Below are 230,686 nucleotides of genomic sequence, written 5' to 3' on the forward strand. Positions count from 1 at the left end.
AATATTGGAAAGCTTAAGCATGTCGTGTCCTCCGTGCGCTTACGTGGAAGACGCCGAACGCGCCTTGCCGGCACGGAACCAACGGCGAAAACGCATCGGGTCCCAGATGCCCTTGGGCAGGAACAGCACGATCAGCACCAGGATCAGGCCGTTGACCACGAGACGGAAGTCGTTGAACGCGCGCAGCAGTTCCGGCAACAACGTCAGAATCGTACTGCCGAGCACCGGGCCCACGAGACCGTTGATACCGCCGAGAATCGCCATCGTCAGAATTTCGACGCCACGGTCGAAACCGAATTCGTTCGGTCCGATGAAGAACGTCAAATGTGCGTTGAGCGCACCGGCTAAACCGGCCAACACCGCGCCGAGCACGAACGCCAGCATCTTGTAGCCGGTGACGTTGATGCCCATGAGGCCGGCTGCCGTCTCATCTTCCTTGATGGCTTCGAATGCGCGTCCCACCTTCGAACGACGCAGACGCCACAGCACCGCCAGCACGATCACGACAGCCGCCGCGACATGCCACCACTGCGTGAGTTGCGGAATGCCGTTCAGACCGAGCGCGCCGCCCGTCAGATCCTCCGTGTTCAGGATGAGCACGCGCACGACTTCGCCGAAACCGAGCGTCGCCATGGCCAGATACACGCCGGACAGACGCAGCGTCGGCTTGCCGATGATGAACGCGATCAGCGCCGGCGCAGCCATGCCGCCAGCGAGCGACACGGCAAACGGCGCGTCGTAATTCATCGTCAGCAGTGCCGCGCTGTACGCGCCAATGCCCATGAACGCCGCGTTAGCCATTGCCAGCATGCCGCACGAGAGCGTGAGGTAAATCGACAGTGCCAGCAACGCATTGGTACCCAACGTCAGCACCAGATTGCTGTACACCGCCCAGAAATTATTGAACCAGTCCATTGCGCCCCCGTGATTACGCTTTGCGTTCGAGCACTTTGCCGAACAACCCCTGCGGACGCACCAACAGGATCAGGAACAGAAGGCCGAACGCCACGGCATCGCGCATGTTCGAGCCGATGTACGCCACCGACAGCACTTCGGCGAAGCCGAGGAACAAGCCGCCGATCATCGCGCCGCGAATATCACCCATGCCGCCGAGAATGATCACGGCGATGCCCTTGTGCAGCATCGGCTGCCCCATGAGCGGAAACACGGCGTTGGAGTAAAGGCCGATCAGCACGCCAGCCATACCGCCCAGACCTGCGGCAGCGAACGACGTCGCCAGAAACAACCCTTCGACGTTGATGCCCAGCAGATACGCCGCCTTCGGCGATTCGGCAATGGCACGTAGCGCACGTCCCAATTGCGTCTTCTTGATCGTGGTAATGAGCACGGCCATGAGCGCAAACGAGATGAAGATGATCGCCAGTTCAAGCACCGTCATATGAACGCCGGCCACCGTGAGCGTGTCCTGCGAGACGATGTCGTACGGAAAACGCAGGTTCTCCGCGCCGAAAATACCCTGAACGCCGTTGTTGAGCAGAATGCCCACGCCAATGGTCGCGATCATCGGAATCAGGTGAGGCGCACCGCGCTTGCGCAACGGTTTTAGCACCAGTACATCGATGATCAGGCCTAGCAGGCCAGCGACGACGACGGCCGTGAGAATAGCCGCCCATAGCGGTAGATGCAGGCGCACGACAGCTTGCAGTGCCGCATAGGCACCGACCATGAAAACCGCGCCGTGTGAAAGATTGATAACGCCGAGGATGCCGAACACGAGTGTGAACCCGAGCGCGAACAAGGCGTACACGCACCCGAGGGAGAGCGCGTTGACGAGTTGCTGTTCCAGCATGGTGTGTATTCCAGCCTAAGGGACGGGAGCGCGCGTCGTATGGGGGGCGACGTGCGCCAGAAACGCCGATGGGCGTAGCGCCTTTCGGCCCTACGCCCATGCGGACTTCTTCAAGTACTGCCGGGCTACTTACTTCTCGATGACGTACTTGCCACCCTTCGTCACACTGACGATCGGTGCTTGTTGTGCGTCATAGCCGGCCGGCTTGCCGTTCTTGCCCATGGCCTGACGGAAAGCGAACTTGCCCGTCGCGCCTTCATGCGTGACCTTCGGCAGCGCGTCGCGCAGTGCCTTGCGATCCGCTTCCAGATTGCCCGAGACCTTCACGTTCTTGAGCGCGTCTGCCGCGATGTACATGGCGTCATACGACTGCGCGGCGAACTGGTCCGGCGCCACGTTGTACTTCGCCTTGTAAGCGGCGATGAACTTCGTGTTGGCCGGCGTGTTGTTCTCGATCGACCACGGGCTACCCACCCACAGGCCGTCCGAGCTGCCCTTGGCCAGATCGAAGATCTTGACCGAGTTCATGCCGTTGCCGCCGATGAACGGCACGTTGATCCCCAGTTGACGCGCCTGCACCATGATCGGTGCGCCTTCGGCGATCAGCGCCGACAGCACGATGGCGTCCGGGTTGGTGGCCTTGATCTTCGTGAGCTGAGCCTTGAAGTCCACATCGCCCTTGGCGAACGTTTCGGTCGTCGTCGTCGGGATCTTCAGGTCTTCAAGCGCCTTCTTGAAGTTGTCGTAACCGCTCTTGGTGAACACATCGTCGTTACCGTACAGCACGGCAACCTTCTTGATGCCCGTGTGCTTGGCCGCAACCTTGATGGTCTCCGGCAGCACGTCGGCTTCCGTCACCGAGTTGCGGAAGATATAGTCGCCAATGGAGGTAATGCCGTCAGCCGTGTTCGACGTGCCGAAGGCCACCGTCTTGCCGGCTTGTGCGATCGGATCGGCAGCCTGTGCCGAATTCGACAGCGTCGGACCGAACACCATGAGCACCTTGTCCTGGAAGATCAGCTTCTTGAAAACGTTGATCGCCTCTTCCTTCTTGCCCTGTTCGTCTTCGATCTGAAGTACGAGCTTGTTGCCGTTGACGCCGCCGGCCTGGTTGATTTCGTCAGCCGCGAGCTGGAAACCGTTCTTGATGGCAGCGCCATACTGCGCCGCGCCGCCCGACAGCGCCTCGGCCACACCGATCTTCAGATCGGCTGCGTGGGCCGCAGCCACCATCCCCGTGGCAACAAGTGCGCTCAGCAACTTGGTCATGGTGCTTTTCATGAGTCCTCTTCCTCCAATACCTAGTCTCTAGTTATGAGAAGGCGCGCCTTGTGAGCGCGCCCGTTACCCTAACTACCGTGTCCGTTCTTAAGCCACGGCTTAAGAAAACTCCTAAGCATATCGCAAACCGCTTCAGACTGACACGATAATTGAGCATTTGCCCCGCGATGGCGCACAAACGCAACGTGTTTGTGGCGCCATCGCAGACTTTTGCAGCATCAATGACCAGCAATGGTCATTTGTTCAATCAGGATTGACCCGACCTCTTTCGTGCCACGCACCAGCGTGTCTGCTCCGATCGCAACGATCTGCCGGAACATGTCGTTCAGATTGCCCGCCAGCGTGATTTCTTCGACCGGGTACTGGATTTCGCCATTCTCGACCCAGAAACCGGACGCGCCGCGCGAGTAATCCCCCGTCACATAGTTCACGCCCTGCCCCATCAGCTCGGTCACGAGCAACCCGGTGCCGAGCTTGCGCAGCATGGCGCGGAAGTCATCGGTCGGCGCCGTCAGCTTGCTGTACATGCGCAGGTTGTGCGAACCGCCGGCATTGCCGGTCGTTTGCATGCCGAGCTTGCGGGCCGAATAGGTCGACAGGAAGTAGCCTTGCACCACGCCATCGCTAACGACATCGCGAGCACGCGTCTTCACGCCTTCCTCGTCATACGGCGCGCTGCCCATGGCACGCGGCACGTGCGGGTCTTCGTGAATGCCTACGTGATCGGCAAACACGGGCTTGCCCAGCGTGTCGACGAGGAACGTCGCCTTGCGGTACAACGCCCCACCGCTCACGCCCTGGACGAACGCCCCGAGCAGTCCGGCAGCAAGCGGCGCCTCGAAGAGGACCGCACACTTGCGCGTGGAAAGCTTGCGAGCGTGCAGTCGAGCCAGCGCCCGTTCGGCGGCATACCGGCCAACCGCTTCGGGCGAGGCCAGATCGCCCGCAGCACGCTTGGACGAATACCAGTCGTCACGCTGCATATGGCTGCCGGAACCGGCAATCGGCGACACCGACAGGTAATGACGGGAATACGGATAACCCGACAGGAAGCCACGCGTCGTGCCAAGCATGAACTGCGAATGCTGGGCCGAGACGCCTGCGCCTTCGGAATTCCGGATGACAGGGCTCACATCGAGCGCTGCTTTCTCGGCGCGCCGCGCCAGTTCGACGGCTTCGTCTGCCGTGATGTCCCACGGATGGAACAGCGACAGATCCTGCGGGCGCATTTCGAGCAGCTCGGACTCGGCAAGCCCTGCGCAATCGTCTTCTGCTGTGAAACGGGCAATGTTGTAGGCGGCGTCGACGGTGTCGTGCAGCGCCTTGCGGGAGAAATCGGACGTGCTGGCGTTACCGCGACGCTGGCCGATGAAAACGGTCACGCCGACCAGCTTGTCGCGGTTGCGCTCGATGGTCTCGACCTTCCCGCGCCGCACCGAAACCGACAGGCCGTCGCCCTCGGATATTTCGGCCGCGGCGTCGGTTGCGCCAAGCGAACGGGCGTACTGCAAGACGTCGCTGACGATTTCCTTGAGTTGATCCTGGGTATGCGTGAAGTGCTGGGTCGCTTGGGACATCGGCGCGATTCGGTCAGTGGCTGAATAGGAACCGCCATCTTAGCGCGACTTGCGCGCCGTCGTGCGTAGCCCAGGCAACTATTTGGACGCCGCGCGCCGCGTTACAATAGCGGCTATGACGCACATTCAACGCTTTAACCGTATCGCCCACAGCGAGCTTTCCGACGAAGGCCCGAGCAAATCCCAGCGCAAGCGCGAGTCGCATGCCCTTCAGGATCTGGGCGAAGAACTGGTCAACCTGGCCAAGGACGCGCTCGCCCGCGTGCCGATGCCCGAAAACCTCGAACGCGCCGTCCGGGATTGCCGCACGATCACCGCGCATGAAGGCCGCCGCCGCCAAATGCAGTACGTCGGCAAGCAAATGCGCACGCTGGACGAAAAGGAAATCGAGGCCATTCAACGTGCCCTGGACGTTATCAAGGGCGTCTCCAAGGCAGAAACCGCCAAGCTGCACGCGCTGGAACGCTGGCGCGAACGCTTGCTGGCCAAGGACGAGGCGCTGACCGAGCTGGTCACCCAGCACCCCACGGCAGATGCTCAGCAACTGCGCACGCTGATTCGTAACGCCCGCCGGGAGCAGGCAACGCAGAAGCCGCCCAAGGCTTTCCGCGAACTCTTCCAGGTACTCAAGGATTTGCTGGGCACCGGCTCGACAGAGACCGAAACTTCGGACGACGCCGATAACGATCTGCCGGAATTCCCAACGCGCGAGGATTACTGATGATCACGCGCTCACATCCGGACGAACTTCGCGTAGGGCTGGTGTCGATCAGCGACCGAGCCAGTCAGGGCACCTATGAAGATCAGGGCATTCCGGCGCTGCAAGCCTGGCTGGGCAGCGCCCTGACGTCGCCCTGGGTTGCCGAAACGCGCCTGATTCCCGACGTTGCCGACGGTATCACTGCGACGTTGATCGAGCTCGTCGATTCAATGCAATGCGATCTGGTCCTCACGACCGGCGGCACCGGCCCGGCCCGTCGCGATGTCACGCCCGAAGCCACGCTTCGCGCGGGCACCAAGGAAATGCCGGGCTTCGGCGAGCAGATGCGCCAGATCAGCCTGCGCTTCGTGCCCACGGCCATCCTTTCGCGTCAGGTTGCCGTGATTCGCGAGACGGCGGATCATGCCGCACTCATCATCAATCTGCCCGGCCAGCCGAAGTCCATCAAGGAAACTCTTGAAGGATTGCGCGACGCCGAGGGCAAATCGGTCGTGCCGGGCATCTTTGCCGCGGTTCCCTACTGCATCGATCTGATCGGTGGCCCGTATATCGAAACCGAGGAGACGGTCTGCAAGGCGTTCCGCCCCAAGAGCGCGATTCGGGCACCGAAACCCGCCTGATCGACCGGCCTCCCCCTCATTTCTCTCCTGAGTCCAGAAAACAAAACGCCAGCGAATCCGCTGGCGTTTGTCTATGTGCCGATGAAGTTCTCAGGCCGGAGCGCCCGGCACGGAAGTCTTCAAAAAATGCTCACGGTAGTACACCAGTTCGTCGATCGACTCATGGATATCGGCGAGCGCGGTGTGGGCGGCGCGCTTGGTGAAGCCCTTGTATACGGTGGGCTCCCAGCGGCGGCAAAGCTCCTTGAGGGTGCTGACGTCCAGATTCCGGTAGTGGAAGAACGCTTCGAGCTTCGGCATGTAACGCGCCATGAACCGACGATCCTGGCAAATCGAATTGCCACACATCGGCGACTTGTTGGGCGGCACGTACTGATTCAGGAATTCGATCAGTTGCGCCTCCGCCGACGCCTCGTCCACCGGCGACGCCTTGACGCGATCGATCAGCCCCGAGCGGCCGTGCGTCGACTTGTTCCAGTCGTCCATGCCGTCGAGCACGGCGTCGGACTGGTGGATGGCGAACACCGGGCCTTCGATGCGGCGCGTCAGAGCCGAGTCGGTCACGACGACCGCCACCTCGATGATCCGGTCGCTATCGGGCTGCAACCCGGTCATTTCCATGTCGAGCCAGACCAAATTGAATTCGGCGCGTGCAAGCGTCGTTTCGGCGTCGGCAGGCGTGGGATTTTGGGATGGAAGGGAGGACATGATCGGAAGACTCTGGAAAACGCATCGGTAGGCGACCGGCACGGCGCCTCACCGGTCGAAAGAACTTATAATTCTCGCATACTTCGGATTCTTCTAAAGCGCATGTTCACTTATCTCTTCGTGATCTTCCTGCTGGCGATGGTCATGACCAAGCTCTGGCTGGCCGCCCGTCAGGTTCGCCATGTGGTCGCTCATCGGGCGACGGTGCCCGAGCGATTCGCCGACACGATCACACTGACCGACCATCAGCGTGCCGCCGATTACACCGTGGCACGTACCCGCCTCGGCATGGCCGAAATCTTCGCGCAAGCCGTGTTGCTGGTCGCCTTTACGTTGCTTGGCGGGCTGAACCTGTTGCATATCGGCATCTCCGAATGGCTCGGTGAAGGCTACGTCGGCCAAATTGCGCTGATCGCGGCGGTCCTGTTGATTTCCGGCATCGTCGATCTGCCCTTCACCTATATCCGGCAGTTCGTTATCGAGCAGCGCTTCGGCTTCAACCGGATGTCGCTCGGCCTTTTTATTGCCGACATGGTGAAAGGCACGGCCGTGGGTGTCGTGCTCGGATTACCCCTGCTGTTCGTCGTGCTCTGGCTCATGGACCGCGCCGGCCCGCTCTGGTGGGTGTACACGTGGGTGGTCTGGGTGGCGTTCAACCTGTTCGTGCAGTTCATTTTTCCGCACGTCATCGCCCCGATGTTCAATAAATTCGAGCCACTCTCGGACGTATCGCTCGCACAACGCATCGAGGGACTCATGCAACGTTGTGGATTTGCCGCACGCGGCCTGTTCGTGATGGACGGCTCGAAGCGCTCAGCCCACGGTAACGCCTACTTCAGCGGCTTCGGACGCGCCAAGCGCATCGTGTTCTTCGACACGCTGATCGAGCGACTCTCGCCCGCCGAAATTGAGGCGGTGCTGGCGCATGAGCTGGGACACTTCAAGCGCCGCCACATCACCAAGCGACTGGTTGTCGCCTTCGCCTTGTCGCTGGCATTCCTCGCCCTGCTCGGCTGGCTCACCGGCCGGACCTGGTTTTACACGGAACTCGGTGTCATGCCGTCGATGACAGGCAGCAACAACGCGCTGGCACTCGTACTCTTCTTCCTCGTGCTGCCCGTGTTTGGATTTTTTGCCAGCCCGCTGAGTAGCCTCACGTCGCGCAAACATGAATTCGAGGCCGACGCCTTTGCCGCCAGCCAGACGCAAGCCAGCGATCTGGTGAATGCGCTGGTGAAGCTGTACCAGGACAATGCGTCGACGTTGACGCCCGACCCGGTCTACACCGCGTTCTATTACTCCCACCCTCCCGCGTCGCAACGCATCGATCGCTTGTTGGGGCACGCATGAAGCGCGGCGCCAAAGGTAGGGCATCGCTCACGGAGACGACAGCACAGGAACGACGTCATGGTCGCGTAGCAGCGGCCCACGGGCGTCATTACGTCGTCGAAGCCGACGACGGTGAGACGGTGCTTTGTTTCCCGCGCGGCAAGAAGAGCGAAATCGCCGTCGGTGACGAAGTCGCGTGGGCACGTACGGGGGATCAGGGTGTCATCGAAGAAATTCTGCCGCGCCGCAATCTCCTCTATCGCTCCGACCAGTTCAAGAGCAAGCTTTTTGCGTCCAACATCGATCAACTGGTGATCATGCTGGCGACGGAGCCGTACTTTAGCGAGGACTTGCTCGGCCGCGCACTCGTCGCTGCGGAAGCCAACGAGTTGCGCCCGCTGATCGTGCTCAACAAGACCGACGTGACGCAGGCGTTACCGGCGGCACGTGAGCGTCTGGCACCGTATCGTGCATTGGGCTACGAAGTCCTCGAAGTGTCGGTGCGCGCAGATCCGGAAGCGGCGAAGGCGCAGTTGCTGCCGCGTCTGGCGCATCAGGCGTCGTTGCTACTGGGGCAATCCGGCATGGGGAAATCGAGCCTGGTGAATCTGGTCGTACCTAACGCCGATGCCGCAACACGTGAAATCTCGACCGTACTGAACTCAGGCAAGCACACGACGACGTTCACGCGCATCTTTCATCTGCCGGAAGGCGGTTTGCTCATCGACTCTCCGGGGTTCCAGGAGTTTGGGCTGCATCACCTCAAGGAAGGCGCACTGGAGCGTGCATTTCCCGAGTTTCGTCCGCTACTCACGGGATGCCGGTTCTATAACTGCCATCACCTGAAAGAGCCGGGTTGCGCGATTCTGGAGGCCGTAGCCGACGGACGCGTCTCGCAACAACGCCACGCCCTGTACGCGCAACTCGTCCACGAATCCGAGCAACAGATTCCGTATTGATTGCGGACGTAAGCCTTCCCGAAAAACAAGAAACCCCGCATTTGCGGGGTTTCTCATTGGTGGTGTCGTATTACCAGGCGTCAGCCAAGCCAGACGGCCAACGTGAGCAGAAGCAATAGCAACATCCACAGCAGAACGGCTCGCCACACCAGCCCCACAGCGGCCTGCAACGTACGCGGCGTACACTCGCCACCGACCGGCAGCACGGCGTCGTCTCCCTGATTCAGCGCGTCGACACTCGACACTTCCGCCAGTGGCCCCGTGAGACGCGCCCCAAGTGCACCACTACCTGCGGCGAGCAAGATCCCTTCGTTTTCGTTCGGCCATTGCTTGGCGTAATGGCGCCATGCGTAGATCGCATCTTCAAAGTTGCCGACGATTGCAAAGCCAATCGCCGTCAGACGCGCAGGCACCCAATCGATCACGTAGAATGCCTTGCGCGCGAACGCACCGAATGCCGGGCTGCGATCAGGCGCAGGCTCGGTCCAGCGACGCGAAAGATACTCGGCGAGGCGGTATAGGACGGCGCCGGCCGGCCCCACGGGCATCAGGAACCAGAAGAACACGCCGAACACGTGACGGTGCGACGCAATCACGGCATGCAAAAGCGTGTGCCGCACAATCTCGTCCACCGGCATATCCACGGTATCGATACCGATCCATTGGCGCAGGATTTCACGGGCCTCATTCACGTTGTCGTTATTCAGCGCAACGTGGATGTCGGTGAAATAGTGACTGAATTGCCGAAACCCCATCGTCAGGTAGACGATGAGGACGTTCCAGGCAAACCCCAGGAAAATATTGACCCGCATCAGCAGGTAGTACACCACGCCGACAACCAGCACGAACGGCACCACGACGACCAGCCAGGCGAGCACGCCGTGACGCGGTTGACCGGCGTCGAACGATTGCGAGGTGTGAGCCGCGTGGGAACGAATCAGGTTGTAAATCGGGTTTTGCGTGGAGAGGGCACGCACCTGCTCGAGGATCAGCGCGAGGAGTACCGAGAAGAATGTCATGCGTGCGATCAGATCACCAGACGGAATGGTGTAACGATAGCACAGCTTCTCGCAAATGCCCGCCCCATGCGCCTTGGCGACGCACGCATATCCCGATTTCAGCGGAGCTTTCGCACCTCCGAATCGCGTTTCGCGTCAGGCCCGCAGGAGACGGTAGAAATTCCGCAGCATGCCCGCCGTCGCGCCCCAGATGAAATACTCGCCGCCAGCGGCCTTTGGATAAGGCATGGCGTAGAACCTGCGCTCACCGACCTGATAGTTGAAGACGCGAATCTGGTGATGCGCAGGATTCATCAGAAAATCCAGCGGGACCTCGAAGATTTCATCCACTTCCCCGGTGTCCGCCACGAGATCGAACGGCGGCGTGACCAGCCCTACGACCGGCGCAACGCGAAAACCCGTGCCCGTCACATAGTCGGGCAAGCTTCCGATCACCTCCACCGCACCGGCATCCAGGCCGATTTCCTCGTGCGATTCACGCAATGCGGTCGCGATAGGCGTGGGATCGTCCGGCTCTCGGCTTCCGCCCGGGAAACTCACCTGGCCGGCATGCGTGCTCAGGTGCTGCGTCCGCTTCGTAAGCAACACGGTCGTTCCGTGCGGGCGCATGACCAACGGCACCAGGACCGCAGCGGCACGCGGCGTGAACAACGTGGGGGACACAACTTCGACGACACCGGACTCGGGCGTCCAGATCGGGGGGCAGGCGAGACGGTCCCGCAACGCCGAAGGGGTCAACCGCTCCGCCGGCACCGCTGGCTCGCCCTCGCCCGTCGAGACGATGGGTAACGCTTCCGGATGCAGGATGAGAGGTGGCGCCACGTAGACCTTTGTTGATGATTAACTTCGCTATTTTAGCGAGGATGCTGAAAACGCGTGACCGCAAAGAAAATACGATTCACACGGCTATTCGCGGCATACCTGCGTTATGACGCACTGCCACAACCGCATAAATGCGACGCGGCGAAACGAAAAAAGCACCCCGAAGGGTGCTTTTTCCATGCGGCTTTTGCTGTGCCCGACCACGAGGTCGTCGGGCATAGCGGCGTCCGATTTACTCGGCAGCGACGGTCTTGCTCTTGAACGTGAGCTTTTCCTTGATACGTGCCGACTTGCCCGAACGCTCGCGCAGGTAGTACAGCTTGGCGCGACGAACGTCACCACGACGCTTGACTTCGATGCTGGCGATCAGCGGCGAGTACGTCTGAAACGTACGCTCAACGCCTTCACCCGACGAAATCTTGCGAACGATGAAGCCCGAGTTCAGGCCACGGTTACGCTTGGCGATCACCACGCCTTCGTATGCCTGAACGCGCTTGCGGTTACCTTCAACCACGTTCACGTTGACGATCACGGTGTCGCCCGGGGCGAAGTCGGGAATCGTCTTGTTCGCGGTCAGACGCGCGATTTCTTCTTGCTCGATCTTAGCGATCAGATTCATTTACCACTCCTAGTGCCATCGTGTCGGCGTTATATACCGGCGAACCGGCCCCGACAGAGGATGGGGTCAAACCGAATGCCGTCCCCATGACGACATCCGAACCTACCTGGCCGACGAATCGGCCTGTAGGCCTGCCAGCCATGCCTCGTCGGCACGACTGAGCAATCCGTTGGCACGCGCGCTTTCGATCAGATCGGGGCGCTTGTGCCAGGTATTGGCCAACGCCTCGCGACGCCGCCATTTTTCAATCTCTGCGTGATGCCCACCCAACAAGACATCGGGTACGCGCACGCCTTCGTACTCTTCGGGTCGCGTGTAATGCGGACAATCGAGCAACCCGTTGACGAAACTATCTTGCTCCGCCGACTGCTCGTCGTTCAGCGCCCCCGGCAACAGCCGGATCAGCGAATCCATCAGCGCCATGGCAGGCAACTCCCCACCCGACAGCACGAAATCGCCAACGCTGACCTCTTCGTCCACCACGCGATCGATCAAACGCTGATCGATGGCCTCGTAACGACCGCAGAGCAGGATCAACCCCTGCTCTTGCTCCCGCATTTCGACAACCCGACGATGCGTCAGCGGCTTGCCTTGCGGCGACATCAACAACACCCGGCCGCGCGGCACACCGACTTCCGCCTGTGCAGCCTTCGCAGCAGCAATCGCATCATCAAGCGGCTTGGCGAGCATGACCATACCCGGACCACCGCCATAAGGACGATCATCGATCGTGCGGTAATTGTTATGCGTGAAATCACGCGGATTCCAAAACCGCAGACCGTAGCGCGACTGCTTGAGCGCCCGGCTGGTGACGCCCCAGTCGGTCAGTGCCCGAAACATCTCGGGAAAGAGCGTGACGACGTCAAACTGCATCAGACCGGTTCCGTCCAGAGGTGCCCGGACGCCATAACGGCCGGGCGATCAATCGGTATCTCAATAATCGAGACCCCAGTCAGCCACGATATGCCCCGCCTCGACATCGACGGTCTGGACATATTGGCCAACGAAGGGGATCAACCGCTCAGCGGTCTTCGCCGGCTTGCCATCGACTGCCGGCACGTCGTACGCCACACGCAACACAGTGTGCACGCCGTTATCCAGCAGACCGACAACCTTGCCAAGCAACTCATCCTGCAAGTTCGTCACCTGGGCACCGATCAGATCGACCCAGTAGAACTCATCTTCACCTGCGGTCGGGAACGCGCTACGCGGCACCCAGACCTGAAGCCCTTTGAGCGCCTCGGCCGCCGTCCGGTTTTCGCTGCCGCGCAATTGCGCGACTACGGTTCCCGAATGCGCGCGACTATAAAGCACATTGGCTTTGGTGTACTCCGGTGCACCAGGGCGACGGAAATACCAGCACTCTGCGGACAAGAGGCTTTCGCCTTTCCCCGTGTGCGGCTGCACCTTGATCCAGCCACGAATCCCGTAGGCATCACCGATGTATCCCAGCTCGACGAGATCGTCGGGGACTTCGATCACCGGGGCAAGCACCTGCTCTGCGCGCATGCCTGAGGCGCGACGCGCTTCAGCACCGATCTTCAGCGGTACCCGCTCACGTGCGGAACGAACCATGCAATCCAACCTTGTGACGAACACACGGCGATGCCTGCTCTAGATTGCTCCGGAGCAGGCATCGCCGTTCAATTCTCATGCCGCCGGCAAACCGACAGCAATGCGTACAGCTCGACTATCTGAAAGCTTAGGCAGCAGCCTTGGCGCCTTGCTTGATCAGACGAGCCACGGTCGGCGACAGTTGTGCGCCAACGCCTTGCCAGTACGTCAGACGGTCTTGAGCAATGCGCAGACCTTCCGTGCCTTCGGCAGCGACCGGGTTGTAGAAGCCAATACGCTCGATGAAGCGGCCATCGCGGCGGTTACGCGAGTCGGTTGCAACGATGTTGTAGAACGGGCGCTTCTTCGCGCCGCCGCGAGCCAGGCGGATAACGACCATATTAAATCCTTGTGAATCCAGAAGTGTTCGGACAGAAAACGCGTGATTATAGCGCAAAACCCTCGTCAAAACAAACACTTCGCCAAATGCAGATGTGTGCCGTCGAGCGGCGCCCGAATTAGGCGGCTTGTGCGGCGTCGCCGCGCCCCGGCGAGCACTGGTCTACAATGCACGCATCCTTTGCGTGAAGCGAGTCCTGCATGCGACGATTTCCCGATGGATGGCAGTTCCTCCTAGGCGCGATATTGCTCTTCGCCGCCCAATTCGCTGCAGCGCGCGACGCGCTTCCGATTGAACGCCTGTCGCTGCCACCCGGCTTTTACGTCGAAGTTCTCTCGGATCAGGTGCCCGGCGCACGCGGTATGGTGCTGGGCCCGAAGGGCACCCTGTTCGTGGGAAGCCGTGGCCAAGGCAACGTCTACGCCATTACGCTGGATCCATCTCGCGCGTACGCCGCCAAAGTCCGCACGATCGCATCGGGACTGAACATGCCGGTAGGCGTGGCCATGCGTAACGGCACACTCTATATCTCTGCCGTCTCACGCATCCTCAAACTCGAAGATATCGAGAACCGGCTGGACAGCCCGGGCAAGCCGGTCACCCTCTACGACAAGCTGCCGACCGAAACCCACCACGGATGGCGATACATTGCCTTTGGCCCCGACCAACGCCTCTATGTCGGCGTCGGCGCACCGTGCAACGTCTGCAAGCGAGATGAAAATCGCTACGCCATGATCGGCAGCATGAAGCCCGACGGCACCGATTGGCGCGTCATCGCGCGCGGGGTGCGCAACTCGGTCGGATTCGACTGGCAGCCGGGCACCAATGCCCTCTGGTTCACCGACAACGGCCGCGACCTCCTCGGCGACGATGTGCCCGACGATGAACTGAACCGACTTTCCAGCGTCGGCGAGCATTTCGGATTCCCTTACTGCCATGCGGGCAACGTGTCGGACCCCGACTTCGGGCGCGAAAAGCCCTGCCGCAGCTTCACGCCGCCAAAAGCGAAACTCGGCGCACATGTCGCAGCGCTCGGCATGCGCTTCTATATAGGTAAACAATTCCCGGAGGAGTATCGCGGCAATATCTTCATCGCCGAGCACGGCTCCTGGAATCGCAGCAGCAAAGTGGGTTACCGAGTCGTGCGCATCGTTCTCGATGCGAAGGGTAACGTTGCAAAACAGGAGGTCTTTGCACAGGGCTGGCTGGACGATGGCGAGACCGTCTGGGGACGCCCCGTCGACCTGCTGACGTTGCCCGATGGCTCTCTGCTCATCAGCGACGACCACGCGGGTGCGATCTATCGCATCACATATCGAAAGCCATGACCTCGCTGCGCACGCCTTCGCACCGAAACCTCATGCCACATGGGGCGGCCGACCTCGATTGGGAAACATCCCCAACCCTACGCAAGGAACTGACCCTTTGTGCGCTAGGTCAACAACTCATGGTACTCACGGCACCGTTAGAACACACCATCCCCTGTTCAACGCGACATTCCGCCGTCCCTGCCCTCTCCGCAACTACCACCACATAACGATCATGACTCAACGCCTACTCTCGTTCCTGCCCTCCTCGCTCGCTACTTACCTGGCGACACTTATCGTTCCGGCGGCTCTGCTGGCCGGCTGCGCCGCACCGTCGGGCGGTGGCGCAAATCCGTCTTCGGGCACCGAAAACACCGCGGCTGCGACTGCCCCAACCGACATTCTGGGCACCTGGCAATTGGTGAAATGGGAAGGTGCAAGCGACGCCCCGAGTCTGCCGGAAGGCCGTGCAATCAACCTGACGTTCAACGATAAGGGAGCGTTTTCCGGCACCGGCGGCTGCAATCGCATTTTCGGTCAGTACACGATCGGGCCGGGCAAGGGTCAGGTTAGCCTTCAAGCCCCCGCAGCGACGCGAATGGCGTGCCCGGATTCGATGGCCTTCGAATCCCGCTATTTGAAGACGCTCGCGAGCGTCACCCGCTTCGAGCGCCGCGACACACAACTGACGCTGAGTACGTCGAATGGCGAAACGCTGACCTACGCATCGCAGACACTGCTCAATCGCCCCGTGGCTAACGCAGGAGCAGTGAAGACGGAAGACCGCATCCTCGATGTCGACTCGCAGATGGCCGATTGTGTAGGCGTCGCGCCGCGTAAGTGCCTGCGCGTGCGGACTGCCGACGATTCGGGCAAATCGCAGTGGGAGCTTTGGTACGCCCACATCGATGGCTTCGAGTGGAAGCCGGGCGTAGAATACCGCGTGAAAATTCATGGCGAGCCTGTCGCCAATCCGCCCGCCGATGCTTCGAGCATGCGTTGGACGCTGGTCGAAGTCATTCGCGAAACGCCTGCCCGATAACCATTCCCAATGAACGCAGTCGCCTATAAATCCAAAACCCTGACCGCCGGCCTTGCCATGCTGTTCGGCACGCTTGGCCTGCATCGCTTCTATCTTTATGGTGTTCGCGATCGCTTCGGCTGGGCCCATATCGTGGGCTCGGCCTGCGGCCTGGCGGGTTGGGGACTTCTGGTCACCAGCGAACTGCATTCGCTCGCGGGATGGGTACTGACGATTCTTGGCGCCATCTCGCTGTTTTCGGCCTTTCTCGCCGCCATCGTTTATGGCTTGCGTCCGGACGAGCGCTGGAACGCGCAATTCAACCCTCGTGCCGCAACCCAGTCCCGTTCGGGCTGGATTGCCGTCATCATCGTCAGCCTGTCGCTGTTTGTCGGCGCCATGCTGATGATGGTCGGCTTCGCTGTGGCGTTCCAGACTTACTTCGAAATTCACGACACGCCGAATCGCCTGTCGCAGTAACCCCAGATCGCGATGCCCAACGCCATATCCTCCAACGTCTTGCCAACGCTCGGTTTTGTCGGCGCCGGTCGTGTGGCGCGCGCGCTGGCGATCGCCGCAACTCGCGCCGGATACCACGTAACGGTCGTGGCAAGCCGGAATATCGCCAAAGCGCAACACATCGCGACGGCATTGCCGAAATGCAGCGCACTGTCCATTGATCAGCCCGACGCCATGAATGCCGTTTTCTCGCACGCGGATCTGGTGTTTCTCACGGTGCCGGACGACGCCATCGCCGACTGCGCGACGCATCTCGCGCCGCGTGCCGGACAAGCGCTTGTCCATTGCAGTGGCGCATCCGAAGTCGGGTTGCTTGAACCGTCGACGAAAAGCGGCGGGCATATCGGCGGTTTTCATCCGCTTTTTCTTTTCGCAGGACTTGAAGATGACGCGCCCCGCATGCGGGGCAGCGCCATCACCATTGAAGCCGAAGCGCCGCTGAACGAAGTCCTTCAGCGTTTCGCCAGCGATATCGGATGCCGCGCGCTGTCCATTGCGCCGGGCGAACGCATGCGTTATCACGCGGGCGCCAACTACGCGGCCAGTTTCCTGCTTTGCCTGCTCGACGAGGCAACGCACCTCTGGAAGGCCATTGGCATGAGCGAGACCGACGCGCGCGACGCCATCTGGCCGCTCGTCATGGGCACACTCGAAGCAGCTCGCGAGCGAGGGCTTTCCGGGGCGCTTGCCGGCCCCGTATCGCGCGGCGACGTCGGCATTGTTCAACGCCACACCGAGGCCCTGGCTGCCATGGGCGGCAACCATGCGACGCTCTATTCCTTGCTGACGCTTCGCGCCATTCACCTGGCCCGCCAGCGCCCGAACATGGACATAGCGGCGCTCGATACCATCGCCCGGACGATCGCCCCGTACGTGCCGCCGGTCATGCCCCCGCGCGACGCATGACGTCAACCACGACGTCCAGCCCGCCCAGCACATTGCCGCTACGCTGACGGACAAACTGGCAAGTTCGTCAAATACGTATCTCACTGCCGCTCTCCTTGGTCGAAATACTGTATAAAAACACAGTATAATGACGACAACTCCCTGCGCCTGCCCGGCGTTTCTTTCAGGGGGCGTTATTCAGGAGACGCGTCATGGCATCCTCGTTCGTGCCGCCCCCATCCCGTAAGGGCCGGGGCGCTATCGCCAACCTCGAATCCCGCTTCTCCGAGTACCGGCGAGAAAGCGACGAGAGCCGCCATGAATCGGACGTTGCCCAGGAATGCGAGGTCAAGTTCGTCACGCAGGTCGCGCTGGAAAACGCGCGAACGATCATCTCCCGCAATACTTCCGCGGATATCCCGTTCGATCGCTCGATCAACCCCTACCGCGGATGCGAGCACGGATGCACCTATTGCTTCGCGCGTCCGACGCATGCCTATTTGGGCCTCTCCCCCGGCCTCGACTTCGAAACCCGGCTCTACGCCAAGCACAATGCCGCAGAACGCCTGGACGCCGAGCTACGCAAGCGCGGCTATCAGCCTTCCCTGCTCGCACTGGGCGCAAACACCGATCCCTACCAGCCGATCGAGCGGGAATACGGCATCACACGCAGCGTGCTTGAGGTCCTGGAGCGCTTCGGCCATCCGGTGGGCATCACGACCAAATCGGCCCTCGTCACGCGAGACATCGACATCCTCTCGCGCATGGCGCAGCGGGGACTGGCGAGGGTGTTTATCTCAGTAGGAACGCTCGATGCGGAAATCGCCCGCAAGATGGAGCCACGCGCGAATACGCCACCCAAACGCATTGAAGCCATACGCAAGCTGACGGATGCCGGCATTCCCACGGGCGTTATCGTGGCGCCGATCGTGCCCGCGCTCACCGATTTCGATATCGAGCGGGTGCTGACGACGGCCGCCGAGGCGGGTGCAACGTATGCCGCCTACGTGATGCTGAGACTACCGAGAGAGGTTCACGACGTTTTCGTCGAATGGCTGGAAGCGAATTACCCGATGCGGGCACGTCATGTGATGAGCCTGATCGAGCAGGTTCGTGACGGGAAACATAACAGTTCGGAATTTGGCACCCGCATGCGTGGCACTGGATTGCATGCTGAACTGATTCGGCAGCGATTTCATCTGGCTGCCCGTAAGTTGGGGCTCAATCAGGCAAGACCGCCGCTAAGGAACGACCAGTTTCGCGTGCCCGCGCCGGATCCATCCGAGCAAGGGAGTCCTGCAAAACAACGTATGCGACAACGAGTCAGCACTCCAGCCGCGGAGCCTACGGGAAAGGTCGACCCGCAAATGCCGCTTTTCTGAGTCGCCGGATAACGTACCCGCACAACGCTTGTCGGGTAGTCAGCCCCCCCCTGCCGCCCTGCAAGACTTGCCGCGACAACGCCACAGGGCGGACGTCCGCCGGCCGCTCACTCCTCGACGTGGACCGTGAGCGTTTCCTTGATTTCCTCCATCACGACATAGCTCTTCGACTGCACGGCACCCGGCAGTTGCAGCAGGATATCGCCGAGCAATTTGCGGTACTCGGACATTTCCCGGATTCGCGCCTTGATGAGGTAGTCGAAGTCACCGGAAATCAGATGACACTCCATGACTTCGGGAATTCGCAGCACCTCCCGGCGGAACTGATCGAACATGTTGCCGGACTTGTGATCCAGCGTGATCTCGACGAACACCAGCAACGCCGCCCCCAGGGCTGCTGGATTCACCCGGGCGAAGTAGCCCATGATCACGCCGTCGCGCTCCATGCGCTTCACGCGTTCGATGCACGGCGTAATCGACAGGCCGACCTGCTCTGACAGGTCTTTCATCGACATCCGTCCGTCCTGCTGGAGCAACGTCAGGATGCGCCGGTCAAGCCGATCCAGCGTCCGGACCGATTGCTGCTGCACTCTCATGATTTATTCCTGAATTCAGCCCATATACATTAACTAAACCTACGATTCCGAGAATAGCATGCGAATTATTACTGCATAACTATGGTTTTACAGGAGTCAACGCAATGAAGGTCATCGTTCTCGGCAGCGGCGTCATCGGCGTTACCAGCGCCTACTACCTGGCAAAGGCCGGGCATGACGTCACGGTGCTCGATCGTCAGGCTGGCCCGGCGCTCGAAACCAGCTTCGGCAACGCCGGCCAGATTTCGCCCGGATACGCGTCGCCATGGGCGGCACCGGGGATTCCTGCGAAGGCCATCAAGTGGTTGTTCCAGAAGCACGCCCCGCTCGCGATCCGCCCGGACGGCACACTGACGCAGCTCAAATGGCTTTACCAGATGCTGCGCAACTGCACGCCCGAGCGTTACGCCGTCAATAAGGAACGCATGGTGCGGATCGCGGAATACAGCCGCGACTGCTTCCGTGAGCTGCGTGCAGAAACGGGCATCGCATACGAAGGCCGTCAAGCGGGCACGTTGCAACTGTTCCGCACGGAAGAGCAATTGGCGAACGCCGCTCGCGACATCGCCGTGCTCGAAGAAGCCGGCGTGCCGTTCGAACTGCTGGACAGCAAGGCACTCGCCAGTGCAGAGCCCGCGCTGGCCGCCGTCTCGCATAAGCTGACCGGCGGCCTGCGTCTGCCGAACGACGAAACGGGTGACTGCCAGATGTTCACGACCCGCTTGGCCGCCATGGCCGAGGCACTCGGTGTGAAATTCCGCTACGACATGCCGATCGAAGGTCTTCAAGTCGCGGGCGACAGGATCGAGGGCGTTGTTTGCGCGGGTACGCTGCAACGTGCGGACGCTTACGTCGTTGCACTCGGCTCTTACTCCACGCCGTTCCTGCGCGGCATCGTCGACATTCCGGTGTATCCGCTCAAGGGCTATTCGATCACGGTGCCGATCGTCGACGAATCGCGCGCGCCGGTATCGACGATTCTCGATGAAACTTACAAGATTGCCGTGACGCGATTCGAGGACCGCATCCGGGTTGGCGGGATGGCCGAAGTGGTCGGTTACAACAAGGCGCTCAATCCGGCGCGGCGCGCGACGCTGGAAATGGTGGTCAACGATCTGTATCCGGGCGCCGGCAACACGGCTGAAGCATCGTTCTGGACCGGTCTGCGTCCGATGACGCCGGACGGTACGCCGATCGTTGGCGCCACCGCCCTGCGCAATCTGTTCCTGAATACGGGGCATGGCACGCTGGGCTGGACGATGTCTTGCGGGTCCGGGCAATTGCTGGCCGACCTGATGTCCGGACGCCGTCCTGCCATTCTGGCCGACGACCTGTCGGTGGCGCGCTACAGCGGCGCGCCTCACGCACAGGCCGAACCGGCCTTCGCCTGATCTTCGAAACGGCACCTTCGGGTGCCGTTTTTGTTTGTGCTTTACCCAGTGTCGTCATCGCTGTTTGCCGTGCCATCACAACAAAGGAGACGCATCATGAAGATCGGTGTACCCAAGGAGATCAAGAACCACGAGTATCGCGTAGGCATGACGCCCGCAGCCGTACGCGAAGTGGTCGCACGCGGGCACGAGGTGTGGATCGAGACGCAAGCCGGGGAAGGTATCGGCATGGACGATACGATCTACGCGGCAACCGGTGCACGCATTGCGGCGAATGCCGTCGACGTCTTCGATCGAGCCGAGCTGATCGTCAAGGTCAAGGAACCTCAAGCGGTCGAGCGCGCCAGACTGCGACCTCATCACACCCTGTTCACTTACCTTCATCTGGCACCAGACGCCGATCAGACACGAGATCTGATCAAGAGCGGCGCCACGTGCATCGCGTACGAAACCGTGACGTCCGCGAATGGCGGCCTGCCGCTCCTCGCGCCCATGTCCGAAGTGGCTGGCCGTATGTCGATTCAGGCCGGCGCCACGGCGCTGGAGAAAACGCATGGCGGGCTGGGCTTGCTGCTCTCCGGCGTGCCCGGCGTGGAAGCAGGAAAGGTCGTGATTCTGGGCGGTGGTGTCGTTGGCACTAACGCTGCCACCGTGGCTGTCGGCATCGGTGCACAGGTGACGGTCATCGACAAATCGGTCGATGCCCTGCGTCGCATCAGCGCACAGTTCGGCGGACGTGTGCAGACCGTTTATTCGACGCAGCACGCCATCGAAACGCATTTAAGGGAAGCCGACCTGGTCATCGGCGGCGTATTGATCCCCGGCGCGGCAGCCCCGAAACTCATCACGCGGGCGATGCTCGGCCTGATGCGCAAGGGATCGGTGATCGTCGACGTGGCCATCGATCAGGGCGGATGCTGCGAAACGTCGCACCCAACGACACATGCCGATCCGGTGTACGTCGTCGACGGCGTCGTCCATTACTGCGTGGCCAACATGCCGGGGGGCGTGCCTCGCACCTCGACCTTCGCATTGAACAACGTGACGCTGCCGTTCATTCTCCAACTCGCCGATCACGGCGCCGTGGCTGCAATGCGCGCAGACTCGCACCTGCTTGCCGGCCTGAACGTCGCGCACGGCATGGTGACGAATCGCGGTGTGGCCGAGGCGCTGGGTCTCGCGTATCACGACCCACACGCCGTGCTGGCGAATTTGCCGGCGGCTGCCTGATCGCCTATCGGCGGCTATGGCACCGCACGCTCGGGGATGCGGCGCGCCTGTCGCGTACGCATCCCCTCGGCGTCATGCATGGACGACATGCGGGTGACGACGCCAGCACACTCTCCTCGCCCCGCCCGTCATGCTCATTGCGCCTCCGCCCCCCCCAACCTGACGACCCGAACGCCTCGCACGCCGACACAAGCACCCCGCCACGCCTCACGCTTTGGACATGGGCGCACTCACTTCGTTATACTTGCCCCATCTCGACGGCGCCCGCCGACCACCCGGTACACAGGGCACGCGCAGCCATGTTGCAAGCCCCCTGCGCCAAGCCGTCAATGTCCATGAGCAAGTGATGAACGCCGATCCGCAAGAACTCAATAAATTCAGTGAACTGGCCCACCGCTGGTGGGATCCGCACAGCGAATTCAAGCCGCTGCACGAGATCAATCCGTTGCGCCTCGACTGGATCGAACAGCATGTGCCGCTGCAAGGCAAGCGCGTGCTGGACATTGGCTGTGGCGGCGGCATTCTGTCGGAATCGATGGCACGCCAGGGCGCTCGCGTAAAGGGCATCGATCTGTCGAAGAAGGCCCTCGGCGTGGCCGATCTGCACAGTCTCGAAGCCGGACTGAACATCGAATACGAAGAAATCGCTGCCGAAGCGCTTGCCGCGCGCGAGGCCGGCACGTACGACGTCGTCACCTGCATGGAGATGCTCGAGCACGTGCCGTCCCCGGCATCGATCGTGGCCGCCTGCGCCACACTCGTGAAGCCGGGCGGTCATGTGTTCTTCTCCACGCTGAACCGCAATCCGAAAGCCTGGTTACTGGCCGTGGTCGGTGCGGAGTACGTGCTGCGTATGCTGCCGCGCGGTACGCACGATTACGCGAAGTTCATTCGCCCCTCGGAACTGGCGTCGTTCGCTCGGGCAAGTGGTCTGGCGGTACGTGACCTGCGCGGGATGACCTACAATCCGATCAGCAAGCGTTACTCGATCAATCGCGACACCGACGTCAATTACATGATCGCGTGCACACGCGATGCCTGATATGTTCGAGCCCCCCGTTCGAGTCTCCCCATCGTCTCCCGAGAGCACCGCGTCGACGCCGCTGCATGGCGACATTCGTGCTGTCCTGTTCGACCTCGACGGCACGCTCGCCGACACCGCGCCCGATCTGGTTGCTGCGGTCAACAAGGTGCGTACCGATCGCGGCTTGCCACCGGGGCCGTACGAAACCCTGCGTTTGCAGGCGTCGCACGGTGCCCGTGGATTGATTGGCAGTGCCTTTGGCGTCACGCCGGACGATGCCGCCTTTCCCGCATTGAGAGACGCATTCCTCGCCAATTACGAAGCCGCGTTGTGCGTCCATAGCCATTTGTTCGACGGCATCCCGGCGTTACTCGCTGCGTTGACCGAACGTGGCATGCCCTGGGGCATCGTGACCAACAAGGCAGCACGCCTGACCAATCCGCTCGTGAAGCTGCTCGGCCTCGACAACGGTGCCGCTTGCGTGGTTTCCGGCGACACCACGCCGCACAGCAAGCCGCACCCTGCGCCTCTGCTCTATGCCGCCGAATGCATCGGCATTGCGCCCGCAAACATCGTGTATGTCGGCGACGACCTTCGCGACGTGCAGGCGGGCAAGGCCGCAGGCATGGCCACGGTGGCTGCGGCCTACGGTTATTGCGGCGACTCGCTCGCGCCTGCCCAGTGGCACGCGGATGCCGTCGTCGAACACGCGGGTGCGATCGCCCCGCTGGTGATGTCGCCGGCATAAGCCGCCGGATCATCGCGCTCCAGAACCGGGGCATCACATACCCCGGCTCTGGGAATGTCCCGCCGCGCTCCAGGGGCGTGGCGTATGCTCCACGGGCTACTTTCGGGAGACCGCATGGCCGAGCAAGCGAACGATCGCAAACCAACAACGGAATCATCCGCAGACGGCAACCGTCTGCAACAGGGACTCGCCCGCGCACAGGCGCTCGGGCGCGATCCCGACGTGCGCCGCCGCGCGCGCAAAACCGGCCTGTGGGCCGCCGGCATCATCGCCGTCTTCGGCGTCGTCGGTTACTTCACCGTCCCGGCGGTGCTCAAGCATTACGCCGTCGACAAGCTCTCCGCTTATCTCGAACGACCGGTCAGTGTGGGCGACGTCAGCTTCAATCCCTATACGCTCCGCCTCGATTTGCACAAGGTGCATATCGGCGACAAGACACCCGACCAGCCCTTCGTGGATATCGGCGAACTGCGTGTCAATGCGTCGTGGAGCTCTCTATTTCGCTTCGCGCCGGTGATCGGTGAGTTGTATCTTGACACCCCCGTCGTCAACATCGTGCGAACCGCACCGCAGCGCTTCAATTTCTCGGACATCATCGATCGGGCAACGTCGGGGCCGCCCTCACCCGAACCGTCCAAGCCCGCGCGCTTCGCACTGAACAACGTCCAGATCAAGAACGGCACGATTCGCTTCGACGACAGCTTCCAGAACGAAAAGCATGTGATCGACAATTTGCAGGTCGGCGTGCCTTTCATCGCGAATCTGCCAGCGGACGTCGACATCTTCGTGCAACCCCTGCTACAGGCCTCCATCGACGGCTCGCCGCTGCACATCTCGGGTCAGACCAAACCGTTTGCCGATTCGCTGGAATCGACCGTCGACATCAAGCTCGACCGGCTCGATGTGCCGAAATATCTCGGCTACTCGCCCGTCACGGTCCCGGCACAGATCAAGAGCGGCGCCATCAGCACCGATCTGAAGTTGCGCTTCACGCGTGACAAGGACGGCAATCACGTACTGCTCACCGGCACGGCCGGATTAGCCGACGCCGTCGTCAACGAAGCTGACGGATCGCCGCTTGTCGCGGTCAAACAAGTCGACGTGACGCTTGGCAAGGTCGAACCGCTGAACAACGTCTATCACGTAGACAGTGTACGGATCGACGGTCTGGACCAGCACGTCACGATGGAGAAAGACGGCACGATCAATGTCGTGAAGGCGCTCCTTCCGCAACGTCCGGTGCTCAAGGCCGTTGGCAAGGCCGTCGATCGGGCGGCCGCATCGCCTCAGGCCAGCGAAGCCGCCAAGTCGGCACCGAAGGTTGCCGCGGAGCAAACCGCCCGCCCGGCCACGCCGGCATCGGCCGCTGAAGCGGCACAGGCGAAGGCCGACGCCGCCGCGCAGCCATTGCCACTCGACCTGTTGGTCGGTGAAGTCGCTCTGGTCAACAGCAAGTTGCGTTTCACCGACGAGCGTGGTGCGAAACCCGCAAGCGTTTCGCTCGAAAACATCCAGATCGGGGTGAAGCAGTTCTCGACGCTGGGTAAAGATCCGGCGACCTACGACGCCTCGCTCGGCATCCAGAGTGGCGGCTCGCTCAAGGCACACGGGCAGTTCAGCCTGCCGGCATACAACGCCAGCGGCGAACTCGACGCCCAATCGATTGCGCTCGCGCCCTTGCTGCCGTTCGCACAGGGCGCGCTGGCCGGTGATCTGAAAAGCGGCACGGTAGGCGCTCACGCCAAATTCAGTGCGGCCTTCGCGCCGGACAAGCAGCCGAACGTACAAATCGCACCGGCCACGGCGACGCTGGAAAAGATCGAATGGCTCACGGGCCAGAAGGGCGATGCACCGCTCAAGCTGGCGAAAGCGGAAGCCAAGCTCTCGCACTTCGATCTCGGCGCCCGTCAGGCTGTCGTCGACGAAGTGACCGTCAGCGGGCTCGACGTTGCGGCGCGTCGCGACAAGGACGGCAAGATCAACCTGCTCGCGCTGACGGGGGATGGCCAGCCGAAGGCGTCCGTTAGCAACGGCGGTGGTGCCAACGCACGTGTCGGCACGGAGCGCGGACGCCGCACCTCGGCCAGGGCCTCTTCGGCATCGGGTACGCAGGCCTCGGCCGGCGGATGGCAATGGAAGGTGGGCAAGGTTGCCGTCGAGAACGCAAGCATCGGGTTCGAGGACCGTGCCGTCAAAGGCCGGCCGATCAGCGCGAAGTTCGCGCCGCTCAACATCAAGGTGCAAGGCGCGTCGCAGGACATGACCAAGCCCTTGCAGCTCGAAGTCAACGGCACACTCAACAAGAAGGGGTCGCTCAACGCGACCGGGAATATCACGCCGCAGCCGCTGTCGGGCGACCTCCAGGTCAAGACCCAACAACTTGATCTGGCCGCCTTCGATTCGTACATGAGCGACGAACTGAACGCGAGCATTGCAAGCGCCTTGTTGTCCAGTAACGGCCGCGCGACGTTCGCGATGAAGGGCGACACGCCGCAGGCCACGTACCGCGGTGACGCCACGCTCGGTAACGTCCGTCTGCTCGACAAGGTGACGACGGACGACTTCGTGCGGTGGAATGCCCTGTCGGTGCAGCAGATCAATCTGGCTGTGGGCAGCGGCAAACCGAACGTTCAGTTGGGCAGCGTTGCCCTGTCGCGCTTTTACGCGCGCCTGATCATCAACGCCAACGGCCGTCTGAATCTGGCCGACGTGGTCGGCAACAAGGAAGCGCCCCGCTCGCTCACCCGGGCAAACGAAGGCATTCCGCTGGATGCGGCGTCCGCAGCCAAGCCACCGCTCGATGCGGCTGCATCGGCCGTAGAAGCCGGACAACCGACCGAGATCGAAAAAAAGGAGCAGACGCCGGGCAAAACGACGGCCGAGCGTGGGCCGGGCTACGGCACCGGCAAGGCGCTGCCTGCGGACGTCCACATTGGACGTATCACGCTGCAAGGCGGCAACGTCAACTTCACCGACAACTTCGTCAAACCGAATTACACGGCCAATCTGACGGACATCGGGGGACGCATCGGCGCCTTCGGTACGGCAACGACGGACCCTGCCGAGGTTGCGTTGCAAGGCAAGGTCAACCGCAACGCGCCGATCAACATCAACGGCAAGATCAATCCGCTCGCGCCGATGGCGTTCGTGGATCTCGGCGCGAAAGCCGATGGCATCGAACTCACCAATCTCACGCCGTATTCGACGAAGTATGCGGGCTACCCCATCGAAAAGGGCAAGCTCACGGTCGACGTGCACTACCTGCTCGATCAGGCAAAGCTCACGGCCAACAATCACATCTTCATCGATCAATTGACGTTCGGCGACCGCGTGGAGAGTCCGACGGCCACCAATCTTCCGGTGCGGCTGGCGGTATCGCTGCTAAAGAATTCGCGCGGCGAAATCGATGTGGACATTCCGATTTCCGGCTCGCTGGACGATCCACAGTTCAGTCTTGGCGGCGTGATCTTCCGCGCGTTCGTCAACCTGATCGTCAAGGCCGCCACAGCGCCGTTCAGCTTACTGGCCTCCGCCTTCGGCGGTGGCGATCAGGAACTGGGCTACGTTGAATTCGCCCCGGGCAGTGCGCGTCTGAGCGCAGAGGATGAGAAACGTCTGGAAACGCTGGTCAAGGCGCTGAACGATCGTGAGGCGCTCAAGCTGGACATCGTCGGTCGCGTGGATCCGGCCAAGGACACCGATGGGCTGCGCAGCGTGGCCGTCGAGCGCGCAATCAAGGCCCAGAAGGTCAAGGCGATGGTCGGCAAGGGAGAAAGCGTCGACGTGGACAGCATGCAGGTGAGTCCGGAAGAGCGTAGCAAGTACCTCGCGGCGGCCTACAAGGCAGCGGATTTTGCGAAGCCGCGCAACATGATCGGATTCGCGAAGTCGCTGCCGGACGACGAAATGGAAAAATTAATGGAGACGAACGTCAAGGTCGGCGACGACGATCTGCGTGCGCTGGCGGAGCGGCGCGCTCAGCGTGTCCGGTCATGGCTGGACGGCAAGATCGCATCCGACCGGCTGTTCGTGGTGGCGCCGAAGCTCAACGCCGACGGCATCAAAGACAAGGGGGCAACGACACGCGTGGACTTCGCACTTAAGTGATGCATTTGTGTCATAATCCCCAGTCCACAGGGGCCGACATGGTTTCGACGTGGGTAGCGAAGCGATTCAGGGCATACCGAGGACCCGTCACCTCGTTAATCAATGGGAAATCTAGTAACTGCAAACGACAAATCGTTCGCACTGGCAGCCTAAGGGCCGCCGTCCTCTGCCTAGTTCACTGACGGACTAGCGTCGCAAGACCGGTAGCAATACCGCCAGAGGTCATATACGTCAGTTAAGCTTTGGTGGCGCCGCGACGCCAGAGTCGAAAATTTAGTGGATCGCTGCTGCGTAGCGTGTTCGTCCGCGACAAAGCAGTTAAATCAAATGACTGAACTAAGTATGTAGAACTGATCGTAGAGTGCTTGCGGACGCGGGTTCGATCCCCGCCGGCTCCACCAATATGCTGACCGTCAACGACAACGAAAGACGGTCAAAACCCTAGTAAAGACGGGCCTTCGGGCCCGTTTTTCATTTCTGCGGCGTTGTCGCTGGTTGTCGTTGGTTGTCGTCGAAATGGCACGTAAACGGCACGCAATGAATCGAAACATCGGCAGCTAAACCGAGCGACTCCGTGAGCTCAGCTTGCGGATCGGCCTCTACCGAAATCAGCCTATTTCTCTGTCACCATCCCCTCTTCCGCACACACGTCCATCGCAGCCATGACAGTGTTGAAATCAGACTCTGATATCGACTCTGGATGCTCCGAGCGTGTGTCAGCCGCAAGTTCGAGAAATACGTCCTTCACCAAAACGATGTGGATCGCGTAAAGCCTGCGTGTCAGCTCAACATCACGCGCCATTGGGTAAAAGACCGTGCCATGCTCCTGTTCGTTGACGTCTGCGTTGTCGACACAGCGTGCCGAGAGACTTCGTGGAAGGTCGTGAGACACCAAATGTGCATGCTGCGAGAGTTCGCCGTACAGAATCCGCAAATCTTCCCGTAGCGGCGAAATCGGTGCCGATTTCTTTGCATGCCGCTGTCCGCGACCAATAGCCACAAGCTGGGCGTGTAGTTCAAGCTCCTGACGAACCAGCGCCATTGCCTGCGTAATACGTCCCTCAAAAATCGACCTCGTTACGAGTGATCGCCCCAATTTGAACATTGCATATAGAGCGTCGCGTTCGGCCCCCTTCTGGGTGTAGTTGCGCTTGACGCCATGTGTTCGCGACAAGACAGCAACCCACACTCCCCAAAGAAGATCTTCCGCTTCACGCAGCCTCGCACAAGCCAGTTCGCTTGCCACACGAATTTCGGCAAATCGTTCTTCCTCCACTCTGGCACTGACTTCCTGCAGCCTGCGCACGAAGTCGAGATCGCTTGTGTCCACTTCCATCGTTCCCCCGCGTATTTTTTCTGCATCTTGGAGTGTCGAGTATGCATGAGCTTGCCGCATGAAAGCGTACACTTTTTATGCCCCCCCACATGCTCACTCCCGCCAATGCTGACGGGCCTCGGCGGCCGGCGCCAAAGTGCATAAAAAGTGTTGTATCAAGCGGGCAGGCGTGGCGGGGTCATGACCGCGCGCGCAGGCGGTTGGGGATGGGGGTCGGCCAGCGGAAAAGGCAGGCGACAACGCGCCTTCCAGCCCGCCCAGCAGCCCCGGACCTAGCAGGCAGGGGCAAGCCTAGGCCGGAGCGGCAGCCCGTTGTAGAGGCTCTGGCGAGATCGGGGGAATCGGCTAAAATACTGGATATTCATACAGTGTTTTAAGCCATGCGAAGACGAAACCCTGTCGCGCCCGAGCGTCGGGCGTTGACCAGCACCGACCTGCGGGCGATCTGGGCACGTGCACCATCACCGGAGGTGCGCGAGCTGCTGTGGGAGATTCATCGGCTGCATACGACGCTAGTCGCGTGCAGCGCCGAGACGGAAGTCATCCGGGGTGAGTGGGGGCGGGAAGTGGGAGGATGGCTCGTGGCCATCGAGTCGCTGCGCTCGCGCCTTCGGGACGAGCCATGCGTAGCGTCTGCCCGAGTGGACAGGATGCGTCCAGCGCAGGAACACGCGGCGGATGCGGCCGAGGATACCCCAACCGCACCCGGCGGAAGTTAAACGGGTGATGTGCCGCTACGCTGCCACGTCCTCGGCGAGCGCGTACGGATTGAATCGCATCACATCTTCACCGAGCCAGTCGTTCACCTCTTTCATGCTCTCCTGCAACGGTGTGATCTCGTTGATCCCAAAGACCTTCGCCGCTTTCGCGACGTCACCAAAGCCGCCCGTGTTGTTCGGGATCACGCTCATGAGCTGCGGGGGCACGCGGTGCGCAGCGAGCAGATCGTCGCGCGTCACGTTCTTGATGTTGAAGAATTCGTCCTTTGCCGACACCTCGGACACCGGGATGATCTGCATGCCGTCCTTCTTCCCGTTCGGCGCGTACATGAACAGGTTGCGGAAGTTGCCCGGCCCTTTCGAATTCTTCAGCGCATCACGCAGTGCATCGACGTCCTGTTGGCTTTGGGCCGCGTCCGTCATGTACAGAATGAAGCCGGCGTGGCTCCCGTTCTTGTAGTAGCGCCGACGGAATAGCGTCGCCGACTCATTGAGCCAGGCGGCATTGAGCGCCGGCAGATACTCCGGCAACCCGTACACCTCCTGCTCGATATCGTTCTCCATCAAGTGGAACACATCGCCCTTAGCAAATTGCGATTCCAGCCCGATGTCCGGAACCCACCAGTAGGATTCGAGATCCAGACCTCGGCGGGTGTACTTGGTCGGCAAGGTCTTCAACACCATCGGATCGCCGAGCCGATTCCTTCTCAGCTCGAGATACGCGTTGCCAAACACCATGTAGTTGAGGGCGAATTCGCGAAATTCAGCGCGGGACAAACGCTTATGCGGGATGAACGTCGATGCCAGGATGTTGCGCTTCACGTAGATGGCTGAGCTGTGGTGCGGGGACGCTCGGAACGAACGCGCCAAGCCATCCCACGAGAGGGGCGGTTCGTACCACTTCGACATCTTCATGCACTCGATGTACGACAGGATCTCCCGCTTGTCGAGCACCGCCACGGGATCACCGAAGGCGAACGCCTCGACACCGGGTGCCGGTGGCACCGTGGATTCCGTTGCCGGCGCTTCCGCCTGGCGCGCGCGGTACCGCGCCTTTCGATTGTTGCTCACGAGTACATCTCCATAAAACCTTGGCTGGTGCCGGTCTGCCCATCGATGCCCTCGTTCGACATCGCATGCATCGTTGCCCATGCGATGTCAGCGTGGCTCGCCTGTGCAGATCGATCTGCCTTGTAAGTGGTCTGTCCGCCGCCGGCGGTGAGTGTTTTGCGGATCGCCATGAATGACTGCGCAATGTCCGTGTGGCCGGCGTCGAATTCGAGCCGCCCTTTGCTCATGACGTCGTGCGCCTTGAGCACGAGCTGCGTTTTGATGTGTGGCGAGTAGGTGAATCCGACCACGGCCGGGAAGAACTTCTTCACCAACTGGTACACCGCATCGCCGATGCCGGTGCGGTCGATGCCAATGAAAGTGACGGTGTAACGCTCGGTCGCCTTCTTGATCGCAGCGGCCTGCGCCTCATAGTCGAGGCCACGGAATGGGATGCGCTCGAGCACGCGGAATTTGCCACCAGGCACCGCCGGCGGCGCCAGCACGACCAGCGCTGCGGAATCCCCCATGCCGCTGCCGCCGTTCGGGTCATATCCCAGCCATACCTGGCGATATCCGAACGGGCGGGCCGCGAACGGCATGAAGTCCTCCCACACCTCCCAGCTGTCGACCATGCAGCCTTGCAGCAGCGAGAACTTGAAGACGGCCAGAACGTCGTCAACGAACTGGCACATGAGCAGGTTTGCGAACTCATCGGCACCGTATTCGAGGCGCAGTTGAGCGATATCGAAGAGATTGCATCCGCCGGCGAGCGCGTCCTCAACGGTGACGATCTGCCGCCACTGCCCGTCCGGACAAAGCACGCCGCGCGCGAGCGCCTTGTGCGATAGATCGAGCTGGATCCGCTCTTCCTTCTTGCGGCCACGGTTGAAAAGCGCACCGCTCCAGAACGGGTATGCCTCGTGCGCAAGCGTGGACGGTGTCGAGAAGTAGGTCTGGCGCCAATGCTTGTGGATCGCCATGCCCGACGCCACCTTGCGCAGCTCCTGAAATTTCGCTGTCCAGAAGTACTCATCGAAATACAGATTGCCGTGATAGCTCTGAGCCGTTCGCGCGTTGGTGCCGAGGAAGTACAGATTCGCGCCGCTGTGTGGCAAGTGCATCGGCGAGCCGGTCAGCTCGACGTCTGCGGCATCCTTCGCAAACTGCTTGATGTACTGCTGGAAGACGTGCGCCTGCGCCTTACTGGCGGACAGGAAGATCTGGTTGCGGCCTGTGTCCAGGGCGTCGACGAAGGCTTCGCGGGCGAAATACCACGTCGCCCCAATCTGACGACTCTTCAGAATGTCGCGGATGCGCTGCACCAGACCGGCTTCGTACCAGGTGCGCTGATATCCGAACATCGAGTCCATGAAAGCATCGCGGAGCTGTCCCAACTGCTTTTCGCTGATGCTGTTCTTCTCGGGCTTCTTGCGCGGCCCGCTGTTGCGGCTCGCGATATTCGGATTCAGGTCCGCTTCGTTGCCCGTCTCACGGTATTTCCTCACCCGATACAAGCGCTCGATCTGCCGTCCGAGCAGGTCGATGTCACGGACGTCCTTGCCGTCCTTCTCCGTCTTCGACACGAGGCGAATCATCTGCGCCTCGAGCGTCAGCTCCACGCGGTCGATGGGGTCCGTCTCGTCCCACTTGTCGCGCCGTTTCCAACTGTGGACGGTTGTCGCCTTCTCCCCGATCTTCTCGGCGATATTCGAGACGCGCCAGCCCTGCCAGTAGAGGTCTCGGGCGAGGCGTCGTGGGTCGGTATCGAAGGCGGGCTGTTGTGTCATGCCGACAAGGTTGCCCACGCGCGCGCGAACGGTCGACGCGACCGTGTTGTAAGGCTCTGAGGCACAACACCAACGCGTTGCTCCGCGCGTGGCCGACGTCGAATATGAGCCATGTTGAACGCTCACCCCGAGGAAAACCCAACATGGCAAAGAAGTCTAAGTTCTTCGTTGTCGCCACTGAAGGCGACACGACCGATGGTCGCAAGATCGACGCCGAACAGATCACGCAGATGGCCGGCAACTATGACCCCGTAAACACGTACGGCGCACGCGTGAACATGGAGCACATCAAGGGGCTTTACCCCGACAGCCCGTTCCGCGCCTACGGCGACGTCACCGCACTGAAAACGCAGAAGAATGCGAGCGGCAAGCTGCAACTGCTCGCGCAGATCGACCCGACCGACGACCTGGTCAAGATGACCAATCAGGACCGCCAGAAGGTCTACTCCTCCATCGAGATCGCTCCGAACTTCGCGAACTCGGGAGAGGCATATCTGTACGCACTCGCCGTTACCGACAATCCGGCAAGCCTGGGCACGGAGATGCTGAAGTTCAGTGCGGGTGCCGCGAGCAGCCCGCTGGCAGCTCGCAAGAGCGCTCCGGAGAACCTGTTCACCGCCGCCGTTCCGTTCACGCTCGAATTCGAAGACGAGACCGATGCGGACAACACCGGTGAAGTCACGATGACGGTCAAGGGTTCGAATGCGTCGCTCATCGAACGCTTCACCTCGGCACTGTTCGGCCAGAAGCCCACGCCCACCACGCCGCCGGTGAAGCCGGTCGACGCAACCGCGAAAACGCAGGAGTACACCGCAGAGATGGCGGCGAAGGCTGGCGCGGAATTGATCACCAAGGAGCTGGAGAAATTCAGCGCACACGTCACGGCAGCAATGAAGCCAGTGGCCGATGCCGTCGACAAGCTTCGCGCGGACCACGACGAGCTGGTCCAAAAGCTCTCCGACACCGACGGCAGCGCGCCGCGCACGGCGGCAACGGGCGGCGCCCAGTCCGCTGAGCTGACCGACTGCTGATCGCAGGCATCAACACCACGAAACGAAACCCACCGTACCGGAGAAGCACATATGCGTAAGGAAACCCGCGCCGCCTTTAATGGCTATCTGCGCCAGCTCGAAAAGCTGAATGGCGTCGGCTGCGTCACCGAGAAATTCTCGGTCGCTCCGTCCGTGCAACAGACGCTCGAAACGAAATTGCAGGAATCGACCGAATTCCTGAAGCGCATCAACATCATGGGCGTGACCGAACAGCAAGGCGAGAAGCTGGGCCTCGGCGTCGGCTCTCCGCTCGCGAGCACGACCAACACCGACGTAAAAGAACGCGAGACGATCGATCCGACGGATCTCGATCCGAACGGCTATTTCTGCACTCAAACGAACTTCGATTCGCACCTGAAGTACTCCAAGCTCGATGCCTGGGCGAAGTTTCCCGACTTCCAAGCACGTGTGCGCGACGCATTGCTGACCCGCCAGGCACTCGACCGCATGATGATCGGTTTCAACGGCGTGTCGCGCGCAGCTACGTCGGATCGCGTTGCGAATCCCCTGCTGCAAGACGTCAACAAGGGCTGGCTTCAGAAATACCGTGAGCAAGCACCCGCACGCGTCATGGATCACGGCAAGGTTGCAGGCAAGGTGACCATCGGCGCCGGCGGCGACTATGCCAACCTCGACGCAGCCGTCTTCGACGCTCTCGAGTCCTTGCTCGATCCGTGGCACCAGGAAGACACGGACATCATCGTGCTGTGCGGCCGCGCGCTGGCACACGAGAAGTACTTCCCGATGATCAACCGCGTCCAAGCACCCACCGAGCAGCTCGCGGGCCAAGTCATCATGAGCCAGAAGGCGATGGGTGGTCGGCCGGCAGCGATGGTGCCGTTCTTCCCGCCGAACGCCTTCATGCTCACGCGCCTGGACAACCTGTCCATCTACTTCCAGGACGGCGGCCGTCGTCGCTCGGTCATCGACAACCCGAAGCGTGACCGCATCGAGAACTTCGAATCGAGCAACGACGCGTTCGTGGTCGAAGACTACGGCCTCGGCTGCCTGGTCGAGCACATCGAGTTCCTTCCGGAGTAACCATGCCATCGCCCGCACAACAGCACTTCATGCGGGTCACCGCGGCGCGCGCCACCGCCGCCGCGGCGAACACCGATGAACCCATCGTCGCCACCGCCTACGAGCAGCAGCTTATGCAGCTCGCGCAGGACAAACGGCAACTGAGCGGCATCCAGTCAACGGAGAAGAAGGCCGAAGCCAAGCGCGAGATGCTCCCGAAGTACGCCGCCTGGGTCGATGGCGTGCTGTCGAGCGGGCGTGGCGTGCAAGACGACGTCGTCATGACCGTGCTCGTCTGGCGCATTGACGCGGGCGATTACCTCGGCGCGCTGCCCATCGCGACACATGCCATTCAGTACGGCTTGAAGATGCCCGAGCCGTACACGCGGACCACCGCGTGCGTTATCGCCGAGGAGTACGCCGAAATGGCGAAGAAAGCGCGCGCCAACAACGGCCCGGTCGACCTCATGAGCCTGGAAGCCATCGCACGCATCACGGACGACCAGGACATGCCCGACCAGGTGCGCGCGAAGCTCTACAAGGAGATTGGATTCGCGCAGATCGAGCGCGCCCCGGAAGCCGCGCTTGCTCGCATGAAACGCGCAATGGAGCTCGACAAGAACGTCGGCGTGAAAAAGGAAATCGAGCGCCTCGAAACCAAGATCAAGAACCAGACATCGACCGACGCCGGCAACGGCGACGGTTGAAACCGAGCGTACCCCGCGCCGGGCGGCAGGGGGGCGGACGCAGGCTTGATTGCCATCGCCGAAGCCCCCCTCCACCGCCCACTATCGACAGGAACTCTGCATGTCCTTTCTCGCAGCCGCACCGACCACCGACGCTGGTGAGACCGTCAAGAACGACGGATTCTTCCCGGATATCGATATCACGACGATGCGTGACACGCAGCGCCTTGACGGCACCGTCACGGAGCCGCGCCTAAAGGCGGAAGTCATCGAGGCGATGCTGTACGTCAACGGTGCGCTGTCGAACTGGCGCTCGCAGCGCGTAGCCGAAGGCTTCGAGACGCTCGCCGATGTGAAGACCGTCGGCGGGCGGGCTGTTCCCGAAGTCGCGGGCACAACGGCCTTCGTGATCCGTTATACGCGCGCTGTCTTCTGCTGGGCGCACGCAAGTCTGATCGAGCGGTACCGGAACTTCGACGCGACGGCCACCGCCCGTAAGGAGGACGACGTAACCCGCCCAGGTGCCGACGAGCTGCGCCGCGACGCCAATTGGGCCATCAACGACATTACCGGCGCGACGCGCTCGACCGTGGAGCTGATCTGATGCGCGTGCGAGCAATGCAGAACGAGACCGTCGATGCGATCTGCTGGCGCGTATTCGGCCGCACGCAGGGCGTGGTCGAAGCAACGCTCGCAGCAAACCCCGGCCTGGCCGACCTCGGCCCCATCCTGCCTCACGGCCACCCGATCGATCTACCCGACCAACCCGCACAGGCCGAGAAAAAGACCGTGCAATTGTGGGACTGACCATGACTGAACCTGTTACCACCAACGCCACGGTCGCCACGGCCGGTGTCGCCCTGATCTCGCTGTTTCCCGGCGTCGATGCCGCCGTGGTCATGGGGGCGTTTGCCGGCGCTGGTGTCTTCGTGCTGGCCTCCGATGACCTGGCGCCGTTCAAGCGCCTGGCGTTCTTCCTCATCTCCTTCGTGGCCGGCTGTCTTTCCGCCAGGCTGAGCGCCGACCTGCTCGGCTGGGGACTGCCCGAGCGCATTGCCGTCAACCCGGCGGTCGGTGCGCTTGTCGCCGCCGCCGTGGTCATCAAGCTTCTGCTTTGGCTCATCCGCCGAGCGGAGAACCCGGACAAGTTGCTCGACACGTTCAGGGGAGGCCCGAAATCGTGAACGCCCTCGAAATCATCAACGCCGCGCTCTGCGCCGCGATTGCCGTGCGCCTGATGCTGTTCCGGCGCGCGGCCGGCAGTCACCGGCCGGCCGCTGCCTGGCTCGCCTATGTGCTGACGCTCGCGACCGCGTCGGTGCCGATCCGGGTCATCTTCGGCGCTCACCCTGCGGCAGACGTCACCACCGTAGCGATCAACGCAGTGCTTTGTTTGGCGGTATTCGCTGTACGCGGCAACGTCGTGGACCTGTTCCGGTGCAGCGCCGATCAGGAGAACTCCATCACCCGCATCTTGAGGAAGGTCAATGACACCGCTCGATAACGTACTTCGCGAAGGTAGTCACGGCGCCCCCGTGCGCGCCTTGCAGACCTCGCTGAAGGCATTCGGCGCACCCATCAATGCCGACGGTTGGTTCGGCCCTGCGACTACGCGGGCTGTCATGGAAGTGCAGCAGCACTTCGGCCTCGTGGTCGATGGCATTGCCGGGACGAAGACGCAGCAAGCCCTCGCCGCCGGTGCTCGTGCGCCTGGACACCTGACGGCCGCAGACCTTGCCGAGGCTGCGCAGAAGCTCGGCGTCGAGCTGGCCATCGTGCGCGCCGTCAACGAGGTGGAGAGCCGGGGCTGCGGGTTCCTGCCGGACGGGCGCCCCGTCATTCTGTACGAGCGTCACATCATGTACCGGGAAGTCGTCGCGATCGGCCTCGATGCGCCGGCGCTCGCGCAGCGCTACCCGAACCTCGTCAATCAAGCACGTGGCGGTTACGTGGGCGGCGCCGGCGAGCATAAGCGGCTTGCCGACGCCAGCACGATCCACCGGCCGAGCGCGCTGTCGTCGGCGAGCTGGGGCGCGTTCCAGATCATGGCGTTTCACTGGAAGCGCCTGGGCTATGAGAGCGTTGAAGCCTTCGTCGACCTGATGCGCACCGGCGAGGCGGCGCAGCTCGACGCATTCGTTCGCTACGTTCTGGCAGATCCCACGTTGCTCAAGGCCATGAAGGGCAAGAAGTGGGCAACGGTTGCTGAGCTGTTCAACGGCAAGGACTTCGCCGCGAACCTCTACGACGTAAAGCTCGACCGGGCCTACGACAAATATGCCGCGCTGAAGGTGGCGGCATGACGCCGCTCACCAAAGCCCTCGGTGCGCTCCTGGCGCTGGTGTGCGCTGTGCTGCTCTTCGCCGCCCAACAATTCCGTCTTGACGCAGCCGAGCGTCGCGCCAGCGCGGCCGAAAGGGAAGCGACGCAACTGAAGGGGGATCTGAACGACGCACGCGAGAACCCCGTCGTCATCACGCAATACGTCGACCGCGTGCGGGAAGTCCGCGTCAAGGGCGACACGATCATTCAGAAGGTACCCGTCTATGTCACTGCTGAAGCTGATGCCGCTTGCACTGTTCCTGCCGGCTTTGTACGCCTGCACGACGCCGCCGCAGCCAACACCGCGCCTGACAATCCCAGCGATTCTGATGCGAGACCCTCCGGCGTTGCGCTCTCTGCCGTCGCCGCCACAGTTGCCGACAACTACACCGCCTATCACGAACTCGCTGCCCGCTTCGACGCCTTGCGCGACAAGCTGCGTCGCAGCCCCTACGTGAGCATCGAGCCCGACGGGAGTGCCGACCAATGATGAAGCCCGGCGCACTGCGCGCAGCCTTGGTCGAGAACAACGCGTATCTGCGGCAGAACCCCGACAGGCTGCACATCTTCGTGGACCACGGCCGCATCGAGGCCAGCAGCGAGAAAGGCCGGATCGGCTCCAAGGGAGGTTCGCTGCGTTATCGGTACACGCTCAATCTCATCGTCACGGACTACCCCGACGACTCACCCACGCTGATGCTCCCGATCGTTGCCTGGGCGCGAGACTGGCAACCGGAGCTGCTCGCCAATGACGAGCGGCAACGCGACGGCATCAAGTTCGACGTGGACATCCTGAAGAACGGCACGGCAGACGTCTCCATCGAGATCCAGCTCACCGAAGCCGTCGACGTTCAGTATGTCGAGGGCAAGCCGGTAGCGTCCTACCGTCCGGAGCCGATGCTCAGTGACGAGGTTCGTTCTTTTCTCGGAGTTGACTGATGGCAAGCGACATTCGCGATTTGGACGCTTGGGCGGCCGCGCTGCTGAACTCGCTGGAGCCGACCGGGCGCCGCATGCTCGCGCGTCAGATTGCTGGTGAGCTGCGGCGCCAGCAGCAAGCGCGCATTGCCGCGCAAACGAATCCGGACGGCACGCCGTATGAGCCACGAAAGCCGCAGATGCGGCGCAAAGCCGGGCGCGTGAAGCGAAAGATGTTCACCAAGATTCGCACGGCGCGTTACCTCAAGATTGAAGCCACATCCGACAGCGCTGTCGTGAAGTTCACCGGCGAAGTGCAACGCATCGCACGCGTGCATCACTTCGGGCTTCGTGATCGAGTCGAGCGAAATGGGCCGTCCGTTCAATACGCAGCGCGTGAGCTTCTTGGCATCACCGACAGCGACCAAGCGACCATTGCGGATCTCATCATCAAACACGTCGCACGCTAACGCTACTCAGCGTTATGACCGTCGTTCGCCTAGAATTCCACAGGTATTTCGACAACATAACTACTGAGAGACTTATGGATAACTCTAATAACTTCCAGTCGGTTTCGGATATCGGCCTGGATTTCGGTGACATGACGAGTCACATGGATTTGGTGCTGCACGCAGCTACTACCGAAGACGAGCTCGGTGGCGTACTCCGTCTTCATCTTCTGACTGAGCAGCTACTGTGGGCGTTCTACAGATTTGTCGTTAAGGCGCCACTCGCCGAATACATCAGAGAACCCCGCGAGTTCGGCCTGCTACTTTCATACTGCGTTGCCCTTGGTATGCCGACGAAATTCGCGGCCGTTGCAAAGCAATTAAATAACATGCGCAATGGCCTTGCTCATCTTAAACAGAAAAAACTAGACAAAGGCAACGTAGAGCAATTCGCGAGACTCGTCGCTGATTTAACAGGAACGTCGCCAACTTCAGACGAGTTCAAGAGTCATGGTGTGGAAGTTAGAGTGTCCGTGGAATCAGAAGAATTTCGCAAGTTGAAGTACAAGGAGGGATCATTGAAGGACGACGTCATTGTGTGCGTGGGCTACTTCATCTCGGTATACCTCCGTTGGCTTATCGACCACGCCGTAAGTTATAAGTACGGACGGCCGGTCGCGACCGAATCCTGACTATCCTCATGCACTCACTGAGCCTCCCGGCTGTTGTGGCTCCCGTCCCGACAACGCTAAGTGAGTGCAGCTCTTCCGCGCGCGCGGCATCCTGCTCTCATGGATGCCGAACACAACCGACTCATCGCCAATCTGATCGCCACGGGCACCGTGGCCGAGATCACTTATAAGCCGCTGCGTGCGCGCGTGCTTATCGGTCAACGCCTGACCGATTGGTTGCCGTGCATTCAGCCTGCCGCTGGAAAAGTGCGGATATGGTCGCCGCTTTCCGTCGGCGAGCAGGTGACGGTGTTCGCACCTAGCGGCGAGACCGGCAACGGCATCGTGCTTCGCGGCTTGCCGTCCGATGCCGTTCCTTCCCCGTCCGAAAACCCGAACGAGTTCCTCATCGACTTCCCTGACGGCGCACGCGTGGTCTACAACCATGCCACCGGTGCGCTCAGTGCAACGGGCCTCAAGACGGCCAACGTGCAGGGTAGCGAACTCGCAACGGTCGACTTCCCGAAGGCCAACTTCACCGGTGACGTCCACGTGCGCGGCACCCTCACTGTCGAGAAGCTCCTGACCTACAACGGCGGGATGTCCGGTCAGGGCGGCGACGGCGGCAAGACCGTCATTCGTGGTGACGTTTCGCATGCGGAAGGCGCGCTCTCTTCGAACGGCGTTGTGCTGGATACGCACGACCACGGCGGCGTCCAGCGTGGTGGCGGCAATACGGATGGCCCGAACAAATGACCTACCTCGGTGCGAACAAGGTTGACGGCTCGAATCTGACCGACCTGGAGCACATCAAGCAGTCCGTGCGGGACATTCTCACGACGCCCGTTGGCTCTCGCGTGATGCGGCGCGAGTACGGTTCCCTCGTGCCCGAGCTGATCGACCAGCCGAGCAACGACTACACCCGCATGCTGATTCAGGCCGCGTGCGTACTCGCCATTACGCGCTGGGAGCCGCGCCTGTCACTCACCCACCTGACGTTCAACGTCGGCACCGGCGATGACACTGGCACGGCCTCCGTGGACTTCGAGGCCGACAGAATCGACGGAGCGCGCGCCTCGTCGCCTATTTCCGCCACCGTCGCATTGGGCCGAGGTGCTGCATGAGTGCTCTTATCGACTTCTCGAAGCTGCCCGCACCGGACGTTGTCGAGCAACTCGACTTCGAGACCATCTTGGCCGCTCGGAAAGCCAGCCTGCTCCTCCTACTGCCCGAGGACATGCGGGCGGATGTGGCCGCGACGCTCGAGCTCGAGTCCGAAATGCTGACCAAGCTGTTTGAGGAAAACAGCTATCGGGAAACGGGCTGGCGCCAGCGCGTGAACGAAGCCGCCGTGGCCGTCATGCTGCCCTATGCGAAAGGCAACGACCTGGACAACCTCGTCGCCTTCTTCGAAGTTGAGCGACTGACCATCGTTCCTGCCGATCCCGACGCCAACCCGCCCGTCGATGCCGTCATGGAAGACGACGACGCGCTGCTCGAGCGCGCGCAAAACGCCTATGAGGGATTGTCGATCGCTGGACCGACGAAGGCGTATGAATTTCACTCGCGCTCGGCCGACGGCCGCGTGGCCGATGCATCCTGCGTCAGCCCGGAACCCTGCGACATCCTGATTACAGCGCTTGGCGCGGCCGCTGACGGCTCGGTGCCCGAGGAAGCGCTGAATGCTGTCCGAGCAAAACTCAGCGACGAGGATCTGCGCCCGGTTGCCGACCGCGTTACCGTGCAGGCCGCGAGGGTCGTTCTGTATGAGATCGACGCGGATTTGATCGTCGCGGACTCCAGCCCGGAGAAGTCACTGTTGCTTCCCGCTGCGATGGACAACGCCAAGGCGTATGCCAAGGCACGGCGCCGCCTGGGGCAAAGCATCTACCACGCGAAGATCGATGCGGCGCTGGGCGTCGAAGGCGTGGACAACGTCGAGATCGTTTCGCCGGCAGCCAACATTGCCCGCAACAAGGAAGAAGCCGCGATCTGCACGCGCATCACGCTGCGTCTGAAGCAAGAAGACGGCACGCTCCTCGGCTCGATCTCTGCGGAACTCGTGGCAGCGCAATGAAGCGATCGTTACTCCCTCCCAACGCTACTCCGCTTGAGCGAGCGGTGGCGATCGCACTCTCCGACATCGAGCGCGTGCCGGTGCCGCTGCGCGATCTGTGGAACGTACGCACGTGCCCTGTCGACCTGCTGCCGATCTTGGCGTGGACGGTGTCCGTCGACCGTTGGGATGACGCGTGGCCGGAAGCGACGAAGCGCGACGTCATCCGCAAGAGCTTCTGGCTGCACAAGCGCAAGGGCACGATCACGGCGTTGCGCAGAGCCGTCGAGCCGCTGGGCTATCTCATCGAAGTCATCGAATGGTGGCAGGAGAAGCCGGTCGGGCGGCGCGGCACGTTCCATCTGCGTATTGGCGTACTCGACACGGGCATTACCGACGAGATGTTCAACGAGCTGGTGCGCGTCATCGACGATGTGAAGCCAGCGAGTCGCCATCTGGTCGGCCTCGAAGTCAGCCTGGAGACTCGCGGCAAACACTACTTCGGCGCGGCCGTGCACCACGGGGAGGTGCTGACCGTCTACCCGTACACCCCTGAAACCGTCACCGTGAGCGGCCCCTTCTACATCGGCGCCGCCACGCACCTCATTGAAACTCTGACCGTCTATCCATGACTGCGACCTACTTCACCATCGCTACCGACATCGGGAACGCCAAAGAGGCGAACGCCATCGCGCTGGGCTTGCGCCGCAAGTTTGTGGCGCTCGCCGTTGGCGACGGTGGCGGCGACAACGCGCCGGTCCCCACGCCGAAGCCGAATCAGAAAGCGCTGCTCGGCGAATGGCGCCGTGCGCCGCTCAACTCACTCGAGCCCGACCCGAAGAACCCGGCCCAGCTCATCGCCGAGCAGATCATTCCGGAGAACGAAGGCGGCAAGTGGATTCGTGAGATGGCGCTCATCGATGAGGACGGCGACATCTGCTACGTGTCCAACGCGCCGCCGACGTACAAGCCGCTGCTGCCGGAAGGCTCTGAAAAGACGCAGGGTGTGCGCATGGTCATCATCGTGTCGAACGTCGCCAGCGTCGAACTGAAGGTCGACCCCAGTGTGGTCCTGGCGACGCGCGAGTACGCGGACAAGGCGGCAGACAAAGCCGCAGCCGGTGCCGCGAAGGCAATCACGGTCGCGATGTCTGATCACCTGAAAGACGAAGATCCGCATTCCCAGTACGCGAAAAAAACTGCGGTCTTAGAAGCGATCTCGGGCGCGGTCTCCGAGCACATTGACGATGAAGACCCGCACAAGCAGTACGCGAAAAAATCCTTCACACCGCTGGTCTATTCGATTACGGATCTCCCGAAAAAGAACGTCGGGCCGATCACGGTCGCCGAGTGTGGGGAAATCTGGATCTGGTCCCAGTCTGGCTTCTTCACCGGCTATCGCTCGCCCCTCTGCGGCCGTCCTGTTGACGGTCACACGCTGATTCCGTTGCCGAGCGAGATCGATGCAGTTGGAGGCACGCTAAGCAAATCCGCGTACGCGTCGCTCTGGGCTTACGCGCAGGAGAATGCGCTGGTCGTTCCTTCCGCATCGTGGGCGGCTGGCACGCACCGGTTCGTTGACCTCGGCGGGGACAATTTCCGCGCTCCTGATTTGCGCAACCAGTTTCGGCGTTACACCGGGACTGACGCGGACACTGCAAATGCAAGGACGCTCGGCAGCGGTCAGGTCGACCAACTTCGGTCGCATAGGCACGCAACGCTAGGCACCCCGCCGGGATCGATCAGTCAGTCAGGCTCGCGGGCCTACCTGCCTGCCACCGGCAGTTCTGGCGTAGGGCCATTTTCCGGCGGCGACACAACTGAATCCGGGGGGACGGAAACGCGCCCCATAAATACGGCTTACGCGCCTCGCATACACATCTAGTTAATCACGGTCGTAGAGCACGTGGGCGGCAATGGCCGGACGTGCCTCATCGACACCAATCGAGACGAAAGCACCTTTGCGAGAAGCGACATGGAACTCAAGACCGTTTATCAAACCGACGAGCGCGGACTCTTTTTGTATCCGACGACGGCCCACGAACTTTACCTATCCCCCGGCGAATACAACATCCCGTTCGGCGCAGTCGAAGCCGAACCACCGGTCACGGAGGACGGCACGGTGCAGAAGTGGATCGAAGGCGCGTGGACGGTCGTGGAAGACAATCGCCACAAGCGGCTCTATGTCGCGCGCAGCGCGGAGGAGTACCAGCTCGGGGCAACGATTGAAATCAATGGTGAAAGCGTCACCTACCACGGCGACGGCCCGATTCCTGAGTGGCTCACGGATACGCGCCCCGTGGTCGACGTGCCCTAGATTGCGGACGAGTAACGTCAGGCAACAACTAACAGGCCGATGGTCAGTAAAGGCGTTGTGTGTCCCAAGGGAACAACACCCGGCGCGTGCGCCTCGCGCGTGCATGAGAGATGCTGCTGGAAGGCTCCAACACCCGATGGCGAACGCGTCTGCGAATGCTCTCGGAGTAATGACCAGGCGACGACGTTCCGGGGGTTGGAAAAGACGCGGCGACGTGTCAGGTGCGCTAACACCTGGCACGCCCCGCCCTCGCAGAGCAGTCCTGCAAGTTTGGCAAGGCCGCGCCACCTGTCGACAGGCCGCGAAACCTTACCACAATTGTGCAAGGCTTTCACATGCAGGATATTCGCTGCGGTTCGTGCAACCGCAAGCTCGGGGAAGGCGACTACGTGCGCCTCTCCATCAAATGTGCCCGTTGCGGCACGCTCAATTTTCTGAGGGCCGAGAGCCCCATACCAGCACGCCACAGAGCGTCGGATATGAGGACACTCTCGCATGAGCAACACCGCCCCCCAACTGCTGGCTGATTTTCAGAACCGCATCTTCCGCGAGGACGCCATCAGCGTCCTGCGGCGCCTGCCCGACCAGTGCATCGACATGGTGTTCACCGATCCCCCGTACTCGTCGGGCGGCCTGCACAGCAGCTCGCGCGCCCGCCCGCCTGGCGAGAAGTACATCAACGACTCGAACGGCCTGTACCCCGACTTCTCGCACGACAATAAAGACCAGCGCTCGTGGACGTTCTGGTGCATGACCTGGCTTGCCGAGGCATACCGCGTCACCAAGCCCGGCGGCTATCTCGTGTGCTTCGTCGACTGGCGCCAGTTGCCGAGCCTTACTGACGCGGTGCAGGGTGCCGGCTTTATTTGGCACGGCGTGGCCGTCTGGGACAAGACTGCCGGTGGCGCGCGCCCTCGCCGCGGTGGTTTCTCGGCGCAGGCGGAATACATGGTCTGGGCGTCGCGCGGGAGCCTGCCCAAGGAGTCCACCACGTTCTTGCCTGGTGTTTTCAGTGAGCGATTGCCACGCCCCAAGCAGCACATGACGCAGAAGCCCGACGAACTAGCCCGGCAAGTCGTCCGGCTCGTTCCTCCAGGCTCCACTGTGCTTGATCCGTTCACTGGCAGTGCCACATTCCTGAAAGCAGCGAAGGATGCGGGGCATGCGTACATCGGCTGCGAGCTGGAACCCGCCTACCACGATATGGCAACCGCACGTCTGGAAGGCGGCGTGGCCTAATCTTCCTGCCGAGTGTTGTGCGCCAGTCCGGTACAACACCCGGCGCGTGCTTCTCGCGCGAGCGCGAGCGATCCTACCGGCAGGCTTTCCAACACCTCCGGAGGATCTGAATGCCCACCGATTATCACCACGGCGTACGCGTGCTCGAGCTGAACGACGGCACGCGTCCGATCCGTACCATCGAAACCGCTGTCATCGGCATGGTGTGTACCGCACAGGATGCCGATGCGGCCGAGTATCCGCTCAACACCCCCGTTCTGAAGACCAACGTGCAGGCCGCGCTCGCCAAGGCCGGCACGAAGGGCACTCTCGCGCCGGCGCTCGACGCTATTGCTGACCAGACCAACTGCGCGACCATCGTCGTGCGCGTGGCCGAAGGCGCAACCGAAGCGGAGACGACGTCGGCCATCATCGGTGGCACGAGTGCCGACGGCAAATACACCGGCATGAAAGCGCTGCTCTCGGCCAAGAACAAGGTCGGCGTGCAGCCGCGCATTCTCGGCGTGCCGGGTTTCGACAGCCTGGCTGTATCGACCGAACTGACCGGCCTGGCGCAAAAGCTTCGCGCGTTCCAGTACGCGTCGGCGTGGCAGTGCGCGACGAAGGAGGAAGTCGTCACCTATCGCGATAACTTCGGTGGGCGCGAGACGATGCTGCTCTGGCCCGACTTCGTGAGCTGGGACACCACGGCCAACGCCGAAGCGTCGGCCTATGCGGTCGCACGTGCGCTCGGCATGCGCGCCAAGATCGATAACGAGACGGGCTGGCACAAGACCATCTCCAACGTGCCGGTCAACGGCGTCACCGGCCTCTCGAAAGATGTCTTCTGGGACTTGCAAGACCCGTCGACTGACGCCGGCTTCCTGAACAGCCACGACGTGACGACGCTCATCAACCACCAGGGCTTCCGCTTCTGGGGCTCGCGCACCTGTTCGGCAGACCCGCTCTTCGCCTTCGAGAACTACACGCGCACCGCGCAAATCCTCGCGGACACGATGGCCGAAGCGCATTTCTGGGCGGTGGACGGCCCGCTTAACCCGTCGCTGGCTCGCGACATCATCGAAGGCGTCAACGCGAAGATGCGCTCGATGGTCACAGCCGGCTACCTGATCGGCGGCAGCGCCTGGTACGACGAAACGGCCAACACGAAGGAAACGCTCAAGAGCGGCCAGCTGTTCATCGACTACGACTACACGCCAGTCCCGCCGCTGGAGAACCTCCAGTTCCGTCAGCGCATCACCGATCGATACCTGGTCGACTTCGCGGCCAAGGTCGCGCAAGCCGCTTAATCGACGCCCTCCGAGGAAACGAACATGGCATTGCCGAAAATTCTCAAGAACTTCAACGTCTTCCACAACGGCCAGAACTGGATGGGCAAGTGTGCGGAATTCTCGATTCCGAAACTGGCCCGCAAGGTCGAGGCCATCCGCACTGGCGGCATGAACGGAGAGGTCGAGGTCGATCTCGGCATGGAGAAGATGGAGTCGTCGCAGACCTACCCCGGCCCGATGCGTGAGGTCTACGAGCAATGGGGCATTTCCAAGATCGACGGCGTGATGCTGCGCTTTGCCGGGTACATCGAGGACGACGACAGCGAAGGCGCTGGCGACGCCATCGAAGTCATCCTGCGCGGCCGCTACAAGGAAATCGACCCCGGTTCGGCTAAGGCCGGCGACAAGTCCGACTTTAAGCCGACCATGTCGGTGACGTACTTCAAGTACTCCGTGAACGGCGCAGCAATTGTCGAAATTGACCTGGTCAACTTCATCGAGATTGTGAACGGCGTCGACCGCCTCGCCGAGCAGCGCAAAGCCATCGGCCTGTAATCCACCTGGCCGGCTGATCACCGGCTCCTTCTACGTTTCACCATTTCCGGAGTTTTCACCATGAAAGAAGTCATCACCCTCGACACCCCGCTCCACCGCGGCGACAACACAATCGATCAGGTCGAGGTGCTCAAGCCGGGCGCCGGCGCGCTGCGCGGCGTGAACCTTGTCGATCTCGCGCACATGGACGTGTCCGCGCTCATCAAGGTGCTGCCCCGCATTACGACGCCGACGCTCTCGGAACAGGAGATCGCCCGCATGGACATTGCCGACCTGATGCAGATCGGGATGGCGGTGACCGGTTTTTTGGCTCCGAAGTCGGCCAAGGCGGACGCATCCCTGCAGACGTCGACGACGCCTTCGCCGACGTTGCAGTGATATTCGGCTTCCAGCCGTCCGCGATGGACGACTGGAGCCTCACCGACCTGATGAAGTGGCGCGAACGCGCCCGAGTACGTAGCGGAGCAACCGAAGAATGAGCGACGCAGGGCGCAAGCTACAGCTCGAAGTGCTGTGGAAGACCGTCGACCAGATGACCGCCAACACGCGGAAGATCCTCGGCACGAACAAGGAGATGGCGCGCGGTCTCAAGGAGACGCGCGACCGCCTCAAGGATCTGGAGAAAACGCAGAAGACGGTCGGCGAGTTCCGTGAGCTGCACAACGGTCTGCGCAACACCGGCACGGCCATCCGTGCGGCTGAAGATCGGGTGCAGCAGCTCGCCCGCCGCATGAAGGAGACGGAGACCCCCACGCGGGCGATGACACGCGAATTCAATGCCGCGATGGCCGCCGCTCGCGACCTCAAGGCCCAGCACCAACAGCAAAGCCAGCAGTTGCAGACCCTGCGCGATCGCTTGACGTCTGCCGGCGTCAGTACACGCAATCTGGGCCGGGACGAGCGCACCCTGCGTAACGACATCGCGGCAACCAACGCATCGATGACGACGCAGCGTGAGCGCCTGGCGCAGTTGCAAAAGCAGGAGGAACGCATGGGCGTAGCGCGCGAGCGGCGAGACAAGCTGCGCTCCACGGCCGGGGCAATGGCGGGTGCCGGCGTCGGCGCAACGGCCGCAGGCGCCGTGCTTGGCATGCCGGTCCGAAGTGGGCTGCACGAATCGAAGCACATGGCGACAGAGCTGCAACGTGTTCGTGCGCTGGGACTCAGCGACAAGGAGACGAAGGAGGCCATCGACTTCGCGCGCCAGATGAAGACCTTCGGCACCAGCCGCACCGAGAATACCGAGCTGATGCGCGACGCGCTGACGGTGTTTGCCGACGCTCACCACGCCGAGATGGTGACGCCGCTCTTGGCGAAGATGAAGTTCGCCAACAAGGCGCTCTACGGCGACGAGAAGGGCGAAGAGAACGACAAGAAGTTCATGGACATGCTCAAGGTCATCGAAATGCGCGGTGGCCTCGCGAGTGAAGCCGAATTCAACAAGCAAGCCAACATGGTGCAGAAGGTGCTGACGGCGACCGGCGGTCGCGTCGGCCCGGAGGAGTGGCTCAATCTCATCAAAACCGGTGGCTTGGCCGCCAAGGGCATTGACTCGGACGCGTTCTACTACCAGCTCGAGCCGCTGGTGCAGGAGATGAGCGGCAACCGCGTTGGCACGGCACTCATGAGCGCGTACTCGGGGCTGTACCAGGGGCGCACAACCAAGCGGGCCGCGCAGAATCTCGACGCTTTGGGCCTCATTGGTGATAGCAGCAAAGTCACGCACGACAAGGCCGGGCAGATCGCCCACATCAATCCGGGGGCGCTCAAAGGCTCCGCACTGTTCCGCGAGAACCAGTTCGAATGGATGGAGCAAGTGCTGTTGCCCGCGCTCGCCGCCAAGGGCATCACGGAAAAACAGGCCGTGCTTGACGCCATCGGCGGGATCTTCTCGAACCGAACGGCTTCGAACCTGTTCGGCCAGATGTACCTACAGCGCGACCAGATTCGCAAGAACGAGAAGCTCAATCGCGGCGCGGCCGATATCAGCACCCTCGACAAGCTCGCGAAGGATAGTCCCACGGGCAAGGAGCTGGACCTGCAAGCGAAGGTCCATGACTTGTGGCTCGAGATGGGCGAGCGCGTCCTGCCGATGTACGCGAGCGGCGTCGAGACCCTGTCCGGCGTCGTCAAAGGGCTGACGGGCTTCATGGAGCGGCACAGCGTCGTCGCCAAAGTGGTCATGGTGACGATTGCCGGCATCGCCGGCGCGTTGCTGCTGATCGGTCCCGCCATGCTCGCCATTGCGGCCGTGCTCGGCCCGCTCGCCGTCATGCGGTTCATGATGCAGGCCGCCGGCATTCAGGGTGGCGCACTGTCGACCGTCATGCGATTGCTCGGCGTGTCCATTCGGTTTGTCGGCACATCACTTTTGTGGGTGGCGCGCGCGCTATTGACCAATCCGATTGGCCTTCTCATCACAGGGCTCGCCGTCGCCGCGTACTTGCTTTACACACGATGGGACCAAGCCAAAACAATACTGATCGGGGTGTGGACGGAAATCAAAGCCGCGTTCGCCGGGGGAATTTGGGGCGTCACCGCACTGCTGTTGAACTGGTCACCGATCGGCATCCTGTACTCGGCCATCGCCAGCGCCTTGCGTGCCCTCGGGATTGAAATGCCAAGCAAGTTCACCGAGTTCGGCCGCATGATGGTTATGGGCTTGGTCGATGGCATCACCGGCAGCTTCCGCTATCTGAAAGATGCCGTAATGGGGCTTGGACAGCAGGCGATCACTGCGATCAAGGAGAAACTCGGCATCCATTCTCCGAGCCGCGTCTTTGCGGAGCTGGGAGGGTTCACGATGGCGGGGTTTGAGCAAGGCATCACTGACAACCGCGATGGCCCGTTGTCTGCCGTGAAGCAGATCGCACGCCAGGTTGCCGGCGCTGGCGCAGGTCTGGCTATCGCTGCCGGCTCGCCGGCGCTGGCAAGCACGGCATTTGACACGCGCCCGCCTATCTCCTCACCGCTTCAGAGTTCCGCGCCGGTCGCCGGCAATCACTACGAGATTCACATTCATGCGGCACCGGGCATGAACGAGTCGCAGCTCGCGCAGTTGGTCGAGCGCAAGATCATCGAGCTCCAGCGCAAGGACGCCGCCCGCGCCCGCTCTCGCTTCGGCGACAAGGATTGAGGAACGCATCATGATGATGGCTTACGGGCTGTTCGTATTCACGCTGAGCACTGTCTCTTACCAGGAACTGTCGCGCCAGCTCAACTGGCGCTATGCCGCAAATCCCCGCATCGGCTTGCGCCCTGACCGGCAGTTCCTTGGCCCGGACGAGGAGCCGATTACGATGCGCGGCACGCTGCTACCCGAGCTGACCGGAGGCCGGATGTCGCTCAAGATGCTCGAGACGCTCGGCTCCCAGGGTAAGGCGTGGCCGCTCCTTGAGGGGACCGGCAACATTTACGGCATCTACACCCTCGAGAGCCTGGAGACCACCAGCACGCTGTTCTTCGACAACGGTGCCCCCCGCCGCATCGAGTTCACCGCGACGTTCAAACGGACCGACAACTACGACCTGCGTCTGCTGGGACTCGCAACGGGCCTGCTAGGCGGTATGGCGGGGGATCTTCTCGGGAGTGTTGGCGGCCTCGTCAGTGGAGCCTTGGGGGGCGTGGGTAGCCTGGTTAGCGGAGCCGTTGGCGATGCCGTGGGCGGAGTGGTCAGTGGCGTTGCTGGCGGGGTTGTGGGTAGCCTCGCTGGCAATATCGCCAGCGACCTCGCCCGCGATGTCGTCAGCGGTACCGTCGGCAAAGTGGTGGGGAAGGTACTGTGATCGAAGCTTTGGGAAACCTCTCCGGTCTGGCGGATAGTGTCATGGGTATGGCCGGTGGCGTCGCGGGCATGGCGGGCAAGTTGCTCGGTGCGCAGGACGACCTGGTGCCCGTGCCCATCTACCGGATCACAAAGGACGGCAAAGACATAACGGGCGCGTTCACCGGCCGGCTTATCAGCTTGACTCTGGAGGAAAACCGGGGATTCGAAGCGGACCAGCTCGATATCGAACTGGACGACGCCGACGGCTCGCTCGAGCTACCATCGCGCGGTGCAAAACTTGCGGTTGCGTTCGGGTGGAAACACGAGGGCCTCATCGACAAGGGGAAGTTCACCGTCGATGAGATCACCCATACTGGCCCGCCTGACCGCATCGTCATTCGCGCGCGCAGCGCCGATCTGCGCTCCGGTCTGACGAAAAAGCGGGAATCGTCGTATCACAACGTTTCGGTGCTTGACCTGGTCAACCTGATTGCCCAACGACACAACCTCGGCGCGATGGTCGCCTCGGCGCTAGCAAATCAGTTGCTGTCGCACATCGACCAGACCGGTGAATCGGACGCGAGCTTTCTAACCCGCGTGGCGGGGATGTTCGACGCAATCGCCACAGTCAAAGCCGACAAACTGCTCTTCACGAAGCTGGGCCAGTCGTCGACGGCATCGGGCAAGCCGCTCGCGCGCCTGACCATCACCCGGCAGCTCGGGGACCAGCATCACTTCTCAGTTGCGGACCGTGAGTCGTTCGATTCCGTGGTTGCGTATTATCAGGACACTCGGGCGGCGAAGAAGGGACAGGTCGTGGTCACGTCGGTGTCGGAGACGAGTACGTCGACGTCGACCAGTGCCGCGAACGGCTCCGGTAAGAAGCGTCAGAAGGCGAAGCCGGAAGCGCCGGTGGTTGAACCAACCGGCAACACGAAAGAGTTGCGGCACACCTACGCCAGCAAGACAAACGCCCTGCGCGCGGCCCGTGCCGAGTGGCAGCGGATTCAACGCGGGGTCGCGACTTTTTCAATGACGCTCGCGCGCGGGAACGCGGAACTGTTCCCGGAAGTGCCGGTGACAGTGCGCGGGTTTAAACCTCAGATCGACAGCACCGATTGGCTGCTCGCGAAGACCCGACATACCCTTGATGCGAACAGCGGATTCACGACACAGATCGAGCTGGAGATTAAGGCGACGGAAGTGCCTGACGAGAAGGACGGCGACTAACCGCTACTCGACGCGAGCCGGAAACCAGCTCGCGCCCTTGTGCCGGTCACTTTCCCGACACTCTCGGCCTTGATTCCCCGGTACGACGATAAGACTGCCCACGGAGAACGCCCGCCCGTCGTAATGGCAAAGAGGGGGGTCACCAGGTGTCATGGCCACGACCACCACGGCGAAGACAAGCGCCAGCACGATGGCGCCAAATATCACGGGCGCCCATCGTGCCCACCTCCAAGCCCTTTCTGAGCAGTTGGCGCATACCGGACCACACCGAGTCAACGCGGGGGCCGTCATGGGGCTGTTTGCCGCGTTGCGCGGCGTGAGTTGGTCACCATCATCGCTGACATCGGTCGCAAGTTGTACCGCAGCCTGAAGGCGCTGCCTCTGCACGTCATCGCTACTTGATCGCACGCCGACTGAAGATCGGGTGGTAACACTGAAGTCGTGACCGGCAACGTTCCCGACGTCACCCAAAAAAAAATCTGTTGCCTGACCATGCCTCGCTAAACCCCGAATTGCGTGATAGGTCAGTCTGGTCGGCTACTGCTCTTACTTCTTCTTATCGACGCCGACGACCTTTCGCGTTTTGACACTCACGTCGCCAACGTTCTGATTGCCAATCGTGGCGCCGCCGAAATTCATCTGGTACTTGCTACTGCTTGGTGCAGCACCCGCCGTCAGTGCGGCGATGGCTGCGGCTTTCACAACATCCGGCGCATCTCTATAACGGCGCACCAAATCCAATTCGTCCGCCGACATCTGCGTCACGTCATGGCGCCCTGTGACCAAGTAGAGGACGTCAACGCCAAGCGCCGAGATCGCCTCTAGGTATCCGGAATCGGGCTTCCGTGACCCGTTTTCATAGTTGATCTGCGCGTCACGTTTCACGCCGCCGTGGACAGCGAACTGCTCCTGACTAAGGCCAATTCGCTTTCGCTCAGCCTTGAGTCGATCACTAAAAGTGGTCATACGAATACTTTCACGTTGACATGTGGCCGAACGACCACTATCATTCATTTTGTGCAAGGTTAATTCTCCCAAGTATATCGCCATGACCTCTGAAAAGAAGCCACTGCGCCGCTCACCGCGCGGCGTAATGTCGGACAAACCGCTTTACACCCGCCTCACTTCCAGCGAGCGCGACGAAGTTCTTAGCGTCTCGAACGCGGAACGCTGCTCGGCCTCGAGCACTGTCCGCAGCCTCGTACTGCTCGGCCTCTCCGTCTACAAGGCGAAGGCCACCGCCCGTTCCTGATCGCTCCGAATGGAGGCCACCGTGTATCTCGATCCGAAAAGTGTCCGCGACAACCGTATGACGCTGCGGCTCAACGACGCTGAGCTGGCCGTCATCACATCGATGGCGCAGTACCTCGGCGAACAGCCGGCGACGCTCGCCCGCCAGTTACTGCTGCGCCAGGCTTCCGAAGCGTTCGGTCTGGCGAGCAATGTATCGCGCGACGCCGCGTAATCGAAGTCGACGAAGAGCCGCTCATCAGATGCCGGAACTTGAAATTGCCGTCAGCGACAGTGAGCTGGAGTTGATCGAAGAAATCCGTTCGGCACTCAACCTGCCGAGCGTCGAGGAGGCCGCTACGTGGCTGCTGAAGGCCCGTATGCGTGAACAGATGGAGCGTGTCGCCGGTCGGCGCCGAGCCATGTACGAAGTGACCAAGCAAGGAAGCGCGCAATGAAACTGACCTGCCCACACTGCGCGCAGCGGTTGAAGATCCGCACCAGCCGGAAAGTGACTCGCCAGACGAGTCAGTTGTACTACCAGTGCGAGAACGTCGAGTGCGCTTTCACCTGCATGGCGCTCCTCTCCATCGTTCACACACTAGCGCCGAGCCAGTCGCCTGACCCGACCGTGTTTATCCCGGCGGGTAAGGCAAAGCTCCAGCAGAGCGACGTCCGGCAGATGGATCTGCTGAACAGCACCGCGTAACGCGCAAAACCGAATCACCCCAAGTTGCCCCTCGCATCGTGCCCCCTGCGGCGCGAGGGGATTTTTTTGCCCGAATTCTTCGATAGGAGGTTGATGTGTCAAACGCCGTACGCCGCACCTCGCAAACACTTTCCGAACGCCTCGTTGCCGATGAGCAGGCACGCCACGCTCGCCGCATCAAGGAAATCCAACGACTCCAAGTCCGGCTCCGTCTTTTGCACCCGGTGCTAGATGTACTCGAGAACGAACGTGGAATCCGCATCTATCCCGATCTGATCAGCGAAAGCCCTACCGACAGGGCGATTTACATCAGCGCGCTTCTCGGCGACGGCAATCGCCTGCACCAAGAGCTGCTCGCGATGGGATTCAGCGAGCGCGCCCGCCGCGACTACCCGAGTTTTTCAGTGAGGACGGTCAGCAAGGGACGGCTATCCATCACCGTCCACGTTAAGCCGTTGCCCTGCACCAGCCCCTCCTGAAATCGCAATGCCGGTGCCATACGTGTCCGAGCAGGACCTGCGCCGCGCGCTGCGAGAGGTGGATTCCTCTGCGCAATTCGACGCTTACGCGTCGCCGATGTTGCAAACCACTCTTGCTGTTGTGTATCGCGCGCTGTTCAACCGCAGCGCTCGGCAACTGCCAACCCCTCGCGAACTCGTCCACGTCGACGCAAAGCGTCACGCCGCAGGCGACCGCGACTAACCGTAGTAGGAGTAATCATGCGCCACCGCAATACACGTAGTGACCTGATTCACCGCACCGCCCTCGGCGGCTACACCATCGATGGCCCGTACGTCCGCCGGCGCGGCCTCCGTCACGCCATCGCACGCCTCGTCGCATGGATCGGGGGTGCCCGATGAACATTCGCACCTTCGGCCTTCCCGGAGAGTTTCCTGAGTCTCTCGTGCCCGCTGCGGCGATCAACTTCATGATCGCGCATCGAGGCAGGCCGCTCGAGGAGGCTATCGATGCCGGCACCGCACGTGGCTATAGCCCTGTCGTCCGACCGCTGCCCGAAATGGCAGGTGCCTGGACGTACGGATTCGGCATCGTGGTCGAAAGCTGCGTCGTCCCCTTCATCGTTGAACTGTCGGAATTTCCGGCCGGCCACGCTTGAGACGGAGACAGATATGCCAACCAGCAAACACCGGAAGCAACGCCGCGCCTACGTCCCGACCGAGCGTCGCATCCCCATCACGCTTCGCCACAACACTGCGGCTGAGTGCCAGCTCATGTTGGTGCCGCACGAGGAGCTTGAAAAGCTTCGCACGGGCATCGCGACCGAAGAGTCGTGGCACACGCTGGCCTTTCGCATCAACGTCGGCCAGGCGCTTGCCGTTGCCTATTTCACCCCCGACGTGAGAGAGGCGCTTTCGGACGCCGCAATCGCGGTGTCTGAAGTCGGAAAGCGCTATATGCACGACAAGCGCCTCGGCGTTACCGGCGACCAGTTCCGCGCCATCGCGCGTGGCCTGACCCTCACCGACGATTTGCAGAAGATCACCACGCGTCGAGAGCAGCTCGCTGCACATCAGTTCGCTCTTACGACCGCACAACAAGTTCCTGCGGGGGAGGTGTTCTCATGCGCACCGTGAAGGATGACGTCGTCACCGGACAGCCAGTGAAACGAACGCGGCGGGCGTCTTACAGCCCCGCAGAAGCCGACACGCTGCGTCGCCTCTATCCCGACAACACCGCCGCCGCAGTCGCTACAGCGCTCGCGTGGACCGTTCAGAAAGTCTACGGAGTGGCGAACGCGCTCGGCATCCGAAAGAGCGAGGCGTTCCTGTCCAGCGCTTCGTCCGGTCGTACCGATGGCACACGCGGCACGGCCACTCGCTTCGTGAAAGGCCAGCAATCCTGGAACCGAGGCGTGAAGGGCATCTGCGGAGTCCACCCAAACAGCAAAAGAACGCAGTTCAAGAAGGGACAGCGGAGGGGCGCTGCGCAGCGCAATTACGTCCCGGTTGGCTCACACCGCATCTCGGCTGACGGCTATCTGGAGCGCAAGGTCAACGACACGCATCCGGTGCCGGCGCGGCGATGGGTGGCCGTGCATCGCCTCGTGTGGGAGGCCGTGCATGGCCCGGTGATCGAAGGCCACGTCATTTGCTTCCTGCCGGGCAAGAAGACCGCAATCCTTGAATGCATCACCGTCGACGTGCTCGAGCAAGTCAGCCGTGCGGATCTCGCGCGTCGTAATCATCCGCGCAACCACTCCCCGGAGTTCGCCCAGGTTGTACAGCTCAAAGGGGCTATCACACGCCAGGTCAATCGCATCGTTCGCGCCGAGAAGGAGAAGCAATCATGAGCAACAACATCGCCACCGTGCGCCAAGCCCTCATTGACACTCTGGCCGACTTGCGCAGCACCGAGAAGCCGATGGAAGTAGATCGTGCCCGAGCTGTCGCGGATGTGGCTCGCGTATTGGTCGACACGGCCAAGGTGGAAGTCGACTACTTGCGTGTGACTGGGCAGGAAACGGCGCCATTCCTGGACTCAGAAAACAAGCCAGCGCTCCCGCAAGGCATCACCGGCGTTCATCGCCACACGCTGCGATGAGCGCGATGCAGAGGAAAGTCGGTCGCACCGGCCTCGCCAGTGTGGCCGGCGTCTGGTGCGATTCGCCTGACTTCCATGCATGGCTCGAGGAATTGGCAGGGCAACCGTTCACAAAGGCCGATGCTGTTGAGTTCATCTACTTGGCGTGCGAGATCCAATCGCGCTCCGAGCTGGATACCGATGAACGCGCCGCTCGCCTTTTCGTCGAGAAGATCCGACGCCCCTTTCGTGAGTGGCTAGGCGGTAAGCCTGCTGCTCCTGCTCCCCAAAAACGCAACAAGTAATCCCGCCGGCGCAAGCCGGCTTCTCTCATTCAGAACAAAACAATGGCCTCCATCGAGCAACTGAAACAACGCATCAACCTTCACGAGCTTGCGGAACGCCTGGGCCTAAAACGCGGGACAGGCGGCGACAAGGCGCTGTATCACTCGCCCAACCACGAGGACAAGAATCCATCGCTGTCCATCATGCAGGACCACCCCAAGCACGGCACCTGCTGGAAAGATCACAGCGCCGACGCCGGCGGCTCCTGCGTGGACCTCGTCATGTATGCGCGCGGTGGCACAGTAGGCGAGGCAATGCGCTGGCTGCATGAAGCCTTCGGCATCGCCTTCGACAAGCCCGAGGCAAAGGAGCAGGAGCGCAAGTCCACCCTCGACTACATCGCCGATCGGTGCATGGCGGATCGTGACCGCGCTCGCGAATACCTCAAGAGCCGCGAGATCGGCGACGCCGCCATCGATGCCGCCGTCGCAACCCGCTCTCTCGGGTTCAACGACTGGACGAGCCAGAAGCTCGCCGTCGGCAACGTCGGCTACGGTGGCCCCGCTGCCGCGTTCATCGTCCGCACTCAGGACACCGGCCAGATCGTGGCCGTCGATATGCGCTACCTCGACCCGGTTGCCAACGGCAACGTCAAAACGCAGACCCAAGGAGCCAAGGACGGCCACGGCTGGACGGCTGATTGGCGCAAGCTCAAGCGCGCGCACCGCGTCGTCATCGTGGAAAGCGCTGTCAATGCGCTGTCGGTCGACACCTGCGGCATCCCTGGCACTGCATCGTTCGCCGTGCGCGGCATTGGCAACGTCGAGCACATCGACTTTTCGTTTTTGCAGGAAAAGCAGGTCGTGATCTGTTTCGACAACGACGAGCCGATTGCCGAGGGCAAACCGCGCGCGGGCCACCGCCCGGGCCCCGAGGCCGCATGGGCACTGCACGAGCGCCTGACCGCGATGAACATCAGTGCGATGCTTGTCGACCAGGCGCACTGGTCGGCGGATCTCGCCGATGGTTCGACCGAACACAAGCCGATCAATGACGTGAACGATTACCTCCGCCTGCGCGGCGTACAGAAGCTCGTCAAAGCGCTGGAGACAATTGAGCATTGGCTCATCGCAGGCCTCGCCGGCGACACGTCTGTCAAAGGTAAGAAGCGCGTGTTCCTGCCCTCTCACGACTTCGCTCAGTACTGGAAATTCCGCGTGCGCCCCGACTTCACCAGCTATGTAGCGAAGATGAACAAGGAAGAAGGCGCAGAAGCCGAGACGCCGGTAATCGTTGACCTCGCAGGCTTCCGAGTTGCGTCGTTGAGTCGCGTGTCAGTCGCCAGCGCGACGTCAACGATGACGGGAGATCCGGACCAATCCCCCACGGTCTATTTCGCGGTGTCTGTACAAACGCCGCGCCACGGCGCAAAACTCATTCGCAAGGTCATGCTCGATGACCAACTCCACAACGTCGACCAGTGGGGCAAGTTCGGGCCGATCTGGTCGCCTGCGCCGTTCAAGCGAATGGTGAACATCCTTGAGCGCACGGCGCACCTCGGCGCACGTCATGCGGCCAACTTCGTGGGCCTCGCGTGGCGCGACGGCCAACTCATCGTGAACGAAGGCCCGGACTGCTACTTCACCGAAGCCGACAAGCAGTGCCCGTACCACAACCTCACGTTTCCATCCGGCCCGTCCACGGACGCCCGCAAAGTGGTTGTCGCGTACCAGGAGACGTTCCGCCAGAACGCGGCGGCGATCCCCCTGGTCTGGTCACTTGGAGGGCACCTGAAGGCTCTCCTCGGATTCTGGCCGCATATGACCGTGCAGGCGGACAAGGGCGCCGGTAAGTCGACCCTCATCAAGCGCCTCGAGCGAACATTGGCGTTCACGATGTTCTCGGGCCAGAGCCTGCAAACCGAATTCCGCCTGCTGACGAGCATCAGCCACACGAGCCATCCCGTGGGATGGGAGGAACTGTCGGCACGCCGCCAAGACGTCATCGACAAAGCCGTCGGCCTGCTGCAAGAGAACTACCAATACACCGTGACGCGTCGCGGCACCGACATGACCGAATACCTGCTATCCGCGCCGGTCATGCTCGCCGGCGAAGACGTGCCCGTGCGCAGCCTGCTCGGCAAGCTCGTGCGCACCACTTTGACTGGGAAGAAAGGGCCGATGATGCCCGACGACCTGCCGCGCTTCCCTCTGCGCCAGTGGCTTGAGTTTTTGGCCGGACTGAATCGCCTCGAGGTGCTGGCCAAGTATCGCGAGCTGCGCGATTACTGCCTGAGTCGCAGCCGCGCCAGCGGCAGCGACGATGGCGCGATGCGCATGGCCGGCAACTACGCCGGCGTGCTGCTCGCTTGGGGCTACCTGTGCGAGTTCGCCGACATGGACCGCGACGAGGGCGGGTTTCGGAAAGACCTACTGGCCGAGATGAACACGCACATCGCCGAGACTAGCGCCGACCGCGAGCCGTGGGTGTGGATCATGGAGACCGCACTCTCTGAGATCGATGCCAGCAACTTCAAGCACCCCTACGCCTTCGACGACGTCGACGGCGAGCCGTGCTTGCTCGTGCGCACGAGCCACATCATGGACCACATCGCTCACTCCTCTGCCCTGCGCGAGAAATGGAACGGCTTGCCGGTCAAGAGCGACCGCGTGTTCAAGAAACAGATCCAGTCCGCCGGCGTCATGGTCGGCGAGAAAGAACACGAGCGAACCATCCACAACCGACGCGTCAACTACCTGTCGGCAATCTCGCTCCATCGTATTCAGAATTTCGGCCTGGCCGTGGCCGTCCGCAACGACAAGTGAACCCTATGAAATTCTCGTCCTCTCGCGGCGCTTTTTTCGTCAGCTTTGGCCGTCGCATCGGCCGTCGCGTGGTCCTTCGACGCGTGCTTATGATCGCTCTCCAACACCACGACGGTGTTCTGGCCAACTGCGCCTTGTGCCAGCTCGACGGCCTTGCGGGGGCATGGTAATGCCCCGCTTCGTCCCATTCGCGGCCGGCACGGCCGCTGTATTCGATCAATCCACGGCCACCGGGCCAACGGCCCGCCAGGCGCACGCAACGTCCTACGCACGGCTCGCCTGCGCGATTCTCACCGGCAGCACGCGCCTCCATGTGGGTAGCGTGGCCACCGCGCACACGTCGTCCTTCCCCGGCTCCCCCGTACCCCCTGCGAGTGTTGGTAGGGCCGGGGAACAGCCGACCTTGAGGGGGGGGGCTGGCCGAAAGCCGATTTTCCGCAAGGGTATGTCGGGAAGCGCAGATAACTCGTGGATTGCACTGCTCTTTAAAGCTAAGTCATTGATTTTTGAGAAGACATACCCCACGAGTCATGGTGTTTTTTCCACGAGTCGCACCGCTTTTTCCACGAGTCACGTTTTGCGATATTTGGTCCGCCTCTATACCTCTCTTTCTCTTAAATTATTGAAGAAGAAAGAGAAAACAGAGAAGAAAGGGATTGAGCAGCGCACAAACGGGCGTCCACGAGTTGGGAGTCTTTTTCCACGAGTCGGCAACGCTGCCTATTTTTTAATCCACGAGTTTTACCCCCTTCCACGAGTCGACTCGTGGAAACTCGTGGAAATTATTCCCATTAAATTCAATGAATTAACCTCGAATGACGCCCAATCCACGAATCCACGAGTTGCGCTGTGTGTGGTCACCCCATGCGCCTTGCAAGCCGGGGGGGCGTGCTCATGAAATGGGTTAAGCTGAAAAAGTACTGTGAGCTTTCAGGCGACACGCCAGACGCAGTACATGCGAAACGCCGCAAGGGACAGTTTGTCGACGGCGTGCATTGCAGGATCGCCGACGACGGCAACCTGTGGATCAATACAGAGGCGGTGGACCGATGGGTGGAACAAGGGGCGAAGGCGACGGTAAGCGCACTCCGAGGGGTGTGAGAATCCGCACGCATTTGAATGTCGAGTCGCTGCAGATCGACTTCACCTTTCGCGGCGTCAGGTGCCGCGAAAGTCTGCGGCTCGAACCGACAGCGGCCAACATCCGATATGCGGACGGCCTTCGAAGAGAGATCGTTCGAAAGATCGAGCAGGATTCGTTCAAGTACAACGAGTACTTCCCGGAATCACCACGTGCCCGCCTGTTTGGGCACGTCGTCACCAGAGCGACGCTCGGCGAAAGAGCGACTGCATACCTCACGGGCTGTGACCAGGCGGTGAAGAACGGCAAGCTCTCGCCGTCCACGGTCAACGGCTACCGCAAGATCGTTAACGGGCAGATACTGCCGCGCTTCGGCAACGTGCCGCTACGCGAGCTGGGGCCGGCGATGCTGCGTGAGTGGGTCGCCAGCCTGGGCACAACAGCGAAGACTGCGCGCAACGTTGTATCGGTTCTGCGCTCGATCCTTGACGACGCGAAGAACGATGAGCTGATCGAGAGCAATCCGCTCGACCGGATCGCACTGAACAAGCTGCTGGCGACGACAGCCAAGAAATCGGAATACGTAGTGGACCCGTTCGATGCGGACGAGAAGCGCGCCATTCTCAATGCAGCCGAAGGGCAAGCACGCAACCTCTATCAGTTCGCATTGTGGTCAGGACTTCGTACGTCGGAGCTGATTGCCCTCGAATGGGGAGATATCGACTGGATACACGGCTGCGTCAAAGTGCAGCGCGCCGTGGTGGTCAAACAGGAGAAAGGAACGAAGACGGCAGCGGGCACGCGTGAAGTGATGCTGCTGCCGGCAGCGCGTGAGGCCCTTGAGGCGCAGAAAGCCCACACGTTCCTCGCCGGCCACCGCGTGTTCCACAACCCGAAGACCGGTGCCCCCTGGGAGACTGATGCTCAGATTCGGAAGACGTCGTGGATCTACGTCTTGAAGAAAGCCGGCGTGCGCTACCGCAACCCCTACCAGACGCGCCACACGTACGCGTCGACGTTGCTTTCGAAGGGAGAGAATCCCTGGTGGGTCGCCAATCAGATGGGCCATGTGGACGTCGAGATGATCTTCCGGCACTACGGGAAGTGGATTCCGAACAGCCGACACGGCAGCGGGTATCAGCTCGTGAACGACTGGGCCCAGGAAGGTGCCACCGAAGCGCAAAACGGCACGCAGACGGCACGCGGCGACAACGAAAACATCAAAACCCTTACTGGATAAGCATTTGCCGGAACAACTGCGCGGGTTCGATCCCCGCCGGCTCCACCAATATGCTGAATTAACGGACCCTCTCGGGTCCGTTTTTCTTTTTTGCGACGCCGGGCACGCGCCACGGCAACGCCACCTCCCGCCTCCCCTCACTTGCCATCCCTCGACGCCATCCCTATAATTGAGCAATTACTCATTTATAGTTCCTGAAAGTTTCGATGGCTCGCCCTCTCAGTCCGGAAAAACGCGATGCGCTCTTGCAGGCAGCCATGATGGCCGTGGCCGAGCAAGGCGTGCTGGCCACCACGGCCGTCATCGCCAGGCGTGCGGGCGTCGCCGAGGGCACCCTGTTCACTTACTTCGAGAACAAGGAAGTGCTCTTTCAGGAACTCTATCTGCACCTCAAACAAGAGATGGCTGCGGCCATGATGCCGGGCTATCCGCATCAGACCGATGTCCGGCGTCGCGTCGAGCATGTCTTTCAGTGCTACGTCGGTTGGGGGCTGGATAACCCCGCCGGGCGCCTCGCCGTCTCACGCTTGCTAGCTTCGGGCCGGTTGACGGACGAAACCCGTGCACAAGGCGCCACCCTGTTTCTGGACATCCCGCAAATGATGGAAGCGGCCGTACGAGACGGCACCCTGCTGAACGCGCCGATGGCCTTTCTCTACGCGATCATCGAGCGCATCGCGGACACCACCATCGAATCCATCGAGAAATCCCCCGCCGACGCCGCCCATTACCGGCAGATCGGCTTCACCGCGGCGTGGCGCGCAATCACGCCGTAAGTTTTTTTGCCATTTAATTGCGTGAGTACTCATTCATTTTATTAAGAGGTGACGTGATGTCGAAGCAAATGTGGTTCATCACTGGTGCGTCAGGCGGTCTGGGTTTGGCGCTCGCAGAAAAAGTACTGGCCGAAGGCCATCGTGTGATCGCGGCCGTGCGTCGCGTCGATGCCCTGCAAGCACTGCAACAAGCCTGGCCCGAGCAGCTTCAGGTCGAATCGATCGACATGACCGACGTCGCCCGAGTGCAAGCCGTCGCTGCCCGGCATCCAGACGTCGATATCGTCGTGAACAACGCTGGCGGTGCCGTCATCGGCGCCATGGAGGAAATGACCGAAGCGCAGATCGAGCAGCAAATCGCGCTCAACCTGCTCGGCCCGATCCACGTTACGCGTGCCTTTCTCGGCACCATGCGCGCACGTCGTCACGGCACCTTCATTCACATCACGAGCGTCGGCGGACGCGCCACCTTCCCCTGCGGCGCGCTTTACCACGCGGCCAAATTCGGCCTGGAAGGATTTGCCGAAGCCGTGAGTCAGGAGACGGCCGAGTTCGGCATCAAGACGATCCTCATCGAGCCCGGCTCGATCCGCACGAACTTCCTCGCAAACATCCAATGGACGACGGAAATCGACGACTACCGCACGGGTGCTGTCGCCAACTTGCGCACCCTCGTCAAAACACACGGGGACGAAGTCGCCTCCGGCGATCCGGTCAAGATGGCGGACGTCATCTACGGCGTCAGTCAGATGGCCGAACCGCCGCTGCGCACCGTGCTTGGCGCCGACGCCTACGCGGTCCTGGAAGGCACCTACGCGCGTAGTCTCGATGCCTTGAAAGCCCAGAAGGACCTCGCCGCCTCGGTGACCCTCGAAGGCCGCGTCGGTTTTCATCCACAATAAGACCGGCTCGTCCACCACCACGCATCTCGATATGAGCAAGGGAGTGAAATCATGCGCATCGTACTGATCGGCGCGACCGGCATGGTCGGTCAAGGCGTGTTGCGCGCCTGCCTGGCCGCCCGCGACGTCACCGAAGTTCTGGTGGTCGGGCGACGTCCGCTGCCTGCGGGTTACCGTGATCCGCGTATCCAGGTCGTCACCTTGCCGGATCTCGCGGCATTCAAGGCAGACGATCCGGCGTTCCGCGACGTCGACGCCTGCTTCTTCTGTGCCGGGGTCTCCTCCTTCGGCATGACCGAACTGGCCTATCGTGCCGTGACGTACGACCTCACACTCGTCGTCGCGAAGGCGCTGCTTCAGACAAGCCCCAACATGACGATGGTGTACGTATCGGGCGCCGGCGCCGACAGCAGCGAACAGGGCCGCAGCATGTGGGCACGCGTGCGCGGCGAGACCGAGAATGCGTTGCAGCGGTTGCCGTTCAAGCGGGTGGCCATCTTCCGTCCCGGCGCGATCCTGACGGAAGATGGCGTGGAATCACGCACGGCCCTTTACCGACGGCTGTACGTCGTACTCAAACCGCTGTTGCTGCTGGCGCGCTGGATATCGCCGTCGAGCGTGCTCACGACCCGCATCATCGGCGATGCGATGCTGGGCGTGGTCCGACACGGCGCCCCGCACGCGATTCTCACGCCGACCGACATCCATCGGCTCGGCAGAGCGAACGCGACGAACGCAGCGACCGGGGCAAACACCGTTTAGGTCGCCTTCCCCGTCTTCAAACCGAGGAATGGGAACGGCGGCGCGACCTTGAAATCGGCGGACACTTCGCCATTGAACGTGTTGCGCTGATCCTTGCCGAGATCGAGCCGCCTGACGGGCGCACCGGCGGCGAAGTCCACCTTCTTGAGGTCCACCCAGAACGTATTGGGCGTCAGGGCCGACTCGAAGAAATAGAGCATGCGTTTGTGGTCGACCACCGTGCGCCAACGGGTCGACGAGATATTGGGCTCATCCGGGGTGGTGATGCCGTAAGGCACCGAAGCATTGCGAATCACACTGAATACGCTCGCCAAAGCCTGTACCGGATCCTCGCTCTTGGGAATCGCGTTGATGTAGAACGACGCACGCGCAAAGCGATCGGAAGCGCGGTTCGTCCCCGGCAGGAACGTCGTGCCGCCGATCTGCTTCCAGTACGTATTGAGCGCAAGCTGCTCGTCGAAGATCGGTGAATTCGTCATCACCTGATACTGCTTGCCGTGATGAATCACTTGCCGGCCGTTGATGTACTCGATGATCGCGCTGTCACCCGTTTTGTCCGACATGGACAGATGCAGCGTGGTGAGCCGATCCTCGCCCGGCACGTTGTCCGTCACGACCGTGAACGGTTCCTTCGCCAGCGCCGTCACGGCTTCGTCCACCGTCGCAAAGTTATCGAGCACGTACTGCGCCCATGCCGCGATCGTCAGCCCGGGCTTCGAATCCTTGTCGAACTTCGGATATTGCGACTCGACGAGCCACAGCAACTGTGCCGACAGCCCCTTCTCATTGACGCCATCGGTCGTCGATACGTCGTAGCCCGTGGCCACCACGCTGCCGTACTTTGCCGTCCAGCGAATGGAGTTCGGACCGGCTTCACCGGTGCGCGCAATGCCGCGCGGCAATACGTAGAGATTGGTCGCAACGTCGAGCTTCCAGTCCATCGACCGGGCAGTGATGACGTCATCGTTCGCCCCCAGATAGACGACCCGGGTGCAGGCAAGCGTGGACATCGGGGAGAGAACGAGCGCGGCAGAAGCGACAGCGGCGACCAGACGGGGCAATGCCCCGGCGAGCTTGGCAGGCATGGCGATACCTCACGTTAGGGGGAAGGATTCGCAAGAACCGTCAGTATAACGATGGGAATGCGCCAGTCCGCCCGCCCGACGTGTCACTCCACCAAAATCGGATAGAGCGACGCCACGAGCAGCGCCGCCGCCACGCCGTTGAAGATGCGTACCGAGCGCGCATCGGTCAGCACGCGTCGCATCGCAACGCCAAAGCCGGCCCACAGGCCGATACAAGGGGCGCCGAGCATGCCGTAGATCACCGCGAGCAGCGCGACGTCCGGCAAGTGCGACGCGTTGGGCAGATAGGTGCTGATCGCCCCTACCGCCATCACCCACGCTTTCGGATTGACCCACTGAAACGCGGCCGCGCCCACAAATCCCATCGGACGCTCACGTCCCCGGCGCTCACCGTCCATCGGCCCCAAGCGGGCCAGATGCCACGCCAGCCAGAGCAGATAAGCCGCGCCGACATACTTCAATAACGTATGGATGACCGGAAAGCGTACGAACACCGTGTGCAGGCCCGCGCCCGTCAGAAACACCATCAAGGCAAAACCGAAGGCGATCCCCGCCAGATGCGGCAACGTACGGACAAAGCCGTAGTTGAGTCCTGACGTGAGGATCATCATGTTGTTCGGCCCCGGGGTCACCAGGGTAATGACAGCAAAGGCGCAGAAGGCCAGCAGTTGTTCGGTCGTCATGATCGTCGGTCTGAAACAGGTACCGTCGGCACGGCCATCGGCATACGCACAAGGCAACGCGCGAAGCGGCCCACGGAAAAGCACGCGGAGCCACAGCATAGGCACGTGTATCGCCGCGCACCCGGTACAGTTCGCCGAATCCCTGTGGGCCTGTACCGGACGCCGCCCATGACAGTTGCTGCCGCCCCGTCGACACACAGCCCCCCTGCATCCCGGGGGATCGCGCTGTCCACAAGCGGTCACGGTCATGCGAGAATCGACGCAAGCCGTCGACGTGACGCTTCGACGCCATCCCCCGACTCCATCGACACTGCCCGAACGGACGCCCAACGAACGCTCGACACTCACCCGATGCCGCCTCGTCTGCCACCGCTGTCTGCCCTGCGCCTGTTCGAGGCCGCAGGACGCCACCAGAGTTTCAAACGCGCCGCTGCCGAACTCCATCTCACGCCAAGCGCCGTTAGCCACGGCATCGTCGGGCTGGAGCAAACGCTGGGCGTCGCGCTCTTCGTGCGCTCACCGCAAGGGCTCACGCTCACGCCCGAGGGCGTGGACTACCTCGCGTACGTCACCGAAGCGTTCTCGCTGCTGCTCACCGGCACCCGTCGCCTGCCCACGCCGGACGCTTCGCGCGCCATTGCCATCACGTGCGCACCGACGCTCGCCTCGCGCTGGCTGCTGCCGCGTCTGGACATGTTCATGCGGCGCATGCCCGGCGTCGACATCACGGTCGACACGTCGCGCCGCCAGGTCGGCTTTCCCACCGACGGCTTCGACTTCGCCATCCGCCTGTCGCGCGCCCCCGTGGCCAGCGACACGTGGCATCGACTCTTCGGCGAACGGTTCGTGCCGGTGTGCAGCCCCGCTTACCACGCAATGCATGCGGACGAAGACGGCAATATCGACCTGCGCACGGCCACACGCATCCACGTGGGCAGCGCCAGCGAGGACTGGCAGGTCTGGGTCGAAAGCGCGGGGATCGACGATTTCGACACGCGCGGCGGCCTGACCTTCGACAGCATTCAGATGGCCTTCGAGGCCGCCATGATGGGCCTCGGCGTCGTGATCGGGCGCCGTCCGCTGGTCGACGAATACCTGGCCAACGGCGTACTCGTGCCCGCACACGGCATCACCACGCAATCACAAGGCGCCTACTGGCTGATTTGCGCGCCGGACATCGAACCGCACCCCGAATGCGTGGCGTTCCGCGACTGGGTCATCGACCAGGCGGGCACCCATCAAGGTGAATAAAATTCACTCGATGCCACACACAACTCCTTTGCCAGACGGGGATTTCATTGCGAGACTACGGTGAGGAGGACTCATCACCATGTCGCAAACCCCGATTTCAGCATCACCCTCGTTACAGGGCCGCGTCACCCTGATCATTCTCGCCGGCGCGCTGGTACTCAGCGCCGCAATGGGCACCCGACAGACGTTCGGCCTGTTCATCAATCCCTTCTCGTACGATCGCGGCGTGCCTGTCACGCTCGTGGCATTCGCCATCGCATTGCATAACCTCGTGTGGGGCTTCGCACAGCCGTTCGCTGGGGCCATGGCTGACCGTTACGGGCCGGCGCCCGTCGTCGCAGCCGGTGCGCTCGCCTTCGCCGGCGGGCTGGCGATGGCCGCACTGGCGCCGTCCGGCGTCTGGCTCGTGATCGGGCTGGGGGTGCTGGTCGGGTTGGGGATCAGTTGCACGACGTTCGGTGTCGTACTGCCCGCCGTGAGCCGCGCCGTCACGCCCGAAAGACGCACGATGGCCATGGGTCTCGTGAGCGCGGGCGGCTCGCTCGGACAGGTGGCGCTAGTGCCCGTCGCGCAAGGGCTGCGCCAGACGTATGGCGTGTCCACATCGCTTTTCGTACTCGCGCTGGTCCTGTGCTGCGCCGCGCCGCTCGGCCTGTTCATGACGATGCAACGCCGCAGCAAGACCGCAACCGCCGGGACGCCGTCAGGTGTCACGCCCACACCGGCGACGTCGCCCGACGAGGCCCAGGCCGAGCACGTCTCGCTACGCAACGTCCTCCATCAGGCGTGCACCCATCGCGGCTATCAACTCCTGACGCTGGGCTTCTTCACGTGCGGCTTTCAGCTTGCCTTCATCGCCACCCACTTGCCCGGCTATCTGTTGATGTGCCACATGCCTATCGGGCTCGGCGCGACCGCGCTTGCGCTGATCGGGTTGTTCAACATGCTGGGCAGTTGGGCCTGCGGCTGGCTGGGCGGACGCTATCGCCAGCATCATGTGCTCGGCTGGCTGTATCTGATTCGCGGTGCGGCCATCGCCATCTTTTTCCTGCTGCCGAAGACCGACACGAGCGTCGTGATCTTCGCCTCGGTGATGGGACTGACGTGGCTGGGGACAGTACCGCTCACGAGCGGACTGGTTGCGAAGGTCTTCGGCACGCGGCATCTGGGCACGCTCTTCGGCGTGTGCTTCATGAGCCATCAGGTCGGCTCGTTCCTGGGGGCGTGGCTCGGCGGCTTCGTGCTCGACGTCACCGGTTCGTACAACCTGCTGTGGGCCGCGACCGCGATTCTCGGTGCAGTCGCCGCAGCACTTCACTTCCCGATCGACGACGAAAGCATCGTGCCGCCGCTGCGCCAACCGATGCCCGCAGGTGCCTGAGCGAGCCCGAGCGACATCGCAGACGATGTCACAGGCGATGCGCGCTCGCGAGCCGGAAGATTTTCGTCCAGCGTTGTGCGAGCGCGCGGCCGGACATGGGCACGCGCCAGCTCGGCTGCGCATTGTGCGCGAGGTCGAGCGTGAGGGACCACTGGCCGCCCTCACTCACGGGATGCGCGGACGTCACATCCGAGAACACGAAGCGTGTCTCGCGACCGTCGACACGCAACGTGCCCATCTTGCGGTCGGCGTCGAGCGTGAGTTCACCCCAAGCGCCCGAGACACTCACCAGCCGCTTGCCGTCACGTCGCACGCCATGCACCGCGCGATAACGGCGTACGGCATCGACAACCAGCCACACCACGATCAGCACGCATACGACAATCGTCGCGACGGCCGCCAGCGTGCCGAACTGCAACGCCACGGCAGCGTACAGACGCACTGCGCCGTAGACGATGCCCGCCAGTACGACGAGCGCCAGAAGAATGAACGGCACTGTGGCCTCCTTACATCGAAAACGATCGGCAACGAAAAAGCATAGAAAAAGCTCCGCCAGTCGATGTGACCGGCGGAGCTTCATTTCATCACAAGCGCGGCGTCCGTGCCGGCGAGCGTCAGCCGGACATCCCGCCTGGTGCGTCTGTCGCACCTGTCGTGCGTCTCACGGCGAGAGATACGACACGAGATGCGACACGAGACACCACACGCGTGGCGCGATCATCGTTGCGGCTGCGGCGCGGCGCCGACGTCCTTGCGGACTTTGGCGACTTGCGCAGCCGTCACGGCGGGCGCCTTGTTACCCCAGCTAGAACGCACGAACGTCAGCACATCCGCCACATCCTGATCGGTCAGACGATCGTCGAAGCCCGGCATGGCGTAATGCGTCGGCGCCGACTTCGTCCAGGGCATTTCGGCCCCGCGCAGCACGATATGGATGAGCGACGTCGGATCGACCGAATTCACCGTCGAGCTGAGCGCCAGCGTCGGGAATGTCTGCGTGTACCCCTTGCCTGTGCTGCGGTGACACGCCGCACAGTTGTCGAGGAACGTCAGCGCCCCGTTACTCTTGTCGGAACCCGCACGCAGCGCGCGGGCGACAGTGTCGTCGTAGGCAAGCGCCTTGGCGTTCGGGTCGACCGGCTTGAGCGTCTTCAGGTACTTCGCGACCGCCGTCAGGTCGTCGTCGTTCATGTGCTGCGTGCTGTGCTGCACCACATCCGACATACCGCCGAAGGCCGCCGAGTGGTCGTTACGTCCGCCCTTGAGGAACGCCGTAATGTCGCCTTCGCTCCAGTTGCCCAGCCCGTCGGTGACATCGCCGCGCAGGTTCTTCGCGAGGAAGTTGTCGACCACGCCGCCCGACAGGAATGCCGTGCTGTCATCGGTCAACGCTTTCTCCTGCAACGCGAAACCACGCGGCGTGTGGCATGCACTGCAATGGCCGAGCCCTTCGACGAGATAGCGGCCCCGCGCGATCGGATCGTTGTCTGTCGATGCGGCATCGGCGGCGACCGCCGGTGCGAACATCTTGCGCCAGAACGACAACGGCCAGCGCATCGACATCGGCCACGGGATATCCGTCGCCTTGTTCGCCTGTGCGACCGGCTGCACACCGTTCATGAAGTACGCATAGAGCGCCTTCACATCGGCCGGACGCACTTTCGCGTACGAGGTGTACGGCATGGCCGGGTACAACGTCGAGCCACTCTTGGCAATGCCGTGCCGCACGGCGCGGTCGAAGTCTTCGAGGCTGTAGCTGCCAATGCCGGTGTCCTTGTCCGGCGTGATGTTCGTCGAATAGATCGTGCCGATGGGCGACGCGATCGGCAGGCCACCCGCGAATGGCTTGCCCTTCGGCGCCGTGTGACAGGCGGCGCAGTCGGCCGCACGCGCCAGATACTCTCCCTGACGGACGAGCTGCGCCTGCGGGTCGTTCGCCGCCGGTGTCTGGGGCTGCGTACCAGCGTCCATCGTTACGGCGGGAACGGCAGGCGTCGGCACCGGCGAGACGGCGGCGCCCGAGGGCACGGTCGCGTTCTGCGCCCACACGGCAACCGCCGCGAGTGCGAGGGTGCTGGCGGCCAACACACCGACCGAGCGCTTCATCATCGTTTTTCGGATCATGATGGCGCTCCTCAGGCTTGCACCAGCGGGCCGGCGTTCTTGAGGTACTGCTCGCGAATTGCCTTCGCGGACCAGTACGCCAGCGCCGCCACCACGCCCGTGGGGTTGTAACCCATGTTCTGCGGGAACGCCGAAGCGCCCATCACGAACACGTTCGAGACGTCCCAGCTTTGCAGATACCTGTTGACCACGCTGTTCGACGGATTCGTGCCCATGATGGCGCCGCCCGTCGTATGCGTGCTCTGATAGATCCGCGTGTCGTAATGCGTCCCCTTCTTGCGGATGGCGCGGAACACTTTCTCCGGGTTCATCGCACGGCCGACTTCTTCCATCCGGTCGCCCATGTAACCGAGCATGTTGTACTCGTTGTCATGCCAGTCGAAGGTCATGCGCAGCAACGGCACGCCGTAGGCATCCTTGTAGGTCGGATCGAGATCGAGACACGCGTCGCGATACGACATGACCGAACCGGAGATGCCGATGGTCATGTAGCGCTGATACGCGTCGGCAATGCCCGCCTTCCATTTGCTGCCCCAGGCTGGCGTGCCCGGCACGGTCGGCGTCATCTTGATCGGACGTCCGCCATAGCGAATGTGACGAATGCTCGCGCCCCCCACGAAGCCCAGCGGCCCGTGATCGAACTGGTCGCCGTTCAGATCGTCCATCGACACGCCGCCGGCGCCGGTGCCGACGAACGGATTGAGTTGCGTGCCCTTGGGCAGCAGCACGTTCACGGCACCGTTCATCTGATACGCGTAGTTCTTGCCGACAACGCCCTCGCCCGTCTTCGGATCGTACGGCTTGCCGATGCCGGAGAGCAGCAGCAGACGCACGTTGTGCATCTGGTAAGCCGCCATGATGACGAGATCGGCGGGTTGCTCGACTTCGCGACCCTGCGCGTCGATGTACGTCACGCCAGTGGCCTTCTTGCCGTCGTTGTCGAGATTGACCTTGACGACGTACGAATGCGTGCGCAATTCGAAATTCGGCTTCTTGAGCAGCACCGGCAGGATGGTGGTCTGCGGCGACGCCTTCGAATACATGTAGCAACCGTAGTTCTCGCAGAAGCCGCAGAAGTTGCACGGCCCGAGGCGCACGCCATACGGATTGGTGTACGGCTCGGACGTGTTTGCCGCCGGCGCCGGATACGGATTGAAGCCGACCTCGCGGGCCGCCTTCTCGAAGAGTTGTGCGCCGTAGGTGTTCTGCAACGGCGGCGTCGGAAACTCGCTGGAGCGGGCCCCTTCGCGCGGGTTGCCGCCCGGCACGATCTTGCCGTTAAGGTTGCCCGCTTTACCCGACGTGCCGAACACTTTCTCCGCGAAGTCGAAGTGCGGTTCCAGTTCTTCGTAGCTCACGCCGAAGTCCTGAATCGTCATGCCTTCGGGGATGAATTTCTTGCCGTAGCGCTCTTCGTAATGACTACGCAGCTTCAGCTCTTCGGGCAGGATCCGGTAATGCATGCCGTTCCAGTGAAAGCCCGCGCCGCCCACACCGTTGCCGAGCAGGAACGAGCCGTTCTGACGATACGGCACGGCGAGGTCATCCGGCGTATGACGAATCGTCACCGTCTCGCGCGCCAGCTCCTGAAAGAGCTTGCCGCGCACCGAGTATTCCAGTTCGTCGATGACCTTGGGGTACTGCGCATCGGTGGGAGTGTCGCGCATGGCGCCGCGCTCGAGCGCCACGACATTCAGTCCTGCGTCCGTCAGTTCCTGGCCGAGAATCGCCCCGGTCCAGCCGAAACCCACGATGACGGCGTCGACCTTATCTTTCTTGATTGCCATGACTTAGCCCCGCTTTCCGGAAATCGACACGGGCCCGTAGGGATATTTGACATTGGGCTGATCCACCCAGTCCATGAAGTCGGCACGCGCGCCGGGGAAGCCGACGAGTTTCCAGCCGACCATGTCCTTGTTGCCGCCATGAATCGGATCGGAGAGGAAGCCTTCCTTCGTGTTGGCCAGCAGGTAGGAGAAGAAGGTGCGCGCAGGCACGCTGTCGAACTCGATCTTCGCGTGCTCCAGGTCGCCGAGCACGGCTTCCTGCGTGGCGTGATCGAGATCGGCAAACGCCTTGTTGTACTGCTTCTTGCAGTGGGCGTCGCACGCTGCAATGCCATGACGATAGATGTCGCGCGGCACGAGACTCAGTTGATAGCCCATCTCGGGCGGCTGATCGGTGTGGAACGGACCCTGCATGTACCAGAGCTTGCCGTGGCCGAACGGCGTTTCCATCTGACGATCGATGAACTGCGGCACGTCGGCTTGCAGTGCGCCGGGGCCAAGGTCATCGGCGGGAATCAGACGGTCGACGGCAGCGTTCACGAAACGCCATTCGTCGGCCGTGAAGTATTTGGGTTCGTACGATTTGCCGGAGGCGGCGGCGGGGGCAGCAGTTTCGCTGCTACAGGCGGACTGGGTAAGCGTCGCACCGGTGGCGAGAGTCGTGGCAGGCACGATCGCCAGCACCTGGCGCAGAAAGCGCCGGCGCGGTTCCTTGTCCTGTGACATGGAGTTCTCCGTTTTGTGGGGGACGAATCACGCATGACAGTCAAGCGACAGCACACCATGCGTGAAAAAAACCAGACTGGCTATTCACCTCGCATAGCGGTATTAACAACGCGGCCATTCTACTGACAAGTTACCTACATGGCAAAGAAACGGCAGTCGACGCGCCAATCGCGCAACTTATTGATTAAAAAGGCTTGCAGATAATTAAAATATTTACTATTACGCGTGCGCGCAGGGTTTCGCGTGACAAAATCGAGCGCGCATCGCGCAGGTTTCGCCGACGACGCAACGCGTCGGCGTCCTGCGCAAGCGAAGTGCGGGGTGTACCAAAAACAAAAAGCCGCCATGAGACTAGTGGCGGCATGTTTCGACTGACGAACCGGTCGAAGCATCGGATGACCGAGGTAGATACGTTGCGCCAGGTTGCGTCAGATGGCGTCAGGTTGCATCAGGCGGCGGGGTCAGGGGCAACGGCGGCGGCGTCTCCGAAGGCGATGCAACCCGCCGGTGCGTCTTCGGTCGTGCCCCGGTTCTCAACGCCATCGCTTCGGGTGTCTCGACCACTTGCGCACGTGCGTTCGTTGCCGACGTCGCCACCGGCAACGGCACCGATCGCCCACGTGACACCGCCGCCGGTACCGACCCTCGCGACTCTCGCGGCCCGCGTGACGGTTCCGTCTGCGCCAGACGCTCCGCCGAGGGGGAGCCTTCGAGGATCGCGCTCAGGCGTCCCGCTCTGCCCGCCTGCGTACCGATGAACTGATCCGCGAACTGGCCTCTGCGTGATGTCGGCGCCCGTCCATGCGATGCGCACTGCGCCGACGACACGGCTGTCGCTGCCGCCGCTTGCGCACCGAGCGCCCCCGCCTCCTTCGGCATCGTGCGCATCGGCACCGCATCGATCTCGTCTACGCCGGACAACTGCGGCGCCCCATCGATCGCATCGAGACGACTGTCGTCGTGCACCGCGTGGGATGGCGTGACCGGCGCGCCGAGCAGGCGACCGCCGTCCGTTTCGCGGAGGTCGTCCTGCAAACCGCGAGCCACGTGCTTCCAGTTGTCGATCTCCAGCGCCCGCATGCCGAGCCAAGACATGGTGCATTCCGGCGATGCCGTCTTCGCGCTGTGCAGCACCGTCGAATATTCGTAAAGGCCGAAGCCACGGTCGCGGATGTCGGACAACGTCACCGGCTGGCCTGCGGGATAGCCGAGCAACAACGCCAGTCGCGCGGCATCGTTGCGTGCACGGATGTGGTTCTTCTGGAATCGGGATTTCGACGTCGCCGGCTTGAGGATCAGTCTGCTGCCAAGCACCTTGAGCCGAAGGGGTACGTCAGCCCCGCCGTTCGACATTTCGCGCTGGGCCTCGCGCGCCATGTCGTTGAGCGCAATCAGCACATTGCGCTCGGCCTTGAGTTCGTTGAACGTTCGATCGTGCTGCGTCGTCGAGAGCACGAGCATCGTGTCGCGCATCTTCTTCATGTCGTGAAGACTGTGCTGCGCCATCGATTTCGCGGGCCCCTTGGGCACCCGGTCGACGATCGCTGTCATACGGTCGATCTCGTCGTTCACATGCGCAATCTCGAGCAGTTGCACGATCACCGGCTCCGGGTCGAAGGTGCGTATGAACGGCCGGGGCTCGGGCGGCACACCGTAGCGCACCTGCCGCATGGCTTCGGTGCGTCCGTCTTCGAACGAGACGTCGCGCTCGATCCCGCGCTGAAACATGCTGTGCCAGCGCTCGACACGCTCACTCACGGCATTGGGAACCAGCGGCCGTCCGATCAGATCGTCGGCGATGAGTCGCTCGGCGTCGCGACACGCCTGCCAGTGCCCGAACGACAGACCGTCGGCATCCTGCAGGGTGCGCCGGCGCTCCGGGTACGATTGCCACGGCTTGCCGGAAGCTTCCGTCGTTGTCGTCACCGGCACGGCGCCCAACCGCTCGAAGTCCGATCCGAAGCTCGAACCGCACTCGCAGGGCAGCAACTTGCCGCCGGTGAGGACTGGCGCCGACGCCGCGCCCGATATTGACCCGAACAGTGTTCCCATCATTCATCTCCTATGAGCAAGGCCGGATGGCCTTCGGGCACGGAGACTAGTCAGGATTGCGGTGGGCGGATTTCGATTGTGGGGGATGCCTTCGTTTTGTGGCACCGACTCAGGTAGTGCGGCTACGCGGGTGACGGCACCGCTGGATGCGATGCCGGATGCGATGCCGGATGCGATGCTCGAACTGATGCCTGTGCGACACGTGGCGCGATGCGCCGTCGCAGCCCGCCCTCAGAAGCTCGTCAGAAGCGGGCGAGCAACTGACCGAGCAGGGCGGCGCCCTCTTTGCCCTTGGCCGAATCGGCCCACAGGCGGTCGATCATGGCGCGATACATGCCCACGCCGTCGGGCGAGGTGGTGATGGTCGCGATGCCGGTTCGCAGATTCGGCAACTCGCCCAGACGGAACGGCGAGACAGCCACATACGCCTCGCCTTGCGCTTCGAAGATCTGAAACGTCTCGTTGGGCATGTTGTCGCTGACGATCCCGATCTGCACGCCGGAAGTGTCCGCTTCGAGAAACTCGACGATGCGCGCCACTTCGCGTCGCGCGGCCATCTTCCGCTCGAGCTGCACACCCGGCGGCAGGCCCAGCCGACCGACCAGTCCGTGATGCAGGAACTGCTCGATCTGCCGCAGTCCGATCAGGCTCGTGACCGCCAGACGCTGACGCGAAAAGCTCGACTTGCGATCCTGCAAGATGCCGAGCACGCGATTGATCGTGTTTTCCCAATGCCGGTCGGCGAGCGTCGGCGGAATACTTTCCGCCAGCATGTGACGCAGCCAGACGTCGTAATCGTCGGACGTCAGCAGGAACGAGATGGGATCGAAGTGCGCAACGATGCGCTCGGAACGACTCTCCAACTGGCGCATGCGCTCGAAGTAGCTCACTGCCGAGTCGTGATACTCCACTTCCACGCCGAGCAGGTTGGCCAGCGACACCCCCAGCAGCGCCGCCAGACGCTCCAGCGTGTCGATCTTGACGATCTCGCCGCGCTCCAGCTTATAGATGGCGGCGCGCGAGATATCGAGTTGCTCCGCGACATCCTCACTGCGTAACTCCGCGGCCAGACGATAGGCGCGCAGGCGCTCGCCAATGGCTCGGAAATTGAAACGCGCGCCTCGCGGCGCCCGGGATGTCGTTGCAGCTCGAGTCAAATCGCCCCCTGTCGAAAACCTCTTGGATACCGCGTCTCTGCGCAAGCCGACGATCGTCGCTGAACGTCGCAGGGCGTCGTGGACAGCCTCGGTCCACGTTGCAGTGCCGGGATTATACCGGTCGCGCGCCCCGTCTGAACGGCGTCGCGTCGCGCGTCAACACTCGCCGAAATTCCCCTCCCTCACCGTGCGATGCGCACCACACTTCGGGCGGTCGAATATTTTTCCGGTTGTCTAATTTTTTAGATATCCGCACGATTCCAGACACGGCTCCCCCGCCGCATGAGAATGCCGCCACTCGCAAACGGCCTCATGGCGCCGAGGGGGATGACCCAACGCGCAGGCGGTGATAGGCTGCGCGCCGTCCAGAAATTTATACAAACAAAGAGGGAATGATGAAAACCTGGCACAAGGTGGCTGGCGCCGCCGCATTGGGAGCGGCCGCACTCACGGGTACCGCGCATGCGCAATCGAGCGTGAACTTCTACGGTTTGGCAGACGCTTACGTCGGTTCGGTGAAGAACCCCGGCGGCAATGCCGCTGCGGTCCAGCAAGGCGGCGGCATGACCACATCGTACTGGGGCCTGTCGGGCACGGAAGATCTCGGTGGCGGCAACAGCGCCCTGTTCGTGCTGGAGAGCTACTTCCAGCCGAACAACGGCACCTACGGCCGCTTCGCAGGCGACAGCTTCTTCTCGCGCAACGCCTACGTCGGCCTGTCGAACACCACCTTGGGCACCTTCCGTCTGGGGCGCATCACCACGCCGATGTACCTCGCGACGATTCAGTTCAACCCGTTCAACAACTCGTACACCTTCTCGCCCATGATCTTCCACACCTACAAGGGTCTGGGGACGCAAGGCGTGGTGGGCGATTCGGCCTGGAACAACGCGGCGGCGTACACCACGCCGACCTACGCCGGTCTCGCGGGCACGTTGCTCTACGCCACGGGCAATAGCGCGCAGGACCACAGCGCGAAGAAGTGGGCCGCGGCCCTCACGTATGCCAACGGTCCGTTTGCGGCGGCCATCAACTACCAGTACGTGAACTTCAGCGCGACGCCCGGCGACTTCGGCGCGCAGCTCCCCGGCGTGACCGGTCTGACGAACCAGAACACGGTGCAACTGGGTCTCTCGTACGATCTGACGTTCGTGAAGCTCTTCGCGCAGTACATGCTCGTGGCCAGTCAGGCGGCCAGCGGCAACTTCCACGCGAACACGGGGCAGCTCGGCGCCTCCGTGCCGGTCGGCCTCGGCAGCGTGCTCGCCTCGGTGGCCTACACCGGCTCGAACGGCTCGGGTGACAACCAACGCCGCACGACCTGGGCCCTCGGCTACGACTATCCGCTGTCCAAGCGTACGGACGTCTACGTCGCATACAAGTACGACCACATGAGCGATATGTCGACCGGCCAGACGTACGGCGCGGGCATGCGCGTGCGTTTCTGAACGCGCCCGACATCCGCTCATTACCCGGCATCGCGGCGGGTGTGCTTTGCCAGACACCTCCGCGCCTGCCCGCGACGGGCATCCGTCTTTACGCCGCATCTCATGGCCGTCGCGGCCTTCCGACATCAGGGTTAGCCCCGATTATTTTCACCTTGCCCACGCTTTCGGGTTCAGTTAGTCTAAATATTTAGACAGATGGAGCACACGATGGATCTGCAACTCGCATGCGCCTGGTTACAGCGCGATACCGTTGGTCTGTCCGACATCGAGGATTTTGCCGCGCGCTGTCTGAATGCCTCGCGCACCGCCACACGTGAATCCGCAGCCTTGCTGTTGCTCGCCCAGGCGGCCCAGACCTTTGCCGAGCGTCAGTCGGGGATGGCCATCAGCGGCGACACCTTCCACGCCTTTCTTGCACGCACGAAAACGTACGCGACGATGTTGCGCGACGCCGCCGCCGAATCCGACGCCAGCTTTCTCGCCACACTCAATCACTTCGCCGCGCAGTCGACGACCGAAGTCTACGCGTGACGTCACGCGTTTTTTTCACTTGATCGTCTAAAAATATAGACAATTTGACGTTTGCCGTCGTGCGAATTCCATCGCAGGCAGACGTCTCCCACGGGAACCGATCATGGAAGCCAACCTGAACACGTCGAGCGCGCGCCCCGCAGGCGCCTCGCTCAAAGGCGCGGACGACACCGTCACGCCATATGCATGGAAAGCGCTCGCGGGCTCGGCCATCGGCTATGCGATGGATGGCTTCGATCTGCTGATTCTCGGCTTCATGCTGCCGGCCATCACGATCGGTCTGCACCTCACGGCAGGTCAGGCCGGTGCGCTGGTGACGTGGACGCTGATTGGCGCTGTGGTCGGCGGCATTCTGTTCGGTGCGCTCTCCGATCGCTATGGCCGCGTGCGCATGCTGACATGGACGATTCTGCTGTTCGCCGTCTTCACGGGACTGTGCGCGCTGGCGCAGGGCTTCTGGGACCTGCTGGTCTATCGCACGATTGCGGGCATCGGTCTCGGTGGCGAATTCGGCATCGGCATGGCGCTCGCAGCAGAGGCGTGGCCGGCGTCCAAGCGCGCCCGCGTCTCGTCGTACGTCGCCCTCGGCTGGCAGACCGGCGTGCTCGCCGCTGCCCTGCTCACGCCGCTACTGCTCTCGTACATCGGCTGGCGCGGCATGTTCGTCGTCGGCGTGCTGCCCGCGCTCGTCGCCTGGGTGCTGCGTAACAAGCTGCACGAACCGGAAGTGTTCGTGCGCCGCACCGGCAAGACACCGTCGCACGGCAGCGCCAACGCCTTCCGTCTGCTGGTGAAAGACGCCCGCACCACCCGTGTGAGTCTGGGCATCGTCATTCTGTGTTCGGTGCAGAACTTCGGCTACTACGGGATCATGATCTGGCTGCCGACGTTCCTTTCGCAGAAGCTCGGCTTCTCGCTCACGAAGTCCGGGCTTTGGACCGCCGTGACCGTGCTCGGCATGATGTTCGGCGTCTGGGCCTTCGGTCAGTTGGCCGACCGCATCGGCCGACGTCCCACGTTCCTGCTGTATCAGGCAGGTGCAGTTGTCATGGTGATTCTCTACTCGCAACTGACCGACCCGACCGTGATGCTTTTCGCAGGCGCCTTCATGGGGATGTTCGTGAACGGCATGGTCGGCGGCTACGGCACGCTCATGTCCGAGGCGTATCCCACCGCCGCCCGTGCGACCGCGCAGAACGTGCTGTGGAACATCGGACGCGCCATCGGCGGGCTCGGACCGCTCGTCGTGGGCGCCCTCGCCGCGCGCTACTCGTTCCAGATCGCCATCGCACTGCTCGCCAGCCTGTATGTGCTCGACATGATCGCCACGCGCTTCCTGATCCCCGAGCTCAAGGGCGCGGAACTCGAATAACCACCAGGGCCGCGACCGGAACGACGACGGCAGGCACAACGCCTTCGCCACGTCCACGCCGTTGCGCGCCTTCCCCCACTATTCGGAGACTCCATGTCAGTCGTTTCTCTGACGTCCCCCCATGCCACCCGCACGATGACGCCGGTGCACTCGGACACGTGTCACCGGCAGGACAGCCATGACACGTGCCGCACCGATGCGAGGACATGCGGCGCAGTCGATACGCCCAGCGTCGCCACGCATCGCTGCCGGGTGCTCAGTCACCACGCGGTGAACGCGCGCTATCGCTACCTGCGTTTGCAGGCCGACGCCGACGTCGCGCTCACCACGCGCCCCGGACAGTTCTATCAGTTGAAGTGCCCGGTGACGGACAACGAAGCGCCGTTCCTGCTGCGCCCGATGAGCGTCTACGGTGTCGGTCCCGAGCCGGACACCATCGAGTTTCTCTACAACGTGACTGGCGTCGGCACCCGTGCGCTCGCCACGCTTGCCGAAGGTGCCACGCTCGATATCGTCGGCCCGCTCGGCAATACCTTTACGCTGAATACCGACTGGAAGCGCGTGATGTTCGTCGCACGCGGTGTGGGTCTCGCGACGATGGCACCGCTGGTGCAACGCGCCGCAGCCGCCGGATTGCAGTTGACGGTCGTGATGTCCGCGCGCAGCGAGGCGGATCTGATGCGCGATGAATTCCTGCGCTCGCCCGAAGCCCGCTCCCTGGCTGATGTGCACTGCGTGTTCGACAGCGATGGCTCGTCGTCCGTCGACGCCCTGGCGCCGCGCGTGCGCGCGCTGCTCGCCGCTACGCCGCACGACGCCGTCTACACCTGCGGCTCGCATCGTCTGCTGATGCTGCTCCAGCGTGTGATCGAAGCGCATCCCGGCATGACCGCCGAAGTCGCGATGGAGCAACGCATGGCGTGCGGCATGGGCGTATGCCTGTCGTGCGTGCGCCTGTTCGATTGCGACGGCGACAAGCAATTCCTGCGCGTGTGCCGTGAAGGCCCGGTTTTCCCGATTCGTGATGTCGTTGGTGAGGTGGACTTTGGCTGATCTTTCCGTTCGCATCGGTTCGCTGACGCTGCGCAATCCCGTGATGCCCGCGTCGGGCTGCTTCGCCGTCGAATACGCCGAAGCGCTCGATCTGAACCGGCTCGGTGCGCTCGTCATCAAGAGCGTGTCCCCCAACTCGCGCGCCGGCAATCCGACGCCACGCGTGGCCGAAACGGCCAGCGGCATGCTCAACTCCATCGGCATTCCGAGCAAGGGGCTCGACGCCTATCGCCGCGACGTGCTGCCCGCCTACACCCGCTTCGACACGCCAGTCGTCGTGTCCGTCTCGGCCGACACGGCGGAATCGTTCGCCGAAGCCTGCGAGACACTCTCGCTGCCGGAAGTCGCCGCGATCGAGGCGAACATCTCCTGCCCCAATCTCGAAGCGGACGGCATGGCCTTCGCAATGCAGGCAGAAAGCACGTACAAGGCGGTCAGCGCGATCCGGCGTCGCACGTCGCACCCCTTGTGGGTGAAGCTCACGCCCAACGCCGGGCAGATCGCGCTGATCGCGCGTGCGGCGGAAGACGCCGGCGCCGACGCCATCGTCATGGGCAATACGGTGCTCGGCATGGCGATCGACGTACGCACGCGCAAGCCGAAACTCGGCAATGTGATGGGCGGCCTCTCGGGTCCCGCGATCAAACCGCTGGCCGTGCGACTCGTGCATCAATGTCATCGCGCGGTGCGCATTCCGATCATCGGCTGCGGCGGTATCGAGACGGCGGACGATGCGATCGAATTCATGCTTGCAGGCGCAAGCGCGGTACAGGTCGGCACGGCGTCGTTCCGTGACCCCGCCGTCATGGGACATATCGTCGACGGCCTCGCCGCGTACTGCGACACCCACGGCGTAGAGAAGCTCGCGTCGCTCACCGGCGGTGTCGCCCTCGACGCCCAGTTGACTGACCGCTGGCTGCGCTTCGCACAACAGTCGGGCTGAGACGTTACGCGATTATCCGAACGTCATGGCAAAGCACTACCTGCAACCCTCGCACGGCATCACGCGAAAAGAAGCACACTCATGGAACTGAACGCGGATCTGAACGCCGCCCCGAATGCGGAACCGGCGCTGGAACCGGACGCACTGGCCGCGCTGGCCGGGCAACTCTTTAGTGACCTGCGTCGCCTCGGCAGCGATGGCGTCGGTATCACCCGCGACAGCTACGGTGATGGCGAAAACGCGGCGGCGGCCTATCTCACGGAATGGGCGGGACACCACGGCCTTGCCGTCACCCGCGACCGCGCCGCCAACCTGATCTTCACGCTGCCAGAAGATACCGGCGACGCCCCTGCCACATGGATCGGCTCGCATCTCGACTCCGTCCCGCAAGGCGGCAACTACGACGGCCTGGCGGGCATCGTCGCCGGTCTGCTGTGCCTCGTCGAACAGCAGCGTAGCGGACGTCATACCGCCACGCCGGTGCGCGTGCTGGCGCTGCGCGGCGAAGAAAGCGCATGGTTCGGTCGCGCGTACATGGGGTCGAGCGCGCTGTTCGGCAAGCTCACGGATGCCGATCTGGCCATGCCGCATCGCACGCACGGCCGCTCGCTCGGCGACTGCATGGCGCAGGCCGGCGCCGACGTCGACGCGATTCGCGCAGGCGAGACGCTCTTCGATGCGTCGCGCGCCAGAACATGGCTCGAGCTTCACATCGAGCAGGGACCGGTGATGATCGCGCGCAAGATGCCCGTGGCGATCGTGCCCGGCATTCGCGGCAACGTGCGTCACAATCGCGTGTCGTGTGTCGGCGAAGCCGGACACTCGGGTGCGGTGCCGCGCTGGCTGCGTCACGACGCCATGTTCGCGGTGGCCGATCTCATCACGCGTCTGGACGAACACTGGCGTGCGCTGCTCGAGCGTGGCATCGACATGGTCGTGACGACCGGCATCGTCGGCACCGATCCCGCCGAGCACGCCATTTCGCGCATTCCCGGCAAGGTCGATTTCAGCCTCGAAGTCCGCAGCCAGAGCCCCGACACGCTCGACGTCTTCTACGAACTGATGCGCACCGAGTGTCGCGCCATCGAGCGTGATCGCGGCGTGAAATTCGTCTTCGACCGGCGGTTGTCGTCAGCGCCCGCGATCATGGACAAGCATGTGTCGTCCGTACTCGAAGACGTGTGCCGTTCGTTCGATCTGCCGCAGGAACGCGTGCCGAGCGGCGCGGGACACGACGCCGCGATCTTCGCCAACGCAGGGATTCCGAGCGGCATGGTGTTCGTGCGTAATGCAAACGGCTCGCACAACCCCGCAGAGCACATGGACCTCGACGACTTCATGCGCGGCGTGCAGGTCATGGAGGCCGCGACACACCGACTTTGATCGCTGACGATCCATCTCCCGGCATCGAACGCAAAACGCACAAACGCAAAACGGGCCGCACTTATGCGGCCCGCTTCACATCGACTTCACATCGACTTCGCGTCGACTTCGCTTTGACTTGCGTGCGCGCGGTGTACAGGCCGTCTGACCTTCGCGCGCAGTGACTTACGGCGCCAGCGCGATGACTTCCGCCACGGCGGCCGTGAGCTTCTTCGCATACGGCACATGCAGGAACTCGTTCGGCCCGTGCGCGTTCGACTTCGGGCCGAGCACGCCGCACACCATGAACTGCGCCGACGGGAAACCCGCTTGCAGGGTGTTCATCAGCGGAATGGTGCCGCCCTGCCCGATGTAGGCCACATCCGCCCCGTAGTGACGTTGCGACGCGGTGTTTAGCGCGGAAGTCAACCACGGCGCGACGTCCGGCGCATTCCAGCCCGAAGCTGCGCCGGCATCGGACTTGAACGTCACCTTGGCGTTGTACGGCGGATCGACTTCGAGCAACGCCTTGAGCTCCTGCACGGCCTGCGCGGCATCGATGAGCGGCGGCAAACGCAGCGACAGCTTGAACGCCGTGCGCGGACGCAGCACGTTGCCCGCGTCGGCCAGCGCCGGCAGCCCGGCCGCGCCCGTCACCGACAGCGACGGACGCCACGTTGAATTGAGCAGCGCTTCCTGCGGGTCGGTCGTCGTCGGCAAGACCGACAGGCCGTCCTGACCGCAAGCCCACGGCATCTTCTTCCAGACGTCGTCGCCGAGAATGTGCGCCGTAGCTTCGGCCTCCTTCAGACGTTGCAGCGGAATCGGGCTATGAAAGCCTTTCGGCAGTACGGTGCCGCTGCCCGCGTCTTCCAGACGCTCGAACAACTGGCGCATGATGCGGAAGCTCGACGGCGCAATGCCGCCGTAACCGCCCGAATGGATGCCTTCGTCGAGCACCTGCACTTCGAGGCTGCCGGAGATCAGGCCGCGCAGCGAAGTCGTCAGCCACAACTGGTCGTAATTGCCCGCGCCCGAGTCGAGGCACACGACAAGGCTCACCCGGCCAAGACGCTCGCGCAAGGCGTCGACGTACGGCAGCAAGTCGTAGCTGCCCGACTCCTCGCATGTCTCGATAAGTCCCACGCAGCGCGGACGCTCCACGCCCTGCGCGTCGAGTGCGGCCAGAGCCGTCACGCTTGAATAGATCGCGTAGCCGTCGTCGGCACCGCCGCGACCGTAGAGCTTGCCGTCTTCGAACTTGGGCGTCCACGGCCCGAGGTCCTTGCGCCAGCCGTCGAACTCCGGCTGCTTGTCCAGATGGCCATAGAGCACGATCGTCTCGGTGCTGCCCGAGCGCGTGGCCGGCGCTTCGAAGAAGATCACCGGCGTGCGGCCCTCCAGACGAATCACTTCGAGCTTCAGCCCCTTCACGGGTTGGCGCTCGGCCCACTGTGCGGCGTCGCGCACCACACGATCGATATATCCGTTGCGCGCCCAGTCGGCGTCGAAGCCCGGGCTTTTGGCGGGCACGGCAATGTAGTCGGTCAGTGCGTGCAGGATTTCGTCGTTCCATTTGCGTTCGACGAATTCACGCAATGCCGCCGTGTCGAGCGACGGCTGAGTCGGAGTGACGGTATCGGTCATGGGAATGTCCTGGGGGATAGGCTTCGGGGGATGTCTGGATGGCGTCGACAGGTCGCGCGCCAATATGTCGTCATGATAGCCATTCCGACCGCCTGTGGCGACCGGACGGCAAGACGCCGGGAGCGTGTCGCCGTATCAAGGCACGAGCCGCTGCACAGCCGTACAGCGCTCGACGTCGGTCGAAGAACGAGGGGATAGGGTTTGTCAGTTACCGGTGCCGGGCGGCCCGAAGCGGAACACGATCTCGCCCGCTGCCCCGCTGGCCTTGACGCACATTGCCGACTGCGTGCCCTTGCCGGACACGTCTACCGAATGTTCGGCGTCCGCCGCGTTGCAGCGCCAGTAAAACGTCACCGGCCGCTCGCACCGGTTCGTCACTTCGTACCGGTAGTCGGTGACATTCGCGGGAAGCGCACGTATCGCACCGCATGGCTGACCGCCATTATCGAGCGGTTCGGTCGGCATCGACGCTGTCTGCGCGTACACGGACCCGCTCGCCGCAACGGCGACGAGTACCAGCAAGCCAGCCATCCCCGAGTGATGCTTCGCGTTCGCGCGCATCAGATCCAGCGCCATGCAATGGCGATGGCGCCGATGGCAACGCCGATCGAGATGACCACGCCAAACCATGCCAACTGTGCACGCCGCGCCCGGCGGCGGCTGGATTCCGAAGTATCGTAGAAACGACCCAATCCGCCCGAGTACAGCTTTTCCCAGCGAATTTCCATGGCGCACCTCACAAATCAATCAAACCGGCCCGCACTGCTTGTTCTTTTCTTCTTTATCGAAACTTTTGAGGCGCAAGACAATTCGGATAAATCCGGGCAAGTCAGGTAACCCTCAACACCCGAAATCTTCCTGAAATTCCGACGCCACGCTTTCGCCTCAAGATCGCACTATTCTTCTGGAATTGCAATAGCGTGAACTCGTAGAATGCGACGCAGAAACCACGAGAGACCACGTCATCGACGATGGATATCGACGCGTAAAGTGTGCTTTATCGTAAAGCACCGCCTGTCTTTAACGTGGAATTTTGAACGACTCAGGGAATTTTGCCCGAACAGTATTTAGGGCAGAAGAATAGGTCTGTAACAAAACGTTTCAAATACGGGATGGACGCCCGTTCTAATCGCCCGATTGAAAGCGAAAATCGAGGCGTGCCGCGACGCTTGCAAAGCGCGTGCCGCAGGGGCGACCGAAGGGAATGACTCAGAAGCGAATCATGGGAATCGTTAAAGGCAACGTAGCGCGGCAATCCGCCGGAGGCGGTGCCGCGCACGAAAAGGAAGGAGGTGTGACTTTAGCGTCCCAGGAAGGCCGCACCTACTGACAACAGGACGAAACCGCCGACGCTACACGCGATCGCGATTGCCAACAGGCGTTGAAAGAGTTGCTCGCGCTCACTCGCGCTGCGACGGGAACGGGGCGCATCGTGATGAATCGTTCCCCAACCACTCGAATACACTTTTTTCCAACGGATGTGCATAGAAAACCTCGCGTTGTTTAGTGTTCGTAGCCTTGCCGGTCATCGATTCACATGATCGGAATCGACGAGACGCAGGGCTAGTATGCGCTTTGTCTGCGCACGGTAAACCCCCTATCCGTGCTGCGTCGCCGCAAGCAAAACACGCGATTCGTATGGTTTTCGAGACGTGAAGATGGCACGGCAAAAACCGTCACCGTGACGCGATTCGCAATTTTTGTCGGAGGGTGTCAATGCGACAGAATGTCGCAGGTGCGACAAGTTGTCGCGCAACCCGCATGAACCGTGGAATTGGCAGAATTCGGACGGGCATTACACGAGGCGTGTCGCAGGCCACTCATGCCCGATAACGCGGGCGGTCAAAACAGGCGTGAGGGAATCGGCGCGGCACGGAAAGGGTTTCGTGCAGCGCAACATCGATTCTTTAAATAAGCGACAGATTCGGGGTAAATCCCGGGGCACGAGGTGTGCCCCACCCCATGTCGCCCACGTCAGTCAGGATTCGAACGGATTCCTGACCGGCTTGGCGGTCGTCCCGGCTGGCGTTTGCACCCTTTCAGGCAGATCCGCGCTCGCCAACGTTGCCACGATGGCATCGACAACTGCCTTGAGCGCCTGCGCCTGGCGCAGCCCTTCGGCGTCGCGGCGCAGCTCGATATTGCCGAAGATGGCGACGTGATCGGTGTGGTTTTCGACGTTCAGTTCACCGAGCGTTAGGGCATCGGCGTCGTTGGCGAACGGTGCGAAACCGGCCGCAGCCGAAGCGGAAGCAGAAGACGAGGTCGACATGAAAAACTCCTGAATCGGGGGGAAATCAGTCGTGAAAAGGCTTGAGCGGCAGGTCGTCCGGCAACGTCCAGCGCGACCCGCCCCGGACGCTACCGTAACGCTCAGCGAATGATCGTACGCAGGAAGTCGAGCACGGTCTGCACCTCCCGATACGTCGGCACATCCAGCTCGCGCTTGCGCTTGCTACCACCGCCCGCGGCTTTCGGTGCGGGCAACGACATCGCTGTTTGCTTCACGTTCGCGGGCATGCCGGGGAAGAAATCGATCCCGGCCAATGTCTCGAGTTCAGCCACGCTCACGACCGAATAATCGCCCGTGGCTTCATTCGCGACAAGATACGCGCCCGCCTGCTTGCGCTTCGGGTCGTACACCACCTTGAACAACTGCGTGGGCACCATCACACGATCGCCGACCTGCGTGATCGTCTTGCCCTTGAAAAGCGGTCCGGTAATGACGAACAACTCGCCGCGATCCTGCGCGAGCTTGCGTACGCTCGACTCGATCCCGGCCCACAGGTAGCGATTGTTCTCGCTGTTCTGCGGCACCATGTTCGACAGCGAAAAGCTCTCGGACTGCGCTTGCGCATCCGGCATGTCCGCCGACGGCGCCATGTGCCCCCGGTCGTAGCCCGAACGCACGTAATCGCGCAACTCGGCGCGCTCACTCGGCGGTAGCTGCGCTTCGGCGTGGAAACTGTTCACGCGCGAGATCTGACGGGCATCGCTCAGGTTGGCGCGCGTGAGATGCTCGGCCGACCAGAGCGGCGTGCGCGTAACGCCTGAGTGCATGACGCCGAACGCCCTGAAGCACACCTCGCGCGCCGCGCGCGTCATGGCGCTGTTCGTGATGTCCGGCGCGGTGCCGGACCAGTAGTGATTGCCGCACGCGCTCGCGGCAGCCTGGGCGTCACGCGGCGCGGCGCCAAGGGCCGCGACAGCGACTGCGGTGGAGATAACCAACTGCCCGGCCATCGCGCGCAAGCGGCTTGCGCGCACTGCGGTGACCGTCCATCGAGACTGCTTCATCGCACTGCTTAGGGGAAGACGTAAGGGGGTGCGATTGTAGCGGATGAACGGCTATTCGGGGACCACGTTCCCCGCGCCATAGGCAGCGCACTGCAACGTCTGGGCGGGGCCGAGGTTGTCGCACTCATCCGCCTGCGCGCTCGGCAACCATGCCTGCTCAAGGAAGAGCAGGCAGAGCATCAGTGCGAGCATGAGGAGCAGCGTTTTCATTGCGGCATCCGAGTTAGGTTGCCGCATTGTATGCGGGGATAGCAGCGCGAAACCGGTCGCCGTGAGACGGAATTGTTTCGTTTCGTTACCGGCGCTCCGACGCTCCGGCATGACGACAAGCGCCCCGCGCGAACCGACGCCCGTCACGGCGCCGTCCCGCTTGCACGCGCGCTCAGGCAATCACGCGCCGGGCACCTCACCGCGTTGCGCGACGAGCGCCGCCAACGCTTCGCTCGACGGCCCTTCGGCACGCAGGCCGTTGACTACGCCCACACGATCGGGCATCGGCCGGTTCTGCGACATCTTGAACTTGCCTTCGATGCGGCGAATCGGAATCTCCACACCGACGATAGCGCGCAGCATGCTATCTACGTAGTCCGCCGGCGCATCCTCCACAGCCCACGGTGCCAGACGCCCCTGCTCCTGCGACTGCGTGAGATCACCGACGAGACGCCGCAACCAGGCCGCGTCGTCGATCACGCGCGGTGTGCCCCACACGTGCACGGCGGCATAGTTCCACGTCGGCACGACCTTGCCATGTTCGGCCTTGGCCGCGTACCACGACGGCGTGATGTAACCCTGCGCCCCGGTGAATGCGACGAGACACTCATCGACGTCGCGCAACGCCGGTCCATGCGGATTAGCACGGGCCAGATGTCCGCGCAGCGTACCGAACTCGCCTTCCTGCACGTACATCAGGAATGGAATCGAATCGGCGATCAGCCCCTGTGCGCCCGCACTCACCAGCAGGCCAAGCGGATGCTGGCGAATCAGATCGTGCAGGACTTCGGGACGATCTTCGGTGAAAGCGGCAGGCTGATACATCGATGACTCCGGTCAAAGGCGGCGGGTGGGGAATGACGCTTAGCGTACGTCCGGGCGTGGCCCGGCGCAAAGACCCAATCGATGGAATTTTTTTGATGCCACGAAGGCGAGCGACGCCGCCGAAGGATTTATGAGACGGACCACCGGCGTGGCCCGTCTCATCGGGCGTGATGCCCGTCGTCAGAGGAAGGACTTGGCCTGATCGAGCACCTTGTCGCAGACCTTGCGCGTGAGCTGTTCCTTGAGGCCACCGCCGTTCAGGTCGACGGTCTTGCCGTCCGGCGACGACAGCATGCCTTTGACACCGTCGAGATACCCGGGGCTGGCGGCAGCCGATCCAGACTGCGTGCCGATCTTGCCAAGCAACTTGTCTTTCACGTCGGTCGCGGAGCTGAGATTCGCGCCACCGAGATAGTTGTTCTTGATGCAGAACTGGAGCACGCCGGTCGCATTGCCGATGCTGCTCGACGTCAGCGATCCCGACGACGCCAGCCCGCCCAGCCCGCCCGGCAGCCCGCCGGCGCTACCGCCCGAGGTGCCACCACCAACGGCGTTCTTCAGCAGATCGAGCTGGGCGTGCGCCGACATCGGCACGCCCAGCGCCGTTACCAGCGCGAAGCCGATCGCCCCTATCCGTGCACCTGTCCGTGCCCTTCGAGTGAAACCGGTGCGGGTCGGGTTGACGGTGCGTGCCTTGCATTCCATGCCTCGGGACATACGATCCTCCGTGATGTGAATGACGTGGGGTCAGGTCGGACCACTATAGCAGGCCGCCCATCACGCAACCCGGACATCCCTCAAAACAGGACGGCAGTCGTATCGATCGTCTCCGGTATCACGACGCTTGCGTCGACCCCGGCATTTTCCTTGAGCAGGAATACGAGATGATGGCCGGAGAGCAGTTCGATGCGCCGGTCGCGTGCGAACTCCTCGACGCCCTCGTCGAACTCGCCGGTCGTGATCAGCATGCCGCGCGCCGCGCCGATCTGCTGCATCTCGGCGAGCATGGCGCGGGCCACCGCGATCTCCAGTCGCGCCGTGCGGTCCATCACGCGGAAGATCTGGACGACGACATCGCCCCCGAAAATCGGATGCGGATCCCACGCGCGGCAGGTCAGCATGCCCTCCTGCTCGCCCGGCAACAGTGGCGGACCTTCGAAGCCATGCGAGCGCAGCAGGTGGAACATCACCTGCGTGAAATCCTTGTCGCTGAGCGTCATCAGATTGAAGCGGCGATCGACGGCGACGTCGGCATCGGTGACGACCTGCGTCATGTCGACGCCCGCGACCGGCGTCACCGCGAGCAACGCTTCGGGACGCGTCGACACCCGTGCGCCGAGCGTCGCCAGATGTGTCGCAGCGTCCCCCTCCGTCAGCACGAGGGCGGCGAAGTCGGCACGCGCCACGTGCGCGCTTGCGAGGCAGACACGCTCGCCCCCGTCGCTCGCATACACGTTGAAGACGATGGCGCCCACGTGACGCAGCGGGTCGGCCAAGAACAATTCATGGAGCGAGCGCAACACGATCTGGCGCAACGCACTGGCATAGACCTGCGCGCGAACCAACGCTCCGGCCTCACCCGCCGGCACGCCTTGCACGGTCGCGTCCGCTGCGTTGTAGTGGTAGTCGAGGGCAATGGGCACGGCGGCATCGAGCGTCGGCACGTCGTAGCCAATGGCCAGCAACTTGTGTGTCTCGACGTAATGCGCGGCGAGTGTCTGCGTGAAGGCTTCCGGATACGGGCTTCGGCTGAGTACGATGCGGGCATAGCCGGTCACGGCCGCCGCTTCGCCGCGCAGCAAAGCGCCCTCGAAGTCGGCCACCGCCGCGTTGTGACGCGCACTCTCGGCGCGCGCAGCCTCGGTGGCCTTTTGCTGCGCGATCTGGAGAATCATCGATCCTTGCGTGCGACGGATCTTCGATGCTTCGTACTCCCGTTCGGTATGCACGAATTCGCTGCGCGCCTTGGCGACGGCCTGCTCATAACGGCCAGACGCTCCCGGCATGGCCAGCGCCAACCGCCCCGGCTTTTCGGGCGCAAAGGCTTCCCACTCGGGTTTGGGCAGGACTTTCGGGAGATGGCGCGTGTCGAGCACCGGCGGCGTGTTGCGCGCCCGCAGATCGGCCGGCGGAATCCGCAGGTCGCGAGCAAGGCCGTCGGCCAGCAAACGCTCCAGCCTCGCCATTTCGAACCTGGCGCGAGCGCCCTGCGCAGCCGCCTCCGCCTGACGCCAGGCCAGATGCAGACGCTCGCCTGCCGCCGCGTCGCCCGCAGGCGCTTCTTCCCAGGCGCGCTGCGCCTGATCCAACGCACGGACTTCCGCCAGCGAACGCGCCTGCGATTGCGCGTGCTGCTGCTCGCGCAAGTGCGCGGCGCGCCAGAACTCGCGCGCCAGTCGATCGATGATGCTCTCGAATCCCCGGTTCACTACTGCCCCCGCATGCAATTTTGATTTTGTTTTGTCCCGCGAACTACCATCCAACCCTATCCGACATTTATGTAGGGGACGATTGTAGGACGTTGCCCCACTTTGCCGCAAAAAAATCTTTGATTCTCAAGACATCCGGACATGTTGCGCATACAACGCTCCGCCCTTCGCCGTCATCAAATCGCCATCGCCGCGGCGCACGATGCGCACGACGGTCACGCCGCCCGGTTCATCTGTCGAACCGCGCTCAACGCTGCGTGGACGCCCGGACTTTGGGATCGGGACATCCACCACGCATCGATGACGACTACCATGACGCCGGCTCATCGCATGTTGATTCCCCCCATTTCCTGAAATCGCGTCATGACTGAACTCGCTCCGAACGCCGCGTCACCGACACCGCCGACACCCCCATCCCCCCGGACCGCCCCGAACCCGACCTCCACGCCCTGTCTGCGCACCGCCCTGTGGAGCGCCCTGGGGTGCCTGCTGCTCGCGCTCGTTGCCATCCCCTGGGTCGACCGGCCTGTCGTCGACTTCGCCCATGCTCACACGCAGGGCACGCCCTGGATTCAGCACATCGCCGAGTTGCCGGCACCGCTGTTCGTCGCGGCATGGCCGGCGTTTCTGATCATCGGCGCGGTGCTGTTCTTCCGTCGCCGGCTGCCGTCGTGGGCCGTGTCGCTGTGGCTTGCGGCCGGCGCCGTGGGCGTGAGCAGCCTGGCGAAGCAGGCCTTGAAATACGTCTTCGGCCGCACGTGGCCCGCCACGTGGATTCATGAGAATCCGTCGTATCTGCGCGACGGCGTATTCGAGTTCAAATTCTTCGCGAGCAACTACGCCTATGCGTCGTTCCCGTCAGGACACCTCACCGTGATGCTCGCCTTCACGACCGTGCTCGCGCTGCGTCACCGCGTGCTTCGCGTGCCTTGCGCGATCGCCATCGCGCTCACGACTTTCGGCCAACTCGCCTCCGCCTATCACTGGACGAGCGACGCCCTGGCGGGTGCCGCACTGGGCATCACCGTAGGCGCATTGTTCGTGGCGGCGTGGCAGTGCTGGCAGGCGGGACATCACGCCTGAGTCGTCAATGAGCGGTGCATAGGGTCGCGGTGGGCCGCCCCATCATGGCGACCCACCTGCCGTACGCATCATCGGAAGCACGGCGCCCGTTCATCTCGCGACGGGATCGCCGCATAATGTCGGCGGAAAACAAGAAACCATGACCGTCGATCCCTCGCTTCCTCTCATTCCCCTGATTCTCGGCGCCTGCATCGCCGGCTTCGTGCAAGGCCTGTCGGGCTTCGCCTTCAGTCTCGTCGCCCTGTCCTTCTGGGCGTGGTCGCTGCCGCCCACGCTGGCGGGTCCGCTCGCGGCTTTCTGCTCCCTCATCGGTCAGTTGCTCGGGTTGCGGGCCGCGCGTCGCGCCGTGCCGTTGAGCCGACTCGCACCGTTCGTGCTTTGCGGTCTGGTCGGCGTGCCCGTCGGCGTGTGGATCCTGCGCTACCTCGATCCGGTGTGGTTCCGGGCCGGCATCGGCGCGATCCTCGTGGTCTACTGCACGCTGCTTTTGTTGGCTTCGCGCCTGCCACGCATTCAACACGGCGGACGCGCGGCAGATGGCGTCGTCGGTTTCGTCGGCGGGGTGATGGGCGGCATCGGCGGGCTCGTGGGCGTGGTGCCGACGCTGTGGTGCACGCTGCGCGGCTGGGACAAGGACATGCAGCGCGCCGTCATGCAGATCTTCTTCATCGTGATGCACACGCTGACCATCACGCTCTACGCCGTGCATGGCGTAATCACGACACAGACGCTGCATGTCTTCGCCATTGCCGTGCCCTCGATGATCCTGCCCACACTTGCGGGCGCATGGGCCTACCAGTTCCTCTCGGATCATGCCTTCCGGCGCATGGTGCTCGCGCTGCTGGCCTGCTCCGGCGTGACGCTGCTCGTCGGTACGGTGCCGGAACTGTTCTCGCGCTGAAGGTCTCCCGGCCAAGCCAGCGCATACCGGCACAAGCAAGCACAAACGGGCATCAGGGTCCGGCGTTAGGATGGCGATTGTGGATGGGAAACGTCCCAGCCGCGCTCGCCAACTCATCCGCCGGGCTTGCCCCCGCCCCTTGCCATGGCTGCCGTTGCCTCGTTTCTCGATCGTGCTGCCGCAGGCAATGCGCTGGCCGAAGTCCTCGCCGCCCATGAACTGCTCGCGCGCTGCGCCCCGCCGCTTGTCCTTGCCATTCCGCGCGGCGGCGTACCGGTGGCCATGCCTATCGCCCGTCAGCTCAATGGCACGCTCGACGTCCTGCTCGCGCACAAACTGCGCGCGCCCCATCAGGCCGAACTGGCGGTCGGTGCGGTCGATGAGTTCGGCGGCATCTTCCTTGCCGACCATGCGCTCTCGCTCGGCGCGACCGGCACGTACCTCTCGCATGAAAGCGCCCGGCAGCGCGCGTTGATCCAGCAGCGGCGCCAGGCCTACACCCCGGGACGCGGTGCACCGCACGTGACGGGGCGTCCGGTCGTGCTGGTCGACGACGGCATCGCGACCGGCGCCACCATGACAGCGGCGCTGCGGGCGATGCGGCGTCTGGGTGCGACGCCTCTCGTCGCATGTGCGCCGGTCGGGGCGCGTGAGGCCATCGCCCGTCTCGCCAAGCTCGCCGACGCCGTTGTCTGCCTCGAAACCCCGCAACCGTTCTATGCCGTCAGCATCGCGTACAGCGACTTTGCGCAGACGGACGACGCGACGGTCATCGCGTTGCTCGCCATGGCGGCGGACCGCCCCTGACGCGCCGTCGGCCCATGCCGGCGAGGGGCATCGTCGCCAACCGCACCCACCAGAGATAGCGCTCACGCCAGCCGTAGCGGCACACCCTGCGATTGCACTACACTTGAGCCTGCTGCACGCCACGGCCCACGCCGGGGATTGACGTGCGGCCTGCGCCGCCTCTTGCCCATCAGTTTCGACGGAGCTTGTGATGACGACGTCCCTCATTCTCAACGTGATTGGTCCGGATCGCCCCGGTCTGGTCAATGCCATTGCCGATCGCGCCACCGCTGCCGGCGCCAACTGGCTCGAAAGCCGTCTCGCCAATCTTGCCGGCCAGTTCGCCGGCATCATCCATCTGCAAGTCCCGGACAATCAGGCCGACGCGCTCACGCTAGCCATGCACGGGCTGGAGACGCAAGGCCTGCAAATCTCCGTGACGCGCGCGCAAAGCGCCGCTGCGGATCCGGCGGCCCGCATGCTTCAGCTCGATCTCGTCGGCCAGGACCACCCCGGTATCGTCAAGGAAATCTCTCACGTGCTCTTCACGCGCGGCATCTCCATCGACGAACTCGCGACGGAATGCGTCGAGGGGTCGATGTCGGGCGGCACGCTCTTTCGTGCGACCGCGCGGCTTCATGTGCCCGCCAGCGTGAGCACCGAGTCGCTGCGCGAAATTCTCGAAAGCCTTGCCGACGACCTGATGGTCGATGTCGAACTCGATTCGCCTGCCGGTGCGTGAGCGCGCACCGATGAAGCGAGCCTTCCTGATTCTGCTGGGGACGGTGGCGATCATCGCCCTGCTCTCGTTGCTGCCGCTGCCGTTCGAGCGCAAGACCCACGTCGTGAGCGTGGCCACGTTGCGCGCGCCCCCGCAAGCGGTCTACGACTACGCCACCACACCGGCGAACTGGCCGAAGTGGCATCCGGCGTCGCTGGCCGTGCAAGGCGAAACCGATCATCCGCTAAAGCTTGGGGATGAAGTGGCGGAAGAGTTTCGGCTCGCGGGCCGTCACGGCATTCTTCACTGGCGGGTGGTCGAGGCGAAGCCGCCGTACGAATGGCGTATCGAAGGCGAGATGAACCGACGCCCGTCGGGAGAAGTGCGCTACAAGATCACCCCGGACGGCACCGGCACCCGCTTCGAGCGCGACTTCATCTATCGCACGCCGAATCTGCTGTTCCTGATTCTCGATCCGATTTTCATCGGACCGCGCATGCGTGCCGAATCCGCGCAGGGCGCGAAGCAGCTCGAACAGATCTTCGAAGCGCTCACGCCGGCCGATCCCTCTCCACCGTTACCGGCATCGCGCGAGGGTGCCGCGAGCGCAGCGACGGCGCAGTGACGCAACCACGCGGTAGCGCAGATGCGGCGCACCGGTGGCGCGGCGCAGGCATCGGCCCAGTCTTCATCGTGCCGGCGTCCGCCCCTCTGCTATGCCATCGCTGACGCGTTCTTACTCGTTGAAGGTTGCCGCCATCGTCTCGGCGGCGTCCCGGAGTTCGGGCAGGAAGGTCATGAGCTTGTCGAGCGTGCAGTGCTGCGCGCTCGCCTGCACCGCGATGGCGGCGCACGCACGATTGCGATCGAGCATCACCGGTACGGCGACGGCGATCATCCCCGGCACGTGCTCCTCGTTGTTGGTCCCCACGCGACGTTTGCGTGTCTCGACCAACTCATCACGCAAGTCTTCCAGATCGGTGATGGTGTTCTCGGCGCGCGGGCGCAACGGCAGGTGCGCGATCAGCTTTTCGCGTCGCGCCCGGGGCAGGAAGGCGAGCAGCAACTTGCCGCTGGCCGTGCAGTGCAACGGCACACGCGAGCCGGGCGACAGCTTGAGCTGGCGCGACCAGTCGGTCTCCACGCGGTCGAGGTAGACGAGGTCGTCGCCCGAGAGCATCGACAGGTTGCAGGTTTCCCCGAGCTTGTCGACCAACTGCTGAAGCACCGCATGACGTGCTGCCGCCGGCCCCACGTGCATCAGGGCATTGACGGCCATCGCCCGTACCCGCGAAGACGGCTCGTAGTGACGGCTCCCCGCCTCGCGCGTGACGAGCCAGGCGGCTTCGAGCTGTTTGAGAATGCGATGCACCGTCTGCTTGGGCAGACCGATCGCGGCGACAATCTCCGCGAGTGTCATCGGCGCGCCAGAGGCGCTGAGAATTTCCAGAATGCGAAATGCGCGGACGGCCGCGGCGTTCGACTGATTGCTCATGTCGGTTGGATCTCGGGTTCGAGTTGTGTTCTAGATCGTTATCGATCGCGGCGGCCTCCCTACACTCCTACGTCGACACGCCACCGCCCCAGCCCGCTCCCAAGCTGCCACGCCGCCGTGCCGCCGCGCCATATCACCGCGACGTCCCGTTTTCCGCATTCTAGTGCGAATCGTCTATTCCGACGATTGCAGACAAACCCGGAGATATTCCGAATATTTGATACCTCAGCCGCATAAACAAAGGCGGGCGGACGGGGCCGGCACATTGCCGCCCGCCGTCCGCCCGCCTTCGCGGGTTCCCGCCGATGTGCGCTGACAACGGGCTTATGCCTTGCCCGACAGCACGCGCAGGCGGTGAATCAGGCTCGACGTGTCCCAGCGCGACCCGCCCAGCGCCTGAACGTCGCCGTAGAACTGATCGACGAGCGCGGTGACCGGCAGCGAAACGCCGTTACGTTGCGCTTCGGCCAGACACAGCCCGAGGTCCTTGCGCATCCAGTCGACGGCGAAACCGTAGTCGAACTTGCCGTCGATCATCGTCTGACCGCGGTTATCCATCTGCCAGCTCGCGGCCGCGCCCTTGTTGATGACGTCGAGCACCAGCGGCATATCCAGCCCGGCGCGCTGGCCGAAGTTGATCGCCTCCGACAACCCCTGCACCAGACCGGCGATGCAGATCTGATTGACCATCTTGGCCAACTGACCGGCACCGGCCTCGCCAATGCGGGTGACGGCACGCCCGTACGCACCGAGCGTGGCCGCCACGCGGTCGAACGCCGGTGCATCGCCGCCGCACATGATCGTGAGTACGCCGTTCTTGGCGCCGGCTTCGCCGCCCGAGACCGGGGCGTCGACGAAGTGCAGTCCCTTCTCGCGGGCGACGGCATACAGTTCGCGTGCCACGTCAGCCGAGGCGGTGGTGTGATCGACGAAGACGGCATCCGCCTTCATCCCTGCAAATGCACCATGCTCGCCGAGCACGATGCTGCGCAGGTCATCGTCGTTGCCCACGCAGGCGGCGACGATGTCGGCGTCGCGCACCGCTTCGGCCGGCGTGGCCGCAGCCGCGCCACCGTATTCCTTGGCCCATTGCTGTGCCTTCGCAGCCGTGCGGTTATAGACCGTAACCGTATGACCGGCGCGTTGCAGGTGACCGGCCATCGGATAACCCATCACGCCGAGACCGAGGAAGGCGACGCGAAGGGAGACGGGCGCGGAAGATTGCGTTGTGGGGGAAGTCAATTCAGGGGCCTCGCAGGTGGATGCATGGTGGGAGGCCGCAGGGCACGCACTGTGTCGTGCGCACACGGCGGTCTCGTCTGAAATACAGGGGGCTTGCGAGCCGTCATTATAGATATGGGCCACGTGCCCACGCCAGCGCAATCCCCCGTCACACGGGGCATCGGCGACGTTTCGCCCCAGTTTGGTGCGCCACTGGGGTTTCAATAATCGCTCGTAAACAATTCATTGTCCCGCCGGTTTGAAAAATTGTGTTTCCGTGACTGGCGTTACTGCTCCGTTCCGATACAATGCGCGGCATGGCTGATTTTGATACCAGTTGGTCAATTCGCGTTTACTACGAGGACACCGACGCCGGAGGCGTCGTCTTCTACGCCAACTATCTAAAATTCTTCGAACGGGCCCGAACCGAGTGGCTCCGTTCGCTTGGCATCGAGCAACTTGAACTGGCCCGCAATACCGGAATGATCTTTATTGTGCGCGCCACGGCACTCGATTACCTGAGCCCTGCCCGCCTCGACGATCTCGTTGTCATCAAGAGCCGCATCGAGCGCGTTGGCGGCGCCTCCGTCGACTTCCTCCAGGAAGCCTGGCGCGACGCCCCCGACGGCACCAGCGAACTGTTGGCGCGCGGCAGCATCAAAATCGGCTGTGTGACCGCGCAGACGTTGCGCCCCGGCAAGATTCCGCCGCACGTTCGTCTCGCCATGCAGTCGGCCGCCACGGCGGCCAACGCCCTGGCCCAGGCGTCTGCCCGCCCGGCAGCCGCCTGAAGCCAGGGATAAAAATTCCGGTCAGTCAATAACCACACCATGCCCGATCAAGACCTTTCCATCATTTCGCTGGTCATGCATGCCAGCGTGCTCGCCCAGGCAGTCATGGGCCTGCTGCTGCTGCTCTCGCTGCTTTCGTGGACGCATATTTTCCGCAAGATCTTCGCGATCCGGCGCGCCCGCACCCAGACCGAGCGCTTCGAGCGTGATTTCTGGTCGGGTGGCGATCTTCAGGCGCTGTATCAGAGCGCCCTGAACAACCGTCATCAGACGGGCTCGCTCGAACGCATCTTCGAATCGGGCATGCGCGAATACATCAAGGCAAGCGAGAAGGGTCTGAACGATCCGCACGCGATTCTCGACGGTGCACGCCGCGCCATGCGCGCTTGCTATCAACGTGAAATGGACGCGCTCGAAGCCAATCTGCCGTTCCTCGCGTCGGTCGGTTCGGTCAGCCCGTACATTGGTCTGTTCGGGACGGTGTGGGGTATCATGAACGCATTCCGCGGCCTCTCGAACGTGCAGCAAGCCACGCTCGCCAATGTGGCGCCGGGCATTGCGGAAGCGCTGGTGGCCACGGCCATCGGTCTGTTCGCTGCTATCCCTGCCGTGGTTGCCTACAACCGCTTCGCCACCGACATCGACCGGCTGTCGATCCGCTTCGAAAGCTTCATCGAAGAATTCTCCAACATCCTGCAACGGCAGATTCACTAAGCACTCCGGGAGCGCCGAGACATGGCAGGTTCTATGCGCAACGCTCGCCGCGGCCGTCGCGCCATGGCGGACATCAACGTCGTGCCGTACATCGACGTGATGTTGGTGCTGCTCGTCATTTTCATGGTGGCGGCCCCGCTGGTCGCGCCGTCGATCGTCAATCTGCCGAGCGTCGCCAACGCGAGCCCGCAGCAGCAGACGCCGCCGGTGGTCGTCAATATCGAAGCGGACAATCGCATGCTGGTGCGCTACAAGGATGGTGAGAACACCATCGAGCAGCGCATGAGCGCGGGCGATCTGACCGGGTTCCTGCAAGGCCGTCAGGCTGCGAACCCCGATCAGCCGGTCGTCATCGCCGCCGACAAGTCGGTGCGGTACGAAATCGTCATGAACGTGATGTCCGATCTCAAGGCTCAGGGCGTGAAGCGCGTGGGCCTGCTCGTCAAGCAGAAATGAGTCGCACCGTCGCCCGTCAGGGCCGTCCCGATCGTCCCATCGGTCCGCACAATAGCGAACGCGGCACGGGGCGGGCTTTCCTCCTCGCGCTGCTCATGCACGCGCTGTTGTTCGCGCTGCTTTTCTACGGCATGCGCTGGCAGAACAGTTCGCCCGCCGGTTCCGAAGCGGAGTTGTGGACGCCCTCCGAAGTGGCCGAACCGACCCCGCCGGTCGTGACGCCGCCGCCCACACCGGCGCCGCCGGCCGTGGCCGCCCCCACGCCGCCGGCCGAAGACGCCGACATCGCCCTCCAGCAAAAGAAGCGCAAGCAGGAACAGCAAGCCGCCGAACAGGCGCGGCTGCTCGAGGCGCAGCAGGAAAAAGCCCGTCAGGAAGCGCTCAAGCAGAAGCAGCTCGCCGAGCAGCAGGCCGCCGCCGAACTGGCGCGCAAGAAGGCCGCCGACGAGGCCGCTCGCCAGCAGAAGCTGGCCGATCAAAAGAAGGCTGACGATCAGAAGCGTCAGAAGGAAGAAGAGGCCAAGAAGGCCGAACAGCTCAAGCAGCAGCAACTGGCGGACGCGCAGAAGAAGGCCGACGCCGAGAAGAAGGCTGCCGAAGACAAGGCAGCCAAGGCCAAGGCTGCGAAGGAAGCGGCAGCGCAAAAGGCAGCAGATGCGGCACGCGCCGACCGTCTGGCCTCGTTGCGCGGCATGGCAGGTGGCACGCCGGGCGCGACCGGTAACGGTCTGGGCTCGCAGGCAGGCGGTACCGGCTCGGGCGCCGGCGGCACGGCATCGGCGGGCTACGCCGATCGCGTGCGCGCCAAGGTCAAGCCGAATATCGCGTATGGCGGCGACACCGAGGGCAATCCCACGGCCGTCGTTGCAGTGCGTCTTGCTCCGGATGGCAGCGTACTTTCGATGCAGCTGGTCAAGTCCAGCGGCAATCCCGCCTGGGATGCCGCCGTGCAGGCCGCCATCACCAAATCCGATCCGTTGCCGCGCGACACGAACGGCAAAGCCCCCCCGAGCGTCAACCTGCGCTTTAGCCCGAAAGGCTGAGTGTGTTGTCAAACGGGAACGAAAACCGAGCGGTGCGAGTCCATTTTCATTCGAATGTGGTAAAAATGCCCCTTGCACCGCGTAACTGACCAATCGAACGCATGCGAATCTCCAGTCAATATGCATGGCGTGCGCTGGTGGCCACCTGGCTCACCGCGGCTTGCACGATCGCCCATGCGCAGACACCGCTGACCGTCGACATCACGGGTGTCGGTTCCAACCGCTACCCGATCGCCGTGTCGAACTTCAAGGGCACCGCGCCGACGGACATCGTCTCCGTCGTCAAGGCTGACCTGAGCAACAGCGGCCGCTTCAACCAGATCGACACGGGCGGCGCAACCGTCGGTGTCGACGATTCGGTCGATCTCGGCACGTGGCGGGCCAAGGGTGCGAACGCCTTCGTCTCCGGCACCATCGTTCCCCAGGGCAACGGCAACTTCCAGGTCAGCTTCCGTCTCTACGACGCCGTGAACGGTCAACCGCTCGGCGGGCTGGCCCTCACCTCGTCGCAGGCGAACCTGCGACTGACCGCGCACAAGATCGCCGATTACATCTATCAGAAGCTGCTGGGCGACCGGGGCGTGTTCGCCACGCGTCTGTCGTACGTGCTGCATAACGGCCCGAACTACCAGTTGCAGATTTCGGATTCGGACGGTCAGGACGCGCGCGTCGCGCTCAACAGCCGCGAGCCGATCATCTCGCCGGCCTGGTCTCCGGACGGCACCAAGGTGGCCTACGTCTCGTTCGAAAAGCGCAAGCCGGTCGTGTACATCCACGATCTGCCGACCGGCCGCCGCGCCGTGCTGGCCAACGAGAAGGGCAACAACTCGGCGCCGTCGTGGTCGCCGGACGGCAGCAAGCTCGCCGTGGCCCTCTCGCGTGACGGCAACACGCAGATCTATCAGGTCAACGCCAACGGCGGTGGCCTCAAGCGTCTGTCGCGCAGCGGCGCGATCGACACCGAACCGCAGTATTCCCCGGACGGCAAATGGATTTTCTTCACGAGCGATCGTGGAGGTGGTCCGCAGATCTACAAGATGCCGGCCGGTGGCGAGAGTGAAGGCGGCGCGCAGCGCGTTACCTTCAAGGGGAGTTACAACGTCAGCCCGCGAATCAGTCCCGACGGCAAGTTGCTCGCGTTCATCGCGCGTCAGGGTGGCGGATTCAAGCTGTGCGTGCAGGATATGAGTACTGGCGATGTTACGGCTCTGACCGACACCAGCCACGACGAGTCACCGAGTTTTGCCGCAAACGGCAAGTACATTCTCTATGCAACGCAATCGGGGGGCCGAAAGGTCCTCGCGGCAGTCTCGGTGGACGGGCAAACCCGGCAGATTCTTCAGGTTCGGGGAGGGGAAGTTCGCGAACCCTCCTGGGGCCCTTTTATGCAATAACATCAACAGCAACATCACTCGGAGGCTCACATGAGTTCCCTGCTTCGTAATATCCTCGCCATCTCTTCGCTGGCCGCTCTGGCCGCTTGCTCGTCGGGTGTGAAGCTTGACGACCAGGCTAACGCCAACAAGGGTCAGACCACGACCGACGCCCGCGCCGTCGCCCCCGTCGACGCTTCGGCCGACGAACTGAACAACCCGAACGGCCCGCTCGCCAAGCGCAGCGTGTACTTCGGTTTCGATTCGTACAACGTCGATTCGCAATACACCCCGCTGCTCCAGGCACACGCTGGCTTCCTGGCCAAGTACTCGCAACGTCACGTGCTGCTCCAGGGCAACACCGACCCGCGCGGTACGAGCGAGTACAACCTGGCCTTGGGTCAGAAGCGTGCTGAAGCCGTGCTGAAGGCCATGACGGCACTGGGCGCCAACACCAGCCAGATGGAAGCCGTGTCGCTGGGCAAGGAAAAGGCTACGGGTACCGACGAAGCCACCTGGGCTCAAGACCGTCGCGTCGATCTGGCTTATTGATTGAATCGTCATGACGTCTCGTTTGCTTAAAAACATGATCTGCGCGGTGACGCTCGGCACTTCGGTGCTGAGCCCGCTCGCGCATGCCGGATTGTTCGACGACGACGAGGCGCGCAAAGCGATCCTCGATATCCGCAGCCGTCTGGATTCGGACAAGCAGCGGATCGAGGGGCTCACGCGCAACGTGCTGGATTTGAACAACCAGATCCAGCAGTTGCAACGTGATCTGGCCGACCAGCGCGGCCAGAACGAGGATCTGAAGAACCAGCTTGCGAACCTGCAACAGAGTCAAAAGGATTTCTACACCGACCTCGATGGTCGTCTGAAGAAATTCGAACCGCAGCAGATGACCGTCGGCGGCGTGACAGGCACCGTCCAACCGGGCGAGAAAGATGTCTTTGACGCCGCGCTGACGAAATTCCGCAACGGTGACTACAAGGGTGCGCAAACGGATTTCCGGACCTTCTCGGCGAAGTATCCCGCCAGCCCGTATCAACCCGAAGCACAGTTCTGGCTTGGCAATGCGCAGTACGCCAACAAGGATCTGAAGGGGTCGACTGCGACGCTGCAAGGGATCGTGACGAAGTACCCGACGAGCCCGAAGGCTGCCGAAGCCATGCTGGCAATCGCCAGCAACCAGGCGGAATCCGGGCAGACTGCGGCAGCGAAGAAAACGTTGCAGGATTTGGTGGCCCGGTACCCGGACAGCGAATCGGCAGCGGAGGCCAAGAAGCGTGCGGCCAAGCTGAAGTAAGACGCCCTGCGGGAGGTTGCGCGAACCAATCTTCCGTATGAGGTCACTCGTCAAACGAACGACGCCGCCTTTGGGCGGCGTTGTCGTTTCTGGCGTCTCGCGAGACCTCAAGTAGAATACGGACTTTCCAAACGTTCGAGGCGCGGCGTCTCAGGGGATGCGTGTGGGCGCACAGTCGCCGGCACGTCACGGCGACCGCACCCGCGATGTGATCGTGCACTGGCTGCGCGGCACGTCTGATCACAACAAAGCCGGCGGCGCCCCGCTGCCCGCGACAATGCATCGAACGGCCGGGCACGGCCGCTATCGTCTTCTCGCCTCATGACCGACGTCGATCTCACCGCCCTCTCCCACACTGTCGTGTGGCTCACCTTCGGCCTGGCCTTCGTGTTCGGTGCCGTGCTCCAGCGCACGCACTTCTGCACGATGGGTGCGCTCTCCGATATCGTCAACATCGGCGACTGGAACCGCATGCGCATGTGGTGGCTGGCCATCGGTGTCGCCACCATCGGCACCGGCGTCATGGCGTCGCTCGGCATCATCGATCCGGTCAAGGCGATTTACACCACGCCGCGCTTCACGTGGCTGTCGTATCTCGTCGGTGGATGGTGTTTCGGCGTGGGTATGGTGCTGGCCTCCGGATGCGGCAGCAAGACACTGGTGCGGATCGGCGGCGGTAATCTGAAGTCGCTGCTCGTCTTCGTGATGATCGGCGTATCGGCGTACATGACGCTCAAGGGCTTGTTCGCCGTCTTCCGTGTTGCGGCGCTCGACAGCGTGCAAACGACATTCGCCACGTCGCAGGATCTGCCGACGTTGCTGGGGGGCCTGTTCGGTGGCGATGTGCACCGCGCGCAGCTCATCCTCGGTCTGGTAATCGGCGGCGCGTTCGTGATTGCGGCTGTCGTGCGTCGTGAGTTCTGGACGTTCGACAACTGGCTCGGCGGGTTGGTCGTGGGTGCGATCATCGTCGCGCTCTGGTATGTGTCGGGCAAGATCGGTTACGTGGCGGAGAATCCGAACACGCTCGAAGAGAGTTTCGTTGCGACGAACTCGGGCAAGATGGAAGCCCTGTCGTTCGTCTCGCCGCTGGCCTACACGCTCTACTGGCTGATGATGTGGAGCGACACGAGCAATGTCATCACGCTGGGGATTTCGAGCGTGCTGGGCGTGATTGCCGGATCGTTCGTGTACGCGCTGGTGTCGCGCAACTTCCGCTGGGAAGGTTTTCAGGGAACGGAAGACACGGCGAACCACATGGTCGGTGGCGTGCTGATGGGTTTTGGCGGTGTGACGGCGTTGGGCTGCACCGTGGGTCAGGGATTGTCGGGCGTATCGACGCTGGCGGTCGGGTCGTTCGTCGCGATTGCGGCGATTCTGGCGGGCGGCGTCTGCGCGTTCAAGTATCAGATGTGGCGCATTGAGCGCAGCGTTTGAGCAAAATTCGCGCGCAACCGCGTGAAAAGCCCCGGAAACGGACACATCTGCGTCACAGAAGTCTTGACACTATAACGACTGCGACGCTATAATCTTTTTCTTCGTTGGGTCGTTAGCTCAGTTGGTAGAGCAGCGGACTTTTAATCCGTTGGTCGCAGGTTCGAATCCTGCACGGCCTACCAAACGAATTCAAGGGGTTAGCTTCGGCTAACCCCTTTTTATTTTCCGCGCGAATTGAGCATCCTTCCTTTGGCGAGCCCGTCGCCTTGCTCTGTGCGCCGTCAGATATGACGGCACCGCAAACCGTGGCCGAAATTACGCAGCGCAGCAACAGATTGCGCATTTTTTCGCGCAGCTCGTCAGGCATCCCGATACGCACGTCACCGTACATAGACGGCAGACAACGTGCAAATTCATCAAAAAATCCTTCCGCGACAGCCACTTGCGCCACATACCAGATCTGCATATGCATACCATTTTTGCTTGGTAGTCCGCGCGATCCCGCAGGGTTTTAATACCCTCTCGGGGCACGGGTGATCCAGATACAGGAACTCTCCTTATGCCGTTGTCGGAGCTTTCTTCCTGGTCGGATCATGCGCGCAAACACACTGCGGCGATTTTCGCTTTCTCTTCTGCTGACGCTCGCGTCCATCGTAACTGCACACGCACAACCGCTGCGTATCGGCACCAACCCGGGCATGCTCGGCGACACACTGGAAGTCGCAGCGAAGGAGGCCAGAAAGCAGGGGCTGGACGTGCGCGTCATCGAAATGACGGACTGGACGACACCCAACGTCGCACTGGCCTCCGGCGACCTCGACCTGAACTACTTCCAGCACACAGCGTATCTCGATAACGAGGTTCGCGAGCGCGGCTACAAATTTGCCGTGGCCGGCGTCGGCGTCTTGCCGAACATCGGCCTGTTTTCCACGCGCATTCAGCAACTCTCGGCACTGAAGAACGGGGCGACGGTCGCGCTGGCCAACGATCCGGTCAATCAGGGCCGCGGTCTGCAACTGCTCGCGCGCGCAGGTTTCATCACCCTCAAACCCGGCGTCGGCAGCAAAGCCACGCTCGCCGATATCGTCGGCAATCCGAAAAAACTCGACATTAAAGAGATCGAAGGCCCGCAACTGGTTCGCGCCCTCGACGATGTCGATCTCGCACAAGGCTATCCGGCGCGTTTCGTGACCGCAGGCAAGCCCGAGATCGCCACACACGGCCTGATCTACTCGACGGTGGACGATGCGCAATACGCAATCGTATTCGTCGCCCGCGCCGATAACGTGGCCGATCCACGCATCCGGCAGTTCATCCGGATCTATCAGGAATCCCCCGCCGTGCGGGCCAAGATCGACGAATCCTACGTCGGCGACAAGCGACTCTACAGCCTCCCCTGGCTGAAACACTGAGCGCACTTCAGGGCAGAGCACCGCCTCTTCGTTCATCCACACGCTGTTCGTTTCCGGAGTTACCCATGAAGCTTTCCCGCGTTTTCCTCGCCCCGCTGGCCGCCCTCGTCATGCTCAACGCCCACGCCGCAGACAAGCTGCGCATCGGCGTGGTGCCCGGCGCGTACGGCGACTCGGTTGCCGTGGCCGCCAAAGAAGCCAAGCGTCAGGGCATCGACGTGGATGTCGTCGAATTCACCGACTGGACGACGCCGAACATTGCCGTGAACTCGGGCGATCTGGACATCAACTACTTCCAGCATCAGCCCTTCCTGAACAACGCGATCCAGAAAAACGGCTACAAGCTGGCGAGCGCCGGCACCGGCATTCTGGCCAACGTCGGCCTGTACTCGCTCAAGCACAAGAGCATCGCCGATGTGCCGGAGCGCGGCACCGTCGGCATCGCCAACGATCCGGTCAATCAGGGACGCGGCCTGCTTCTGCTGCAAAAGGTCGGTCTCATCAAGCTCAAGAGCGGCGTCGGCTTTCTCGGCACGATCAACGACATCGTCGATAACCCGAAGAAACTGCGCTTCGTCGAAGTCGAAGGTCCGCAATTGGTTCGCATCACGCCCGACGTCGACCTCGCTCAGGGCTACCCCCACTTCATCGTCGCCGCCAAGGCGTTCGATCCGTCCAGCGGGCTGGCCTACTCGGGCATCGAAGATGCACAGTTCTCGATTCAGTTCGTCGTGAAGGCCGATCGCGTCAACGACCCGGTGGTGCAGAAGTTCATCCGTATCTACCAGAACTCGGACGCCGTACGGGCCACCGTCAATCAGGCGTTCAACAACGACAAGCGTCTGTACTCGCTGTCGTGGATCAAGCAATGACACACGCACCCGCCAACGCGAAAGGAGCTTCGTCATGAGTGTGACTGCCACCGCAAGACGGACCTTGGCCGAACCGCCCGTACATGAGTCGGCAGCGCAAACCCCGCAACGGGTCGTGACGGACGCCCTGCCCCTGCCGCAGGGCGTAAGAGGCGCAGTGACGCTGCGCGGCGTGACGAAGACTTACGCGTCGTCCGCCGGACCGGTGACCGCGCTCGACGCCATCGATCTGAACATCGCGTCAGGGAGCATCTTCGGCATCATCGGGCGCAGCGGCGCGGGCAAGTCGAGTCTGCTGCGCACGATCAACCGGCTGGAGCGACCGAGCGCGGGCGAGGTCCGGATCGACGGCATCGATATCGCTTCGCTGACGGACGCGCAACTGGTGCAGCTTCGCCGCCGCATCGGCATGATCTTCCAGCACTTCAACCTGCTCTCGGCGAAGACCGTCTACGACAACGTTGCGCTGCCGTTGCAGGTCGCCGGCGTGCCCCGCGCGCAGATCGACGCCCGCGTGCGCGAGTTACTGGCGCTGGTCGGTCTCTCGGAGAAGGCAAGCACGTATCCGGGCCGCCTGTCCGGAGGACAGAAGCAGCGTGTTGGCATCGCCCGCGCGCTCGCAACCGGCCCCGAGATTCTCCTGTGCGACGAAGCCACCTCGGCGCTCGACCCCGAGACCACGCAGGCGATTCTGCGTTTGCTGCGCGACATCAATCGCAAGCTGGGCATCACGATCGTGCTCATCACGCATGAAATGAGCGTCATCCGCGAAATCGCCGACCGAGTGCTGGTGCTCGAGCAGGGCCGCATTGCAGAGCTCGGTGAAGTCTGGCGTGTCTTCGGCGCGCCGCAGCACGATGCCACCCGCGCGTTGCTCGCGCCGCTCAAACACGGCGTGCCCGACGATCTGCAACAGGCGCTGCTAACCGAGCGGCCCGCACAAGCTCACCTGCAAATCCTGCAACTGACGTATCGCGGCGCCGACGGACTGGAGCCCGATTTCCCCCGCATTGCCCACGCACTGCGCGGCAGCGTCCGCCTGCTGCATGGCGGCGTGGACCGCATTCAGGGCCACGCGCAAGGGCAGTTGCTGATCTCGCTTGCCGGCGGCGCTGCCGAACCGGACTGGCAAACCCTGACGCGCGGGCCTGCGGCCATTGCGCATGACATCGAGGTACTCGGCTATGTCGCTGACACTGTCCATCTCCATTGACCGTTACTGGAACGCGCTGCTCGACACGCTGATGATGGTCGGTGTGTCCGGCGGCATCGCATTCGCGGCAGGCGTGCCGCTGGCGGTCCTGCTGATCGTGACCGCGCCGGGCGGCTTTCTCGACTGGCCGCGCGTGAACCGCGTGGTCGGCGGCGTCGTCAACGGCTTTCGCGCCACGCCCTTCATCGTGCTGCTCGTGGCGCTGATCCCGTTCACGCGTCTGGTGGCCGGTACCACCATCGGGGTCTGGGCTGCCATCGTGCCGCTCGCCGTGAGCGCCACGCCATTCTTCGCGCGCATCGTCGAAATCAGCCTGCGGGAAGTCGACCCGGGCCTGATCGAGGCCGCGCAGGCGATGGGCTGCGAGAAGTGGGACATCGTGCGCCACGTGTATCTGCCCGAAGCTCTGCCAGGCGTGATCGGCGGCTTCACGATCACGCTCGTCGCCCTGATCAGCGCCTCGGCAATGGCAGGCGCCGTGGGCGCGGGCGGACTCGGCGATCTGGCCATCCGTTACGGTTATCAGCGCTTCGATACGCAAGTGATGCTCATCGTGATCGCTGCCCTGATTCTGCTCGTCACCCTCGTGCAAACGGCAGGCGACCGGTATGTGCACTGGCTGCGCAGCCGGTGAGCCGCGCCGCATTTTTCCGCACGCCCTCCTGACCCTGCATTGAGACACGCCATGCCCCCTCTGAACACCTTGAACGCCCCGGGCGACGCTTCGACCGCAAGTCCGGCAACGCCGTCGACACCGGACACCTCTACTGTTGCGACAGCATCGCACCCGCGAGTCTTCACGCGTCTGCCGTTGCCGCCGACCCTGCCGCATCGGATCACCAGCGAAGCCGAAGCCCTCGCCATCGCCCGCACGCTGGCGGATGCGTTTCGCGCCGGCGCCGCCGAGCGCGACAGCGAGCGCCGCCTGCCGTGGGACGAAATAGAGCAGTTCACCGCCAGCGGTCTGTGGGCGATCACCATTCCCCGTCGGCACGGCGGACTTGAGGCCTCCTACGAGACGCTGGCGCAACTGTTCGTGACGATCTGCGCCGCCGATCCGTCGCTCGGTCAAATCCCGCAGAACCATTTCGCCGTGGTGCAGAACCTCAGCGACATGGGGAGCGAAGCGCAGCAACGGCGCTGGTTCGCCGATGTCCTTGCCGGGCATCGTCTGGGTAACGCCGGCCCCGAGCGGAAATCAAAGGCGGCGCAACTGTACTCACCCACCGCGCATCTCACGCGCGACGCCGACGGCACGCTGCGCGTGAGCGGCACGCGTTACTACTCGACGGGCTCCGCCTTCGCGCACTGGATTCCATTTCGTGCGGTCGACGATGCAGGCCGCGCCGTGCAGGTATGGGCACGGCGCGACGCCCCCGGCGTCAGCATCATCGACGACTGGGAGGCGTTCGGTCAGCGCACCACGGCCAGCGGCGGCGTGATCTTCGAGCGCGTGGCCATCGGTGAGGACGACGTGGTGCCGGTCTGGCGCTTCGAGACCATCCCCACCCTCTCGGGCCCCGTCTCGCAACTGATTCAGGCGGCCATCGACGCGGGCATCGCACAAGGCGCGCTCGCCGACGCCCTCGACTTCGTGCGCGACAAGAGCCGCCCCTGGGTCGATGCCGGAGTCGCGCGCGCGAGCGACGACCCCTACATCATTCACGAAATCGGCCAGCTACAGATCGAAGTCGATGCTGCTCACGCGGTACTGCTCGAAACCGCCCGCTATCTGGACGAACTCGCCGCCCATCCCATCGACGAGGCCATCAGTGCGCGTGCTTCCGTGGCCGTGGCCGAAGCCAAGATTCTGACGACGGAAGCCGCGCTCAACGCCAGCGAGCACCTTTTCGCCCTCGCCGGTTCGTCGGCCAGTCGCGCCAGATACAACCTCGATCGCCACTGGCGCAATGCCCGCGTGCATACGCTGCACGACCCCGTGCGCTGGAAGTACCACCTGATCGGCAACTACGTGCTCAATGACTTGCCGCCGCGCCGTCATCAGTGGAACTGACCAACCGAGAACCTCGACGCCGCCGCACTGCACCACAGCGCCACGAAGGCGACAACAAAGACGACAAGAGCGACGACAAAGCCGCCAGGACACACAAGCAAGCCGTTATGACATCCGCATCGACATGGGAGCTCCAGAGCGTGGCTAACGAATCCAGACAGACCGGCGATAGCAGCAAAAGCAGCGCCGCCAGCGCAACCTCGACAGACCGGCGCGCGGACCGTCCGGCGCCAGCCCCTGCCCCACGGCAACCGGCGCAGATCATCCGCGACGACGCTCACGCACTGGAGGTCGCCCGCGCTTTCGCGAACAGCATCGCCCCGGGCGCACGCAAGCGCGACCACGAGCGCAGCCTGCCGTGGCAGGAAGTCGAGCAGTTCAGCCAGAGCGGTCTGTGGGGCATTACCGTGCCAAAGGCCTACGGCGGGGCCGGGGTGAGCACCGTCACGCTCACGCAAGCGGTGAACCTCATCGCGGCGGCCGACGGCAATTTCGGTCACATCCCGCAGAACCACTACTACTCGCTCGAAGTCCTGCGCGTTGGCGGCACCGAGTCGCAAAAGGCCTTCTTCTACGATCGCGTGCTGCGCGGCGAGCGACTGGGCAATGCGCTGGCCGAGATCGGGCAACGCGACTACAAGCGCCGCACGCAATTGCTGCGCGAGTCCGACGGCTGGTTCGTTCAGGGCGAGAAGTTCTATTGCACCGGCGCCATTTACGCGCACTGGATTCCCACGTTGGCCGTGACGCAGGAAGACGGCGCCGAGCGCGCCTATCTGGTGTTCGTACCACGCACCGCGCCGGGCGTGACGATCACCGACGACTGGGATGGGTTCGGCCAGCGCGTCACCGGCAGTGGGTCGGTGCAATTCTCGCGCGTGCGCGTCGAACCGGAATGGGTCGTGCCGTTCACCGCGTCGTTCGAGCGGGCAACGACCATCGGCCCGTTCGCGCAGATCATCCATGCCGCGCTCGACGCGGGCATCGGCCATGGCGCGTTGCAGGCCACGCTGCCGTTCATCCGCGATCACGCACGACCGTGGATCGATTCGGGCGTGCAGAGCGCCGCGCAGGATCCGCTGCTGCTCGAACAGATCGGTAACGTGCACGTGCGTCTACGCGCTGCCGACGCCCTCGTCGCACGCGCTGCGCGCGCCGTGGACGCCGCCCAGCTCGCGCCAGACGAAGACAGCGTGGCGGCTGCCTCCGTCGCCGTCGCCCAGGCCAAGGCGCTGAGCACCACGGCCAGCCTGCTGGCGAGCACCAAGCTGTTCGAGTTGTCCGGCACGAGCGCCACGTCGTCCCAGCGCGGCCTCGACCGCTTCTGGCGCAACGCGCGCACGCACACCCTTCACGACCCGGTGCGCTGGAAGTACCACGCCGTGGGCAACTATGTCCTCAACGGTGTGCGTCCGCCGCGCCACGGGGCGATCTGACGCCGGAGACGCACGATGACACAAGCCAGACGCCACATTCACGTCAACGCGTTCAACATGAACTGCGTGGGACACATTCACCATGGACTGTGGACGCATCCGCGCGACCAGTCCACCCGCTACCACACGCTGGACTACTGGACGCACATCGCGAAGGTGCTGGAGCGCGGCTTTTTCGACGGCATCTTCATCGCCGACGTCGTCGGTTACTACGACGTCTATCAAGGCGGTGTGGACCTCACGTTGCGCGAAGGCATTCAGTTGCCGGTCAACAACCCGTGGCTGATCGTCTCCGCGATGGCCGCCGCCACACAGCACATCGGCTTCGGCCTCACGGCGATGGTCGGGGCGCACAATCCGTACACCTTCGCGCGCGATGTCTCCACGCTCGATCAACTCACCAACGGTCGCATCGGCTGGAATATCGTTACCGGCTATGTGGACAGCGGCGCACGGGGACTGGGACAGAACGGGCTGGCCGAACACGACAGCCGTTACGACCGCGCGGAAGACTTTCTCGAGCTCACGTACAAGCTCTGGGAAGGCAGTTGGGACGACGACGCCGTCGTAGCCGACAAGGCGCGACGCATTCACGTGCAGCCGGGCATGGTGCGTCCCGTGGTGCATGACGGGCCGTTCTATCGCGCCGACGCCATTCACATGAGTGCACCGTCGCCCCAACGCACCCCGGTGCTGTTTCAGGCCGGCACGTCGTCGCGCGGGCTGAGCTTCGCAGGCCGTCATGCCGAAGGCGTCTTCATCGGCGCCAATTCGCCGGAAGCTGCGCGTGCGGCCTCGCGCAAACTGCGTCAGGCCGCAGTCGACGCGGGACGCCGTCCGGACGACATCAAGATCTACGCGGGTATCGCCGTCGTACCGGGGCGCACCGAGGCCGAGGCGCGCGACAAATACGCCGACTATCTGGCGCACGCCAGCGCGGAGAGCGGTCTCGCCCACTTTGCGGCGAGCACCGGCGTGGACTTCGCGAAATTCGGTCTGGACGATCCGATCGAGTTCGGCAACGCCAACGCCATTCAGTCCGCCACGCAGGCCGCAAAGCAGCAGGGCTGGACCACGCGACGCAAGCTGCTGGAGCAGTTTGCGCTGGGCAGCCGGTATCACACCATCGTGGGCGACGCCGCGCAGGTCGCCGACGAACTGGAGCGCTGGATCGACGTCGGCGAGATCGACGGCTTCAACCTCACGCGCATCGTGGTGCCCGAGACATGGGAAGACTTCGCGGACATCGTCGTGCCGGAGTTGCAGCACCGCGGCCGCTACCGTACGCAATACGACTCGGAAACGCTGCGTCAGCGCCTGTTCGGTCGAGGCGATCGCCTGCCCGCGCACCACGCCGGCGCGAGCTTCCGCCATGCCCATGAACCCGCCTGATCTGCCCGCCCCGCCGGGCATCCCCTCTCCTTTGCATTCCTGTCATTCCTGCCATCGATGTCAGACCAATCCTTTTCCTTCCTGAGCGACGTCGCCACCGACGCCACGGCCGTCGCACAAACGCTGGCGAACCGCTTCGCCGAGACGGCCGTGGAACGCGACGCCGCCGGGGGCACCCCGAAGGCCGAGCGCGACGCACTGCGCGAGAGCGGGCTGCTCGCGCTGTCCATTCCGACGGACTACGGCGGTCAGGGCGCGCGCTGGACCGAGACGCTCGAGACCGTGCGCATTCTCGCCCGCTCCGACAGCGCCGTCGCCCACGTGTACGGCTTTCACCATCTGTTGCTCGCCACCGTTCAGTTGTTCTCGCAGCCTGCCCAGTGGGTGCCCTGGGTCGAGCAGACGGCGAAGGCCACGTGGTTCTGGGGCAACGCGCTCAATCCACTGGACGACCGCACCACCGTGCGCCGCGTCGACGACTGGTTCGAGTTCTCCGGGAAGAAGAGCTTCTGCTCGGGCGCGCTCGACTCCGAAATGCTGATCGCCTCCGGCAAGGACGAGGAAAGCGGCAAGCTGCTCATCGCCGCCATTCCCACCGCACGCGCCGGTATCACCATCAACAGCGATTGGAACTGCTTCGGACAGCGCCAGACAGACAGCGGCAGCGCCTTGTTCGAGCACGTGCGTGTCGAAGCGTCCGAGTTGCTGCTCGATCCGGGGCCGCTCAGCACGCCGCGCGCGGCGCTGCGTCCCTTGCTCGCTCAACTGGTGTTCGTCCACATGTTTCTCGGACTTGCCGAGGGCGCGCTGGCGCAGGCGAAGCATTACACGCTGCACGAGGCGCGCCCCTGGTTCCGGTCAGATGTCTCGCGCGCGAGCGACGACCCCTACACGCTCGCCCACTACGGCGAGTTTCACGTCGGACTCGAGAGCGTGCGATTGCTTGCCCGACAGGCCGCGGCACTGTTCGACGAGGCGTGGCAACGCGGCGAGGCGCTGGACGCCGGGTCGCGCGCACGCGTGGCGATCGCCGTGGCCACGGCCAAGGTAGCGGCGTCGCGGCACGGGCTCGATGTCGCCAGCCGCCTGTTCGAGACCACCGGGGCCCGCGCCACGCACGGTGCGCTCCGGCTGGACCGCTACTGGCGCAACCTGCGCGTGCAAACCCTGCACGATCCGGTGGACTACAAGCTCCAGGACATCGGCAACTGGGTGCTCAACGCCCGTGCGCCCTCACCGTCTTTCTATTCCTGAAGGGCCATGCCGATGGCAAACGTACCTGTCTGGCCTCACGTATCCCGTCCCGGCAAGCCCGGCGGCAGCGATAGCATCGATGGCGCCAACTGTGCCGCCGACTGGATCTTCGCCGATCCCCGTTCGCGGGAATTGCTCGCGGAGGTCGAACAGGTCGCGCCCAGCGAGGCGAGCATTCTGATCACCGGCGAGACGGGCACCGGCAAGGAGCTGATCGCGCGACGCATTCACAATCGCAGCCTGCGCCGCGACGGACCGTTCGTCGTCGTCAGTTGCGGGGCGTTCTCCGAGCCGCTGGTCGACGCCGAACTGTTCGGTCACGAGAACGGCGCGTTTGCCGGCGCGTTCGGCTCACAGCCCGGCTGGTTCGAGGAAGCCAACGGCGGCACGATCTTTCTCGACGAAATCAACGATCTGCCGCTAACGGTGCAGAACAAGCTGTTGCGCGTATTGCAGGAACGGGAGGTCGTGCGTCTGGGCGGACGCAAACCGATTCCCATCGACGTGCGCGTACTGGCTGCCGCCACCGTGGATCTCGAAGCGCTGGTGCACGAAAAGCGCTTTCGCAAGGATCTGTATTACCGCCTCAACGTCGTCAGCCTGAACGTGCTCACGCTCAAGGAACGGCCTGGCGACATCGTGCCGCTCGCGAACTTCTTCATCGACACCTACAGCAAGCGACTGGGCTACCGACGGCTGCCGCTCACGCCCGAGGCCGAGCAGGTACTGGTGAATGCGCCCTGGAACGGTAACGTGCGCGAACTCGAAAACGTCATCCAGCGCACCCTGCTGCGATGCGACCAGAGCGAGATCGACGCGGCCAGCCTGCGCCTGCCGCCGCCGATCCAGCGCCTGCCGTCCGGCGATGTCGGCAGTCCGCGCGAGGCCCCGCGCACCGTGCCGGTCGCTGACGAAGACAGCGCTGCCCTGCACCGCGCCATCCGCCGCCTGTGCGAATCGCGCAACGCCGATCTGCATCAGGTCGTCGAAGACGCCCTGCTGCGCGAGGCCTTCCGTTTTAGCAACTACAGCCAGAGCGAGACAGCCCGTCTGCTCGGCATCAGCCGCAACGTGGTGCGTGCCCGCCTGATTCGTCTGGGCGAAATCGGGCCGCCGCGCAGAACTTCCGGCGATGAACGCCACACCGGCGCACACGCCGCCACGACACTCGGAAATCACAATGAATCCTGACATCTTCTGGTTCCTGCCCACCTCGGGCGACACGCGTTATCTCGGCAAGTCCGACTTCGGACGCCCCGCCACCAACGCCTACATGCGCCAGATCGCGCAAACGTCCGAACAACTCGGGTTCGACGGCTTGCTGATCCCCACCGGCAGCTCCTGCCTCGACCCGTGGGTGACCGCAGCCAGCCTGATCCCGGTCACGCAGCGCATCAAGCTGCTCGTGGCGTTGCGCACGTCGCTGGGCAACCCCACAGCGTCGGCCCGTCAGGCCGCGACGCTGGATCAGGCGCTCGGCGAGGGCCGATTGCTGCTCAATGTCGTGCCGGGCGGCGACGCCACCGAACTGGCTGCCGACGGCGTGTTCTACGCGCACGACGAACGCTACGCGGCCGGCGACGAGTTCCTCACCATCTGGCGACGCCTGCTGCTCGGCGAGAAAGTCGACTTCGAAGGAGCGCATCTGAAAGTCTCCGGCGCGCAGAACTTCTTCGAGCCGGCCACGTTGCCGCATCCGCCGCTGTACTTCGGCGGGTCGTCGCCTGCCGCGCACGAACTGGCCGCCAAACACGTGGACGCCTACCTCAGTTGGGGAGAGCCGCCGCAAGCCGTGGCGGCCAAGATCGCCGACGTCAAGGCGCGCGCGGCGAAGCATGGCCGCACGCTGCGCTTCGGCGTACGTCTGCATGTCATCGTGCGCGAAACCAGTGAAGAAGCATGGGCGGACGCCGATCGCCTCATCAGCCATCTGACCGACGACGACATCGCTGCCGCCCAGCGCAATTACGCCGGAATGGATTCGGTAGGACAAGCGCGCATGGCATCGTTGCATGGCGGACGACGCGACAAGCTCGTGGTCGGCCCCAATCTGTGGGCGGGCGTCGGGCTCGTGCGCGGCGGCGCCGGCACCGCGCTGGTGGGCAACGCCGAGGAGGTGGCCGCGCGGCTCAAGGAGTACGTCGACATCGGCGTCGACACCTTCGTGCTTTCGGGCTACCCGCATCTGGAAGAAGCGATTCGCTTTGCCGAGCTGGTCTTCCCGTTGTTGCCGGGTAAAGCGCCGGTCACGCTACGCGATCGTACGCTCACCGGCGGGGCGTTCGACGTACGGGCCAGCCGCTGACGGCAAGGCGCGCCGCCCCTGTCACTTTATGACTTCGTAGATAGCTTGCCCTGATCCCGGACCGACTTTCCCAGACTGCTGAACTTCAACCCTCATGACCCATCCCACGAATGCCGTCACCGGCGGCCACACGTCACACCTGCAACGCGTAATCGACATGCGCTGCCGCCCCGCGTATCTGCACGATTTCTTCGGCAAGACGCCAGGCTCCCCCGGTGAAGCCACCGCACGCTGGCTCAATCGGCGAGTCGGCACGCGCGGCGACGACGCGCACTTCACGCGCTCGCGCACACCGGAAGGATTTCTGGAAGTGGTGAGAGACGCCGCGCACACGCACGGGCTCACGCACGCCGTGGTCGTTGGCCGACACACGCCGGGCCAGCATCTGCCGAACGACACCATTCACGACATCGTGCACGCGCACCCCGAACTGATCGGCATCGGCGCTGTCGATCCGGTGTTGCAGGGGGAAGCTGCGGCGCTCGCGGAAATCGAGCGCGTTGTCGGCGAACTGGGGCTTGCAGGCATCGACATCGAACCGGGATTCGGCGAGCCGGCGCGTCATCCGGACGATCCGGTCTACTTTCCCGTGTACGAACTGGCGCAGACGCTCGACGTGCCGGTCTTCCTGATGAGCGGTCCCACGACGCCGGATCTGCGCTTCAACGACCCGGCACCGCTCGCGCGCGTGGCGCAGGCCTTCCCGAAACTACGGATCGTGGCGTATCACGGCTACTGGCCGAACGTGCAACAGATGGTTGGCGTGGCCTTTCGCTACGACAACGTGTTCGTCGTGCCCGACATGTATCTTTTCCAGCCGGGCAGTCAGGCTTACGTGGACGCCGCCAACGGCTTTCTCGGCGACCAGTTGCTGTTCGGCTCGTCGTATCCCTTCCGTCCGATTGCGCAGAGCATCGACGATCTGCTCGCGCTCGGCTTGCGTGAGTCGGTGATCGACAAGGTGCTTTACGCGAACGCGGCGCAATTGCTGGGTGTGTGAAGGATTGTGAAGCCGTGGGGTGCGTAAGCGTGACGGCGGCTCCGCCAGCCCGTCACTGCACCGTCCGGCTATTCCGGCTATACCCCCTGAGCATCGGCACCATCTCCTCGTACACGGCGGGGTTCGCTGCCACGATTTCGCCCAGATGCAGGAAGGCGTCGCCGCCAGCGTAATCACTGACGCGGCCGCCCGCTTCCGTGATCAGCAGACTACCCGCCGCCATGTCCCACGCGTTCACGCCCTGCTCGAAGAAGCCGTCCAGACGCCCGGCGGCGACGTTCGCCAGATCCAGCGCACAAGCCCCCGGGCGACGCAGCCCCGCACACGCCCCGCTCATCTCCACGAACAACCGCGTGTAAGCCGCGACATCGTCCGTCTCTCGGAACGGAAAGCCCGTACCGATCAACCCATCGGCCAACTGCCCCCGTCTCCCAACGCGAATCGGTTGCTCGTTCAGAAATGCGCCGCCCCCGCGCGTCGCCGTGAACAGCTCGTTGCTGTTCGGGTCGTAGACCACCGCGTGCGTGACCACGCCGCGATACGCCAACGCAATCGATACACAGTAATACGGGAAGCCATGGATGAAGTTCGTCGTGCCGTCCAGCGGGTCGATGATCCACTGAAAGTCGGAATGCCCCTCCGCGCCCGCCGACCGCCCCGACTCCTCAGCCAGAATCGCGTGATCCGGATACGCCGCCCTCACCGTTTCAATGATCGCGGCCTCCGACGCCCGGTCCACCTCGGTGACGAAATCGTTGTGCTGCTTCTTGCTCACGGTGAGCCGATGACGTTCGGCCGACGCGCGATGGATGATCTGCGCAGCGCTGATAGCGGCGTTGACCGCAACATTAAGCATGGGGTGCATGGAACGAAATCCTGATGGCGCACGGCCGCACGGGCCGTCTGATAGACGAAATTACGTAAAACCGGAGAGCGCGACACCGCGTCACGACGTTCCCGGACTTGGAGCCTCACCACTCGCCGATACCTGGCACCAACGCGTCGCGCTACCCGCATCGCCAGTGTTGTCGGCGTTGCCAGTGTTGCCGGTGTTGCCATCCTCCCGCGCATCGCTCGCGCTAAGGGCATCGCAGACATCTCCGGCATTGCGCGCCACCAACGCCCGAACCAGCGACCAGTCCGCGTACTCGCAGAAGTCGATCATCATCGTGCCGCACGGCCCGAGATAACCTTCGAGACGCGCCGTCAACATGTCGTTGATCCCCCGTTGTTCGGGCCGCACGCCGCCGCACGCCACGCGCAAGGGATTCGCCCCCATGCCGGTGCCGCTGCAAAAATTGATCACCCAGCGGGTCTCCGCCATCGCTTCAGTGCGCGAGAGCAACGCGTCGATCTGACGGAACTTGTAATCGATGGCGGCCTCGATCGGCACACGATATTCGTCCTGAATCGAAAACGACGCCCCTGCCCGCCCGATATCGAATGTTGCGTTGTCCGGCCATTCGGTGAGATCGATGCCGAGCGGCGTCGCACTGGCGAAGCGGCGCAGCAGCACGATCGAGCCTCTGACATTTCCCAGACGCGGTATCGTGTCGCCCAGAAACCAACGAACGTGTTCCGCATAGCGCTCGACATACGACGCAAAGGTCTGCGCAAAGCTGCGCGTACAATGCCGGTCGCCGCACTCGTCCTTGACGGACATCACGATGCACTCGCCGGAATACCTCGCGAAAAACGCCGCACAGGTCGCCAGAACATCGTCGAACATCAGCCCCAACGGAATTCGCTGGTGATTGATGTGAAAGACGTCGTCTTCATGACGGCAGCGAATGTCGAGCACCCGGACGCCGCGCGCCAACTGCACGGCCAGACTCGCACCCTGCGTCTTCGCCAACGCGTCGTCGACGGTGTAGGCGCAAGTGTCGTGACTACCGGGCAACGTCAGACGATGCAGCGCAATGTCGTCGGGCAGCCGCGTCATCCAGCCGGCCGTTTCGTTGGGTGTGCTTGCTGTCGTCAAACCATGTTCTGCCATCGTCGTGAAGGGAGATTCGCGTGTTACGGTGATGTCTTGCCGGTTCGTCATCTTTTTGCCCTTTTCTTCGGGCACGCTGCGCGAAGCAAGCTTTGCGTCCCCTCACTCGCCACGCCATGCCGAAGAAACAAACGTCCTGGGTTACTGCCGCCGATGTCGCGCGCCGCGCCGGCGTATCGCGTTCTGCCGTATCGCGCGCCTTCTCGCCGACGGCCAGCATCGCGCCCGAGACACGGGAGCGCGTGATGGAAGCCGCGCGCACGCTCGGCTATCAGGTCAATCTGATCGCCCGCGAGATGATCATGCAGCGAAGCAGCATGATCGGCGTCGTCACCGCAGGATTTGAAAACCCGTTCCGCGCCAAACTCCTCGCACAGATCATTGCCGCCCTCGGGCGCCACAAGCTCACCCCCATCGTGGTGAACGCCGAGGATCCGGTGCAGATTCAGCAATCACTCGACATGCTCCTGAGCTACCGGATCGGCGGCATCATCATGACGTCCGCCTCGCCGCCACTCGGGCTCGCCCGTCAGTACCTCGAAGGCGAGATCCCCGTGGTGATGATCAACCGCGCGTCCAACCTGCCCGGTGCCGACGTCGCCGTCAGCGACAACGCCGCAGGCGCGACACTTGCGGCAAGCCTGCTGATCGACGCCGGTGCGACACGCCTGGCCTTCGTCGGCCCGACCAAACCCAGTTATAACGGCAAGGCTCGCTGCGCCGGCTTCCTGCGCGCCACGCGCCAGTTCGCCGCAGCCGAAGACGCCCTCGCGCACCCGGTCGAGACACACAGCACCCCGGCCGACACATACGAATGCGGTGTCGCCGCCGCGCACGCACTGCTGAGCCAGACCGCTCGTCCGGATGGCGTCTTCTGCTCGTCCGACCTGCTGGCGCTCGGCTTCATCGACACCGCGCGCCGTCATTACTCGATACGCGTGCCGGAAGACATTCGCGTCGTGGGCTTCGACGACATTCCCGCCGCGGGTTACGACAACTATCGGCTCACCACCATCGCGCAAGACACCTACGCGCTGGCGGACACCGCGACCGACCTGCTCATCGACCGGATGAACGCGTTCTCCGGCGCCTCCCGAACACGCGTCGTGCCGGTCACCCCCGTCGTGCGCGAGAGCTGCGGCTGAGCACCGTCCGGCCTGCGCATGCGCGCATGGATCACTGATCGATCACCTATCGATCACTTCAGTCCGCCCGAAAACCCGTGCAGCAGATAACGCTGCACGTATCCGGCAACGGCCAGCGTGGGGAGCGACGCGATCATGCCCACGCTCATCAGATCGCCCCAATCGATGCCGTTTTCCGTCACATAACCCGCGACCGCGAGAGGCAGCGTAAATCGGCTCGGCGACGAGACGAACAGCAGCGCCAGCAAGAACTCGTTCCACGCGGCGATCAGCACGAAAATCGCCGTCGCCACCAGCCCTGGCGCGCAAAGCGGCAACATGATGTGCACCAGTCGCTGGAACAGCCCGGCACCGTCGATGCAGGCCGCTTCGTCGTAGTCGACCGGGATCTCCCGCACGAACGAGAGCAACATCCAGATCGCCAACGGCAGCGTATAGACCTGATAGGCGAGCATCAGCCCGACTTCCGAATCGAGCAGATGCAGCGTCTTCGCGAGCGAAAACAGCGGCACCGCGACGGTGATTGGCGGCATCAGCTTGACCGCGAGCACCAGCATCAGGAACACCACATCGAGCCGCCCCGGAAAGCGCAAACGCACCAGCGCATAGGCCGCAGGGAACGCCAGCGTCAGCGATAGCAGCGTCGTGCCTGCGCTCACCAGCAGCGAATTGAGTACCTGACGACCGATGCCGCTCTCCCAGACCGTCTGGAAGTGCTGCAACGTCGGCGCGTGCGGCCACAGCGCGAGCGGATGGTCGAGACGCTCCAACGACGGCGTGAACGCCGCGCCCAGCATCCAGACACACGGCAGCAGCATGAGCGCCAGCGCGGCGATGCGCAGCGTCCAGAGCACGGTGCGTTGCCCGGTCCGACGCAATACCACCGAAGCCGCTGACGCTGACGCCGACGAAGCGAACACGCCAGATGTAGCGGCTGCGGACGTCACGGCAGCACCCGCAACCGGCGCATCACTGCGATTCATGACCTGACTCATCGCGCCCCCGGCTTACGGATCGACAACCACACGTTCACCGAGACCAGCCCGGCCGCCACTAACAGCATCAACACCGATGCCGCACTCGCCGGCCCCACGCTGAAGAATCGAAAACCGGTGTCGTAGACGTAGGTCGACAACGTCTGCGTCGCGTTGCCCGGACCACCGCCGGTCAGCGCATAGACCTTGTCGAACAGCTTGAACGTATCGATCGAGCGCAGCAGCAGCGCGAGCACGAACTGCGGCACGAGCAGCGGCAACGTGATGTCGCGCAGGCACTGCCACTCGCTCGCCCCATCGGTACGGGCCGCCTCGTAGAGTTCGGGATCGATGGACTGAATGCCCGCGAGAATGATGAGAAACGCCATGGGCGTCCATTGCCAGACGTCGACGAGAATGAGCGACCAGATCGCCAGTCCCGGATCGGACAACCACTGCACGCCCGGCAGGCCGAACTTCGCGAGCCCGGCATTCAGGAAGCCACCGAAGTTCAGCCAGTTTCGCCAGATCGCCGAGCACACCAGCGTCGAGAGCATCATCGGCAGAATCAGCAGCGGCATGGCGAAGCGCCGCCCGCGAAACGCCCGCGAGAACAGCAACGCCAGCGCACCGCCGAGCACCACTTCACACACCGACGCCACGACCGTGAAGTGCATCGTGTTGAAGAAGCTGGCCGAGAAGTTGTCGTCGGCGAGCACCGTGCGATAGTTCGCCAGCCCGGCGAACGCCCGACGCCCCGACGCGTAGTCGACGTTGAAAAACGAATCGACCAGCACTCGCAGCACCGGATACAGCGCCAGCACCCCAATGACGAGTAACGCCGGCCCTACGAGCCAGACTAACGGCAGCCAGCGACGCACAGCATTCATGGAATCGTCGAAGTCCGTATCGCGTCGTTAATTGGCCGCCGTGGCCGCAGCCGTGAGCACCGGCGCGATCTTCTGCGACGCCTGACGCAGCGCAGCGTCCGGCGTGAGCTGGCCCGTCAGCACGAGTTGCAGCGCATCGCCCAGCAGGCTCTCGATCTGCTCCCAGTTCTTCACACGCGGACGCGCACGCCCTGCCTCCAGCGCCTTGAGCTGATCCGGATACCAGCGGAACTGCTTCACGAGCGCGGCGTCTTCGAACACGCTCTTGCGGGTCGGCGGAATGCCCATCGCCGCCAGACGCGTTTGCGTCTCGCGCGATGTCAGATACGCCAGGAAGTCCTGCGCGAGTGCGGCGTGGCGGGCGTCCTTCGGGATCGCCATCTGCCAGATGCCGAGCATCGGCGCCGGCCCCTTCACCTGTCCCGGCGGCGCCTGCAAGGCGACTTCGCCCACCACGCGCGATTGCTTCGGGTCGTCGAGCGCCGGCACCCAGGCCGGCCAGACTTCGATGGCTTGCGCGGCAGCGCCCTTTTGCAGCGCATCGCGCACTTCGGCCGCGCCGTACACGGCGACGTCCTTCGGCGCGTAGGCCTTGAGCGAGACAAACATCTTCAACGCCGCGAGCGCCTGCGGCGAATCGATGACGGCGCGACCGTTGGCGTCGATCACGTCGCCGCCATACGCCCACAGGATGGGCAGGAAGCCCGTCACGACCGGATTGCCCTTCGTGCCACGGAACACGACGCCCGACACACCGGTGTCTGCCGCAGTGGTCTGCGCGATCTTGAGCACGTCGTCCCAATTGCGCGGGGCTTGCAGCTTGTATTTGGCAAGCAGATCGCGGCGATACGCGAACATCTCGACGTTACCGACCACCGGCAGTGCATACAGACTGCCGTTCGGCGCCCGGCCCAGCGCAACGGTCGAGGCGACCATGTCGGCGTCGACGAGCGTGGCGGGCAGCGGCTTGAGCCAGCCGTTCGCCATGAATTCCGGCGCCCAGGTGTCGTCCATCATCACCAGATCGTAAGCGCCGGTGGCCTCGCGCATCGACAGCTTGAGCTTTTGATAAAGGTTGGCATTCGGCAGCTTCAGCAGTTCGATGTCGGCATCGGGATGCTGCTTCCTGAAGCCCGCGACGGCCTCGGTAAGGCCTTTGCCATAGATGTCGTCGCGACCGGCGATCACGAGATCGGCCGCGCCGGCGCTCGTCGCCACGGTGAACAGGCTGACGGTAGCGGCGACGGCAAGGGACACAGCGCGCAGACGGGTGAACAGTTTCATGCGATCTCTCACGGGCTCTAACGGCGATTACGGAACCAGCGACTCTGTCGAACATCGATTGCACACGTGTGCAAACTCGACACAGAAAAAAGCCACTGGCATGGCACGACCGTCATTCTGGCGAGGGATCGTTAAAGAATTGTGGCAAGCGACATCGCGACCGTGCAAAAGAAAAATGGGCGCTTCGCAGCGCCCATTCTCAAGTCATCGGTCAACATCGCATGGCGATGCGTCACGCATCCGGGCGCGAGCCCTTCACCGTTGCGGCCGCATGTCCTGCCGCATCGCCATGGCGACGCCCCGCCATCTCGCTGCTGCCCGGGTCACCCGCCGGCAGACGATGATTCTCGATGTCCTGCACGACCTGAATGGCCGTGGCGTCGATGCCGTCGGTGAGCGGTTTCGGATCGAGGCCGATGCCGAGCACCATCACAGCCATAGCACCCAGCAGGGCAAATTCACGGCGGCTCAGATCCTTGAGCGACGCGACGCGCTCATTGCCCACGCGACCGAAGATCACGCGCTTGTACATCCACAAGGTGTAAGCCGCGCTCAGCACCAGCGTGAGCGACGCCAGCGCACCGATCCAGAAGTTGGCCTTGATCGCGCCCATCAGCACGAGAAACTCGCCGACGAAACCCGACGTGCCCGGCATGCCGACGTTCGCCATCGAGAACAGCATCGCGAACGTCGCAAAACGCGGCATCGTGCTCGCCACACCGCCATAGCCGTCGATCGAAGCACTGCCGGTGCGGTCGTACAACATACCCGTGCACAACAGCATGGCGCCCGAGACGATGCCGTACGAAATCATCTGCATCACCGCGCCGTCGGTGCCCATCTCCGAAAAGAGGAACAAGCCGAGCGTGACCAGCCCCATGTGCGCCACCGCCGAGTACGCCAGCAGCTTGCGCAGATCCGTTTGCACCAGCGCCACCAGACTCGCGTAGATCACCGCGACGAGCGACAGCACGACCATCAGCGGCGCGAGGAAGTGACTGGCGTCCGGCAGCAGCGGGAGGTTGAAGCGCAGCAAACCGTAGCCGCCCAGCTTCAGCATGCCGAGCATGACAGCCGCGCCCGTCGGCCCGTCGAGGTGCACTTCCGGCAGCCACGTATGCACGGGCCACATCGGCACCTTGACGGAAAACGCCGCGAGAAAGCCGATGAAGAGCATGACCTGCACCGCGAGCGGCAGGTGCAGCGTCTGCCAGCGGGCCATGTCGAAGCTCTGCGTCTGCATGTACAGATAGAGCATCGAGACCAGCATCATCAGCGAGCCGGTCAGCGAGAAGAAGAAGAACTTCACCGCCGCGCGCGTGCGGTTTGCCCGGCCGTACACGCCGATGAGCAGATATAGCGGCAGCAACGTCGCTTCGAAGAACACGAAGAACAGCATGCCGTCCTGCGCGGAGAACACGCCCTGCATCAACCCCGAGAGGACGAGGAAGCTACCGAAGTACGCGCTCATGCGCGTGGTCACAGCGCGCCACGACGCCAGCACCACGATGATCGTGGTCACCCCGGTGAGCGCCACGAGCCACAGCGAAATGCCATCAATGCCCACGTGCCACGAGGCGTCGAACGAATCGATCCAGCGAAAACGCTCGACGAATTGCAGACTGGAGACATGGGTCTGAAACCCGCGCACGAGCGGCACGAGCGGTGCCGCCGAAATCACCGCGGCGCCAAGCGATGCCCAGCGCACGGCATTGGGGTAGCGATCGCGGCCGAGCAGCATGACGAGTGCGCCAGCCACGATAGGAAGCCAGATCAGGAGGGACAGGATGGGAAACATTGGGGGTCCTGGTGTGCCGCAACAAAAATCGAGCGCAAATGCGCAACGTCGACGCGGCCAGGGACGAACCTACCCCGCGCGTGTCACATAGCGTGAAACGCGAAAATCAAGGCAAGACAATGCCTGCGGGAGGGGACGCCGGGCGCGGTGGCGTCAACGAAGGTGGCAAGCATACGCGTCTCGAAAACATTTTGCATCGCAGCAAATTTTACAAATGATTGCGAACGCATCAGCCGACCGACCGGTTGGCAATTAGGGTATCCGCCTAGGCTTTGGGTAAGCCCGCGCGGCAACGCGCCGCAGCGTGACCTGTCGTCAGCATGACAAGTCAATCGATCTCGCGCGTCGAAATCGTCAATAGCGCATTGCGGAAAGTGAAGAGAGTGATGCGCATGAAGGTGTCGTGCCGAAGCACGGCACCTTCACGTTTGATGTGCTGAAACGCGTGATGAGACAGCGAGAAGATAGATAAGACGCGAACGGAAGCGAGACCGTCGCCGTCACCGTTCCTTACGCTTTGGGACGACGCAGATCGAACATCGGCCCGATCTCGGCGTAGTCGCCGAGATAGCCGGCGCGCATCACCGGGTGGGCTTTCACGGTATCGAACAAGCCGTCTTCACGCAGGAATTCGCGGCGGATATGCACACCGACCACCTGCCCCAGCGCAAGCCAGTTGTTCATCGGCTTGCCGTCGAGATCGTGCATGCGCACCACTTGCAGCAGCTTGCATTCGAGGGATGCGGGCGACTCGGCCACGTGCGGGACATCGACATTCACGCCGGGGGCCTTGGTCAGCCCCGCCAGCTCGAACTCGTCCACGTCATGCGGCACGGGCGCGGACGTCTGGTTCATCTGCCCCACCAGCGACTTGCTCGTCAGATTCCAGACGAACTCGCGCGTGGCTTCGATGTTGGCGATGGAATCCTTGTATCCCTCGCTGCAAAAGCCGATGATCGGCGGAAACGTGGCGAACGCACCGAAGAAGCTGTATGGCGCAAGGTTCACCTGACCCTGCGCGTCGCGGCTGGAAATCCAGCCGATCACGCGCGGCGCGACAATCGCCTTGAACGGGTCGTGAGACAGGCCGTGGCCTTTGGCCGGGTCGTAGAAATGAACGTCGTCAGTGTGGGACATGAAAAGCGAGGGCCGAAAGTTATACGGTGTGCACGATGTGCACAGGGGTGCATGCGGTAATGCCGATGCTATCGCACTCCGGCGGCAAGCGTCGCCGCAGGACGGCAACCGCTTGCATTTTCACTGCCCACGCAGTGTCGCGGGGCCGATCGCCTCGGGGCGAGGTCGAGGCAGACGTCGCGGTCTCAGCCGCGTCCGAGTCGCGCGATCAGGTCGCGATGCGCCGGCCACTGCGCGGCAAGCGCTGCCGGATCGGCCATCTCGAAGTCTTCGAAGGCAAAACCCGGCGCTACCGTACAGCCAACCAGCGAGTACTGCGTGGACGGTGCGGGCTGTGCGGCAAACCAGTGACCGGCGCGCACCACGTGCTGAAGATGCTCGCCATGCGCGACATCGTGGCCAAGCGGCGTCGTCGTGAGCTTGCCGACGGCGTCGATCTCGTGAATCCAGAGCGTGCCGCCCAGATGAAAGTGCCACACCTCGTCGCTGCGAATGCGGTGAAACGCCGAGAAGTCCCCCGCTTCGAGCAGATAAAGAATCGCGGTAGAGATGCTGCGTGGACCGGAGAATCCGTTCGGCAATGCCTGAGCGGAAATCGTGTCGCCCGCGCGATACGTCTCCCGATAATGCCCGCCTTCCGGATGCGGCAACAATTCCAGCGACGTCACGAGATCGGCAGCGGACGGCATAACGGACTCCTTGAAAACCTTTGGGGAAGACAACCAAAAACGATCGATAACGATCGATTTCGCCCCACACGATACCGCAACGCCATAGCTGGCTGTGATCGACGTCGATCAAAGTTTCATCTGCCAAAACAATAATTTCGACTGACAAAACACAAGTCAGACCTCTCCCTCCGGCCCCCCTGGCCGCAGACCCGCACACGCAAAGGCTTGCGGCAGGAGCACCCCAGGAACCGGCGAGAATTATCGATTTGTGCGACGATTGCCGTGTTGCGTCGCGCAAAGCGGCGCGTTTTTCATTGCACGCGCCCCCTTGGCGCCGTCAGATCATGCCTGCCACACTCAAGATTGACTTTGTTTCCGATGTCGCCTGCCCCTGGTGCGCCATTGGCCTCGCCTCATTGAAGACAGCGCTCGGCCGACTCGGCGACGAAGTCGACGTCGACCTGCACTTCAGCCCCTTCGAGCTGAACCCCGACATGCCGGTGGACGGCGTGCCGCTCGCCGACTACATGTCACGCAAGTACGGCCTCTCGCCGGAACAGCTCGCGCAGAATCAAGCGAACATCAGTGCACGCGCCGCCGCCGAGGGCTTCCCGATGCGCATGGATCTGCGCACGCACGCGTACAACACGTTCGATGCGCATCGTCTGCTTCACTGGGCGCAGACGGTCGGCAACGACAAGCAGCTCGCGCTCAAGGAAGCACTGCTGCGCGCCTACTTCGTCGAAGGCAAGCGCACGAGCGATCCGGAAGTGCTGGTCGACGCCGTGCGTCAGGCGGGCCTCGACGCCGAGCGCGCTCGCGAGATCCTGTCGACTGACGAGTACGCCGATCAGGTGCGTGCGCTGGAGCGTCACTATCAGAATCTGGGCATCAGCTCGGTGCCCGCGATCATCTTCAACAACCGTCATCTCGTAAGCGGAGGGCAACCGCCCGAAGTCTTCGAGCAAGCCATCCGTCAGATTCTGGCCGAGGGCTGATCCGTCATGTCGTCGTTGCCCCCGACCGCCGACAATTCGACGGTAAGCGCCGCTGCTGCGCAATCTCACGAGCCGCCCGCCACCGGACGCGGTCTTGCCATGACGGCGATCCTGCTCGCCGTCTCTCTCGCCAGCCTCGATACCGCCATCGCCAACACGGCCCTGCCGCAGATGGCGCTCGATCTGAACACGACGCCGTCAGCATCCGTCTGGATCGTGAACGCGTACCAGTTGGCGATGGTGGCCACGCTCCTGCCGTTCGCATCGCTGGGCGAGCGTGTCGGACACAAGCGCGTGTTCATGGCCGGCGTTGCGGTCTTTCTCGTGGCGTCGCTGCTGTGCGCGCTGTCGCCGTCACTCGGCTTTCTTGCCGGGGCACGCGTGCTGCAAGGCGTGGGCGCTGCGGCTGTGATGAGCGTGAACATCGCGCTGATTCGCTTCCTTTACCCGGCAGCACAGTTGGGACGCGGCGTTGGGCTCAACGCCTTGATCGTCGGCATCTCGTTTGCCATCGGACCGACAGTGGCGTCGCTAGTGCTGGCGTTTGCCAGTTGGCCGTGGCTGTTCCTCATCAACGTGCCGACGGCGCTGCTGGCGCTGGCATTCTCGCGCCGCAATCTGCCGGACACACCGCGCAGCGAGCACAAGCCCGACATGATCGCCGCGTTGCTCAATGTGCTGACGTTCTCGCTGCTGATCTTCGCACTCAGCCAGAGCGCACAGCAGGCCGACTGGCATCTGACGCTGGCGTGCTTCGTCGGCGCGTTGTTCTTCGGCTGGGCATTGATTCGACGTGAGCGGGGTCACCGTGCGCCGATGCTGCCGGTCGACCTGTTGCGTCTGCCTGCGTTTGCGCTGTCGACGCTTACGGCGATCTGCGCATTTGCGACGCAAGGGTTGGGGCTGGTGTCGTTGCCGTTCTACTTCGAGAACGTGCTGCATCGCAGCCCCATCGAAACCGGTTTCCTGATGACACCGTGGCCGTTCTTCGTAGCGGCCATCGCGCCGCTGGCCGGACGCCTGTCCGACCGCTACCCGCCCGGTGCGCTGGGCGCGATCGGGCTGGCGATGTTAAGTGCCGGGATGGCTTTGCTGGCGATCATGCCGGAGCACGCGCAGTTGTGGGATATCGGCTGGCGCATGGCGCTGTGCGGGCTGGGCTTCGGCTTCTTCCAGTCGCCGAACCTGAAGGCGTTCATGCACAGCGCACCGCCGGAGCGTAGCGGCGGCGCGAGCGGCATGGTCGGCACGTCGCGCCTGCTCGGTCAGGCGACGGGCGCGGCACTCGTCGCCCTCGCGCTGGGCCTGTTCGGCACGTACGGTTCGACCTGGGCGCTGGCCTGGGGCGCGGCGTTCTCCGCGGCGGGATGTATCGCGAGCGGGATGCGGTTAGTGGGCAAGCGCGCGCATTAGTCAGACAACGAAGCACATTCGGAAAGCGTTCATCGACAAAGCCCCGCCTCACGCGGGGCTTTGTGCTTCTGTGGCTACCTGTCAGGGTTAACAGGTGTACGGCAACTGCCATTCGCCTAAATTGGAGTTGAAGTTCTGCAGGAATATCCCCCTGACCCGGAAAATATCAAACGCCGGTTCCGACTCGCACTTCATGTAAAGAGGCACGTCATGGCAACCATTACGGACTTCACCGGTACCAAACTCATGCGTGTGGGCTTTGGCACTTTTACGATTACGGGCACGGGGCTATCGAAGGCTTTGAAAGTCTATTTCGTCGATGCCGCGTCGAAGACGATTCCCGCGAAATCCTTCACCATCGTCAGCGACATGAAAATCACCGGGGAGTGTCCTGAATTTTCGGTTTATGGGGTAGCGCGGGTCTACGTGAGCGTCGAGGAGGAAGCCACAGTAGACACAAAATCGAACTCGCATGGCGGCTCGTCTACACCACAAATCGATTACGCCAACGAATTTTATTCCTTCGACACTAGCGTGAAACTAGAAGACGTCATGGTCATTCCCTGGGCAAGCCGGTAACAACAATTGCCATCTTACGAGCGAGGTACATCATGGCGAACATTACGGAAATCTCGATCCCCCCGTCGCACTACACCACCGGCGGCGATTTCGAGATCATGGGGACCGGCTTCTCGGGGGCGAAACAGGTCTATTTCATTGACGCCGCATCGAAAAAGTTTCCCGCCAAGAGTTTCACCGTGGTCAGCGATACCCGGATCAAAGGGAAAGTTCCGGCGCTTTCATCGCCCGGCCCGGCACGCGTTTACGTGACAGCGGGGACCGACGCCGTTGCCGTCAAAGCGGCCAAGTCCTACGTAGCGCCGACTCCGGCGCACATGAGCAGTATCGCCAACGTGGCAACAATGATCGGCGGAGCAAAGCCAGGCATCCCTTCGTACACCACGACATACGCAAACGAGTTCTACGTCACACCGGACCCTCTTGTGTGACCTCTCCCTACAACGGCTAACGTCGTCACATAGATAAGCCCATATCGACACTAGCCCACTACGAAAGAGGCATATCATGGCGAGCATTACTGGCATCTCCGTCGGTATGGTTCAGCGCACGGGTGGTGACCCGTTCACGATCACCGGGACGGGATTCTCGAAAACGGTGCAGGTCTAATTTCTCGATGCAGCGTCAAAGAAGATTCCGGCGGCGAGCTTCACCGTCGTCAGCGATACGAAAATCACAGGGGTGTGCCGCAAATTGACGAAGCGCGGAATGTCTCGCATAAACGTCAAGGTCGGCGATGACGAGGCCAAACCGATCAGGAAAGCGAACTACGATAACGGCCAATTCCTTCCTTTCTCGATTGGGAGTTACGAACAGTACTCATCCTTGATCGTCGATCCGGAGTATGCAAACGAGTTTCTTGTCAGAACGCCATGAAGTTTCAAAATCATGCGTTGAGGATGCTTCATGTACCGAAGGTCCTCGGGCGGCGAGGGTAACGAGGGTCAACGGGAAAGAGGGAATGCCGCGAAAAAGGGCCTCGCGCCGAGCTCGTGGGGCGGTAGTGAGCCGGTAGAACTCTCGATTTCCAAGTTTCGCTTAAGCCTTACCCCATAAGGAATCTATGGGGTTTTATCGCGGTGTTAAACGAAACTTTTTCAAGCACGTTAAGTGAAATGATTCGAAGTTGCTACGCCATTCGTTATTGAGAAGTGCTCACTCCACCGTCACCGACTTCGCCAGATTCCGCGGCTTGTCCACATCGGTGCCTCTTGCCACGGCGGCGTGATACGCCAGCAGTTGCATCGGGATGGTGTGGAGAATCGGTGAGAGCAAACCGTAGTGTTCGGTCAACCGGATCACGTCGATGTCCGGCCCCGGCGACAGCCCGCAGTCGCTGTCCGCGAAGACGTACAACTTCCCGTTGCGCGCACTCACTTCGTGCATGTTCGACTTGAGCTTCTCCAGCAACCGATCGTTGGGCGCCACCGCCACCACCGGCATCTCGTCGCTCACCAGCGCCAGCGGCCCGTGCTTGAGTTCCCCCGCCGGATACGCCTCGGCGTGGATGTACGAGATTTCCTTCATCTTCAGCGCCCCCTCCATCGCCACCGGGTAATGCAGGCCGCGCCCGAGGAACAGAATGTCCTGACGCCGCGTCAGTTGCTCCGCCCAGCCGATGATCTGCGGTTCCAGCGCCAGCACCTTGGCGATCGCGTCCGGCAGATGGCGCAAGGCCTTCAGGTGCTGCTGCTCGTCCTCATCCGTCAGACGCTTGCGGCTTTGCGCCAGCGTCAACGCCAGAATGAACAGGGACACCAGTTGGGTCGTGAACGCCTTCGTCGACGCCACGCCGATCTCCACACCCGCCCGCGTGAAGAACGTCAGCGCGCATTCACGTGCCAGCGCACTCGTCGCCACGTTGCAGATCGCCAGCGTATGCAGCATCCCACGCTGCTTGGCGACATGCACCGCGCCGAGCACGTCCGCCGTCTCCCCGCTCTGCGATACCGCCACGACAAGCGTCTTCGCGTTGGGCACGCTGTCGCGATAGCGATACTCGCTCGCGATCTCCACACTCACCGGCAGTTGCGCCAGACTCTCGATCCAGTACTTGGCGGTGAGCGCCGCGTGATAACTCCCGCCGCACGCCAGCAGCAACACCGAGTCGACCGTATTGAACACGCGCCAAGCGTTATCGCCGAACAATTCCGGCATGATCGACGTGACGTCCGACAACGTGTCGGCCACCGCGCGCGGCTGCTCGAAAATCTCCTTCTGCATGTAGTAGCGATACGGCCCGAGGTCCGCCGCGCCACTGTGAGCCGCCACGCGATTGACCGGACGCTCGACGCGCTGCCCCTGCGCGTCCACCACCCAGTAGCGATGCAGTTGAACGTCTGCCACATCGCCATTCTCGAGATACACGATCCGGTCGGTGACGTTGGCAAGCGCAATCGCATCCGACGCGATGAAGTTCTCCCCGTCGCCCACGCCCAGGATCAACGGCATGCCGTCGCGCGCGCCGACGAGCCGGTGCGGTTCGTCCCGGCAGATCACGGCAATCGCATAACTTCCCTGCAATTGCGCAGCCGCCGCCTTTACCGCATCGAACAGATCGCCGTCGTACAGATGGTCGATCAGATGCGCGATGACCTCGCTATCCGTCTGGCTGGCGAAGGTGTAGCCGTGCGCCTGGAGCGTTGCGCGCAGTGCCTCATGGTTCTCGATGATGCCGTTGTGCGACAGCGCGATGCGCGGCGTTTCGGCATTCGGCGAGAAATGAGGATGTGCGTTGTCGGTGACCGGTTTGCCATGCGTTGCCCAGCGCGTGTGAGCAATACCGGTGTAACCGCTCAGTCCGACACGCCCGATTTCTTCCTGAAGGTTCGCCACGCGCTCCACGCTTCGCGCCCGGACCAGCTCACGGTCGCGATACAGCGCCACACCACACGAGTCGTACCCGCGATACTCCAACCGCTTCAGACCGTCGACCAGATTGGGGACGATGTCCCGCTGCGCCACCGCGCCGATGATTCCACACATCACGCTTCTCCGAAATGTTGCGTTGCCCGTCAGTGAAGCGATGGTAGAGTTGACGTCAAGAAATTAATCGTCAATATTCATCTTTATGTGAAATATAAATTCATGTATCACGTGACATGAAATTTAATTTCAAACGCAAAACACATCTCGGACTCTCGCATGGCGAATCTCACCCTCGACGATCTGGACTTGCGCATCCTCGGCATCCTGCAAGCCGATGCCTCAATCTCGAATCTGGAACTGTCGCGACGGGTTCACGCGTCTGCGCCGACCTGCCTGCGACGTGTACGGGCTTTGCGCGAGGCCGGCGTGATCGCACGTCAGATCGCCATCGTCGATGCCACGAAACTCGGCCCGACGCTGAGCGCCGTCGTCGAAGTGAGCCTCGACCGCCAGACCGCCGAGGACTACGACGCCTTCGAGTCCTACATCTGCGCGGAGCCTGCGGTCACACAGTGCTACCGCGTCTCGCCGGGGCCGGACTTCGTCATCATCGCGGAAGTCCGCGACATGGCCGCCTACGACGAACTCGCACGACGCCTGTTCAAGAGCTCGGCCAATATCCGGAACGTGCGTACCTTCTTTTCGACGCGCTGCGCGAAGTTCGAGGCGAACGCTCCCGTTCATCCGAATGTTTCTCGTTGATTGAAAATGTTCATTTGAACATTCAGCACCGTCATTTGAATGTCATTCTCGGCTGTCAAAGTGGCGCCCATTCCAGAACGAATGTGCACATTGCGACCGTCAGATGGACCTCTCCGAACGCCAGACCCGTATCGTCGCCCTCTTCCGCCAACATGGCGAAATGAGTGTCGACGCCCTTGCCGAGCATTTCGGCGTGGCGACGCAGACGATTCGCCGTGACGTCAACACGCTTTGCGATGCCAACGTGCTGCGTCGCTATCACGGCGGCGCACGTCTGCTCACCCCGGGCACCAACCAACCCTACGAAGTGCGCCGCGTGCGCAACCTCGAAGGCAAGCTTCGCATCGGCCACGCTGCGGCCGAACGTATTCCGGACAGTGCGACCGTCCTGCTCGGCATCGGCACCACGCCCGAGCAGGTGGCCGTCGCGCTCGTGCATCGCAAGCGTCTGTGCGTCATCACCAACAATCTGCGCGCCGCACTCGTGCTGGCCGGCAACCCTGAGCATCGGGTGATCGTGCCGGGTGGCGAACTCCGCTCGCCCAACCCCGAAATTCTCGGCGACGAAGCCGACCGCCTGTTCCGCGCCTATCGGGCGGACGTGGGCGTGTACAGCGTCGGCGGCATCGACGACGACGGCACGCTGCTCGATTACGACCGTCATGAAGCCGCCTCGCGCGAAGCCCTTCGCGATGCCAGCCGCTATCGCATTCTGGTCGCCGATGCGTACAAGTTCACACGCAAACCCAGCGTGCGCGGCGGGCAAATCGCCGAACAGGATCTCGTCATTACCGATGACGTCCTGCCCGATTCGCTGCGTCGGCACCTGGCGAGTCCGTCGGACGGATCGCCCGAAATTCTTGTCGTCTGACCACACGTTCATTGTTCACGCGCATCTTCCAAACGCATCGTTCACGCCCTGCCCTGAGACCGACCACCATGCCATCCGCTCCGCTTCGTCAGTCGCGCTTTGCATCGATTCAAAAACCGCTTAGCACGTCCGTGATGTCCATTCCCCTGCCGGTCGCCCGCCTCGCCGCAATGGGCATTGCAGCCGCCGCCTGCATCTTCGGCGCACTGATGCCCGTCACCGTCAATGCCGCGCCGCTGATCGTGGCGCATCGCGGCGGCACCGGCGACACGCCGGAGAACACCGTACAAGCCTTTGCCAACGCGTTGCAGAACGGCGCGCAGGCGCTGTGGATGACAGTGCAGGTCACGCGTGATGGCGTGCCGGTCATGTACCGTCCGGCCGACCTCTCCGCGCTGACGAACGGTCGCGGCAAGCTCGCCGACCTCGACTACGCCGACGTGAAAACGCTCAACGCCGGCTATGCGTTCTCGCGCAAGGACGCCAGCGGCCAGACCGTCTTCCCCTACCGCGATCATCCACTGCCGATCCCGACGCTGCGCGAAGCGCTGGCCGCCGTGCCAGCGAATATCCCGGTGCTGCTCGACATGAAGCAGACGCCGGCCGCCCCGCTGGTCGAAGCCGTCATCAAGGTGCTCGACGAGACGAACGCGTGGTCGCGTGTGCGTCTCTACTCGACGGAGGCCGATGCGACCGATCGCATGCGTGCGCGCCGCCCGCAGGCGCAGTTGTTCGAGTCGCGCGACGCCACGCGTAACCGCCTCGTGGCGGCCGCCCTCGCCGGCCAGTGCGCTACGCCACCGGCGCCGGGCACATGGGCCGGGATCGAGTTTCATCGTCAGGTAGAAGTGGTGGAGCGCTTCACGCTCGGCGAAGGCATCTCGAAGGTCGTTGCCAACTGGTGGACACCGGCCGCCGTGCAGTGCTTCAAGTCGCGCGGCGACGTGCGCCTCGTCGCCTTCGGTGTCGAGACGCCGCAAGACTTCGAAGCGGCCTCGCAACTGGGCTTCGATGCGGTGATGACGGACTCGCCCGCCCGCTTGCGCGCCGCACTCGGCTCCCAAGGGAAAGACGCCGCGAAGTAACGAACGCCCGTCGTCTATCGGTTCATCACCCGCTTAGCTCGATCAGGCCGCACGCCGATACCGGAGCGCGTGGCCTGATCGCCCGCTGACGCGGTCACGATCGTCCGAGGGATGTCGACATTCATATTTTTAGGACTCCTATTTTTTAAATGCGCGTCAACCCGGGATAGACACCGGGGCACGCATCGACGGCGCTTCGCGGCGGCTAAACCACTACGCCGCTGAGCCGCAAAGCCACTTTCAGGCCCTTTGGCCTTTTCGACTCGCCCAACATCACTCAGGAAAGTCACCATGAAGTCATTCGCCCACGCGCCACTCGCGCCCCTCGCCCGTGCGACCGCGCTGCTCATCGGCTGCGGCGCCGCCGCACTCGCGCATGCCCAGTCCAACGTCACCCTTTACGGGATCGTCGACGGCGGCATCGGCTATGCCAGCAACGTCGCTACCGTCACGCGCGCCGGCGCCGCCGGCCGTCCGGCACTGGTCAACGGCGCGTCGAACTACGCGTTTCAAAGCGGCACGTGGCAAGGCAGCCGTTGGGGCCTGCAAGGCACGGAAGACCTCGGCGGTGGCCTGAAGGCGCTGTTCCGTCTGGAAAATGGCTTCAACATCGGTAACGGCACCGCCAGCCAGGGCGGCGCAGAGTTCGGTCGTCACGCCTATGTCGGCTTGCAGGACAAGGCTTACGGCACCGTCACCCTCGGCCGCCAGTACGACCCGCTCATCGATCTCGTCGGCGCCGTGGGCGGCACGGCACTCCTATCAGGCGTCGCCGCACATCCGGGCGACGTGGACAACCTCGACCACAGTTCGCGCGTGAACAACAGCGTAAAGTACCGCTCGCCGACGTGGGGTGGCTTCACCTTCGGCGCGATGTACGGCTTCGGCGGCCAGCCGGGCACGATGGGACGCCAGAACACCTGGGGTCTGGCCGGACAATATGCCAACGGTCCGCTGACGTGGGGTCTGGGCTATTCGCACGCCAACAACGACAAGGCCAGCGCGACGGACACGTCGGTCGGCACCTGGGTCGGCTCGTCGGAATCGGCTTTCGCGTCGTCGATCAACGCGGGATATGCCAGCGCCCGCGCTCGCGACATCATCGCGACCTCGATGACGTACCAGATCGGTGACACCACGCTCGGCGCGAACTACAGCCATACGGAATACTCGGCAGGCCCGTATTCGCGCTTTACCCGAACGGCCAAGTTCGACACGATCGGTGTGCTGGGCATGTACCGCGTCACGAATGCGTTGCGCGTAGGCGGCGGCTACAGCTTCACGAAGGTGAATGCGCCGGCCGCGAACGTCTCGGGCGCCAAGTACCACCAGTTCAACCTCGCAGCGTTCTACAACCTGTCCAAGCGCACGGAGTTGTACGCGTTGGCCGGTTATCAGAAGGCCTCGGGCAGCACGCTCGACGCGTTCGGCAACGTGATCGACGCCACGGCTTCGGTCGGCGACGCCGCAAACGGCATGTCGTCCGCAACCAACTCGCAGACCGTCGTGCGTCTTGGCGTCAGTCACGTGTTCTAAGACGCAACAAGGCAAACCGCCCGGGACTTGCACTATGGTGCAAGTCCCGGGCGGTTTCTCTATCACTCGACAACCTGAGAGATAACGCGACGACGGCGCGCCCCACGGCTTACCGTCGGCTCCGATAATGTCGCAGCGATTTCACCGCGATGTGCCGGATGCCGTCGATACCCGATGATGCGGGTTAGGCCGCCTGCGCCGGCAGCGCCGGCACGATCTGCACGCGAGGACGCGGCAGCGTCGTGACCGCGTGCATCTGGGCGCGCAGCCAGTCGCGCGGACTGCTGCCCGTCTTGCGACGGAAGGCGCGTGCGAGCGCCGAGGCGCTGTCGTACCCGACCTCCTCGGCCACGCGCGCAATCGGTTGCCCGTCACGCAAGCGCTTCTGCGCGAGCCCGATACGCCAGTCCAGCAGATAGTCCGCCGGCGACTGACCGACGACTTCGCGGAACTGCGCGGCAAAGTTCGCGCGCGACATGTTGGCCGTGCTCGCCAGCGACTCGACCGTCCACGGCTCGCCCGGCTGATTGTGAATCACATTCAACGCCCGTGCGAGGCGAGGATCGCCCAGCCCGGCGAGCATGCCGAAACTCACGAGCCGATGCTCCAGCACGTGGCGCAGCAACTGGATCACCAGCAACTCGAACAACCGGTCCATCACCGCCAGCCGCCCGCAATGCTCGCCGAACGCTTCCGCGAACAGCCAGTTCAGCGTGAGTTCCAGCGTAGAGAGGGACTTCGTCGGCAGGACGAGAAACTCCGGCAGCGCCGCCACCAGCGGATTGTTGTGACCGCCGTCGAACGAGAGCGAGCCGCAGACCAGCTCCGTGCGATCCGCCTCGCCCGAGAGCAACTGGTGATGATTGCGTCGCGGGAAGAAGATCAGCGACGGTTCCACGATCTTCTGACGCACGCCGTCTTCCGTGACGAGGGCGACTTCGCCCGAACGCAGCAGATGAAGATGGCCGCCGTCGTGGGCGTCGACGCCGTAACTGGCAAGCCCACACATGCCGCCGCTATGAAACACACCGGCGCGAACGCCGAAATTCGAAATCAGGGTGGAGAGCCGATCCATGGCGCACTCGTCGAAATAACCCGGTGCGCCGATTATGGCGGATTTGTCCAACCCTTGCTCGGATCGGCCCACGCACTCAAGCACGACTCACGAGACGCCTCACGCGCGGTTATCGCCAACCGTCGCGGCCGTGCCGATTTCCGAGCGCACTTCCGCACGTGAGCGACCGGCAGACGTGCGTTGTTGCAGCAGCGACGGATACGTTTCGAGCGATTGGTCAAGTTGGCCCGAAGCACGCGCCTGACGCAGTTCTTCCACAACTTGTGCACGGGTGAGACCTTGTGAAACCGTGGGTTGGTTTGCATCGGCGGTCTGCGTGTCCGCAAACGCCGAAGCGGAAGCGAATGAAGCGGTAGCGATCAGGGCAGCGGCAAAGAGACGAGCGTTCATGGTGAAACTCCTTTCGGTCGGCATGGAATTGCCGGATGTCGGTTTTCCCTGTGCGTTCATCCGGAGCGCGGATGAACGCTTGCGGGCATGACTGAAGATTACGAAAGGACAGCGCGCTCTGCACGGCAGAACGTCTGCAAGATGCGACCATTCGTCCAGTTTCGACGGGCGCGATTATCCGGCGCTATGGCATCGATAGCGAACGTCGATCAGATGGCCGGAAAAGGTGGAATTTCGTCCGTCTCGCGAACGGGGCGGACGAAGAATCGTGTTGCGGATTACGACGCCGTTACGCGCTTTTTGACTTTGATATCCGCCACCGGAATGACGGCGGCGGCCCCATCCCCCAACAGACGGCGCAACTCCGCCGGTTGGTCGACGAGATCGGCCAGCGTATAGCGATCGAGCACGGCAAAGTAAGCGCGCAGCGCGTCACCGAGCACACTGCGAAGATGGCATGCCGACGTGATCACGCAAGCGTTGTCGCCCTGATGAAAGCACTCGACCATGGCGAAATCGGGCTCCATCGCCCTCACCACTTCGCCGAGGCCGATGCGCTGCGGCGCGCGCCCCAGCCGAATCCCGCCCGAGCGGCCACGCACGGTGTGCAGAAAGCCGAGTTGACCGAGCTTCTGCACGATCTTCACGAGGTGATTCTTGGGGATGTCGAACGCGTCCGCCACGGACTGCACGTGTACCAGCTCGTCGGGATGAACCGCGACGTAGATCAGGGTGCGCAGACTGTAATCGGTATGGTCGGTAAGTCGCATGCGACGGTGGACAGGGAACGGCGGCGGGAACGAATCGGGCGGCACGACATGTCTCGTCGGCCGCCCGGTGTGCTTTTGCGAGGCAGTTTAACATGGCTCCGACATGCATCTTATGTCCCGCGCACGCCACGCATCCCCCGGTCTCACGCAGCACCAACGGACGCGCAGCGCGATGAGCGTCAGGCCGTCGAGTGCCTTACCAGCGCACCGTCAGCCCGCCCATCCACGAATAATCGTACGTCTGCGGATTGAGGCCGCGCCGGTAGCCGACGTCGAGATCCATCCACGACGTTGGACTGTAGATCGCCCCCAGAATCATGAACGCCGGATTGGTCTTTTGCGCGAAATCGGGGTTCTGCGAAGTCCCCACGTCCAGAATCAGTTGCGTGGGCGGCATGACGCGATAGAGCACCGCCGCAGAAGCCTTCCAGAGCCCCTGACGCTGACCTTGACGGTTCGCCTGATAGGCAGCGCCGGCGTTGGCGAGAAACGTCCAGTCGTCGATCTGGTACTGGGCGAGCAATGTCGCACCGGCATTCACACGGCCGGTGCCGAGTCCGCGCTGGTCGTTGCCCGAGGGAAGCGTCAGATACGGCTTGAGACCAACGCTGAATGCGCCGTCGTCGTACATGCGCCACTTGGCGCCGGTCTCCACATCGCCGATGCCGCTGCCGGACGTCTCCGAGCGATTCTGAATGTTGGTGTACGGCACGTTGACGTACAGGTCGAGCGCTTCGCCCACGCCGCGCGTGAGCGTGCTGTTCCACAGCGTCTGACGGCCGATATCGGGTTGCTTCGACGTGACTTCGCCGTTCGTCTCGAATTGCCAGTTGCCGTCGCCCTGCGTGCCGGTGTCGTCAGACGTCAGCGGGTGCGCCGCGAAAGCGCTCAAAGGGCAAACCAGCGGGCCAAACAGCGCGAGGTAAATCAGTGGCTTCTTCATGAGTCATTCTCTTTGTGCGTGTGCCGCCCGGTGCGGCGGGATGCGCACCGGGACGTCAATGTGTGTGGGAGTGGCGGTGTGACGGGAGATCAGAACCAGCGACCGAAGCGGCGGATGTAGATCGTCTTCACCATCTGCGCGAGCATGATGTAACCGAGCATGGTCGCCACGAGCCAGTAGAAGTACGACCCCGGCAGGCTCACGAAACCCATGGCGTCGGCAAAGGGCGAATACGGCAGCCAGCAGGCGATGGCAATGGCGACGGAGGTCGAGAGCATGATCGGCAGCGCCGGCGTGCTTTGCAGGAACGGGATCTTCTGCGTGCGCAGCAAGTGCACCACGAGCGTTTGCGAGACGAGCCCTTCAATGAACCAGCCCGAGTTCATGATCACCTGTCCGGCATTGCCGCCGTGGGCGTGATAGAGCGCGCCCGCACCGAAGACCGTCCACATCAGCGCATACGTCGTGATATCGAACACCGAGGAGGTCGGTCCGATCCACAGCATGAAGCGACGGATGTTGCTGGCGTCCCACTTACGCGGTTTTTTGAGGAACTCCGGATCCATGCGGTCCCACGGCAGGAACATCTGCGAGATGTCGTACACGAGGTTCTGCACGAGCAGTTGCACGGCCAGCATCGGCTCCCACGGCAGGAACGCACTCGCCACCAGCACCGAGAACACGTTGCCGAAGTTCGAGCTGGCCGTCATGTTCAGATACTTTAGGATGTTGCCGAACGTCTCGCGGCCCTTGATCACACCGGCTTCGAGCACCATCAGGCTCTTTTCCAGCAGGATGATGTCGGCCGTTTCCTTGGCGATATCCGCGCCGGTGTCGACCGAGATGCCGACGTCCGCGTCGCGCAGCGCCGGTGCATCGTTGATGCCGTCACCGAGAAAGCCGACGGTGTGGCCGTTGGCCTGCAATGCCTTGACGACGCGCGCCTTGTGCAACGGGGCGAGCTTGGCGAAGACGGTCGTGCGGCCGACGACATCACGCAGCGTGGTGTCGTCCATCGACTCGATGTCCGAGCCGAGCAATGGCGTGCCCGGTTCGAGACCGACCTGACGGCACACCTTGATCGTCACGATCGGGTTGTCGCCCGTGAGCACCTTTACCGTCACGCCGTGTTCGCGCAGCGCGGCAATCGCCGGGGCCGCCGAGTCCTTGGGCGGATCGAGGAACGTCAGGAAGCCGCACACCGTGAGACTGTGCTCGTCGGACGTCTTGTACTGCGTCTTCGTTTCCCCGGCCGGAATGTCGCGCGTGGCCACGACCAGCACGCGGAAACCGTCTTCGTTGTAGGACTCCGCACGGGCGATCAGCATGGCGCGGGTGGTGTCGTCGAGCGCACGCACACCCTGCGGGGTCTTCACGTGCGTGGCGACGGACAGCATCTCCTCGACGGCCCCCTTGGTGATCATCAGATGCTCATGACGCTCGTTTTCGACCACGACCGACAGACGGCGACGCACGAAGTCAAACGGCAGTTCATCGATCTTGGCAAACGTGCGCGGTTGCACCGACTCGCCGATCTCGTTGGCGCGGCGAATAATCGCCACGTCGATCAGATTGCGCTGACCGCTCTGGTGATAGCTGTTGAGCCAGCCCAGACGCAACACGTCTTCCTGCTCGTCGCCCGCCACATCCAGATGCTGTTCGAGAATGATGCGGTCTTGCGTGAGCGTGCCCGTCTTGTCGGTGCAAAGCACGTCCATGGCACCGAAGTTCTGCACGGAGTTCAGACGCTTGACCACGACCTTGCGACGCGACATCGCCAGGGCACCGCGCGCGAGGTTGGCGCTCACGATCATCGGCAGCATTTCCGGCGTGAGGCCCACGGCCACGGCCAGCGCGAACGTCAGTGCGCTCAACCAGTCGCCTTTGGTCAGGCCGTTGATCATGAAGACGACCGGCACCATCACCAGCATGAAGCGAATGAGCAGCCAGCTCACACTGTTCACGCCCCGGTCGAAGCTCGTCTCCACGCGCTTGTGGCTCACGACGTTCTTCGCCAGCGCGCCGAAATACGTATCCGCGCCCGTAGCCACCACCACGCCGAGTGCCGTGCCGCTCACGACGTTCGTGCCCATGAAGCAGATGTTGGACAGATCGAGCAGGTTGGCATTGCCCGCACTGCCGTTAGCGCCGGCAATCGAAGCGGATTTCTGCGCGACGGAACCGAGCGTGTCGTACTTCTCCACGGGCAGCGCCTCGCCGGTCAGAACGGCCTGGCTGATGAACAGGTCGCGCGACTCGATCAGACGCAGATCGGCCGGGATCATGTCGCCTGCCTGAAGCGTCACGATGTCGCCCACGACCAACTCGCGCATGGCGACCTCGTGACGCTCAGACTTGCCCGACGCCGAGAGCCGGCGGCGAACGCTGGCCGTGGTGCGCACCATCGCCTTGAGCTTTTCGGCCGCGCGCAGCGAGCGGAACTCGGAGAAGAAGCGCAACAGACCACTGATCGTCACCATCGTCATCAGGATGATGATGCTCTTGTAGTCCTCGTCGCCCGGATCGGCAAAGTAGACGTCGGTGAAAAAGCTGATCGTGACGAGTGCGAGCAGCACGAACACGAATGGGTTGTTGAAGGCGCCGATCAACTGTCGGGTCCAGTGCGGCGGCTTGTCGTGCGCAATTTCGTTGGGGCCGTAGCGCGTCTGACGCTGACCGACGTCGGCGAGCGGCAGGCCGCTGGTGTCGGTGCCCAGCGTGTGAAGCACGTGATGCAGCGGTTCGGTCGCGAGACGTGCAACGACGTCGGGCCCCGAGAGCGGCAGGTCGGAGGATGTCGAGTGTTCGACGAAGCCGCGCTGCTTATGGCGGGAGCGGTGATTATTTGTCATGACGATTTCCTGGCGCGGCTTACGCTCACATGCACAAGGCATGGCGGCCGGCCGGTCTCGTCAGGCGCTACCGGATGTCATCTCTCCGGAAAACAGCGCGAACGCACCCAGCCGCGCCGCGCGGCGCGCGGTCGGTGATAGCGAAAAAACTGGGATGTGGCGTTATGTCGCCCGCCGGGACGTCATGCATCGCGTGCACGACCCCGACGGGCGACCTTCGAGGACTTCCGTCTTCCATTTTGGACTCCTTAAATTTTGATCATCGATGACACCGGATCGCGGGCAAGCGCGATGCGGCGAATCGTCGGTGGATCAGGAAAACCGCACTCAGGCAGCGACGGGCGAGGCCCCGACGCTCGCGCGGCGCGAAGCGTCGTCGGACCAGAACACGCGGCGCACGCTCCGTTCGCCGGACAGTCGCATGACGAGCGACGTGAGCGATGCGCGCGATGCCTGCGGGCAATCGAGCGTCACGGTGGCGGACGCCTCGTCGCGGTCGCTCCAGCGCGTGATACTCACGTGCGTGGCGCGCAGGCCGAGGGCGGTCAGGTCGATGAACATCTGCTTGCGCAAGGCGCCAAGGGCCTCGGCCAGGCAGACGATGGTCAGATGCGACACCGGCGTGGTGCGCGTCGGTTGGCTCTGGAAAGCCTGAAACGTTTGAAAAGCTCGCATGATTTCCTCGCATGGCTGCGAAGTGCCCATGGCGCATGTGGACACACGGCATGGACGGCCGGCGCGTGAAGCCGCATCGTCACGACACGCAAACGCCAAAGCGCAGACGCAAGACGACGACACCCATCACGGGCACGACAGTGGAAACTTTTGCGGGAATTGCGCCGGAGCGCCCTGGACGGGCACGCTCGGAAAGAGCGTTCGGTTGGCGCGAGACACCGCATCCTGCTTGAGGACGCGGCACAGGGAAAGCTGTGGATCCTCAGGCAATCAATCGATCAAAGATCGAGGACTACTGGCATCGGAATTCACGGACTAACCCCTTAAATTGAAGACAGGGCGGATGGTAACTGAGGCTAATTTGGAGCGTCAAGCAATAAATGCTGCATCGCAAACATCTTCGGAATTTGCCTGAAAACAACACCCGCTCCCGTCGCACATGCCCGTGCAGCGGCCCTGAGCGACATCTGCCCCAATTCGGCACACCTATCCTTTCCCCATCGCCAAAGCACTTGCGATTGACAGGGACATTTCCCATGAGTTATTAATAATGATTATCATTAACAAATTACTGCGAGTTGTCTCACCTGCTGCATGACCGTTAGCCAGTGTTCGCGCTGGTCCCCAGTGTCGTGAGTGGACCGAGCATCAGGCTGGATCATGCAAACCCCGGGCACCCTCCCCTCCACCGTCGAACTGCTGTATTGCCATCACCACTCCTGGTTGAAGGGCTGGTTGCATCGACGTCTGGGCAGTGCCGAGCAGGCAGCCGACATCGCGCACGACACGTTCGTGCGATTGCTCGGCAGCGAGCGCGTGCCGTCGACGTTCGACGAGCCGCGCGCCTATCTCACCACGGTCGCGCAGAATCTCGTCTCGAATCACTGGCGTCGCCAGAAACTTGAGCGCGCCTATCTCGAAGCACTCGCGCAAGTGCCGCGCGACGTCGAATGGTCGCCCGAGACGCGCGCCATGATGCTCGAAACCCTGCTGGAACTGGACCGTTTGCTCGATGGCCTGCCGACCATCGTGCGGCAGGCATTTCTGTATTCGCAGCTCGACGGTCAGACGCACGCGCAAATCGCACAGACGCTCGGCATTTCGGTGCCGACGGTCAAACGTTATCTCGCCAAGGCATTGCAGCGCTGTTACTTCGCCGACTTGTCCGACCTGCCGTTCGTCGGCTGACGAGGAGCACACCATGCCTGCCGTTCGTTCAAGCTGGTACGACGCCACCGCCGATGCCGCCCTTGTGCCGGCCGAAGTGGCCGAGCGCGCTGTCGAATGGCTCATCGAATTGCAGAGCGACGACGTGTCGCCGCACACCATCACCGCATGGCAGGCGTGGCGCGAAGCGCACCCCGATCATGAACGCGCATGGCAGCGCATCGAGTCCGTCAAAGGCAAGCTCGCGCCGCTCGCCGCGCCCGTCGAAGCCGGGGTCGCGCAGGCCGCATTGGCGCCGCCCGCGTCGAAGCAGCGCCGCCGCGCGGTGAAGTCACTGGTCGTCTTGCTGTTCGCCGGTAGCGGAACATGGGGCGTCTTGCATTCGTCGCCCTGGCAGCGCTGGTCCGCCGACATACATACCGCCGTGGGCGAGCGTCGCACGCTGAGACTCGACGACGGCACGCAACTCGTGCTCAACACCGACACCGCCGTCGACATCGTCTATCGGGACAACGAGCGCCGCGTCAGGTTGATCGCCGGGGAAGTGCTCATCACGACAGCCCCGGACACGCATACGCCCGCGCGCGCGTTTCTCATCGAGACCGCTCAGGGCACCGCGCGCGCCCTCGGCACGCGCTACACCGTGCGCCAGTTCGATGACGGCACGCATGTGAGTGTGTTCAAGGGTGCGGTGGAGATTCGGCCGCGCGACGTACCCGGCAAGTCGCTGATCCTGCCCGCCGGCAAACACGCGAGCTACACGGCCAGCAGCATTTCCGAGGCGAGCGACACACCGACCGACGACGCGACATGGGCGGACGGCTTCATCGTCGCGCGCAGCATGCGGCTCGCGGACTTCGTTGCCGAACTCGCGCGTTACAGCAACGCTTCGCTCACGTGCGACGCCAGCGTCGCCAACCTGCGCGTGTCGGGCACGTTCCCGCTCGACGACGTCGGCAAGGTGCTCGACACCCTCGGCACCACCCTCGCCGTGCGCACCGAAGCGGTCACCCGCTTCTGGGGCGCCCGCGAAATCCGGCTGGTCCCGGCATAACGCTGATAAGGCCGATAACGCTGCGACCAGATTCCGTTACCTGAAGTCGGACGATTTCAGGCGACTCCGCAAATTTTTTTAAAAAAGGTGATCCGTTTCTGTTTTTCGCGGGTCATGGAGGACGAGCACCACCGCTCTACTTCCACACGAAAGGTCAGATCATGGGTCACGTCCGCGGGCTGCAACAACGCCTCAGCCAACCACTTCGGGTACCTCGCCGCACGCGGCTGGCCTGCGCTTTGGGCCGCATCGCCCTGGGCGCAGCGGTTGCCGCCCCGGCCGGTGCAGGCCTCATCGCCCTCGGCGCGCCGCTCGCCGCTCATGCGCAAAACGCTACCGCGCAGGGTGCGCGAGCGTTCGACGTTCCCGCAGGCTCGCTCGAAGACGCCCTGAGCCGTTTCGGCCGCGACGCAGGCATCATGCTGTCGTTCAAGCCCGAAGTCACGGCGGGACGTCACAGCAACGGCCTCAAAGGCACGTATACGCCGCGTAACGGGCTCGAAGCGCTCGTCGCAGGCACCGGGGTCGAAGTCGTCCCCCAATCGAATGGCAGCTTTCTCATTCAGCCCGCAGCGGGTCTGAACGCGACGGACACCGCCGTCACCCTGCCGACGACACACGTCACCGCCACCTACGACAACGGCCTGCAACCGGCCTATGCCGGCGGTCAGATCGCGCGCGGCGGCAGCCTCGGCATGCTCGGCTCGGCCGACGCCATGGATGTGCCCTTCAGCACGATGAACTACACCGAGCAGATGGTGCGCGACCAGCAGGCGCGCACGCTGGCGGACGTCGTCATCAACGAATCGTCGGTCCGCATGCTGACATCTAGCGGCGGCTTCGGCGAAGACTTCCAGATTCGCGGCTACACCGTCTCGAGCAGCGACGTCGGCCTCAACGGCCTGTATGGCATGGTCTCCGCCAGCCGGGTGCCGGCCGCCATCGTGGAGCGCGTGGAAGTCCTCAAGGGGCCGGGCACGCTGATGAACGGCGTAGGCCCGAGCGGCAGCATCGGCGGCGCCATCAATGTCGTGACCAAGCGCGCGACGAGCGAGCCGATCACGCGACTGACGACGACCTTCCAGAACAAATCGCAGCTCGGCGTCGAAGCCGATGTGGGACGCCGATTCGGTGAAAACCAGGAATGGGGGGTGCGTCTGAACGGCGTGTTCCGCGACGGCAACACCACGATGGACAACGGCAAGCAGAACATCGGCTTCGGCTCCGTCGGCCTCGACTACACCACGCAACGCCTGCGCTGGACGCTCGACGCTTACACGCAACACGAAGGCGACGACAACTTCCGCCCGCAGATCGGCTTCCAGTCGTCGGTGAAGAAGATTCCGGACGCACCGTCCGCCTATCGCAACTTCTACCCCGGTACCGAGCTGCATCTACACGATTCGGCCGTCACCACGCGTCTCGAATACGACGTGCTGAACAACGTCACCGTCTGGGGCGCGGTCGGCTATCACTACGCGAGCGCCTATCAGACGTTCCCGAGCGGCCCGGCCGATGCGCTCGGCAACTTCACGGCGACGAATTCCTACTACGACTCGTACACGCGCTCGCGCACGGCAGACGTCGGCGCACGTGCCACGTTCAAGACGTTCGACATCGGTCACACGCTTACGGTGCAGGCTTCGCGTCTGGAGCAGGATGCAGGTAACGCGTACTCGCCGGGCACCACGTCGGTGGCCTCGAACATCTACAACCCGGTGCCGCTGCCGGCGGTGAACGTGCCGCGTGCGGACGCGAAGAAGGCATCGGAGTCGACGCTGACGAGCATTGCCGTGACGGACACGCTCTCGTTCCTGAACGACCGTGTGCTGCTCACCGGTGGCCTGCGCCACCAGCGTGTCGCGCTCGACAACTTCAGCACCGCCACCGGCGCGCTGACGTCGAACTACGACCAGAGCGCCATCTCGCCGCTCGCGGGCATCGTCGTCAAGCCTTTGCAGAACATCTCGGTGTACGCGAACTTCACCTCAGGTCTGTCGCGCGGCGGCATCGCACCGGCCACGGCGCGCAACGCCGGGCAGGTGTTCCCTCCGTACAAGTCCAAGCAGTACGAAGCCGGCGTGAAGGCCGACTGGGGTCCGGTGACGACGGTGGTGTCGGTCTTCCAGGTGCAGCGTCCGAACGCGATCACCGATCCGTCCACCAACGTCTACAGCTTCGACGGCGAGCAACGCAACCGCGGGCTTGAGTTGTCGGCGTACGGCGAAGTCGTGAAGGGTCTGCGTCTGATGGCCAGCGCCACGTTCTACGACGCGAAGCTCACCAAGACGGCCGGTGGCGTGAACGACGGCAACGACGCCAACGGCGTGCCCAAGCGCGCGTTCAACTTCGGTGTCGACTGGGATACGCCGTGGGTGCAGGGACTCTCGCTCAACGGTCGCATCATCAACACGTCGCGCATGTACTTCAATGCGGCCAACACGCTCGAATTGCCGGCCTGGACCCGCTACGATATCGGCGCCCGCTATCGCACCCGCATCGCGGGCAAGTCGGTCGTGTTCCGCGCCAACATCGAGAACCTGTTCAATTCGAACTACTGGCTCATGAGCGGCACCTACGCCACCGTGGCCGCGCCGCGCACGTTCCTGCTGTCGGCGCAGATCGACTTCTGAGGTCAGCCGGCATGTCATCGATCCACCCCCGCAGCATTCGTCATCTCAACAGGTAACTGACTCGCATCATGGCTCAGGTTCGTCGTACCCCCACGGGGACTGCCCGCACTTTGGACACGCCCGACATGCCCAGCACGCCCGGCATGCGGCAAAAGCTCGTCGGACTCGTCACGCTCGTCTCTCGCATCGTGGCGGCCATCGGTGGCGGCTACGCCGTCGCGGCGCTCGCGAGCGTGGCGGTGCTCGCCCTGCCGATGAACAAGGTGCAGGCAGTCATCACCGGCCAGTTGGCGAGTTTCGCCATCTATGCCGGAGCGGTCGTGTGGGTGTTCGCGGTGCGCAGCGCATGGCGCGCCTGGGCCGGTTTGCTGATCGTTGCCGCACCGCTCGCGCTCGCCGCCTGGGCGGTCTCGTCGGGCGCGATGACGGGAGGTGCGGCATGACACCTAAGCCAACGAACGACGTAAGAACACCGAAGTCGCAAGGTCGTGGCATCCGTCAGACGATGTCCGACCTGCACACCTGGGCGGGACTGCTCGTGGGCTGGCTGCTGTACGCCATGTTCCTCACCGGCACCGTCAGCTACTTCAAGGACGAAATCTCGCAGTGGATGCGCCCCGAAGTGCCGCATCGGCAGACGCTGCCCGACCCGGCCATCGTCGCGCAGAACGTAGCGAACCGGTTGACGACGCTTGCTGCCGGCAGCCCGCAGTGGAGCATCTACCTGCCGACCGAGCGCAATCCGGTCGCCGGGGTGTTCTGGCGCAATGCCCCCGCGCCCAAAGGGAGCGCCAGCGCGCCGCGTCGCACATTCGAAGAGGCGACGTTCGATCCCACGACGGGCGAGACGCTAAAAGCCCGCGAGACGCTGGGCGGCGATTTCTTCTACCGCTTCCATTTCCAGTTCCACCCGTTGCCGGTCATGTGGGGACGCTGGCTGGCGGGCTTCTGTGCAATGTTCATGCTCGTGGCGATCGTCAGCGGCGTGATCACGCACAAGAAAATCTTCATCGACTTCTTCACCTTCCGATGGGGCAAGGGGCAACGCTCATGGCTCGACGCGCACAACGCGCTGTCCGTCTTCGGCCTGCCCTTCCATCTGATGATCACGTACACCGGGCTCGTCACGCTCATGGCGATGTATATGCCGTGGGGCGCGCAGACGGCCATCAAGACACCGGTCGAGCGCAGCCAGTTGAACGCGCAGTTGAGCGCGTTTCCGCCGCCGGGCAAGGCCACCGGCGAGAAGATGCCGCTCGCGTCCATCGAAGCGATGGTGCGTGAGGCGCAGGCCCGCTGGGGCGCACGCGACGTCGGACGCGTCACCGTCACCAACGCCGGCGACGCCAACGCACGCGTGGCCGTCACACGCGGCGAATCCACGCGTGTCTCGATGAGTCCGCAATATCTGCTGTTCGAGGGCGCGACCGGCAAACTCATCGACGTTCATGACAACGTGGGCGCCGCCGCCGAAACGCGGGGCGTGATGTACGCGCTGCACCTCGGACGGTTCAGCGATCTGCATCTGCGCTGGCTGTACTTCCTCGTCAGTCTTGGCGGCACCGCGATGGTCGGCACCGGGCTCGTGATGTGGACCGTGAAACGTCGCAGCAAGCTGCCCGACCCGGCGCGCCCGCATTTCGGCTTCCATGTGGTCGAGCGGCTGAACATCGCGGCCATTGCCGGCCTCTCCATCGCCATGACCGCGTTCCTGTGGAGCAATCGCCTGATTCCGGCCGATGCACTGAAGCGCAGCGCCACCGAAGTCGACGCGTTCTACTGGGTGTGGGCCGCTACGCTGCTCTATGCTCTCGTCAGGCCTGCGAAGCGCGCGTGGATCGAACTGCTCTGGGCCGGTGCTGCCGTGCTCGCGCTGCTGCCGATCGTCAATGCCGTGACGACGTCGCGCGGCTTCTGGCACAGCGTGACGACCGGCGACTGGGTCTACGCGGGGGTCGATGCCATGCTGTGGGCGTTCGCCGCCCTGCACGCGTGGCTTGCCGTGCGCACCGCCCGGCACAAGCCGAAGACGAAACCAGCCAGGCGTGCGGACGTCGCCAAGGCTGCGCCGCCGGCAATCAACGCGCCGTTGAGCGAGGATCGCGCATGATGCACGTCGTCACTTTCTTCATTTGTCTCGTGGGCTTCGCCGCGCTGGCGATGGCGACCGAGCGTCAGCAGGAAACGTTCTTCGGCGGTGTTTCGGTGGCGCGCACGCGCGCCAGCCGAGGGCTCGGATGGACGGCACTGATCGTCGCGCTGGCGGCAACGGTCGTGCATCAGGGATGGGGGTTGGGGCTGGTGAACTATAGCGGCCAGACCAGCATGGCCGCCGGTCTGGTATATCTCACACTCATCATGGCCGAGCGCCGCCGCTCACGCTAGCGGCCGCAGGCCACGCTCATTCGTTCTCTTCGAAGTAGTGTCCGAACTTGGCCTGCTTGGTCCGGATGTAGCGCTCGTTCTCTTCACGCATCGGGATGTCGAGCGCCACGCGCTCGCTCACCGGAATGCCGTGCTTGATGAGCGTATCGAACTTCTTCGGATTGTTACTCATGAGGCGCACCGAGCCCACGCCGAGAATGCGCAGGATGGCGGCGGCGGAGTCGTATTCGCGGGCGTCGTCGGGCAACCCCAGATCGAGGTTGGCCTCGACCGTATCGCGGCCCTGCTCTTGGAGCAGATACGCCCGGATCTTGTTGCTCAGGCCGATGCCGCGCCCTTCGTGGCCGCGCAGATACAGCATCACGCCGCGACCTTCTTCGGCGATCTTGCGCATGCCCGCATCGAGTTGCTCACCGCAATCGCAGCGGTACGAACCGAATACGTCGCCCGTCAGACACTCCGAATGCAGACGTACCAGCGGCGGCAAGGCGCCCGACGTGCTGTCCGTCACATCGCCCATGACCAGCGCGAGATGCTCGTTGGCGCTGTCTTTGACGCGAAACGCATGGGAAGTGAAGGTGCCGTAACGGGTCGGCAGGGTTGCCGTGGCGACAAGCTCGACGCATTCGCCTGCGTCGCAGTTGGGCGTGGCAGAGGCAGTACCAGGGGACTTCATGTTGACGTTCAAACCGGCTGAAATTGGGAGGTGCGTGCCACCCGGCTAGGGTGACGTGTACTCGGAGTGTACCGCCATTTGCCAATATCAGCCGACAGCCCTACGCAACACACGGTTGCATAGGGCGGTCCAATCGGCTAGCGCGTTGCCCGGCTTTGGGTTACGGACACGCGACTCGCCGCGTCACAACCGTCAATAGTCCGCACGCAGCGTGAGCATGATGTTGCGTCGCTCACCGTAGATACCGTAGAACGTCGACGGCACGCGGGCGTAGTAGTCGCGGTTGAAGACGTTGTTCACGTTGAGCTGCGCCTCGAGATGACGATTCACACGGTAGGCGAGCATGGCGTCCCACACGGCGTAACCGCCCTGCGCAAAGCCCGTCGTGCGGTACGTCGAGCTTTGAATACGCACGCCACCGCCCACGCGCAGGCCGTCGAGCACGCCGCCGAACAAGCCATCCGTGAAGCGATACGTCGTGTACAGCTTGAACAAGTGTTGCGGTTCTTCGCCGTCGAGCGCCTGACCGACCTGGTTCGGATCGCTGTTGTAACGCGTATTGAGCAGCGTGTAGCCGGCGTAAACGTTCCAGTTACGCGTGACCTGCCCCGTTACTTCGGCTTCCCAGCCCTGGCTCTGCGCCGAGCCTGCCGCGACCGAGCCGATGGCGTGGAACGGGTCGGCGACGGCACGGTTCGTGTCCGTCATGCGGAAGGCCGCCACGGTGGCGCTCAGGCGACCGTCGAGGAACGAGCCCTTCAGGCCCACCTCATATTGCTGCCCTTCACGCGGCGGCAACCCCTGACCGTCGAACGTCGTCGCCGTTTGGGGCGCGAAGATCTTCGAGTAGTTGAAGTACGCGTTGATCTGCGGCGTGAGGGCCAGCACCACACCGCCGTACGGAATGAACTTGTTGTTCGCACGGGCGGTGGTGTTCCACGGACCTTCGGTCGGCAGCAGATTCTGACTTTGCTGCTGATACCAGGCTTCGCGGCCGCCCAGCACGACGGTAAGCGGATCCAGCACGCGAACACGCGCCTGTCCGTACACGCCGAACTGCTGCGCTTGCAGCTTGTTGCCGGAGTCGAACGGAATGGTCGGCTCCACCGACGGCGGCGAGAAGATGCTGAAGGTGCCGAGGTTCTCGCCACCCGACAGACTGCGCTGCTGCGTCATCTGGTAGTTCATACCGACCAGCCATTCATGCTTGCGGCCGAATGCCTCTACCGGGCCGGACAAATGCGAGTCGATCCCCAGCAGGTTGTTCTCGCCACGTTGCGACTGGCCGAAATAACGGGCCGTGAGCGTCGCAGCGTTGATGCCCGGGCCGAGATAGGCGTACTTGCTGTTCGAGAGCACGTGACGATAGTTGATGGTCGTCGTCGAGACGATATCGTTATCGAAACGGTGCTCCAGCTTGCCGTTGACTTCCTGCATCGACGTCCAGGCGTAGTTCCAGTCCGGCGAGAAGTTCGAGTTGTTGGGGGCGTTCAGGAACGTGCGGTTCGTCAGCAGCGACTGGCCATAGTCGAACGCGTGCAGCGGATTGACCTGATACGAGCCGGAGAGCGACAGCAACGTGCGCGGCGTGAGGTCGAATTCGAGCGCGCCGTAGGCGAGGAAATTGCTTTCATTGGTCCGCGTGACCGACTTGTTGCCGGTATCGCCCGTCAACACGGCACGTCCGCGAATGGTGCCCGATTCGTTGAGCGGGCCCGTTACGTCGATCATCTGGCGATAATTCGCCCAGGAACCGATGGTCGTCTCGCTACGCACGGCGAAGGTGTCTCCCGGGCGCTTGCGCACCAGATTGACCGTGCCGCCCGGCTCACCCGTGCCGTCGAGCAACCCTGCCGGGCCGCGGAAGACTTCCACACGGTCGTACATCGAGAGATCGAATTGCGGCTGGTACTGGATACCGCTCAGGATCGACACGCCGTCGTATTCGACGCCGACGTTGTAGCCTCGCGAGTTGAAGTAGTAAGTGCCGTCACCGTAGTTGACCGCCGTGATACCGGTGGTGAATTGCAGCGCATCGGCCACGGAGGTCATCGCCTGGTCGTCCATGCGCGCGCGCGTGACGACCGACACCGAGTTCGGAATGTCCTTGAGTGCCTGCGGCGTCTTGCCGATGGTCGTGGTCGAGGTGCCGTACGAGCTCGACCCCTCGGTCTGCGCATCGCGTTGCGCGCTGACGTTTGCCGCCGGCAGTGCCGCCGTCGTGCCCGGTGCCGCCGTCGCGGGCGAGGTCGACTGCGCGTGCGCCGCTGCGGCGCCCAACATCAGCATCGCCACGGCGATGGGTGTCCGCGCGAGGCGCAGCGGCGACGGGTGCCCGTTCCTCATGCCGTCAGACATGCGGCCCCGTGCCGCGCGGCGAGGTTGCTGGTTCTGATTCTTTTGCATCGTTGACAACACTTCCCCTGGTTCCTTGTTGCCGGGATCTTCCGGCGATCGTGAATCGGTGCCTTGTTTTGTGTGGTGTTTGTGCCTTTAGCGTCTCGGTCCAATTCCCGCTACACTGGCGAAAATATCGCAAATGAGACTCATTACTAAATTTGCGTGAGATTCGGCAAACACATTGATAGATCAGGAGAATATCGGGTTCGGAATAGGTAAGGGCGACAATTAATGTCGATTTTTTGACAAATTTCGTCTGAGTATCGATACCCGATTACAAACCCCGGCATGAACGATTTTCTGCGCAAGCGATTCCCCAATGCCGTGCGTCCATTGCCGCGCGATGTCTACTCGCAGATCACGTCGTACCGCCACGGCGAGCGGCTGATCTGGCATCAGCATCGTCACGGTCAACTGGCATTTGCGGTGCGCGGCGTCGTGCGCGTGCTGACGTCGACGGCCATCTGGACATTGCCGCCCTCGCGGGCCGTGTGGCTGCCCTCCGATGTCGAACACGAGTTGCATGCCGTAGGCGACGCGCAGATCTGCAACGTCTACATGGAACCGCGCATGTTTCCCTGGGATTGGGTGCGGCCAACGGTGATTCTCGTCACCCCGCTGATCCGCGAGCTGGCGGTCACCGTCGGCCGTGACGGCGACAGCTATGGCCCGACGAGCCGGGCGGCACTCTCGGTGCCGCCGCTGCTGGGTGTGCTGCGCGACGCCACCGCCCTGCCCGAGCGCGGCGTGCCGGTTCCGCGCGACACCCGGTTGCAGGCGATTTGCGAGCATTTGATGAACGACCCCGCCAGCAAACTGACGCTCGACTTCTGGGGCGAACAGTTCGGCGTCAGCGGACGCACGCTTGCGCGTCACTTCCAGATGGACACCGGCATGACGTTCGTGACGTGGCGCCAGCACCTGCGCGTGTCCGAAGCGATCTCGACACTGGCGCTCGGCTCGTCGGTGGCGGCCACGGCCGATGCCTTCGGTTATGCGAGTCCGAGCGCCTTCATCGCGATGTTCAAACAGGTCACGGGCCGCACCCCGCAACGCTACCTCGCCGACGCCTGAGCTCGCTCAGCGCGCGTAGCTCACCGGCATGCCGCCGTCGGGGTTGGGCAGCACCCCCATCGGCACGCCATAGATGGTTTGCAGCGTGTCGGGCGACATCAGTTCGGCGGGGGTGCCCCGGGCGATCGGCCTGCCTTGCTTGAGCGCGAGCAGCGTGTCGCAAAAACGCGCCGCCATGTTCACGTCGTGCAACACGATCACCACGCCAAGTCCGTGCTTGTCGGCCAGTTCGCGCACGAGCTTGAGCACGTCCAGTTGATGGGCGACGTCCAGCGCCGAGGTCGGCTCGTCGAGCAACAGACACTGCGCCTGCTGTGCGACAAGCATCGCCAGCCACACGCGCTGACGCTCGCCGCCCGAGAGCGATTCCACCAGACGATCCGCAAAGCCCAGCACATCCGTTTGCGCCATCGCCTGTTGCACGGCCTCGTGATCGTGCACATCGAAGCGCCCGAGCGCGCCGTGCCATGGGTAGCGGCCCAGCGCGACAAGCTCGGACACCGTCATCCCCGCCGCCGCCGGCGGTTGTTGCGGCAGATACGCCACGCGACGTGCAAATTCGCGCGCGCCCCACGACGCCAGCGCGCGTCCCTCGAACTGGAGGCTGCCGCTGACCGGCGAGAGCTGGCGCGCGAGCAACTTGATCAGACTCGATTTGCCCGAGCCGTTGTGGCCGATCAGCCCGTGCACCTGCCCGCCCGCGAGTTCGAGGGTGAGGGGCGCGAGGAGCGTGCGGCCTTCCACGGCGAAGGAAACGTCTTGCAGCGCGAACATCGGAGTATCAGTCATGGGCTTTCGGTGAAGCAGGTTCGTGGTGCGCCCCGGCATCGGTCTGCGGCTCGCGCAGCTGGCCATAGTCGAGGCGAATCAGACGATCCGCCAGATCGAAATAGCGGTCGTCGTGCGTAATCACCAGCACGCTCTTGCCGCGCGCCTTGAGCGCGGGGAGCATCTGGCGGTAGAAAACATCCTTGAACAGCGGGTCCTGATCCGCCGCCCATTCGTCAAAGACGTAGAACGGCCGGTCTTCCAGATACGCCACAAGCAACGCGAGACGCTTGCGCTGCCCTTGCGAGAGATCGAGCGTCGAGAAACGACCGTCTTCGATCGTGACCTTGTGATCGAGCTGCAACGACTTCAGGAGCGCCTTCGCCTGCGCATCGAGTCCATCGGATGGCAAACCGAGCAGATGTTCGAACAGGAAGAAGTCGCTGAACACCACCGAGAACAACTGACGATAGTGGTCGCGCTCGGCATCGCCCACGGGCACCCCGTCGAGCAGAATCCGGCCCTGCTCCGGCACATAGAGGCCGACGATGAGCTTGGCAAGCGTCGTCTTGCCGCTGCCGTTGCCGCCGACCAGATAGACGAGCTCGCCCGGGTGGAACGTCAGACCGATCGGGCCCAGCGTGAAGTTCTCGTTCTCCTGTTCGCGGAAGTAGCTGTGCGTCACCCCTTCGAGCGTGATGTCGTGGAACACCGGCACTTCCGTTCTGGCGGGCGCCGGCAGCAACTCGCGCGGCAGTTCCTTCTCGACCTGCGCGATGCGCTCCAGCGCCACGCGAGCGCTTCCGAGCGACGGCATCGCCGAGAGCACGCCCTCGATCGGCATGATCATGTAGAGGAACACCAGCGCATAGCCCGACACGACCTGCGGCGGCAGATCGACATGACGCAGCACCACGAACAGCGTGAGCCCGATGAACGCGAAAAGAATGAAGCTGCCCCAGCTTGCCGCCGCCGCGTACAGCACATAGCCTCGCGTGCGTTGCACGCGCACCGCTTCGACGTTGCTCGCGAGGCGATCTTCGATGAACGCGTCGCGTCGCGCACGATGCAGCTTGAGTTCCTTCGCGCCGTCGAACAACGCGCGGAAATCCTTCACCAGCGCTTCCTCACGCTTGCGCGAGCTGCGCAGATGCAGGAGCGCACGCTGGTTCGCGAAACGAAACCCGGCCGCGCCGATGAAGATCGTCACGACCGCGAACAACAGAATCTGCCACGACAGATAGCCGAGATAGATCAGACAACCCGCGATCACCGCGCCCTGCATGGCGAGCACCGGCAGGTTCACGAACAGCACCACGATGGTGTCGAGATCCTGCGTGAGTACCGCGATGGCACGGGCGATGCCATGCCGCTCCAGGCTCGCGTACGGCGCCGCGCCGATACGACGCACGACCTGCATGCGCAGCGTCGCTTTGGCCCGCTGACCCAGCGACATGAACAGCGTTTGCGACAGCGCACGGGTGACGAGCACCAGCACACCGAGGCCGAGAAACTGCATGCCGAGCACGCCGAGATGCTCGCGCGGTGCACCGAGCGCCCGGTTGATGAGCGCGACGAGACCGGCGTTGCCGAAACCGCTGATGAGACTACCGGCGAGCGCGATGATCAAAGGCCATCGCGACGCACGCACCAGTTGCCAGAACAAGGACATAGGAGGCAAACCTCTCTTATATTTTGTGGGGATATTGGGGGGACATCAGGCCACTTGACGACGCAAGTGCCACAGCAGATACGGCGCCGCGATCAGCATGGCGAGCACGCCCGCCGGCAACTGTTGCGGGAACAGCAGGTTACGGCCGAGCCAGTCGGCGGCAATCATCAGCAGCGCGCCGGACACGCTCGCCGCCACGGCCTGCGGGCGTCCCTTGCCGAATCCGGCCATGCGGGCGAGGTGCGGCGCGAGCAGACCAACGAACGACAGCGGGCCGACGACGAGCGTAGCCACGGCGCTCAGCGTCGCGGCGAGACACCAGAGCCACAGGCGCGCGCGCTTCACGTTCACGCCGACGGCCGTGGCGGTCGCATCGCCCATCGGCAGCAGATCGAGCCAGCGCGACGCGAGACACGTCAGCAGCAGCCCCGCGAGCGCCGCCGCGACCGTGACCATCGCAATGCCGGGGCCGACGATGTACGTCAGCCCGAGCATCAGCGAGCGCAGCAGGAAGGCATTGGCCGTACCGCTCGCACTCGCAATCGCCACGAGCGACTGCGCCATGCCGGAGATGGCCACACCGGCGAGCAGCATGCGCGTGGGTGAGAAGCCTCCCTTGCGCGAGAGCGTCAGCATCACGGCGAGACTGATCGCCGCCCCCGCGAAGGCCGCCAGGAACAGAACGGAAGCGCCCGCACCTACCACGACGAACGTCACGATCAGCACGCCGAGCATCGCCCCGCCGCTCACGCCGAGCAGTTCGGGACTCGCCATCGGGTTGCCGCTGATCCGTTGCAGCAACGTGCCCGAGAGCGCCAGCGCGACACCTGCCGCTGCCGACGCCAGCATGCGCGGCATGCGCCACGGCGACATCGCCGTCCAGACATCGCCGCTCGCCCATTCCCAGCCATCGAAGGTGCGGCCGAGATGCTGCGTCGCCCACACGATCACCACGCCGAGCGCCAGCGTCACCGCCAGCCAGCGCAGCGGGTGACGCACACGCGCAGGCGGCGCGGCATCGGCCGTCGCCACTTCGCCGGCACGCGTGCGACGCAGCAGCCATAGCAGCAGCGGACCACCGAAGAGTGCTGCGGCAGCCCCTGTCGGCAGCGATGCGCCGTCGAACAGCGGCAGCCACTGCACGATCTGATCCGTCAGCATCAGCATGAGGGCGCCGATCGCCGGCGCCCAGACCAGTTGATCTCGCAGACGTCGCGCGCCCGCCAGCCGGACCAGTTGCGGCCCGGCCAGCCCGACGAAACCGATGATGCCGACCGTGCCGATGATGCAGGCGGAGAGCGCAACCGCGACCACGAGGCCCGCGGTGCGAATCCACGCGACGCGCGCACCGAGTTGCGTGATGCTGCGGTCGTCCAGCGTGAACAGGGTCAGCGGCCTGAGCAGCAGCCCCGCCGCGACGACGGCCACGAGCACGCGCGGCAGCAGCCAGCCGACGTCGTGCCAGCCGTTCTGCACGAGCGAGCCGGCCCCCCATGCAAACACGCCGACGAGCGCGCGCTCGTGGGTCATCGACACCATGATCGACAGGCCGCTGCAATACAGGTTGACGATCATGCCCGCGAGGATCACCGGCACGGGCGCGAAGCGACTGCGCCACGTCAATGCCATCACGATGGCCATGGCGGCGGCCGACCCCGCCATGGCAACGCCGGACTTCCACGCCAGCGCGACCGGCGGCAGCCAGATCGTCGCGGCCGAGAGCGCCAGCGACGCCCCGGAAGCCACGCCCAGCGTCAACGGCTCGGCCAGCGGGTTGCGCAGCACCTGCTGAAACATCACGCCGGCGAGCGAGAGCCCGGCACCCGCCAGCAACGACATGGTCAGACGCGGCAGCCAGGCGTAGTTCACGAGTAGCCCCGACATCGCGGCAGGCGACGTCGGCGCGCCTGCGTCGAGCACCGGATGCACGATCGCGTGCCACACCGCCGCGAGGAACGCGCCGCTGTCGACACCCGCCGGGCGTAGCGCCAGTAGCGTCGCGACAGCAAGGACCACCGCAGGCAGGCCGACAATAAGCGCCAGACGCCACAGATGCCGCACGTCGACGGGTGTCGACGCGCCACGCGGTGCGCCACTCGTCACGGGGGAAAACGGATTGCCTGTGCTCATACCGCTGCCCCCGTCAGTGCGACGCTCAACGCGTCGGCCAGCTTCACGGCCGTGGGTGTGCCGCCCGTGGGCAGCATCATCGGCAGTTGTCCGACGCGCGCACCGCGCACGAACGGCAACGCCTGCCACAGCGGACTCTGGCCCAGCATGCCGAGCAAACCGGGACGCGCCCCGATAAGCATCGCGCTCGCCGCCGTATCGACACCGAGCTGCGTGTAATCGATCTGTGCCATGCCCTCCGTATCGCTCGGGCGTCGCCAGGCATTCGTGAGGCCGACGGCAGCGAGCGTCCCGCCGAATACGCTCTCGCGACCGAAGACGTTCGTCAGACGGGTGTCGATGGGGCTCATCAGATAAATCGGACGTTGCGTGGCGCCATGCTGCGCCAGCCGGTCTCGCACGGCGCCAAGGCGGGCATCCGTCTGCGCGAGCAGCCGCGCCGTCTCGGCAGGACGCCCTAGGGCGTCCCCCAACGCGTGCGCCCGTCGCTGCGCGAGACGGTATCCGTCTTCATGCGGATGCGCGGGCGGCGCGACGAATAGCGGCGCGATGCGCGACAGCGAATCGGCCAGCGAGGCATGCGCGGGCGTGATGACGACCAGATCGGGGCGCAACGACTGCACGACCTCGAAATTGGGCTGGAACAGCAACCCCACGTCGACCACGGAATCCGGCATCTCAGGCGTGCCCGCGAGCAGCCGGTACCAGAACGGACGCGCGACGCCCACCGGGACCACGCCCAGCGCGAGCACCTGCGCCGCGAGTCCCCAGTCGAGCACGACGACACGCGGCGTGCGGCCCGAAGCCGCTGCCTCACCCGATATGCCGCCAGATAAGCCGTCAGAAGCGGCAAAAGCACGCGAAGCGTGCATGAACGGTGCCACCGCACCAACGCCAAACGCCGCCAGAAGGCGGCGCCGGACGGCAAACGATTTTCGTTGCATCACCATTGATATCGGGCTGTCCCCAGAACGGTTCGTGTTGCGCCGTAGTAGCAGAGGAACGAGTTCGTGCAATACGAGAGGTATTCGCGATTGAACAGGTTACTGACGTTGATGCCGAACCGCCATTGCTGCCAGTCGTAATGCACGGCGGCATCGACCAGCGTCCGGCTCGGCACTTCGAACGTATTGGCGGCGTCTCCCGCCGACGAACTCATGTAACGCACCCCGGCACCGAACCCGAGATTGCGCAACACGCCTTCGTGCATCGTGTAGTCGGCCCACAGCGCGAGGTTGTTGCGCGGCGTGATCGGCGGGCGCTTGCCTTGCGCCGTCGTGCTTTGCAGGTTGACCTGATTGACGTACGTGTACGAAGCGATGACCTTCAGATCGCGGGTGACGTTGGCACGCGCTTCGGCTTCGAAGCCGCGCGAGCGCACTTCACCGGTCTGCGTGGGGAACGTCGGGTGTGCCGGATCGACCACGCTCACATTCTCCTGACGAAGATCGAGGGCAGACAGACGCAACGAGGCATCGTATTGTTTCGGCTGATAACGCACACCGATTTCGTACTGCTTGCCCTGCGTGGGCTGCAACGCCCCGCCGGAGAAGGTCGTGCCGAGCACCGGCGCGAACGACTTCGCGTAGCTCACGTACGGCGCGATGCCATTATCGAACGCGTAGGCCAGCCCGGTGCGCCACGTGAAGGCGTGGTTGTCGGCCGTCAGCGTATTGCCGTTCGTGCTGGAACGGGTCGTCGCCCAGTCCTCACGCATGCCGAGCGTGAGCACCCAGCGGTGGTACCGCAGTTCGTCCTGCGCATACAGACCGGCCTGACTCAGCGAATAGTCCAGACGCGTGTTCTGGTTCACCCCCGCCAACGCGGCGTAGTTCGGATTGAACAGATCCAGTTGCCCGACGACAGCGCCGCCGTAGTTATCGCCTTCAAGCACGCGGCGATAGTCGAAGCCGAACAGCATCGTGTGCTCGACCGGGCCGGTCGAGAACTTCGCCTGTGCATTCGTATCGATCTGCCACTGGCTGACGTGCTCTTTGTCTGCATTGCCCCACATGTAGACCGAGCGCTGATCCGCGCCGAAACCACTCGTAACCGACGTCTGGTAGTAGTTCTGGTCGATATGCAGATAGCGCGCGTTCTGCGCGACGCGCCACGTGTCGTTCAGTTGCTTCGCGAACTGATAGCCGAACCAGTACTGCGTGCGCTGCATGCCGTCGCGGGTCGGGTCGCCGAAGTACTGATCGGCGCCGAGGTGACCGTTCGGGTTCGCGAACAACGTGCCGCTCGCCGGCACCGGGTTGAACAGGCCGCCTTGCGGGTCGCGCTGATAGCCTGCCAGCAGCGTGAGCGACGTGTCGCGGTCCGGCCGGAACGTGATCGACGGGGCGATCGCCAGGCGCTCGTCCTTGATGGCGCTCACCTGCGTCCTGGCGTCACGCGCCAGTCCGACCACGCGATAGAGGATCGTGCCGTCCGGCGTGAGCGATCCGCCGAGATCGAAGCCCGCCTGATAGGTGTCGTGATTGCCGATCTGGAGCGTGACTTCGCGCACCGGCTGATCCGTGGGCAGCTTGCTGCTGTAGTTCACCAGACCGCCCGGGTTGCCCTGTCCATAGAGCACTGACGACGGGCCGAACATCACGTCGATGCGCTCGAGCAGATACGGGTCGACGCGCGCTGTCGCAAAGCGCGGCGACTGAAAGATGCTCAGACCGTCGAGGTATGCGTCGATGTCGAAACCACGGGCGCGCAACTGGTCGAAGCGCACGTCGGTGCCGTCCTGCGTATTGACGCCGGTGGTGTAGCGCAATGCCTGATCGATGGTGATGGCGCCCTGATCGTCCATTTGTTGACGTGTCACCGTCGAGGTCGCCTGCGGCACGGTCAGCGTCGCGGCGTCGGTCTTCGTCGCGGTCCTCATGCGCTTGGTCACGTAACCGCGCCCCGGCCCGTTCGGGCTCTCGGTGAGCGACGAGTCGTTCACCTGCGTGGCGGGCAGCGACACCATCGCCCCGCCGGCGGCACCGGCCGCTGTATTGTCACTACCGGCATCGGCGGCCATCGCCGCCGGCTGCCCAAAGACCGTTCCCGCCACCATGGCCGCGAGCATCGTCAATCGCCGCGCCTGGGTCGGCTTCCCCGTGTGATTTCGTTTCACTTTACGTCCGCTTCCCGCGTCAGTGTCATTCTGTCTGAATGAATTAAAATAAATGAGACGCATTACTATTATCACTTGTATCCGCCACCTGAACCCCGATGGCAGTTGGTAGAATACCGGGGATCGTTTTGCTGTGAATCGCAAAAAATGTTGAGAAACGGACATTTTTTGTCCATTTCTCTATGCTTTGGCGCGCCGCGCGTTGTCCTCACGAGGGGCAATTGAACGCGCGGCCGTCGTCTGACCGTGTCGAGCGGTCCGGTTGGGAAGTCGTCATGAAGGAATTGCTGCTGCGCCGCTACCCGGAAACGCGCCGACATCTGGCGCGCGACGTCACGCTTGTGGGCATGGAGTGCGAGGATGGCGAACGCCAGCCCTGGCACCAGCATCAGCACGGTCACGTGGTGATGGCGCTGCGTGGCGTGGTGCGCGTGCTCACGCCGGCGCACACCTGGACGCTACCGGCGTCGCGAGCGCTGTGGCTGCCACCGAACACGCCGCACGAACTGCACGCCGTCGGGCGCATGCACTTCTGCACGATCAGCGTCGAGCCGGGCACCGTGTCGTGGTTGTGGCCGAACGCGCTCGCGCTGACCGTCGGCCCGCTGCTGCGCGAACTCGCCGTCGACATCCTCCCCGACGGCATCCACTACGCCCCGGACAGCCGCACGGCGCTGTCCGTCCCCCTGCTGCTTCGTCTGCTGCGTGAAGCCGCCGCGCCCGGCGAGCACGGCTTGCCGTTGCCCAGCTCGGCGAAGCTATTGGCGATCTGCGAGCACATGATGATGGAACCCGCGACCGACTACTCGCTGGAGCGATGGGGCGAAGAACTGGGTGCGAGCGGCAAGACGCTGGCGCGCCGCTTCAAGGACGAGACGGGCATGACGTTCGGGCGCTGGTGTCAGCACATGCGCGCGTCGGAGGCAATCACGCGACTGGCGCTGGGCGCCTCCGTCGGCGATGTCGCGCTCGCGCTCGGCTATCAAAGCCCGAGCGCGTTCATCGTGATGTTCAAGCGATTGTTCGGCCGTGCGCCGCAACAATATCTGGCGGTGGCGGATCGTTGAGGGCGCCCTGCTCTGCCGACCCTTCGCATGGGTGGATGTCTGCGGCTTGAGGGATAAAGCCGCGCCCCGGTTACGATCCGTGGCTCAAAGCACGCCGAGTGGCGAAGCCTTGGACGCGAAAGTGTCGCGAATCGACGCAATCGCCGCGATCGTCTCATCGATATCGTCATCGCCGATGTGACGATGCGTGACGAGCCGCAGCATCGACGTGCCGCTCGCCCGCGCCAGAATTCCGTACTCTGCCAGCGCCGCTTCCCACGCACGAGGATTCGCCTCGCGTTGCTCGCCGACGCGCAGGCGCACGATATTGCTCCTCGACGGCACGGCATCGACCAGTTGCGCATCGATTTGCGCTAGACCCGCCCACAGACGTTGCGCACGCTGGTTGTCGTCGGCCAGTCGCGTGACCATCGTCTCCAGCGCTACCTTCCCCGCCGCCGCCATGATGCCTGCCTGACGCAGACCGCCGCCCGTCATGCGGCGGAACGTGCGCGCCTGCTCGATCATCGCGTGCGAGCCCACGAGCATCGCGCCCATCGGCGCCGAGAGTCCCTTCGACAGACAGAACGTCAGGCTGTCGCAATGCGCGGTGATCTGGGAGACGTCCACGCCGAGCGCCGCCGCCGCGTTGAACACGCGTGCGCCGTCCATGTGGACCGGCACACCGGCGCGCGACGCGAGCGCATGCACATCCGCCAGATACGACAGCGACGGCACGTAGCCGCCCGAGTGATTGTGTGTCGACTCGACCGCGACCATCGCCGTCGGTTGGCCGTATCGCGAAAAGCCGGGACGCAACGCCCCGGCCAGTTGATCGAGATCCATTTCGCCACGCACTGACGGAATCAGCACCGGGAACAGATGCGCGAGCCGCGACATGCCGCCCGCCTCCGACTTCGCCATGTGGGCCTGCACGTCGAGCACCGCTTCGCCGCCGAGCGTGGCGTGACACAGCGAGGCGATCAGATTGCCCATCGTGCCGGAGACGACGTACATCGCCTCCTCCTTGCCGGTCATGACCGCCGCGAGATGTTCCAGTGCGCGTACGGTCGGATCGCCTTCGAGCGTGTCGTCACCCAGCGATGCAGTCTGCATCGCCTCCCACATCAACGCGGTGGGACGGGTCACGGTATCGCTGCGCAGATCGACGGCGCGTTCGGTATGGCCTGAGGTCATGCAAACTCCTGACCGTGGGCATGGCTGCCTGTGCCTGCCTGCGCGCCTTGCGACGATTCGGCCGCGAGCGCCGCCTGTACGGCCTCGGGCGATTCGTACGGAATGCCGGCGAGCTTCATGACGAGCTTGATGGCCACGGTATTGCTGAAAACGTTGATGGCGGTACGGCCCATGTCGAGGAAAGCGTCGACACCGGCGATGATGGCGAGGGCTTCGATGGGCACACCGATGGTGGTGAGCACCATGGCGATGGCCACGAGGCCGCCCGACGGCACGTTCGCGCTGCCCTTGCTGGCGAGTGTGGTGACAAGCACGATGGACAGCAGCGTCGGCATGTCGAGCGGCACGTGATACGCATCGGCCAGGAAGCCCACGGCCAGCGCGAAGTACATGATCGAGCCGTCGCGGTTGAAGGCATAGCCCAGCGGCAGCACGACCGATGCGATGGCCTTCGGGACACCCATCGCGATGAGCTTCTCCATATGCAGCGGCAGCGTCGCTTCCGACGAGCGCGTGGCGAAGGCGAGAATCACCGGCTCGCTGATCGCACGCGTGGTCGCCATCGGCTTTTCGCCGATCGCCTTGAGCACGATCCAGAACAGCACGAGCAACACGCCGAGGCCGAGATACATCGTGCCGACGAGCTTCACGAGCGACAGAATCGTGCCGATGCCTTGCGTAGCGAACAGCCACGAAATGATCGCGAAGATCGCCACCGGCGAGAGCGAGATGATCCAGTCGGTCAGTTTGAACACGGCGCCCATGAGCGCGTCGAGCACGCCGACGAGCGGCTTGGCGCGCTCGCCGATGGCCGACAGCGCCATGCCCAGCAGCACCGCGAAGACAAGCACCGGCAGCAGATTGCTGCCGCTCATCGCCGCCACGATGTTCGACGGGATCATGTCCAGAAAGAACTTGGTCCAGTCGACCGACGCCGCAATCGGCTTGGCCGACGCGTGCGCCGCCGCGAGATTCGCGCCGAGGCCCGGGTGGAAGATCGCGTTCAGGCCGAGGCCGATCACGATCGAGACGAGCGTCGCGACGAAGAAGTAGATCATGCTGATCGCGGAGACGCGTCCGAGCGAGCGCGCGTTGTGCCCCATCTGATAGATGCCGAGCGTGATCGCCGTAAAGACGAGCGGCACGACGATCATCTTCACGGCCTGCACGAACGCCGTGCCCACGGGCATGAGCTTCGTGGCCAGCCCCGGGGCGACCATGCCGCAACCGATACCCAGCGCCAGACCGATCAGCATCTGGATGGGCAATGGAATGAGGCGCTTCTTCTTGCTGGCAGTACTTGACGACATGACGACAATCTCCGGATTGAACGAGACGACACCGCTCGCGCTCGACGTAGGCGGTACCCGGGCCTTCCGGGTATCGCAGACGCTCAGCGCTTGCGACCCGGCGCCGCTTTTGCAGCGGGCGGAACAGCCGGGGGGACGAGTGCCTGCAAGCGAGCCTGCATGGCGTGCGTGAGGTGGTCCCAGACACGACGCTGGGCCTCCTCGGGACGCCCGGCGGCAATGGCCTCGAAGATCGCGAGATGCTCGCGAACGGCGGTGCGGGTGCGCTCGGCGTCGTAATGCGGAATGCGTTGCAGCGCCAGACCGTTCTGGGTGCGCAACGCGTGATAGGTCTCGGTGAGGCGCACGTTGTCGGCAGCGGCGAACATCGCTTCGTGGAACTGCCAGCCCACGCGTTGCGTGATATCGACGTCGAGTTCGATGCCCTCGGCGCCCTGCGCGTCGAGCGCGCGCAGTCGCACGGCCACTTCTTCGAGCGCGGGCGTCACGCCCTTTTGCGCGGCCAGCCATGCGGCCATGCCCTCGAGGGCAAGGCGCACCTCGTGAATCTCGCTCAGATCCCGCACCGACAACTGACGCACGAAGGTGCCGCGCATCGGCACGATCTCCAGCAGGCCGTCGTTCGCGAGGGCTCGAATCGCTTCGCGCACGGGCGTGCGGCTGATGCCGAAGCGCTCCGAGAGCGCGCGCTCGGACAGCGCCTCGCCGGCACGGATCTCGCCGGAAACGATCAGGTTGCGAATGGCGTTGTAAGCCGAATCGCTCAGGGCCGGGGTGCGTTGGGTCTGGTTCATAACTGGTATACCAGCAAAAAACAATTCGCCGGTCAACGGCAAAAGCTGTGGGGCGGGAGAATTTGCGGGTAAACGATGACGCGGAATGACGACGCGATGACGTCGAGATAACGTCGACGAATGCCGCAATGCGGCGGAACGACGCGAGCGAGACAGACGGCGTGGAAAGCGCCGCGCCCGTCCGCTCGTTCTCGCCGGGTGGCGAAAATGGGCGGACGGGCGCACCGGCGAACCGGCGTCAGGTAGAACGACGGCTAGCTACGCGGCTCAGTTGTCGAGGAAGTGCGTGATCGCGTAGTTGAACATCTTCGGATCCTGGATGAAGGCGAAGTGGCTCACGCCCGGCAGGATCATCAGTTGTGCGCCCGGGATCGTGTGCGCCATGTAGATGTTGTGTTCGAGCTTGATCCCTTCGTCGTGCTCACCGTCGAGAATCAGCACCTTCGACTTGATGGTCTTCAGTTGCGCGTCCGTCCAGTTCGGCTGGCTGTCCCACATCTTGCCGATCTGCGCGAGGAAGGCGTCGTACTCCTTCGGCGTCGACGACAGTTGGGCGTATTCACCGGCGGCGCGCTTGATGTATGCGGCGAACACGGGGTTCTTGTCGAAGTCCGGCTTCAGGCCGTCCGTATTCGTATTCACACCGAACGCCACGATCTTGCCCACGCGATCCGGATAGCGGATGGCGAGGTCGATGCCCTGAATCGCGCCATCGCTCCAGCCCACGACATCGGCCTTCTTGATGTGCAACTGGTCGAGCAACGCGACCACGTCGTCGGCCATCAGGTCGTAGCCATAGGGACGGTCGTCGCGCGTGCTGCGGCCGTGACCGCGCGTGTCGACGGCGATCACCAGATGGTGTGCCTTGAGCGCATCGACCTGCTTGGCCAGGTAGTTCGAGTTGGCCAGACCGCCGTGCAGCAGCAGCACCGGACTGCCCTTGCCCACTTCGGCGTTGTACAGACGAATGCCGTTGACGTTCGCGAAGCCGGTGCGGTCGAACTTGGCCGGAGCGGGCGTCGGCGGCAGCGTCTGCCACAGTTCAGTGGCGCTGGCGGGCGCGGCATGCAAAGCGGCCGCAACGCTCATTGCGCCAATCATGGCCAGCAAAGGCTTCAGCGGAGATTTGAAGAGTTTCATAGTTCGGACTTGAGTGTGAGATGTGTGCGGCGAGCGGTCGCAACGCGCCGGGGGGAACGCGTGGGCATTGGAACGGCGCTCGCCGCCCGGTCACTGTATCCCCGATTTCGACTGTTGAGACGCGAACCACGGATGCCTGACATTCAACGCCGCATTGCGATGCCACTTGAGAGTTGAGCATTCGCCGGGGGAGGCACGCCGTCCGAGTGCAGATCGTACGGATGCACTGCCCTTTTGCTCTCATGCGCCCCATTCGCGCACTCCCGCAATCCCGATGCAACGTTTTCCCAAGACCAGCGGTGTTAGGATTCGCACGACACGCCCCCCGAACTTTCTTAGAAGCCTCCGGAATGATCGACCTTCACGTACTGCCGTTCTTTCTCGCCACCGTCGCGGTGCTCGTTGCGATTCCCGGCCCGACCACGATCTATATCTCGACGACCAGCGCAAGCCAGGGCTTTCGCTTCGGCCTCGCGTCGTGCTTCGGCGTGATGCTCGCTACGCTCGTCCATGTGAGCTTCGCCGCCGTCGGCCTCACCGCGCTGCTGCTTGCCTCGCCGGTGCTGTTCAACGTCATCAAGCTGCTCGGCGCGGGGTATCTGGTCTATCTGGGCATCAAAGTCATTCGCAGCAAGCCCGCGACGCAGGAAGCCGCGCCGCAAGCCCCGGCACGCGCACTGAGCGCGACGGTGAGAAAGGGCTTTCTCGTCAATCTGCTCAACCCGAAGACGGGACTCTTCATCGCCGCCTTTCTGCCGCAGTTCGTCACGCCGTCGCTCGGCCATGTACCGTTGCAGATCGTGACGCTGGGCCTGCTGCTGGTGCTCGTGGGGGGCGTGAGCGACACGACCTACGCCGCACTCGCCCGCACGATCGGCCGCGCGCTCGCGCGGCGCAGCCAGAAGCCGGGCATCGGCAAGTACATCGCAGGCCTGCTTTATATGGCCTTGGGCATCGCGGCCCTCGCAACGTCGAACGGCACCTCGAAATAGACGACGCTCCTCCCACTTTCGCGCCCTCCCAACCCGCTTCGGCGGGTTTTTTCTTATTTGTCACCGCCGGGCGGCCCCGTCCGTCCCGACGACACGGGGTGCGCCCGCTCTCAGGGTTTCCACGCATCAAAAAATAAACACATGTGCTATACGCTTACAAAAATTAAACATTTGTTCAATTCGAATCCACGCATACCGCCCCCTGTTCAAAATGAGTCAAGCCACTTCGAGCCGCGTTTTCCACCGACATCTCCGCCATCAGCCCCCGATCGCCGCCGGCGGTCAGGGCGTCTATCTGACGGACATCCAGGGCCGTCAGTACATTGACGCCTCCGGCGGTGCCGCCGTCTCCTGCCTGGGTCACGGGCATCCCGACGTGATTGCCGCCATGCACGCGCAGATCGACAAGCTGGCTTACGCTCACACGGGCTTCTTCAGTTCCGAGGTCGCAGAAGCGCTGGCGGATAACCTGATCCGCAATACGCCCGTCGACTCGGGCCTGAGCCACGTGTACTACGTGAGCGGCGGTTCCGAGGCGATCGAAGCTGCACTCAAGATGGCGCGTCAGTACTTCGTGGAGATCGGCCAGCCGCAGCGTCGTCGCTTCATTGCACGCCGTCAGAGCTATCACGGCAACACGCTCGGTGCGCTGGCCATTGGCGGCAATCGCTGGCGTCGTGAACAGTTCGAGCCGCTGCTGATCGACGTCACGCACGTCTCGCCCTGCTATGCCTATCGCGACCAGCGTGCGCAGGAGACGGAACTCGAGTACGGCCAGCGTCTGGCCAGGGAACTCGAAGCGACGATTCTCGAACAGGGCGCCGACTCGATCATCGCCTTCGTGGCAGAGACGATCGGTGGCGCGACGGCCGGCGTCATCACGCCGGTGACCGGCTATTTCAAGGCCGTGCGCGACGTCTGCGACCGCTACGGCATTCTGCTGATTCTCGATGAGGTCATGTGCGGCATGGGCCGCAGCGGCACGTTGCACGCCTGGGAACAGCAAGGCGTGGCGCCGGACATCCAGACCATCGCCAAGGGGCTTGGCGGCGGCTATCAGCCGATCGGCGCCGTGCTGGCCAGCCAGCGCATCGTCGACACGATGAGCGCCGGCAGCGGCTTCTTCCATCACGGTCACACCTATCTCGCGCACCCGACGGCGTGCGCGGCCGCGCTGGCCGTGCAGCAGGTCATCGAGCGCGACGGTCTGCTCGCACAGGTGCGCGATCGCGGGCAATACCTCATGCAGCAACTGAACGAGCGCTTCGCGCAAAACCCGTACATCGGTGACGTGCGCGGCCGGGGTCTGTTCGTGGGCATCGAACTCGTTGCCGACCGGGCGACGAAAGACCCGTTCGATCCGCGCTTTGCAGTCCATGCCGCCGTGAAGCGCGAAGCGATGGCGCGTGGCCTCGCCTGCTATCCGGCAATGGGCACCATCGACGGCAAGCACGGCGACCACATCATGCTCGCGCCGCCGTTCGTCATCAGCGAAGCCGAAATCGATCTCGTGGTCGAGCGGCTCGACGGCGCCATTCAGGCCGCCATCGAACCCGCCATCCGCTGATCTCCCCCCGCGCGACGCGAGGCACCGGCCGAGACACCGGCGCCTCGCCAACGGCACTGCGCCACCCGCGCTGTCGCGCCACCGTCGTCCCCCAACACCTTACACAACAGGGAATCCGACCATGCAGCAGAACTCGCTGAGTCAAAGCCTCAAGCAGCGACACATCACCATGATTGCCCTTGGCGGTGTCATCGGCGCCGGCCTCTTTGTCGGCTCCGGCGCCATCATCGCCACCGCCGGCCCGGCCGCCATCCTCTCGTATCTCGTGGGCGGGCTGATCGTCACGTTCGTGATGTTCATGCTCGGCGAGATGGCTTCGCGCAACCCGGATGCGGGTTCGTTCTCCACTTACGCCAGCACCTACCTCGGCGAGTGGGCCGGCTTCGCCGTCGGCTGGCTGTACTGGTTCAAGTCGCTCATGACGATCACCATCGAGGCGATTCTGCTCGGCGCGATTCTCAACGAGTTTCTGCCATGGCTGCCGGTCTGGGGCGGCGCGGTCGTCATGCTCATGACGCTGATCGTGAGCAACGCCTATTCGGTGCGCTCGTTCGGCGAAGCGGAGTACTGGCTGTCGTTCGCCAAGGTCGCCACCATCGTGATCTTCATGCTGTTCGGGCTGTCGATCCTGTTCGGTCTGCAAGCCAAGATCCCCGCGCCCGGCTTCGCTAACCTGACGGGCAACGGCGGCTTCATGCCCAACGGCCTCTCGCCGGTGATCGCGGGCATCATGGTCGTGATCTTCTCGCTGGGCGGCAGCGAAATCGCGGCGGTTGCAGCCGGGGAATCGGAGAACCCGCGCAAGAACGTGGTGCGGGCGATCCGCAGCGTAATCTTCCGCGTGCTGGTGTTCTATATCGGCTCGGTGTCGATCATCATTCTGTGCCTGCCGTGGACGGACAAGGCCAACCTCGCCTCGCCCTATGTCTCGCTGTTCAGCATGGCCGGATTCCCGAACGCCGCGCTGGCGATGAAGGCGGTGTTGTTCGTCTCGTTCATGTCGGTGATGAACTCCTTCCTGTTCTCGAACTCGCGCATGCTGTACTCGCTGAGCCAGCGCGGTTACGCGCCGCCGATGTTTGCCCGTACGAATGCGCGTGGCGTGCCGATCAACGCGCTGGCCTTCAGCTTCGCGATCTGTCTGGGCATTCTGGCGGTGCACTTCGTGAGCGGCGGCGATCTGTTCCTCATGCTCGCCAAGAGCAGCGGCGCGTTCGTCATGACCGTGTGGATCTTCATCATCGTGGCGCACTTCGTCATGCGTCGCAAAATGGCGCGTCTGCCGGCACAACAACGCGAGGAATCGAGCTTCAAGGCGTGGTTCTATCCGTTCTCCAACATCATCGCGTTCCTCACGCTGGTGGCCGTGCTGCTCTCGCAAGCCTTCAACCCGGATTCGCGCTTCCAGTTCTGGTTCATGGTCGCGACTGCCGTGATGATCGTGGGTCTGTATTTCGTGCTGCGCCGACGCCCGAACTTCGGGCTGGTCAAAGCGGAAATGAGCTGAGCTGAGTCCGCGCAACGTGTCTGCATAGACAGCGCGACGGGACGCTCCCGTCGCTGCGCATCAAGAAAGCCCGTCGGGCGCCGTAAGGCCGCGACGGGCTTTTGCGTTGTGCGGGGAAAGTTGCGGCGTCGGTCAGCGCGATGCGCCGTGCAACGTCAGTCCCCGGACGTATAGATGTTGAATTCGTGAAGCTGTGCCGCGCTGTTCGCCACTTCGGCCAGCGTCTCCTCCCCGCCGTGCGCGATGAGCAACTGCGCGAGCGTTTGTGCGACGGCCAGTGCGGGCAGGATCGACGGGAACAGCGACAGGCTCGTGTTCGGCGCGACGATGCACGTGTGCGCCTGCGCTGCCACGGGCGAGAGCGTGCTGTCGCTGACCGCGATGACCGTGGCGCCTCGCTCACGTGCGAAGCGGGTCGTCTCCACGCTGGCCACCGTGTACGGACGCGCCGTGAAGCACAGCAGCACGTCGGTCTTGCCGATGCGACGCATGTCGTCGATCAGCGCACCGCCCTCACCGGAAATGAGCGTGACGTTGTCCTGAAACGTCGAGAGCACGTAATGCAGATAGAACGCCGGCGGATAGAGGCTGCGCAGCCCCAGCACGTAGATGCGGCTCGCGCCTCGCAGGCGCTCCACGGCTTCGACGAAACTCTTCCCATTGCGCGGGCTCAGCGTGGCTTCCAGGTTGCCGTACTCGTTGGCGAGCGACTCGACGAGCAGTTGCTCGTCGCCCGAAGCCCGCGAGTGCTCCCGTACCTGCTCGGCACGTTCGAGCAACCCCGACGGGCCTGACGGCCCCGCCGAGAGCCAGTCGATATAGACCGCGCGAAAGTCCTCGTAGCTCGCAAACCCCAGCTCACGCGCCAGTCGCAGCATCGACGCCGGCTGCAATTGCGCCCGCGCGGCGACCGTGCGCATGGATTGCAGTGCGACTTCCTTGGGAGAGTCGAGCACATACCGGGCAGCCTGACGAAGCTTTGGCGGCATCTCCTGAAAACGCGTCGAGATCGCCTTTTCCAGTTCGTCTTTGGTCATCGTTATGACTCGGCGTGGGAATCGAAAAGTGGACGAGGTGAGTTCCGTGCGTCACCCCTGCGCGCTGCCTTCCGGCCAAAGCACAGAAGGAATTTCCGATTTTATCGCTATCTTCGGCATCGCTGCGTACTCTTTCCCTACCGCACCAGACGATCGACGAAATCGAGCAACGCGCGGGTTTTCGCCGGGACATGGTGACGCGTCGGATAGTAGACGTAGAGCGGAAAACGATGATCGGACCAGTCGGGAAACAACGGCACCAGTTGCTTCGACGCGATGTACGGCGCCATGCCCAGCTCGAACATTTGCGCGATGCCCATCCCCGCGATGCACGTGCTCAGGACCACGCTGGGGTCGTTCACCATCAAGCTGCCATGCGGATGCACCATCAGCTTCTTGCGCCCCTGATGAAATTCCCACGAGAACGGCTTGCCGGTCAGCGGCTCACGGAACAGCAGGCAACGATGCCCCCCGGTCTCCAGCGCTTTCGGCTCTTTGGGATGTCCGTGCCGTTTCAGATACGCGGGCGAGGCCATGGCCAACACGCGCGTATCGAACAGCTTTCGCGCGATCAGCGAGGACGCTGGCGGATGTCCAAAACGCAGCGCCAGGTCGTACCCCTCGCCGACCAGATCCCCCAGCTCGTCGCGGCAGCGCAATTCGATCTCGAGATCGGGATGCCGATCCATGAAGTCACCCAGTCGCGGCCCGAGGACGAGACTGGCGAACAGCGGGTCGACGTTCACTCTCAGGCGTCCCTGCACTTTCGACGCGTTGCCGGCCGCGTTGTTGGTAACCTCGGCCAGCGCACCGACGAGCGGCATCACCTGCTCGTAGAAATTACGCCCCGCCTCGGTCAGCCGGACGTTGCGGGTCGTGCGCTCGAACACGCGAATGCCCAGACGCGTCTCCAGCCGGGCAATCACACGACTCACCCCGGACTGCGACATGTCGAGCGCCTCTGCGGCACGACCGAAGCTCTTCGTGTCGACGACCGCTGCGAGCACGTCGACGCCTTCGAGTAGTTGCGAGTTGAGTGTTTTCATTGATGACGTGGCCGCAAGAATCATATGCGTTCCATGCTATCGCATTCATGAACGCCTGGCGTCAGAATCCGATCCGTCTCCACTAGTTTCTTCTCGGATCGACCTATGGAACCTGCCATAACCTCTTCCGCCGGCACGCCGGACGCTGCCGCCCGCTGGCCCGGGGCATCCCGGGCGAAAAGCGCCGCCGCAGTGCTGGCCCTCAGCCTCGGCTGCTTCTCGTTCGTCAGCACCGAACTCATGCCGGTCGGCGTACTGCCCGCCATGGCCGACGGCCTCCACGTCTCGTTGGGTGCCGCGGGCTATCTCGTCTCCAGCTTCGCCTTCGTCGTCGCGCTCACTGCCACGCCGCTGACCGGCTGGCTCGGACGATGGAATCGCAAGCTGTTGATGGCGGCGTTGCTGGCCGTGTGCTGTCTCGGCAACGTCGTCACCTTCCTCGCGCCCAGCTATGGCGTGGTGCTGGCCGGCCGCCTGCTTGTCGCCGCCGCCATCGGCGTGTTCTGGTCAACGGCGGTGGTCACGGCGGTCCATCTGGTCTCGTCACGCAACGCGGTCAGGGCGACATCGATCGTATTCGGTGGCGTGTCACTCGCGACGGTGCTCGGTGTACCGGCCGGCACACTGCTCGGCGAGCATGCCGGATGGCAGGCCGTCTTCGGGGCGTTGGCGATATTGAGCTTTGCGGTGTTCGCCGTCATCGCCTGGTCGGTACCGGCCGTCAGCATTGCCCGGACGGCAAAGCGCGGCACGACGTCCACCGTACTCAGGAGCCGCCCGCTGCTTGGCGTGCTGCTGACGACCGGACTGGTGGTGACCGGCAATTTCCTGGCCTACACGTACATCTCGCCGTATCTCTCGCAGGTCGGTGGTCAGTCTGCGGAGCACATCAGCGTGCTGCTCCTGATGTATGGCGCAGCGGGCGTTGTCGCCAACTTCGCGATCACACCGATTGCCGCAAAGTCGCTGCGTAGCGGTTTTATCGGGGTGACGGCCCTGCTCGCGCTCAGCCTGCTCGGCATGTATCTCGCGGGGTCGGGCTACGTCGCGACGTTGCTGGCAATGGCCGTGTGGGGCGCCGCATACGGTGCGCTCCCGGTGTTGTTGCAGACATCGGTGTTCAACCTCACGTCGAAGATGGAGGACTGCGTGGACGCCGCAACATCGGTCAACGTTGCCGTCTTCAACGCGGCGGTGGGCATGGGGGCATGGGTCGGCGGGATGATCGTCAACCAGTCCGGTCCCGCCTCGATTCCGGCCGTAGCGGCAGGTTTCGTGATGCTGGGTCTCATCGTCGTCCTCCTGAACCGCAACGGCAGCCGCCAGGCGCAGTGAGCCGCGCCAGGTTCGTGTGTCGCGACTCGATCTATCCCAATTTCAGTTTTCGCCAGAGAAACATCATGACAACCATTGCATTTCTTGGCCTCGGCAACATGGGGCGACGCATGTGCGCACGACTGATCGGCGCGGGCTACCGCGTCACGGTCTGGAACCGTACGCGCCCTGTCCAGCCCGATGCAGCGCTCGATGGCGCCACATGGGCAGACACGCCAAAGATGGCCGCTCGGGGCGCCGACTTCGTGATCACCATGCTCACAGACGATCAGGCGTCGAAACATGTCTGGCTGGACGACGAGCATGGCGCGCTTTCCGGCATGTCGGCGAATGCGATCGCCATCGAAAGCTCGACCCTTTCCCCCGACTGGGTCTGCCAGTTAGGACGTATCGCAGCCGAGCGCGGCATCCGCTTCATCGAAGCGCCGGTGTCGGGCAGCTTGCCACAGGCCGATGCCGGTCAACTCGTCTACCTGATCGGCGGGGACGACGCGACACTGGATGCCGCCCGCCCGGTCCTCACGCCGATGGGCGCCGTGATCCGGCATGTCGGCCCGATTGGCTGCGGCGCATTGACCAAGCTCGCCACCAACACCCTGCTGGGCGTACAAGTGACGGCGCTGGCGGAGGTGTTTGGTCTGTTCGCGAGGTACGGGGTCGACGCCGCGCCGATTGTCGAGGCCATGGCATCGACGACCGTCTGGAGTCCGGCGGCCACGTTAGTCGCCCGATCGATCGGCGCCAGAGACTTCGCACCGCGCTTTCCTGTCCGTCTGATTCACAAAGATTTCGGTTACATGGCATCGGCCTGCGGAGATGCGGCATCAGCACCGACGATTTCGGCGGCTTACGGCGTGTTCGATCGAGCCCTGCATGCTGGCATGGGCGAGCTTCATATGACCGGTGTCGCGCAATTGTTCACCGACGTCTGAAAGACTGAGCCTGCGCGAACCCGGCATGCGGTCGGCGACGGCAATTCGTCGCCGACCGTGTGTGCATCGCGTCAGAACTGGAACGACTTGCCGAAGACCGACACGGTGATCGGCTGGGTCAGATCGAAGTTGCCGGTCTGAAAGAGCGTGATCATCGCGTCGGCGCGGCCGACCGACTTTCGCCACTCTTCAGCGGAACTGGTATTGGCTGGCGCCAGCAGATCGTCACGACGCATCTCGAGGAACGTGAGTAACCACGTCTTTTCGTCGGCCCCGGCCGCCGGCGTGCTGCCGACCTGCGCCGTCGCACGCGCGGCGATCTGTTTGACCGAGTCCGGATCGTCGCCGTACCCGTGCTGGATGCCCGCTTCGTACAATGCCGCGCGAGAGAGCGGCAGCACGAGGCCGAGCTTGTTCGCCAGCTTGCGCGACGGCACGCGGTACAACTGGTCGTTGACGGCGTCCTGCGCCGCGATCATCTGCGGGTCGGTGGCGGCAGCGCGCCACGCTTCCGGAAAACCACCGAGGCCCGCCGTCGAATCGGTGCCGTTCACGGCTCGCAAAGCCGGCAGGTACGGCGCAAGCGCGTTGCCCGGCTTGCGCGCCGTGTACTCCTGCACCACTTGCAGCAGGTCGTCCGTTCCCGACGTGAAGCCCGCGCGGCCTGCCGTGAAACCTCGCCCGTCGTTCAGGTTCTGGATGTACTCATAGCGAATCTTGAGCGTCAGATTCTCGAAGATGCTGACCAGCGAATCTTCGACCTGCGTCTGACGATCGACGGCAGCGTCTGCCGCCGCACCGGCCCCCGCCTCAATCTCCCCCTGGGCGGCATCCACCCCTCCACTTACCGCCGCGCCTGCCAACGCCATCGCGACGAGGCACATTACGGTCAACTTCTTCATCGTCTACCTTCCTCAACAACAGTTCGATTCGATTGAATTTCGATGCGCCCGCCATCCTTCGAAATGATTTGTAAGTATTCCTTATCAAATGATCGATAAGGAGGCGGCGCAGGAAATTCTGATCGAACACGACAAATTCGCGCAATCGTGCGAATTGAGTAAGTTGAGGAAGTCGCGTGTGACTCACCGGCGTTTCAAACTGTCACAATCCGTGAGCGCCGCGCGGGTGAAGGGTCAGCGCGATATTAGGATGATGTCGTTTCGGCAAACGAAATCACCAGCCCGTTGAGGCCGGGAAAAACTTGCGTCGTGCAACCCGGTCGCCGCGCGCGGCGACGAAGACATCGCTCGCGCGCCAACGCCGAATATTTGCAGATTACTTGCCGGATGCGGTCGCGTCGGCCATGGCGTCGGCCTCCGGCCCCGTCAGATAAAGATCGCCAAAGCGGTCACCGACCTTCTCCCACATCAGACGTGAAAACGTGAGCGCCGCGCCCAGCGGACGATGATTGATCACGATCGAGTCAGCAAAGCCTTCGGCGTTGTAGTGCACGACCACCATGTTGTCGATCGGCTGCCCCGCGACCGTCGACCGATAGGACTCGAGAAACAGGTCGTCCATCTGCCGCAGATAACGAAAATCCATCCCCCCCTCGTAGACGCCGATCGCCACCTTGATCAGCGCGATGATGTTCTCGCGCCCATGCACCGGGCGCTTGAGCACGGCCGCTTCGAGCGTGGCGTCGTCCGCCAGTTTTTCGAACCACGGCGGCGGGCCGGCCGGTTTGGGAAGCGTCGGTGCGGTGTCGTTGAAGAGCATCTCGATATCTCGCTTTCGTGAAGAAACGGGCGAATCGCCCACAAGTTTAAATTTGCAACTCATGGACAGCCTAAGCATTTGAGTTTATTTTTGCAACTACTTGATTAGCAGATCGGGGATAGGCAAAGCGATGAAAGGCAAGAAGACGGATCTGAGTCAGGTGGAGTGCGGGATTGCGCGGGCGCTGGGGGTGATCGGCGACTGGTGGTCGCTGCTGATCGTGCGAGACGCCATGCGCGGCATGACGCGCTTCGGCGAATTTCAGACGAATCTGGGCCTCGCGCGCAACATTCTGTCGACACGCCTCAAGAAGCTTGTGGAGGATGGCATTCTCGACATCACGCCGGACCCGGACGGCTCGGTCTACAAGATCTACGTCCTGACGCCGCGCGGCAGAGCGCTCGGCACGGTACTGGTCGCGCTGTGGCAATGGGGGGAGACGTATTGTTTCGACGACGACGAACTGTCACTGACGCTCGTCGACCGGGCATCCGGTACCCCGCTGGCGCCCATCGCCCTGACAACGGTCGACGGTCAGCCCGTCGCGCCGGACGGCTATATGAGCGCACCCCGGCCAAAACGTCGCGCCACACGCAAGGCAACCCAACGAGCGTCGGCCTAACACAGTCGCCGCGGGCCGACGTCAATCTTCGCGTGCCGCGACCGTCTCCTGGAGCAGCATCTCGAGAAACGCCAGCGGCGCAGGGTCCAGCGGCGGCGCGGCATCTTCCGATACGGCAGGCAGATGCGTGACGACCAGTTCCCAGCAAAGCGTCTTGCCTTTGAGCGGCACCTGCACCAGCCGCTCAGCGCGCCGCGCCACCAGATCGGCCGGCAGAAGCGCCACGCCCAGCCCCTGTTCCACCAGACTCATCAGTGTATCGAGATCCCCGATCTCGAACGCCACGCGGCGCCGTACGTCCGCCTCCGCGAACCCGCGATCCACCAAACGCCGCGTGCCATGTCCCGGAACGAAGTCCACGAATGACTCGTCCGCGAGCTGTGCGAGCTGGATGTTTCGTCTGGCCGCCAGCGAATGGCGGTGGCCGCACGCGAGCACCATGTCGTCGCATGCGACGATGTGCGACGTGAGTTTCTCGCTACGCTCTTCGATCGGCAGAATCGCCAGATCGATTTCGCGCGCCGCGACTTTGTCGTTCAGATCGTGAGCGCCGCCCTGCACCAGACGAATTTCAATCTGCGGATAGCGCTCGTAGAAGCGCGACATCAGGTTCGACAGGTCGAGAAACGGCGGCAGGCTTTGCACCGTGCCGATGGACAGGCGGCCCTTGCGAATGGCGTGGATATCGGCGACGTCGCCCGAGGCCCGGTCCAGCACATCGAGTGCACGTCTGACCTGATCGAGAAACGCCTGCCCGGCCGCCGACAGACTCACGTGACGAGTCGTGCGCACAAACAGCTTCGCGCCGAGTTCGTCCTCCAATGAACGAATCGACGTCGAGAGCGCAGACTGCACGATGTGACAACGCTCTGCCGCACGCGTGAAATTCCCCTCTTCCGCCACGGCAATGAAATGGCGCAACTGTCTCAATTCCATACGCGACTCCCGCGATCCATCGCTTTGATAGATTAATCCCCACAATTAACGAAACTTATCAGATCAAACGAATCGTCGCATCGACGGCGATGTCATCGGTGTCTTGTCACGCTTTCCTGCCCGGAACATCGCCCGCGCCAGCTCATCGGCCGTGGTCGGCTGACAGGCATGACGGGGCGCGGCATCCCGCGATACGTGTCACTCGATCTGCGACGAGACCTTCCAGAGATCCACATCGCCGTCTTGCGCATATCGATCGATCTGCGCGAGTTCGTCGGCGGTGAAGTCCAGACGTTTCACGGCATCGAGCGAGTCGTCGAGCTGCGCCACGGTGCGTGCACCGATCAGCGCTGACGTGACGCGTTCGTCGCGAAGCGCCCACGCAATCGCCATCTGGGCCAGCGTCTGACCACGCCCCTGCGCGATGTCGTTGAGCGCGCGAATACGGGCCAGATTGTCTTCGCTGAGCATGCTCTGGCGGAACGAGGTGCCTCGTGTGACACGGCTGCCCTCGGCGCCGGAAGTCGACAGGTACTTGGACGTCAGCAGCCCCTGCGCCAACGGCGAGAACGCAATGCATCCGGTGCCGAGATCGTCCAGCGTGCTCAGCAGCCCCTTCTCGATACGGCGATTGAGCATCGAGTAGTTCGGCTGATGGATGAATAAGGGCACACGCTCGTCGGCCAGGATCTGCGCCGCTTTACGCGTGAGTTCCGGCGAGTACGACGAAATGCCCACGTACAGCGCCTTGCCCTGACGATGCAGTTGCACGAGCGCGCCCATCGTCTCTTCCAGCGGCGTGTCCGGGTCCACCCGGTGCGAATAGAAGATGTCGACGTAATCCAGCCCCATGCGCTTGAGGCTCTGCTCGCAACTGGCGATCAGGTGCTTGCGCGAGCCGTTCGGGCCGCCGTAGGGGCCGGGCCACATCTGCCAGCCAGCCTTGGACGAGATGATCAGCTCGTCACGAAACGGCTTGAAGTCCTGCGCCATCCAGCGGCCGAAGTTCTCTTCTGCCGAGCCTGCCGGCGGGCCGTAGTTGTTGGCGAGGTCGAAGTGCGTCACGCCACGGTCGAAGGCGCGACGCAGCATCGCGCGGCCCGTTTCATACACATCGACGCCACCAAAGTTTTGCCACAGGCCCAGCGAGATTGCCGGCAATTTGATGCCGCTGCGGCCGACGCGGCGATAAGGCATCTGAGCGTCGTAGCGCGTGCTTTCGGGTTGATAAAGCATGGAATTCTCCTTGGAAAAAGCTCAAAAGTCGGAACGCCTTGCACACGACGCGGGTACACCGCATGCAAAGACGATACAGGAGACGCGGCGAATATCAGGCGCGCGTCCAAAGACGCGTCAACGGCCCGCCGGTCCCCGTGACCGGATCGATTTGGGGAAACGGTAGCGACTGCATGCGCTGGCTCATCTCGGCCGTGGGCGCGGAGGTGCAGACGTCCCATTGCTGACCGCGCGGATACGCGCCGACGACGAGCAAGTCGTTGCTCGCCGAGACGCGCATGTGGCCGGTACCGGTCGGCAGCACCACGACGTCGCCGCTTAACGGTGATACGCGGCGCCCGCCGGGACCACCCAGCACGAGTTCGACGCTGCCGCGCACGAAGAACAACACTTCATGCGCCGTCGAGTGATAGTGGTGGTAATCGTAGATGCCTGCGCGCCATTGCGCGGGCCAGCCATGTTCACCGACCAGACGCTCGAACCTGTCCGCCGACGACCTCGCTTCGTCCGGGGTCATCACCTGACGATAGTGCAGCACCGGCAACTGCGGATTATTCGGAACCCACCCATTGCGCTGGAGAATGAAGCTGTCGGGCTCCACGGTCGCTGCACGGGCGGCAAGTTCGGGAAACGCTGCGCCGAGGCCCGTCAGCCCCAGCACGGACAACGTGCGCATGAAATTGCGGCGGTCGAATTCAGACATGATGACTCCCCGGCCGTCAGATGCCGATGGTCTTGCGATATGACGCGAGGTAACCTTGTTCAGCGGACGTCGTGCGGTCCATGGCCCACATGGCGCGATGCCAGAACGGATAGATCGGCAGCGGACGCCCCACAGCTTCGATACGGGCAGCCTGGTCGGCCGTCAGTACGAGGTCGGCGGAGGCCAGGTTCTCGGCAAGCTGTGCCTCATTACGCGCACCGAGGACCACCGTGCCAACGCCCGGACGCTCACGCACCCACGCGAGCGTGACTTGCGGCACGCTGCGGCCGGTCTCTTGCGCGACTTGTTCGATGACGTCGAGCACCTTGCCAAAACGTTCCCAATCGGTCACGTGCGGTTCAAGCCAACCCGCGGCGGCTTGTCGCGTGCCGGCTGGCGTCGTGCCATCCCGACGCGCCTGACCGCCAAACAACCCCTGACCGAGCGGGCTCCAGATCATCGAATCCAGACCGAATTCGCGGTTGGCCGTCAGCAGTTCGTACTCGGCTTCGCGGGCCTCCGGCGTGTAGTAAATCTGGTGCGCAACCGGCGGCACGAAGCCCGGCGCCTGCGCGAGCATTGCCGTCTTGGCGACGGCCCAGCCGCTGTAGTTCGAAATGCCCCAGTAGCGGATCTTGCCGCTTCTGACGAATCCGGACATCGTTTCGACGGTCTCTTCGATCGGCGTCACGCCGTCCCACTGATGCACGAAGTAAAGGTCGAGCCAATCGGTGTCGAGTCGTTTGAGCGACGCATGAAGCTCCGACGTGAGGTGAGCGCGCGAAGCGCCGCCACCGTTGGGACCATCCGTCATGCCTGAGCGGCCTTTGCTAAAGATCAAGACGTCGTCACGACGCCCGGCCAGCGCCTGACCGAGAACGACTTCCGCGTCGCCCTTGGAGTAGAGGTTGGCCGTATCGAACGCGTTGACGCCGGCATCCAGCGCCAGATCGACCATACGACGCGCCTGATCGACCTGAATGTCGCCCAACGCTTCAAAACCATTGGTGCCAGAGAACGTCAACGTGCCGAGCACGTATTGGGAAACCAAAAGGCCGGAGCGGCCCAGCGGCAGGTATTTCATGATGTCGGCTCACAAATTTGCAGAAACCCAGTCGAGTCACCTCAACCGATCGTGAGCCTAGTTTGACGATAACCTATTGATTTTTTAAGTTCTGATTTTTGATGTCATCAATCTATGAGATAGATGAATCATCCTCACGCGTCCTTCAGCAACCCCAGCCGGATCAGGCTTTCGGCCGTCGCGACAATCGCCTCCTCTCGCGGGCGCGGTGTCCAGCCCAACAGTCGCCGCGCTTTCTCGCCCGTGGCGTTCATGTCCACGCCTAGCAATGGCACGACGCCGCGCATGGTCGGGTCTTTCAGCGCACCAAGACGCACGACCCAGTTGGGCAGCACGCGCGTAGGCACCTTGCTCGCGGCGGCGCCCATCCGATCGCGCAGCACCTTGGCGACATCGGCGATCCACATGCTGTCCCCGGAAATCGCCAGGAAGCGCTCTCCCTTCGCCGCCGGGGACGTCATGGCCCGCAAGTGCAAATCGGCGACATCACGCACGTCGACGAAACCGCAATTCACTTTCGGGCTGCCGGGTTGCCCGTCCATCAGATTCTTGATCAGGCGAATCGAGTGCGAGTAATCCTTGCCGAGCGCCGGGCCGACGACGGCGACCGGGTTGACGGCGGACAACTCGAGATCACCGCCTTCGCGCGCGATGAAGTTCCACGCGGCGCGCTCCGAGAGCGTTTTCGACTTTTGGTAAAGCCACACGTCACCCGACAGATCGGACCAGTCCGTTTCGTCGAACGGGCGGTTTTTCGGCTTCTTGTGCCCGGCGCAGATGGCGCCGAAGGCCGACGTCAGCACGACGCGCTTCACGCCTGCGGCTCGCGCCGCGCGCAGAACGCGCAGGTTGCCGTCGACCGCCGGCTTGACCCAATCGTCCTCACCGGCCTTTTCGCCGGTCGGTGTGGGCGAAGCGCCATGCAGCACATAGGCGCATCCTTCAGCCGCCTCATGCCAGCCGTCGTCGGACGCCAGATCGGCGGCGACGAACGACAGGCGGTCGCCCGCGTCGACACCGCCGGTCTTCAATTGCTCGCGCACTTCGGCTTCGCGCGAGAGGGAGCGCACGGTGGTCCGCACGCGGTAGCCATCGCCCAGCAGCGCGATGATGCAGTGTTGGGCAATGAAGCCTGTGCCGCCGGTCACCAAAACCAGTTCGTTTTCCATCATGAATCTCTGAAGTCCCTGAAGCGCCGGGGAATCAAGGCGAGAGGGAGGGTTGTTCGCCGACACGTCGCGGCGAGAAAGTGGGATGTCCCAATGTCTGAACATGCGAGAAGATTACGGCCCGGCACTCGGACTGTGAATGCTCTATAGTTCGACTTACTTTCGCAATCGTACGAATATGAGCTCAGACCCTTTCTCCGACATCCTGAAATTCACGAACGCGGAATCCATCGTGACCGGCGGTTTCAACGCAGGCGGACCCTGGGCGCTGCGCTTTCCCGCGCCCGACAAGATCAAGTTCTTTGCCGTGCTCAAAGGCGAGTGCTGGGTCGTGATCGACGGCGTGTCCGAGCCGACACACTTCCGAACCGGCGACGTGGGACTGCTGACGGCCAAGCGCTCGTTCGTGCTGGCGGGCGATCTGGAGACGACGCCGGTCGATGCGATGAGCGTCTTTACCGGCGCGCGCAGTGGCATCACGACACTTGGCGACGGCAAGGACTTCTCGCAGCTAGGCGGACACGTGCTGCTGGATCCGACGAGTGGCCGCCTGCTGGCGGACGTCCTGCCGCCGTGGATTCACGTGCCCGCGGCGTCGCCTCAGGCGACGAGCTTCCGGTGGCTGCTCACGCAATTGGTCGAGGAACGGGCGAACGATCTGCCCGGCGCCTCGCTCGTGGCGGGGCAACTGGCGCAAATGCTCTTCATCCAGATTCTGCGGGCGCATCTCGAGACGTCGAGCCCGATGCCCGCAGGGTGGCTGCGCGCACTGGCGAATCCCCGCCTCGCGCCGGCGTTGCGCCTCATGCACGACGATCCGGCGCGTGACTGGCATCTCGAAGACCTGGCGCAGGCTTGTGCCATGTCGCGCACCACGTTCGCGTTCCACTTCAAGAAGATTGCGGGCGTCGCGCCCCTCACCTATCTCACCGAATGGCGCATGCGGCTTGCCGAGAAGACGTTGCGCGAAGGCAAGACACCGGTGGCAACGCTCGCCCAATCGCTGGGGTACGCCTCGGAAAGCGCCTTCAGCAATGCGTTCAAGCGGGTCACCGGGAGCTCGCCGAAAGCGTTCAGAAATGCGGGCGCATGAAGTCCGCATGCAAGGCCGGATGCAGGCCGTATAAAGCCTCCCTCACGTGCCTCGGTAGTCAATGACCGGCGCCGGCGCACTTACGTCGCGACGCACGCCCGCCAGCACACGGCCGATCGCGATGGCGATCGCGGCAACCACGAGTCCCATGATGACGTCCCAGACGTAATGTCCGCCGTGCGTCGGCGTGGACACGATCATGAGAGCGTTCCCCCCGAAAACGAAAGGGAACAGGCGCTCGACCTTACGCGTTGCGTAGGTGAACAGCACGCCCAGCACTGCGTGAAACGACGGAAAGGAGATCAGTCCCTGCGCGGTCCAGATCGAGAGCTCCCGCATCTTGCCGGTTCGAAAGGCCATGAAATCCGATACCGTCGAAACGGTATTCGGATCCTGAATGTGAAAATGAACGAAAGCGCTCTCCGCCGGGAACAGCGTTGCAATCAACATCACAATCGCACTGGCCACCATGAATTGCGCAACGAACTCGGCATAACTGGCGATGTTTCGGGTGTAAATAAGCACCAGCGGCAATAACGCCAATTGCGGAAACACCGATTGGTACGCAATGGAAAGCGTGGCATCCAGCCATGGCCGCGCGCGCATCGCGTGATAAAGCGAGGGCCAGTCGATGCCAAGACGCGCGTCGGCAGACACCAGCCAGTTGGCGATATCGGGGGCGGACACGGAGACCGACAGGTATTGAAAAAACATGGCCGCGCCGCTAAAGCACGCCAGCGTCGTCACCCACAGCACGCCAACCCCGGCTTCCCTGTAGGCATCGCCACGCGCCGTCGCCAGCAACCGACGGGAAACCGCTGCAAGCATTAGCATCGACGCCAGCAATACGCCCAGACCGCAGCGCACGATCATCCATTCGATATCACTTCGCAGAACGGACATTCCCGCACGTCCGCCCCACGTAACATCCACAACAATCAACGAAATATTGGCCAGCCACGTGGCCCAATAGAGACGCCAGAGATTGGGGGACATGCATTTCGCTCACTCTTGTTTTATTAGTTAAACGAAACATGACACGCAAACGACGTCTCGAAATATATCTAAGTTTTCAAGATTTTTGTGAATAACCCGATAATTTAGTAGTTAACTTTTAATCACCGTTTAAAAGCGACGCGCACCAACGCATCGAAGACATCGCGGCCGGCGCCGAATGCCGGATCGAATTGCAGCGCATCGCGCGCGCATTTCTCCGTAATTTCCGGCGCAATGGCCAGCGACGGCCCCATCATGCTCGTGGCAAGCTGAATTTCACAGGCGCGATTTAACGTCCAGAGATAAGTGAAGGCTTCGGGAATGCTGCCGCCCCAGGAAAGCAGACCGTGGTTTCTCAGAATGACGGCCTTTTTTCCGTCGATGCTGCGAATCAGCCGTGGCCCCTCCTCCGGGTTGACCGTCACCCCTTCGAAATCGTGATACGCGACACGTGTCTGCAATTGGGCGCTGTAGAAATTATCGCTGCGCAATCCAGCGGCGGAACAGGCCACCGCCACACCCGCCGTCGTATGCGTGTGCATCACGCAGTGCGCTCCGGGCAACCCGTGATGCAATGCGGCATGCACCGTAAAACCGGCCGGATTGATCGGATAGTCGCGATTGCCGAGGATATTGCCGTTGCCATCCACCTTGACGAGATTGAGCGGCGTGACCTCGGAATAATGCAGACCGAACGGATTGATGAGAAAGGCAGGCGGGGTGGCGTCGACCAGACGAAGCGTGATGTGGTTGTAAATCAGCTCCGTCCAGCCGAGATCGTCGAAAACCCGATAACAGGCGGCGAGTTCGCATCGTGCCGCCCATTCGCTATCGCTCATCCCCTCGGGCTGGGTGAAGTCATCAAATACGTGGCATCCGGAAATTGTTGTCATGTTGCGTGTCTCCTCATTACCCGAAAGAGTCTACGCGGCCCGGCGTGTCACATCGCGACTTCTGCTAATCGATTCCTAAAGAACACTTACGAATACCGTCGACATCTCATGCCCCCAACGTCCGATACCAATCGCCGACCCATTGCTCCAGAAAGGCATGAAACCCTGTGGCCGCCGGCGACAATGCCCGCTCTCTGGCGTGATAAAGGCAAATCTGGCGAATCGTCTCCGGCTTTCCGGTGCGGCGCATCACGAGCCCCTGACTGCGTGCGAAGCCCTGCACATAGTCGGGCGCCAGCGTCACGGCAAGCCCGGCGCGGGCCAGACCGAACGCCGTGGTGACGTTCTCGACAATTTCGACGGGCAGCACGCGGTGCCCTTCCGGCTGGTCGCTGAGCATGCGCGTGACGCTGTATTCGTGATCGCGCCCGGTGGCGACGACGGACGTCTCTCGCAGCGCCTCCCACGGCACGATGTCGTAGCGCGCGAGCGCGTGCTGCGGCGAACACCAGACCACCCACGGGCTATCGAACAGGGGCGTCGCGCTCACTCGCTCACCCAGCGGCTGGTTCGGCCCGAGCGCGATGTCGATCTGCCCGTCCGCGACCGATGCCACAAGTTTCTCGACTTCGACGTCCGACGGACGGATCGTCACGTTCGGATGGTGCTGACGGTAAGCGGCAATGGCGTCGGGCAACACGGCGGCGCAGAGCACGAGCGGCGCGCCCACGCGGATCACGCCCGAAGCGCGCTCGCGAATGTGCTTGGCCGACCGTTCGGCAGCATGGAGTTGCGTCATCGCCGCGGCAGCCGCTGGCAGGAAATCCGCACCGGCCACCGTGAGCGACACGCGACGCGTGGTCCGGTCGAAGAGACGGAATCCCACTTCCCGCTCCAGCTCGCCGAGCAACTGGCTCACGGCAGACGGCGTGAGACACACCCGGTCGGCCGCGCGCGCAATGCTCCCGCAGTCCGCAATCGCGAGAAACGTCTCCAGTTGTCGGGCATTCAATCGGCTCAGTGCCATAGCGGTTTGCGGTTCGCGGTTCGATAGTTAAGCGCGCAGCTCGCTCAGGATCTGCTCGGCCAGAAAGTCGCAGGGCGGACGATTGGACGTGGCGCTGCGTGCCAGCACGACTTCCAGGTCATCGAGCGGCGGCAGACCGTCGCTCTGAGAGAGCTGCAAAAGATGCGACGGTACGCTGCATCGCGCCAGTGGCGCAACCGCCAACCCCGCCTCGACCATGCTGATCAAGCCCAGCAGGCTCGGGCTCTCGTAAGACATGCGATACGGGATATTCTCACGCTGGAGTGCGCTGATCGCCCGCGCTCGCGCGTTGCTCCCCGGCGCGAACAACGCCACCGGCAACGGACGCTCCTTCCACACGGGGCGTGTCGACGTACCGACCCACACCATCGGCTCCACGCGAATGAACGTCCCCGTCACGCCTTTCGACTTCGTGAGGCAGGCGAGATCGAGCGTGTTGTCCTTGAGCAGTGGCGCGAGTGCGCTGCTGGGCAGTCCCAACACGCGGATTTCGACACGCGGATGCGCCACCGCGAACTTGCGCAGCACCTGCGGCAGCAGCGTCGAGGCGTAGTCGTCAGGGATGCCGATCGTTACGCGCCCGGTCATCTCCGGGCGCACGATAGACGCCCACGCTTCGGCCCGCATCTCCAGCATCCGCCGCCCGTAATCGAGCAGCGTCTGCCCCTCCGGCGTGATGACCACGTGGCGCGTGCTGCGCACAAACAGCGGCTTGCCGAGGTCGTCTTCGAGCGCCTTGATCTGCATGCTCAGCGCGGAAGGCGAGCGATGCACAACTTCCGCCCCGCGCGCGAACGAGCCGGTCTCGGCGACCGCCACCACCATCTCGAGCACATCGAAATCGAGTCTTTTCATTTACTCAGAAATTCTGATGAATTGACTCAGATTATATTGCTTTACCGACGACAGGTGCCGCCGGATACTGGTGCAAACCTCCGCCACATCGAGCACCAACATGCCTGAGCCCGCCCTGACTTCCGCCGCCAGCGCTTCCTCGTTTTACGCCTTCCTCGCCGTATGCAGCCTGCTCGCCATCACCCCGGGGCCGAACATGGTCTACATCATGTCGCGCTCGATTGCGCAGGGCCGCACGGCGGGTCTCACGTCGTTCGCAGGGGTCATGGTCGGCTACCTGTTCTACATGTTTGCGGCAGCGTTCGGGATCACGGCACTCTTCGTCAAAATGCCTTTCGCGATGCTCGGGCTGAGCATCGCGGGAGCGGCCTATATCGCGTATCTCGCCTGGCAGGCGCTGAAGCCGGGCGGACGGTCGCCGTTCGAAGTGAGAGCGCTCACTTACGAACCGCCCCGTCGGCTGTTCATGATGGGGGCGACGACAAGCCTGCTGAACCCCAAGCTCGCCATGATCTTCCTGACCCTCGTGCCGCAGTTCGCGCGCGATCAGGGCGGCAGCATTCTGGAAACGTCGATGCGCCTCGGGTCGATCATGATTCTGGCGTTCGCGCTGGTGAACGGAACCGTCGCCATCGGCGCGGGCAGCACCGCGAAATTCCTCGCCACCCGCCCTCACCTCATGACGTTGCAACGATGGTTCATGGGGTCGGTGTTGCTGGCGCTTGCGGCGCGCATGGTGGTGGAAGCTTTCGTCTGAACGCGGAAAACGACGGTAGCGTGCGCTTTCAGACGTTCAGACCGGCAGGGCCTGCCACGCCAGACAGGCCTGACACCCCGGCACGTCGTCGATCCACAGGAAGTTCAACTGCCCGGCGGCCTGAAAGCGCGAGGCATCAGCGACGATGGGGCGTTGCACGGCAAGATGGCCGACATCGACTCGCAGGCACAACAACCCCTCGGTAATCCCCAGGCCAATCGTTTTCAGAATGGCCTCCTTGGCGGTCCAGCACCGAAGGAAGGCGTCGCACCGGGCCGGTGAAGGCAGCGAGTCGATGACGGCACGTTCCTGCGCCGTGCACACGAGCGGCGCAAGCGCCTGCCAATCGAGCGCACGCTGCTTCACCTCAAGGTCGATACCGACGCTGCACGTTCGGGAAATGGCGATCAGCGCATCGCCTCCCGTATGGGAAACGTTGAAAGACAGGCCGGCACCGGGTTCCGCGCCCGCCGGCGCCAGTTCCGGGCGGCCGAATTCGCCCTGCGTGAAGCCAATCGACTCGGGTGGTATTCCCGTGTACTTGCTCAACAGCACCCGCAGCGCCGAGCGGGTTTTCGCGAAGCGCTCCCGGTCAACGTCGTAGCGAAACCGTCGCGCGCGCGCCAGTTCATCGGCATCGAGATAACGGTAGATGTCCGGCGTCGCGTCAGCCGCCTCCCTCGCCTGAGCCGCCGGCGCGCCGCCCAGCGGTACATGCCAGACGTCGACGTCCGCAGGCCACCTGCCAGCGCCATGCAGCTGTCGTGCAGGCGCCGTCATGCGGCGACCTCAGTCCTGTTTCCAGCCGCGCCGACACGATCATGAAACATCATGTAAATGAGAATCATTTTGATTTTTGAGAAAAAATCGCCGATCATTGGGATTCAGAAAACTGGAGGAATTCCCGATGGGTTCGAACACTGATTTTGTCGCTCCTGCCAACGCTACGCGCCAGCTCGCGCTGGACGCCCTGCTCAGTCGCCAGTCGCACTGGCCGCTCGTCGAGCCCGCGCCGGGCGACGCCGAACTCAATCTTGCCTTCGACGCCGCCTTGCGTGCACCGGATCATGGTCGTCTGCGCCCGTGGCGCTTCGTGGTGATCCGCGACGAGGCGCGCGACGAACTGGGTCAGGTGCTCGTGGAGATCGCCGCCAAACGTGCCCCCGATCAGCCGGCAGAGACGCACGAACAACGGCGCCAGAAGGCGTTCGCGGCACCGGTCATCGTCGTCATCGCGGCGTCGGTCTCGACCAAGACCAGCGTGCCGGAAGGCGAGCAACTGCTGTCCGTGGGCGCTGCCACCATGAACGTGCTCAATGCGCTGCATATTCTCGGCTACGGCGGCTTCTGGGCCACGGGGCCCGATGCTTACGACCGCGATCTGCACGAAGCGCTGGATTTCGAACCGCATGAGCGCATTCTCGGGTTCCTGTTCGTCGGCACGCCGCCGGAAAATACCGAAGTCTCGCCTCGCGCCGAACGCGGCGACCACGTGCGTGAGTGGCTCGGCCGTTCCAGCATCTGACACGGCAGCGGACTCTCGCGCCACCGCCCTCACCCACAGGTTCGACCTGACCGGGGTCGCCGATTCGGCGGCCCCTTTTTCATACCATCGCCCCAGCGCGGTTCACTCCACTGAAGCACTCACCGGCGCATCCACATTCGGCTCGTAGGCGAACGTACTGCCGTCGGCTTCCTCGACGATGCGCCCCTGATGCAGACGCACCACGCGATCGGCCAGACCGAAATACCGATCGTCGTGCGAGATGACGATCAGCGTTTTGCCCTGACGCTTGAAGTCCGGCAGCATCTCCTGATAGAAGTAGCGGCGGAACGTCGGGTCCTGATCTGCCGCCCATTCGTCGAGCACCATCCACGGACGGTTTTCCAGGTACGCATGCACCAGCGCCAGCCGCTTGCGCTGCCCGGCCGACAGATCGATGGTGGAGAACGCCCGGTCGACGATGCTCACCTTGTGCGCCAACCCGAGTTGCTCCAGATAGGCCTGCGCATGCGCCAGCGTTTGCGGATCGCTCGCCACGAGATCGTCGAACAGATGATAGTCGGAGAACACCGCCGAGAACTGCTGACGAAAATCGTCAAGCCGCTCGGCCGGCACCGGCTTGCCGTCGACGAGCAACTCGCCGTCTCCCGGGCTATAGAGCGAGAGCAGTGTCTTGATCAGCGTGGTCTTGCCGCAACCGTTCTCGCCCACGATAAACAGCGTTTCGCCGCGACGGATCTCGAGATCGATCGGCCCGAGCTGAAACTGCGTGCTGTCGCCCACGGCAGGAAACACGTGCGTCGCCTTTTTCAGCGCGAGCGTCTGCATCGTGGGAAAGGCCGGTTCGCCGGGCGCCGGGCCGTCGATCAGACGCGGTTCCTGATTGCGGAACTGACTCGTGAGTTCGGCAATGCGCTGGAACGAGACACGCGCCTGAATCAAGGTCGGCAGGCCGCCGGCAATCATCTCGATGGGCCCGCGAATGTAGAGCAGCACGATCACGAAGCCGCTGACGGCGCGCGAATCCACGCCAAGGCTCGACTGCAACAGAAGAATCAACCCGATCACGACGAAGAACAGCATGCTGCCCATCGCGTTGGCCGCGTAGTAAAGACGCATGGCGCGGCTCTTGAGCTCGCTGATCAGATCGGCGGCGCCCGAGAGTTGCTCGCCGTACACGCGTTGACGACGGGCGCGGTTCAGGCGCAATTCTTTGGCACCTTCGGTAATCGCGCGGTACTGCTTCTGAAGGTCGTCCTGTGCGCCGCGCACCCCCTGATAGTGGAAATCCCAACGCAGCGACGCGTAGTGATTGATCCCCAGACCGATCAGGATGGCGGCCAGCGCGAAGAGGAACAACAGCGGCGAGAGCACCAGCATATAGACCACGCATCCGAGCGCGATCGCCACGGCCACCATGAAGCCGGGGAAGTTGAAGGTCACGGCGCTGACGGTGTCGACGTCGCTGTTGAGCGTGGCGAGCAACCGGTGCACGCGATAGCGCTCGACTTCGGCGATAGGCGCGCAGACGATACGCGCCGAGATGTCCTTGCGCAGCGCCGCAATGATCTTCTGGCCGATCACGCTGTTGCCCACGCCGGAAATCGCATTGCCGGCAAGGGTGACCGCGCAAAGCACGACGAACGTCACGACCGTCTTGCCGGTGATGCCGTCGGGCGCATGCAGGCCGTCGTTAATCGTCGCGAGCAGCCACGCCGTGGTGAGACCTGCGACCACGCCCATGACCGTAGAAAACAGGCTCATCGGGAGGAAGGGCCGGAACAGCCGGAACAGCTCGTGCCCGATGCGCGTCTTGTCAGGCGATTGACCAGTGGAACGGTCGGTCATGGCAATTTTCCCCAATCGTGAAACTTAACGGACGACGCAAACCGGCTCACCGGTTTGCGGATGCGACATCACCACCATGGCGATGTCGTAGATCTCTTCCAGACGCTCACTCGTCATCAGGTCGGCCGGCGTGCCCCGGGCACACAGACGCCCGCCGCGCAACGCCACGATCTCGTCGCAAAACCGTGCGGCCATGTTGATGTCGTGAAGCACCACCACCACACCCAGCCCACGTGTGCGTGAGAGCGACTGCACGAGCGAGAGCACTTCCACCTGATGCGCGACGTCGAGCGCGGCAATGGGTTCGTCGAGCAGGAGGCAGTCGGCATCCTGCGCGACGAGCATCGCCAGCCACACGCGCTGACGCTCGCCGCCTGAGAGCGTATCGACCAGCCGGTCGGCGAATCGCGCGACGCCGGTCAGCTCCATCGCCTCGTCGACCCGCGCCAGATCCTGCGCGGAAAAACGACCCAGCGGCCCATGCCACGGATACCGACCGAAGCGCACCAGTTCCCGCACCCGCAGACCGGCCGCAGGCGGCGTGTGCTGCGGCAGATAGGCAATCTTGCGTGCCAGCGCCCGGCCCTGCCAGTCGTCCAGCCGCTTGTTTTCGAAGCGAATCTCTCCCCCGGCGGGCGCCTGCTGACGGGCGAGCAGCTTGATCAGCGTCGATTTGCCCGACCCGTTGTGCCCGATCAGCCCGATCACGCGGCGTGGTGCAAGCGTGAGCGTGAGCGGTTGCAACAAGGTGCGGTCTCCGACCTTGAACGACGCGTCGCGCAGGTCGTACATCGGCGAGGGCACATCGTGGGCGGCATGCGCTGCGTGCGGATCAGTCCCGGTTCCGGCCGCCGCCGAAGGCGTGGCGGCGAATTCTGTGTCTTCCATCATCGTGTCACTCGGTCTTGCTGTGTGTTGTGTCATCGCTGTCGCTCCGGCCTGTCAGGTCATGTCAGGTCCGATCGCGCCAGATCAGCATCAGGAAATACGGGCCGCCGACGAACGTCGCCAGCAGCCCCGCCGGCATCTGGTCGGGGAATAGCGCATTGCGCCCGATCCAGTCCGCCAGCACCAGCATGGCCGCGCCCACGAAGGCACCGCCGAAAATCTGCGACACCGGGCGTTGCAGGCCCAGCATTCGTGCGATGTGCGGCCCCATCAGGCCGACGAACGAAATCGGGCCGATGATGAGCGTGGCCGCAGCGCTGAGCACGGCGGCGGCGAGCAGCAGCCCGAAGCGGGCACGTCCGACGTTCACGCCGACCGACCGGGCGACGGCCTCGCCCAGCGGCAGGATGTCGAGCGCACGTGCGGCGAAGAGCACCAGCGGCAACAGCACCACCGCGATCATCAACGCCACGCTCGCCTGCGTCACCCCGACCCCGTAGGTTGACCCCGCCATCCACGCCAGCAGCATGGCCATGCGCGGGTCGCCGCTGGCCATCATCAACGACGCGAGGCCGCTGAACACGGTGCTGATACCGATGCCGGTGAGAATCAGGCGCTCCGGCGAGAAGCCGCTACGGCGCGCGAGCAGGAACATCGCGCCGAGCGCGAGAAACGACCCGGCCGAGGCGGCCGCAAGCTGCATGGTCTGCGACGGCGAATTCACCGCGAACAGCAGCACGATCAATCCGAGCGACGCGCCCGACGAGATCCCCAGCACTTCCGGACTCGCCATCGGATTGGCCGTCAGACGCTGAATCAGAATGCCTGCGACCGAGAGCATGGCCCCCGCCGCCAGCGCACCGACCACACGCGGCACCCGCAGCGACGTCAATTGGCCAAGCGATGCAAACGTATCCACCCGCCATCCCGACAGCCCTTGCGAGACGAGCACGGCAGCCACCGTCATGGCGACGAGCACGACGAGCGCACCGATGACCACGACCCAGAGATTGCGCGGCTCGCGCTGCACGATCGGCCCTTCGGGTCGATGCACATGCGCGCTGTCGTGCAACTGGGGCAGCAGCCACAGCAGCAGGGGCGCCCCGAGCAGCGCCGTCGCGATCCCCGTGGGAATCTCCGGAATCCACTGACCGAGCCACTGCACCAGTTGATCCGCCAGCCACAGCAGCAATGCGCCAATGATCGCGCCCCAGGTCAGGCGCCGGCCGAGCGTGCGCGCGCCGACCAGACGCGCGAGCGCAGGCCCGGCCAGTCCCACGAAGCCGATCACGCCCAGTGCGCTGACGATCCACGCGCACAACAATGTGCCGACGAAAAGCGCGCACAGACGCAACCCGCGCAGCGATACCCCGAGGGCACGCGAGGCCTCGTCCCCCACGGACATGACCGTGAGCGGGCGCACCAGCAACGCCGTCGCCACCGCACCTAGCGCAATGCGTGGCAGCAACTGCTGCGCGATCGTCCAGCTATTCTGGTTGAGCGCGCCGGATTGCCAGACGAACACACCGAGCAATCCTTCGTGGAAGAACAACGACAGGACCGAGCCGATGGACCCCGCGCAAAGCGTGACGACCAGCCCGCACAGAATCAGCACCAGCGGCGAGAGCGAGTGCGCCCACGCGATGACGAACACCAACGTGAATGCGGCGACGGCACCGCCGAGTGCGACAGCGTCGCGATGCTCGATGAGCAGCGACGGCATCCACAGTGTCGTGAGCGTCATCGCCAGATTGGCACCGGCGGCCACGCCCAGCGTCGTGGGTTCGGCGAGCGGATTGCGCAGGACATGCTGAAACAGCCCGCCCGCCAGCGACAACGCCACGCCCGCCAGCAGCGAGACCGCCAGACGCGGCGCAAACGAATACTCGATCACCACGCGCTTCATGTCGTCGGGATCGGCGGCGGGCAGCAGGCCGCGCCAGCCCGTGGCAGGCAGCGCATTGTGCAGATTGAGCCACGTGAGTCCGAGCGCCAGCACGAACAGGAGGAGAACGAACGACAACGGCGACGTCTCGCGCGGCGGCATCGGCGTCGGAATGACCGCGCTAGACATGGCGAAAATCCTCACGGCGAACGAGTCCGTCGAGCCCGCTCAGCAGCGTCATGGCAGAAGGATACGAATTGAAAAGATCGATGAGCGGAATCCGGTAGACACGCCCCGCACGGACGGAAGCGAGCCGGTTCCAGAATGGGCTGACGGCGAGCTGACGCAGCGCGGCCGTCGTCGATGCACCGAAGTCGACGACCACGATGTCGGCATCCGGCGCTTCGGCCAGCAATTCCACGCCGCCGACGCTGAATCCATACTCGTTGGTGCTGCGCGTCCAGGCATTGCGAAGCCCCACACGCGTCATGACGTCCCACATGATGCTGTTGCAGCCATACGCGACCATGGAGCGTCCGCCGTCGTTGAGTGTGACGAGATACGTCTGACGTTGCGGGGGACGGCCGCTTTGCGCGAGCGTGTGGGCGACCTCGGCCATGCGTGCTTCGACCTGCCCGATATAGGCAGCGGCCTGCGCTTCACGACCGGTCAGGCGCGCCAGCGTGCGCAGACCGTCGGCCGCCCGGTCGAGCGCGCCGATCTGGCCGGTGAAGATATCCAGATGGGTGACCGGGGCGACCACGCTCATGCGCTCACGGGCAATTTGCGGCGTGGTGACGGTCACGCACCAGTTGATGCCCAGCTCGATCATCAGTTCGAGATTCGGCTCGATGGGGTCGCCGCTGTTGACGATATTCATGCCCGGCGGCATGCGAGGCTCAGCGCCCATCGAGTCGTAGAAAGCGCGATCGGCACCGGCAATGGGTTCGACGCCGAGGGCGAGCAGCGACGACACCGCGCCGCGATCGGGCGCAAGAATGCGCAGCGCGGACCCCGTCGGCGGGCGTCCGGCCGCCTGGACCAGAGAACCGGCCCCCGCCAGCATGGCGGCGGCACCGGCACAAAAACTACGACGTTTCATGCAACTTTCCGAGGGTTCTCGCCCGCGCGTCGCCGGTGTCGGCGCACGCGAGCGGTAAGGTCGTCAGGGAGATCGGCGCGACACCGCCAGCGCCGGCGCATCGCCCTTTTGCCACATCGCGAGCCAGCGCTCACGTTGTTGCGCGGTAGCTTGCGGCGCGAGCGCCAGAGAGACGACCGGCGCACCAAAGCTGTCGAACCACGTGATGTCTTCCGACTTACGGTTCGCTTCGTCCTGCGCACTGATGTCGGCGCACTGCGCGGCGATACCGGATGCCCGCACATGCAGGGTGAAGTGACGGATCTGCACGCTGAGCCATCCGCCGCCGATATTCTCGATCTTCTCGATGCGCCCGTCCTGCGCCAGCGACGCTGCGCCGTTGTTCACGCCAAGGCGCACCGGCCAGCCGTTCGTTCGGGCGGCGTCCAATGCGTCGGCCAGCGCCATGCGGGCACGGCGACCGTCATCGCTAGCCAGCGCACAGGGGCCTTGCGTTACCGGCACCTGCGCAGCCACGGGCTTGGGCGTCGCCCCCTTTATCGAAGCGATGTCCTGCGGCCCAGCGCGATAAGACGCGACAAATGCATCGTAGTCCATCACGTGCGCCGCCGGTTTCGAGTCCAGGACCGTCATCTTAGCGATATTCCGACCCTGTGCGTCGAAGAACTGCAACTGGCGATACGGTTCGCGCTTCGGGCCGTAGTACCGGGTGACCGCATACGCGGACTGCCAGCGCGAAACGTCCAGTGTCATTCCCAGCGCCGGAGTCGTGTGGCCGTTCGCATCGAAGAGCGGTTTGGACGACCGCACGATTTTTTCGCCGATGCCCTGCTCTGTTCGCACCATCACCTCGATACCTCCCAACCGGTGAAGGTTGGCAAGCATCGCCGGGAAGGCCTCGCGCCCCATGCGCAGCGGCACGATCACGCTGCCCAGCTCCGAAGCCACGAGCGCCGCCTCGGACGTCCCCAGCAGTTCGCTGGCTTCGCGTGCCGGAATGCCTTGTGACGCCAACGCCTGCCACCGTGCCGGGAGCGTCGCCGAAGCGCCGACATCGGACAGCACGAACGGCGTCGGATGTTCGCTGTCGAGCCATGCGCCGCCACTATCCGGCTTCGCTGACGTTGCCGAGGTGACGGCATCGAGCGGACGCGCCACCCATGCCTGCTTGCTGTAGCGCAGCGTGCCGTCGGCAAAATGCGGCGACGCCGGATCGTCGGCCTGCGAACCGGCCATGAGCGTACGTGCGTCGACGGGGCCGCCGTTCGCCCCGAACGTCACGATCTGCATGTAGCTGTTCGAGAACGCGTGGGCGTCGATCTTCAATGCGCCGTCCTCGATGCGGGCGTCGCTATTGCAACCCGAGGTGAAGTAGCCTTCGTCGTCGCATCCGCCGAACCACGGGATTCTGACGCCATTACGCGTGGCGTACATGGCCGAGCCCGTTTCGACGTCCGGCGTAAATCCACCTTCACGCAGGCGCAGCACGGCGACACCGAGCCCATTGGCGAGCGTCTTGCCGTCGAGCTTCAGCGTCGCAGGCGTGTCCAGCGGACGTTGCGGATCGAACGGCACGGCAAAGCGCTTGTCTTCCGGCACCGCCTTGATCTGTGCCCACCAGGCGTTCCACAGCACCGCCCCCTGCGCGAAGGGTCCGCCCTTGTCGTCCCATTTCTTCAACACCGCGCATGCCGGTGCTATGTCGACGTCGCGCGGCGCGGCCGTCTTGCCCGGCTGATTGCCCTGCGGGTCGCCGGAAGGCTCGACCGTCACGATCTGCCGACGGCCGTCGGCACGACAGGCGCTCGCCAGTGCCTGCGACTTGAACAGCAATGCGGACATCGCTCTGGCATCGAGCGCCGCGCGCGCGACCGTGTCGACGCTCGCGCCCGGCGCACCGAGGCCGTCGCTGCCCTGCATGCGCTGCTCGGCAATGCGAAAGCCCAGACGCGGCCGCAACCCCATCTCCGTGCGCTCCTGCCCCGTCACCGCGGCGAAGCCGGTGAGCGGTTGCGCCGGATTGACGATCCAGTGCGTGTTGTTCATGTTCGCGACGTAATCGTTGCGGAACATCTGCGGCATGGCATCGGCGGGCAACGCGCCGGCCTGTGCCGCGCCGGGACTGGTTTGCCAGTCGCACGTCGAGCGTGAGCCGTCGAGGAAGGGCACGCCCGGCACCTGCGAGGCGAGTGCCTTGCCCAGCGGCGGCGTGCATCGGGCGGCCAGCGAGTCCGGCACGTTGGGCATGGCGCCCACGTCGCCGAACCACACGCGCGGATCGTCGCGACCGATCGCGACCGTGTTCACCCAGGGGGTCGCCGCCTCGCGGCGCGCGATGCCGACGAATTCATCCAGTGACGATGCGCGGCCCCACGCGAGGAAGTTCGCGAAGACCCGGTAGTTGTCGGCGTTGATGTCCCGGATCACGAACGCCTGCCCCGGCTTGCCCGGTGCCGTGGCACGCCATTGCAACGCGGGCGAGAGCGACGCGAGATTCACGACCGGCCCCAGCGCCGTGCGATACAGCGTGCGGGTATGCGGGCGCACCGTGCCGTCGCTCTCGCGCACGGGCACCGTAACGACGATGGGCGTCATGGCCACCGGCTTGCCGTCGACCAGATACGTGGTATCGCTTTCGGGCGCGAGGGACAACTGAAACAGACCGAATCGGCGCGCCGCCGACACGGTGTGCGTCCACGCGACATTGTGGTTGAAGCCGATCATGACGACCGGCACGCCGAGGAACGACACACCACTGACGTCGAGCTGGCCGGGTAACGTCAGGCGCATCTGATAGAAGCGGTCAGGTCCTTCGAGAAACCAGTGCGGATTGCCGAGCAACACCGACGTGCCGCCTTGACCGGAAGCCCCGCGAGCGCTGCCTTGTGCACCGAACGCCAGTGCGTTGCTGCCGATGCCCCGCCCGCCGCCCACGTCGAATGCGCCGGTGCGCAACGCAAGCTTGTCTGTCGACGCCGCACCGCCCTGTGATTGCGATGTCGCGGGCGAAGCACCGGGCGGTTTTGCGCTCACGACACGTCCGGCGAAGCGGGCCATGCCCCCGGCAAGGTTCGCTGCGAAAAGACGCCGATAGACGTCTTCCGGCGAGATCGTCGTCACCCACGGTGCGTTACGGCACGCGGCATGCACCGGATCGACACCGCTCGCCCCGCCGCGTTGCCAGTCGTTCAGGTAGCGGTTGTAACCGGCAGCGAACCCGTCGACCAACGCACGAAACTGCGGCGTCTGGGCGTCACGATAGGCTTGCAGCCGAGCGTCGTCAGCGACGAAGCGGAAGAAAAAGTCGGAATCGAGATTGTCCAGTTCGCCGAGCGTGCTGGCCGTCGGCTGCTGGCCCTGCGCGCCGAAGTAGCGCGAGCGCTCGCCACGGTACGTGACAAACGCCTGCGCCATGGTGCACAGATCGTCCTGCGCCTGCACGTACGCGGCGCCCCAGCCGAGGCTGCCCCAGTCGTTGGCGACCACATGCGGCACGCCGTCGGCGGTCCGTTCGATTCGGGCGCGATAGGACTGCGCGCTGTCCTCGCTGGCGCTGCCGGGCGAGTGCGACGCATCCGTCGCACAAGCGCCGAGTATCGCCAGACACAAGGCGCCGGACACTGAGAGGGTGAGGAATTTACGAGGGTTCACGGTACGTGAAATACGAAGTGTCATGAGTCGTCACCCTGCCGGGTGTCTTCGGCGCCAGCGATATCATCCGGTTCGCGCAGCGCGCTGAGGGCACGATGCAGCGCCGCCATGAAATCCGGATGACGCACGATGCCGGTGTGATCCGTGTCGAAGCTCTCGACCGCGACACTGCCCGCATGCGCACGCCATGCCCGGGTCGCGGCAATGGCATCGAGTGCCACGGTCGTATCGCCGTCGCGACGGGCCAGCCACAGGTGCATCGACACCGGCAACAGGTCCGCGTCGCCCGCGTTGGACGACACGGCGTCGAAGTGCTTGCCGATACGCAGCGCGGTCGCAAGCCACTGCCGCCCGTCGTCGCCCTCGGGGATCACCCCCTGCCAGCGCCCGGCATCGGCCTGCATCGCGGCTTGCAGAAGGTCGATTTCCGCGTCGGAAACGGCCATCGCCTGCGCAATATCCGGCGCACCGTCGCGGGTCCCGTCATCCGGTGCGGCACGCTCGGGCGCGGCACCATCCACGCTGCCGAGGAAGTCGACGACGTCGCCGTCTGCCACGAGCACCCCGGCGACATGACGGGCCATTGCCGCGCCGCTCGACCAGCCCAGCAGGCGATAAGGCCCTCGCGGCTGAACACGACGGATCGCCGCCGCATAGTCGCGAGCCATCGCGTCGAGCGACGTCGGCGCCCAGTCACCATCCGTGTACATCGGCGACTGCACGCCATGAACCTGCGCCACATCCTCCAACGCACTCGCCAGTGCACGGTACTCGCCAACAAGACCGTAGCCGGGATGGATCGCAAACAGTTGCCGTGCCGCCGTGGCCCCGCCAAGCGTGATGATGTTGGCCGGACGCCCCTGCGACGCCTCGTCCAGCCATGTCGCCAGACCGGCCACCGTCGGATGCGAGAACAGGCCTTCCAGCGAGAAATGCGTCACGCCGCTGCGCTGGGCACGCGCCGCCACCCTGAGCGCCGCGAGCGAATCGCCGCCGATGGCAAAGAAATTGTCATGACGGCCGAAGCCATCGCGACCCAGCGTGTCGCGCCAGATGTCGAACAGCAGCGCTTCGGTCCGTGTCGCAGGCCCCTGCGCGGCGTCTCCCGGCGTCGGCGCGGACGGCTCGGGCAACGCCGCACGGTTGAGCTTGCCATTGGGCATGAGCGGCAGCGCATCGAGCTGCACGAAGGCGCCCGGGATCATGAACGCGGGCAAGCGTGTCTGCAACGCATCGCGAAGGTGGCTGGCGTCGATCAGCGTCGCGTCGCCCGTGACGTAACCGACGAGTTGTCGGTCGTCGCCCTGCCCGCGCAGCTCGGCCACCGCCTCACGCACACCGGGAACGCTTCGCAACGCCGATTCGACTTCGCCCAATTCGATACGGAAGCCGCGCAGCTTGACCTGCTGGTCCATCCGACCGAGGAAGTCGATGGTGCCGTCCGGGCGCTTGCGGCAAAGGTCGCCGGATCGGTACATGCGACCGCCGTCATTGCGGTGCGGATCGGGCACGAACTTCTCCGCCGTCAGGGCTGCGCGGCCAAGGTAGCCGCGCGCCAGCGTTTCGCCGCCGATGCACAGTTCGCCAAGCGCCCCGACCGGCAAGACATTGCCAGCGTCGTCGCACACATAGACGTCACGCGACGGATACGGCCCGCCGATGGACACGATGGGCTGGGCGCAATCGGCGTCCTGCGTCGGACGATACATGCAGGCGACGGTGGTCTCCGTCGGCCCATAGAGATTGTCCAGACGAATGTGAGCGAGCGGCCCGCTGCGCCATTGCCGCAAGGCGTCGCCGGGCAAGCCTTCGCCGCCGACCGTGATCTGCCGCAGCGCGAGCGACGCCGGTTCCGGCGGCTCGTGCAGCCATTGTTGCCAGTACGCGGTCGGAATCCGCGCGAACGTCACCTGCTCCGCGACCAGTTGACGGTTGGTCGTCGCCAGATCCCACGCCTTCGCACCCCGCATTTCGATGCTGCCGCCCTGCATGAGCGACGGCAGCATTTCGTGCAGCGCCACGTCGAAGTTGATCGTCGACGACTGCAACTGCCGATCGGACGCCGAGATGCCATACGTCGCGATGAAGTCGTTCAGATGCAGCGCGAGACTACGATGGCTCACCGCGACGCCCTTCGGGCGGCCCGTCGAACCGGAGGTGTAGATGACGTAGGCGAGTTGGTCGCCATGAACATCGGCATCGGCAGGCGCGTCGCTGGTGGTCCCGGCCGCTTGCCCCTCAGCCGCCGGGCGAAGCATGTCGATGTCGATGGCCTCGCGTTGCGCGAACAATCCCGTCAGCGCCTCACACGTCGTGGCGTCGGTCAACAGACGCGTCACGCCAGCATCTTCCATCATGTAGGCCAGGCGATCGGCCGGATACTCGGGATCGAGCGGCACGAACGCCGCACCGGCACGCAACACGCCGATCAGTGCGGGGACCAGTGCGACGGAACGGCGCAGACAGAGACCCACTCGCTCCTCCGGCCGCACCCCTGACGCCCTGAGCGCTGCCGCAACACGCCCCGACCATGCGTCGAGTTCGGCGTACGTCAGTTGATCGCCTTCGCAGTGCACCGCGCGCTGGACGCCATGCGTCCGGGCCGATGCGATCAGCGTCTGTGCCACCGGCTGCCACGGCTTGGTCGTCGCGCTGCCGCTGCCCGGCACCGCATTGACGTCGGCCGGAGCGTCGACGAGGCGAACGTCCCCAAGCGCCACGTCGGGCGGCGCGGCCATCGCTTCATCGCGCACCAGACGATCGATCACCTGGCGGTAGCGGGCAAGCATCGCTTCGATGGCATCGCGCTCGAAGATATCGCAGGCGTACGTCAGCGACAGCCCGAACGCGTCGTCGTCGAACACGTTGAGTACGAGGTCGAACCGCGCGGTGGCGGCCTCGCTGGCCAACAGTCCAAACTGCACGCCAGGGAGTGCCGTCGGCTTGTCCGGCCGCACGCCGTAGTTGAACATCACCTGGAACAGCGGCGTGTGGCTCAGGCTGCGCGGCACCTTCAGCGCATCGACGACGCGGGCGAACGGCACATCCTGATTCGCCTGGGCTTCGATCATGCGCTCGCGGGTGTGCGCCAGCAGGTCGCCGAGCGTCTGCAAACCATCAAACTCCGCGCGGATGACAAGCGTATTGACAAAGAAGCCGACGAGATCGTCCGTGGACGGATGCACGCGACCGGCGACCGGCACGCCCACGCGAACGTCCTTCTGCGCGGCATATCGGGACAGCGTGAGTTGCCAGGCGCTGAGCAGGACGGTGAACGGCGTCGTGCCGTAACGACGGGCAAGTGCGCGCACGCCGTGGCTAGTGGCGTCGGGCAGCTCGGCGGTAATCCGCGCACCGAGATCCGCGCGCAGCCCGGTGCGCTTGCGGGCGACAGGCAATTCCAGCACCGGATGCTCGTCGCCGAGTCGGGCGTGCCAGTAGGCCAGTTGCGACGCTTCACGCGCCTCGTCGAGCCATTCGCGGTGCCATTCGGCGAAGTCTCCGTAATCGGCCTTGAGCGGTGCGAACGCCGGGGCGTCGCCCGCCAGCCGTGCCGTGTAGGCCGTTCCGAAATCGTGGGCAAGCACGCCGACCGACCATTCGTCGGCCACGATGTGATGCGTCGCGAAGTGCAGGACGTGCGACGTCGGGCTGACCCGCAATAGCGTCACGCGCAGGATCGGGCCGTGCACGAGATCGATCGGCGCAGACGACAACGAACGCAGACGTGCCTGCAAGGCTGCGCCCTTGTCGTCGCCGTCCCTATCCTCGACATCCTCGACCGACCAACCAAACGCGTCGGGGGCGTCGATCATCTGCCACGGCGTGTCGTCGATGGACGCAAAGCGGCTATGCAGCACCTCGTGTCGGGCCACGACATCGGCCACCGCGAGCTGCAATGCTTGCGGATCGAGTTGTCCGTCGAGGCGGAATGCGCCCGTCATGTGATACGCGGCGCTCGTCGGGTCCATCTGCCAGAGGAACCAGAGGCGCGCCTGACCGTGCGTGAGCCGTGCGCGACGCGCGTCCTCACGCCGGGGAATCGGTGCGATAACGCTGGCGTGCTGCGGCGCGTTCGACACCATGCACTGTGCAAGCGCCGACAGCGTGGCCGCGGCGAACACGTCGCGCAAGGCGAGCGCCTTGCCGTGCTTCGTCGCCAACTGCGAGACGATCTGCATCGCCTGCAACGAATGCCCGCCCAGCGCGAAGAAATTGTCGTCCCGGCTGACGGACTCGACACCCAGCACGTCACGCCAGACCTCGGCGAGCATCGCTTCGTCGCCCGCTTCAGGCGCAACGAAGTGTCGCGGGGCAACGTCCGGGGCCGGCAACGCCTTACGGTCGATCTTGCCGTTCGGTGTGAGCGGCAGCGCAGGCAACACAAGGATGACCGCCGGGACCATGTAGTCGGGCAACTGCGTGGCCAGTTCGCTGCGCAGCGCATCCGCGTCAGGGGCATCGGCCGGACTGACCGGGCTGACATACCCCACCAGTTGCGTGCCGGATGCCCCCTCATGGGCCACCACGACAGCGGCGCCGACACCCGTCGACCCCGCCAGCCGGGCCTCGATCTCGCCGAGTTCGATCCGGTGTCCGCGAATCTTGACCTGATGGTCCGTACGACCAAGGAATTCGAGCGTACCGTCGTGTTTCCACCGGGCCAGATCGCCCGTGCGGTACAGGCGCTGACCTTGCGACGAGAACGGATCGGGAACGAAGCGCTCGGCGCTCAGGTCGGCACGCCCGAAGTAACCGCGCGCCAGACCGCTGCCCCCGAGGTACAACTCCCCGGCCACGCCCGGCGGCACCGGCGCAAGCCGGGTGTCCAGCACGCGGGCCTGCGTGCCCGCGATGACCTGCCCCAGCACCGGCTTGCCGACGACGCGCCCCAACATCGACCAGATCGTCGTCTCGGTCGGCCCGTACAGGTTCCAGAGTTCACAGCCGCGCGCGCGCAGCGCGTCGGCCAGATCCGGCGGCAGCGCTTCACCGCCGCACAGTGCCCGCAACGCCGGCCACGGTTGCCCGGACGCCAGCAGCATGCGCCACGTGGCGGGTGTCGATTGCAGGACGGTCGCCTCGCTCGTGCGCAGCAATTCCGCCAGCGCGAAGCCGTCGCGCGCCGTGTCTCGCGAGGCCACGATCACCTGCGCGCCCAGCGTGAGCGGCAAGAAGAGTTCCAGCGCGGCAATGTCGAACGACAACGACGTGACGGCAACCCATCGATCGCTCGCCGCCAGTCCCGGACGCCGGGCGAGCCCCGAAAGGAAGTTCGACAGGCCGCCGTGGCGCACCATCACGCCCTTGGGCTTGCCGGTCGAGCCGGAGGTGTAGATCACGTAAGCCAGGTGTTCCGGGCCGACGGGCACGTTCGGTGCCTCGTCGAGGCCGCCGGGATCGCGCCCCGAGACCCCGACGTCGAAACGATCCAGTAGCAGACACGTCGACCCTGCGGGCAACGGCAACGTGGCCTGAAGCGACGACTGCGTGATGAGGCGCGTCACGCCGCTGTGTTCCAGCATGTATTGCAGACGCTGCGCCGGATACGCCGGGTCGAGCGGCACGTAGCAACCGCCCGCCTTGAGCACACCGAGCAGCGCCACGAGCATGCCTGCGCCTCGCTCCATTGCGATGGCCACGGGCACGTCCGCACCGACACCCTGCGCGATCAGCGCGTGCGCCAATCGATTGCTGCGGCGCTCCAGTTCGGCGTAGGTCAGGCAATCGTCATCGGCGCGCACGGCCATCGCGTCGGGGGTCAGTCGCGCCTGCGCGGTCACACGGACGTGCACCGGCGCGTCAGCCGAAAAGTCTTCCGTCGCAACGCCCCAGGCGTCGAGTTGTGCCGCGGCGTGCGCATCGACGAGAGGAATGTCGTCGATGATCGCGTCGTCCGAGGCGCACAGTGCAGTGAGCAGCGTCTCGTACTGGCGCGACAGGCGCGCCATCGTCGAGGCTTCGAACAATTCGCGCGCATAGGTGAAACTCCCGGCAATCGCACCGTCGGACGCTTCGCCGACGTTGAGCGTCAGCTCGAACTGCGCGGCTTCGCCGCCGGTGTCGAAATGACGCGTCGCGAGCCCCGGAAGATCGCGCAGCACGCGGTAGTCCTCGCGCTGATGATTGAACATGACCTGGAAGAGCGGCGTGTGGCTCACACTGCGTGTCGGGGACAACGCGTCGACAAGCGTGTCGAACGGCAACGTCTGATGATCCATCGCCGCCTGCGTGCGCTCGGCGACGCTACGCATCAGCGTCGCCGCACGCAGACGCTCGGGGAAGTCCGCACGCATGACGAGCGTATTGATGAACACGCCGATCAGGTTGCCGAGTTCGGGATGGTCACGGCCCGACACAGGCACGCCAACGCGAATTTCACGCTGCATGCACCATCGATGCAGCAATGCCTGGAAGGCCGACAGCAGCACGACATAAGGCGTCACGCCATGGCGACGAGCCGCGTTGCGCACCGACACGACCGTCGCGTCGTCCAGCTTGAACGGGTGACGGCCCGCCTTGTACACCCCGACCGGGTGACGCGGATGATCGTGCGGCAGATCGAGCACGGGATGCGCATCAGCGCCTTCGCCGAGCAGCGAACGCCAATACGAGAGTTGCCGGTCACGCTCCGCACCGTCGAACGTCTCGCGCTGCCATGCGGCGTAGTCGCCGTATTGAATCGGCAGTTCGGCGCGTGTCGGGACAGACGCTGCGCCCACCGCGCCGACCTGCGCCGTGTAGGCCGCCACGAACTCGTCGAGCAGCACGCCCACGGACCAGCCGTCGGCGACGATGTGATGCATGGCGATGAGCAACACATGGTCCGGCTGTGCCTGCGTCCCCTGCCCGCCCAGCCGCATCACGCCGACACGCAGCAGCGGTCCGCGCTGCAAATCGAACGGTGCATCGGCGAACGCCTGCGCACGGGCGGGCGCCTCGTCGGCGGACACATCGAATGCCTGCCAGTCGAAGTCCGGCGCGTCGTGCACGACCTGCACCGCCTCGGTCTCACCCGCCGGAATCTCGAAGGTCGTGCGAAGCACTTCGTGCCGCGCCACGATCCGTGCGAACGCGTGACGCACGGCTTGCTCGTCCAGCGCGCCGCGCAAGCCGATGCCGCCCGCCACGTGGTAAGCGCTGCTCTCCGGTTGCAGATGCCACAGGAACCACAGTCGCCGTTGCGCATGCGACATGGGCAATGCCTGACGCGAACGGAGGCTTCGGGGAATCGGCGCCGTCATCGGCCCGCTCGCCTGCATCGAGGCGGCAGCCAGCGCCGCCAGCGACCGATGCACGAACAACTGACGGGGCGTAAGCGAGATGCCTCGTGCGGCAGCCCGCGCGACCACCTTCAGTACCAGAATCGAGTCGCCACCGAGCGAGAAGAAATTGTCGTTGCGCCCGACACGTGCGAGGCCGAGCACGTCCGCCCAAACCTCTGCCAGCGCGATTTCGCGATCACCGTCAGGCGCTTCGTATTCGCTTTGCCCGAAGGACGGTGCCGGCAGCGCACGGCGGTCGAGCTTGCCGCTCGGCGTCATGGGCAGCGCATCCAGCACGACGATGGCCGACGGCACGAGCGGCGCCGGGAGCGACGCTTCAAGCGCAGCGCGCAACGCGATCGCATCCGGCTGACACGCCGGCTGCCCTGTGACGTAAGCCGCCAGTCGCGTGCCCGCGTCGCTGTCGAACGCACTCACCACGGCTTCGCGCACGCCCGGCTGGGCGAGCAACGCAGCTTCGATTTCACCGAGTTCGACCCGGAAGCCCCGGATCTTGACCTGAAAGTCGACGCGACCGAGGTATTCCAGCTCGCCGTCGGCACGCCAACGCACCAGATCGCCGGTGCGATACGCACGGCTGCCCGGGGCCCCGAAAGGATCGGGCACGAAGCGTTCTGCCGTCTGCGCGGCCCGGTCCAGATAGCCACGCGCGAGCAGGTCGCCACCGATGAGCAACTCACCGACAGCGCCCTGCGGCGCCAGCGTCATGTCAGGCGTGACGACGTACAGTTGACGACCTTCGAGCGCCCGCCCGATCGGCACACTCGCCGCGGCATCGGTTTGCGCATCGGAAGCGGTCCATGCAGACGCGGTGACGACCGCCTCCGTAGGACCGTAGGTATTGAGCAAGCGGATATGGCCGAGGTTGGCGTGCTCGCGCCAGCGACGCCACCCTTGCGCCGACATCGCTTCACCGCCCACATGCAGTTGCCGGACACCCGCGAGCGGTGCTTTCTGCGTCGGCGTACCGTCGAGCGTCTGTACCAGCACGTTCCAGTACGCCGTAGGCAAGTCGACGACCGTCACGCCGTCTCTCGCGACGTTCGCCACGAACTCGTCCGCGCTCCACAGTTGCGGTCCACGCAGCACCACGGCCGCGCCGACGTGAAGCGCCGGGAAAAGCTGTTCGACGAAGCCGTCGAAGTTCATGGTCGAGAACTGCAACACACGGTCGTCGCAGGTCAGCCCGCACAGCGATGCCCACACGCGCGCATGCGCCGCAAGCCCGCCATGGCTGACCGCCACGCCCTTGGGCTTGCCCGTCGACCCCGACGTGTAGATCACGTAAGCGAGATGCCCCGGCAACAGCGCCACCTGTGGGGCGCTGTCGAGCGCGTCGAAGCCATCGGCCGTGTCATGCGAGGCATCGATATCGACGCGAAGCACGCCGTCAGGCAATGCCACGTGAGCGCTTGCTTCATGACCGAGAACCAGCGTCGCACCGCAGTCATCGAGCATGTCGGCGAGCCGCTGCGGCGGATAGTCCGGATCGAGCGGCACGTAAGCGCCCCCCGCCTTGAGGACAGCCAGAATCCCGACGATCATGTCGATCGATCGCGACAACGCCACGCCCACACGCGTGTCGGGCGTCACCCCCAACGCGATCAGTCGATGCGCCAGACGGTTCGCTCGCCGATCGAGCATGGCGCGCGTGAGCGACACGCCATCGTGGCGCAACGCCAGCGCCTCGGGGTCCTGCACAACGTTCACCTCGAACTGGCAGTGCACCGGCAGGAACGGGGCGGCGGCCTGCGCGGTCCGCCCGTGCGCCAACAAGTGCGCATGCCCCTGCGGCGTGTGCAGCGTCAGTTCCCCCAGCGGCGAATCCGGCGTCGCGACAAACGCCGTGAGCAGCACCACGAACTGCTCGCACATCCGTGCCATCGTCTCTGGCGCAAACAACTCGCGGGCGTAATCGAAGCTGCCGGTGATACCGCCAGACGCCAGTTCGTTCGCACTCAGCGTCAATTCGAACTGCGCCGCACGCTCGCGTGGCAAGTAGCGCTCCACATGCAGCCCATCGAGCGCCTGCACGGGACTGGCGTCATCGCGCTGGTAGTTGAGCAACACCTGGAACAACGGCGTATGCGTCAGGCTGCGCTCCGGTGCCATGGTCTCCACGAGCGCCTCGAACGGCAACGCCTGATGGGCGGCCGCCGCCAGCACCCGCGTGCGAGTCCGGTCCAGCAGTTGCGCCACGGTCTGCGACGCATCGAGCTGTGCGCGCATCACCTGCGTGTTCATGAACAGACCGATGAGCGGAGCGCTCTCGGGTAACTCGCGTCCGGCAATCGGCACGCCCACCCGCACATCGCGCAAACCGCTGTGGCGCGAGAGCAGCCACTGGAACGCCGCCAGCACGATCATGAAGGGCGTGGCGCGATGCGCGGCGGCAAGCGCGCGAATCCCGCCCGTCAATGCCGGGGACAGCGAGAACGGAACGGCGGCTTCCGTGTACTGCGCCAACGGTTCGCGCGGATGATCCGACGGCAGCAGCAACACGGGCGCTGCCTCGCCGTCGCCCAGCGTCGCGCGCCACCAGTCGAGTTGCCGCTGCCGCTCGCCGGCCGCCAGCCGGTCACGTTGCCATTGCGCAATGTCCGCGTATTGCAACGACAACGGCGCAAGCGCTGCGGTTTGTCCGGTGAGCGCCGCTTGATAGCCCGCGACGAACTCGCGCAGCACAATGTCGATGGACCATCCGTCCGCCACGATGTGATGCATCGCGACGAGCAGGATATGGTGATGCGAGGCCCGTGCCGAAGCTTCTCCTTCCGCCCGTTCCTGCACTGACGCCGCGTCGGCGGGCAACGCCAGCAAAGCCACGCGCAACAGCGGTCCGGCGCGCAGGTCGAACGGCGTGTCGTTGAATTCCTGCGCGCGCGCGTGAGCCTCGTCTTCCGATGCGACGTCCACCCACTGCCACGAGAACGGCAGGTCGGCATGCACGATCTGTTGCAGTTCGCCGTCGGTATCGTTATCGACGACGGTATCGCTGAACGTCGTGCGAAGCACTTCGTGCCGGGCGACCATTGCAGCAAAGGCACGACGCACGGCGTCGACGTCCAGCGCGCCTCTCAGGCGCATCGCCCCGGTGATGTGATACGCCGAACTCTCCGGCTGCAACGACCAGAGGAACCACTGGCGTTGCTGCGCATGCGACGCTGCGGCACGCAGTTCCGCCCCCTTGCGAACGAGGACTTCGGGGCGACTTTGCGGCTTGTCGTCTCGCGCGACCGCTTCGGCCAGCGCACGCAGCGTTGCCGCTTCAAACCATTGGCGCGGCGTGGAGGCGACGCCCGCCCGCGCGGCATGTGCCACGCCCCGCAGCGTCAGGATCGAGTCACCGCCGAGCGCGTAGAAGTTGTCGTCGCGACCAACGCGCGCGCCCTCATCCAGGCGCAGCGCCGAACGCCATGCCTCGGCGAGCGCGATTTCCACTTCGCCCTGCGGGGCTTCGTAGACGGTGTCGCCTTGCTGCGGGACCGGCAGCGCACGCCGGTCGATCTTGCCGTTGGGCGTGAGCGGCATCGCGGGCAGCACGATCACGCGGCCCGGCACCATGTAATCGGGCAGCGTACGGCCGATGGCACGGCGAAGCGCCGCCTCGTCCAGCGATGCGCCCGGCGAAGCCGTCACATAACCGACGAGACGTGCGCCACCCGGTCCGGTGTGTGCCGTGACTACCGCCTCGCGCACCCCGTCGCATGCAGAGAGTCCCGCCTCGATTTCCCCGAGTTCGATGCGGAAACCGCGAATCTTGACCTGCTGGTCGATACGTCCGATGAACTCGATATCGCCATCGGCTCGGCGTCGTACGAGATCGCCTGTGCGATATAGACGCGCACCGTCTGCCGCGAACGGATGCGGAACGAAGCGCTCGGCGGTGAGCGAAGCACGCTGCCAGTAACCGCGCGCCAGCCCTTCGCCGCCCAGATACAGCTCGCCGGGCACACCGACGGGCGTCTCTTCGAGGCGGGTATCGAGCACCCATGCCTGCGTGGCACGGATGGGGGCGCCGAGCGTGGTCTTTTGACCGTCCACGCGTGCGACGAGCGACCAGATCGTGGTCTCGGTCGGCCCGTACATGTTCCAGAGCACCACGCCGTTTGCCAGCAGCGACTGCGCCAGATCCGGCGGCAACGCCTCTCCCCCGCAAAGGCCCTTCAACCCGCGAAGCGCCGCCTGCGTCTCATGCGCTTCAAGGTCGAGCAACATGCGCCAGGTCGCCGGGGTCGCCTGAAGCACCGTGGCCTGTGTTTGCGTCAGCAATCGCGCAAGCGCTGCGCCATCACGTGTGGTGTCCTTGTCGGCGACGATCAGTTGCGCGCCCGTCACGAGCGGCAGATACAGCTCCAGCGCCGCGATGTCGAACGAGAGCGACGTCACTGCGACCCAGCGGTCGTCGGCGCCAAGCCCGGGACGCTCGCCCAGACTCGCAATAAAGCTCGACAGCGCCGCATGGCGCACCATCACGCCCTTCGGTCTCCCGGTTGAGCCCGATGTGTAGATCACATAGGCCAGATGCTCCGGATGCACGTCCACGCGCAACGTCGGCACCACCCGCTGACCATCGTCGGGTAGCACGTCGAACGTCCGGATGTCTGCGCCAAACCCGAGTCGCGCGGCGACTTCCGCACACGTGACGATGCGCTGCAAACCGGCATCCGCCACGATATAGGCCAGACGCTCGGCCGGATATTCGGGGTCAAGCGGCACATACGCCGCACCCGAGCGCAGCACGGCAAGCACGGCGACGACCATGTCGACGGAGCGCTCCAGCGCCACGCCGATGCACATGTCGGGACCGGCGCCGTCGTCGATGAGACGCTGCGCCAGCGAGTCCGCGCGGCGCATCAGTTCGCCATACGTCACGCCCGCATCGCCGCAAACGACGGCGACACGCGACGGATCGAGCGCCGCGCGCGACGCGATGCGCACCGGCACGGGATCGAGCCGTGCATCGTGGACGTCGGCCGTCGTCTCGCCGGGCAGGCAATCCGCCGGCAGATGGGCCGACGTGCGCGGCGCGAGCGCGATGGCGCCCGTGGCACGATCCGGCGTGCTCACCAATGCATCGAGCCACGCCACGAAATCGTCGATCAGGGCGTGCGCGAGCGTGCCATCGACGCGCTCGCGGTCGTATTCGAGGTCGAGATCCGCGCCGAGGCTATGCCAGTCGACCGCTAAAGTCAGATCGAACTGGGGCGTGTCGTTGGACAGCGTGAGCACGTCCACCCGCACGTCGCCGACGCGCAACTGCGGCGCCGCGTCCGACTGGCTGAAGTTGAACATCGTCTGGAAGAGGCTGCCGCCATTGCGCCGGGCGGCATCGAGCGCCAGTTCGAACGGCACGTCGAGCCGGTCGAGATTGGCAATGCGCGCCCGATTCACCGCCTCGACGACGGCGCGCAACGTTTGCGCGGGACGGTGATGCGCCCGGTAGACCTGCGTGCCGACGAAGCAGCCGATCAGGTCCGGCGTCCCCGGAACGTGACGCCCGTCGACGGGCACGCCGACCAGGAAATCGCCGTCGCCGTGGTAGCGACGCAAGGTCAGTTGCCAAAGACCGAGCAGCGCCACGAACGGCGTCACGCCCGCCTGCCGACACCACACACTCAGTGCCGCATGTCGGGAGGCATCCAGTTCGTGACGCAATACACCGCGCCGCACCCCGGCCTCGCGCGCCAGCGGCGCAGGGAGTTGCAACGGGCCGTATTCGTCAGCCAGATCCCGTTGCCAGCCGTCGAGCGCCGCCTGCCATCTTCCGCTGACGAGCCCCGCGTGTTGGCGTTGGGCATAGTCGGCGTACTGAATCGCAAGCGAGGGCAGCGTGAGCGCCGGGTCGGCGCCTTGCACCCCCGCGAGATAGGCCTGCGCGAACTCGCGCGCCCACACGTCGTTCGACGCGGCGTCCGAGATCAGGTGATGCATGGTGACGGCCAGCACGTACTGCTGCTCGGGCAAGGCGATCCACGTCACGCGCAGCATGGGCGCGGTGGCCGGATCGAACGGGATTCGGGCGCTCTGCGCCGCCAGCGCGGCCACGCGTGCGTCGATATCGGCGACCGGCAGTTCGCGCCAGTCGAGGCGTGTCATGGCGAACGGCACTTCGGACAGTACCGTTTGCGATGGCTCGCCGTCATGCAGGGAAAAACACGTCCTCAGTACGTCATGCCGGGCAATGACCGTGCGAATCGCCTGCTCGATGGCGTTCGCGTCGATATCGGCGCCTTGCAGACGGAACACGCGGGAGATGTGGTAGGCATCGTCGTGCGGTGCGAATTGCTGCGCCATCCAGAGACGGCGTTGCGCAAACGACAGCGGCACGGCGCCCTGCAAGGCGGCCGTCGCCTCGACGTGCGGCGTTGCCTGCGCGTCGTCGCCACCGGCATCGCCTCTCGCTCCCGACGACGCCTGCATGTCGCTCATCAGCAGTTCCAGCAGCGCGGGGTCGAGATCGTCCATGGCCATACCAGCATCCTCCGATGAAACGGCCCGTGCACTTGCCCGGGCCGGAAAAGCAATCTGGCGCACGATGGCGCGCGCCAGAGGTCATGCAAGCGCCCAGATCGAACCGATCAGTAGGCCGTGCGCAACGTCAACATCACGGTGCGCGGCTGTCCGCGTGCGTAAGCCGCGGCAAAGTAGTCGCGATCGAACAGGTTGTTGGCGTTGAGCGACAGCGACGTCTTCTTCGTGAAGGCGTAGCTGATCGACGCATCGACCACCGCGTAGAAGCCCTGCGTGGCGGTATAGCCGTTACGCGAGGCCGACGTCTCGCTCACCGCCGTGACGCCACCGCCCAGCGTGAGGCCATGCAACATGCCCGGCAGGCGATAGCTGGTCCAGAGCTTGAAGATGTTGTGCGGCGAGATCGACGAGAACGGCGACGCGATCGTGTCGAAGCTGTTCGAATCTTCCAACTGGCTGTTGTTGTACGTGTAGCTGCCGAACAACTTCCAGCCCGGCGTCAGTTCCCCGGTCCCCGACAGTTCGAAACCGCGCGTGCGCGCCTTGCCCAGTCCGATGTAGTGCGACGAGGTCGGATCGTTCGGATCGACCATGGCGCGATTCTTCTGGTTGATCTGGTACACCGCGAACGCCGTCGTGAAACGGCCGTCCATGAACTCGCCCTTGATCCCCGCCTCGTACTGATCGCCCGTGATCGGCTTGATCAGCGTGCCGGAGGTCGTCAGCAGGTTGTCCTGCGGCTGGAAGATGCTCGTGTAGCTCGTGTAGACCGACCACGTCTTGTTCAGGTCGTACACCAGCCCGGCGTAGCCCGTGAACTTACCGGCGTTGCCCAGCGAATTGCCGGTCATGCCGAAGACGTTGTACGTCGGATCGACGGCGAAGCGCGACTGATACCAGCTCACGCGCCCGCCGAGAATCAGGGTCAGCTGATCGAGCAGCGAGAGACGCGTCTGACCATAAAAACCATACTGCTTGGCGTACGTGTTGTTACGGCTGGTCGTGTCCGGCGTGCCCGGGAACACCGGCATCGGATACAGAATGTCCAGCAAGTTGACGTTCGTCACGCTGAACAGATTGCTCGGGTCGCCGTAATACTGCGACTGGTGTTCGACCATGCGCATGTAGTTCGCGCCGATGGTCGCCTGATGCGTGCGGCCGAACAGCGTGAACGGGCCCGTTGCCGACACGTCGATGTTCGTCTTGCCTTCGCTCACCACGTTGTTCGTTGCGCTGATATCGCCCGTGTACGTCGCCGGGTCCCAGGCGTTGAACTGGCTGGCTTGCAGCGTGGTCGAGCGCGAGTAGACGTAATCGAGCACGGCCTTGGCCGTCCAGCCGCCACCCAGCTTCTGGTGCAGTTCGGCGAACAGGTCCGTCGTGCGGAACGTGTCCCGGTTCCAGCCCGCGCCGTAGTAATGGCCGCGTGGCAGGTCACCGTACGTGCCGTTGGTGTAGATGCCCCAGATCCACGGCTCGTTGGAGGTGTACTCGCTGTAGCTCGCCCCCACGCGCAGCAGCGTCGTGGACGTCAGATCGGCTTCCAGCGTGCCGTACAGCACCTTGTTACGCGTGTTCGTAGTGTCCTGCACGCCATTGGCGCCGGTGTACGACATGACTGCGCGACCGCGCAACGAGCCCGACGGGTTGAGCGGACCGCCCACGTCGAGGGTCGCGCCGCTGTTGCCGCGCGTGCCGCCCGAGAGCGTTGCGCTCGCTTCGAACTCTTTCTGCGCGTGCTTGCGCACGAGGTTCACGGCACCGCCCGGTGCGCCGAAACCGTTGAGCAGCCCGCTCGGGCCGGTCAGCACCTCCACACGATCGTAGATCGCGAGGCTCGGCTGGAAGGTGTCAGCCGTCACCGAAATACTGCTGTTCACGAAGGACGGTGTGCCGTCCACGAGGAACGACGTGATCGGGAAGCCCCGCGCGTAGTACTGCACACGGTCCGAATCGCTTTGCAGCGTCGTGATGCCCGGTGCGTACTGCATCGCATCCTTGAGCGTCTGGAAGTTCTGTTCCCTGATCTGTTCCTGCGTGATCACCGACACGCTCTGCGGGATCTCGCGCGCCGTCATCGGGATCTTCGAGCCGACCGTCGTGGCCGGATTGAGTGCGTCGGCCACCGGATCACGGCGGTCTTCGACATTCGTCGCGGGTAGCGATGCGGCGGGTGTACCGGTCGCCGGAGATGACGTGGCGTCACCGCCGGCATTGTTCTGTGCAGTCTGCGACTGTGCCTGCGCTGCGGCGGCCTGCCAAAGGACCAGCAGCATGACCGCCAGACTCATGCGACTCGGTGTGAGTACGCCCCTCCTTGTTGACCGGCCCCGCCCGTGAATCGACTTCATGTGCAACCTTCCCCTATGACGTGTAGTGGCGCGCTCTCAGCGGCGCATGCTGCATCGGGATTCGGAGATACGCCCGATGTATGAATCGGAAGAAAATCTTGGAAATAATAACCGTTCTCATTACCATTAACAATTAAATTGACGAATCGGTGATGACAACTAAGCGATTTCAGCAACATCCCGGGAGATTGCGTCGTCAATCTCACCGGGATGGGGCCGAAATGTCGGTGTGCGATGGTTCAGGACGCCGCACCGCTCGCCTGACGCGCCCGTGCCAATAGCGCCGCCTGCGCCTCTGGTGGCAAGGCGTCGAACGTGAGTCGCGCCTGTGCGCGCCGCACCAGCGCCTCGCCCCCGTCGGGGCGCGCCAGCAAGGCATTCGCCAGCGCACGCACCGTGGGGTTCGCAAAGACCAGCCCGGGCAGCACTTCGATGTGCAGCCCTTCGCCGATCCGGGCAACGAAACGAATCACCGTGAGCGAATCCCCGCCGAGGTCGAACAGGCTTCGCGTCACGCCGACCGGGGCGCGGCCCAGCAGGTCTTCGAGACGCTTCGCGAGCCAGGTTTCGAGCGGAGTCTGCGGGGCGACGTCGGCCGCACCGCCCTCGCCCGCCATGGCGCCGTCTCTCGGGTCCGGCAATGCCTGACGGTCGACCTTGCCGTTCGCCAGACGCGGCATCGAGGCCAGCGTGAGCACGAATGCGGGGACCCATGCGGCAGGCAGACGCTCGGCCAGCGCGTCACGCACCGGCTTCACGGCATCGGCCATCTCGGGCGCAATCACGTAAGCGGCGAGCTGCACCTGCGTGCCGCTGCCCCACGTTCGCACCGCCGCCTGCGTCACCCCCGGAATGTCGCGGCACGCGGCTTCGATTTCCGCCGGCTCCACCCGGTGGCCGCGAATCTTGACCTGTTCGTCGGCGCGGCCAAGCCATTGAATGCCGCCCTGCGGCAACCAACGCGCGACGTCGCCGGTGCGGTAGAGTCGTGCGTCCGGCTGGAACGGATCGTCGATGAACCCTTCGCGAGCGTCGCGTCCGAGGTAGCCCTGCGTGAGTTGCTCACCGCCGATGTAGAGCATGCCGCGCGCGCCGACCGGCGTGAACGACAGATCGTCGTCGAGCACCCGCACGTAGCAGTTCGCCAGCGGCTGTGTCAGCGGCAGCGCACCGCTTTCATCGTTGCCGTCATTGCTGCCGCCCGCTGCCTCGCACACGTGAGTCAGTACACCCACGGTCGTCTCCGTCGGCCCGTAGTGATTGACGATACGGACGTCCGGGCGAATGCGGCGCAGTGCGTCCACCAGCGACGGCTGCGTCGCCTCCCCGCCGAGCACGACGGTGCCGGGCAGGATCGCAGACGGCACCTGCACCAGCGCGTCGAGATGCGACGGCGTGATCTTCACGATATCGATGGCATTGCTGCCGACGAAACGGGCAAACGCCGCGCCGTCCGCCATGTCGGCCTCGTTGGCGACCACCAGACACGCCCCGGCGGCTATCGCGCCAAATAGCGCCGTATTGCCGAGATCGGCCGCCACCGTCGAGGTCAGCGCGACGCGATGCGCCTGCGCCAGCGACAGCACGTTCGAGATGGCATGCGCGTAATTCGCCAACTGACGATGTCCGATCGGCACCCCCTTCGGCGTGCCGGTCGAGCCTGAAGTGAAGACGACGTACGCGCGATCCGTCGCACGCGGCGCTGGCAGGGTCGCGTCGCCGACCATCGGCTGCATCAGTTCGGAAAACGATACGAGCGGCACCGACGGCACCGGTGCCGACGCATCGAACGGCGGGGCCACGATCGCCAGCACCGGTGTGGCCTGCGACAGCACGGCATGCACACGCGACACCGGCCACGACGGATCGAGCGGCACATAGGCCGCCCCTGCGCGCATCGTCGCCAGCAGGGCGATCACCATGTCGACGCTGCGCGGCATGGCAAGCGCGACCGTGTCGCCCGTGCGGACGCCCTTCGCTTGCAGGTGCGCCGAGACCTTCAACATCTCGCTCGTCAGCTCCGACCACGTGAAGCGTTTGCCGTCGCCCTCCAGCGCCGGGGCATCAGGCCGCTCCTGCGCGTGACGCAACAACGCGTGGACGACCGTCTCGTCGGCCACCGTCAGCGCCGGTCCTGCCCAGCCCAGATAGCGCGACTTCTGGAGTTCGGACGTCACCTCGATCTGACGCCACGCCCTGTCGGCGCTGCCCGGTAACGTGAGCGATGCCAACAAGGTCAGATACTGATCCGCGAGCACGTCGAGGGCATCGGCCGGATAGGCACGCGCGTCGCCCGTCAACGCGAGTTGGGTCACGGCGCCGCGAGCATCTGTGACCAGATCCAGATGGCATTCCGCTTTGCCCAGCGGCGCGGTCACGCCGACCAGACGCGCGCGCGCAGCGGGCGAATCCCACATGACGATGCGCAGCGATGTCAGGGCATGATTGCCGATGTCCGCGGGCACGGATTCCTGCCAGTTGCGATGGTCGTCGATGGTCTCGCCCAGTCGGCAGGCGATATCGACGAGCGAGAGCGTGTCGTCGAGGAACACACGCACCGGCATGCGCCGCTCGAACACGCCGAGCGAACCGGCCAGCGGGCCGTAGTCGGCGCGACAGTCGTGGCAGACGGCGCCATCGACCGGCGACTGCCCCCCGATGCGGGCCAGCAGCGCCCACCACGCCGCCTGCAACAGCAGGTCCGGCGCAATGCCGCGCGCCTGCGCCATGGCGACGAGCGCCGCGCCGGTCTCGCCGGGCACGACGCGTCGCACCCCATGCGCCACCGCATCCTGTGTCGCCTCGCCACTGCCGGGCAGCCGACGATGCGCCGCGAGACGCACGCCCGTGCGTGGCGAGCCGGCTTCGTCGAGGTATCGGCGCCAGTAGGCCTTGCCATCGAGTCCTTCGGCACCTTCGACGAGACTGTCGCGCCACGACGCGAAATCCTCGTATCGCAACGGCGCATCGTCATCGGCGCCGGCCTGCCCCGACACATCCGATGCCAGCGCGATCAGTTCCTGCGCGAGCGCGACGAGGCTCGCTTCGTCGAACAGCCAGGCCCGCGCCATGAGGATCAGACGGGTGTCGCCTTGCGCGGCATCGACCGCGCCATCGCAGGTGAGCCAGATCGCACAGGCGTTGGCGCGTTGCGAGGCGGCGTCTTCGGGCATCGGGCCGGCGGCGGCGGCCAGCGCAGCGGCATCTGCCGACGTGTGGTTCACGCGCCGCGCAATCCACGGCAAGCCCAGCGCAGGCGCCTGCGGGAGGTGCCGCACGCCGCGAAAGCCTTCGACCTGCCCGGTCGCCATCGTGAGCAGTTCATGGCGTTCGGACAGCGCCGCCCACGCCTGACGCACCGCGTCCGGGGAAAGCGCCGCATCGGGCGCCACCACGACGGCCACACTCGCCGCCTCCATGCCTAGGGCCACGCGCGTGCGTTGTTCCGGCGTCAATGCAAATCCAGTATCGGTCATCGTTTGAGGCTCAGTCGGGTGGGGCGATGCGTCATGCATGGTCGTCGCGCTGTGTCATCGGGCCCGCGACCGGCTCGTCGGTCTGCGGAGCGGTCTGCGGAGCGGGCTGTGAGGTGGGCTGCACGAGCGGCACGCTGTCACGCGACATCATCTGCGCCATGGCCACCACGATCTTGCGCGGCTCCTGATAGGGGTCACGCGCGTGGGCCACGAGCAGGTTGTCGAGCATGACCACGTCGCCGCGCTGCCAGTCGAAGCGGAACGCGCAGGCGTCGTACGCGCGACCGACCAGAGCCATCGTTTCGTCGTCGATCGGCGTGCCGTCGCCGTACAGCACATTGCGCGGCAGACGGTCCTCACCGGCGATGTCGAGCAAGTGTTGCCGCACGTCCGGCGCCAGGAAATACGGGTGATGCAGTTGCACCTGATTGAAGAACGCCATGTCGCCCGTTGCCGGATGCCGGATCACGCCGGGGCCGCGAGAGACAGTCTGCAAGGTATCGCCGAACCAGCGCACTTCCGTGCCCACCGCCCGGCAACGCGCCTCGACTTCCTCGCGGCTGTCGGTATGGAAGAACTGACGCCACGGCACGTCCAGCCCTTCGATGAACGTGCGCACGTAACACAGCCCCAGACGCGCGAAGCGATCCACGACCTCCGCGGGCAACCGGCGCAGCATCTCGCGGCCGTCGACGATCGGCGTTGCACCGCCGACCTGCGAAGGCAATTCGCAGAAGAACCACTGCTTGCGCGGCCATTGCTCCAGATGCGAGCTTTCGTTGTGGAAGAGGATCATTTCCTTTTCGGGATAGGGCGTCGAGCGGTACGTCCTCTCACCCTCCTCCTTCTTCGGCAGATCGCCGTAATCGCCGTAGAGCTCCGGCACGATTGCCTCGACGAAGCGCTCGAACTGACGCGGCCCCTCGATGGCGAAGCCGCGCAGCAACAGACCGCCGTGTCGGGCGAGCCAGACGTCGATCTGTTCGCGATGGCGTGCCGCCCAGACGAACGGGTCGAGATCGGCGTGCAACGGTTCGATCAACGCCGGGAAGCCCGTGCCCGCCTGCATCGGCGTGACGCGGACCTGAAAGTCCGGCGCGGCGGTAGTGCCGTCCGGACCACCCGCAGCGCCGGAGGCGGCACGCGCCGTGCGGCGTGCGCCGCCGAGGGCGCCCAGCTTGTCGAGTTTTTCCAGCTTCGCAGCGCGGGCAGCGTCTCGCGTGCGCGCGGCGTCGGACACCAGCGTGGTCTCGTTCGTCGGATTGTCGGGTTCCATGAGATAGGTCTCCAGAAGCTTGAGCCAGGTGGCAACGAAGCGTTCGATGCTTGCGTGCACGAACAGATCGGTGGCGAACACCCATTCGCCGGCAAAGCCGAGCGGGGTTTCATGCATGAACAGCGCCATGTCGAATTTCGACGACGCGGTAGGCTGGCCGATCGGGTCGATACGCAGACCGTCGATAGCGAGCGCGCCGCGCGGCGTGTTCTGCATGACGAAGAGGGTTTGCACCAGCGGACTACGGCCCGACTCGCGCGCCACGCCGCTGGCCTCGACGATGCGTTCGAACGGCAGCGCCTCGTGAGCGATGGCGCCGAGCATGGCGTCGTGCGTGCGGCGGGTGAGCGCCGCGAACGACGCGCCATTCGCCGCAAAGCGCGAGCGCACCGGCAGCACGTTGACGAAGAAGCCCAGCATCGATTCGAGCGCGACGTCGTTTCGCCCCGCCGAATCGACGCCCACCACCAGATCGTCCATGCCGGTCAGTCGATGCAGGAACGCCTGATAGCTCGCGAGCAGCACGCTCGACGCCGTCGTCCCGTGACGCTGCGCAAATGTGCGCAGCGGCGCGTCGAGATGCTTCGGCAGGGTGAACAGCACGCCCGCACCTGCGGTGGACGTCGTCTCAGGGCGTGCGTGATCGGTGTCCAGACGCAGCGCTGCCGGCGCATCGCGCAGTGCATCGCGCCAGTAGGTGCGCAACGCCCCGCCGGACGCCCCGTCCAGTGCCTTGCGCTGCCAGTCCGCGTAGTCCACGTACTCCACGCGATCTGTCTGCGGCGTCGCCGCCGCCGATATCGGTGCGAAAACAGGGGCATGTCCCGCCTTGAGTCCATCACGCACCGCCGCGTAAGCGGAGGCGAACTCGCTCACCAGCACGCTCATGGCCCAGCCGTCGGCAATGATGTGATGCACGGCGAACAGCACGACATGGTCGTCCGACGACAGGCGCAGCACGCGAATCCGGGCAAGCGGGCCGCTCGCCAGTCCAAAGCGATGCCGAGACTGCGCAGCGATGGCCTCGGCCACAGCGGCGTCCTGTGCCGATGCGGTTCGTCCTTCCAGATCGACGACATCGATGTCCGCCTCACCCTGCGACGCGATGCGTGCATACGGCACGCCGTCGTCGTCCGGATAGCAGGTGCGCAGCACCTCATGGCGAGCGACAAGCCACGCCATGGCGGCACGCGCGGTGTCGACATCGAACGCCCCCTGCACCCGCATGGCTGTTGCCAGCGTGTACGACGCGGCGTCATCCGGGCTGGCGAGCTTGTCGGCCAGCCACAGACGGTACTGCGTGGGCGACAGCGGCATGCGCGAGGTGCGTGGCACACGAACGAGCGTCGGAGCTTCAGCCGCGATACGCGGCGCCTGCGCCAACTGCTGCGCGAGCGCGCTGAGCGTCGGCGCGGTGAAGACGTCGCGCAGCGCCATCTCACGACCCAGCGTCGACTTCACACGCGAGACGAGCTGCAACGCCTTGAGCGAGTGACCGCCGAGCGCGAAGAAGTTGTCGTCGCGACCGACCGCCGGCACATCGAGCAGCGATTGCCACAGCGCCGCCAGCGCGATTTCCGTCTCGCCCACGGGCGCCGCGACGTGCGCCGCCTGAGATGCGTGTGTGGCATCAGCCGACGGCAGCACCAGCGCCCGGCGATCGACCTTGCCGCCCGGTGTCATAGGCAACGCATCGAGAACGACAAGCACCTCCGGCACCATGTAGGCCGGCAGCGTGGCGGCGAGAGCCGAGCGCAATGCAGATACGTCCAACGTTGCACCGGCCTCCGCCGTAACCCATGCCACGAGTCGCTTGTCTTCACCGACTGATGCCGCAAGCGCCGACGCCACCGCCTCGCGAACGCCCGCAAGCGCCAGCAAGGCGGCTTCCACTTCGCCGAGTTCGATACGCAGGCCGCGAATCTTGACCTGCTGGTCGATACGGCCCAGATAGTCGAGCTGACCGTCGGCACGCCAGCGCGCGAGGTCGCCCGTGCGATAGCAGCGGCCCCCGTCGGTACGCGACGGGTCCGGCACGAAGCGCTCAGCCGTCAACGCCGCACGGCCCAGATAACCGCGCGCCAGCAGATCTCCACCGATGACCAGTTCGCCGACAGCGCCCTGCGGCACGGCCGTCATGTCCGGTGCGACGACCTGCACGCTGCGCCCCGGCAACGGACGCCCGATCGGCACCGTGCCCGGGAACGTCGCGGCGGTCGCTTCCGGCACCGACGTTGCGTCGTAGACGGTTGCGGTAATGGTCGCCTCGGTCGGCCCATAGGTGTTGATCAGCGTGACCGGGGCGAGCGCCGGGCTTGCCTGCGTGCGACGCCAGCCCTGTGCGGACATCGCCTCACCGCCCGCGTGGAACTCCCGCAACGGTGCAAGCGAGGCGCCGCGCTCGGCAAGATCCTGCGTGAGCACGTGCCAGTAGGCCGTGGGCAAGTGCGCCACCGTCAGACCGTGGCGTGCCACCCGGGCAACGAATTCGTCCGTCGTCCAGAGATCGGGGCCCCGCATGACCACCGTCGCGCCCAGACACAGCGGCGGGAAAAGCTGCTCCACAAAGCCGTCGAAGTTCACGGTCGAGAATTGCAGCACGCGATCCGACGGCGTCAGACGCGCGTAGCGAATCGTCGCGTCGATATGGCCGGAAAGCGCGGCGTGCGCGATACCTACGCCCTTCGGCTGTCCGGTCGAACCCGACGTGTAGATCACGTACGCCAGGCGTTGCGGCAGGTCCGGCACCAACGGGGCGTCAGACGTCACAGCGCTTGCCGACGACTCAGCGATATCGACGTTCACCACCGCAACGCCCGGCAACTGCGACAGTGCCGGCAACTTGTCCGCGACGGCGGCGTCGGTCACCAGCAGACGAATGCCGCTGTCTTCGATCATGTACGTCAGGCGCGCCAGCGGGTAATCCGGGTCCAGCGGCACATACGCCGCACCGGCCTTGAGGATGGCCAGCATGGCGACGATCATGTCCAGCGAGCGGGTCATGGCGATGCCGACACACGTGTCGGGCTTCACGCCCGCCTGGCTCAGACGTTGCGCGAGACGGTTCGCCCTGGCGTCCAGCTCGGCATAGGTCAGGTGCGCGTCGTCGAGCACCAGCGCCAGCGCCGACGGCGTGCGCGCGGCCTGCGCCGCGATGGCGACGTGCACGGCCATCTGCGCAAATGCCCCCGAGGCCACGCTGTCGCCCTCGCCCCAGCGACGCAGGCGTTCGACTTCCGCGTCGTCGGCCAGCGTGATGTCCCCCACCGTCGCGCCCGTCGACGTGACAAACGCCGTCAGCACCGCGAGGTAATGCGTCATGAAGCGTGCAACGCTTGCCTCGTCGAACAACTCCCGTGCGTACTGGAAGCTGCCGTCGATGAGGCCATCCGGTGTGCTGCGCAAGTTCAGCGTCAGATCGAACTGTGCGGCCTGCTCGACCGCGTCGAAGCGCTCCGTGACCAGCCCCGGCAGCGATTGCAGCGCACGGCGGCTCTCCTGCTCGAAGTTGAACATCACCTGGAACAGCGGTGCGTGAACGAGGCTGCGCTCGGGTTGCAGCGCCTCGACCAGTACGTCGAAAGGCAGATCGCGATGCCGTTGCGCACCGCTCACGCGCTCACGCGCCTGCACCAGCAGCGCTTCGAGCGTCATGCGCGGGTCGATCTGCACGCCCAGCACCTGCGTGTTGACGAACAGACCGATGAGGCCCTGCACTTCGGCGTGTTCCCGATTCGCCACCGGCACCCCGACCCGAATCGCTTGCTGGCCGGTATAGCGATGCAGCATCGTCTGGAACGCCGCCAGTAGCACCGTGAACACGGTCGTCTCATGGCGACGCGCCAACGCGGCGACCTGCGCCGCGAGCGCCGGCGGCAATGCCACCGGCAGACGCGCCGCGCGATAGCGCCCGCTCGTGTTTCGCGGACGATCGGTCGGCAACGCCAGCACCTGCGCGCGGTCGTCGAGCGCTTCACGCCAGTAAGCCAGTTGGCGCTCGCGCTCGGTGTCGTTCAGCACGTCGCGCTGCCACGTCGCATAGTCGGCGTACTGCACCGGCAAGGCGCCCCACGCCGGGGCGTCGCCTGCGAGCGCGGCGGCATAGCCCGTCGTGAACTCGTCGAGCATGACGTCGACCGACCAGCCGTCCGAGACGATGTGATGCATCGCCACGACCAGCAGATGATCCTGCTCGTCGAGCGAGACCAGCGCGAGACGCAGCAACGGCCCCCGCGTGAGATCGAACGGCTGCGCCATGAACGCTGCCGCCCACTCGCGCGCCGCGTCCACGTCGAGCGTCGTGCGCTCGATCGTCACCGGCGCGGCCGCGTGCACGATCTGGAGCACATCGTCCCCCTCGCCCTGCGCGAACGTCGTTCGCAGGCTCTCGTGGCGAGCCACGATGGCGTCGAACGTCGTCTGGAGCGCCGCCATGTCGAGCGCGCCACGAATCCGGACCGTGTCGGCAATGTGATACGCGCTGCTTTGCGGATCGAGATGCCAGAGCACCCACATGCGACGTTGTCCATGCGACGCGGGAAGCGGGAGGGGCAACGACGAGCGGTCTGCGAGTGGCGCAAGTGGCCTGACCGGAGTCAGTGCGCCGCCCTGCATGCTCAAGACGGCCGTCGCCAGCGCCGCCACCGTCTGCGACTCGAACATCTGACGCGGGGAAAGCGAGATCCCGCGCCCTGCCGCACGTGCCACGATCTTGAGAATCTGAATCGAATCGCCGCCGATGGCGAAGAAGTTGTCGTGACGGCCTACGCGCAATGCGCTCGCGGTGTCGGCACGCCCTTCAGCGAGCACCTCCTGCCAGAGATCCGCCAACGTTTGTTCGAGCGCCGTTTGCGGCACTTCAAATGCCTGCGCTGCGAACGACGGCACCGGCAACCGATGACGGTCGAGCTTGCCGTTGGGCAACTGCGGCATCGTCTCGAGCACCATCAGGGCGGACGGCACCATATAGTCCGGGAGCGTCGTGCCCACTGCCAGACGCAGCGCCTCGGCGTCGAGCATCGGCTCCGTATCAGGGGCACGACCGGCCACCGGCGTGACATAGCCGATCAGACGTGTCGCACCGTCGACGTCGCGCGCTAGCACCACCGCCTGACCGACACCGGGCTGCGCGAGCAGCGCCGCCTCGATCTCGCCCGGCTCGATCCGGAACCCGCGAATCTTGATCTGATGATCGGTGCGTCCCAGGTATTCAAGCTGGCCGTCGGCGCGCCAGCGCACCCGGTCGCCGGTGCGATACAGCCGTGCACCGTGCTCACCGAACGGATCGGGCACGAAACGATCGGCCGTCAGATCCGGACGATTCAGGTAGCCACGCGCCAGCAGGTCGCCCCCGATCATCAGTTCGCCGATGGCGCCGGCCGGCACCAGTTGGAAATCGGCGTCAACCACATACAACGCGCGCTGGCCCAGCGGCACGCCGATCGGCACCAACGCGGGCAGCGAATCGATCTCGGCGGCAGACGCGTCGAACAGCGTCGCCGTCACCGCCGCTTCCGTGGGGCCATAGGTGTTGAGCAAACGCACGCCGCCGAACGCGCGGCTCGCGCGCCATTGCCGCAACGCCTCCAGCGGCATGGCCTCGCCCATCGCATGCACTTCGCGAAGCCCGGCAAACGCGTCGTCATCGCCCAGCTCCCGCGTGACCATCTGCCAGTAGGCCGTCGGCAGATCGGCCACGGTGATGCCGTGCTGCCGGACCTGCGCGCGGAACTCCGCAGCGCTCCATACGGAAGGCCCGCGCAGCACCACCGTCCCGCCCAGACAGAGCGAGGGCAGCAACTGCTCCACGAACGGATCGAAGTTGATCGTCGAGAATTGGAGCACGCGGTCCGCCGCCGTGATCCCGGCAAAACGCGCCGAGACGTCCACGTGACGCGCAAGCACGCCGTGCGAAATCGCCACGCCCTTCGGCTTGCCCGTCGATCCCGACGTGTGAATCACGTAGGCCAGTTGCGCCGGATGTGTGCGCACGTCCGGCGCGCTTGCCGCCACGCCGTCGCGCGCATCGAGATCCAGCGTGTCGACGCACAGCACCGGTAATGCGAGATCCGCAGGCAGCCGGTCGAGCACATCGGCATGCGCGAGAATTGCCGCGAGACGGCTGTCCGTGACGATGTCCGCCAGTCGCGACGCCGGATAGTCGGGGTCGAGCGGCACGTAGGCCGCCCCCGACTTGAACACCGCAAGGACCGCGACCACGAGGTCGAGCGAGCGACGCATGGCAATACCCACGCGCGCTTCGCCCCGGCCCTGATGCGCGGCGATCAGATGCTGCGCGAGACGGTTCGCTCTCGCGTCCAGCTCGCCGTACGTCAGACGCGCGTCGTCCAGAATGACGGCGACCGCGTGCGGCGTTGCCGCCGCCTGACGGGCAATCGTTTCATGCACCGGGGCCGCGTGCGTCTGGCCGTCATCGTTACGCCCCCAGCCGATCAGCGCGTCAAGACCCTGCGCATCGTGCAGCGCGATCTCGCCGATGGCGCAATCCGGGGTCTGGACAAAGCCGGATACCAGTCGCGCGTACTGGTCCGCCAGTCGCTGCGCGCTCGCCGCGTCGAACAGCTCACGCACGTAGTCGAGGTCGGCGTGGATCGCCCCTTCGGGCGACTCGCTGGTCGTGAGCGAGAGTTCGAACTGCGCCTCGCCCATGTCCAGCGCAAACGGCTCTACCCGCACGCCCGGCAGTTGCGCCAGTGCCCGCCGGTCGTCGCGTTCGTGATTGAACATGACCTGGAACAGCGGCGTGTGCGACAGACTGCGTTCCGGCTGAAGCGCGTCGACCAGCGCGTCGAACGGCAGATCCTGATGCAGGCGTGCCTGACGGGCGCGCTCGTCGATCTGCGCAATCAGTTCGGCTACCGTGACGCGCGGGCCGAGTTGCGCACGCAGCACCTGCGTATTGACGAACAGCCCGATCACGCCGGACATCTCGGTGCGCTCGCGATTGGCGACCGGCACACCGACGCGGATGTCGTCCTGCTGCGTATGGCGATGCAGCAACGCCTGGAACGCGGCGAGCAACACCACGTACGGCGTGGTGCCGAAGCGCCGGGCCAGTGCTCGCACCCCCGTCGATACGTCCGCAGGCAGTGCGAACGACACACGCGCCGCGTGATAGTCGCCAAGCGTGCGACGCGCGCGATCGGTCGGCAAATCGAGCACCGGCTGCGGCTTGCCGGGCGCAGCGTCGAGCGCATCGCGCCACCAGGCCAGTTGCGCCTCACGCGCGCCGTGGTCGAGCCAGCCGCGCTGCCAGACGGCATAGTCGGCGTACTGCACAGGCAACGGCCTCCAGTCGGGCGTCTCGCCCGCGAGGGCGGCACGATAGGCGTCGACGAACTCGCTCAGCAGGATGTCCATCGACCAGCCGTCGGACACGATGTGATGCATGCCTACGACGAGCACGTGCGCGTCTTGCGCCATGCTCACCACACCCACGCGAAGCAGCGGTCCATTGACGAGATCGAACGGCTCGCTCATCCATTGCAAGGCAAACGCACGAGCACTGGCTTCGTCGCCGGTGCGATGCTCGAAAGCGCACGCCAGCGTGTCGTGCACGACCTGCGTGGCTTCACCTCGCGGCGACATCGCGAACGTCGTCCGCAAGGCTTCATGCCGCTCGACGAGCGAACCAAACGCCTTGCGCGCCGCCTCGGCGTCGAACGCGCCGCGCATGAGCAATGCGCCGCCCACGTGATACGCCGTGCTTTGCGGCTGCAACTGCCAGAGGAACCACAGGCGCTGTTGCGCGTGTGACAGCGGCAGATGGCGACGATCCGTCAGACGAACGATCGGCGCAAGTGCGGCATCACCCGCTGACGTGCCGGATGCCTCGGACCCGTCCGTCGCATCGGCCGCAGCGGCCAGTGCCGCCAGCGTCGTGGCCTCGAAGCACTGGCGCGCCGTGAGGACGATCCCCGCCTGCGCGGCGCGTGCCGCGACCTTGAGCACCAGAATCGAATCGCCGCCGAGATCGAAGAAGTTGTCGTCGCGACCGACCGTCGGCACGCCAAGCAAGTCGGCCCAGATTTCGGCCAGCGCCAGCTCGGTCCGGCCCTGCGGTGCGGGTCCCCCCGCATGCTGCGCCTCGGGCGCAGGCAGCGC

At 63.8% G+C, this 230,686-nt stretch carries 202 protein-coding genes, 1 tRNA gene and 1 other RNA gene (2 of these 204 cut by a window edge); 119 read left to right on the plus strand and 85 right to left on the minus strand.

The genetic code is table 11. From position 1 onward, the window contains the following. From C5N93_RS12540 to pmbA, 5 genes are all read right to left on the minus strand, one after another. Positions 1-21 carry the 5' portion of an ABC transporter ATP-binding protein gene (locus tag C5N93_RS12540; protein WP_069341747.1) on the minus strand. 780 nt of this gene lie to the left of the window's left edge, so 21 of the gene's 801 nt are visible here — the first part of the coding sequence; the start codon lies at positions 19-21; the stop codon falls past the left edge of the window. Between the two features lie 18 nt (positions 22-39). After that, complete coding sequence (locus C5N93_RS12545; RefSeq protein ID WP_150721411.1) at positions 40-915, minus strand: branched-chain amino acid ABC transporter permease; 876 nt, start codon at positions 913-915, stop codon at positions 40-42. A 13-nt stretch (positions 916-928) separates the two neighbouring features. Beyond that, entirely contained in the window at positions 929-1,810 is an 882-nt protein-coding gene (locus C5N93_RS12550; RefSeq protein WP_069341749.1) for a branched-chain amino acid ABC transporter permease, read from the minus strand. A gap of 129 nt (positions 1,811-1,939) precedes the next feature. After that, complete coding sequence (locus tag C5N93_RS12555; protein ID WP_242559506.1) at positions 1,940-3,091, minus strand: ABC transporter substrate-binding protein; 1,152 nt, start codon at positions 3,089-3,091, stop codon at positions 1,940-1,942. Between the two features lie 218 nt (positions 3,092-3,309). After that, complete coding sequence (pmbA, locus tag C5N93_RS12560; protein ID WP_242559507.1) at positions 3,310-4,668, minus strand: metalloprotease PmbA; 1,359 nt, start codon at positions 4,666-4,668, stop codon at positions 3,310-3,312. 115 nt (positions 4,669-4,783) lie between these two features. Here pmbA and yjgA point away from each other — a divergent pair, with 115 nt between their 5' ends. Further along, positions 4,784-5,389 carry a ribosome biogenesis factor YjgA gene (yjgA, locus tag C5N93_RS12565; RefSeq protein WP_242559687.1) on the plus strand — a complete coding sequence of 202 codons (606 nt, stop codon included), beginning with the start codon at positions 4,784-4,786 and terminating at the stop codon, positions 5,387-5,389. Then, the gene (mog, locus tag C5N93_RS12570; protein WP_242559508.1) at positions 5,389-6,009 is read left to right on the plus strand and encodes a molybdopterin adenylyltransferase; all 621 of its coding nucleotides are present in this window, start codon (positions 5,389-5,391) and stop codon (positions 6,007-6,009) included. The genes yjgA and mog overlap by 1 nt, the downstream gene beginning before the upstream one ends. A gap of 90 nt (positions 6,010-6,099) precedes the next feature. On the opposite strand, the gene orn is transcribed toward mog, so the two are convergent. Next, complete coding sequence (orn, locus tag C5N93_RS12575) at positions 6,100-6,717, minus strand: oligoribonuclease (protein ID WP_150721892.1); 618 nt, start codon at positions 6,715-6,717, stop codon at positions 6,100-6,102. 102 nt (positions 6,718-6,819) lie between these two features. On the opposite strand from orn, the gene C5N93_RS12580 reads away from it, so the two are divergent. Both C5N93_RS12580 and rsgA read left to right on the plus strand, forming a co-directional pair. Beyond that, complete coding sequence (locus tag C5N93_RS12580; protein ID WP_069341755.1) at positions 6,820-8,067, plus strand: M48 family metallopeptidase; 1,248 nt, start codon at positions 6,820-6,822, stop codon at positions 8,065-8,067. Further along, complete coding sequence (gene rsgA, locus C5N93_RS12585) at positions 8,064-9,005, plus strand: ribosome small subunit-dependent GTPase A (RefSeq protein WP_242559509.1); 942 nt, start codon at positions 8,064-8,066, stop codon at positions 9,003-9,005. Before C5N93_RS12580 ends, rsgA begins: the two co-directional genes overlap by 4 nt. 80 nt (positions 9,006-9,085) lie before the next feature. On the opposite strand, the gene C5N93_RS12590 is transcribed toward rsgA, so the two are convergent. From C5N93_RS12590 to rpsP, 6 genes are all read right to left on the minus strand, one after another. Next, positions 9,086-10,024, minus strand: coding sequence for a CobD/CbiB family protein (locus C5N93_RS12590; protein ID WP_069341757.1), 939 nt, complete (start codon positions 10,022-10,024; stop codon positions 9,086-9,088). A gap of 135 nt (positions 10,025-10,159) precedes the next feature. Beyond that, positions 10,160-10,846 carry a CoA pyrophosphatase gene (locus C5N93_RS12595; protein ID WP_242559510.1) on the minus strand — a complete coding sequence of 229 codons (687 nt, stop codon included), beginning with the start codon at positions 10,844-10,846 and terminating at the stop codon, positions 10,160-10,162. A gap of 232 nt (positions 10,847-11,078) precedes the next feature. Next, on the minus strand, positions 11,079-11,465 hold the full coding sequence (gene rplS, locus C5N93_RS12600; RefSeq protein WP_069341759.1) for a 50S ribosomal protein L19: 387 nt from the start codon (positions 11,463-11,465) through the stop codon (positions 11,079-11,081). A gap of 102 nt (positions 11,466-11,567) precedes the next feature. Next, positions 11,568-12,338, minus strand: coding sequence for a tRNA (guanosine(37)-N1)-methyltransferase TrmD (gene trmD, locus C5N93_RS12605; RefSeq protein WP_242559511.1), 771 nt, complete (start codon positions 12,336-12,338; stop codon positions 11,568-11,570). Positions 12,339-12,398: 60 nt separating this feature from the next. After that, the gene (gene rimM, locus C5N93_RS12610; RefSeq protein ID WP_242559512.1) at positions 12,399-13,040 is read right to left on the minus strand and encodes a ribosome maturation factor RimM; all 642 of its coding nucleotides are present in this window, start codon (positions 13,038-13,040) and stop codon (positions 12,399-12,401) included. A gap of 127 nt (positions 13,041-13,167) precedes the next feature. Next, positions 13,168-13,419: a 30S ribosomal protein S16 gene (gene rpsP, locus C5N93_RS12615; RefSeq protein ID WP_017234865.1), complete on the minus strand. Its 252-nt coding sequence runs from the start codon at positions 13,417-13,419 to the stop codon at positions 13,168-13,170. Positions 13,420-13,619: 200 nt separating this feature from the next. Here rpsP and C5N93_RS12620 point away from each other — a divergent pair, with 200 nt between their 5' ends. The 5 genes from C5N93_RS12620 (at position 13,620) to C5N93_RS12640 (ending at position 18,533) form a co-directional block, all read left to right on the plus strand. After that, the gene (locus C5N93_RS12620) at positions 13,620-14,747 is read left to right on the plus strand and encodes a PQQ-dependent sugar dehydrogenase (RefSeq protein WP_242559513.1); all 1,128 of its coding nucleotides are present in this window, start codon (positions 13,620-13,622) and stop codon (positions 14,745-14,747) included. 214 nt (positions 14,748-14,961) lie between these two features. Then, positions 14,962-15,768 carry an META and DUF4377 domain-containing protein gene (locus C5N93_RS12625; protein ID WP_242559514.1) on the plus strand — a complete coding sequence of 269 codons (807 nt, stop codon included), beginning with the start codon at positions 14,962-14,964 and terminating at the stop codon, positions 15,766-15,768. Positions 15,769-15,777: 9 nt separating this feature from the next. After that, on the plus strand, positions 15,778-16,227 hold the full coding sequence (locus C5N93_RS12630; protein WP_069341764.1) for a hypothetical protein: 450 nt from the start codon (positions 15,778-15,780) through the stop codon (positions 16,225-16,227). Positions 16,228-16,239: 12 nt separating this feature from the next. After that, entirely contained in the window at positions 16,240-17,172 is a 933-nt protein-coding gene (locus tag C5N93_RS12635) for a DUF2520 domain-containing protein (RefSeq protein WP_242559515.1), read from the plus strand. A 191-nt stretch (positions 17,173-17,363) separates the two neighbouring features. Beyond that, positions 17,364-18,533 carry a PA0069 family radical SAM protein gene (locus C5N93_RS12640; protein WP_242559516.1) on the plus strand — a complete coding sequence of 390 codons (1,170 nt, stop codon included), beginning with the start codon at positions 17,364-17,366 and terminating at the stop codon, positions 18,531-18,533. Between the two features lie 107 nt (positions 18,534-18,640). Here C5N93_RS12640 and C5N93_RS12645 read toward each other — a convergent pair whose 3' ends face one another. Beyond that, positions 18,641-19,129 carry an Lrp/AsnC ligand binding domain-containing protein gene (locus C5N93_RS12645; RefSeq protein WP_069341766.1) on the minus strand — a complete coding sequence of 163 codons (489 nt, stop codon included), beginning with the start codon at positions 19,127-19,129 and terminating at the stop codon, positions 18,641-18,643. Positions 19,130-19,233: 104 nt separating this feature from the next. Between C5N93_RS12645 and C5N93_RS12650 the strand changes: the two genes are divergently transcribed. From C5N93_RS12650 to ssrA, 6 genes are all read left to right on the plus strand, one after another. Then, on the plus strand, positions 19,234-20,520 hold the full coding sequence (locus tag C5N93_RS12650) for a D-amino acid dehydrogenase (protein ID WP_242559517.1): 1,287 nt from the start codon (positions 19,234-19,236) through the stop codon (positions 20,518-20,520). A gap of 96 nt (positions 20,521-20,616) precedes the next feature. Next, on the plus strand, positions 20,617-21,750 hold the full coding sequence (gene ald / locus C5N93_RS12655; RefSeq protein WP_242559518.1) for an alanine dehydrogenase: 1,134 nt from the start codon (positions 20,617-20,619) through the stop codon (positions 21,748-21,750). Positions 21,751-22,093: 343 nt separating this feature from the next. Next, positions 22,094-22,792, plus strand: coding sequence for a bifunctional 2-polyprenyl-6-hydroxyphenol methylase/3-demethylubiquinol 3-O-methyltransferase UbiG (gene ubiG, locus C5N93_RS12660; RefSeq protein WP_069341769.1), 699 nt, complete (start codon positions 22,094-22,096; stop codon positions 22,790-22,792). 1 nt (position 22,793) lies between these two features. Then, the gene (locus C5N93_RS12665; RefSeq protein WP_242559519.1) at positions 22,794-23,522 is read left to right on the plus strand and encodes an HAD-IA family hydrolase; all 729 of its coding nucleotides are present in this window, start codon (positions 22,794-22,796) and stop codon (positions 23,520-23,522) included. A 114-nt stretch (positions 23,523-23,636) separates the two neighbouring features. After that, positions 23,637-27,629 carry a DUF748 domain-containing protein gene (locus C5N93_RS12670; protein WP_242559520.1) on the plus strand — a complete coding sequence of 1,331 codons (3,993 nt, stop codon included), beginning with the start codon at positions 23,637-23,639 and terminating at the stop codon, positions 27,627-27,629. A gap of 29 nt (positions 27,630-27,658) precedes the next feature. Continuing rightward, positions 27,659-28,030, plus strand: a transfer-messenger RNA (tmRNA) gene (gene ssrA, locus C5N93_RS12675). A 212-nt stretch (positions 28,031-28,242) separates the two neighbouring features. Here ssrA and C5N93_RS12680 read toward each other — a convergent pair. Further along, positions 28,243-28,965, minus strand: a complete 723-nt coding sequence (locus tag C5N93_RS12680) for a hypothetical protein (RefSeq protein WP_242559521.1) — start codon at positions 28,963-28,965, stop codon at positions 28,243-28,245. A gap of 380 nt (positions 28,966-29,345) precedes the next feature. On the opposite strand from C5N93_RS12680, the gene C5N93_RS12685 reads away from it, so the two are divergent. Continuing rightward, on the plus strand, positions 29,346-29,684 hold the full coding sequence (locus C5N93_RS12685; RefSeq protein WP_242559522.1) for a hypothetical protein: 339 nt from the start codon (positions 29,346-29,348) through the stop codon (positions 29,682-29,684). Between the two features lie 15 nt (positions 29,685-29,699). On the opposite strand, the gene C5N93_RS12690 is transcribed toward C5N93_RS12685, so the two are convergent. Beyond that, the gene (locus C5N93_RS12690) at positions 29,700-30,689 is read right to left on the minus strand and encodes a phage portal protein (RefSeq protein ID WP_242559688.1); all 990 of its coding nucleotides are present in this window, start codon (positions 30,687-30,689) and stop codon (positions 29,700-29,702) included. Positions 30,690-30,751: 62 nt separating this feature from the next. Further along, positions 30,752-32,524 (minus strand): terminase ATPase subunit family protein, encoded by a 1,773-nt coding sequence (locus tag C5N93_RS12695; RefSeq protein WP_242559523.1) that lies wholly within the window; start codon positions 32,522-32,524, stop codon positions 30,752-30,754. 143 nt (positions 32,525-32,667) lie between these two features. Here C5N93_RS12695 and C5N93_RS12700 point away from each other — a divergent pair, with 143 nt between their 5' ends. From C5N93_RS12700 to C5N93_RS12830, 27 genes are all read left to right on the plus strand, one after another. Next, a complete protein-coding gene (locus tag C5N93_RS12700) occupies positions 32,668-33,555 on the plus strand; it encodes a GPO family capsid scaffolding protein (protein ID WP_242559524.1) in 888 nt (295 codons plus the stop codon). 51 nt (positions 33,556-33,606) lie between these two features. Continuing rightward, complete coding sequence (locus tag C5N93_RS12705; RefSeq protein WP_242559525.1) at positions 33,607-34,617, plus strand: phage major capsid protein, P2 family; 1,011 nt, start codon at positions 33,607-33,609, stop codon at positions 34,615-34,617. Positions 34,618-34,646: 29 nt separating this feature from the next. Continuing rightward, complete coding sequence (gpM, locus tag C5N93_RS12710) at positions 34,647-35,303, plus strand: phage terminase small subunit (protein WP_242559526.1); 657 nt, start codon at positions 34,647-34,649, stop codon at positions 35,301-35,303. A gap of 100 nt (positions 35,304-35,403) precedes the next feature. After that, on the plus strand, positions 35,404-35,886 hold the full coding sequence (locus tag C5N93_RS12715) for a head completion/stabilization protein (RefSeq protein ID WP_242559527.1): 483 nt from the start codon (positions 35,404-35,406) through the stop codon (positions 35,884-35,886). Continuing rightward, entirely contained in the window at positions 35,886-36,089 is a 204-nt protein-coding gene (locus C5N93_RS12720) for a tail protein X (protein ID WP_039393533.1), read from the plus strand. The genes C5N93_RS12715 and C5N93_RS12720 overlap by 1 nt, the downstream gene beginning before the upstream one ends. 2 nt (positions 36,090-36,091) lie before the next feature. Further along, positions 36,092-36,466 carry a putative holin gene (locus tag C5N93_RS12725; RefSeq protein ID WP_242559528.1) on the plus strand — a complete coding sequence of 125 codons (375 nt, stop codon included), beginning with the start codon at positions 36,092-36,094 and terminating at the stop codon, positions 36,464-36,466. Then, positions 36,463-36,786 carry a phage holin family protein gene (locus tag C5N93_RS12730; protein ID WP_242559529.1) on the plus strand — a complete coding sequence of 108 codons (324 nt, stop codon included), beginning with the start codon at positions 36,463-36,465 and terminating at the stop codon, positions 36,784-36,786. Before C5N93_RS12725 ends, C5N93_RS12730 begins: the two co-directional genes overlap by 4 nt. Further along, the gene (locus C5N93_RS12735) at positions 36,770-37,585 is read left to right on the plus strand and encodes an N-acetylmuramidase family protein (protein WP_242559530.1); all 816 of its coding nucleotides are present in this window, start codon (positions 36,770-36,772) and stop codon (positions 37,583-37,585) included. Before C5N93_RS12730 ends, C5N93_RS12735 begins: the two co-directional genes overlap by 17 nt. Then, positions 37,582-38,094 carry a hypothetical protein gene (locus C5N93_RS12740; RefSeq protein ID WP_242559531.1) on the plus strand — a complete coding sequence of 171 codons (513 nt, stop codon included), beginning with the start codon at positions 37,582-37,584 and terminating at the stop codon, positions 38,092-38,094. Before C5N93_RS12735 ends, C5N93_RS12740 begins: the two co-directional genes overlap by 4 nt. Further along, positions 38,091-38,543 (plus strand): phage tail protein, encoded by a 453-nt coding sequence (locus C5N93_RS12745; RefSeq protein ID WP_242559532.1) that lies wholly within the window; start codon positions 38,091-38,093, stop codon positions 38,541-38,543. The genes C5N93_RS12740 and C5N93_RS12745 overlap by 4 nt, the downstream gene beginning before the upstream one ends. Beyond that, positions 38,543-38,992, plus strand: coding sequence for a phage virion morphogenesis protein (locus C5N93_RS12750; protein ID WP_242559533.1), 450 nt, complete (start codon positions 38,543-38,545; stop codon positions 38,990-38,992). Before C5N93_RS12745 ends, C5N93_RS12750 begins: the two co-directional genes overlap by 1 nt. A 74-nt stretch (positions 38,993-39,066) precedes the next feature. Beyond that, positions 39,067-39,663, plus strand: coding sequence for a hypothetical protein (locus C5N93_RS12755; RefSeq protein WP_242559534.1), 597 nt, complete (start codon positions 39,067-39,069; stop codon positions 39,661-39,663). A gap of 60 nt (positions 39,664-39,723) precedes the next feature. After that, positions 39,724-40,398: a phage baseplate assembly protein V gene (locus C5N93_RS12760; protein WP_242559535.1), complete on the plus strand. Its 675-nt coding sequence runs from the start codon at positions 39,724-39,726 to the stop codon at positions 40,396-40,398. Beyond that, the gene (locus C5N93_RS12765) at positions 40,395-40,766 is read left to right on the plus strand and encodes a GPW/gp25 family protein (RefSeq protein WP_242559536.1); all 372 of its coding nucleotides are present in this window, start codon (positions 40,395-40,397) and stop codon (positions 40,764-40,766) included. The genes C5N93_RS12760 and C5N93_RS12765 overlap by 4 nt, the downstream gene beginning before the upstream one ends. Beyond that, positions 40,763-41,719, plus strand: coding sequence for a baseplate J/gp47 family protein (locus tag C5N93_RS12770; RefSeq protein ID WP_242559537.1), 957 nt, complete (start codon positions 40,763-40,765; stop codon positions 41,717-41,719). Before C5N93_RS12765 ends, C5N93_RS12770 begins: the two co-directional genes overlap by 4 nt. Next, a complete protein-coding gene (locus tag C5N93_RS12775) occupies positions 41,716-42,330 on the plus strand; it encodes a phage tail protein I (protein WP_242559538.1) in 615 nt (204 codons plus the stop codon). The genes C5N93_RS12770 and C5N93_RS12775 overlap by 4 nt, the downstream gene beginning before the upstream one ends. Continuing rightward, the gene (locus C5N93_RS12780; protein ID WP_242559539.1) at positions 42,327-43,583 is read left to right on the plus strand and encodes a phage tail protein; all 1,257 of its coding nucleotides are present in this window, start codon (positions 42,327-42,329) and stop codon (positions 43,581-43,583) included. The genes C5N93_RS12775 and C5N93_RS12780 overlap by 4 nt, the downstream gene beginning before the upstream one ends. A gap of 90 nt (positions 43,584-43,673) precedes the next feature. Next, the gene (locus tag C5N93_RS12785; protein WP_242559540.1) at positions 43,674-44,015 is read left to right on the plus strand and encodes a phage tail protein; all 342 of its coding nucleotides are present in this window, start codon (positions 43,674-43,676) and stop codon (positions 44,013-44,015) included. A 335-nt stretch (positions 44,016-44,350) separates the two neighbouring features. Then, positions 44,351-44,542, plus strand: coding sequence for a Com family DNA-binding transcriptional regulator (locus C5N93_RS12790; protein ID WP_242559541.1), 192 nt, complete (start codon positions 44,351-44,353; stop codon positions 44,540-44,542). Continuing rightward, positions 44,511-45,254 carry a site-specific DNA-methyltransferase gene (locus tag C5N93_RS12795; protein ID WP_242559542.1) on the plus strand — a complete coding sequence of 248 codons (744 nt, stop codon included), beginning with the start codon at positions 44,511-44,513 and terminating at the stop codon, positions 45,252-45,254. Before C5N93_RS12790 ends, C5N93_RS12795 begins: the two co-directional genes overlap by 32 nt. 110 nt (positions 45,255-45,364) lie before the next feature. Next, positions 45,365-46,543, plus strand: a complete 1,179-nt coding sequence (locus tag C5N93_RS12800) for a phage tail sheath protein (RefSeq protein WP_242559543.1) — start codon at positions 45,365-45,367, stop codon at positions 46,541-46,543. Between the two features lie 24 nt (positions 46,544-46,567). Beyond that, the gene (locus tag C5N93_RS12805) at positions 46,568-47,080 is read left to right on the plus strand and encodes a phage major tail tube protein (RefSeq protein ID WP_242559544.1); all 513 of its coding nucleotides are present in this window, start codon (positions 46,568-46,570) and stop codon (positions 47,078-47,080) included. Between the two features lie 60 nt (positions 47,081-47,140). Continuing rightward, positions 47,141-47,458, plus strand: a complete 318-nt coding sequence (locus C5N93_RS12810; protein WP_242559545.1) for a phage tail assembly protein — start codon at positions 47,141-47,143, stop codon at positions 47,456-47,458. Next, a complete protein-coding gene (locus C5N93_RS12815; protein ID WP_242559689.1) occupies positions 47,416-47,559 on the plus strand; it encodes a GpE family phage tail protein in 144 nt (47 codons plus the stop codon). Before C5N93_RS12810 ends, C5N93_RS12815 begins: the two co-directional genes overlap by 43 nt. Before the next feature lie 230 nt (positions 47,560-47,789). Further along, on the plus strand, positions 47,790-50,216 hold the full coding sequence (locus C5N93_RS12820) for a phage tail protein (protein ID WP_242559546.1): 2,427 nt from the start codon (positions 47,790-47,792) through the stop codon (positions 50,214-50,216). Between the two features lie 10 nt (positions 50,217-50,226). After that, complete coding sequence (locus C5N93_RS12825) at positions 50,227-50,865, plus strand: phage tail protein (protein WP_242559547.1); 639 nt, start codon at positions 50,227-50,229, stop codon at positions 50,863-50,865. Positions 50,866-50,912: 47 nt separating this feature from the next. Then, complete coding sequence (locus tag C5N93_RS12830; protein ID WP_242559690.1) at positions 50,913-52,076, plus strand: phage late control D family protein; 1,164 nt, start codon at positions 50,913-50,915, stop codon at positions 52,074-52,076. Between the two features lie 546 nt (positions 52,077-52,622). Here C5N93_RS12830 and C5N93_RS12835 read toward each other — a convergent pair. Continuing rightward, positions 52,623-53,180, minus strand: a complete 558-nt coding sequence (locus C5N93_RS12835; RefSeq protein ID WP_242559548.1) for a helix-turn-helix transcriptional regulator — start codon at positions 53,178-53,180, stop codon at positions 52,623-52,625. Positions 53,181-53,349: 169 nt separating this feature from the next. On the opposite strand from C5N93_RS12835, the gene C5N93_RS12840 reads away from it, so the two are divergent. The 17 genes from C5N93_RS12840 (at position 53,350) to C5N93_RS12920 (ending at position 64,427) form a co-directional block, all read left to right on the plus strand. Then, the gene (locus C5N93_RS12840; protein WP_150627474.1) at positions 53,350-53,541 is read left to right on the plus strand and encodes a hypothetical protein; all 192 of its coding nucleotides are present in this window, start codon (positions 53,350-53,352) and stop codon (positions 53,539-53,541) included. A 28-nt stretch (positions 53,542-53,569) separates the two neighbouring features. Next, positions 53,570-53,764, plus strand: coding sequence for a hypothetical protein (locus C5N93_RS12845; RefSeq protein ID WP_242559549.1), 195 nt, complete (start codon positions 53,570-53,572; stop codon positions 53,762-53,764). Further along, complete coding sequence (locus C5N93_RS12850) at positions 53,761-54,015, plus strand: ogr/Delta-like zinc finger family protein (RefSeq protein ID WP_242559550.1); 255 nt, start codon at positions 53,761-53,763, stop codon at positions 54,013-54,015. The genes C5N93_RS12845 and C5N93_RS12850 overlap by 4 nt, the downstream gene beginning before the upstream one ends. Before the next feature lie 95 nt (positions 54,016-54,110). Then, entirely contained in the window at positions 54,111-54,494 is a 384-nt protein-coding gene (locus tag C5N93_RS12855) for a hypothetical protein (protein WP_242559551.1), read from the plus strand. A 22-nt stretch (positions 54,495-54,516) separates the two neighbouring features. Then, positions 54,517-54,717 carry a hypothetical protein gene (locus tag C5N93_RS12860; RefSeq protein ID WP_242559552.1) on the plus strand — a complete coding sequence of 67 codons (201 nt, stop codon included), beginning with the start codon at positions 54,517-54,519 and terminating at the stop codon, positions 54,715-54,717. A gap of 17 nt (positions 54,718-54,734) precedes the next feature. Beyond that, positions 54,735-54,875, plus strand: coding sequence for a hypothetical protein (locus C5N93_RS12865; RefSeq protein ID WP_242559553.1), 141 nt, complete (start codon positions 54,735-54,737; stop codon positions 54,873-54,875). Continuing rightward, entirely contained in the window at positions 54,872-55,132 is a 261-nt protein-coding gene (locus tag C5N93_RS12870; protein ID WP_242559554.1) for a hypothetical protein, read from the plus strand. Before C5N93_RS12865 ends, C5N93_RS12870 begins: the two co-directional genes overlap by 4 nt. A gap of 115 nt (positions 55,133-55,247) precedes the next feature. Then, positions 55,248-55,610 (plus strand): hypothetical protein, encoded by a 363-nt coding sequence (locus C5N93_RS12875; RefSeq protein WP_242559555.1) that lies wholly within the window; start codon positions 55,248-55,250, stop codon positions 55,608-55,610. Next, entirely contained in the window at positions 55,598-56,326 is a 729-nt protein-coding gene (locus C5N93_RS12880; RefSeq protein WP_242559556.1) for an HNH endonuclease, read from the plus strand. The genes C5N93_RS12875 and C5N93_RS12880 overlap by 13 nt, the downstream gene beginning before the upstream one ends. Beyond that, on the plus strand, positions 56,323-56,577 hold the full coding sequence (locus C5N93_RS12885) for a hypothetical protein (protein WP_242559557.1): 255 nt from the start codon (positions 56,323-56,325) through the stop codon (positions 56,575-56,577). Before C5N93_RS12880 ends, C5N93_RS12885 begins: the two co-directional genes overlap by 4 nt. Next, a complete protein-coding gene (locus tag C5N93_RS12890; RefSeq protein WP_242559558.1) occupies positions 56,574-56,861 on the plus strand; it encodes a hypothetical protein in 288 nt (95 codons plus the stop codon). Before C5N93_RS12885 ends, C5N93_RS12890 begins: the two co-directional genes overlap by 4 nt. Before the next feature lie 42 nt (positions 56,862-56,903). Continuing rightward, positions 56,904-59,666 carry a toprim domain-containing protein gene (locus C5N93_RS12895; RefSeq protein ID WP_242559559.1) on the plus strand — a complete coding sequence of 921 codons (2,763 nt, stop codon included), beginning with the start codon at positions 56,904-56,906 and terminating at the stop codon, positions 59,664-59,666. A gap of 894 nt (positions 59,667-60,560) precedes the next feature. Beyond that, positions 60,561-60,767, plus strand: coding sequence for an excisionase family protein (locus C5N93_RS12900; RefSeq protein ID WP_242559560.1), 207 nt, complete (start codon positions 60,561-60,563; stop codon positions 60,765-60,767). After that, positions 60,764-61,987: a DUF3596 domain-containing protein gene (locus tag C5N93_RS12905; RefSeq protein WP_242559561.1), complete on the plus strand. Its 1,224-nt coding sequence runs from the start codon at positions 60,764-60,766 to the stop codon at positions 61,985-61,987. Before C5N93_RS12900 ends, C5N93_RS12905 begins: the two co-directional genes overlap by 4 nt. Before the next feature lie 206 nt (positions 61,988-62,193). Next, on the plus strand, positions 62,194-62,763 hold the full coding sequence (locus C5N93_RS12910) for a TetR/AcrR family transcriptional regulator (protein ID WP_242559562.1): 570 nt from the start codon (positions 62,194-62,196) through the stop codon (positions 62,761-62,763). Positions 62,764-62,819: 56 nt separating this feature from the next. Then, positions 62,820-63,665 carry an SDR family NAD(P)-dependent oxidoreductase gene (locus C5N93_RS12915; protein ID WP_242559563.1) on the plus strand — a complete coding sequence of 282 codons (846 nt, stop codon included), beginning with the start codon at positions 62,820-62,822 and terminating at the stop codon, positions 63,663-63,665. Positions 63,666-63,716: 51 nt separating this feature from the next. Next, the gene (locus C5N93_RS12920; RefSeq protein ID WP_242559564.1) at positions 63,717-64,427 is read left to right on the plus strand and encodes a semialdehyde dehydrogenase; all 711 of its coding nucleotides are present in this window, start codon (positions 63,717-63,719) and stop codon (positions 64,425-64,427) included. On the opposite strand, the gene C5N93_RS12925 is transcribed toward C5N93_RS12920, so the two are convergent. Together C5N93_RS12925 and C5N93_RS12930 are read right to left on the minus strand one after the other, a co-directional pair. Continuing rightward, a complete protein-coding gene (locus C5N93_RS12925; protein WP_242559691.1) occupies positions 64,424-65,437 on the minus strand; it encodes a linear amide C-N hydrolase in 1,014 nt (337 codons plus the stop codon). The two genes, C5N93_RS12920 and C5N93_RS12925, sit on opposite strands and share 4 nt — an antisense overlap. 158 nt (positions 65,438-65,595) lie before the next feature. Then, positions 65,596-66,195, minus strand: a complete 600-nt coding sequence (locus C5N93_RS12930) for a LysE family translocator (protein WP_242559565.1) — start codon at positions 66,193-66,195, stop codon at positions 65,596-65,598. 351 nt (positions 66,196-66,546) lie between these two features. Here C5N93_RS12930 and C5N93_RS12935 point away from each other — a divergent pair, with 351 nt between their 5' ends. Both C5N93_RS12935 and C5N93_RS12940 read left to right on the plus strand, forming a co-directional pair. Further along, positions 66,547-67,446, plus strand: coding sequence for a LysR substrate-binding domain-containing protein (locus C5N93_RS12935; RefSeq protein ID WP_150721875.1), 900 nt, complete (start codon positions 66,547-66,549; stop codon positions 67,444-67,446). Positions 67,447-67,525: 79 nt separating this feature from the next. Beyond that, a complete protein-coding gene (locus C5N93_RS12940; RefSeq protein WP_242559566.1) occupies positions 67,526-68,827 on the plus strand; it encodes an MFS transporter in 1,302 nt (433 codons plus the stop codon). Positions 68,828-68,855: 28 nt separating this feature from the next. Here C5N93_RS12940 and C5N93_RS12945 read toward each other — a convergent pair whose 3' ends face one another. The 6 genes from C5N93_RS12945 to C5N93_RS12970 form a co-directional block, all read right to left on the minus strand. Then, the gene (locus tag C5N93_RS12945) at positions 68,856-69,323 is read right to left on the minus strand and encodes a hypothetical protein (protein WP_069341779.1); all 468 of its coding nucleotides are present in this window, start codon (positions 69,321-69,323) and stop codon (positions 68,856-68,858) included. Positions 69,324-69,544: 221 nt separating this feature from the next. Further along, entirely contained in the window at positions 69,545-70,798 is a 1,254-nt protein-coding gene (locus tag C5N93_RS12950) for a cytochrome c (RefSeq protein WP_242559692.1), read from the minus strand. A 164-nt stretch (positions 70,799-70,962) separates the two neighbouring features. Continuing rightward, a complete protein-coding gene (locus tag C5N93_RS12955) occupies positions 70,963-72,738 on the minus strand; it encodes a GMC family oxidoreductase (protein WP_242559567.1) in 1,776 nt (591 codons plus the stop codon). Positions 72,739-72,741: 3 nt separating this feature from the next. After that, complete coding sequence (locus tag C5N93_RS12960; RefSeq protein WP_069341781.1) at positions 72,742-73,464, minus strand: gluconate 2-dehydrogenase subunit 3 family protein; 723 nt, start codon at positions 73,462-73,464, stop codon at positions 72,742-72,744. Between the two features lie 438 nt (positions 73,465-73,902). Then, the gene (locus tag C5N93_RS12965; RefSeq protein ID WP_242559568.1) at positions 73,903-75,519 is read right to left on the minus strand and encodes a hypothetical protein; all 1,617 of its coding nucleotides are present in this window, start codon (positions 75,517-75,519) and stop codon (positions 73,903-73,905) included. A gap of 239 nt (positions 75,520-75,758) precedes the next feature. Continuing rightward, on the minus strand, positions 75,759-76,673 hold the full coding sequence (locus C5N93_RS12970) for a helix-turn-helix transcriptional regulator (RefSeq protein WP_069341895.1): 915 nt from the start codon (positions 76,671-76,673) through the stop codon (positions 75,759-75,761). 392 nt (positions 76,674-77,065) lie between these two features. Between C5N93_RS12970 and C5N93_RS12975 the strand changes: the two genes are divergently transcribed. From C5N93_RS12975 to C5N93_RS13000, 6 genes are all read left to right on the plus strand, one after another. Then, positions 77,066-78,121, plus strand: coding sequence for a porin (locus tag C5N93_RS12975; RefSeq protein ID WP_242559569.1), 1,056 nt, complete (start codon positions 77,066-77,068; stop codon positions 78,119-78,121). Between the two features lie 207 nt (positions 78,122-78,328). After that, entirely contained in the window at positions 78,329-78,652 is a 324-nt protein-coding gene (locus tag C5N93_RS12980; protein WP_150721869.1) for a hypothetical protein, read from the plus strand. Positions 78,653-78,755: 103 nt separating this feature from the next. Then, complete coding sequence (locus C5N93_RS12985; RefSeq protein WP_277990295.1) at positions 78,756-80,024, plus strand: MFS transporter; 1,269 nt, start codon at positions 78,756-78,758, stop codon at positions 80,022-80,024. A 93-nt stretch (positions 80,025-80,117) separates the two neighbouring features. After that, complete coding sequence (locus C5N93_RS12990; RefSeq protein ID WP_242559570.1) at positions 80,118-81,077, plus strand: dihydroorotate dehydrogenase electron transfer subunit; 960 nt, start codon at positions 80,118-80,120, stop codon at positions 81,075-81,077. Then, positions 81,070-82,020 carry a dihydroorotate dehydrogenase gene (locus tag C5N93_RS12995; protein WP_242559571.1) on the plus strand — a complete coding sequence of 317 codons (951 nt, stop codon included), beginning with the start codon at positions 81,070-81,072 and terminating at the stop codon, positions 82,018-82,020. The genes C5N93_RS12990 and C5N93_RS12995 overlap by 8 nt, the downstream gene beginning before the upstream one ends. A gap of 81 nt (positions 82,021-82,101) precedes the next feature. After that, positions 82,102-83,403: a hydantoinase/carbamoylase family amidase gene (locus C5N93_RS13000; protein WP_242559572.1), complete on the plus strand. Its 1,302-nt coding sequence runs from the start codon at positions 82,102-82,104 to the stop codon at positions 83,401-83,403. A gap of 165 nt (positions 83,404-83,568) precedes the next feature. Here C5N93_RS13000 and C5N93_RS13005 read toward each other — a convergent pair whose 3' ends face one another. The 9 genes from C5N93_RS13005 to C5N93_RS28440 all read right to left on the minus strand — a co-directional run bounded on the left by C5N93_RS13005 (position 83,569) and on the right by C5N93_RS28440 (position 91,790). After that, positions 83,569-85,029 (minus strand): M20 family metallopeptidase, encoded by a 1,461-nt coding sequence (locus C5N93_RS13005; RefSeq protein WP_150721864.1) that lies wholly within the window; start codon positions 85,027-85,029, stop codon positions 83,569-83,571. A gap of 204 nt (positions 85,030-85,233) precedes the next feature. After that, a complete protein-coding gene (locus tag C5N93_RS13010; RefSeq protein ID WP_242559573.1) occupies positions 85,234-85,605 on the minus strand; it encodes a hypothetical protein in 372 nt (123 codons plus the stop codon). Beyond that, a complete protein-coding gene (locus C5N93_RS13015) occupies positions 85,590-85,757 on the minus strand; it encodes a hypothetical protein (RefSeq protein ID WP_157112269.1) in 168 nt (55 codons plus the stop codon). Before C5N93_RS13015 ends, C5N93_RS13010 begins: the two co-directional genes overlap by 16 nt. Before the next feature lie 1,250 nt (positions 85,758-87,007). After that, positions 87,008-87,301 carry a hypothetical protein gene (locus C5N93_RS13020; RefSeq protein ID WP_242559574.1) on the minus strand — a complete coding sequence of 98 codons (294 nt, stop codon included), beginning with the start codon at positions 87,299-87,301 and terminating at the stop codon, positions 87,008-87,010. 101 nt (positions 87,302-87,402) lie between these two features. Further along, positions 87,403-88,326, minus strand: a complete 924-nt coding sequence (locus C5N93_RS13025; RefSeq protein ID WP_242559575.1) for a DNA/RNA non-specific endonuclease — start codon at positions 88,324-88,326, stop codon at positions 87,403-87,405. 51 nt (positions 88,327-88,377) lie between these two features. Continuing rightward, a complete protein-coding gene (locus tag C5N93_RS13030) occupies positions 88,378-88,536 on the minus strand; it encodes a hypothetical protein (protein ID WP_170836213.1) in 159 nt (52 codons plus the stop codon). Between the two features lie 180 nt (positions 88,537-88,716). Beyond that, positions 88,717-89,361: an FMN-binding negative transcriptional regulator gene (locus C5N93_RS13035; RefSeq protein ID WP_242559576.1), complete on the minus strand. Its 645-nt coding sequence runs from the start codon at positions 89,359-89,361 to the stop codon at positions 88,717-88,719. Positions 89,362-89,541: 180 nt separating this feature from the next. Continuing rightward, positions 89,542-89,949: a DUF2501 domain-containing protein gene (locus C5N93_RS13040; RefSeq protein WP_242559694.1), complete on the minus strand. Its 408-nt coding sequence runs from the start codon at positions 89,947-89,949 to the stop codon at positions 89,542-89,544. A gap of 209 nt (positions 89,950-90,158) precedes the next feature. Continuing rightward, a complete protein-coding gene (locus tag C5N93_RS28440) occupies positions 90,159-91,790 on the minus strand; it encodes a restriction endonuclease (protein ID WP_242559577.1) in 1,632 nt (543 codons plus the stop codon). A 363-nt stretch (positions 91,791-92,153) separates the two neighbouring features. Here C5N93_RS28440 and C5N93_RS13050 point away from each other — a divergent pair, with 363 nt between their 5' ends. The 5 genes from C5N93_RS13050 to C5N93_RS13070 all read left to right on the plus strand — a co-directional run bounded on the left by C5N93_RS13050 (position 92,154) and on the right by C5N93_RS13070 (position 95,906). Continuing rightward, positions 92,154-92,873: a phosphatase PAP2 family protein gene (locus tag C5N93_RS13050; protein ID WP_242559578.1), complete on the plus strand. Its 720-nt coding sequence runs from the start codon at positions 92,154-92,156 to the stop codon at positions 92,871-92,873. Between the two features lie 139 nt (positions 92,874-93,012). After that, positions 93,013-93,774: a sulfite exporter TauE/SafE family protein gene (locus C5N93_RS13055; protein ID WP_242559579.1), complete on the plus strand. Its 762-nt coding sequence runs from the start codon at positions 93,013-93,015 to the stop codon at positions 93,772-93,774. A 144-nt stretch (positions 93,775-93,918) separates the two neighbouring features. Then, on the plus strand, positions 93,919-94,581 hold the full coding sequence (locus C5N93_RS13060; RefSeq protein WP_242559580.1) for a phosphoribosyltransferase family protein: 663 nt from the start codon (positions 93,919-93,921) through the stop codon (positions 94,579-94,581). Positions 94,582-94,771: 190 nt separating this feature from the next. After that, positions 94,772-95,302, plus strand: a complete 531-nt coding sequence (locus C5N93_RS13065) for an ACT domain-containing protein (protein ID WP_242559581.1) — start codon at positions 94,772-94,774, stop codon at positions 95,300-95,302. Further along, on the plus strand, positions 95,271-95,906 hold the full coding sequence (locus tag C5N93_RS13070; protein ID WP_242559582.1) for an SRPBCC family protein: 636 nt from the start codon (positions 95,271-95,273) through the stop codon (positions 95,904-95,906). Before C5N93_RS13065 ends, C5N93_RS13070 begins: the two co-directional genes overlap by 32 nt. A 111-nt stretch (positions 95,907-96,017) precedes the next feature. On the opposite strand, the gene C5N93_RS13075 is transcribed toward C5N93_RS13070, so the two are convergent. Continuing rightward, positions 96,018-96,776 carry an IclR family transcriptional regulator gene (locus tag C5N93_RS13075; RefSeq protein WP_242559583.1) on the minus strand — a complete coding sequence of 253 codons (759 nt, stop codon included), beginning with the start codon at positions 96,774-96,776 and terminating at the stop codon, positions 96,018-96,020. 324 nt (positions 96,777-97,100) lie between these two features. After that, positions 97,101-98,018: an NAD(P)-dependent oxidoreductase gene (locus C5N93_RS13080; protein ID WP_069341797.1), complete on the minus strand. Its 918-nt coding sequence runs from the start codon at positions 98,016-98,018 to the stop codon at positions 97,101-97,103. Positions 98,019-98,305: 287 nt separating this feature from the next. On the opposite strand from C5N93_RS13080, the gene ybgC reads away from it, so the two are divergent. The 20 genes from ybgC (at position 98,306) to C5N93_RS13180 (ending at position 118,015) form a co-directional block, all read left to right on the plus strand. Further along, entirely contained in the window at positions 98,306-98,788 is a 483-nt protein-coding gene (ybgC, locus tag C5N93_RS13085) for a tol-pal system-associated acyl-CoA thioesterase (protein WP_242559584.1), read from the plus strand. Positions 98,789-98,827: 39 nt separating this feature from the next. Then, a complete protein-coding gene (tolQ, locus tag C5N93_RS13090; RefSeq protein WP_044455157.1) occupies positions 98,828-99,502 on the plus strand; it encodes a protein TolQ in 675 nt (224 codons plus the stop codon). A 21-nt stretch (positions 99,503-99,523) separates the two neighbouring features. Further along, positions 99,524-99,958: a protein TolR gene (gene tolR / locus C5N93_RS13095; RefSeq protein WP_046291400.1), complete on the plus strand. Its 435-nt coding sequence runs from the start codon at positions 99,524-99,526 to the stop codon at positions 99,956-99,958. Then, on the plus strand, positions 99,955-101,001 hold the full coding sequence (gene tolA, locus C5N93_RS13100) for a cell envelope integrity protein TolA (RefSeq protein WP_242559585.1): 1,047 nt from the start codon (positions 99,955-99,957) through the stop codon (positions 100,999-101,001). The genes tolR and tolA overlap by 4 nt, the downstream gene beginning before the upstream one ends. A 101-nt stretch (positions 101,002-101,102) precedes the next feature. After that, entirely contained in the window at positions 101,103-102,395 is a 1,293-nt protein-coding gene (gene tolB / locus C5N93_RS13105) for a Tol-Pal system beta propeller repeat protein TolB (RefSeq protein ID WP_242559586.1), read from the plus strand. 30 nt (positions 102,396-102,425) lie between these two features. Then, a complete protein-coding gene (locus C5N93_RS13110; protein WP_242559587.1) occupies positions 102,426-102,926 on the plus strand; it encodes an OmpA family protein in 501 nt (166 codons plus the stop codon). 10 nt (positions 102,927-102,936) lie between these two features. After that, entirely contained in the window at positions 102,937-103,680 is a 744-nt protein-coding gene (gene ybgF, locus C5N93_RS13115; RefSeq protein ID WP_242559588.1) for a tol-pal system protein YbgF, read from the plus strand. A gap of 321 nt (positions 103,681-104,001) precedes the next feature. Beyond that, positions 104,002-105,117 carry a YeeE/YedE family protein gene (locus tag C5N93_RS13120; RefSeq protein ID WP_242559589.1) on the plus strand — a complete coding sequence of 372 codons (1,116 nt, stop codon included), beginning with the start codon at positions 104,002-104,004 and terminating at the stop codon, positions 105,115-105,117. 106 nt (positions 105,118-105,223) lie between these two features. Further along, positions 105,224-105,299, plus strand: a tRNA-Lys gene (locus C5N93_RS13125). A 411-nt stretch (positions 105,300-105,710) separates the two neighbouring features. Next, the gene (locus tag C5N93_RS13130) at positions 105,711-106,529 is read left to right on the plus strand and encodes a MetQ/NlpA family ABC transporter substrate-binding protein (protein WP_242559590.1); all 819 of its coding nucleotides are present in this window, start codon (positions 105,711-105,713) and stop codon (positions 106,527-106,529) included. A 65-nt stretch (positions 106,530-106,594) separates the two neighbouring features. After that, positions 106,595-107,401 carry a MetQ/NlpA family ABC transporter substrate-binding protein gene (locus C5N93_RS13135; RefSeq protein WP_242559591.1) on the plus strand — a complete coding sequence of 269 codons (807 nt, stop codon included), beginning with the start codon at positions 106,595-106,597 and terminating at the stop codon, positions 107,399-107,401. 34 nt (positions 107,402-107,435) lie between these two features. Further along, positions 107,436-108,614: an ATP-binding cassette domain-containing protein gene (locus C5N93_RS13140; protein ID WP_242559592.1), complete on the plus strand. Its 1,179-nt coding sequence runs from the start codon at positions 107,436-107,438 to the stop codon at positions 108,612-108,614. Beyond that, entirely contained in the window at positions 108,586-109,248 is a 663-nt protein-coding gene (locus C5N93_RS13145; RefSeq protein ID WP_242559593.1) for a methionine ABC transporter permease, read from the plus strand. Before C5N93_RS13140 ends, C5N93_RS13145 begins: the two co-directional genes overlap by 29 nt. Before the next feature lie 51 nt (positions 109,249-109,299). Then, positions 109,300-110,628, plus strand: a complete 1,329-nt coding sequence (locus C5N93_RS13150; RefSeq protein WP_242559594.1) for an SfnB family sulfur acquisition oxidoreductase — start codon at positions 109,300-109,302, stop codon at positions 110,626-110,628. Between the two features lie 260 nt (positions 110,629-110,888). Continuing rightward, entirely contained in the window at positions 110,889-112,064 is a 1,176-nt protein-coding gene (locus C5N93_RS13155) for an SfnB family sulfur acquisition oxidoreductase (RefSeq protein ID WP_242559695.1), read from the plus strand. A 15-nt stretch (positions 112,065-112,079) separates the two neighbouring features. Further along, positions 112,080-113,456, plus strand: a complete 1,377-nt coding sequence (locus C5N93_RS13160) for an LLM class flavin-dependent oxidoreductase (RefSeq protein WP_242559595.1) — start codon at positions 112,080-112,082, stop codon at positions 113,454-113,456. Between the two features lie 57 nt (positions 113,457-113,513). Then, entirely contained in the window at positions 113,514-114,710 is a 1,197-nt protein-coding gene (locus C5N93_RS13165; protein ID WP_242559596.1) for an acyl-CoA dehydrogenase family protein, read from the plus strand. A gap of 12 nt (positions 114,711-114,722) precedes the next feature. Then, positions 114,723-115,901 (plus strand): sigma-54 dependent transcriptional regulator, encoded by a 1,179-nt coding sequence (locus C5N93_RS13170; protein ID WP_277990296.1) that lies wholly within the window; start codon positions 114,723-114,725, stop codon positions 115,899-115,901. Then, positions 115,891-117,015 carry an FMNH2-dependent alkanesulfonate monooxygenase gene (gene ssuD, locus C5N93_RS13175; RefSeq protein ID WP_242559597.1) on the plus strand — a complete coding sequence of 375 codons (1,125 nt, stop codon included), beginning with the start codon at positions 115,891-115,893 and terminating at the stop codon, positions 117,013-117,015. The genes C5N93_RS13170 and ssuD overlap by 11 nt, the downstream gene beginning before the upstream one ends. A gap of 94 nt (positions 117,016-117,109) precedes the next feature. Further along, positions 117,110-118,015 (plus strand): amidohydrolase family protein, encoded by a 906-nt coding sequence (locus C5N93_RS13180; RefSeq protein ID WP_242559598.1) that lies wholly within the window; start codon positions 117,110-117,112, stop codon positions 118,013-118,015. A gap of 52 nt (positions 118,016-118,067) precedes the next feature. Here C5N93_RS13180 and C5N93_RS13185 read toward each other — a convergent pair whose 3' ends face one another. Together C5N93_RS13185 and C5N93_RS13190 are read right to left on the minus strand one after the other, a co-directional pair. After that, positions 118,068-118,880 (minus strand): inositol monophosphatase family protein, encoded by an 813-nt coding sequence (locus C5N93_RS13185; RefSeq protein WP_242559599.1) that lies wholly within the window; start codon positions 118,878-118,880, stop codon positions 118,068-118,070. Positions 118,881-118,961: 81 nt separating this feature from the next. Next, on the minus strand, positions 118,962-119,996 hold the full coding sequence (locus C5N93_RS13190; RefSeq protein WP_242559600.1) for a phosphatidylinositol-specific phospholipase C: 1,035 nt from the start codon (positions 119,994-119,996) through the stop codon (positions 118,962-118,964). 131 nt (positions 119,997-120,127) lie between these two features. Here C5N93_RS13190 and C5N93_RS13195 point away from each other — a divergent pair, with 131 nt between their 5' ends. Beyond that, complete coding sequence (locus C5N93_RS13195; RefSeq protein WP_242559601.1) at positions 120,128-121,156, plus strand: LacI family DNA-binding transcriptional regulator; 1,029 nt, start codon at positions 120,128-120,130, stop codon at positions 121,154-121,156. A 53-nt stretch (positions 121,157-121,209) separates the two neighbouring features. Here C5N93_RS13195 and C5N93_RS13200 read toward each other — a convergent pair whose 3' ends face one another. The 6 genes from C5N93_RS13200 to C5N93_RS13225 all read right to left on the minus strand — a co-directional run bounded on the left by C5N93_RS13200 (position 121,210) and on the right by C5N93_RS13225 (position 127,928). Beyond that, complete coding sequence (locus C5N93_RS13200; protein WP_242559602.1) at positions 121,210-122,139, minus strand: carbohydrate ABC transporter permease; 930 nt, start codon at positions 122,137-122,139, stop codon at positions 121,210-121,212. A gap of 8 nt (positions 122,140-122,147) precedes the next feature. Then, positions 122,148-123,020 carry a sugar ABC transporter permease gene (locus C5N93_RS13205; protein ID WP_242559603.1) on the minus strand — a complete coding sequence of 291 codons (873 nt, stop codon included), beginning with the start codon at positions 123,018-123,020 and terminating at the stop codon, positions 122,148-122,150. Between the two features lie 27 nt (positions 123,021-123,047). Continuing rightward, on the minus strand, positions 123,048-124,304 hold the full coding sequence (locus C5N93_RS13210; RefSeq protein WP_242559604.1) for an ABC transporter substrate-binding protein: 1,257 nt from the start codon (positions 124,302-124,304) through the stop codon (positions 123,048-123,050). Between the two features lie 232 nt (positions 124,305-124,536). Further along, positions 124,537-126,102 (minus strand): NADH-quinone oxidoreductase subunit M, encoded by a 1,566-nt coding sequence (locus C5N93_RS13215; protein ID WP_242559605.1) that lies wholly within the window; start codon positions 126,100-126,102, stop codon positions 124,537-124,539. 510 nt (positions 126,103-126,612) lie between these two features. Continuing rightward, entirely contained in the window at positions 126,613-127,239 is a 627-nt protein-coding gene (locus C5N93_RS13220) for a flavin reductase family protein (protein WP_069341813.1), read from the minus strand. 185 nt (positions 127,240-127,424) lie between these two features. Next, the gene (locus C5N93_RS13225) at positions 127,425-127,928 is read right to left on the minus strand and encodes a cupin domain-containing protein (RefSeq protein ID WP_150721842.1); all 504 of its coding nucleotides are present in this window, start codon (positions 127,926-127,928) and stop codon (positions 127,425-127,427) included. A gap of 326 nt (positions 127,929-128,254) precedes the next feature. Between C5N93_RS13225 and C5N93_RS13230 the strand changes: the two genes are divergently transcribed. From C5N93_RS13230 to C5N93_RS13245, 4 genes are all read left to right on the plus strand, one after another. Continuing rightward, entirely contained in the window at positions 128,255-128,908 is a 654-nt protein-coding gene (locus C5N93_RS13230; RefSeq protein WP_242559606.1) for a DsbA family oxidoreductase, read from the plus strand. A gap of 6 nt (positions 128,909-128,914) precedes the next feature. Further along, a complete protein-coding gene (locus C5N93_RS13235) occupies positions 128,915-130,321 on the plus strand; it encodes an MFS transporter (RefSeq protein ID WP_277990297.1) in 1,407 nt (468 codons plus the stop codon). Positions 130,322-130,531: 210 nt separating this feature from the next. Continuing rightward, positions 130,532-130,900, plus strand: coding sequence for a hypothetical protein (locus C5N93_RS13240; RefSeq protein ID WP_242559607.1), 369 nt, complete (start codon positions 130,532-130,534; stop codon positions 130,898-130,900). A 32-nt stretch (positions 130,901-130,932) separates the two neighbouring features. Then, positions 130,933-131,331, plus strand: coding sequence for a hypothetical protein (locus C5N93_RS13245; RefSeq protein WP_242559608.1), 399 nt, complete (start codon positions 130,933-130,935; stop codon positions 131,329-131,331). 724 nt (positions 131,332-132,055) lie between these two features. Here C5N93_RS13245 and glmS read toward each other — a convergent pair. Beyond that, on the minus strand, positions 132,056-133,885 hold the full coding sequence (gene glmS, locus C5N93_RS13250; protein ID WP_242559609.1) for a glutamine--fructose-6-phosphate transaminase (isomerizing): 1,830 nt from the start codon (positions 133,883-133,885) through the stop codon (positions 132,056-132,058). Between the two features lie 159 nt (positions 133,886-134,044). Between glmS and C5N93_RS13255 the strand changes: the two genes are divergently transcribed. The 4 genes from C5N93_RS13255 (at position 134,045) to C5N93_RS13270 (ending at position 138,022) form a co-directional block, all read left to right on the plus strand. Next, entirely contained in the window at positions 134,045-134,530 is a 486-nt protein-coding gene (locus C5N93_RS13255; protein WP_242559610.1) for an Lrp/AsnC family transcriptional regulator, read from the plus strand. A 103-nt stretch (positions 134,531-134,633) separates the two neighbouring features. Beyond that, positions 134,634-135,401, plus strand: coding sequence for a DeoR/GlpR family DNA-binding transcription regulator (locus C5N93_RS13260; protein ID WP_242559611.1), 768 nt, complete (start codon positions 134,634-134,636; stop codon positions 135,399-135,401). 134 nt (positions 135,402-135,535) lie between these two features. Then, positions 135,536-136,486 carry a glycerophosphodiester phosphodiesterase family protein gene (locus C5N93_RS13265; RefSeq protein ID WP_242559612.1) on the plus strand — a complete coding sequence of 317 codons (951 nt, stop codon included), beginning with the start codon at positions 135,536-135,538 and terminating at the stop codon, positions 136,484-136,486. Between the two features lie 291 nt (positions 136,487-136,777). Further along, complete coding sequence (locus C5N93_RS13270) at positions 136,778-138,022, plus strand: porin (RefSeq protein WP_242559613.1); 1,245 nt, start codon at positions 136,778-136,780, stop codon at positions 138,020-138,022. 184 nt (positions 138,023-138,206) lie between these two features. Here C5N93_RS13270 and C5N93_RS13275 read toward each other — a convergent pair whose 3' ends face one another. The 6 genes from C5N93_RS13275 to C5N93_RS13300 form a co-directional block, all read right to left on the minus strand. Then, positions 138,207-139,097, minus strand: a complete 891-nt coding sequence (locus C5N93_RS13275) for an AraC family transcriptional regulator (RefSeq protein ID WP_242559614.1) — start codon at positions 139,095-139,097, stop codon at positions 138,207-138,209. A 99-nt stretch (positions 139,098-139,196) separates the two neighbouring features. Further along, positions 139,197-139,487: a DUF4148 domain-containing protein gene (locus tag C5N93_RS13280; RefSeq protein WP_242559615.1), complete on the minus strand. Its 291-nt coding sequence runs from the start codon at positions 139,485-139,487 to the stop codon at positions 139,197-139,199. A gap of 278 nt (positions 139,488-139,765) precedes the next feature. Beyond that, entirely contained in the window at positions 139,766-140,257 is a 492-nt protein-coding gene (locus C5N93_RS13285) for an Rrf2 family transcriptional regulator (protein WP_150721907.1), read from the minus strand. Positions 140,258-140,453: 196 nt separating this feature from the next. After that, positions 140,454-141,200, minus strand: a complete 747-nt coding sequence (locus C5N93_RS13290) for a transporter (RefSeq protein ID WP_242559616.1) — start codon at positions 141,198-141,200, stop codon at positions 140,454-140,456. 89 nt (positions 141,201-141,289) lie between these two features. After that, complete coding sequence (mgtA, locus tag C5N93_RS13295; RefSeq protein ID WP_242559617.1) at positions 141,290-144,052, minus strand: magnesium-translocating P-type ATPase; 2,763 nt, start codon at positions 144,050-144,052, stop codon at positions 141,290-141,292. A 327-nt stretch (positions 144,053-144,379) separates the two neighbouring features. Further along, positions 144,380-144,727 carry a hypothetical protein gene (locus C5N93_RS13300; protein WP_139133149.1) on the minus strand — a complete coding sequence of 116 codons (348 nt, stop codon included), beginning with the start codon at positions 144,725-144,727 and terminating at the stop codon, positions 144,380-144,382. Positions 144,728-145,387: 660 nt separating this feature from the next. Between C5N93_RS13300 and C5N93_RS13305 the strand changes: the two genes are divergently transcribed. From C5N93_RS13305 to C5N93_RS13330, 6 genes are all read left to right on the plus strand, one after another. Further along, positions 145,388-145,915, plus strand: a complete 528-nt coding sequence (locus tag C5N93_RS13305; RefSeq protein ID WP_069341830.1) for a sigma-70 family RNA polymerase sigma factor — start codon at positions 145,388-145,390, stop codon at positions 145,913-145,915. 13 nt (positions 145,916-145,928) lie between these two features. Further along, a complete protein-coding gene (locus tag C5N93_RS13310; protein WP_242559618.1) occupies positions 145,929-146,948 on the plus strand; it encodes a FecR domain-containing protein in 1,020 nt (339 codons plus the stop codon). Between the two features lie 161 nt (positions 146,949-147,109). Then, the gene (locus C5N93_RS13315) at positions 147,110-149,581 is read left to right on the plus strand and encodes a TonB-dependent receptor (RefSeq protein WP_242559619.1); all 2,472 of its coding nucleotides are present in this window, start codon (positions 147,110-147,112) and stop codon (positions 149,579-149,581) included. Between the two features lie 125 nt (positions 149,582-149,706). Beyond that, positions 149,707-150,024, plus strand: a complete 318-nt coding sequence (locus C5N93_RS13320; RefSeq protein WP_242559620.1) for a DUF3649 domain-containing protein — start codon at positions 149,707-149,709, stop codon at positions 150,022-150,024. Then, positions 150,021-151,691, plus strand: a complete 1,671-nt coding sequence (locus tag C5N93_RS13325) for a PepSY-associated TM helix domain-containing protein (RefSeq protein WP_242559621.1) — start codon at positions 150,021-150,023, stop codon at positions 151,689-151,691. Before C5N93_RS13320 ends, C5N93_RS13325 begins: the two co-directional genes overlap by 4 nt. Further along, entirely contained in the window at positions 151,688-151,966 is a 279-nt protein-coding gene (locus C5N93_RS13330; RefSeq protein ID WP_242559622.1) for a DUF3325 domain-containing protein, read from the plus strand. The genes C5N93_RS13325 and C5N93_RS13330 overlap by 4 nt, the downstream gene beginning before the upstream one ends. 16 nt (positions 151,967-151,982) lie before the next feature. Here C5N93_RS13330 and ribA read toward each other — a convergent pair whose 3' ends face one another. Both ribA and C5N93_RS13340 read right to left on the minus strand, forming a co-directional pair. Further along, a complete protein-coding gene (gene ribA, locus C5N93_RS13335; protein ID WP_242559623.1) occupies positions 151,983-152,642 on the minus strand; it encodes a GTP cyclohydrolase II in 660 nt (219 codons plus the stop codon). Positions 152,643-152,834: 192 nt separating this feature from the next. Next, positions 152,835-155,000 (minus strand): TonB-dependent siderophore receptor, encoded by a 2,166-nt coding sequence (locus C5N93_RS13340; RefSeq protein ID WP_242559624.1) that lies wholly within the window; start codon positions 154,998-155,000, stop codon positions 152,835-152,837. Positions 155,001-155,330: 330 nt separating this feature from the next. Here C5N93_RS13340 and C5N93_RS13345 point away from each other — a divergent pair, with 330 nt between their 5' ends. Further along, positions 155,331-156,116 carry a helix-turn-helix transcriptional regulator gene (locus tag C5N93_RS13345; protein ID WP_069341836.1) on the plus strand — a complete coding sequence of 262 codons (786 nt, stop codon included), beginning with the start codon at positions 155,331-155,333 and terminating at the stop codon, positions 156,114-156,116. 6 nt (positions 156,117-156,122) lie between these two features. Here the strand turns inward: C5N93_RS13345 and C5N93_RS13350 are convergent, their stop codons facing one another. From C5N93_RS13350 to C5N93_RS13370, 5 genes are read right to left on the minus strand one after another with little or no spacing between them, the layout of a single operon-like run. Further along, on the minus strand, positions 156,123-156,905 hold the full coding sequence (locus C5N93_RS13350; RefSeq protein ID WP_242559625.1) for an ATP-binding cassette domain-containing protein: 783 nt from the start codon (positions 156,903-156,905) through the stop codon (positions 156,123-156,125). Next, complete coding sequence (locus C5N93_RS13355) at positions 156,898-158,556, minus strand: cyclic peptide export ABC transporter (RefSeq protein WP_242559626.1); 1,659 nt, start codon at positions 158,554-158,556, stop codon at positions 156,898-156,900. Before C5N93_RS13355 ends, C5N93_RS13350 begins: the two co-directional genes overlap by 8 nt. Positions 158,557-158,601: 45 nt before the next feature. Next, the gene (gene fhuB, locus C5N93_RS13360) at positions 158,602-160,686 is read right to left on the minus strand and encodes a Fe(3+)-hydroxamate ABC transporter permease FhuB (RefSeq protein WP_242559627.1); all 2,085 of its coding nucleotides are present in this window, start codon (positions 160,684-160,686) and stop codon (positions 158,602-158,604) included. Beyond that, positions 160,683-161,630 carry an ABC transporter substrate-binding protein gene (locus C5N93_RS13365; protein WP_242559628.1) on the minus strand — a complete coding sequence of 316 codons (948 nt, stop codon included), beginning with the start codon at positions 161,628-161,630 and terminating at the stop codon, positions 160,683-160,685. The genes fhuB (C5N93_RS13360) and C5N93_RS13365 overlap by 4 nt, the downstream gene beginning before the upstream one ends. After that, on the minus strand, positions 161,630-163,804 hold the full coding sequence (locus tag C5N93_RS13370; protein ID WP_242559629.1) for a TonB-dependent siderophore receptor: 2,175 nt from the start codon (positions 163,802-163,804) through the stop codon (positions 161,630-161,632). The genes C5N93_RS13365 and C5N93_RS13370 overlap by 1 nt, the downstream gene beginning before the upstream one ends. Before the next feature lie 275 nt (positions 163,805-164,079). On the opposite strand from C5N93_RS13370, the gene C5N93_RS13375 reads away from it, so the two are divergent. Further along, a complete protein-coding gene (locus tag C5N93_RS13375) occupies positions 164,080-164,871 on the plus strand; it encodes a helix-turn-helix transcriptional regulator (protein ID WP_069341840.1) in 792 nt (263 codons plus the stop codon). Between the two features lie 84 nt (positions 164,872-164,955). On the opposite strand, the gene C5N93_RS13380 is transcribed toward C5N93_RS13375, so the two are convergent. The 4 genes from C5N93_RS13380 to C5N93_RS13395 form a co-directional block, all read right to left on the minus strand. Beyond that, positions 164,956-166,047, minus strand: a complete 1,092-nt coding sequence (locus C5N93_RS13380; protein ID WP_242559630.1) for a GntG family PLP-dependent aldolase — start codon at positions 166,045-166,047, stop codon at positions 164,956-164,958. After that, a complete protein-coding gene (locus C5N93_RS13385) occupies positions 166,044-167,357 on the minus strand; it encodes a dicarboxylate/amino acid:cation symporter (protein WP_242559631.1) in 1,314 nt (437 codons plus the stop codon). The genes C5N93_RS13380 and C5N93_RS13385 overlap by 4 nt, the downstream gene beginning before the upstream one ends. An 83-nt stretch (positions 167,358-167,440) precedes the next feature. Beyond that, on the minus strand, positions 167,441-168,151 hold the full coding sequence (locus C5N93_RS13390) for a GntR family transcriptional regulator (RefSeq protein WP_150721818.1): 711 nt from the start codon (positions 168,149-168,151) through the stop codon (positions 167,441-167,443). A 267-nt stretch (positions 168,152-168,418) separates the two neighbouring features. Next, a complete protein-coding gene (locus tag C5N93_RS13395) occupies positions 168,419-169,291 on the minus strand; it encodes an alpha/beta hydrolase (RefSeq protein ID WP_242559632.1) in 873 nt (290 codons plus the stop codon). 350 nt (positions 169,292-169,641) lie between these two features. Here C5N93_RS13395 and C5N93_RS13400 point away from each other — a divergent pair, with 350 nt between their 5' ends. The 3 genes from C5N93_RS13400 to C5N93_RS13410 all read left to right on the plus strand — a co-directional run bounded on the left by C5N93_RS13400 (position 169,642) and on the right by C5N93_RS13410 (position 173,357). Further along, a complete protein-coding gene (locus tag C5N93_RS13400; protein ID WP_242559633.1) occupies positions 169,642-170,283 on the plus strand; it encodes a LysE family translocator in 642 nt (213 codons plus the stop codon). A 211-nt stretch (positions 170,284-170,494) separates the two neighbouring features. Then, complete coding sequence (locus tag C5N93_RS13405) at positions 170,495-171,850, plus strand: aspartate aminotransferase family protein (protein WP_242559634.1); 1,356 nt, start codon at positions 170,495-170,497, stop codon at positions 171,848-171,850. Positions 171,851-171,971: 121 nt separating this feature from the next. Further along, positions 171,972-173,357 carry an amino acid permease gene (locus C5N93_RS13410; RefSeq protein WP_242559635.1) on the plus strand — a complete coding sequence of 462 codons (1,386 nt, stop codon included), beginning with the start codon at positions 171,972-171,974 and terminating at the stop codon, positions 173,355-173,357. Between the two features lie 155 nt (positions 173,358-173,512). Here the strand turns inward: C5N93_RS13410 and C5N93_RS13415 are convergent, their stop codons facing one another. Both C5N93_RS13415 and C5N93_RS13420 read right to left on the minus strand, forming a co-directional pair. After that, positions 173,513-174,394 carry a MurR/RpiR family transcriptional regulator gene (locus C5N93_RS13415; protein ID WP_242559636.1) on the minus strand — a complete coding sequence of 294 codons (882 nt, stop codon included), beginning with the start codon at positions 174,392-174,394 and terminating at the stop codon, positions 173,513-173,515. Between the two features lie 137 nt (positions 174,395-174,531). Next, complete coding sequence (locus C5N93_RS13420; RefSeq protein WP_242559637.1) at positions 174,532-175,440, minus strand: LysR family transcriptional regulator; 909 nt, start codon at positions 175,438-175,440, stop codon at positions 174,532-174,534. A gap of 105 nt (positions 175,441-175,545) precedes the next feature. Between C5N93_RS13420 and C5N93_RS13425 the strand changes: the two genes are divergently transcribed. Both C5N93_RS13425 and C5N93_RS13430 read left to right on the plus strand, forming a co-directional pair. Then, complete coding sequence (locus C5N93_RS13425; protein ID WP_242559638.1) at positions 175,546-176,775, plus strand: MFS transporter; 1,230 nt, start codon at positions 175,546-175,548, stop codon at positions 176,773-176,775. Between the two features lie 65 nt (positions 176,776-176,840). Beyond that, positions 176,841-177,707 (plus strand): NAD(P)-dependent oxidoreductase, encoded by an 867-nt coding sequence (locus C5N93_RS13430; RefSeq protein ID WP_242559639.1) that lies wholly within the window; start codon positions 176,841-176,843, stop codon positions 177,705-177,707. 71 nt (positions 177,708-177,778) lie between these two features. Here C5N93_RS13430 and C5N93_RS13435 read toward each other — a convergent pair whose 3' ends face one another. Beyond that, complete coding sequence (locus tag C5N93_RS13435; protein WP_242559640.1) at positions 177,779-178,609, minus strand: chitosanase; 831 nt, start codon at positions 178,607-178,609, stop codon at positions 177,779-177,781. Positions 178,610-178,985: 376 nt separating this feature from the next. After that, positions 178,986-179,429 (minus strand): hypothetical protein, encoded by a 444-nt coding sequence (locus C5N93_RS13440; RefSeq protein ID WP_242559641.1) that lies wholly within the window; start codon positions 179,427-179,429, stop codon positions 178,986-178,988. Positions 179,430-179,559: 130 nt separating this feature from the next. Between C5N93_RS13440 and C5N93_RS13445 the strand changes: the two genes are divergently transcribed. Then, positions 179,560-180,051 carry a helix-turn-helix domain-containing protein gene (locus C5N93_RS13445; protein ID WP_242559642.1) on the plus strand — a complete coding sequence of 164 codons (492 nt, stop codon included), beginning with the start codon at positions 179,560-179,562 and terminating at the stop codon, positions 180,049-180,051. A gap of 21 nt (positions 180,052-180,072) precedes the next feature. Here the strand turns inward: C5N93_RS13445 and C5N93_RS13450 are convergent, their stop codons facing one another. The 5 genes from C5N93_RS13450 to C5N93_RS13470 all read right to left on the minus strand — a co-directional run bounded on the left by C5N93_RS13450 (position 180,073) and on the right by C5N93_RS13470 (position 185,179). Further along, entirely contained in the window at positions 180,073-180,987 is a 915-nt protein-coding gene (locus C5N93_RS13450; RefSeq protein ID WP_242559643.1) for a LysR family transcriptional regulator, read from the minus strand. A gap of 198 nt (positions 180,988-181,185) precedes the next feature. Beyond that, entirely contained in the window at positions 181,186-182,223 is a 1,038-nt protein-coding gene (gene mgrA / locus C5N93_RS13455) for an L-glyceraldehyde 3-phosphate reductase (protein ID WP_242559644.1), read from the minus strand. Positions 182,224-182,317: 94 nt separating this feature from the next. Beyond that, positions 182,318-182,926: a cupin gene (locus C5N93_RS13460; protein WP_242559645.1), complete on the minus strand. Its 609-nt coding sequence runs from the start codon at positions 182,924-182,926 to the stop codon at positions 182,318-182,320. A gap of 16 nt (positions 182,927-182,942) precedes the next feature. Continuing rightward, positions 182,943-184,010, minus strand: coding sequence for an aldo/keto reductase (locus tag C5N93_RS13465; protein ID WP_242559646.1), 1,068 nt, complete (start codon positions 184,008-184,010; stop codon positions 182,943-182,945). Positions 184,011-184,144: 134 nt separating this feature from the next. Next, positions 184,145-185,179, minus strand: coding sequence for an aldehyde reductase (locus C5N93_RS13470; RefSeq protein ID WP_242559697.1), 1,035 nt, complete (start codon positions 185,177-185,179; stop codon positions 184,145-184,147). Between the two features lie 139 nt (positions 185,180-185,318). On the opposite strand from C5N93_RS13470, the gene C5N93_RS13475 reads away from it, so the two are divergent. Further along, positions 185,319-186,272, plus strand: coding sequence for an AraC family transcriptional regulator (locus C5N93_RS13475; protein WP_242559647.1), 954 nt, complete (start codon positions 185,319-185,321; stop codon positions 186,270-186,272). A 42-nt stretch (positions 186,273-186,314) separates the two neighbouring features. Here C5N93_RS13475 and C5N93_RS13480 read toward each other — a convergent pair whose 3' ends face one another. From C5N93_RS13480 to C5N93_RS13495, 4 genes are all read right to left on the minus strand, one after another. Then, entirely contained in the window at positions 186,315-187,175 is an 861-nt protein-coding gene (locus C5N93_RS13480) for a phosphatase PAP2 family protein (RefSeq protein WP_242559648.1), read from the minus strand. A 215-nt stretch (positions 187,176-187,390) separates the two neighbouring features. Continuing rightward, positions 187,391-188,161 carry a class II aldolase/adducin family protein gene (locus tag C5N93_RS13485; RefSeq protein ID WP_277990298.1) on the minus strand — a complete coding sequence of 257 codons (771 nt, stop codon included), beginning with the start codon at positions 188,159-188,161 and terminating at the stop codon, positions 187,391-187,393. A 106-nt stretch (positions 188,162-188,267) separates the two neighbouring features. After that, entirely contained in the window at positions 188,268-189,188 is a 921-nt protein-coding gene (locus C5N93_RS13490) for a LysR family transcriptional regulator (protein ID WP_242559649.1), read from the minus strand. Between the two features lie 27 nt (positions 189,189-189,215). After that, entirely contained in the window at positions 189,216-190,064 is an 849-nt protein-coding gene (locus C5N93_RS13495) for a LysR substrate-binding domain-containing protein (protein ID WP_150721809.1), read from the minus strand. A gap of 100 nt (positions 190,065-190,164) precedes the next feature. Here C5N93_RS13495 and C5N93_RS13500 point away from each other — a divergent pair, with 100 nt between their 5' ends. Continuing rightward, positions 190,165-190,821, plus strand: a complete 657-nt coding sequence (locus C5N93_RS13500) for a LysE family translocator (RefSeq protein ID WP_242559650.1) — start codon at positions 190,165-190,167, stop codon at positions 190,819-190,821. 36 nt (positions 190,822-190,857) lie between these two features. Here the strand turns inward: C5N93_RS13500 and C5N93_RS13505 are convergent, their stop codons facing one another. Then, on the minus strand, positions 190,858-191,601 hold the full coding sequence (locus C5N93_RS13505; protein ID WP_242559651.1) for a 4'-phosphopantetheinyl transferase superfamily protein: 744 nt from the start codon (positions 191,599-191,601) through the stop codon (positions 190,858-190,860). Between the two features lie 127 nt (positions 191,602-191,728). Here C5N93_RS13505 and C5N93_RS13510 point away from each other — a divergent pair, with 127 nt between their 5' ends. Beyond that, entirely contained in the window at positions 191,729-192,346 is a 618-nt protein-coding gene (locus tag C5N93_RS13510; protein ID WP_242559652.1) for a nitroreductase, read from the plus strand. A gap of 102 nt (positions 192,347-192,448) precedes the next feature. Here C5N93_RS13510 and C5N93_RS13515 read toward each other — a convergent pair whose 3' ends face one another. From C5N93_RS13515 to C5N93_RS13555, 9 genes are all read right to left on the minus strand, one after another. After that, positions 192,449-194,173: a cyclic peptide export ABC transporter gene (locus C5N93_RS13515; RefSeq protein ID WP_242559653.1), complete on the minus strand. Its 1,725-nt coding sequence runs from the start codon at positions 194,171-194,173 to the stop codon at positions 192,449-192,451. A 24-nt stretch (positions 194,174-194,197) separates the two neighbouring features. After that, positions 194,198-194,965, minus strand: a complete 768-nt coding sequence (locus C5N93_RS13520; RefSeq protein ID WP_242559699.1) for an ATP-binding cassette domain-containing protein — start codon at positions 194,963-194,965, stop codon at positions 194,198-194,200. Positions 194,966-195,125: 160 nt separating this feature from the next. Next, a complete protein-coding gene (fhuB, locus tag C5N93_RS13525) occupies positions 195,126-197,135 on the minus strand; it encodes a Fe(3+)-hydroxamate ABC transporter permease FhuB (RefSeq protein WP_242559654.1) in 2,010 nt (669 codons plus the stop codon). Further along, positions 197,128-198,048: an ABC transporter substrate-binding protein gene (locus C5N93_RS13530; RefSeq protein WP_242559655.1), complete on the minus strand. Its 921-nt coding sequence runs from the start codon at positions 198,046-198,048 to the stop codon at positions 197,128-197,130. The genes fhuB (C5N93_RS13525) and C5N93_RS13530 overlap by 8 nt, the downstream gene beginning before the upstream one ends. 63 nt (positions 198,049-198,111) lie before the next feature. Then, positions 198,112-201,723 (minus strand): penicillin acylase family protein, encoded by a 3,612-nt coding sequence (locus tag C5N93_RS13535; RefSeq protein ID WP_242559656.1) that lies wholly within the window; start codon positions 201,721-201,723, stop codon positions 198,112-198,114. Continuing rightward, complete coding sequence (locus C5N93_RS13540; RefSeq protein WP_242559657.1) at positions 201,720-215,459, minus strand: non-ribosomal peptide synthetase; 13,740 nt, start codon at positions 215,457-215,459, stop codon at positions 201,720-201,722. The genes C5N93_RS13535 and C5N93_RS13540 overlap by 4 nt, the downstream gene beginning before the upstream one ends. Positions 215,460-215,566: 107 nt before the next feature. Beyond that, positions 215,567-217,735, minus strand: a complete 2,169-nt coding sequence (locus C5N93_RS13545) for a TonB-dependent siderophore receptor (protein ID WP_242559658.1) — start codon at positions 217,733-217,735, stop codon at positions 215,567-215,569. 314 nt (positions 217,736-218,049) lie between these two features. Then, on the minus strand, positions 218,050-221,286 hold the full coding sequence (locus C5N93_RS13550) for an amino acid adenylation domain-containing protein (protein WP_242559659.1): 3,237 nt from the start codon (positions 221,284-221,286) through the stop codon (positions 218,050-218,052). A gap of 31 nt (positions 221,287-221,317) precedes the next feature. Next, on the minus strand, positions 221,318-230,686 hold the end of the coding sequence (locus C5N93_RS13555; protein ID WP_242559660.1) for a non-ribosomal peptide synthase/polyketide synthase. The gene runs 18,966 nt beyond the window's last position; the window shows 9,369 of its 28,335 coding nt (coding positions 18,967-28,335); the start codon falls outside the window, past its right edge; its stop codon occupies positions 221,318-221,320.

It is taken from the genome of Pandoraea sp. LA3 (assembly GCF_022696215.1).
Taxonomy (GTDB): Bacteria; Pseudomonadota; Gammaproteobacteria; order Burkholderiales; family Burkholderiaceae; genus Pandoraea; species Pandoraea capi.

Excerpts from the sequence above, each read along its gene's own strand:
- C5N93_RS13310 (WP_242559618.1), top strand. The coding sequence starts at position 145,929 with ATGCCTGCCGTTCGTTCAAGCTGGTACGACGCCACCGCCGATGCCGCC.
- C5N93_RS13435 (WP_242559640.1), bottom strand. The coding sequence starts at position 178,609 with ATGAAGAAGTTGACCGTAATGTGCCTCGTCGCGATGGCGTTGGCAGGC.
- C5N93_RS13225 (WP_150721842.1), bottom strand. The coding sequence starts at position 127,928 with ATGCCGTCCGCTGCCGATCTCGTGACGTCGCTGGAATTGTTGCCGCAT.
- C5N93_RS13400 (WP_242559633.1), top strand. The coding sequence starts at position 169,642 with ATGATCGACCTTCACGTACTGCCGTTCTTTCTCGCCACCGTCGCGGTG.
- C5N93_RS12980 (WP_150721869.1), top strand. The coding sequence starts at position 78,329 with ATGGATCTGCAACTCGCATGCGCCTGGTTACAGCGCGATACCGTTGGT.
- C5N93_RS13365 (WP_242559628.1), bottom strand. The coding sequence starts at position 161,630 with ATGCAACGAAAATCGTTTGCCGTCCGGCGCCGCCTTCTGGCGGCGTTT.
- C5N93_RS12825 (WP_242559547.1), top strand. The coding sequence starts at position 50,227 with ATGATGATGGCTTACGGGCTGTTCGTATTCACGCTGAGCACTGTCTCT.
- rplS (WP_069341759.1), bottom strand. The coding sequence starts at position 11,465 with ATGAATCTGATCGCTAAGATCGAGCAAGAAGAAATCGCGCGTCTGACC.
- C5N93_RS12720 (WP_039393533.1), top strand. The coding sequence starts at position 35,886 with ATGCGCGTGCGAGCAATGCAGAACGAGACCGTCGATGCGATCTGCTGG.
- C5N93_RS13520 (WP_242559699.1), bottom strand. The coding sequence starts at position 194,965 with ATGTACGACCTGCGCGACGCGTCGTTCAAGGTCGGAGACCGCACCTTG.
- glmS (WP_242559609.1), bottom strand. The coding sequence starts at position 133,885 with ATGTGTGGAATCATCGGCGCGGTGGCGCAGCGGGACATCGTCCCCAAT.
- C5N93_RS13395 (WP_242559632.1), bottom strand. The coding sequence starts at position 169,291 with ATGAAACTCTTCAAATCTCCGCTGAAGCCTTTGCTGGCCATGATTGGC.
- C5N93_RS13195 (WP_242559601.1), top strand. The coding sequence starts at position 120,128 with ATGCCGAAGAAACAAACGTCCTGGGTTACTGCCGCCGATGTCGCGCGC.
- C5N93_RS13275 (WP_242559614.1), bottom strand. The coding sequence starts at position 139,097 with ATGGATCGGCTCTCCACCCTGATTTCGAATTTCGGCGTTCGCGCCGGT.
- C5N93_RS12725 (WP_242559528.1), top strand. The coding sequence starts at position 36,092 with ATGACTGAACCTGTTACCACCAACGCCACGGTCGCCACGGCCGGTGTC.
- C5N93_RS12975 (WP_242559569.1), top strand. The coding sequence starts at position 77,066 with ATGATGAAAACCTGGCACAAGGTGGCTGGCGCCGCCGCATTGGGAGCG.
- C5N93_RS13545 (WP_242559658.1), bottom strand. The coding sequence starts at position 217,735 with ATGCTGCTGGTCCTTTGGCAGGCCGCCGCAGCGCAGGCACAGTCGCAG.
- C5N93_RS12790 (WP_242559541.1), top strand. The coding sequence starts at position 44,351 with ATGCAGGATATTCGCTGCGGTTCGTGCAACCGCAAGCTCGGGGAAGGC.
- C5N93_RS12810 (WP_242559545.1), top strand. The coding sequence starts at position 47,141 with ATGAAAGAAGTCATCACCCTCGACACCCCGCTCCACCGCGGCGACAAC.
- C5N93_RS12935 (WP_150721875.1), top strand. The coding sequence starts at position 66,547 with ATGCCGCCTCGTCTGCCACCGCTGTCTGCCCTGCGCCTGTTCGAGGCC.
- C5N93_RS13505 (WP_242559651.1), bottom strand. The coding sequence starts at position 191,601 with ATGACGGCGCCTGCACGACAGCTGCATGGCGCTGGCAGGTGGCCTGCG.
- yjgA (WP_242559687.1), top strand. The coding sequence starts at position 4,784 with ATGACGCACATTCAACGCTTTAACCGTATCGCCCACAGCGAGCTTTCC.
- C5N93_RS12965 (WP_242559568.1), bottom strand. The coding sequence starts at position 75,519 with ATGATGGGAACACTGTTCGGGTCAATATCGGGCGCGGCGTCGGCGCCA.
- C5N93_RS13240 (WP_242559607.1), top strand. The coding sequence starts at position 130,532 with ATGGCAACCATTACGGACTTCACCGGTACCAAACTCATGCGTGTGGGC.
- C5N93_RS12680 (WP_242559521.1), bottom strand. The coding sequence starts at position 28,965 with ATGGAAGTGGACACAAGCGATCTCGACTTCGTGCGCAGGCTGCAGGAA.
- C5N93_RS13015 (WP_157112269.1), bottom strand. The coding sequence starts at position 85,757 with ATGGAAATTCGCTGGGAAAAGCTGTACTCGGGCGGATTGGGTCGTTTC.
- C5N93_RS13415 (WP_242559636.1), bottom strand. The coding sequence starts at position 174,394 with ATGACCAAAGACGAACTGGAAAAGGCGATCTCGACGCGTTTTCAGGAG.
- C5N93_RS13170 (WP_277990296.1), top strand. The coding sequence starts at position 114,723 with ATGGCAAACGTACCTGTCTGGCCTCACGTATCCCGTCCCGGCAAGCCC.
- C5N93_RS12880 (WP_242559556.1), top strand. The coding sequence starts at position 55,598 with ATGCGCACCGTGAAGGATGACGTCGTCACCGGACAGCCAGTGAAACGA.
- C5N93_RS13460 (WP_242559645.1), bottom strand. The coding sequence starts at position 182,926 with ATGTCTGAATTCGACCGCCGCAATTTCATGCGCACGTTGTCCGTGCTG.
- gpM (WP_242559526.1), top strand. The coding sequence starts at position 34,647 with ATGCGGGTCACCGCGGCGCGCGCCACCGCCGCCGCGGCGAACACCGAT.
- C5N93_RS13040 (WP_242559694.1), bottom strand. The coding sequence starts at position 89,949 with ATGTCGGCGCACGCCCAGCTCGATCTGCTGAAGAACGCCGTTGGTGGT.
- C5N93_RS13325 (WP_242559621.1), top strand. The coding sequence starts at position 150,021 with ATGACACCTAAGCCAACGAACGACGTAAGAACACCGAAGTCGCAAGGT.
- C5N93_RS13110 (WP_242559587.1), top strand. The coding sequence starts at position 102,426 with ATGAGTTCCCTGCTTCGTAATATCCTCGCCATCTCTTCGCTGGCCGCT.
- C5N93_RS12765 (WP_242559536.1), top strand. The coding sequence starts at position 40,395 with ATGACCTACCTCGGTGCGAACAAGGTTGACGGCTCGAATCTGACCGAC.
- C5N93_RS13515 (WP_242559653.1), bottom strand. The coding sequence starts at position 194,173 with ATGACCGACCGTTCCACTGGTCAATCGCCTGACAAGACGCGCATCGGG.
- C5N93_RS12930 (WP_242559565.1), bottom strand. The coding sequence starts at position 66,195 with ATGACGACCGAACAACTGCTGGCCTTCTGCGCCTTTGCTGTCATTACC.
- rsgA (WP_242559509.1), top strand. The coding sequence starts at position 8,064 with ATGAAGCGCGGCGCCAAAGGTAGGGCATCGCTCACGGAGACGACAGCA.
- C5N93_RS13485 (WP_277990298.1), bottom strand. The coding sequence starts at position 188,161 with ATGACAACAATTTCCGGATGCCACGTATTTGATGACTTCACCCAGCCC.
- C5N93_RS13305 (WP_069341830.1), top strand. The coding sequence starts at position 145,388 with ATGCAAACCCCGGGCACCCTCCCCTCCACCGTCGAACTGCTGTATTGC.
- C5N93_RS13005 (WP_150721864.1), bottom strand. The coding sequence starts at position 85,029 with ATGACCGATACCGTCACTCCGACTCAGCCGTCGCTCGACACGGCGGCA.
- C5N93_RS12780 (WP_242559539.1), top strand. The coding sequence starts at position 42,327 with ATGACTGCGACCTACTTCACCATCGCTACCGACATCGGGAACGCCAAA.
- C5N93_RS12630 (WP_069341764.1), top strand. The coding sequence starts at position 15,778 with ATGAACGCAGTCGCCTATAAATCCAAAACCCTGACCGCCGGCCTTGCC.
- C5N93_RS12695 (WP_242559523.1), bottom strand. The coding sequence starts at position 32,524 with ATGACACAACAGCCCGCCTTCGATACCGACCCACGACGCCTCGCCCGA.
- C5N93_RS12635 (WP_242559515.1), top strand. The coding sequence starts at position 16,240 with ATGCCCAACGCCATATCCTCCAACGTCTTGCCAACGCTCGGTTTTGTC.
- C5N93_RS12590 (WP_069341757.1), bottom strand. The coding sequence starts at position 10,024 with ATGACATTCTTCTCGGTACTCCTCGCGCTGATCCTCGAGCAGGTGCGT.
- C5N93_RS13480 (WP_242559648.1), bottom strand. The coding sequence starts at position 187,175 with ATGTCCGTTCTGCGAAGTGATATCGAATGGATGATCGTGCGCTGCGGT.
- C5N93_RS13070 (WP_242559582.1), top strand. The coding sequence starts at position 95,271 with ATGTCGAACTCGATTCGCCTGCCGGTGCGTGAGCGCGCACCGATGAAG.
- C5N93_RS13300 (WP_139133149.1), bottom strand. The coding sequence starts at position 144,727 with ATGCGAGCTTTTCAAACGTTTCAGGCTTTCCAGAGCCAACCGACGCGC.
- ybgC (WP_242559584.1), top strand. The coding sequence starts at position 98,306 with ATGCGCGGCATGGCTGATTTTGATACCAGTTGGTCAATTCGCGTTTAC.
- ssuD (WP_242559597.1), top strand. The coding sequence starts at position 115,891 with ATGAATCCTGACATCTTCTGGTTCCTGCCCACCTCGGGCGACACGCGT.
- C5N93_RS12785 (WP_242559540.1), top strand. The coding sequence starts at position 43,674 with ATGGAACTCAAGACCGTTTATCAAACCGACGAGCGCGGACTCTTTTTG.
- rpsP (WP_017234865.1), bottom strand. The coding sequence starts at position 13,419 with ATGGTCGTTATCCGCCTGGCTCGCGGCGGCGCGAAGAAGCGCCCGTTC.
- C5N93_RS13230 (WP_242559606.1), top strand. The coding sequence starts at position 128,255 with ATGCCTGCCACACTCAAGATTGACTTTGTTTCCGATGTCGCCTGCCCC.
- C5N93_RS13255 (WP_242559610.1), top strand. The coding sequence starts at position 134,045 with ATGGCGAATCTCACCCTCGACGATCTGGACTTGCGCATCCTCGGCATC.
- C5N93_RS13205 (WP_242559603.1), bottom strand. The coding sequence starts at position 123,020 with ATGAATGCTGTGCGTCGCTGGCTGCCGTTAGTCTGGCTCGTAGGGCCG.
- C5N93_RS12885 (WP_242559557.1), top strand. The coding sequence starts at position 56,323 with ATGAGCAACAACATCGCCACCGTGCGCCAAGCCCTCATTGACACTCTG.
- C5N93_RS13210 (WP_242559604.1), bottom strand. The coding sequence starts at position 124,304 with ATGAAACTGTTCACCCGTCTGCGCGCTGTGTCCCTTGCCGTCGCCGCT.
- C5N93_RS13440 (WP_242559641.1), bottom strand. The coding sequence starts at position 179,429 with ATGCTCTTCAACGACACCGCACCGACGCTTCCCAAACCGGCCGGCCCG.
- C5N93_RS13260 (WP_242559611.1), top strand. The coding sequence starts at position 134,634 with ATGGACCTCTCCGAACGCCAGACCCGTATCGTCGCCCTCTTCCGCCAA.
- C5N93_RS13140 (WP_242559592.1), top strand. The coding sequence starts at position 107,436 with ATGAGTGTGACTGCCACCGCAAGACGGACCTTGGCCGAACCGCCCGTA.
- C5N93_RS13495 (WP_150721809.1), bottom strand. The coding sequence starts at position 190,064 with ATGAAAAGACTCGATTTCGATGTGCTCGAGATGGTGGTGGCGGTCGCC.
- C5N93_RS13470 (WP_242559697.1), bottom strand. The coding sequence starts at position 185,179 with ATGGAAAACGAACTGGTTTTGGTGACCGGCGGCACAGGCTTCATTGCC.
- C5N93_RS13550 (WP_242559659.1), bottom strand. The coding sequence starts at position 221,286 with ATGACCGATACTGGATTTGCATTGACGCCGGAACAACGCACGCGCGTG.
- C5N93_RS12870 (WP_242559554.1), top strand. The coding sequence starts at position 54,872 with ATGAACATTCGCACCTTCGGCCTTCCCGGAGAGTTTCCTGAGTCTCTC.
- C5N93_RS12845 (WP_242559549.1), top strand. The coding sequence starts at position 53,570 with ATGCCGGAACTTGAAATTGCCGTCAGCGACAGTGAGCTGGAGTTGATC.
- C5N93_RS12670 (WP_242559520.1), top strand. The coding sequence starts at position 23,637 with ATGGCCGAGCAAGCGAACGATCGCAAACCAACAACGGAATCATCCGCA.
- C5N93_RS13375 (WP_069341840.1), top strand. The coding sequence starts at position 164,080 with ATGAAGGAATTGCTGCTGCGCCGCTACCCGGAAACGCGCCGACATCTG.
- C5N93_RS13465 (WP_242559646.1), bottom strand. The coding sequence starts at position 184,010 with ATGAAATACCTGCCGCTGGGCCGCTCCGGCCTTTTGGTTTCCCAATAC.
- C5N93_RS12865 (WP_242559553.1), top strand. The coding sequence starts at position 54,735 with ATGCGCCACCGCAATACACGTAGTGACCTGATTCACCGCACCGCCCTC.
- C5N93_RS12940 (WP_242559566.1), top strand. The coding sequence starts at position 67,526 with ATGTCGCAAACCCCGATTTCAGCATCACCCTCGTTACAGGGCCGCGTC.
- C5N93_RS12735 (WP_242559530.1), top strand. The coding sequence starts at position 36,770 with ATGACACCGCTCGATAACGTACTTCGCGAAGGTAGTCACGGCGCCCCC.
- C5N93_RS13265 (WP_242559612.1), top strand. The coding sequence starts at position 135,536 with ATGTCCATTCCCCTGCCGGTCGCCCGCCTCGCCGCAATGGGCATTGCA.
- C5N93_RS12850 (WP_242559550.1), top strand. The coding sequence starts at position 53,761 with ATGAAACTGACCTGCCCACACTGCGCGCAGCGGTTGAAGATCCGCACC.
- C5N93_RS13145 (WP_242559593.1), top strand. The coding sequence starts at position 108,586 with ATGTCGCTGACACTGTCCATCTCCATTGACCGTTACTGGAACGCGCTG.
- C5N93_RS12620 (WP_242559513.1), top strand. The coding sequence starts at position 13,620 with ATGCGACGATTTCCCGATGGATGGCAGTTCCTCCTAGGCGCGATATTG.
- C5N93_RS12685 (WP_242559522.1), top strand. The coding sequence starts at position 29,346 with ATGCGAAGACGAAACCCTGTCGCGCCCGAGCGTCGGGCGTTGACCAGC.
- C5N93_RS12745 (WP_242559532.1), top strand. The coding sequence starts at position 38,091 with ATGATGAAGCCCGGCGCACTGCGCGCAGCCTTGGTCGAGAACAACGCG.
- C5N93_RS12795 (WP_242559542.1), top strand. The coding sequence starts at position 44,511 with ATGAGCAACACCGCCCCCCAACTGCTGGCTGATTTTCAGAACCGCATC.
- ybgF (WP_242559588.1), top strand. The coding sequence starts at position 102,937 with ATGACGTCTCGTTTGCTTAAAAACATGATCTGCGCGGTGACGCTCGGC.
- fhuB (WP_242559654.1), bottom strand. The coding sequence starts at position 197,135 with ATGTCTAGCGCGGTCATTCCGACGCCGATGCCGCCGCGCGAGACGTCG.
- tolR (WP_046291400.1), top strand. The coding sequence starts at position 99,524 with ATGGCAGGTTCTATGCGCAACGCTCGCCGCGGCCGTCGCGCCATGGCG.
- C5N93_RS12960 (WP_069341781.1), bottom strand. The coding sequence starts at position 73,464 with ATGTCACAGGACAAGGAACCGCGCCGGCGCTTTCTGCGCCAGGTGCTG.
- C5N93_RS12890 (WP_242559558.1), top strand. The coding sequence starts at position 56,574 with ATGAGCGCGATGCAGAGGAAAGTCGGTCGCACCGGCCTCGCCAGTGTG.
- C5N93_RS12650 (WP_242559517.1), top strand. The coding sequence starts at position 19,234 with ATGAAGGTCATCGTTCTCGGCAGCGGCGTCATCGGCGTTACCAGCGCC.
- C5N93_RS13035 (WP_242559576.1), bottom strand. The coding sequence starts at position 89,361 with ATGTATCAGCCTGCCGCTTTCACCGAAGATCGTCCCGAAGTCCTGCAC.
- mgrA (WP_242559644.1), bottom strand. The coding sequence starts at position 182,223 with ATGCTTTATCAACCCGAAAGCACGCGCTACGACGCTCAGATGCCTTAT.
- C5N93_RS13350 (WP_242559625.1), bottom strand. The coding sequence starts at position 156,905 with ATGACTGATACTCCGATGTTCGCGCTGCAAGACGTTTCCTTCGCCGTG.
- C5N93_RS12990 (WP_242559570.1), top strand. The coding sequence starts at position 80,118 with ATGTCAGTCGTTTCTCTGACGTCCCCCCATGCCACCCGCACGATGACG.
- C5N93_RS12775 (WP_242559538.1), top strand. The coding sequence starts at position 41,716 with ATGAAGCGATCGTTACTCCCTCCCAACGCTACTCCGCTTGAGCGAGCG.
- C5N93_RS13220 (WP_069341813.1), bottom strand. The coding sequence starts at position 127,239 with ATGTCCCACACTGACGACGTTCATTTCTACGACCCGGCCAAAGGCCAC.
- C5N93_RS12875 (WP_242559555.1), top strand. The coding sequence starts at position 55,248 with ATGTTGGTGCCGCACGAGGAGCTTGAAAAGCTTCGCACGGGCATCGCG.
- C5N93_RS13185 (WP_242559599.1), bottom strand. The coding sequence starts at position 118,880 with ATGCACCCCATGCTTAATGTTGCGGTCAACGCCGCTATCAGCGCTGCG.
- C5N93_RS13345 (WP_069341836.1), top strand. The coding sequence starts at position 155,331 with ATGAACGATTTTCTGCGCAAGCGATTCCCCAATGCCGTGCGTCCATTG.
- ribA (WP_242559623.1), bottom strand. The coding sequence starts at position 152,642 with ATGAAGTCCCCTGGTACTGCCTCTGCCACGCCCAACTGCGACGCAGGC.
- C5N93_RS13235 (WP_277990297.1), top strand. The coding sequence starts at position 128,915 with ATGTCGTCGTTGCCCCCGACCGCCGACAATTCGACGGTAAGCGCCGCT.
- C5N93_RS13390 (WP_150721818.1), bottom strand. The coding sequence starts at position 168,151 with ATGAACCAGACCCAACGCACCCCGGCCCTGAGCGATTCGGCTTACAAC.
- C5N93_RS13020 (WP_242559574.1), bottom strand. The coding sequence starts at position 87,301 with ATGTCGACCTCGTCTTCTGCTTCCGCTTCGGCTGCGGCCGGTTTCGCA.
- C5N93_RS13075 (WP_242559583.1), bottom strand. The coding sequence starts at position 96,776 with ATGAGCAATCAGTCGAACGCCGCGGCCGTCCGCGCATTTCGCATTCTG.
- C5N93_RS13290 (WP_242559616.1), bottom strand. The coding sequence starts at position 141,200 with ATGAAGAAGCCACTGATTTACCTCGCGCTGTTTGGCCCGCTGGTTTGC.
- C5N93_RS12830 (WP_242559690.1), top strand. The coding sequence starts at position 50,913 with ATGGCCGGTGGCGTCGCGGGCATGGCGGGCAAGTTGCTCGGTGCGCAG.
- C5N93_RS13030 (WP_170836213.1), bottom strand. The coding sequence starts at position 88,536 with ATGAAAACGCTGCTCCTCATGCTCGCACTGATGCTCTGCCTGCTCTTC.
- C5N93_RS12950 (WP_242559692.1), bottom strand. The coding sequence starts at position 70,798 with ATGGACGCTGGTACGCAGCCCCAGACACCGGCGGCGAACGACCCGCAG.
- C5N93_RS13165 (WP_242559596.1), top strand. The coding sequence starts at position 113,514 with ATGTCAGACCAATCCTTTTCCTTCCTGAGCGACGTCGCCACCGACGCC.
- orn (WP_150721892.1), bottom strand. The coding sequence starts at position 6,717 with ATGTCCTCCCTTCCATCCCAAAATCCCACGCCTGCCGACGCCGAAACG.
- C5N93_RS13180 (WP_242559598.1), top strand. The coding sequence starts at position 117,110 with ATGACCCATCCCACGAATGCCGTCACCGGCGGCCACACGTCACACCTG.
- C5N93_RS12800 (WP_242559543.1), top strand. The coding sequence starts at position 45,365 with ATGCCCACCGATTATCACCACGGCGTACGCGTGCTCGAGCTGAACGAC.
- C5N93_RS12625 (WP_242559514.1), top strand. The coding sequence starts at position 14,962 with ATGACTCAACGCCTACTCTCGTTCCTGCCCTCCTCGCTCGCTACTTAC.
- C5N93_RS12715 (WP_242559527.1), top strand. The coding sequence starts at position 35,404 with ATGTCCTTTCTCGCAGCCGCACCGACCACCGACGCTGGTGAGACCGTC.
- C5N93_RS13420 (WP_242559637.1), bottom strand. The coding sequence starts at position 175,440 with ATGAAAACACTCAACTCGCAACTACTCGAAGGCGTCGACGTGCTCGCA.
- C5N93_RS13490 (WP_242559649.1), bottom strand. The coding sequence starts at position 189,188 with ATGGCACTGAGCCGATTGAATGCCCGACAACTGGAGACGTTTCTCGCG.
- C5N93_RS13025 (WP_242559575.1), bottom strand. The coding sequence starts at position 88,326 with ATGAAGCAGTCTCGATGGACGGTCACCGCAGTGCGCGCAAGCCGCTTG.
- C5N93_RS12580 (WP_069341755.1), top strand. The coding sequence starts at position 6,820 with ATGTTCACTTATCTCTTCGTGATCTTCCTGCTGGCGATGGTCATGACC.
- C5N93_RS12895 (WP_242559559.1), top strand. The coding sequence starts at position 56,904 with ATGGCCTCCATCGAGCAACTGAAACAACGCATCAACCTTCACGAGCTT.
- mgtA (WP_242559617.1), bottom strand. The coding sequence starts at position 144,052 with ATGACAAATAATCACCGCTCCCGCCATAAGCAGCGCGGCTTCGTCGAA.
- C5N93_RS13450 (WP_242559643.1), bottom strand. The coding sequence starts at position 180,987 with ATGGAATTGAGACAGTTGCGCCATTTCATTGCCGTGGCGGAAGAGGGG.
- tolA (WP_242559585.1), top strand. The coding sequence starts at position 99,955 with ATGAGTCGCACCGTCGCCCGTCAGGGCCGTCCCGATCGTCCCATCGGT.
- C5N93_RS13540 (WP_242559657.1), bottom strand. The coding sequence starts at position 215,459 with ATGGCCATGGACGATCTCGACCCCGCGCTGCTGGAACTGCTGATGAGC.
- C5N93_RS12770 (WP_242559537.1), top strand. The coding sequence starts at position 40,763 with ATGAGTGCTCTTATCGACTTCTCGAAGCTGCCCGCACCGGACGTTGTC.
- C5N93_RS13150 (WP_242559594.1), top strand. The coding sequence starts at position 109,300 with ATGCCCCCTCTGAACACCTTGAACGCCCCGGGCGACGCTTCGACCGCA.
- C5N93_RS12550 (WP_069341749.1), bottom strand. The coding sequence starts at position 1,810 with ATGCTGGAACAGCAACTCGTCAACGCGCTCTCCCTCGGGTGCGTGTAC.
- C5N93_RS13355 (WP_242559626.1), bottom strand. The coding sequence starts at position 158,556 with ATGTCCTTGTTCTGGCAACTGGTGCGTGCGTCGCGATGGCCTTTGATC.
- C5N93_RS12925 (WP_242559691.1), bottom strand. The coding sequence starts at position 65,437 with ATGTCCACGCTTGCCTGCACCCGGGTCGTCTATCTGGGGGCGAACGAT.
- ald (WP_242559518.1), top strand. The coding sequence starts at position 20,617 with ATGAAGATCGGTGTACCCAAGGAGATCAAGAACCACGAGTATCGCGTA.
- C5N93_RS13530 (WP_242559655.1), bottom strand. The coding sequence starts at position 198,048 with ATGAAACGTCGTAGTTTTTGTGCCGGTGCCGCCGCCATGCTGGCGGGG.
- C5N93_RS13000 (WP_242559572.1), top strand. The coding sequence starts at position 82,102 with ATGGAACTGAACGCGGATCTGAACGCCGCCCCGAATGCGGAACCGGCG.
- C5N93_RS13215 (WP_242559605.1), bottom strand. The coding sequence starts at position 126,102 with ATGTTTCCCATCCTGTCCCTCCTGATCTGGCTTCCTATCGTGGCTGGC.
- C5N93_RS13385 (WP_242559631.1), bottom strand. The coding sequence starts at position 167,357 with ATGTCGTCAAGTACTGCCAGCAAGAAGAAGCGCCTCATTCCATTGCCC.
- C5N93_RS12645 (WP_069341766.1), bottom strand. The coding sequence starts at position 19,129 with ATGAGAGTGCAGCAGCAATCGGTCCGGACGCTGGATCGGCTTGACCGG.
- C5N93_RS13405 (WP_242559634.1), top strand. The coding sequence starts at position 170,495 with ATGAGTCAAGCCACTTCGAGCCGCGTTTTCCACCGACATCTCCGCCAT.
- C5N93_RS13200 (WP_242559602.1), bottom strand. The coding sequence starts at position 122,139 with ATGAATCGCAGTGATGCGCCGGTTGCGGGTGCTGCCGTGACGTCCGCA.
- C5N93_RS12915 (WP_242559563.1), top strand. The coding sequence starts at position 62,820 with ATGTCGAAGCAAATGTGGTTCATCACTGGTGCGTCAGGCGGTCTGGGT.
- C5N93_RS12750 (WP_242559533.1), top strand. The coding sequence starts at position 38,543 with ATGGCAAGCGACATTCGCGATTTGGACGCTTGGGCGGCCGCGCTGCTG.
- C5N93_RS13340 (WP_242559624.1), bottom strand. The coding sequence starts at position 155,000 with ATGTCTGACGGCATGAGGAACGGGCACCCGTCGCCGCTGCGCCTCGCG.
- pmbA (WP_242559507.1), bottom strand. The coding sequence starts at position 4,668 with ATGTCCCAAGCGACCCAGCACTTCACGCATACCCAGGATCAACTCAAG.
- C5N93_RS13050 (WP_242559578.1), top strand. The coding sequence starts at position 92,154 with ATGACTGAACTCGCTCCGAACGCCGCGTCACCGACACCGCCGACACCC.
- C5N93_RS13130 (WP_242559590.1), top strand. The coding sequence starts at position 105,711 with ATGCGCGCAAACACACTGCGGCGATTTTCGCTTTCTCTTCTGCTGACG.
- C5N93_RS12805 (WP_242559544.1), top strand. The coding sequence starts at position 46,568 with ATGGCATTGCCGAAAATTCTCAAGAACTTCAACGTCTTCCACAACGGC.
- C5N93_RS13065 (WP_242559581.1), top strand. The coding sequence starts at position 94,772 with ATGACGACGTCCCTCATTCTCAACGTGATTGGTCCGGATCGCCCCGGT.
- rimM (WP_242559512.1), bottom strand. The coding sequence starts at position 13,040 with ATGGTTCGTTCCGCACGTGAGCGGGTACCGCTGAAGATCGGTGCTGAA.
- C5N93_RS13055 (WP_242559579.1), top strand. The coding sequence starts at position 93,013 with ATGACCGTCGATCCCTCGCTTCCTCTCATTCCCCTGATTCTCGGCGCC.
- C5N93_RS12755 (WP_242559534.1), top strand. The coding sequence starts at position 39,067 with ATGGATAACTCTAATAACTTCCAGTCGGTTTCGGATATCGGCCTGGAT.
- C5N93_RS13135 (WP_242559591.1), top strand. The coding sequence starts at position 106,595 with ATGAAGCTTTCCCGCGTTTTCCTCGCCCCGCTGGCCGCCCTCGTCATG.
- C5N93_RS12545 (WP_150721411.1), bottom strand. The coding sequence starts at position 915 with ATGGACTGGTTCAATAATTTCTGGGCGGTGTACAGCAATCTGGTGCTG.
- C5N93_RS12555 (WP_242559506.1), bottom strand. The coding sequence starts at position 3,091 with ATGAAAAGCACCATGACCAAGTTGCTGAGCGCACTTGTTGCCACGGGG.
- C5N93_RS13430 (WP_242559639.1), top strand. The coding sequence starts at position 176,841 with ATGACAACCATTGCATTTCTTGGCCTCGGCAACATGGGGCGACGCATG.
- C5N93_RS13315 (WP_242559619.1), top strand. The coding sequence starts at position 147,110 with ATGGGTCACGTCCGCGGGCTGCAACAACGCCTCAGCCAACCACTTCGG.
- tolB (WP_242559586.1), top strand. The coding sequence starts at position 101,103 with ATGCGAATCTCCAGTCAATATGCATGGCGTGCGCTGGTGGCCACCTGG.
- C5N93_RS12955 (WP_242559567.1), bottom strand. The coding sequence starts at position 72,738 with ATGGCAATCAAGAAAGATAAGGTCGACGCCGTCATCGTGGGTTTCGGC.
- mog (WP_242559508.1), top strand. The coding sequence starts at position 5,389 with ATGATCACGCGCTCACATCCGGACGAACTTCGCGTAGGGCTGGTGTCG.
- C5N93_RS13270 (WP_242559613.1), top strand. The coding sequence starts at position 136,778 with ATGAAGTCATTCGCCCACGCGCCACTCGCGCCCCTCGCCCGTGCGACC.
- C5N93_RS12665 (WP_242559519.1), top strand. The coding sequence starts at position 22,794 with ATGTTCGAGCCCCCCGTTCGAGTCTCCCCATCGTCTCCCGAGAGCACC.
- C5N93_RS13160 (WP_242559595.1), top strand. The coding sequence starts at position 112,080 with ATGACACAAGCCAGACGCCACATTCACGTCAACGCGTTCAACATGAAC.
- C5N93_RS12700 (WP_242559524.1), top strand. The coding sequence starts at position 32,668 with ATGGCAAAGAAGTCTAAGTTCTTCGTTGTCGCCACTGAAGGCGACACG.
- C5N93_RS12740 (WP_242559531.1), top strand. The coding sequence starts at position 37,582 with ATGACGCCGCTCACCAAAGCCCTCGGTGCGCTCCTGGCGCTGGTGTGC.
- C5N93_RS13535 (WP_242559656.1), bottom strand. The coding sequence starts at position 201,723 with ATGACACTTCGTATTTCACGTACCGTGAACCCTCGTAAATTCCTCACC.
- C5N93_RS13445 (WP_242559642.1), top strand. The coding sequence starts at position 179,560 with ATGAAAGGCAAGAAGACGGATCTGAGTCAGGTGGAGTGCGGGATTGCG.
- C5N93_RS12985 (WP_277990295.1), top strand. The coding sequence starts at position 78,756 with ATGGAAGCCAACCTGAACACGTCGAGCGCGCGCCCCGCAGGCGCCTCG.
- C5N93_RS12920 (WP_242559564.1), top strand. The coding sequence starts at position 63,717 with ATGCGCATCGTACTGATCGGCGCGACCGGCATGGTCGGTCAAGGCGTG.
- C5N93_RS13380 (WP_242559630.1), bottom strand. The coding sequence starts at position 166,047 with ATGACCTCAGGCCATACCGAACGCGCCGTCGATCTGCGCAGCGATACC.
- tolQ (WP_044455157.1), top strand. The coding sequence starts at position 98,828 with ATGCCCGATCAAGACCTTTCCATCATTTCGCTGGTCATGCATGCCAGC.
- C5N93_RS12900 (WP_242559560.1), top strand. The coding sequence starts at position 60,561 with ATGAAATGGGTTAAGCTGAAAAAGTACTGTGAGCTTTCAGGCGACACG.
- C5N93_RS13245 (WP_242559608.1), top strand. The coding sequence starts at position 130,933 with ATGGCGAACATTACGGAAATCTCGATCCCCCCGTCGCACTACACCACC.
- C5N93_RS12910 (WP_242559562.1), top strand. The coding sequence starts at position 62,194 with ATGGCTCGCCCTCTCAGTCCGGAAAAACGCGATGCGCTCTTGCAGGCA.
- C5N93_RS13475 (WP_242559647.1), top strand. The coding sequence starts at position 185,319 with ATGCTCTATAGTTCGACTTACTTTCGCAATCGTACGAATATGAGCTCA.
- C5N93_RS13510 (WP_242559652.1), top strand. The coding sequence starts at position 191,729 with ATGGGTTCGAACACTGATTTTGTCGCTCCTGCCAACGCTACGCGCCAG.
- C5N93_RS13330 (WP_242559622.1), top strand. The coding sequence starts at position 151,688 with ATGATGCACGTCGTCACTTTCTTCATTTGTCTCGTGGGCTTCGCCGCG.
- trmD (WP_242559511.1), bottom strand. The coding sequence starts at position 12,338 with ATGCAGTTTGACGTCGTCACGCTCTTTCCCGAGATGTTTCGGGCACTG.
- C5N93_RS13120 (WP_242559589.1), top strand. The coding sequence starts at position 104,002 with ATGACCGACGTCGATCTCACCGCCCTCTCCCACACTGTCGTGTGGCTC.
- C5N93_RS13500 (WP_242559650.1), top strand. The coding sequence starts at position 190,165 with ATGCCTGAGCCCGCCCTGACTTCCGCCGCCAGCGCTTCCTCGTTTTAC.
- C5N93_RS13320 (WP_242559620.1), top strand. The coding sequence starts at position 149,707 with ATGCCCAGCACGCCCGGCATGCGGCAAAAGCTCGTCGGACTCGTCACG.
- C5N93_RS13280 (WP_242559615.1), bottom strand. The coding sequence starts at position 139,487 with ATGAACGCTCGTCTCTTTGCCGCTGCCCTGATCGCTACCGCTTCATTC.
- C5N93_RS12705 (WP_242559525.1), top strand. The coding sequence starts at position 33,607 with ATGCGTAAGGAAACCCGCGCCGCCTTTAATGGCTATCTGCGCCAGCTC.
- C5N93_RS13285 (WP_150721907.1), bottom strand. The coding sequence starts at position 140,257 with ATGCGACTTACCGACCATACCGATTACAGTCTGCGCACCCTGATCTAC.
- C5N93_RS13410 (WP_242559635.1), top strand. The coding sequence starts at position 171,972 with ATGCAGCAGAACTCGCTGAGTCAAAGCCTCAAGCAGCGACACATCACC.
- C5N93_RS12640 (WP_242559516.1), top strand. The coding sequence starts at position 17,364 with ATGGCATCCTCGTTCGTGCCGCCCCCATCCCGTAAGGGCCGGGGCGCT.
- C5N93_RS13010 (WP_242559573.1), bottom strand. The coding sequence starts at position 85,605 with ATGGCGCTGGATCTGATGCGCGCGAACGCGAAGCATCACTCGGGGATG.
- fhuB (WP_242559627.1), bottom strand. The coding sequence starts at position 160,686 with ATGAGCACAGGCAATCCGTTTTCCCCCGTGACGAGTGGCGCACCGCGT.
- C5N93_RS13060 (WP_242559580.1), top strand. The coding sequence starts at position 93,919 with ATGGCTGCCGTTGCCTCGTTTCTCGATCGTGCTGCCGCAGGCAATGCG.
- C5N93_RS13425 (WP_242559638.1), top strand. The coding sequence starts at position 175,546 with ATGGAACCTGCCATAACCTCTTCCGCCGGCACGCCGGACGCTGCCGCC.